Origin of the sequence: Agrobacterium larrymoorei (genome assembly GCF_013322225.1) — a bacterium.
In the GTDB taxonomy this organism is placed as follows: Bacteria; Pseudomonadota; Alphaproteobacteria; order Rhizobiales; family Rhizobiaceae; genus Agrobacterium; species Agrobacterium larrymoorei_A.
The window spans coordinates 1-228,568 of sequence record NZ_JAAMFB010000010.1 but is presented as its reverse complement, the minus strand read 5'-3'; the positions used below and the strand labels follow the sequence as shown (position 1 = coordinate 228,568).

The 228,568-nt window shown below is 56.5% G+C and carries 221 protein-coding genes, 5 tRNA genes and 2 pseudogenes (1 of these 228 cut by a window edge); 102 read left to right on the top strand and 126 right to left on the bottom strand.

What is annotated here, in order from left to right:
- Positions 1-39: the 3' end of an acetyl-CoA carboxylase biotin carboxylase subunit gene (gene accC / locus G6L28_RS05955; RefSeq protein ID WP_174062859.1), read on the top strand. It extends 1,305 nt beyond the left edge of the window; only the last 39 of its 1,344 coding nucleotides appear in the window; the start codon falls outside the window, past its left edge; it ends in the stop codon at positions 37-39.
- A gap of 3 nt (positions 40-42) precedes the next feature.
- Positions 43-660: a leucyl/phenylalanyl-tRNA--protein transferase gene (gene aat, locus G6L28_RS05950; protein ID WP_174062858.1), complete on the top strand. Its 618-nt coding sequence runs from the start codon at positions 43-45 to the stop codon at positions 658-660.
- Positions 661-669: 9 nt separating this feature from the next.
- Here aat and G6L28_RS05945 read toward each other — a convergent pair whose 3' ends face one another.
- The 5 genes from G6L28_RS05945 to gatB form a co-directional block, all read right to left on the bottom strand.
- Positions 670-1,107 carry a DUF2155 domain-containing protein gene (locus G6L28_RS05945; protein ID WP_174062857.1) on the bottom strand — a complete coding sequence of 146 codons (438 nt, stop codon included), beginning with the start codon at positions 1,105-1,107 and terminating at the stop codon, positions 670-672.
- Between the two features lie 143 nt (positions 1,108-1,250).
- The gene (locus G6L28_RS05940; RefSeq protein ID WP_174062856.1) at positions 1,251-1,649 is read right to left on the bottom strand and encodes an NADH:ubiquinone oxidoreductase subunit NDUFA12; all 399 of its coding nucleotides are present in this window, start codon (positions 1,647-1,649) and stop codon (positions 1,251-1,253) included.
- A 106-nt stretch (positions 1,650-1,755) separates the two neighbouring features.
- On the bottom strand, positions 1,756-2,229 hold the full coding sequence (locus tag G6L28_RS05935) for a GNAT family N-acetyltransferase (RefSeq protein ID WP_174062855.1): 474 nt from the start codon (positions 2,227-2,229) through the stop codon (positions 1,756-1,758).
- Positions 2,226-2,723, bottom strand: a complete 498-nt coding sequence (locus G6L28_RS05930; RefSeq protein WP_174062911.1) for a GNAT family N-acetyltransferase — start codon at positions 2,721-2,723, stop codon at positions 2,226-2,228. Before G6L28_RS05930 ends, G6L28_RS05935 begins: the two co-directional genes overlap by 4 nt.
- Before the next feature lie 220 nt (positions 2,724-2,943).
- A complete protein-coding gene (gene gatB / locus G6L28_RS05925; RefSeq protein WP_174062854.1) occupies positions 2,944-4,446 on the bottom strand; it encodes an Asp-tRNA(Asn)/Glu-tRNA(Gln) amidotransferase subunit GatB in 1,503 nt (500 codons plus the stop codon).
- Between the two features lie 124 nt (positions 4,447-4,570).
- Between gatB and G6L28_RS05920 the strand changes: the two genes are divergently transcribed.
- Positions 4,571-4,912: a DUF1294 domain-containing protein gene (locus G6L28_RS05920; protein ID WP_337795752.1), complete on the top strand. Its 342-nt coding sequence runs from the start codon at positions 4,571-4,573 to the stop codon at positions 4,910-4,912.
- On the opposite strand, the gene G6L28_RS05915 is transcribed toward G6L28_RS05920, so the two are convergent.
- The 4 genes from G6L28_RS05915 to gatC are packed head-to-tail and all read right to left on the bottom strand — an operon-like array spanning position 4,894 to position 7,735.
- Positions 4,894-5,400: a GNAT family N-acetyltransferase gene (locus G6L28_RS05915; protein ID WP_174062852.1), complete on the bottom strand. Its 507-nt coding sequence runs from the start codon at positions 5,398-5,400 to the stop codon at positions 4,894-4,896. The genes G6L28_RS05920 and G6L28_RS05915 overlap by 19 nt on opposite strands.
- Positions 5,397-5,888 (bottom strand): GNAT family N-acetyltransferase, encoded by a 492-nt coding sequence (locus G6L28_RS05910; RefSeq protein ID WP_174062851.1) that lies wholly within the window; start codon positions 5,886-5,888, stop codon positions 5,397-5,399. Before G6L28_RS05910 ends, G6L28_RS05915 begins: the two co-directional genes overlap by 4 nt.
- A 20-nt stretch (positions 5,889-5,908) precedes the next feature.
- Positions 5,909-7,390: an Asp-tRNA(Asn)/Glu-tRNA(Gln) amidotransferase subunit GatA gene (gene gatA, locus G6L28_RS05905; RefSeq protein WP_174062850.1), complete on the bottom strand. Its 1,482-nt coding sequence runs from the start codon at positions 7,388-7,390 to the stop codon at positions 5,909-5,911.
- 57 nt (positions 7,391-7,447) lie between these two features.
- Positions 7,448-7,735, bottom strand: a complete 288-nt coding sequence (gatC, locus tag G6L28_RS05900; RefSeq protein WP_137394544.1) for an Asp-tRNA(Asn)/Glu-tRNA(Gln) amidotransferase subunit GatC — start codon at positions 7,733-7,735, stop codon at positions 7,448-7,450.
- A 251-nt stretch (positions 7,736-7,986) separates the two neighbouring features.
- Between gatC and G6L28_RS05895 the strand changes: the two genes are divergently transcribed.
- Positions 7,987-8,844, top strand: coding sequence for a M48 family metallopeptidase (locus G6L28_RS05895; RefSeq protein WP_174062849.1), 858 nt, complete (start codon positions 7,987-7,989; stop codon positions 8,842-8,844).
- A 54-nt stretch (positions 8,845-8,898) separates the two neighbouring features.
- Here the strand turns inward: G6L28_RS05895 and G6L28_RS05890 are convergent, their stop codons facing one another.
- Entirely contained in the window at positions 8,899-9,603 is a 705-nt protein-coding gene (locus tag G6L28_RS05890; RefSeq protein ID WP_174062848.1) for a metal-dependent hydrolase, read from the bottom strand.
- Positions 9,604-9,686: 83 nt separating this feature from the next.
- On the opposite strand from G6L28_RS05890, the gene G6L28_RS05885 reads away from it, so the two are divergent.
- Positions 9,687-9,989, top strand: coding sequence for an alkylphosphonate utilization protein (locus G6L28_RS05885; RefSeq protein ID WP_174062847.1), 303 nt, complete (start codon positions 9,687-9,689; stop codon positions 9,987-9,989).
- Positions 9,990-9,996: 7 nt separating this feature from the next.
- Positions 9,997-10,485 (top strand): Holliday junction resolvase RuvX, encoded by a 489-nt coding sequence (gene ruvX / locus G6L28_RS05880; RefSeq protein ID WP_174062846.1) that lies wholly within the window; start codon positions 9,997-9,999, stop codon positions 10,483-10,485.
- On the opposite strand, the gene G6L28_RS05875 is transcribed toward ruvX, so the two are convergent.
- The 3 genes from G6L28_RS05875 to G6L28_RS05865 form a co-directional block, all read right to left on the bottom strand.
- The gene (locus G6L28_RS05875) at positions 10,428-10,754 is read right to left on the bottom strand and encodes a DUF6105 family protein (RefSeq protein ID WP_174062845.1); all 327 of its coding nucleotides are present in this window, start codon (positions 10,752-10,754) and stop codon (positions 10,428-10,430) included. The two genes, ruvX and G6L28_RS05875, sit on opposite strands and share 58 nt — an antisense overlap.
- The gene (locus G6L28_RS05870) at positions 10,751-10,912 is read right to left on the bottom strand and encodes a hypothetical protein (RefSeq protein ID WP_174062667.1); all 162 of its coding nucleotides are present in this window, start codon (positions 10,910-10,912) and stop codon (positions 10,751-10,753) included. The genes G6L28_RS05875 and G6L28_RS05870 overlap by 4 nt, the downstream gene beginning before the upstream one ends.
- A 201-nt stretch (positions 10,913-11,113) precedes the next feature.
- Positions 11,114-11,764 (bottom strand): TetR/AcrR family transcriptional regulator, encoded by a 651-nt coding sequence (locus G6L28_RS05865; protein WP_174062844.1) that lies wholly within the window; start codon positions 11,762-11,764, stop codon positions 11,114-11,116.
- 395 nt (positions 11,765-12,159) lie between these two features.
- Between G6L28_RS05865 and G6L28_RS23040 the strand changes: the two genes are divergently transcribed.
- Positions 12,160-12,285, top strand: coding sequence for a hypothetical protein (locus G6L28_RS23040; protein WP_272955836.1), 126 nt, complete (start codon positions 12,160-12,162; stop codon positions 12,283-12,285).
- A gap of 46 nt (positions 12,286-12,331) precedes the next feature.
- Here G6L28_RS23040 and G6L28_RS05860 read toward each other — a convergent pair whose 3' ends face one another.
- Positions 12,332-12,574, bottom strand: a complete 243-nt coding sequence (locus G6L28_RS05860; protein ID WP_174062843.1) for a DUF1902 domain-containing protein — start codon at positions 12,572-12,574, stop codon at positions 12,332-12,334.
- Positions 12,575-12,666: 92 nt separating this feature from the next.
- Positions 12,667-14,319: an acyl-CoA dehydrogenase family protein gene (locus G6L28_RS05855; protein ID WP_174062842.1), complete on the bottom strand. Its 1,653-nt coding sequence runs from the start codon at positions 14,317-14,319 to the stop codon at positions 12,667-12,669.
- 129 nt (positions 14,320-14,448) lie between these two features.
- Between G6L28_RS05855 and G6L28_RS05850 the strand changes: the two genes are divergently transcribed.
- From G6L28_RS05850 to dprA, 4 genes are read left to right on the top strand one after another with little or no spacing between them, the layout of a single operon-like run.
- Complete coding sequence (locus tag G6L28_RS05850; protein ID WP_174062841.1) at positions 14,449-15,390, top strand: aspartate carbamoyltransferase catalytic subunit; 942 nt, start codon at positions 14,449-14,451, stop codon at positions 15,388-15,390.
- Positions 15,387-16,679: a dihydroorotase gene (locus tag G6L28_RS05845; protein ID WP_174062840.1), complete on the top strand. Its 1,293-nt coding sequence runs from the start codon at positions 15,387-15,389 to the stop codon at positions 16,677-16,679. The genes G6L28_RS05850 and G6L28_RS05845 overlap by 4 nt, the downstream gene beginning before the upstream one ends.
- Before the next feature lie 43 nt (positions 16,680-16,722).
- On the top strand, positions 16,723-17,340 hold the full coding sequence (plsY, locus tag G6L28_RS05840) for a glycerol-3-phosphate 1-O-acyltransferase PlsY (protein ID WP_174062839.1): 618 nt from the start codon (positions 16,723-16,725) through the stop codon (positions 17,338-17,340).
- A gap of 34 nt (positions 17,341-17,374) precedes the next feature.
- Positions 17,375-18,517: a DNA-processing protein DprA gene (gene dprA / locus G6L28_RS05835; protein WP_174062838.1), complete on the top strand. Its 1,143-nt coding sequence runs from the start codon at positions 17,375-17,377 to the stop codon at positions 18,515-18,517.
- Here dprA and G6L28_RS05830 read toward each other — a convergent pair.
- Complete coding sequence (locus G6L28_RS05830; protein ID WP_425292654.1) at positions 18,470-18,712, bottom strand: hypothetical protein; 243 nt, start codon at positions 18,710-18,712, stop codon at positions 18,470-18,472. The genes dprA and G6L28_RS05830 overlap by 48 nt on opposite strands.
- A 254-nt stretch (positions 18,713-18,966) precedes the next feature.
- Here G6L28_RS05830 and topA point away from each other — a divergent pair, with 254 nt between their 5' ends.
- The 6 genes from topA (at position 18,967) to rpmG (ending at position 26,707) form a co-directional block, all read left to right on the top strand.
- Complete coding sequence (topA, locus tag G6L28_RS05825) at positions 18,967-21,681, top strand: type I DNA topoisomerase (RefSeq protein ID WP_174062837.1); 2,715 nt, start codon at positions 18,967-18,969, stop codon at positions 21,679-21,681.
- The gene (rnr, locus tag G6L28_RS05820) at positions 21,678-24,035 is read left to right on the top strand and encodes a ribonuclease R (RefSeq protein WP_174062836.1); all 2,358 of its coding nucleotides are present in this window, start codon (positions 21,678-21,680) and stop codon (positions 24,033-24,035) included. Before topA ends, rnr begins: the two co-directional genes overlap by 4 nt.
- 111 nt (positions 24,036-24,146) lie before the next feature.
- Complete coding sequence (locus G6L28_RS05815) at positions 24,147-24,581, top strand: DUF983 domain-containing protein (protein ID WP_174062835.1); 435 nt, start codon at positions 24,147-24,149, stop codon at positions 24,579-24,581.
- Positions 24,582-25,268, top strand: coding sequence for an NUDIX hydrolase (locus G6L28_RS05810; RefSeq protein ID WP_425292655.1), 687 nt, complete (start codon positions 24,582-24,584; stop codon positions 25,266-25,268).
- Positions 25,269-25,277: 9 nt separating this feature from the next.
- Positions 25,278-26,450, top strand: coding sequence for an MFS transporter (locus G6L28_RS05805; RefSeq protein WP_174062834.1), 1,173 nt, complete (start codon positions 25,278-25,280; stop codon positions 26,448-26,450).
- Between the two features lie 89 nt (positions 26,451-26,539).
- On the top strand, positions 26,540-26,707 hold the full coding sequence (gene rpmG / locus G6L28_RS05800; protein WP_003496403.1) for a 50S ribosomal protein L33: 168 nt from the start codon (positions 26,540-26,542) through the stop codon (positions 26,705-26,707).
- 1,070 nt (positions 26,708-27,777) lie between these two features.
- Here rpmG and G6L28_RS05795 read toward each other — a convergent pair.
- Together G6L28_RS05795 and G6L28_RS05790 are read right to left on the bottom strand one after the other, a co-directional pair.
- A complete protein-coding gene (locus G6L28_RS05795) occupies positions 27,778-29,145 on the bottom strand; it encodes a PleD family two-component system response regulator (protein ID WP_174062833.1) in 1,368 nt (455 codons plus the stop codon).
- An 18-nt stretch (positions 29,146-29,163) separates the two neighbouring features.
- On the bottom strand, positions 29,164-29,535 hold the full coding sequence (locus tag G6L28_RS05790; RefSeq protein ID WP_003547430.1) for a response regulator: 372 nt from the start codon (positions 29,533-29,535) through the stop codon (positions 29,164-29,166).
- A 128-nt stretch (positions 29,536-29,663) separates the two neighbouring features.
- Here G6L28_RS05790 and G6L28_RS05785 point away from each other — a divergent pair, with 128 nt between their 5' ends.
- From G6L28_RS05785 to G6L28_RS05770, 4 genes are all read left to right on the top strand, one after another.
- Positions 29,664-29,972: a DUF3572 domain-containing protein gene (locus G6L28_RS05785; protein ID WP_174062832.1), complete on the top strand. Its 309-nt coding sequence runs from the start codon at positions 29,664-29,666 to the stop codon at positions 29,970-29,972.
- 83 nt (positions 29,973-30,055) lie between these two features.
- Positions 30,056-31,339: a DNA polymerase IV gene (locus G6L28_RS05780; protein ID WP_174062831.1), complete on the top strand. Its 1,284-nt coding sequence runs from the start codon at positions 30,056-30,058 to the stop codon at positions 31,337-31,339.
- Between the two features lie 151 nt (positions 31,340-31,490).
- Entirely contained in the window at positions 31,491-32,714 is a 1,224-nt protein-coding gene (locus G6L28_RS05775) for a L,D-transpeptidase family protein (protein WP_234902478.1), read from the top strand.
- Positions 32,715-32,787: 73 nt separating this feature from the next.
- Complete coding sequence (locus tag G6L28_RS05770; protein WP_174062830.1) at positions 32,788-33,078, top strand: hypothetical protein; 291 nt, start codon at positions 32,788-32,790, stop codon at positions 33,076-33,078.
- A gap of 37 nt (positions 33,079-33,115) precedes the next feature.
- Here G6L28_RS05770 and dnaE read toward each other — a convergent pair whose 3' ends face one another.
- The 26 genes and pseudogenes from dnaE to G6L28_RS05640 all read right to left on the bottom strand — a co-directional run bounded on the left by dnaE (position 33,116) and on the right by G6L28_RS05640 (position 60,536).
- A complete protein-coding gene (dnaE, locus tag G6L28_RS05765; protein ID WP_174062829.1) occupies positions 33,116-36,610 on the bottom strand; it encodes a DNA polymerase III subunit alpha in 3,495 nt (1,164 codons plus the stop codon).
- A gap of 426 nt (positions 36,611-37,036) precedes the next feature.
- A complete protein-coding gene (locus tag G6L28_RS05760) occupies positions 37,037-37,720 on the bottom strand; it encodes an ABC transporter ATP-binding protein (protein ID WP_174062828.1) in 684 nt (227 codons plus the stop codon).
- Between the two features lie 15 nt (positions 37,721-37,735).
- Positions 37,736-39,043 (bottom strand): lipoprotein-releasing ABC transporter permease subunit, encoded by a 1,308-nt coding sequence (locus G6L28_RS05755; RefSeq protein WP_174062827.1) that lies wholly within the window; start codon positions 39,041-39,043, stop codon positions 37,736-37,738.
- Positions 39,044-39,063: 20 nt separating this feature from the next.
- Positions 39,064-40,386, bottom strand: a complete 1,323-nt coding sequence (gene proS / locus G6L28_RS05750) for a proline--tRNA ligase (protein WP_174062826.1) — start codon at positions 40,384-40,386, stop codon at positions 39,064-39,066.
- Between the two features lie 543 nt (positions 40,387-40,929).
- Positions 40,930-41,199 carry a DUF1467 family protein gene (locus G6L28_RS05745; RefSeq protein WP_174062825.1) on the bottom strand — a complete coding sequence of 90 codons (270 nt, stop codon included), beginning with the start codon at positions 41,197-41,199 and terminating at the stop codon, positions 40,930-40,932.
- 177 nt (positions 41,200-41,376) lie between these two features.
- Complete coding sequence (gene mce / locus G6L28_RS05740) at positions 41,377-41,781, bottom strand: methylmalonyl-CoA epimerase (RefSeq protein ID WP_174062824.1); 405 nt, start codon at positions 41,779-41,781, stop codon at positions 41,377-41,379.
- A 22-nt stretch (positions 41,782-41,803) separates the two neighbouring features.
- Entirely contained in the window at positions 41,804-43,471 is a 1,668-nt protein-coding gene (locus G6L28_RS05735) for a ribonuclease J (protein WP_174062823.1), read from the bottom strand.
- A 199-nt stretch (positions 43,472-43,670) separates the two neighbouring features.
- On the bottom strand, positions 43,671-44,426 hold the full coding sequence (locus G6L28_RS05730) for a biotin--[acetyl-CoA-carboxylase] ligase (protein WP_174062907.1): 756 nt from the start codon (positions 44,424-44,426) through the stop codon (positions 43,671-43,673).
- 11 nt (positions 44,427-44,437) lie between these two features.
- Complete coding sequence (gene nuoN, locus G6L28_RS05725) at positions 44,438-45,880, bottom strand: NADH-quinone oxidoreductase subunit NuoN (protein ID WP_174062822.1); 1,443 nt, start codon at positions 45,878-45,880, stop codon at positions 44,438-44,440.
- Positions 45,881-45,898: 18 nt separating this feature from the next.
- Positions 45,899-47,410 carry an NADH-quinone oxidoreductase subunit M gene (locus G6L28_RS05720; protein ID WP_027672985.1) on the bottom strand — a complete coding sequence of 504 codons (1,512 nt, stop codon included), beginning with the start codon at positions 47,408-47,410 and terminating at the stop codon, positions 45,899-45,901.
- The gene (gene nuoL, locus G6L28_RS05715; RefSeq protein WP_174062821.1) at positions 47,410-49,407 is read right to left on the bottom strand and encodes an NADH-quinone oxidoreductase subunit L; all 1,998 of its coding nucleotides are present in this window, start codon (positions 49,405-49,407) and stop codon (positions 47,410-47,412) included. Before nuoL ends, G6L28_RS05720 begins: the two co-directional genes overlap by 1 nt.
- A 7-nt stretch (positions 49,408-49,414) precedes the next feature.
- Complete coding sequence (gene nuoK, locus G6L28_RS05710) at positions 49,415-49,723, bottom strand: NADH-quinone oxidoreductase subunit NuoK (protein WP_174062820.1); 309 nt, start codon at positions 49,721-49,723, stop codon at positions 49,415-49,417.
- Between the two features lie 29 nt (positions 49,724-49,752).
- A complete protein-coding gene (locus G6L28_RS05705; RefSeq protein WP_027672982.1) occupies positions 49,753-50,367 on the bottom strand; it encodes an NADH-quinone oxidoreductase subunit J in 615 nt (204 codons plus the stop codon).
- A gap of 137 nt (positions 50,368-50,504) precedes the next feature.
- The gene (gene nuoI / locus G6L28_RS05700; RefSeq protein ID WP_003502385.1) at positions 50,505-50,996 is read right to left on the bottom strand and encodes an NADH-quinone oxidoreductase subunit NuoI; all 492 of its coding nucleotides are present in this window, start codon (positions 50,994-50,996) and stop codon (positions 50,505-50,507) included.
- A 36-nt stretch (positions 50,997-51,032) separates the two neighbouring features.
- The gene (nuoH, locus tag G6L28_RS05695; protein ID WP_174062819.1) at positions 51,033-52,076 is read right to left on the bottom strand and encodes an NADH-quinone oxidoreductase subunit NuoH; all 1,044 of its coding nucleotides are present in this window, start codon (positions 52,074-52,076) and stop codon (positions 51,033-51,035) included.
- A gap of 12 nt (positions 52,077-52,088) precedes the next feature.
- Positions 52,089-54,170, bottom strand: coding sequence for an NADH-quinone oxidoreductase subunit NuoG (gene nuoG / locus G6L28_RS05690; protein WP_174062818.1), 2,082 nt, complete (start codon positions 54,168-54,170; stop codon positions 52,089-52,091).
- A gap of 158 nt (positions 54,171-54,328) precedes the next feature.
- Complete coding sequence (gene nuoF / locus G6L28_RS05685; RefSeq protein WP_174062817.1) at positions 54,329-55,633, bottom strand: NADH-quinone oxidoreductase subunit NuoF; 1,305 nt, start codon at positions 55,631-55,633, stop codon at positions 54,329-54,331.
- A 26-nt stretch (positions 55,634-55,659) separates the two neighbouring features.
- Positions 55,660-56,457, bottom strand: a pseudogene (gene nuoE / locus G6L28_RS05680) (NADH-quinone oxidoreductase subunit NuoE); the annotation flags it as partial.
- A gap of 16 nt (positions 56,458-56,473) precedes the next feature.
- Complete coding sequence (locus G6L28_RS05675) at positions 56,474-56,728, bottom strand: hypothetical protein (protein WP_174062816.1); 255 nt, start codon at positions 56,726-56,728, stop codon at positions 56,474-56,476.
- Positions 56,728-57,918, bottom strand: coding sequence for an NADH-quinone oxidoreductase subunit D (locus tag G6L28_RS05670; protein ID WP_174062815.1), 1,191 nt, complete (start codon positions 57,916-57,918; stop codon positions 56,728-56,730). The genes G6L28_RS05675 and G6L28_RS05670 overlap by 1 nt, the downstream gene beginning before the upstream one ends.
- Positions 57,915-58,364 carry a GFA family protein gene (locus G6L28_RS05665; protein WP_174062814.1) on the bottom strand — a complete coding sequence of 150 codons (450 nt, stop codon included), beginning with the start codon at positions 58,362-58,364 and terminating at the stop codon, positions 57,915-57,917. The genes G6L28_RS05670 and G6L28_RS05665 overlap by 4 nt, the downstream gene beginning before the upstream one ends.
- Positions 58,361-58,963: an NADH-quinone oxidoreductase subunit C gene (locus G6L28_RS05660; protein WP_174062813.1), complete on the bottom strand. Its 603-nt coding sequence runs from the start codon at positions 58,961-58,963 to the stop codon at positions 58,361-58,363. The genes G6L28_RS05665 and G6L28_RS05660 overlap by 4 nt, the downstream gene beginning before the upstream one ends.
- Before the next feature lie 18 nt (positions 58,964-58,981).
- Complete coding sequence (locus G6L28_RS05655) at positions 58,982-59,566, bottom strand: NuoB/complex I 20 kDa subunit family protein (RefSeq protein ID WP_174062812.1); 585 nt, start codon at positions 59,564-59,566, stop codon at positions 58,982-58,984.
- Positions 59,557-59,922 (bottom strand): NADH-quinone oxidoreductase subunit A, encoded by a 366-nt coding sequence (locus G6L28_RS05650; RefSeq protein WP_027672972.1) that lies wholly within the window; start codon positions 59,920-59,922, stop codon positions 59,557-59,559. Before G6L28_RS05650 ends, G6L28_RS05655 begins: the two co-directional genes overlap by 10 nt.
- A gap of 417 nt (positions 59,923-60,339) precedes the next feature.
- Positions 60,340-60,416, bottom strand: a tRNA-Asp gene (locus G6L28_RS05645).
- Positions 60,417-60,459: 43 nt separating this feature from the next.
- Positions 60,460-60,536: transfer RNA gene (locus G6L28_RS05640), tRNA-Asp, on the bottom strand.
- 640 nt (positions 60,537-61,176) lie between these two features.
- Between G6L28_RS05640 and G6L28_RS05635 the strand changes: the two genes are divergently transcribed.
- Positions 61,177-61,252: transfer RNA gene (locus tag G6L28_RS05635), tRNA-Val, on the top strand.
- A gap of 435 nt (positions 61,253-61,687) precedes the next feature.
- Here the strand turns inward: G6L28_RS05635 and G6L28_RS05630 are convergent.
- Positions 61,688-62,488: an NAD-dependent epimerase/dehydratase family protein gene (locus G6L28_RS05630; RefSeq protein WP_174062811.1), complete on the bottom strand. Its 801-nt coding sequence runs from the start codon at positions 62,486-62,488 to the stop codon at positions 61,688-61,690.
- A gap of 292 nt (positions 62,489-62,780) precedes the next feature.
- On the opposite strand from G6L28_RS05630, the gene kdgD reads away from it, so the two are divergent.
- A complete protein-coding gene (kdgD, locus tag G6L28_RS05625; protein ID WP_174062906.1) occupies positions 62,781-63,686 on the top strand; it encodes a 5-dehydro-4-deoxyglucarate dehydratase in 906 nt (301 codons plus the stop codon).
- A complete protein-coding gene (locus G6L28_RS05620; protein WP_174062810.1) occupies positions 63,683-64,819 on the top strand; it encodes a mandelate racemase/muconate lactonizing enzyme family protein in 1,137 nt (378 codons plus the stop codon). The genes kdgD and G6L28_RS05620 overlap by 4 nt, the downstream gene beginning before the upstream one ends.
- Before the next feature lie 176 nt (positions 64,820-64,995).
- On the opposite strand, the gene G6L28_RS05615 is transcribed toward G6L28_RS05620, so the two are convergent.
- The 5 genes from G6L28_RS05615 to clpP form a co-directional block, all read right to left on the bottom strand.
- The gene (locus G6L28_RS05615; RefSeq protein ID WP_174062809.1) at positions 64,996-67,197 is read right to left on the bottom strand and encodes an esterase-like activity of phytase family protein; all 2,202 of its coding nucleotides are present in this window, start codon (positions 67,195-67,197) and stop codon (positions 64,996-64,998) included.
- 233 nt (positions 67,198-67,430) lie between these two features.
- The gene (hupB, locus tag G6L28_RS05610) at positions 67,431-67,706 is read right to left on the bottom strand and encodes a DNA-binding protein HupB (RefSeq protein WP_174062808.1); all 276 of its coding nucleotides are present in this window, start codon (positions 67,704-67,706) and stop codon (positions 67,431-67,433) included.
- A gap of 201 nt (positions 67,707-67,907) precedes the next feature.
- Positions 67,908-70,325, bottom strand: coding sequence for an endopeptidase La (gene lon / locus G6L28_RS05605; protein ID WP_174062807.1), 2,418 nt, complete (start codon positions 70,323-70,325; stop codon positions 67,908-67,910).
- A 411-nt stretch (positions 70,326-70,736) separates the two neighbouring features.
- Positions 70,737-72,014: an ATP-dependent Clp protease ATP-binding subunit ClpX gene (gene clpX / locus G6L28_RS05600; protein ID WP_174062806.1), complete on the bottom strand. Its 1,278-nt coding sequence runs from the start codon at positions 72,012-72,014 to the stop codon at positions 70,737-70,739.
- 361 nt (positions 72,015-72,375) lie between these two features.
- Entirely contained in the window at positions 72,376-73,008 is a 633-nt protein-coding gene (clpP, locus tag G6L28_RS05595) for an ATP-dependent Clp endopeptidase proteolytic subunit ClpP (protein WP_174062805.1), read from the bottom strand.
- Positions 73,009-73,448: 440 nt separating this feature from the next.
- Here clpP and G6L28_RS05590 point away from each other — a divergent pair, with 440 nt between their 5' ends.
- From G6L28_RS05590 to G6L28_RS05580, 3 genes are all read left to right on the top strand, one after another.
- Positions 73,449-74,696, top strand: coding sequence for a diguanylate cyclase (locus G6L28_RS05590; protein WP_174062804.1), 1,248 nt, complete (start codon positions 73,449-73,451; stop codon positions 74,694-74,696).
- A 78-nt stretch (positions 74,697-74,774) separates the two neighbouring features.
- The gene (gene ggt / locus G6L28_RS05585) at positions 74,775-76,532 is read left to right on the top strand and encodes a gamma-glutamyltransferase (RefSeq protein WP_174062803.1); all 1,758 of its coding nucleotides are present in this window, start codon (positions 74,775-74,777) and stop codon (positions 76,530-76,532) included.
- A 202-nt stretch (positions 76,533-76,734) separates the two neighbouring features.
- On the top strand, positions 76,735-77,982 hold the full coding sequence (locus G6L28_RS05580) for a cytochrome P450 (RefSeq protein WP_174062802.1): 1,248 nt from the start codon (positions 76,735-76,737) through the stop codon (positions 77,980-77,982).
- A 421-nt stretch (positions 77,983-78,403) separates the two neighbouring features.
- Here the strand turns inward: G6L28_RS05580 and G6L28_RS05575 are convergent, their stop codons facing one another.
- The 3 genes from G6L28_RS05575 to G6L28_RS05565 all read right to left on the bottom strand — a co-directional run bounded on the left by G6L28_RS05575 (position 78,404) and on the right by G6L28_RS05565 (position 80,580).
- The gene (locus tag G6L28_RS05575; RefSeq protein WP_174062801.1) at positions 78,404-78,760 is read right to left on the bottom strand and encodes a cupin domain-containing protein; all 357 of its coding nucleotides are present in this window, start codon (positions 78,758-78,760) and stop codon (positions 78,404-78,406) included.
- Positions 78,761-78,776: 16 nt separating this feature from the next.
- The gene (locus G6L28_RS05570) at positions 78,777-80,060 is read right to left on the bottom strand and encodes an O-acetylhomoserine aminocarboxypropyltransferase (RefSeq protein ID WP_174062800.1); all 1,284 of its coding nucleotides are present in this window, start codon (positions 80,058-80,060) and stop codon (positions 78,777-78,779) included.
- Between the two features lie 85 nt (positions 80,061-80,145).
- A complete protein-coding gene (locus tag G6L28_RS05565) occupies positions 80,146-80,580 on the bottom strand; it encodes a CoA-binding protein (RefSeq protein ID WP_174062799.1) in 435 nt (144 codons plus the stop codon).
- A gap of 426 nt (positions 80,581-81,006) precedes the next feature.
- Here G6L28_RS05565 and G6L28_RS05560 point away from each other — a divergent pair, with 426 nt between their 5' ends.
- From G6L28_RS05560 to rpsI, 3 genes are all read left to right on the top strand, one after another.
- Entirely contained in the window at positions 81,007-81,843 is an 837-nt protein-coding gene (locus tag G6L28_RS05560; protein ID WP_174062798.1) for an EamA family transporter, read from the top strand.
- Between the two features lie 250 nt (positions 81,844-82,093).
- On the top strand, positions 82,094-82,558 hold the full coding sequence (gene rplM / locus G6L28_RS05555) for a 50S ribosomal protein L13 (RefSeq protein ID WP_174062797.1): 465 nt from the start codon (positions 82,094-82,096) through the stop codon (positions 82,556-82,558).
- A gap of 2 nt (positions 82,559-82,560) precedes the next feature.
- Entirely contained in the window at positions 82,561-83,031 is a 471-nt protein-coding gene (rpsI, locus tag G6L28_RS05550) for a 30S ribosomal protein S9 (RefSeq protein ID WP_174062796.1), read from the top strand.
- 87 nt (positions 83,032-83,118) lie between these two features.
- On the opposite strand, the gene G6L28_RS05545 is transcribed toward rpsI, so the two are convergent.
- The gene (locus G6L28_RS05545; RefSeq protein WP_174062795.1) at positions 83,119-85,074 is read right to left on the bottom strand and encodes an acyltransferase family protein; all 1,956 of its coding nucleotides are present in this window, start codon (positions 85,072-85,074) and stop codon (positions 83,119-83,121) included.
- A gap of 140 nt (positions 85,075-85,214) precedes the next feature.
- Between G6L28_RS05545 and speB the strand changes: the two genes are divergently transcribed.
- The 3 genes from speB (at position 85,215) to G6L28_RS05530 (ending at position 87,817) form a co-directional block, all read left to right on the top strand.
- Entirely contained in the window at positions 85,215-86,168 is a 954-nt protein-coding gene (speB, locus tag G6L28_RS05540) for an agmatinase (protein WP_174062794.1), read from the top strand.
- Positions 86,169-86,240: 72 nt separating this feature from the next.
- The gene (gene argC, locus G6L28_RS05535) at positions 86,241-87,167 is read left to right on the top strand and encodes an N-acetyl-gamma-glutamyl-phosphate reductase (protein ID WP_174062793.1); all 927 of its coding nucleotides are present in this window, start codon (positions 86,241-86,243) and stop codon (positions 87,165-87,167) included.
- Positions 87,168-87,346: 179 nt separating this feature from the next.
- Positions 87,347-87,817 (top strand): PRC-barrel domain-containing protein, encoded by a 471-nt coding sequence (locus tag G6L28_RS05530; protein WP_174062792.1) that lies wholly within the window; start codon positions 87,347-87,349, stop codon positions 87,815-87,817.
- Positions 87,818-87,976: 159 nt separating this feature from the next.
- On the opposite strand, the gene G6L28_RS05525 is transcribed toward G6L28_RS05530, so the two are convergent.
- Complete coding sequence (locus tag G6L28_RS05525) at positions 87,977-88,933, bottom strand: LysR family transcriptional regulator (protein ID WP_174062791.1); 957 nt, start codon at positions 88,931-88,933, stop codon at positions 87,977-87,979.
- Positions 88,934-89,071: 138 nt separating this feature from the next.
- Between G6L28_RS05525 and G6L28_RS05520 the strand changes: the two genes are divergently transcribed.
- Positions 89,072-89,683, top strand: coding sequence for an FMN-dependent NADH-azoreductase (locus G6L28_RS05520; protein WP_174062790.1), 612 nt, complete (start codon positions 89,072-89,074; stop codon positions 89,681-89,683).
- Positions 89,684-89,757: 74 nt separating this feature from the next.
- Here the strand turns inward: G6L28_RS05520 and G6L28_RS05515 are convergent, their stop codons facing one another.
- Together G6L28_RS05515 and ilvA are read right to left on the bottom strand one after the other, a co-directional pair.
- Positions 89,758-90,069 carry an HlyU family transcriptional regulator gene (locus tag G6L28_RS05515; protein WP_174062789.1) on the bottom strand — a complete coding sequence of 104 codons (312 nt, stop codon included), beginning with the start codon at positions 90,067-90,069 and terminating at the stop codon, positions 89,758-89,760.
- A 64-nt stretch (positions 90,070-90,133) separates the two neighbouring features.
- The gene (ilvA, locus tag G6L28_RS05510; protein ID WP_174062905.1) at positions 90,134-91,384 is read right to left on the bottom strand and encodes a threonine ammonia-lyase; all 1,251 of its coding nucleotides are present in this window, start codon (positions 91,382-91,384) and stop codon (positions 90,134-90,136) included.
- A gap of 113 nt (positions 91,385-91,497) precedes the next feature.
- Between ilvA and G6L28_RS05505 the strand changes: the two genes are divergently transcribed.
- Both G6L28_RS05505 and G6L28_RS05500 read left to right on the top strand, forming a co-directional pair.
- Positions 91,498-92,958, top strand: a complete 1,461-nt coding sequence (locus G6L28_RS05505) for a TrkH family potassium uptake protein (RefSeq protein ID WP_174062788.1) — start codon at positions 91,498-91,500, stop codon at positions 92,956-92,958.
- 75 nt (positions 92,959-93,033) lie between these two features.
- Positions 93,034-93,119: transfer RNA gene (locus G6L28_RS05500), tRNA-Leu, on the top strand.
- Positions 93,120-93,172: 53 nt separating this feature from the next.
- Here G6L28_RS05500 and G6L28_RS05495 read toward each other — a convergent pair.
- The 7 genes from G6L28_RS05495 to G6L28_RS05465 all read right to left on the bottom strand — a co-directional run bounded on the left by G6L28_RS05495 (position 93,173) and on the right by G6L28_RS05465 (position 98,569).
- A complete protein-coding gene (locus G6L28_RS05495) occupies positions 93,173-93,886 on the bottom strand; it encodes a nuclease (RefSeq protein ID WP_174062787.1) in 714 nt (237 codons plus the stop codon).
- Positions 93,887-94,131: 245 nt separating this feature from the next.
- Complete coding sequence (locus tag G6L28_RS05490; protein WP_174062786.1) at positions 94,132-94,671, bottom strand: MerR family transcriptional regulator; 540 nt, start codon at positions 94,669-94,671, stop codon at positions 94,132-94,134.
- 169 nt (positions 94,672-94,840) lie between these two features.
- A complete protein-coding gene (locus G6L28_RS05485; protein WP_174062785.1) occupies positions 94,841-95,176 on the bottom strand; it encodes an integration host factor subunit alpha in 336 nt (111 codons plus the stop codon).
- Positions 95,177-95,320: 144 nt separating this feature from the next.
- A complete protein-coding gene (locus G6L28_RS05480; protein WP_174062784.1) occupies positions 95,321-96,292 on the bottom strand; it encodes a beta-ketoacyl-ACP synthase III in 972 nt (323 codons plus the stop codon).
- A 3-nt stretch (positions 96,293-96,295) separates the two neighbouring features.
- Positions 96,296-97,357 carry a phosphate acyltransferase PlsX gene (plsX, locus tag G6L28_RS05475; protein WP_174062783.1) on the bottom strand — a complete coding sequence of 354 codons (1,062 nt, stop codon included), beginning with the start codon at positions 97,355-97,357 and terminating at the stop codon, positions 96,296-96,298.
- 100 nt (positions 97,358-97,457) lie between these two features.
- The gene (locus G6L28_RS05470) at positions 97,458-98,021 is read right to left on the bottom strand and encodes a YceD family protein (protein ID WP_174062782.1); all 564 of its coding nucleotides are present in this window, start codon (positions 98,019-98,021) and stop codon (positions 97,458-97,460) included.
- Between the two features lie 8 nt (positions 98,022-98,029).
- Positions 98,030-98,569, bottom strand: a complete 540-nt coding sequence (locus tag G6L28_RS05465) for a ubiquinol-cytochrome C chaperone family protein (RefSeq protein WP_234902477.1) — start codon at positions 98,567-98,569, stop codon at positions 98,030-98,032.
- A gap of 275 nt (positions 98,570-98,844) precedes the next feature.
- On the opposite strand from G6L28_RS05465, the gene G6L28_RS05460 reads away from it, so the two are divergent.
- Positions 98,845-99,381, top strand: coding sequence for an outer membrane protein assembly factor BamE (locus G6L28_RS05460; RefSeq protein WP_174062780.1), 537 nt, complete (start codon positions 98,845-98,847; stop codon positions 99,379-99,381).
- Between the two features lie 56 nt (positions 99,382-99,437).
- Here the strand turns inward: G6L28_RS05460 and G6L28_RS05455 are convergent, their stop codons facing one another.
- A complete protein-coding gene (locus tag G6L28_RS05455) occupies positions 99,438-100,334 on the bottom strand; it encodes a branched-chain amino acid ABC transporter permease (RefSeq protein WP_174062779.1) in 897 nt (298 codons plus the stop codon).
- Positions 100,335-100,393: 59 nt separating this feature from the next.
- On the opposite strand from G6L28_RS05455, the gene G6L28_RS05450 reads away from it, so the two are divergent.
- Together G6L28_RS05450 and G6L28_RS05445 are read left to right on the top strand one after the other, a co-directional pair.
- The gene (locus G6L28_RS05450) at positions 100,394-100,945 is read left to right on the top strand and encodes a CGNR zinc finger domain-containing protein (protein WP_174062778.1); all 552 of its coding nucleotides are present in this window, start codon (positions 100,394-100,396) and stop codon (positions 100,943-100,945) included.
- On the top strand, positions 100,942-101,439 hold the full coding sequence (locus G6L28_RS05445) for a hypothetical protein (RefSeq protein WP_174062777.1): 498 nt from the start codon (positions 100,942-100,944) through the stop codon (positions 101,437-101,439). Before G6L28_RS05450 ends, G6L28_RS05445 begins: the two co-directional genes overlap by 4 nt.
- A 124-nt stretch (positions 101,440-101,563) precedes the next feature.
- Here G6L28_RS05445 and ndk read toward each other — a convergent pair whose 3' ends face one another.
- Both ndk and G6L28_RS05435 read right to left on the bottom strand, forming a co-directional pair.
- Positions 101,564-101,986: a nucleoside-diphosphate kinase gene (gene ndk / locus G6L28_RS05440; RefSeq protein ID WP_018898730.1), complete on the bottom strand. Its 423-nt coding sequence runs from the start codon at positions 101,984-101,986 to the stop codon at positions 101,564-101,566.
- A 102-nt stretch (positions 101,987-102,088) separates the two neighbouring features.
- Positions 102,089-102,781: a glutathione S-transferase family protein gene (locus G6L28_RS05435; protein WP_174062776.1), complete on the bottom strand. Its 693-nt coding sequence runs from the start codon at positions 102,779-102,781 to the stop codon at positions 102,089-102,091.
- Positions 102,782-103,011: 230 nt separating this feature from the next.
- On the opposite strand from G6L28_RS05435, the gene G6L28_RS05430 reads away from it, so the two are divergent.
- Positions 103,012-104,049, top strand: coding sequence for a GGDEF domain-containing protein (locus G6L28_RS05430; RefSeq protein WP_234902476.1), 1,038 nt, complete (start codon positions 103,012-103,014; stop codon positions 104,047-104,049).
- 62 nt (positions 104,050-104,111) lie between these two features.
- A complete protein-coding gene (locus G6L28_RS05425) occupies positions 104,112-105,995 on the top strand; it encodes an ABC-F family ATP-binding cassette domain-containing protein (protein WP_174062775.1) in 1,884 nt (627 codons plus the stop codon).
- Between the two features lie 59 nt (positions 105,996-106,054).
- On the opposite strand, the gene G6L28_RS05420 is transcribed toward G6L28_RS05425, so the two are convergent.
- On the bottom strand, positions 106,055-106,360 hold the full coding sequence (locus G6L28_RS05420) for a hypothetical protein (RefSeq protein ID WP_174062774.1): 306 nt from the start codon (positions 106,358-106,360) through the stop codon (positions 106,055-106,057).
- A gap of 213 nt (positions 106,361-106,573) precedes the next feature.
- On the opposite strand from G6L28_RS05420, the gene G6L28_RS05415 reads away from it, so the two are divergent.
- Entirely contained in the window at positions 106,574-107,419 is an 846-nt protein-coding gene (locus tag G6L28_RS05415; RefSeq protein ID WP_174062773.1) for a polysaccharide deacetylase family protein, read from the top strand.
- A gap of 100 nt (positions 107,420-107,519) precedes the next feature.
- Positions 107,520-108,446 (top strand): Gfo/Idh/MocA family protein, encoded by a 927-nt coding sequence (locus G6L28_RS05410; protein ID WP_174062772.1) that lies wholly within the window; start codon positions 107,520-107,522, stop codon positions 108,444-108,446.
- 8 nt (positions 108,447-108,454) lie between these two features.
- On the opposite strand, the gene G6L28_RS05405 is transcribed toward G6L28_RS05410, so the two are convergent.
- Positions 108,455-109,483: a sensor domain-containing diguanylate cyclase gene (locus tag G6L28_RS05405; protein WP_174062771.1), complete on the bottom strand. Its 1,029-nt coding sequence runs from the start codon at positions 109,481-109,483 to the stop codon at positions 108,455-108,457.
- Between the two features lie 507 nt (positions 109,484-109,990).
- Between G6L28_RS05405 and G6L28_RS05400 the strand changes: the two genes are divergently transcribed.
- The 3 genes from G6L28_RS05400 to G6L28_RS05390 all read left to right on the top strand — a co-directional run bounded on the left by G6L28_RS05400 (position 109,991) and on the right by G6L28_RS05390 (position 113,217).
- Positions 109,991-112,435 (top strand): membrane-bound PQQ-dependent dehydrogenase, glucose/quinate/shikimate family, encoded by a 2,445-nt coding sequence (locus tag G6L28_RS05400; protein WP_174062770.1) that lies wholly within the window; start codon positions 109,991-109,993, stop codon positions 112,433-112,435.
- Positions 112,436-112,567: 132 nt separating this feature from the next.
- On the top strand, positions 112,568-112,864 hold the full coding sequence (locus tag G6L28_RS05395) for a nucleotidyltransferase family protein (protein WP_174062769.1): 297 nt from the start codon (positions 112,568-112,570) through the stop codon (positions 112,862-112,864).
- Positions 112,864-113,217 (top strand): HepT-like ribonuclease domain-containing protein, encoded by a 354-nt coding sequence (locus G6L28_RS05390; protein WP_174062768.1) that lies wholly within the window; start codon positions 112,864-112,866, stop codon positions 113,215-113,217. The genes G6L28_RS05395 and G6L28_RS05390 overlap by 1 nt, the downstream gene beginning before the upstream one ends.
- Positions 113,218-113,250: 33 nt before the next feature.
- Here G6L28_RS05390 and G6L28_RS05385 read toward each other — a convergent pair whose 3' ends face one another.
- Entirely contained in the window at positions 113,251-113,700 is a 450-nt protein-coding gene (locus G6L28_RS05385) for a DNA polymerase III subunit chi (protein WP_174062767.1), read from the bottom strand.
- Between the two features lie 28 nt (positions 113,701-113,728).
- A complete protein-coding gene (locus tag G6L28_RS05380; RefSeq protein WP_174062766.1) occupies positions 113,729-115,219 on the bottom strand; it encodes a leucyl aminopeptidase in 1,491 nt (496 codons plus the stop codon).
- Positions 115,220-115,514: 295 nt separating this feature from the next.
- Between G6L28_RS05380 and lptF the strand changes: the two genes are divergently transcribed.
- The 6 genes from lptF (at position 115,515) to rsmA (ending at position 123,348) form a co-directional block, all read left to right on the top strand.
- Entirely contained in the window at positions 115,515-116,684 is a 1,170-nt protein-coding gene (lptF, locus tag G6L28_RS05375; protein WP_174062765.1) for an LPS export ABC transporter permease LptF, read from the top strand.
- The gene (lptG, locus tag G6L28_RS05370) at positions 116,681-117,769 is read left to right on the top strand and encodes an LPS export ABC transporter permease LptG (RefSeq protein WP_174062764.1); all 1,089 of its coding nucleotides are present in this window, start codon (positions 116,681-116,683) and stop codon (positions 117,767-117,769) included. The genes lptF and lptG overlap by 4 nt, the downstream gene beginning before the upstream one ends.
- A complete protein-coding gene (locus G6L28_RS05365; protein WP_174062763.1) occupies positions 117,769-120,138 on the top strand; it encodes an LPS assembly protein LptD in 2,370 nt (789 codons plus the stop codon). The genes lptG and G6L28_RS05365 overlap by 1 nt, the downstream gene beginning before the upstream one ends.
- A 296-nt stretch (positions 120,139-120,434) precedes the next feature.
- Positions 120,435-121,376, top strand: a complete 942-nt coding sequence (locus tag G6L28_RS05360; protein ID WP_174062762.1) for a peptidylprolyl isomerase — start codon at positions 120,435-120,437, stop codon at positions 121,374-121,376.
- Between the two features lie 122 nt (positions 121,377-121,498).
- Positions 121,499-122,518, top strand: coding sequence for a 4-hydroxythreonine-4-phosphate dehydrogenase PdxA (gene pdxA, locus G6L28_RS05355; RefSeq protein WP_174062761.1), 1,020 nt, complete (start codon positions 121,499-121,501; stop codon positions 122,516-122,518).
- On the top strand, positions 122,518-123,348 hold the full coding sequence (rsmA, locus tag G6L28_RS05350) for a 16S rRNA (adenine(1518)-N(6)/adenine(1519)-N(6))-dimethyltransferase RsmA (RefSeq protein ID WP_174062760.1): 831 nt from the start codon (positions 122,518-122,520) through the stop codon (positions 123,346-123,348). The genes pdxA and rsmA overlap by 1 nt, the downstream gene beginning before the upstream one ends.
- Before the next feature lie 26 nt (positions 123,349-123,374).
- On the opposite strand, the gene G6L28_RS05345 is transcribed toward rsmA, so the two are convergent.
- The 8 genes from G6L28_RS05345 to fabD form a co-directional block, all read right to left on the bottom strand.
- Positions 123,375-123,545, bottom strand: coding sequence for a hypothetical protein (locus G6L28_RS05345; protein ID WP_174062759.1), 171 nt, complete (start codon positions 123,543-123,545; stop codon positions 123,375-123,377).
- A 306-nt stretch (positions 123,546-123,851) separates the two neighbouring features.
- A complete protein-coding gene (gene gmk, locus G6L28_RS05340) occupies positions 123,852-124,535 on the bottom strand; it encodes a guanylate kinase (RefSeq protein WP_174062758.1) in 684 nt (227 codons plus the stop codon).
- 4 nt (positions 124,536-124,539) lie between these two features.
- A complete protein-coding gene (locus G6L28_RS05335) occupies positions 124,540-125,427 on the bottom strand; it encodes a YicC/YloC family endoribonuclease (protein WP_174062757.1) in 888 nt (295 codons plus the stop codon).
- 60 nt (positions 125,428-125,487) lie between these two features.
- Positions 125,488-126,705, bottom strand: a complete 1,218-nt coding sequence (gene mltG / locus G6L28_RS05330) for an endolytic transglycosylase MltG (protein WP_174062756.1) — start codon at positions 126,703-126,705, stop codon at positions 125,488-125,490.
- Between the two features lie 268 nt (positions 126,706-126,973).
- A complete protein-coding gene (gene fabF / locus G6L28_RS05325; RefSeq protein ID WP_174062903.1) occupies positions 126,974-128,236 on the bottom strand; it encodes a beta-ketoacyl-ACP synthase II in 1,263 nt (420 codons plus the stop codon).
- Between the two features lie 152 nt (positions 128,237-128,388).
- The gene (locus G6L28_RS05320) at positions 128,389-128,625 is read right to left on the bottom strand and encodes an acyl carrier protein (RefSeq protein ID WP_027675866.1); all 237 of its coding nucleotides are present in this window, start codon (positions 128,623-128,625) and stop codon (positions 128,389-128,391) included.
- Positions 128,626-128,912: 287 nt separating this feature from the next.
- Positions 128,913-129,650 (bottom strand): 3-oxoacyl-[acyl-carrier-protein] reductase, encoded by a 738-nt coding sequence (gene fabG / locus G6L28_RS05315; RefSeq protein ID WP_174062755.1) that lies wholly within the window; start codon positions 129,648-129,650, stop codon positions 128,913-128,915.
- Positions 129,651-129,677: 27 nt separating this feature from the next.
- Positions 129,678-130,622 carry an ACP S-malonyltransferase gene (fabD, locus tag G6L28_RS05310; protein WP_174062754.1) on the bottom strand — a complete coding sequence of 315 codons (945 nt, stop codon included), beginning with the start codon at positions 130,620-130,622 and terminating at the stop codon, positions 129,678-129,680.
- A 224-nt stretch (positions 130,623-130,846) separates the two neighbouring features.
- On the opposite strand from fabD, the gene G6L28_RS05305 reads away from it, so the two are divergent.
- The 5 genes from G6L28_RS05305 (at position 130,847) to rplI (ending at position 134,595) form a co-directional block, all read left to right on the top strand.
- Positions 130,847-131,890, top strand: a complete 1,044-nt coding sequence (locus G6L28_RS05305; protein WP_174062753.1) for an aldo/keto reductase — start codon at positions 130,847-130,849, stop codon at positions 131,888-131,890.
- 278 nt (positions 131,891-132,168) lie between these two features.
- Entirely contained in the window at positions 132,169-132,621 is a 453-nt protein-coding gene (gene rpsF / locus G6L28_RS05300; RefSeq protein WP_174062752.1) for a 30S ribosomal protein S6, read from the top strand.
- A 12-nt stretch (positions 132,622-132,633) separates the two neighbouring features.
- Entirely contained in the window at positions 132,634-132,882 is a 249-nt protein-coding gene (gene rpsR, locus G6L28_RS05295; RefSeq protein WP_003502063.1) for a 30S ribosomal protein S18, read from the top strand.
- A gap of 147 nt (positions 132,883-133,029) precedes the next feature.
- On the top strand, positions 133,030-134,004 hold the full coding sequence (locus G6L28_RS05290) for a DUF2232 domain-containing protein (RefSeq protein ID WP_174062751.1): 975 nt from the start codon (positions 133,030-133,032) through the stop codon (positions 134,002-134,004).
- Between the two features lie 15 nt (positions 134,005-134,019).
- Positions 134,020-134,595 (top strand): 50S ribosomal protein L9, encoded by a 576-nt coding sequence (gene rplI / locus G6L28_RS05285; protein WP_174062750.1) that lies wholly within the window; start codon positions 134,020-134,022, stop codon positions 134,593-134,595.
- 258 nt (positions 134,596-134,853) lie between these two features.
- Here the strand turns inward: rplI and cysS are convergent, their stop codons facing one another.
- From cysS to G6L28_RS05250, 7 genes are all read right to left on the bottom strand, one after another.
- A complete protein-coding gene (cysS, locus tag G6L28_RS05280; protein WP_174062749.1) occupies positions 134,854-136,308 on the bottom strand; it encodes a cysteine--tRNA ligase in 1,455 nt (484 codons plus the stop codon).
- Positions 136,309-136,516: 208 nt separating this feature from the next.
- Positions 136,517-137,257: an SDR family NAD(P)-dependent oxidoreductase gene (locus G6L28_RS05275; RefSeq protein ID WP_174062748.1), complete on the bottom strand. Its 741-nt coding sequence runs from the start codon at positions 137,255-137,257 to the stop codon at positions 136,517-136,519.
- Positions 137,258-137,396: 139 nt separating this feature from the next.
- The gene (gene purF / locus G6L28_RS05270) at positions 137,397-138,890 is read right to left on the bottom strand and encodes an amidophosphoribosyltransferase (protein WP_174062747.1); all 1,494 of its coding nucleotides are present in this window, start codon (positions 138,888-138,890) and stop codon (positions 137,397-137,399) included.
- A gap of 137 nt (positions 138,891-139,027) precedes the next feature.
- Positions 139,028-139,615, bottom strand: coding sequence for a CvpA family protein (locus G6L28_RS05265; RefSeq protein WP_174062746.1), 588 nt, complete (start codon positions 139,613-139,615; stop codon positions 139,028-139,030).
- A gap of 92 nt (positions 139,616-139,707) precedes the next feature.
- Entirely contained in the window at positions 139,708-141,111 is a 1,404-nt protein-coding gene (gene radA, locus G6L28_RS05260) for a DNA repair protein RadA (protein WP_174062745.1), read from the bottom strand.
- 159 nt (positions 141,112-141,270) lie between these two features.
- Positions 141,271-142,446 carry an alanine racemase gene (alr, locus tag G6L28_RS05255; RefSeq protein ID WP_174062744.1) on the bottom strand — a complete coding sequence of 392 codons (1,176 nt, stop codon included), beginning with the start codon at positions 142,444-142,446 and terminating at the stop codon, positions 141,271-141,273.
- 210 nt (positions 142,447-142,656) lie between these two features.
- Entirely contained in the window at positions 142,657-144,153 is a 1,497-nt protein-coding gene (locus G6L28_RS05250) for a replicative DNA helicase (protein WP_174062743.1), read from the bottom strand.
- A 322-nt stretch (positions 144,154-144,475) separates the two neighbouring features.
- Here G6L28_RS05250 and G6L28_RS05245 point away from each other — a divergent pair, with 322 nt between their 5' ends.
- The 8 genes from G6L28_RS05245 (at position 144,476) to rarD (ending at position 151,313) form a co-directional block, all read left to right on the top strand.
- Complete coding sequence (locus G6L28_RS05245; protein ID WP_174062742.1) at positions 144,476-144,931, top strand: MarR family winged helix-turn-helix transcriptional regulator; 456 nt, start codon at positions 144,476-144,478, stop codon at positions 144,929-144,931.
- A 134-nt stretch (positions 144,932-145,065) separates the two neighbouring features.
- On the top strand, positions 145,066-146,622 hold the full coding sequence (locus G6L28_RS05240; RefSeq protein WP_174062902.1) for an MFS transporter: 1,557 nt from the start codon (positions 145,066-145,068) through the stop codon (positions 146,620-146,622).
- A gap of 18 nt (positions 146,623-146,640) precedes the next feature.
- Positions 146,641-147,708, top strand: a complete 1,068-nt coding sequence (locus G6L28_RS05235; protein ID WP_174062741.1) for an HlyD family secretion protein — start codon at positions 146,641-146,643, stop codon at positions 147,706-147,708.
- A gap of 37 nt (positions 147,709-147,745) precedes the next feature.
- A complete protein-coding gene (locus G6L28_RS05230) occupies positions 147,746-148,219 on the top strand; it encodes a GFA family protein (protein ID WP_174062740.1) in 474 nt (157 codons plus the stop codon).
- Positions 148,219-148,683, top strand: coding sequence for a GFA family protein (locus G6L28_RS05225; protein ID WP_174062739.1), 465 nt, complete (start codon positions 148,219-148,221; stop codon positions 148,681-148,683). Before G6L28_RS05230 ends, G6L28_RS05225 begins: the two co-directional genes overlap by 1 nt.
- The gene (locus G6L28_RS05220) at positions 148,683-149,168 is read left to right on the top strand and encodes a GFA family protein (RefSeq protein WP_174062738.1); all 486 of its coding nucleotides are present in this window, start codon (positions 148,683-148,685) and stop codon (positions 149,166-149,168) included. Before G6L28_RS05225 ends, G6L28_RS05220 begins: the two co-directional genes overlap by 1 nt.
- On the top strand, positions 149,158-150,114 hold the full coding sequence (gene pip / locus G6L28_RS05215; RefSeq protein ID WP_174062737.1) for a prolyl aminopeptidase: 957 nt from the start codon (positions 149,158-149,160) through the stop codon (positions 150,112-150,114). The genes G6L28_RS05220 and pip overlap by 11 nt, the downstream gene beginning before the upstream one ends.
- 284 nt (positions 150,115-150,398) lie before the next feature.
- Complete coding sequence (gene rarD, locus G6L28_RS05210; protein WP_174062736.1) at positions 150,399-151,313, top strand: EamA family transporter RarD; 915 nt, start codon at positions 150,399-150,401, stop codon at positions 151,311-151,313.
- Positions 151,314-151,355: 42 nt separating this feature from the next.
- Here the strand turns inward: rarD and G6L28_RS05205 are convergent, their stop codons facing one another.
- Positions 151,356-151,976 carry a TIGR00730 family Rossman fold protein gene (locus G6L28_RS05205; RefSeq protein ID WP_174062735.1) on the bottom strand — a complete coding sequence of 207 codons (621 nt, stop codon included), beginning with the start codon at positions 151,974-151,976 and terminating at the stop codon, positions 151,356-151,358.
- Between the two features lie 156 nt (positions 151,977-152,132).
- Between G6L28_RS05205 and G6L28_RS05200 the strand changes: the two genes are divergently transcribed.
- The 5 genes and pseudogenes from G6L28_RS05200 (at position 152,133) to G6L28_RS23035 (ending at position 158,286) form a co-directional block, all read left to right on the top strand.
- Entirely contained in the window at positions 152,133-154,145 is a 2,013-nt protein-coding gene (locus tag G6L28_RS05200; RefSeq protein ID WP_174062734.1) for a LysM peptidoglycan-binding domain-containing protein, read from the top strand.
- 113 nt (positions 154,146-154,258) lie between these two features.
- Positions 154,259-156,145, top strand: coding sequence for an ABCB family ABC transporter ATP-binding protein/permease (locus G6L28_RS05195; RefSeq protein ID WP_174062733.1), 1,887 nt, complete (start codon positions 154,259-154,261; stop codon positions 156,143-156,145).
- A gap of 239 nt (positions 156,146-156,384) precedes the next feature.
- Positions 156,385-157,086: pseudogene (locus G6L28_RS05190) on the top strand (phosphatidylserine decarboxylase); the annotation flags it as partial.
- A 23-nt stretch (positions 157,087-157,109) separates the two neighbouring features.
- Positions 157,110-157,970, top strand: coding sequence for a CDP-diacylglycerol--serine O-phosphatidyltransferase (pssA, locus tag G6L28_RS05185; protein WP_174062731.1), 861 nt, complete (start codon positions 157,110-157,112; stop codon positions 157,968-157,970).
- A gap of 187 nt (positions 157,971-158,157) precedes the next feature.
- Positions 158,158-158,286: a hypothetical protein gene (locus G6L28_RS23035; protein WP_272955835.1), complete on the top strand. Its 129-nt coding sequence runs from the start codon at positions 158,158-158,160 to the stop codon at positions 158,284-158,286.
- A gap of 199 nt (positions 158,287-158,485) precedes the next feature.
- Here the strand turns inward: G6L28_RS23035 and G6L28_RS05180 are convergent, their stop codons facing one another.
- Together G6L28_RS05180 and G6L28_RS05175 are read right to left on the bottom strand one after the other, a co-directional pair.
- Positions 158,486-159,253 (bottom strand): SOS response-associated peptidase, encoded by a 768-nt coding sequence (locus G6L28_RS05180; protein WP_174062730.1) that lies wholly within the window; start codon positions 159,251-159,253, stop codon positions 158,486-158,488.
- A 4-nt stretch (positions 159,254-159,257) separates the two neighbouring features.
- Entirely contained in the window at positions 159,258-159,581 is a 324-nt protein-coding gene (locus G6L28_RS05175) for a YnfA family protein (RefSeq protein ID WP_174062729.1), read from the bottom strand.
- Between the two features lie 202 nt (positions 159,582-159,783).
- Between G6L28_RS05175 and G6L28_RS05170 the strand changes: the two genes are divergently transcribed.
- The 8 genes from G6L28_RS05170 (at position 159,784) to G6L28_RS05135 (ending at position 164,799) form a co-directional block, all read left to right on the top strand.
- Complete coding sequence (locus G6L28_RS05170; protein WP_174062728.1) at positions 159,784-160,206, top strand: NUDIX hydrolase; 423 nt, start codon at positions 159,784-159,786, stop codon at positions 160,204-160,206.
- A gap of 58 nt (positions 160,207-160,264) precedes the next feature.
- Positions 160,265-160,696 carry a TIGR02301 family protein gene (locus tag G6L28_RS05165; protein ID WP_174062727.1) on the top strand — a complete coding sequence of 144 codons (432 nt, stop codon included), beginning with the start codon at positions 160,265-160,267 and terminating at the stop codon, positions 160,694-160,696.
- 105 nt (positions 160,697-160,801) lie between these two features.
- Positions 160,802-161,059: a hypothetical protein gene (locus G6L28_RS05160; RefSeq protein ID WP_174062726.1), complete on the top strand. Its 258-nt coding sequence runs from the start codon at positions 160,802-160,804 to the stop codon at positions 161,057-161,059.
- Between the two features lie 14 nt (positions 161,060-161,073).
- Positions 161,074-161,823: a hypothetical protein gene (locus G6L28_RS05155; RefSeq protein ID WP_174062725.1), complete on the top strand. Its 750-nt coding sequence runs from the start codon at positions 161,074-161,076 to the stop codon at positions 161,821-161,823.
- Between the two features lie 79 nt (positions 161,824-161,902).
- Positions 161,903-162,751 carry a YgfZ/GcvT domain-containing protein gene (locus G6L28_RS05150; RefSeq protein ID WP_174062724.1) on the top strand — a complete coding sequence of 283 codons (849 nt, stop codon included), beginning with the start codon at positions 161,903-161,905 and terminating at the stop codon, positions 162,749-162,751.
- A 39-nt stretch (positions 162,752-162,790) separates the two neighbouring features.
- Positions 162,791-163,375, top strand: coding sequence for a YfbR-like 5'-deoxynucleotidase (locus tag G6L28_RS05145; protein WP_174062901.1), 585 nt, complete (start codon positions 162,791-162,793; stop codon positions 163,373-163,375).
- Entirely contained in the window at positions 163,372-163,890 is a 519-nt protein-coding gene (locus G6L28_RS05140; RefSeq protein ID WP_174062723.1) for a tyrosine phosphatase family protein, read from the top strand. The genes G6L28_RS05145 and G6L28_RS05140 overlap by 4 nt, the downstream gene beginning before the upstream one ends.
- 84 nt (positions 163,891-163,974) lie before the next feature.
- A complete protein-coding gene (locus tag G6L28_RS05135; RefSeq protein WP_174062722.1) occupies positions 163,975-164,799 on the top strand; it encodes a mechanosensitive ion channel family protein in 825 nt (274 codons plus the stop codon).
- A gap of 30 nt (positions 164,800-164,829) precedes the next feature.
- On the opposite strand, the gene G6L28_RS05130 is transcribed toward G6L28_RS05135, so the two are convergent.
- The 3 genes from G6L28_RS05130 to G6L28_RS05120 all read right to left on the bottom strand — a co-directional run bounded on the left by G6L28_RS05130 (position 164,830) and on the right by G6L28_RS05120 (position 167,656).
- Complete coding sequence (locus G6L28_RS05130; protein ID WP_174062721.1) at positions 164,830-165,648, bottom strand: ABC transporter permease; 819 nt, start codon at positions 165,646-165,648, stop codon at positions 164,830-164,832.
- Complete coding sequence (locus G6L28_RS05125; RefSeq protein WP_174062720.1) at positions 165,645-166,433, bottom strand: ABC transporter ATP-binding protein; 789 nt, start codon at positions 166,431-166,433, stop codon at positions 165,645-165,647. The genes G6L28_RS05130 and G6L28_RS05125 overlap by 4 nt, the downstream gene beginning before the upstream one ends.
- A 182-nt stretch (positions 166,434-166,615) precedes the next feature.
- On the bottom strand, positions 166,616-167,656 hold the full coding sequence (locus G6L28_RS05120; RefSeq protein WP_174062719.1) for an ABC transporter substrate-binding protein: 1,041 nt from the start codon (positions 167,654-167,656) through the stop codon (positions 166,616-166,618).
- Positions 167,657-167,943: 287 nt separating this feature from the next.
- Here G6L28_RS05120 and G6L28_RS05115 point away from each other — a divergent pair, with 287 nt between their 5' ends.
- The 5 genes from G6L28_RS05115 to G6L28_RS05095 all read left to right on the top strand — a co-directional run bounded on the left by G6L28_RS05115 (position 167,944) and on the right by G6L28_RS05095 (position 175,499).
- On the top strand, positions 167,944-169,503 hold the full coding sequence (locus G6L28_RS05115) for a VOC family protein (RefSeq protein ID WP_174062718.1): 1,560 nt from the start codon (positions 167,944-167,946) through the stop codon (positions 169,501-169,503).
- A gap of 282 nt (positions 169,504-169,785) precedes the next feature.
- On the top strand, positions 169,786-172,593 hold the full coding sequence (locus G6L28_RS05110; RefSeq protein WP_174062717.1) for a DUF2339 domain-containing protein: 2,808 nt from the start codon (positions 169,786-169,788) through the stop codon (positions 172,591-172,593).
- 57 nt (positions 172,594-172,650) lie between these two features.
- Complete coding sequence (locus G6L28_RS05105) at positions 172,651-173,292, top strand: HD domain-containing protein (RefSeq protein ID WP_174062716.1); 642 nt, start codon at positions 172,651-172,653, stop codon at positions 173,290-173,292.
- Positions 173,293-173,303: 11 nt separating this feature from the next.
- A complete protein-coding gene (locus tag G6L28_RS05100) occupies positions 173,304-174,149 on the top strand; it encodes an MOSC domain-containing protein (protein ID WP_174062715.1) in 846 nt (281 codons plus the stop codon).
- 123 nt (positions 174,150-174,272) lie between these two features.
- Entirely contained in the window at positions 174,273-175,499 is a 1,227-nt protein-coding gene (locus G6L28_RS05095) for an MFS transporter (protein ID WP_174062714.1), read from the top strand.
- A 6-nt stretch (positions 175,500-175,505) separates the two neighbouring features.
- On the opposite strand, the gene recO is transcribed toward G6L28_RS05095, so the two are convergent.
- From recO to rpoZ, 11 genes are all read right to left on the bottom strand, one after another.
- A complete protein-coding gene (gene recO, locus G6L28_RS05090) occupies positions 175,506-176,270 on the bottom strand; it encodes a DNA repair protein RecO (RefSeq protein WP_174062713.1) in 765 nt (254 codons plus the stop codon).
- Positions 176,271-176,363: 93 nt separating this feature from the next.
- Positions 176,364-176,717: a response regulator gene (locus G6L28_RS05085; protein ID WP_174062712.1), complete on the bottom strand. Its 354-nt coding sequence runs from the start codon at positions 176,715-176,717 to the stop codon at positions 176,364-176,366.
- A gap of 202 nt (positions 176,718-176,919) precedes the next feature.
- Entirely contained in the window at positions 176,920-177,672 is a 753-nt protein-coding gene (locus G6L28_RS05080; RefSeq protein WP_174062711.1) for a Crp/Fnr family transcriptional regulator, read from the bottom strand.
- Between the two features lie 118 nt (positions 177,673-177,790).
- The gene (gene era / locus G6L28_RS05075) at positions 177,791-178,750 is read right to left on the bottom strand and encodes a GTPase Era (RefSeq protein WP_174062710.1); all 960 of its coding nucleotides are present in this window, start codon (positions 178,748-178,750) and stop codon (positions 177,791-177,793) included.
- Positions 178,751-178,760: 10 nt separating this feature from the next.
- A complete protein-coding gene (gene rnc / locus G6L28_RS05070) occupies positions 178,761-179,477 on the bottom strand; it encodes a ribonuclease III (protein WP_174062709.1) in 717 nt (238 codons plus the stop codon).
- Positions 179,474-180,220 (bottom strand): signal peptidase I, encoded by a 747-nt coding sequence (gene lepB, locus G6L28_RS05065; RefSeq protein WP_174062708.1) that lies wholly within the window; start codon positions 180,218-180,220, stop codon positions 179,474-179,476. The genes rnc and lepB overlap by 4 nt, the downstream gene beginning before the upstream one ends.
- A gap of 133 nt (positions 180,221-180,353) precedes the next feature.
- Positions 180,354-180,758 (bottom strand): holo-ACP synthase, encoded by a 405-nt coding sequence (gene acpS, locus G6L28_RS05060; protein WP_174062707.1) that lies wholly within the window; start codon positions 180,756-180,758, stop codon positions 180,354-180,356.
- Positions 180,755-181,333, bottom strand: coding sequence for a DUF2062 domain-containing protein (locus G6L28_RS05055; RefSeq protein ID WP_174062706.1), 579 nt, complete (start codon positions 181,331-181,333; stop codon positions 180,755-180,757). The genes acpS and G6L28_RS05055 overlap by 4 nt, the downstream gene beginning before the upstream one ends.
- A gap of 123 nt (positions 181,334-181,456) precedes the next feature.
- Entirely contained in the window at positions 181,457-181,603 is a 147-nt protein-coding gene (locus tag G6L28_RS05050; RefSeq protein ID WP_174062705.1) for a DUF3563 domain-containing protein, read from the bottom strand.
- A gap of 191 nt (positions 181,604-181,794) precedes the next feature.
- Positions 181,795-184,029 carry a RelA/SpoT family protein gene (locus tag G6L28_RS05045; RefSeq protein WP_174062704.1) on the bottom strand — a complete coding sequence of 745 codons (2,235 nt, stop codon included), beginning with the start codon at positions 184,027-184,029 and terminating at the stop codon, positions 181,795-181,797.
- Between the two features lie 152 nt (positions 184,030-184,181).
- Complete coding sequence (gene rpoZ, locus G6L28_RS05040) at positions 184,182-184,571, bottom strand: DNA-directed RNA polymerase subunit omega (RefSeq protein WP_174062703.1); 390 nt, start codon at positions 184,569-184,571, stop codon at positions 184,182-184,184.
- A 286-nt stretch (positions 184,572-184,857) separates the two neighbouring features.
- Here rpoZ and G6L28_RS05035 point away from each other — a divergent pair, with 286 nt between their 5' ends.
- Together G6L28_RS05035 and G6L28_RS05030 are read left to right on the top strand one after the other, a co-directional pair.
- Positions 184,858-185,430, top strand: a complete 573-nt coding sequence (locus G6L28_RS05035; RefSeq protein ID WP_174062702.1) for an NYN domain-containing protein — start codon at positions 184,858-184,860, stop codon at positions 185,428-185,430.
- A 182-nt stretch (positions 185,431-185,612) separates the two neighbouring features.
- Positions 185,613-187,109, top strand: a complete 1,497-nt coding sequence (locus tag G6L28_RS05030; protein ID WP_174062701.1) for a globin-coupled sensor protein — start codon at positions 185,613-185,615, stop codon at positions 187,107-187,109.
- Between the two features lie 113 nt (positions 187,110-187,222).
- Here G6L28_RS05030 and G6L28_RS05025 read toward each other — a convergent pair whose 3' ends face one another.
- The 5 genes from G6L28_RS05025 to dapA form a co-directional block, all read right to left on the bottom strand.
- On the bottom strand, positions 187,223-187,918 hold the full coding sequence (locus tag G6L28_RS05025) for an FkbM family methyltransferase (RefSeq protein WP_174062700.1): 696 nt from the start codon (positions 187,916-187,918) through the stop codon (positions 187,223-187,225).
- Between the two features lie 162 nt (positions 187,919-188,080).
- Positions 188,081-190,057: a putative bifunctional diguanylate cyclase/phosphodiesterase gene (locus G6L28_RS05020; RefSeq protein WP_174062699.1), complete on the bottom strand. Its 1,977-nt coding sequence runs from the start codon at positions 190,055-190,057 to the stop codon at positions 188,081-188,083.
- Between the two features lie 9 nt (positions 190,058-190,066).
- The gene (locus tag G6L28_RS05015; protein ID WP_174062698.1) at positions 190,067-190,573 is read right to left on the bottom strand and encodes a molybdopterin-dependent oxidoreductase; all 507 of its coding nucleotides are present in this window, start codon (positions 190,571-190,573) and stop codon (positions 190,067-190,069) included.
- Positions 190,574-190,896: 323 nt separating this feature from the next.
- On the bottom strand, positions 190,897-191,376 hold the full coding sequence (smpB, locus tag G6L28_RS05010) for an SsrA-binding protein SmpB (RefSeq protein ID WP_174062697.1): 480 nt from the start codon (positions 191,374-191,376) through the stop codon (positions 190,897-190,899).
- 117 nt (positions 191,377-191,493) lie between these two features.
- The gene (dapA, locus tag G6L28_RS05005; RefSeq protein WP_174062696.1) at positions 191,494-192,378 is read right to left on the bottom strand and encodes a 4-hydroxy-tetrahydrodipicolinate synthase; all 885 of its coding nucleotides are present in this window, start codon (positions 192,376-192,378) and stop codon (positions 191,494-191,496) included.
- Between the two features lie 292 nt (positions 192,379-192,670).
- Here dapA and G6L28_RS05000 point away from each other — a divergent pair, with 292 nt between their 5' ends.
- Complete coding sequence (locus G6L28_RS05000; RefSeq protein ID WP_174062695.1) at positions 192,671-194,743, top strand: lytic transglycosylase domain-containing protein; 2,073 nt, start codon at positions 192,671-192,673, stop codon at positions 194,741-194,743.
- Positions 194,744-194,901: 158 nt separating this feature from the next.
- Here the strand turns inward: G6L28_RS05000 and G6L28_RS04995 are convergent, their stop codons facing one another.
- Positions 194,902-195,948: a porin gene (locus G6L28_RS04995; RefSeq protein WP_174062694.1), complete on the bottom strand. Its 1,047-nt coding sequence runs from the start codon at positions 195,946-195,948 to the stop codon at positions 194,902-194,904.
- Between the two features lie 282 nt (positions 195,949-196,230).
- Entirely contained in the window at positions 196,231-197,385 is a 1,155-nt protein-coding gene (locus G6L28_RS04990; RefSeq protein ID WP_174062693.1) for a porin, read from the bottom strand.
- A 588-nt stretch (positions 197,386-197,973) separates the two neighbouring features.
- Here G6L28_RS04990 and G6L28_RS04985 point away from each other — a divergent pair.
- The 3 genes from G6L28_RS04985 to G6L28_RS04975 all read left to right on the top strand — a co-directional run bounded on the left by G6L28_RS04985 (position 197,974) and on the right by G6L28_RS04975 (position 198,771).
- A tRNA-Ser gene (locus G6L28_RS04985) sits at positions 197,974-198,064 on the top strand.
- Between the two features lie 102 nt (positions 198,065-198,166).
- Entirely contained in the window at positions 198,167-198,520 is a 354-nt protein-coding gene (locus G6L28_RS04980; RefSeq protein ID WP_174062692.1) for a hypothetical protein, read from the top strand.
- A gap of 74 nt (positions 198,521-198,594) precedes the next feature.
- Positions 198,595-198,771 (top strand): hypothetical protein, encoded by a 177-nt coding sequence (locus tag G6L28_RS04975; protein WP_174062691.1) that lies wholly within the window; start codon positions 198,595-198,597, stop codon positions 198,769-198,771.
- A 4-nt stretch (positions 198,772-198,775) separates the two neighbouring features.
- Here the strand turns inward: G6L28_RS04975 and G6L28_RS04970 are convergent, their stop codons facing one another.
- Positions 198,776-199,573 carry an aldolase/citrate lyase family protein gene (locus G6L28_RS04970; RefSeq protein WP_174062690.1) on the bottom strand — a complete coding sequence of 266 codons (798 nt, stop codon included), beginning with the start codon at positions 199,571-199,573 and terminating at the stop codon, positions 198,776-198,778.
- A gap of 10 nt (positions 199,574-199,583) precedes the next feature.
- Positions 199,584-200,801 carry an NAD(P)/FAD-dependent oxidoreductase gene (locus G6L28_RS04965; protein WP_174062689.1) on the bottom strand — a complete coding sequence of 406 codons (1,218 nt, stop codon included), beginning with the start codon at positions 200,799-200,801 and terminating at the stop codon, positions 199,584-199,586.
- A gap of 284 nt (positions 200,802-201,085) precedes the next feature.
- Here G6L28_RS04965 and G6L28_RS04960 point away from each other — a divergent pair, with 284 nt between their 5' ends.
- Positions 201,086-201,439 carry a hypothetical protein gene (locus G6L28_RS04960; RefSeq protein WP_174062688.1) on the top strand — a complete coding sequence of 118 codons (354 nt, stop codon included), beginning with the start codon at positions 201,086-201,088 and terminating at the stop codon, positions 201,437-201,439.
- A gap of 130 nt (positions 201,440-201,569) precedes the next feature.
- Complete coding sequence (locus tag G6L28_RS04955) at positions 201,570-202,682, top strand: pyridoxal phosphate-dependent aminotransferase (protein ID WP_174062687.1); 1,113 nt, start codon at positions 201,570-201,572, stop codon at positions 202,680-202,682.
- Positions 202,683-202,890: 208 nt separating this feature from the next.
- Here G6L28_RS04955 and G6L28_RS04950 read toward each other — a convergent pair whose 3' ends face one another.
- Positions 202,891-203,157, bottom strand: a complete 267-nt coding sequence (locus G6L28_RS04950; RefSeq protein WP_174062686.1) for an SEL1-like repeat protein — start codon at positions 203,155-203,157, stop codon at positions 202,891-202,893.
- 496 nt (positions 203,158-203,653) lie between these two features.
- Between G6L28_RS04950 and G6L28_RS04945 the strand changes: the two genes are divergently transcribed.
- Positions 203,654-203,989, top strand: coding sequence for a DUF2147 domain-containing protein (locus G6L28_RS04945; RefSeq protein WP_174062685.1), 336 nt, complete (start codon positions 203,654-203,656; stop codon positions 203,987-203,989).
- Positions 203,990-204,095: 106 nt separating this feature from the next.
- Entirely contained in the window at positions 204,096-204,365 is a 270-nt protein-coding gene (locus tag G6L28_RS04940; protein ID WP_234902475.1) for a hypothetical protein, read from the top strand.
- Between the two features lie 65 nt (positions 204,366-204,430).
- Here G6L28_RS04940 and G6L28_RS04935 read toward each other — a convergent pair whose 3' ends face one another.
- Positions 204,431-205,156 (bottom strand): SDR family oxidoreductase, encoded by a 726-nt coding sequence (locus G6L28_RS04935; protein WP_174062684.1) that lies wholly within the window; start codon positions 205,154-205,156, stop codon positions 204,431-204,433.
- Between the two features lie 111 nt (positions 205,157-205,267).
- Here G6L28_RS04935 and G6L28_RS04930 point away from each other — a divergent pair, with 111 nt between their 5' ends.
- Both G6L28_RS04930 and G6L28_RS04925 read left to right on the top strand, forming a co-directional pair.
- Positions 205,268-206,170: a LysR family transcriptional regulator gene (locus tag G6L28_RS04930; RefSeq protein ID WP_234902474.1), complete on the top strand. Its 903-nt coding sequence runs from the start codon at positions 205,268-205,270 to the stop codon at positions 206,168-206,170.
- Between the two features lie 86 nt (positions 206,171-206,256).
- The gene (locus G6L28_RS04925; protein WP_174062682.1) at positions 206,257-208,179 is read left to right on the top strand and encodes a PhoX family protein; all 1,923 of its coding nucleotides are present in this window, start codon (positions 206,257-206,259) and stop codon (positions 208,177-208,179) included.
- A gap of 60 nt (positions 208,180-208,239) precedes the next feature.
- Here G6L28_RS04925 and G6L28_RS04920 read toward each other — a convergent pair whose 3' ends face one another.
- Positions 208,240-209,970 carry an AIPR family protein gene (locus tag G6L28_RS04920; RefSeq protein ID WP_202033533.1) on the bottom strand — a complete coding sequence of 577 codons (1,731 nt, stop codon included), beginning with the start codon at positions 209,968-209,970 and terminating at the stop codon, positions 208,240-208,242.
- A gap of 171 nt (positions 209,971-210,141) precedes the next feature.
- Here G6L28_RS04920 and G6L28_RS04915 point away from each other — a divergent pair, with 171 nt between their 5' ends.
- Positions 210,142-210,312, top strand: coding sequence for a hypothetical protein (locus G6L28_RS04915; RefSeq protein ID WP_174062666.1), 171 nt, complete (start codon positions 210,142-210,144; stop codon positions 210,310-210,312).
- A gap of 95 nt (positions 210,313-210,407) precedes the next feature.
- Complete coding sequence (amn, locus tag G6L28_RS04910; protein ID WP_174062681.1) at positions 210,408-211,913, top strand: AMP nucleosidase; 1,506 nt, start codon at positions 210,408-210,410, stop codon at positions 211,911-211,913.
- A gap of 16 nt (positions 211,914-211,929) precedes the next feature.
- On the opposite strand, the gene G6L28_RS04905 is transcribed toward amn, so the two are convergent.
- A complete protein-coding gene (locus tag G6L28_RS04905) occupies positions 211,930-212,865 on the bottom strand; it encodes a lysylphosphatidylglycerol synthase transmembrane domain-containing protein (RefSeq protein ID WP_234902473.1) in 936 nt (311 codons plus the stop codon).
- A gap of 134 nt (positions 212,866-212,999) precedes the next feature.
- Between G6L28_RS04905 and G6L28_RS04900 the strand changes: the two genes are divergently transcribed.
- Both G6L28_RS04900 and G6L28_RS04895 read left to right on the top strand, forming a co-directional pair.
- Positions 213,000-214,010: a glycosyltransferase gene (locus G6L28_RS04900; RefSeq protein ID WP_174062680.1), complete on the top strand. Its 1,011-nt coding sequence runs from the start codon at positions 213,000-213,002 to the stop codon at positions 214,008-214,010.
- Positions 214,011-214,015: 5 nt separating this feature from the next.
- Complete coding sequence (locus tag G6L28_RS04895) at positions 214,016-215,515, top strand: glycosyltransferase family 39 protein (protein ID WP_174062679.1); 1,500 nt, start codon at positions 214,016-214,018, stop codon at positions 215,513-215,515.
- Between the two features lie 2 nt (positions 215,516-215,517).
- Here G6L28_RS04895 and G6L28_RS04890 read toward each other — a convergent pair whose 3' ends face one another.
- The 3 genes from G6L28_RS04890 to G6L28_RS04880 form a co-directional block, all read right to left on the bottom strand.
- Positions 215,518-215,988, bottom strand: a complete 471-nt coding sequence (locus G6L28_RS04890; protein WP_174062678.1) for an OsmC family protein — start codon at positions 215,986-215,988, stop codon at positions 215,518-215,520.
- A 3-nt stretch (positions 215,989-215,991) separates the two neighbouring features.
- A complete protein-coding gene (locus G6L28_RS04885; RefSeq protein WP_174062677.1) occupies positions 215,992-217,362 on the bottom strand; it encodes an aspartate aminotransferase family protein in 1,371 nt (456 codons plus the stop codon).
- 82 nt (positions 217,363-217,444) lie between these two features.
- Entirely contained in the window at positions 217,445-218,356 is a 912-nt protein-coding gene (locus tag G6L28_RS04880; protein WP_174062676.1) for a diacylglycerol/lipid kinase family protein, read from the bottom strand.
- Positions 218,357-218,591: 235 nt separating this feature from the next.
- Between G6L28_RS04880 and G6L28_RS04875 the strand changes: the two genes are divergently transcribed.
- Together G6L28_RS04875 and mgtE are read left to right on the top strand one after the other, a co-directional pair.
- Positions 218,592-219,839, top strand: coding sequence for an MFS transporter (locus G6L28_RS04875; protein ID WP_174062897.1), 1,248 nt, complete (start codon positions 218,592-218,594; stop codon positions 219,837-219,839).
- 395 nt (positions 219,840-220,234) lie between these two features.
- Positions 220,235-221,608 carry a magnesium transporter gene (gene mgtE, locus G6L28_RS04870; protein ID WP_174062675.1) on the top strand — a complete coding sequence of 458 codons (1,374 nt, stop codon included), beginning with the start codon at positions 220,235-220,237 and terminating at the stop codon, positions 221,606-221,608.
- A 96-nt stretch (positions 221,609-221,704) separates the two neighbouring features.
- Here the strand turns inward: mgtE and G6L28_RS04865 are convergent, their stop codons facing one another.
- The 7 genes from G6L28_RS04865 to G6L28_RS04835 form a co-directional block, all read right to left on the bottom strand.
- A complete protein-coding gene (locus tag G6L28_RS04865) occupies positions 221,705-222,613 on the bottom strand; it encodes a homocysteine S-methyltransferase family protein (protein ID WP_174062674.1) in 909 nt (302 codons plus the stop codon).
- A gap of 19 nt (positions 222,614-222,632) precedes the next feature.
- Positions 222,633-223,322: an ABC transporter permease gene (locus G6L28_RS04860; protein ID WP_174062673.1), complete on the bottom strand. Its 690-nt coding sequence runs from the start codon at positions 223,320-223,322 to the stop codon at positions 222,633-222,635.
- 10 nt (positions 223,323-223,332) lie between these two features.
- A complete protein-coding gene (locus G6L28_RS04855; protein WP_174062672.1) occupies positions 223,333-224,055 on the bottom strand; it encodes an ABC transporter permease in 723 nt (240 codons plus the stop codon).
- Between the two features lie 18 nt (positions 224,056-224,073).
- Complete coding sequence (locus G6L28_RS04850) at positions 224,074-224,847, bottom strand: transporter substrate-binding domain-containing protein (RefSeq protein ID WP_174062671.1); 774 nt, start codon at positions 224,845-224,847, stop codon at positions 224,074-224,076.
- 22 nt (positions 224,848-224,869) lie between these two features.
- Positions 224,870-225,649, bottom strand: coding sequence for an ABC transporter ATP-binding protein (locus G6L28_RS04845; protein ID WP_174062670.1), 780 nt, complete (start codon positions 225,647-225,649; stop codon positions 224,870-224,872).
- Between the two features lie 185 nt (positions 225,650-225,834).
- Entirely contained in the window at positions 225,835-226,671 is an 837-nt protein-coding gene (locus G6L28_RS04840) for an undecaprenyl-diphosphate phosphatase (protein ID WP_174062669.1), read from the bottom strand.
- A 126-nt stretch (positions 226,672-226,797) separates the two neighbouring features.
- On the bottom strand, positions 226,798-228,198 hold the full coding sequence (locus G6L28_RS04835; RefSeq protein ID WP_174062668.1) for a coniferyl aldehyde dehydrogenase: 1,401 nt from the start codon (positions 228,196-228,198) through the stop codon (positions 226,798-226,800).
- A gap of 77 nt (positions 228,199-228,275) precedes the next feature.
- Between G6L28_RS04835 and G6L28_RS04830 the strand changes: the two genes are divergently transcribed.
- A complete protein-coding gene (locus G6L28_RS04830; protein ID WP_234902472.1) occupies positions 228,276-228,491 on the top strand; it encodes a hypothetical protein in 216 nt (71 codons plus the stop codon).
- Positions 228,492-228,568 lie beyond the last annotated feature (77 nt).

The following is a 228,568-nucleotide window of genomic DNA, read 5'->3' as shown; positions in this document are numbered from 1 at the left end:
CACTGGCTGGAAAAATATCTGGCCGGTGACGCACACTAGGGTATGGGTCGGCGCAGCAGAGATAGCGATATTACTGTCGATATGCTGCTGCGCGCCTACTCCATCGGTCTCTTCCCGATGGCAGAGTCGGCTGACGATCCCGAACTTTTCTGGGTCGAACCGGAATTACGCGGCGTCATACCGCTCGATGATTTCCACGTTTCCAAAAGTCTCAGCAAAGCGATCCGCAAAAAGCCGTTCGATATTCGTTTCGATACGGATTTCGAAGGCGTAATGTCGGGCTGTGCCGAAGAAGCAACCGATCGCCCCAGCACTTGGATCAACGACACGATCCGTAAGCTTTACAGCGAGCTGCACCACATCGGCCACGCGCATAGTGTTGAAGCATGGGAAGGCGACCAACTCGTCGGCGGTCTATACGGCGTTTCACTGGGTGCCGCCTTCTTCGGAGAAAGCATGTTCTCCCGTCGCACCAATGCCTCTAAAATTTGCCTTGTGCATTTGGTAGAAAGATTGCGCGAAAAGGGTTTTACCCTGCTCGATACGCAATTCACGACAGAGCATTTGAAAACGTTCGGGGCTATCGATATTCCGAAGGTGGAATATGCGAAGATGCTGGAAGCGGCTGTTGAGCAAGCCGATGCGCTATTCAACGACTAAATCAGCGGCTCAATTACTCGCAGTCGAAGGTGCCGGAACGTCCGATTCCTGCTTGCAGCCGGTCAGCCACACGTCGTAGATCGGATGCTCAACAGCGTTGAGACCCGGACTGGAAGCGAACATCCAGCCGGTGAAGATGCGCCGGATCTTTCGGTCCAATGTGATTTCATCGACTTCCACAAAAGAATCGATCTTCTGCGCTTCGGTGTCGTCACGCGAGTAGCAGACCTTCGGCGTCACCTGTAATGCGCCGAACTGCACCGTTTCATCGATATAAACATCGAAGGAGGTGATACGCCCGGTGATCTTATCGATGCCGGAGAAAACCGCGACCTTGTTCTCAAGACGAGCGGCGGAGACAGGAGATACAAGACCGACAACTGGCAACAGTGCCACGAGCGACACTGCCAGCGCACGCAAAGAAATATCCCGCGTGAATGTTCTCATATCAAATCGTCTCCAGAAAACTGCCCCGCCCATCCAAGAGCCAGATCACGCCTAAAGGCCGAATGTGGCAAAAGCGGGTGGCGGCCATCATCAAATGTCCGCCAGTTTCACCCCGTTAGAAACGGAATGTCGGTCAAGCAATATCAGCCGCCAGGTGTCCAGGCGTCGTAGTCGCCGGTCACACGCGGGCGCTCGCCGGAGACTGCCAGAGAACCCTTCGGGCGATAGGCTTTCGAAGAGCCGGTCAGATTCGGCTGATGTGCCTTCTGCCACTCACGCGCGGTATAGCTTTCCTGGCTTGGGGGCGTATCGGTACGGTAATGCATCCAGCCGTGCCAGCCCGGAGGGATAGCGGATGCTTCGGCGTAACCATTGTAAATCACCCAACGGCGCGGCATGCCCCAGGAGGTGGTGCCACCTTCGTAGTAGGTATTGCCCAACTCATCCGTGCCAACCTTCTTGCCGAATCGCCATGTGTGAAAGCGCGTTCCGATCGTCTGGCCGTTCCACCAGGTGAAGATTTGCGTCAGAAGAGTCTTCATTAATCCGTTCCTCGGGCTTTTCAGATGCGGCGCTTTCGCACCCGCACAGTCACAAGCTTATGCCGTTCCCGACACTGATTGTCCAGCATTTCCCGCAACGCGAAAGCTATTTAAGCTTCATCCTGAAACCGAGATGCCGCTTCTCGAAACCCAGCCTCTCGTAGAAACGATGCGCGTCGAGCCGCGCTATGTTGGAAGTTAGCTGGATGGCGTCAAATCCCTTGCTTTTCGCCTGTTCGATGCAGTGGCGGATCATCATAGCGCCGATGCCACGACCGCGCATGTCTTCGCGGGTCTGCACCGCCTCGATCACCATTGACACCGCGCCACGGCCCACAAGTTTTGTGAGGACTGCGGTCTGAAAGGTGCCGACAACCTCGCCATCAAGTTCTGCGACATAGAGCGTTTCGTTCGGTGACATGCCCATGGCACGGAACGCGGCCAGATAATCCGGCAAAGCTTCGTCGCTCGTCGTATCGCCATGCCCGCCCACGTCATCAGCGGCAAACATTGCAATGAGTGCAGGCAAATCGAGCTCCCGCGCTTCACGGATGGCAAGCTCTTCCTCCGCTTTTTTCATCTTTTCAAGCTCTTCTCCATTACGATCCCGGGCATCCCCTCAACACCAGCCAGACTCGCGATCCGGTCGACCTCGGCGAAACCCACACCTTCATAGAAGGATATTGCGACAGCATTTTTAGGCTCGACCTCCAGCCGCATAATTTCCGCATCTGGAAAACAGGTCTCCAGTTCAGAGAACAGATCACGGCCCACGCCCTGTCGCTGAAAGGCCGGATCGACGTAGAGTTGATAGAGCAGAGCCGTTTTCGCCATTTTGGTGGACATGACCGCGTAAGCCATCCCGCCGATGCGTTTGCCGTCGTCCGCAACAAGGAATTCGCCGCCTTTTTTCTGCACACGCTCTTTCATCGCTGCTTGCGAATGCCACTCCGCAATCATTCCGCTGACCTTATCGGCGCCGTAGATCGAATCGTAAGTGGCATGCCATGTTCGCGCCAGAAGCGTTCGGACTGGTTCGATATCGCGCTCGCTGGCAGTGCGGATGAAAAACACCATTGTTTCTCCGTTCAAATGGAAACGCCGGGAGATGTCCCGGCGTAAGAATGCGTTCCTTCAAGTTCTCCGTCATCCGCGGGCTTGACCCGAGGATCTGACTAACCCCAACGCCAACCGTGGTAGATCCTCGGGTCAAGCTCGAGGATGACGGAGAGTAGGTATTCTAACTATCTTCAGCCTCCCAATTAAGGAGAGCAAAAGATGGGTCAGAGGCCGTTTACTCTTCGATTCCCAACTTAGCCTTCACCAACTCCTGCACCGCCTGCGGGTTGGCCTTGCCGCCGGTTGCCTTCATGACCTGGCCGACGAACCAGCCAGCGAGCGTCGGCTTGGCCTTCACCTTCTCGACCTGATCCGGGTTGGCGGCGATGATCTCGTCCACGGCCTTTTCAATCGCGCCAGTGTCCGTAACCTGCTTCATGCCACGGCTCTCAACGATCTCGGCAGGGTTGCCGCCTTCGTTCCAGACGATTTCGAACAGGTCCTTGGCGATCTTGCCGGAAATGGTGTTTGCCTTGATCAGATCGATGATGCCACCGAGTTGCGCGGCAGAAACCGGCGTATCCTCGATGCCCTTGCTCGACTTGTTCAAGGCACCAAGCAGATCGTTGATCACCCAGTTGGCGGCAATCTTGCCATCGCGACCTTCAGCAACATGCTCGTAGTAATCGGCAATCGCCTTTTCCGAGACGAGGATCGAGGCGTCGTAGACGGACAGTCCGAGTTCACTGACGAAGCGGGCTTTCTTGTCATCTGGCAGCTCCGGCAAATCCTTGCTCAGCGCCTCGACATAGGCATCGTCGAATTCCAGCGGCAGCAGGTCGGGGTCCGGGAAATAGCGGTAATCGTGCGCATCTTCCTTGGAGCGCATGGAGCGTGTTTCACCCTTACCCGGATCGAACAAGCGGGTTTCCTGATCGATGGTGCCACCGTCTTCCAGAATGGCGATCTGGCGACGGGCTTCGTATTCGATGGCCTGACCAATGAAGCGGATGGAGTTGACGTTCTTGATTTCGCAACGCGTGCCGAAGCCTTCGCCCGGCCGCCGTACGGAAACGTTCACGTCGGCGCGCATGGAGCCTTCGTCCATGTTGCCGTCGCAGGTGCCGAGGTAGCGCACGATGGAGCGAAGCTTGGTCATATAGGCCTTGGCTTCATCCGAAGAGCGCATGTCCGGCTTGGACACGATTTCCATCAGCGCCACGCCAGAACGGTTCAGGTCGACATAGGACATAGTTGGATGCTGATCGTGCATCGACTTGCCCGCATCCTGCTCCAGATGCAAACGCTCGATGCCGATTTCGATGTCTTCGAAATTGCCCTGACGATCAGGGCCGAGCGAAATAACGATCTGTCCTTCGCCGACGATGGGGTCCTTGAACTGCGAAATCTGATAACCCTGCGGCAAATCAGGATAGAAATAGTTCTTGCGGTCGAAGATCGAACGATTGTTGATCTTTGCTTTCAGACCAAGCCCCGTACGCACCGCCTGCGCCACGCATTCCTCGTTGATGACTGGCAGCATGCCGGGCATGGCCGCATCCACCAGCGAAACGTTGGAGTTCGGCGCATTGCCGAAGGTGGTGGAGGCGCCGGAGAAAAGCTTTGAATTCGACAGAACCTGTGCGTGGACTTCCATGCCGATGACGATTTCCCAATCGCCTGTCGCGCCGGGAATGAAACGTTTCGGATCGGGTGTGCGCACGTCTACAAGGGTCATATCAAGCTCTTTAGATACGGAATTTCTATCAGTGGTGAGGTAGAACAAATGGCCGGATGGCGCAAGGCTTGTCGTACCGAGGCGCGGTTGGTTGAAAATCCATTGTTTACACTTTTTAATTTAAATGCTTTCCATGATTACGCTTGCTCTTTCGGTTGCTACCTATCTCACCTGCAATCTGCTCGTCTTTCTCATTTATTGGTGGGACAAGGAGGCAGCGAGGAACGGTGAGTGGCGGGTAAGTGAAAGTACCCTGCTGTGGCTGGCGTTTCTCGGCGGCAGCCTCGGCGCGGTACTTGCGCAACAGTTGCTCCGTCATAAAACGCGCAAAGAGCCATTCCGAAGCAATCTGAGGTTCATAATCCTGCTGCAGATAGCACTTATAACCGTCACTTTAATCGTGCCCAATTGGCCCTTACGATTGCTGGCGGTCGTTAACGCACTCTCTCAGAAGACTGGTCCGTAAGTTTCGACTTCTGCTTCCAGGAGCTGCTTGCTAAGACCGATGGACTGGACATCGCGATCCAGCTTCGACGAATATTTCATTGAAAACCAACTGACGCCGTAGCCGTGCTTGCGAAAGAACGAGACCGCCGGTTCGTTCTCGGCATGGCTTTCAAGTTTGGAGGAGATATATCCCCTCTCTAGAATTTGCCGCTCTACATCCTCCAAGAGCGCAGTGCCGATACCTTGCCGCTGATGCGGAGTATCGATCCAGAAATCCGTTATCATATCATCGAAATTTTCCCGCGCCGCCCATCCGGCAACGGTGCCATTCAGCTCGATAACGGTAATCGCAAGCCAGGACGACTGGACGAAATTGCCGAAGGCAGAGTGCGCGTTTTCCCGTAGCTCGTTCGTTATTCCAATGACCGAAGTCGCTCTTTCCCAGGCCCGCAGACCAATCAGCGCGAGACTTGCGGCATCTTCCTTATGGGCCGGGCGAATGATCACAGCACTGCCTCTGAAAGATCTGTTTCAATCAACTTTTTTTCCAGCCGGACCTTTTCCAGATCGACCTGCATAGTTTCAGACCAGCTCGTGCCGTGCCAGACGATTTGAAAGCCACAGCGCTCATAGGCGCGAATGGCGTTGGTGTTTTTAGCGTGCGTGGAGATCCTGGCGGCAGAAATGCTGGAGTTGCTCATCTGATCGAGAAAGTGCTCGACCAAAAGCCGTCCAAGTCCCTTGCCCTGAAAATCGGGATCGATCCAGATATCGGAAATATAGTCGGGCTCACCGGCGCGAGCTCCCCAGCCGACGACTACGCCGTCGATATCGGCAACTGCGACATCGCAGTCTGTTTCTTTCGCGAATTTCGTAAACTCACCGTGCACCCGCTCGATCACGACCGGATCGAGGTAGACATCCTCAAATGCGCTGCTGGATTTCCAGGCGAGAAAACCAATGAGGCCGACCGCTTTGCGATCGGCCTCTGTCATGGCTCGAATTTTAAGACCGTTTACCACCACTTGGCGGGCGTAAACTTGCCCGCAGCCTGCTCGATAGCGTGCGCCGTCTTGAACAGCGTTTCTTCTTCGAATGGCTTGCCTATAAGCTGGAGGCCGAGCGGCAGGCCTTTTCCGTCCAGACCGGCAGGAACGGACAGACCGGGTAGACCGGCCATGTTGACGGTAATCGTAAAGACGTCCTGAAGGTACATTTTCACCGGATCGGCTGCCAGTTCCTTGTCGCCGATTTCGAAGGCCGACGATGGCGTGATCGGCGCAAGAACGGCGTCCACGCCCTCATGGAAGACGTTTTCGAAGTCGCGCTTGATCAGCGTGCGAACCTTCTGCGCCTTGAGGTAGTAGGCGTCGTAATAGCCAGCGGAAAGGACGTAGGTGCCAACCATGATGCGGCGCTTCACTTCTGAGCCGAAACCGGCTGCGCGGCTCTTCTCGTACATGTCGGCAATGTCTTTGCCATCGACGCGCAGGCCGTAGCGAACTCCGTCATAACGCGCGAGGTTGGAAGAGGCTTCCGCAGGGGCTACGATGTAATAGGCTGGCAGTGCGTATTTCGTGTGCGGCAGCAAGATATCGACCACTTCAGCGCCAGCATCCTTCAGCCATGCAACGCCCTGCGCCCAAAGCTTTTCGATTTCTTCCGGCATGCCATCGACGCGATACTCCTTCGGAATACCGATCTTCAGGCCTTTTAGCGACTGACCGATGGCCTTTTCATAATCCGGCACCGGCAGATCGACGGAGGTTGTATCCTTCGTGTCTACGCTTGCCATGGACTTCAGCATAATTGCAGCATCGCGCACGTCGCGGGCAATCGGGCCGGCCTGATCGAGCGAAGACGCATAAGCGGCAATACCCCAGCGGGAGACACGGCCATAGGTCGGCTTGATGCCGACCGTGCCGGTAAAGGCCGCAGGCTGGCGAATGGAGCCGCCGGTATCGGTGGCCGTAGCACCAGCGCACAGATGCGCCGCAACGGCTGCGGCAGAACCACCAGAAGAGCCGCCGGGAACGAGGTTCTTGTCGGAGCCGTTGGCGCGCCAAGGGTTGATGGCCGGGCCGTAATAGGAGCTTTCGTTGGAAGAGCCCATGGCGAATTCGTCCATGTTGAGCTTTCCGAGAAGAACCGCGCCCTCGTCCCACAGGTTCTGCGTGACGGTCGATTCGTATTTCGGCTTGAACCCATCAAGAACATGCGAGCAGGCCTGGGTGTGGATATCGCGGGTGGCGAAGAGATCCTTCACGCCGAGAGGAATACCTTCCAGCGCGCCGCCCTTGCCTGCTGCCAGTCGTTCGTCCGAAGCCTTGGCCATTTCGCGCGCCTTTTCCGGCGTCGTCACGACATAGGCGTTCAGCGTCTCGTTGGCGGCATCGATGGTCTTCAGATAGGCGTCCGTCAGTTCAACGGCGGTGAATTCCTTGGCCTTCAGCTTGTCACGTGCTTCGGCAATGGTGAGGCTGGTCAGTTCGGTCATATCGGCAACGGCTTTCGAAAACTTTGAGACTTGTCGAATGGGAGCAGGCGAAACCGCTTACTCGACCACCTTCGGAACCATGAAGAAATTACGGTCTGTGGCAGGCGCATTGGCAACGATGTCATCAGCCTTGTTGCCGTCATTCACGTCATCGACCCGCTTTTTCATGGCCACCGGCGTAACGGAGGTCATCGGCTCGACGCCATCCACATTCACTTCCGACAACTGCTCCACGAAACCGAGAATGCCATTCAGCTGGCCAAGCATGATGTTGGCCTCTTCTTCGCTGACGGCAATACGGGAAAGACGCGCGACGCGCTTCACGGTGGCAAGATCGACGGACATGGTGTGACTCCGGTAGAATTTTCCTACCCGCTATAATGACCGCGCTCGCAGTTCGCAACCTTCATCGCATCCATAAACAGCCGCGGAAATAATATTCCCCCTATGCGGGAACTTTTAATTATTGCGCGAGTTTTCGCGCGGGCGTCATCGCTCAATTTCTAGATGCAATGCCTTTTTGAAACCGTTGCAGGTGTGCGGAATCGTGTTTTTCAAGTTTCGCATACTTGCAGCCATTTAACCGGGGGATTTCCATGAATTTCCAAATGTCGAAAGTGCGTCATTCCAAAGAGAAGCTATATGGCTCTCTTAGCCTGATCATCGGCACGCTCGTCTGGCTCGGCCTCGCCGGGTTCATCGTCTACGCAGCCCTGACAGAGAGCATAGCTCTGCTCTTTGTCGCCCTGTTCTACATCCTCTTCATATGGTTCTTCTCTTATGTCGCCCGGGCTTTGGTCCGCGCGTACATGATGGGCCATTACGTTATGGTCAGCGACACGCAATTTCCTCATCTCCATAAAATGGTCGTGGATGGGGCTCGAGCGCTCGGCCTGAAAGAAGCGCCGACGGCCTTCGTCTACAATTCCAACGGCGTAATGAACGCCATGGCGCTGACGCTCGTCGGACGCACCCGTTACATCTGGCTGACATCGACCCTGATCGATGCGGACGATGAGGAGCAGGTCAAGTTCGTAATCGGCCACGAACTCGGCCACCACGTTGCAGGTCATCTGGATGAGCCTTGGAGCTTCTTGCGCCTTCCAGGCCTGATCGTTCCGTTTCTTGGTCAGGCTTACTCGCGCGCTCGCGAACTTACATGCGACCGCGTCGGGCTCGTCGTATCGGGGAATTTGAAGGCATCGCATACGGCGCTTCAAATGCTGGCATGCGGCAGCGCAAAATTGAATGCCCAGATGAACCCTGCCGCTTTCGAAGCGCAAGATAAGTTGGTGCCTTCAATTGCAGGTTTCTTCCTAAATATCGTTTCGCTCTACCCGCGACACACCCGGCGCGTTGCCGCATTGAGCGAGTGGCGAAATGCCTTTGGCGGCGCTTCCCAGGCTCCGGCAAGACAGCCGCAGACTGGTCGCGTCGAGCCGCAATTGGCCTAAACTGCCTCCCAAGGCATGGACCCGGAGCGAATATCGCTCCGGGTCTATTTGTTGTCAAAACGTCAGCGTCTGCCCAACCTTCGGCACATCAACGCGGGTTTGCGAGCCGTCCATGCCGGTCACGAATTTTTCCGGGGTCTGGTCGATGATCGGGAATGAGCCGTAGTGGCAAGGAATGGCGTGGCGGAATTTGAAGAAACGCTGGCAGGCAAGGGCCGCAACCGCGCCGCCCATTGTGAAGCGGTCGCCTACCGGGACGAGGCCGACTTCCGGTTCATGCAACTCGTTGATCAAAGCCATGTCGGAAAAGATGTCGGTATCACCCATGTGATAAACGGTCGGGCCATCTTCGAAATGCAGCATCAGGCCGTTGGCGCTACCGAGCGAGTGCGAAACACCATCTTCTGTGAGTTGCGCCGAAGAGTGCAAGGCATTCGTGAAGGTCGCAGAAAAGCCGTTAAATGAGACCGTGCCGCCGGTATTGCCCATCTCCAGTTTTGAAACGCCCTTGGAACCGAGCCATGCAGCGAGATCTGCATTGGCGAGCACGGTTGCGCCGGTTTGCTGCGCTAGCTGAATCGTGTCGCCAACATGGTCGCCGTGACCGTGGGTCAGCAAAATATGGGTGATGTCGCTCGCGGCATCCTTGGCGTCCTGCCCTGCGAAGCCCGGATTTCCGGTAAAGAACGGGTCGATGAGGATTTTCGCATGCCCCGTTTCAATGCGGAATGCGGAGTGGCCAAGCCAGGTAAGTTTCATGGAAGTTCTCCTTTGTATTGCAGGTATATTATGACATAGGACGGGCCAGACAACGGGACGCCGATAATTTCAGGACTTTGACCATGGCCGCAGATGATGACGAATATGTGTATGACGAAGCGAGCGGTGAATGGCGCCCGGCCTCAGAAGTCGCGGCCGCCGCAACAACGGCCAACGAAGTTCGCGATGCGGCTGGCAACGTACTCACAGACGGCGATTCCGTCACCCTTATCAAGGATTTGAAGGTAAAGGGCACGAGCACGACGCTGAAGCAGGGCACGGTTATCCGCTCCATTCGCCTGACTGGAAATCCTGAAGAAATCGATTGCAAGCATGATACCGTGAAGGGTCTGGTCCTGCGCACGGAATTTGTCCGTAAACGGTGAGAGACACATGGCGACGCTGACCATCGAGGAGCTTCCGGGCTTTCTTCAAACCGGACAGGCCATTGCAGGGCTGGACCTTGGCACCAAGACGATCGGCCTTGCCATGTCCGATCTTTCGCGTCGTTTCGCGACCCCTCGCCCGGTCTTAAAGCGCATCAAGTTCACGCAGGATGCACAAGTTCTGCTGGATTTTGCCGCAAAGGAAAAAGTCGCCGCCTTCGTCATCGGTCTGCCTATGAACATGGATGGCTCCGCAGGGCCACGCGTTCAGGCCACCCGCGCCTTCGTTCGCGCCATGAGCGAGAAGACGGAAATCCCCTTTGTCTTCTGGGATGAGCGGCTTTCAACAGTTGCCGCAGAGCGTGCTTTGTTGGAAATGGATGTTTCCCGCGCAAAGCGTGCCGAGCGGATCGATTCGGCAGCGGCCAGCTTTATCCTTCAGGGCGCCTTGGACAGGCTCTCAGCACTTGCCAGAGACGCAGCCTCGGAAGACTGACGTCGCCGCCACCAAGCTGTAATGGCTGCACGCTTGCGAAACACAATGATGGTAAAAACGATGAGGCTATCGAAAGCGATAGCTCTTGCGACCAGGGGCGGTAACGTCTCAGGCGGAATGCCGAGAAGGTTTCCGTAAATCTGGAAGACCAGATCATGCGCCTGCCGGGTCAGCATGAAAACCCCGAAGCTCATGTCGTAATAGGAAAGGCTGTACCAGCTCCCAAGCAGCGCCACCGGCCCGGCCCACAGAATCAGAATCCACTTCATGCCATCTGCTCCCGCGCGAAAAACGTATCGGGGATTGCGGCTAGAACACCCCAACGGAACACTGCCATGATGCAGAGATTGAGCGTTGGAGCATCAAGATCCAACGGCAACATAGCGAAAAACGTCATCATGACGCTCAAGGATACCCAGCGGCTCACAACGCTTCCTTTCATGCGCCCACAGACGCATGGTTAATATATCATTAACATAATGATCTCAGCAGAAACCTGGGGCAAACAAAACTTGTAAATATGGTTAACACGAGCTTTCGCTTGTGGATAAGTGTCTGCTCTGATGGCAGCAACGGGCGACGGGACGCAAAGCTCCGCACTACATTAGGTAATTATAATATTGATGAATTAGCCGTAAACGCCGCGAACGAGACGCTTTACGGCAGAACCGATTTTGTCCCAATCCTTGACGGTTTTCAGCGACACACCGGCAAACTGCCCATTTGTGGCACCGGCAATGACAAGATGCTGAATCGCAGCGAAAAGCACGGCGTTCAGTGCCGCTGGGTCTACACCCTTCGGCGGCTCGAGTGAACCGCGCATCCGCTCTACCCATTTCGACAAGGCCTTGGCACGCGCTTCCGCAAGCTGCTTCACCTGCGGCGTGTTCTCGGAAACTTCCCAGGCAACTATTTTGCAAACCAGCGGGTCGGAACGAAGCGCATCGAGGTAATAGAGGGCCAGCCTTTCCATGAGATCGCCGTAGGTCAGCAGAAACATACCGCCCGTATCTTCCGGAATACGATCCTGCACCCAGGAGCCGAGGTCCTGCCCGATCGCATCGACCAGCCCTTCGAGCCCGCCGAAATAGCGGTAGATCAACTGCTTGTCGCACCCCGCACGCCGCGCCACGGCATTGATACCGAAACCCTGAAACCCCTCCTCCGCCAATAAAGATTTGGCGGCAACAAAGATCGCCGTCTCCGTCGCAGCGCGATCCTTGATACGCTTTTCAGGCGCAGACGAATTAAGGGCGGCAGTGCCATCGATTGCCAGCATGGCTCCACGAATCTCCGTATGGTGACTTCGATTATGGAGTTAGCAAAGGGTTAATGACGGAGCAATGTAGGGAGAATTGATATAAGAAGGTTTCTGTGGATGGCCATGACTAAGCCTCCAATAAACGTTTTTAGCGATATACCATTTCAACCATTAGGAGAGACGACTGGCCTACAAATGACATTGATACACAACGAACGCACGAAGCTGCTTGCAAACTCTCTCGACCGCGCGTCGACGGCTTGCATTGTTGCGGGCCTCATCGCCCCTGCGGCCAGTATAGCAAATAACCCTTCCGGTGGCCTGTCGATTGGTACTGCTGTCGGAACATTGATTTGGCTTTCAGCCGCAATTGCACTACATTTGCTCGCAAGACGAACCCTTGGAGGGCTAAAATGATGACTGCTATGGAAATCTTTTTCTATATTGCCTTGCCAGCGAGCATCGTAACCGCCGCATGGATCGCCGTTCGCGTAAATGAACGCAACGATAAAAACCACCGCATTCATCCCGGTGAGTAATTCATTTAAGTAGGAAAATTTTCTTCAGAGAGAAATTGGACCCTTATCAAGGGGTAAAATGATGCTCTTTTACAGTATTATCTTCCCTGAAATGCACGGGCAGTCCTCGTGAAGCGCACTCAACGCCGTTTAAATCGTGCAGATCGGAAATGGCCGCTAAAACTCTGCTTTCCAGCAATTCGACCGTCTCTGCTTCGACAGCCATTCCATCGATGTCGTGACTAGAAGCAACCCAAACAGCAGCGTGCTCATCCCATAAAACTCGAACTAGGATGCAAGCTGTTTTCATTCAACGTCACCGCCAGAGTAAATAAGCTTTTGCTTCTAATTCCGCAAAAACGAGTGAAATCTCAGCACTAATCGTAGAAATTGGATCGCATCTCATGACACCGGTGGATACAGCAGATCGATAATATAAGTCGGGTCGAACCTGCTATCCAGCATGCCGTATGTATGGCGCCAGCCGCCTGCGAGGCGGGTTTCGAGGAAGGCATCAGCTATGCGGCCCGCGCCGATGCGGCAGAGTTCGGCGGCGGCGGCGGCGAGGGCGAATTGTTCCACCAGTAGGCGGGCTGCACCCTCATCGCGTTCGCACAGCGCGATTGCTGCGCGCAGAACATCGGTCGTCTTTTTGCCGGATGGGCCGAGATCGCGTTCGAGGGTTTCGAAGACGAGATCGAACAGGTCCTTGCCGCGCTGAAGCACGCGCAGCACGTCCAGCGCCATAACGTTGCCGGAGCCTTCCCAGATGGCGTTGACGGGTGCTTCCCGGTAGTGGCGGGCAATCGGGCGATCTTCGACATAGCCGTTGCCGCCGAGGCTTTCCATTGCCTCGTAGATCAGCGCGGGCGCAATCTTGCAGCACCAATATTTCACGATTGGCGTCATGACGCGGGCATAGGCCGCTTCTGCGGGGTTGTTGCGTGCGCTATCGAAGGCAGTGGCGAGGCGGAAGGAAAGAGCCGTCGATGCCGCGACGTCCAGAGCCATATCAGCAAGCACGCGCGTCATGATCGGCTGACTGACCAAAGGCTTGCCGAAAACAGAACGACCACGGGCAAAATGAACTGCCTCTGCCAACGAAGCCCGCATCATGCCGGAAGATGCCAGCGCGCAATCCAGCCGGGTCAATGTCACCATGTCGAGAATTGTGCGGATTCCGCCACCGGGTTCGCCCAGCAGATATCCGAACGCATCGGAAAACTCCACTTCGGCGGATGCATTGGAGCGATTTCCGAGTTTGTCCTTAAGCCGCTGGAAATGCAGGCCGTTGGCGGAGCCGTCTTCCAGGAAGCGCGGCACGAGAAAGCAGCCCATACCATCGCCCATCTGCGCCAGCATCACGAAGCCATCGCTCATAGGCGCGGAGAGAAACCACTTGTGTCCGGAGAGCCGGTAGATGCCCTCGCCCACCCGCTCCGCCGTCGTGCGGTTGGCCCGAACATCCGTGCCGCCCTGTTTTTCCGTCATGCCCATGCCGATGGTCACTGCGGTTTTCTGAAGCGCTGGTTTCTGAGCGGAATCATATTTGCGCGACAGGATTTTTGGTGTCCATTCCTTCTGCACGCGCGGCGAAGCCATAAGCGCGGCCACGGAAGCATGTGTCATGGTCAGCGGGCAAAGATGGCCGGCCTCAAGCTGCGCCGTCAGATAGAATTTCGTGGCACGGGCTTTATGTTCGTTTCCGCGCGTGTCAGCCGAGTTTTCCCATGCAGCGCTGTGGAGACCGGACGACATCGAGCGACGCATCAGAGCGTGCCAGGCCGGGTGAAACTCAACCTGATCCAAGCGTTCTCCGCGCGGACCGTGCGTGTGCAGCTGCGGCGTGCTGCGGTTGGCCATGCGGGCCAGCTCCTGCGCCTCGGCAGAAGTGACATAGCGGCCGATCTGATCCATCTCGTCACGCAACGGGCGTGACAAGTTGGACGTCAGATCCACGATGAGCGGGTCGGATCGATAGGCGTTGATTCCGGACCAGAGGCTGGGCTGGTTCAGTTCGGCGAGCTGTTCTTCGGTCCGGTTCATCTCTGTCATCGTGTGCTTTTATGGGGATTCGCAATTAATTGCCTATATAGGCTCATTCCCGGCTTATCCCATGCTTGCCGACAAAGCCACCTGTCTTTATAGACCGCGATTGACTATTCCGGCCCGGAGGACAGTTCCATGGTCTATTTTCCCCACCGCCATCTTCTAGGCATAAAGGGGCTTTCCCATCAGGATATAACCACCCTTCTCGACAAGGCCGACGAGGCCGTGAAGATCAGCCGCCAGCGAGAGAAGAAGACATCGACTCTGCGTGGCCTGACGCAGATAAACCTGTTCTTCGAAGCCTCCACCCGCACGCAGTCATCCTTCGAGCTTGCCGGAAAACGCCTCGGCGCGGACGTGATGAATATGTCCGTCGGCAACTCCTCGGTCAAAAAGGGTGAGACGCTGATCGATACGGCCATGACGCTGAACGCCATGCGGCCGGACGTGCTTGTGGTACGTCACTCTTCCGCGGGTGCAGCAGCGCTTTTGGCACAGAAGGTCGCCTGCTCCGTGGTCAATGCCGGTGATGGACAGCATGAACATCCGACGCAGGCGCTGCTCGATGCGCTGACGATCCGCCGCGCCAAGGGCAGACTTTCTGGCATCACCGTGGCCATTTGTGGTGATGTGCTGCATTCACGCGTGGCACGTTCCAACATCATTCTTCTGAACCAGATGGGCGCGCGCGTTCGTGTGGTATCTCCGCCAACGCTTCTGCCATCCGGCATTGCCGACATGAGCGTGGAAGTGTTCCACGACATGACGGAAGGCCTGAAGGGCGCGGACGTGGTGATGATGCTTCGCCTCCAGCGTGAGCGCATGGCGGGCTCCTTCGTGCCTTCGGTACGCGAGTATTTCCATTATTACGGTCTCGACGCCGAAAAGCTAAAGGCGGCAAAAGAAGATGCGCTCGTCATGCATCCCGGCCCGATGAATCGGGGCGTGGAAATCGCCTCCGAAGTGGCCGACGGCCCGCAGAGCGTCATCGAAAGTCAGGTGGAAATGGGTGTCGCCGTTCGCATGGCGGTTATGGAAACTCTTCTTCTCTCGCAAAACAACGGAGAGCGCGCATGAACACTGCCACCGTTCTCAAGAATGTCCGCACCATCGATCCATCCCGCAATCTGGATGAGACCGGGACAATCATCATCGGCGCAGATGGCAACATCATTGCAGCTGGCAAGGATGCACAAAACCAGGGCGCACCGGACGGTGCGACGGTTCGCGATTGCAAGGGCTTGATCGCCGCGCCCGGCCTCGTGGATGCCCGCGTTTTCGTCGGCGAACCCGGCGCCGAACACCGTGAAACCATCGAATCTGCCTCCCGCGCAGCCGCCGCCGGTGGCGTCACCAGCATCATCGTCATGCCGGATACCGATCCTGTCATAGATGACATTGCGCTGGTGGAATATGTAAAGAAGACTGCTCGCGACAAGGCCATCGTCAACGTTCACCCGGCAGCGGCCCTCACAAAGGGGCTGCTGGGTGAGGAAATGACCGAATTCGGCATGTTGAAGGAAGCCGGTGCGGTAGCCTTCACCAATGGCCGCAAGGCACTCTCCGACACGCTCGTCCTGCGCCGCGCCATGACCTATGCCCGTGAACTGGGCGCGGTCATCTCGCTCGAAACGCGCGACAAATATATCGGCAATGGCGATATGAACGAGGGGCTGCTGGCAAGCTGGCTCGGTTTGTCGGGCATTCCAAAAGAAGCAGAAATCATCCCGCTGGAGCGTGATCTGCGCATCGCGGCATTGACGCGGGCGAACTACCACGCCGCCAAGATTTCCGTGCCGGAATCGGCAGAGGCCATCAAGCTTGCCAAATCACGCGGCGCAAAAGTCACATGCGGCATCTCGATCAACCATCTGACGCTGAACGAGAACGATATCGGTGAATATCGTACTTTCTTCAAGCTCTCTCCGCCACTGCGCTCGGAGGACGACCGCGTCGCCATGGTCGAGGCGCTGAAAAACGGCACGATCGACATCATCGTCTCATCGCACGACCCGCAGGATGTCGATACCAAGCGCCTGCCCTTCTCGGATGCAGCCAGCGGTGCAATCGGCCTCGAAACCATGCTGGCGGCGGCACTTCGGCTGCACCACAGCGAACAGGTTCCGCTGATGCGCCTCATCGACGCGCTCTCGTCCCGCCCCGCGCAAATCTTCGGACTTGATGCCGGAACCCTGAGGCCCGGCGCGAAAGCGGATATCACCCTGATCGATCTTGATGAGCCATGGATGGTTTCGGAGAAGAATCTGGTATCGAAATCCAAGAATACGCCGTTCGAAGACGCTCGTTTCAGTGGCCGCGCAGTCGCGACATATGTTGCGGGCAAGCTGGTTCATTCATTGCAGTAATTGATGTTCGCGGCTGAGGAAGCGCGAAAAGAGGGGACACTAAATGACTGCTTTGACCGTCTGGCAAACCGCGCCAGCACTACTCTTAGGCGCCGCCATCGTTGGTTATCTGCTCGGTTCCATCCCGTTCGGACTGCTGCTGACGCGCGCAGCAGGGCTTGGAGATGTTCGCAAGATCGGCTCGGGCAACATTGGCGCGACCAATGTTCTACGCACCGGAAACAAGAAGTTGGCTGCGGCAACACTCCTCTGCGATGCGTTGAAGGGGACGGCGGCGGTGCTGATTGCCAACGCATTGTGGGGTTATGAAGCCTCGCTGGTTGCGGGCTTCTTTGCGTTTCTCGGACACCTGTTTCCCGTATGGCTCGGTTTCAAGGGTGGCAAAGGCGTGGCCGTTTATATCGGTGTGCTTTTGGGTGCCGCACCGCTGATGATGCTGGCATTTGCGGCAATCTGGCTGATCACGGCTTTCGTCACGAAATATTCTTCTCTATCCGCACTGGTTGCAATGCTTGTCATTCCGGTTGCATTGTGGATATTAGGCCCGGAGAAGACGGCGCTTCTGGTTACGCTGCTGAGCGTGATTTCCTGGTACATGCACCGGGAAAACATCAAGCGGCTGCTGGCGGGCACGGAGAGCAAGATCGGTAAGAAGGGTTGAGGCAATATCGTCTCGCCCGATTTGGGGGCGAGACATGCCGCATGACGGCGAAACAAGGCGCGGCATAGCGCTTACCGAGCGGCAGAAATTTGCCTGGCTGCGGCTGATCCGCAGCGATAATATTGGGCCGGTTACTTTCCGGGAACTCATCAATCATTTCGGTAGCGCGGAAAAAGCGCTTGAGGCCTTGCCAGACCTCGCCAAACGTGGCGGCGGATCACGAGCGCCACGCATTGCCGTTGCTTCCGATGTCGAGCGGGAGCTTGAAACGGCCGAACGTTTCGGCGCTCGCTTCGTGGGCATCGGAGAGCCTGACTACCCTCCTGCCCTGCGCGAAATAGACGGAGCGCCGCCGCTCATCGCTATGAAGGGCTCGGGACAAACGGCAATGCGCCCGTCTCTGGGCATCGTCGGCTCTCGCAACGCCTCCATCAACGGCGCGAAGTTTGCCGCGATGTTGGCGCGGCAATGCGGACAGGTTGGTTACACCATTGCCTCCGGCCTTGCCCGGGGCATCGACGCCGCCGCTCACGCCGCCAGTCTTTCGACCGGTACCGTCGCCATGCTGGCCGGGGGGCTAAACAAGCCTTATCCGCCGGAAAACTTCCGGCTTCTGGATGATATCTATGAGAATGGCGGCACCACCATCAGCGAAATGCCATTCGGCTGGGAGCCTCGTGCAAGAGACTTTCCGAGGCGTAATCGTCTGATCGCAGGTGTTTCCATGGGCGTACTGATCGTTGAGGCTGCTGAACGATCCGGCTCGCTCATCACCGCAAGGCTGGCGGGCGAATTCGGCCGTCTGGTTTTTGCCGTTCCCGGCTCTCCGCTCGACTCTCGCTGTCATGGCACCAACCGGCTGATCAAGGATGGTGCAATGCTGGTGACGGAAGCAGCCGATATACTGGATGCCATGAAGCCTCTTATCGAACCCGGCCTGCCGATGCACCATGTGGCAAAGGAAAGAGCGGAGGATAACGACATGTCACCACCGGGAGACGATGACCGCAGCATTGTTGCCAATGCGCTTGGACCTTCGCCGGTCGAAACCGACGATATCATCCGTCATACCGGCTTGCCCGCATCGACCGTTTATCTCGTACTGCTCGAACTCGATATAGCAGGAAGGCTAAATAGACATTCTGGTGGACGGGTCTCGCTTATTATGGCCGACTGACAGACTGCGGCGTCCGGCCTGAATATCTCCGGCCTCGATGTAGGCCATCTCGATCAGATAACACAGCATGTCGGCACCCTCGCGGTGCGCCGACGATCTCAGCTCGGCCAGCATTTGCCTGATATAAGCAATGGTTTCCGCCGTTCGTGCGGTTTCGCTTGCGCTCTTGTTCTCCACGTCGAGGGGCATGTCCATCCTTCATCTTCCGAAGCACCTGTACGCAGCCCTTCGGCACCTGCATTCACCTGTGAGCAACCATAGCTTTATTATTATAGATTGCAACACAAAATCAAATCCCCAAATGGTTGCATATCGTTGCAAAGTTAGAAAAACTGCCTCTCCCTCTTGACCGGAAGGCATTACCTGTCCATGTCGAAATAAAAGGTAGCGTTGTTGCGAGTTGAAATGCAGCAGGGCATGTTAGTGGACACGTTTCCAGAGAAAAAATCATGAATGTCGTCGTCGTAGAATCTCCGGCAAAAGCCAAGACGATCAACAAGTACCTAGGCTCCGGCTATAAGGTGCTTGCATCGTTCGGCCATGTTCGGGATCTTCCCGCGAAGGACGGTTCCGTGCTTCCCGATCAGGATTTCGAAATGTCCTGGGAAGTCGATCCCGCTTCGCAGAAGCGCATGAAGGACATTGCCGATGCCGTAAAGGCGTCCGATGGACTGTTCCTCGCAACCGACCCGGATCGCGAAGGTGAAGCCATTTCTTGGCACGTGCTGGACCTTCTCAAAAAAAAGAAGGTTCTTGGCGACAAGCCGGTGAAGCGCGTTGTGTTCAACGCCATCACCAAAAAGGCCGTGCTGGACGCGATGGCCGATCCGCGCGATATCGACGTGCCGCTGGTGGACGCATATCTTGCCCGCCGCGCGCTGGATTATCTCGTCGGTTTCAATCTCTCGCCAGTGCTGTGGCGCAAGCTTCCGGGCGCGCGCTCCGCTGGCCGCGTGCAGTCCGTGGCGCTTCGCCTCGTCTGCGATCGCGAAGCCGAGATCGAGCGTTTCGTTTCTGAAGAATACTGGAACATTGCAGCGCTTCTGAAGACACCGCGCGGTGACGAGTTCGAAGCCAAGCTGGTGTCTGCCGATGGCAAGCGACTACAGGGCAAGTCCATCAAGACCGGCGACGACGCGACCCGCCTAAAGACATTGCTTGAAGGCGCAAACTATGTGGTCGATACCGTCGAGGCAAAGCCCGTCAAGCGCAACCCGGGCCCTCCCTTCACCACATCGACGCTTCAGCAGGCTGCCTCCTCGCGCCTCGGCTTTGGCGCATCGCGCACCATGCAGGTTGCGCAGAAGCTTTATGAAGGTATCGACATCGGCGGCGAAACCGCTGGTTTGATCACCTACATGCGTACTGATGGTGTGCAGATTGCGCCGGAAGCAATCGACGCTGCCCGTCGTGCAATCGGCGAACAATTCGGCGGCCGCTATGTGCCGGAGAAGGCACGCTTCTACTCGACCAAGGCGAAAAACGCCCAGGAAGCCCACGAAGCAATCCGCCCGACAGATTTCAGCCGCACGCCGGACAGTGTGAAGCGGTTCCTCGATGCCGACCAGTTCCGTCTTTACGACCTCATCTGGAAACGCGGCATCGCGAGCCAGATGGCCTCTGCCGAGATCGAGCGCACGACGGTTGAAATTCTTGCAGAGAACAATGGCGAGAAGGCTGGCCTTCGCGCTGTTGGCTCCGTCATCCGTTTCGACGGTTTCATTGCCGCCTATACCGATCAGAAGGAAGACGGCGAGCAGAGCGACGATAGTGAAGATGGTGGCCGTCTACCGCAGATCAATGCCAGCGAGAACCTCGCCAAGCAGAAGATCAATGCCAGTCAGCATTTCACCGAGCCGCCACCACGCTATTCGGAAGCATCGCTCATCAAGAAGATGGAAGAACTCGGCATCGGTCGTCCTTCCACCTATGCGGCGACGCTGAAGACGCTGAGCGACCGCGAATACATCATCATCGACAAGCGCAAGCTCGTTCCCCATTCCAAGGGGCGGCTGGTGACGGCGTTCCTCGAAAGCTTCTTCACCAAATATGTGGAGTATGACTTCACCGCCGATCTGGAAGAAAAGCTGGACCGGATCTCGGCCGGTGAGTTGGACTGGAAGCAGGTTCTTCGCGATTTCTGGAAGGACTTCTTTGCCCAGATCGAAGACACCAAGGAACTTCGCGTCACCAACGTTCTGGATGCGCTGAACGAGGTTCTGGCACCGCTGGTCTTCCCCAAACGAGAAGACGGCTCCGATCCGCGTATCTGTCAGGTCTGCGGCACCGGTAATCTTTCGCTGAAACTCGGTAAATACGGCGCTTTTGTCGGCTGCTCCAACTATCCGGAGTGCAACTTTACGCGCCAGCTGAATTCGGATGGTGCGGAGGCCGATGCGGCAGCGCTGAACGAGCCGAAGGCATTGGGCGCGGACCCGATGACTGGCGAAGAGTTGACGCTGCGCTCCGGTCGTTTCGGGCCGTACATCCAGCGCGGCGAAGGCAAGGATGCCAAGCGTTCGTCGTTGCCGAAGGGCTGGAAGCCGGAAGAGATCGATCACGAAAAGGCGCTGGCGCTCATCAATCTGCCGCGAGATATCGGTAAGCACCCTGAAAGCGGCAAGATGATTTCCGCAGGGCTCGGTCGCTATGGGCCGTTCCTGATGCATGATGGCGGGTATGCTAATCTGGAAAGCGTGGAAGACGTGTTCTCCATCGGCCTCAACCGCGCCGTCACTGTCATTGCGGAAAAGAAGGCATCGCCGGGTCGCGGTCGTGCATCCACGCCAGCAGCACTCAAGACGCTTGGCGATCATCCTGATGGTGGCGCAATTACCGTTCGCGATGGCCGTTTCGGGCCCTATGTGAACTGGGGCAAAGTCAACGCCACGATTCCGAAGGCTCAAGCCCCGGATACCGTGACACTGGATGAGGCGCTTGTGCTTATTGCAGAGCGCATCGCCAAGACCGGCACTGGCGGCAATGGCAAGCCTGTGAAGGCCAAGAAGGCGGCTGCGCCCAAGAAGGCATCCACCAAGGCTGCGAGTGCCGACGGCGAGACCAAGGCCAAGCCGAAGACGGCTGCAAAAAGCAAGGCTGCAGCCAAGCCAAAAACAGCGGCCAAAGCAAAGGCAGCCCCTAAAACCAAGAAGGCAGAATCGTGAGCAAAGCTCCGCGTAAATCATCGGGTTCAGCGGGCGATGGCTTCGGCCGCACCGGACGCGGGAAAAAAGTTCTTCAATCTGAAGGCATCATCCACGGTGAGGTCCCTCCCCGCGAGGTGCTGCTGAAATTCATTGCCGAGCATCCCGACCAAGCATCGAAGCGCGAAATCGCCAAGGCTTTCGGCCTCAAGGGCGAAACCCGCGTCGTGCTGAAGGCGCTTCTGAAAGAGCTTGAAACGGATGGCATGCTGCACAAGAGCCGCAAGTCTCTGATGCGCCCCGGCGCATTGCCGCCCGTCACCGTTCTCGACATCACGACGCGCGACAAGGATGGCGGCCTGATCGGCAGACCTGCCGAATGGCCCGAAGATCAGGGGGCTGCCCCTGCCGTCTCTATCCGCCAATCCTCGGCAGACCGCCACAAGGGTAAGGCGCCGGTAGGTGGACTGGGTGACCGGGTTCTGGCGAAGATTTTTCCGTCCAAGGACGTGGGTGGCCCGGCCTACACGGCGCGCATCATCAAGCTCATCGACCGGCGGCAAAATGCGCTTCTGGGCGTCTTCAGGGAAACGCCGGGCGGTGGCGGACGACTGATGCCGATAGACCGTCGCGGTGACGAAATGGTCATCGATCCCGATGGCGTGAATGACGCGAAAGACGGCGACCTGATCGAGGTGGAAACCTCCCGCAATAGCGGGCGCTATGGCCTGCCCCGCGCCAAGGTTCTCTCAGTCGTCGGCTCGGTTGCGTCGGAAAAAGCGATCTCGATGATCGCCATTCATGCCCACGGCATCCCGCATATATTCCCGCCCGACGTGATGGCGGCGGCGGAAGCGGCCAAGCCTGCGACGATGGCGCACCGTGAAGACTGGCGAAAACTGCCGCTCATCACAATCGACCCCGCGGACGCAAAGGACCACGACGACGCGGTTTACGCGGAGCTCGACCCGTCGCCCGACAATCCGGATGGTGTCATCGTTACCGTCGCGATTGCCGATGTCTCCTATTACATTCGTTCCGGCTCGCCGCTGGACCGTGAAGCGTTGAAGCGCGGCAACTCCGTCTATTTCCCGGACCGCGTCGTGCCGATGCTGCCGGAGCGCATTTCCAACGACCTCTGCTCGTTGAAGGAAGGCGTGGACCGTCCGGCTCTAGCCGTACGCATGGTGTTTTCCAAGGAAGGCCGCAAGGCCAGCCACACCTTCCACCGCATCATGATGAAGAGCGCGGCCAAGCTCTCCTACCAACAGGCGCAGGCCGCCATCGACGGCAACCCGGATGACAAGACCGGCCCGATGCTGGAGCCTATCCTGCTGCCACTGTGGCATGCCTATAAGGTGATGACGATTGGGCGTGACCGTCGCCAACCGCTTGAGCTGGACATGCCGGAACGCAAGATCGTTCTGAAGGCCGACGGCACTGTCGACCGCGTCCATATTCCCGAACGTCTCGACGCGCACAAGCTGATCGAAGAAATGATGATCCAGGCGAATGTGGCCGCTGCCGAAACGCTGGAAGTCAAGAAACAGCCACTGGTCTACCGCGTTCACGACGCGCCGACGATTGCCAAGCAGGAAGTGCTGCGCGAATTCCTCAACACCATCGGTTATTCGATGGCCAAGGGTGGGCAGGTTCGCGCCAACTCCTTCAATGGTATTCTGGCGCGCGCCCTGGATACACCGCACCAAATAATCGTCAATGAAATGGTGCTACGGTCACAGAGCCAGGCGATCTACAGCCCCGACAACATCGGCCATTTCGGCCTCAACCTGATGAAATACGCGCATTTCACCTCACCGATCCGCCGTTATGCCGACCTTATCGTGCACCGTGCGCTGGTGGGTTCGCTGGGCTTGGGCGAAGGCGGCATCACACGCGAGGAAGAAGCGTCCCTGGCAGACGTCGCGGCGGAAATCTCCACCTTCGAGCGCCGCGCCATGGCGGCTGAGCGCGATACCATTAACCGCCTCATCGCTCACCATCTCTCCGAGCGCGTGGGTCAGGAATTCGAAGGCCGGATCGGTGGCGTCACCAAGGCGGGACTATTTGTCGCGCTTCCACAGTTTGGCGCAGACGGATTTGTTCCTATATCTACCATCGGGACCGATTATTACATCTATGATGAAGCGCATCAGGCGCTGACGGGTGAAAAGACCGGCCTCGGCTACCAGCTTGGCGATGCCGTTCAGGTCAAACTGGCCGAAGCGGTGCCGCTGGCCGGTGCGCTACGGTTCGAGATATTGAGCGAAGGCAAGAAAATGCCAACGGCAACCCGTTCCTTCCACAAGGCGACACGTCGCGGTGGCGGGAATGCGACAAAGCCGGGCACGAGGCCGCCGCGCAAGAGACGTTAGAGCATACCGCGCAGATGTGTTGAGCGGTTTCGGTAATACCACGCGGCAACAGGACTGAAGATGTGTCACCGCCAGGAGACGTTCTTCAGCCACATTCGCTGAGGGACGAGAATGAGCGATACACAGACTGCACAATATGGCGGCGCGAAAGAAGAACGACCACTCGGACGTTCCATTATGCGCGGAATTTTGAGCAGATGCCCTGCCTGCGGCAGCGGTAGACTGTTTCGGGCATGGCTGACGCCCGTGGATCAATGTTCGGCGTGCGGTGAGGATTTGCACCATCAGCGATCCGACGACCTTCCACCCTACATCTCCATCATGATCCTCGGCCACGTGGCTGTCGGCGGCTTCATGATGACCGACACGGTGTTGCTAGTGCCGATGTGGGTGCATTTCGCTATCTGGGTTCCAATCACTATTCTCGTGGCACTTTTGACGATCCAGCCGATCAAGGGCGGCGTCATTGGTCTCCAATGGGCGCTGAAAATGCACGGCTTCTCTAGTGAGCCGGAGAAGAAGCAGATAGACGGCTCTTCTCACTGACTGAGGCCGACACCGTTGCCTCCAGAACTCAAGGCTGAAAACGCCCCTTATCTGCGGCCCAAAGATGCCGCGTCCCTCATCCTTGTCGATCGTTCGACCGGAAATCCGCGCATTCTTGTCGGTAAACGTAGCAGCGCGCATGTCTTCATGCCTGACGTCTACGTTTTTCCCGGCGGTCGACGTGACCCACGCGATCATGCCCTGCCCTTCGACGGCGATCTGCATCCCGTAATCGTCCAGAAATTGCTGCAATCTGCCTCACGTCCCATGACGATTTCTAGTGCACGCGCGCTGGCGCTAGCGGCCCATAGGGAACTGGGTGAGGAAACCGGACTGCGCTTCGGCCGTACGCCTGAGCAGCAACAGAAGCCTGACCTTTCGAAGCTGCGTTATGTCGCTCGCGCGATCACGCCGCCGGGAAGAGTGAGGCGTTTCGATACGCGATTCTTCTGCTGTTATACCGATGAAGTGGGCATCGACCCGGCGACAATTCAGGATTCGCATGAGCTGGAAAGCCTTCATTGGCTTGACATTCGAGACAATTCCAGTCTGAACATGGCGCCGATAACACGCATTGTTCTCGAAGATGTCACAAAGTTCATGATAGGTGATCCGTCATTGCCATTCGAAAGCCCGGTGCGACAATATTTCGAGCGTCGCGGCAAATTCATTCGTGGTTTTCTATAAAAGGTTTCCATGTCACATCCGAACAGCGACGCCGATAATATCCACTGGCCATCGCTCATCGCCGCCATATCCGCCATCAGCGCCGTTGGTATCGCCATCGGTCTCGGGCTCCCGCTTTTAAGCCTCATACTCGAACGGCGCGGCATTTCCTCATCCATGATAGGCTTCAACTCAGCCATGGCGGGTGTTGCGGCGATGATCGCAGCCCCTCTAACCAGCAGGCTTGCACATGATTTCGGTGTGGCGCGCACCATGATGACGGCAGTCGTCATCTCCGCGGTGAGCGCGCTCGGCTTCTATTTCGCGCGGGATTTCTGGATGTGGTTTCCGTTGCGCATTGTCTTCCATGGCGCCACTGCCACGCTTTTTATTCTCTCGGAATTCTGGATCAATGCCGCAGCGCCGCCCCGCAAGCGCGGCCTGGTGCTGGGCATGTATGCGACAGGTCTCGCCGTTGGCTTTGCCGTGGGGCCGCTGCTGTTCTCCACGGTAGGTAGCGAGGGAATAACGCCTTTCCTTGTCGGCTGTGGGATTATCCTTCTCGCCGCTATTCCCATCTTTCTAGCACGAGGCGAAAGCCCGGCACTGGACGAAAAGCCCGCCCACCATTTTCTGCGCTACATTTGGCTTGTTCCCATGGCCTCAGCTGCGGCGTTCGTCTTCGGCTCCGTTCAGGCGGGTGGGCTTTCGCTCTTTCCAATTTACGCGACCCGAGAAGGCTTCAACGAATCGCAAGCCGCGCTTTTGCTCACCGTCATGGCCATCGGCAACATGGCGTTCCAGATTCCCATCGGCATTCTCTCCGACCGGATGAAAAATCGCCGGGCGTTGCTGGGTATCATGGCATTTGCAGGCCTCTGCGGCACCCTTGCGCTGCCTTTGCTGGTCGGCAACTGGATTTTGATAGCAACGATGCTGCTGATCTGGGGCGGTTGCGTTTCTGGCATGTATACGGTCGGCCTCACCCATCTCGGTTCGAGACTCACCGGCTCAGACCTCGTCGCTGCCAACGCTGCGTTCATTTTCTGCTATGCTACAGGCACCATCGCTGGTCCGCAAACGGTCGGAATAGCAATGGATATTTCGGGAACTCACGGTTTTGCATGGGCCCTGGCGCTGTTTTTCGGCCTCTATGTCATTCTTTCCATTGGGCGTTCGGTTTTCGGATCAAAACATACTTGACTTTTCGGGCACGATCCGTAGTTTCGCGCCAGATTTAGCCGGGGCCGAACAGGTCCGCGGCTCACTTACTTGTTAAAGGCAGGACGACCATGGCGAAAGCTACAACAATCAAAATCAAGCTGCTGTCGACAGCCGACACCGGTACTTTCTACGTCACAACAAAGAACAGCCGTACGTTCACGGATAAGATGACGAAGACAAAGTACGACCCGGTCGTTCGCAAGCATGTTGAATTCAAGGAAACAAAGATCAAGTAATTTACTTGATACCGTTCCTAAAGAACGCGCCCTTGAGGCGCGTTTTTTGTGCCTGTTTGTCTCTATGCCGGAAGTCAAAAGCGGTGCGAATACGCAGCGCAGAATGCGTGAACCGGATCGGTGATATCATTTTGCGGTGGATGGCCTGCAAGCGCCCTTAAGGGGCATAAGTGGGTCGACCGGGACAGCAATAACAGCACGAGGAACCGTTTAAATGCGTCGCCGGTCGACCGACCCCAAGACCCAGGAGATGCGGCGGACCTGAGCATCATGGGGTATCTGAAAGCGCCGCACCAAAAATCATACGACGCGAAATTCGTTTTTACCCTCTCTTGCTTAAGGGCTATCTATTTAGCCCCTGCAAAAGTTATGTCGTTGAATAAATAGTCGCGTAAGACCTCAAGAAAATCAACAGATTATTAATTCGTCACTAGAGCCATCGCTTGATATGGTTAAATTATCCCGGTTTGAGACAGCGAAATGTCATAGTGGCGCAGGAATAGTTATATGCGATGGTCGAGGAACTGCAATATCTACAAATATAGGTCACCACACGCATGAGCACGGGCATCATTTTTGCCCTGATGTTCAAGTAGAGCCAAGAACGGCTGCAAGCCTCATCGACCCAATGCTCGCATCGTCACTATAAAATGACTGCCAGTCATGCTGATCTTTTTATTTTCGATACGCATAGGCCTGCAAGCATACTACTATTAAGGCTGCTTCAAAAAATTGAGAGTATCGGCGTTATCCGTGATTCATTCGCAAAAGACGAAGTCTGGCCTTCGCCTTAGAGAGCTTTGTTGTCAAAGGGGAGCGTTCTGCCGGAGCAGGTTTTCGACAGGGCAAAGGCGATTGGCGAAGGGCATACCTCAAGGTACGGTCGAGCCAATCGCCTTTGATCCTGGTGGAACGATGCCCGGCCCTTCGGGTTGGTTGAAACGGAACCCTCCGATTGCTCGGACGGTTTGGCCGTATGCTATGGCTAAGGCACGCGCCGTCCGAACAACCAGATGATCCCGTCTGAACCAACAGAACTGCTTCCATTTAACAATGAAGCGCTCTAAGCGTTATGCAGCTGCTGAAACAACTCTGTTACGTCCAGCGTTTTTCGCCTCATAAAGCGCGCGATCCGCCTGTCTCAGCAACTGGTCCGGCGTTTCTATCGAACCTGCATTCGTTGCAATACCCAGAGACGCGGTGATGTTCAGCTCGCGTCCGGAGCGAAGTACGAAAGCCTTACTCTCGATAATCGAGCGAAGGCGCTCCGCTACAAGTGCAGCCATTTCCGCCGTCGTATCCGGCATGACGACGACGAACTCCTCGCCGCCGTAACGGCATGCCAGATCCGCACCGCGCACTGTGGAGCGAAGACGTGCAGCAAACTCCCTGATGACCTCATCACCCGCGTCATGACCGTACGTGTCGTTGACTTGCTTGAAGCGATCTATATCCGTTATGCAGACCGACAATGACCGCCCACGTGAGGCGGCGCGGTTGAATAATATCTTCAGGTGGTTATCGAGATAACGACGATTGTTTAATCCAGTCAGCCCATCGATGACCGCCAGCTCCATCGTGTGGTTGAGGTTCTCGCGCAGACGATCATTGCAGCGCTTGCGTTTGATCTGGGTCAGCGTGCGTGCGACCAGCTCGTTCGGATCGATGGGGCGGACGATGTAGTCATTCACGCCGAGGTCCAGCGCACGAACGACCATCGCGTCATCACCCTGCTCCGTTACCAGAAGCAGAGGGAGAAACCGCGTGCGGTCCAGCGAACGGAGTTGCGAGCATAGTCTCAGCGGATCGAAATTGTCGAAATTGGCGTTGATGATGACAAGTTCGTAGGGGTTTTCAGCAGCTTCGAACAAAGCGTTTCCGGGCTCGGCCAAAGCCACCACTTCGGCAGCAGGTTTCAAGGCCTTGATGATACGCTCCTGCGAGCTTGCACGGCCGTCCACCAGCAGGACCCTGCCTGGCTTTTCGATCTGCCCACTCTCGCCGATACCGTCATCGATCCCGATGGTTTTCGCCGTTTCCGAACGAATGCGAAGCTCGTCGCTCATGGTTTTCAGCCGCACGAGGCTCTTCACACGGGAGATCAACTGGAGGTCGTTGACCGGCTTGGTCAGAAAATCGTCAGCACCGGCTTTGAGGCCCCGCACACGGTCGGAAGGCTGGTCCAGCGCCGTCACCATTACGATTGGAATATGTGCGGTCTTGGGGTCTGCCTTCAGGCGCTCACAGACCTCAAAACCATCCATGTCCGGCATCATGATGTCGAGAAGAACGATATCGACTTGCTCGCGCGCGCAAATCTCGAGCGCCTTGCGCCCGTTTTCTGCAGAGACGACATCGAAATATTCCGCCAGCAGGCGCGCTTCCAGAAACTTCACATTGGCCGGAATATCATCAACGACCAGAATTCTAGCAGTCATCGGCTCGCCCCTGTGGCCTCATGCATCGCCAAGATAGGTTTTGATCGTCTCTATGAATTTCGGCACGGATATCGGCTTGGAAACATAGGCTTCACAACCACCCTGACGAATACGCTCCTCATCGCCCTTCATGGCAAAAGCCGTGACGGCAATGACGGGTATGACATGCAGCTCATCGTCTTCCTTCAGCCATTTGGTGACTTCCAGACCGGAAACCTCCGGCAGCTGAATATCCATGAGAATGAGGTCCGGGCGATGTTTACGGGCAAGGTCCAGCGCTTCCATACCATTGCGCGTCTGGATCGTGGTGTAGCCGGATGCCTCGATCAGATCGCGAAAGAGCTTCATGTTCAGCTCGTTGTCTTCAACTATCATGACCTGCTTGGGCATGGTGGCAGTCCTTGTTCCGCTTTGAAACCTCGCCCCAGACATATAAGTTGTCACAGAACCGATTCCATTATCCCCCATGCGGGATGCTAGGGCGATTTGGTTGAGAAATAGGTAACTTGGGTAAAGAAATGTTGCGCGATACGAAAAACGGCAAGTCGACCGTGAAAGATCCCGAGGAAACTATCGCTGCCATACTTGGCTGGCTTGCCAACGAACCGGATATGCTTGGCCGGTTTCTGGCATTGAGCGGATTGCAACCCAACATGCTGCGGCAGGCCATCACAGATCCCGGCTTCCTTGCCGGCCTGACAGACTTTTTGATGAGCCACGAACCTGATCTTATGGCCTTCTGCGAGGCAACCGACGTGCAGCCGGAAGATGTGCAGGCGGCGTGGCACAAATATTCAGGCCCGGGGCTGGATTCCGGGGTCTACTGAACTGTGGGCTCGCCTCAACCAACTGTTGAGCCGCGAGCGAATCAAGCTTATGGTCGAGAACGTTCTCTTTTTGTTTCTCGGCCATGTCAGCGATTTCGAACTACGATCCCGGTTTCTGCCGCGACTGTCTGGTTGGTCAACCGGAAGGGTTGAGGCGTTGCCGGAAATGCGGGAGCCCTCGCCTTCTCTATCATAGAGAGCTTTACGACCTCACCATCGCTCACATTGATTGTGATGCATTTTATGCCTCAGTGGAGAAACGAGACAATCCGGAACTGGCCGACAAGCCGCTCATCATAGGGGGCGGCAAGCGTGGTGTCGTTTCGACCGCCTGTTACATTGCCCGCATTCACGGTGTGCGCTCCGCCATGCCGATGTTCAAGGCTCTCGAGGCGTGTCCGAATGCCGTCGTCATCAAGCCCAATATGGAAAAATATGTCGATGTCGGACGACAGGTGCGGGCCATGATGCAGGATTTGACACCGCTTGTGCAACCGATCTCCATCGATGAAGCTTTTCTCGATCTTTCCGGAACACAACGCCTGCACCACGATCCGCCTGCCCGCGTTCTGGCGAACTTTGCGCGCCGCGTGGAAAAGGAAATTGGCATCACCGTTTCAGTGGGTTTGTCGTACTGCAAGTTTCTGGCGAAAGTCGCTTCCGACCTGCAAAAGCCACGTGGCTTTTCGGTGATCGGTGAAAAAGAAGCCATGGCTTTCCTTGCAACCCGCCCTGTCACCACGATCTGGGGCGTGGGAAAGGCCTTTGCAGCAACGCTGGAAGCCGATGGCATCCGCATGATTTCGCAATTGCAGGACATGGAAGAAACCGACCTGATGCGGAAGTACGGCTCCATGGGCCAGCGGCTTTTCCGTCTCGCACGCGGTATCGATGACCGGGAGGTACACACCAACGACCCGGCGAAAAGCGTGTCATCCGAAACGACTTTCTTCAACGACATATCGCGCTACGATGATCTGGTGCCGATCCTGCGTTCGCTCTCTGAAAAGGTAGCGTGGAGACTAAAGAAGAACGTTGTCGCCGGGCATACGGTGGTCCTGAAAATGAAGACCGCCGATTTCAAATCCCGCACTCGCAACAAAAGACTTGAAGACCCGACGCAGCTTGCAGACAGGATTTTCCGCACCGGCCTTACTCTTCTGGAAAAAGAAACGGACGGAACGAAATTTCGCCTGATCGGAATTGGCGTTACCGATCTTTGCGATCCGACGCTGGCTGATCCACCTGATCTGGTGGACAAATCCGCAGGACGACGTGCAGCAGCGGAGGCTGCGATGGACAAGCTGCGCGAAAAGTTCGGCAAAGGCACGGTCGAGACAGGTTATACCTTCGGCTCTAAAAAATGATGCGCAACACGAGGTCGTGAACGCATTTAAAACCTTCCTTAAATCCCGGCCTCTATACTGCCCAACCGAAGCCGCGTCCATTTATCGACGCTGTGGAGCCTCCCTTGCTGCGTAGCTTCGCGGCTTGTTTTGTATCGCGTTTGGAGCAGACATGATGTTGCGTGCCTTTGTAGGAGCCTGCCTCCTCTCGACCTCTGTTTTTGTGCAGGCGGCTTTTGCCAGCGACGCGCGTAGTATGCAGGTCGTCGTTTCCAAGAGCGAGCAGTCCTTATCGCTGTATGAGGGAGGCGAGTTGGTGGCAACGTCCAAAGTCTCCACGGGCAAACCCGGACACGACACTCCAAGCGGCATCTTCTCCATATTGGACAAGCGCAAGTACCACGAATCCAACATCTATTCGGCAGCGCCAATGCCCTTCATGCAGCGGCTAACATGGTCGGGCATCGCATTGCACGAGGGCCATGTCCCGAACTACCCTGCCTCACACGGCTGCATTCGCCTGCCATCGAAGTTTGCGAAGTCGCTCTACGGCACGACCTCTCGCGGCGTACATGTGATCGTTTCCGACGCAGACGTGGCGCTGCGGCGGATCGACCATCCCGCCCTTCTACAGCCGAATAACGGCGGTGGGCAGTTCCTGTCCGACATAGAATTGCGACCAGCCAATTTCGATGCCTCGCTGAAGCTCGTTGAAGTGGCAGTCAACGAAACGACGAATTCCGTGCCGACAGCTACACCGAAGAAGGACAATGCGCCCCAGCGTATCCTGATTACCCGACGCGGTGAGCGTGAGAAGATCATGGACGTCCAGCGATTACTGACACGTCTCGGCTTCGACGCTGGCGTACCGGATGGCCATGTTGGCCAGATGACGATTGGTGCCGTCAATAGCTACAAGCGCTGGAAAGACATGAAGACCACCGGCCCGCTTGTGACCGATGCTTTCCTCGACGCGCTTTACATTTCGGCGGGCGAAGATGCGCCCCCGAACGGACAGTTGATGGTGCGGCAGAATTTTAAACCGCTGTTTGAAGCTCCAATCCATTTCAAGGATCCGCATATCGCGCTCGGCACGCACTTCTTCGAAGTTATCGACATAAAAGGCGGTCGAGCGGAATGGAATGGTCTGACGCTGGAAAACCATCTCCCGGCGGCAGCCCGCAGACGGCTTGGCATAGGGGTTGCCGATGCGCCCCTTGGCGGCGACCAGTTGAGCGCCGTTCTGGACCGGATCGACATTCCGAAAGATGTGCGCGAGCGGCTGGAGGACGAGCTTTCGGTCGGAAGTTCGATCACCGTCTCCGACCTTAGCCACGGGCTTGAGACCGGTCAGGGCACGGATTTCATCACCATTACCCGTGACACGGCGCTTTGAACAAAGCGCTTGCGGAACCAGTCTGCACCCATGGCGTTTAAAGGCTCAGATTTACGCGTTGGGGAGCCTGCACATGAACATCAAGTATCTGGCAGCAGCGGTATTGGGTATGGCCTGTATTTCCGCTGCGGAAGCACCTGAAAATTACAGCCTTTACGCGGGGCCGCGTGTTACTGCCGACCCCATCATCCTTGATATTTACGACCGTGCATTGGTCAAGTGTACCGCAGAAGCCAGCACTCCGCTTCGCGGCACGACATTCACGTCATCGCTCTATTACAATGCCGCGCTTCGCTCATGCCTTTCGCGCCACGGTTTTATAGACAACGGTGCCTATGCCTATCCAACCAACCGCCTGTTCTGAAAAAGATTCAGGCTTTGTCAGCAAGCGACTGTTTTAATTAGATCAGCTCGACGTCTATGACCCCCGACGCCGAGCGGAAAGCCGCGCCAATCTCAGGCGAAATCCGATATTTGCCTGGCAGCTCCACCTCGATCTCACGCTGGCCATCGTCCTTGATCAGAACGAAATAGACCGAGCCATCGCCCTTATTGAGATGATGCGCCAGCGCTTTCATCGGACCGGAATCGCGGAGATAGACGCGCAACGCCTTCTGCATCTGAACGGACCGCTGCTCCAGCGATTCCGCTGTCTGGATGCGCAAGCCAATACCTTCCGGGCGCTCCTCCGCCTGCACGGTGATGACCAGTGATTTGCCGACCTCTAGCAGATCGCGGTACTGCCCCAACCCTTCCGAAAACAGCACGGCTTCATATTGGCCGGAAGCATCCGAAAATGTCACGATACCCATTTTGTTGCCCGTGCGGGTCTTGCGCTCCTGCTTGCCGGTGACCGTGCCAGCCAGCCGACCGTTGGTGGCTCCCTGCTTCACCGCCGCCGTAAAATCAGAAATATTCTGTACCCGAAGCTTATCGAGAACGGTGCGATAGGTATCGAGTGGATGGGCCGTGAGATAAAAACCCAACACCTGATATTCACGCAGCAGTTTTTCAGAGGCAAGCCACGGCTGGTAGGCGGGCAGCACCAGCTTTTCAGGGCCGTTTGCTCCGCCAGAACCGAACATATCGTGCTGACCACTTACGCGACGACTTTGAGCGAGCTGCGCGTAACCAATAATTCGATCAAGTCCGCCGATCAATTCGGCGCGATCCTTACCGAAACAATCAAACCCACCGGCATTGATGAGGCTTTCCAGAACGCGGCGGTTAATCTGCTTGGGGTCGATCCGCAGGCAGAAATCCTCAAGGCTGGTGAACGGCTTGTCGCCACGCACCTCGACGATATGATCCACCGCGCCTTCACCCACGCCCTTCAATGCGGCAAGGGAATAATAGATGCGGTTCTCACCTGTTTCGAAACGGCGGAATGAGGTCTGGACCGAAGGCGCCACGACTTCAATGCCGAGGCGCGCTGCATCCTGCCGGAAGTCATTGACCTTTTCCGTGTTCGCCATATCGAGCGTCATAGAGGCGGCGAGGAACTCGACCGGGTAATGCGCCTTCATATAGGCGGTCTGGTAGGAAACGATCGCGTAGGCGGCAGCGTGGGATTTGTTGAAGCCGTAATTTGCAAACTTGGCCAACAAATCGAAAATCATGTCCGATTGCGCCTTGGACACGCCGTTTTTCATTGCGCCATCCACGAAGCGCTCGCGCTGCTTGTCCATCTCCTCCTTGATCTTCTTGCCCATGGCGCGGCGCAGGAGATCGGCTTCGCCGAGCGAATAGCCCGACAAGACCTGGGCGATCTGCATCACCTGTTCCTGATAGACGATAACGCCCTGCGTTTCCTTCAGAAGATAGTCGATGGTCGGATGAATGGATTCGATCTCTTCGTCGCCATGCTTGCGGGCGTTATAGACCGGAATGTTTTCCATCGGGCCAGGACGATAAAGCGCAACAAGCGCAATAATATCCTCGATACAGTCAGGTCGCATGCCGATCAGCGCCTTGCGCATACCCGCACTTTCCACCTGAAACACGCCGATCGTTTCGCCGCGCGACAGCATCTCGTAGGTCTTCGGATCATCAAGCGGAATCGCTGCCAGATCGACATGAATGTTTCGCTTGCCGACGAAATCCACCGCGACCTTTAGGACCGTCAGTGTTTTCAGCCCAAGGAAGTCGAACTTTACGAGACCAGCGCTTTCCACCCATTTCATATTGAACTGGGTGACGGGCATATCCGAGCGGGGATCGCGGTACATCGGGACCAGCTTGGACAGCGGTCGGTCACCGATGACGATACCGGCGGCGTGCGTGGAAGCGTGACGGTAAAGACCTTCGATCTTCTGCGCGATATCAAGCAGTCGGGCGACGACCGGCTCCTTGTCTGCCTCCTCCTGCAAGCGTGGCTCTTCCTCGATGGCCTTGGAAAGGGGCGTCGGATTGGCCGGGTTGTTCGGCACCAGCTTACAGATCTTGTCGACCTGCCCGTAGGGCATTTCCAGCACGCGTCCAACGTCACGCAATGCAGCGCGCGCCTGTAGCGAACCGAAGGTGATGATCTGCGCAACCTGCTCACGCCCGTATTTGCGCTGGACGTAACGGATCACCTCTTCGCGGCGGTCCTGGCAGAAGTCGATATCGAAGTCGGGCATCGAAACGCGTTCCGGGTTGAGGAAGCGTTCGAACAGAAGCGAAAACCTAAGCGGGTCGACGTCGGTGATCGTCAGCGCATAGGCAACCAGTGAGCCAGCGCCCGATCCGCGGCCCGGCCCAACGGGAATATCCTGGTTTTTGGCCCATTTGATGAAGTCGGCAACGATCAGGAAGTAGCCCGGAAACCTCATGCGTTCGATGACGCTGAGCTCGAAATCCAGTCGCTCGCGATATTCCTGTTCGGTATAGCCTGCCGCCATGCCGAGTGCTGCAAGACGCTGATCGAGACCTTCCACCGCCTGACGGCGAAGCTCCAGCGACTCGGCACGCTCCGCCTCCTCCGGATCATCACTCGCGCCGGTAAAGCGTGGCAGGATGGGTCCGCGCTTTTTCAACACATATGAGCATCGCTGGGCAATCTCGACGGTATTCTCGATGGCTTCGGGAATATCCTTGAAGAGTTCAGTCATTTCCTCCCGGCTCTTCAGATAATGGTCCGGTGTCAGGCGGAAACGGCTGTCGTCGGAAACGATGGCGTTGTGCGCAACCGCCATCAGCGCGTCATGCGCTTCGTAATCCGACTTGGAAGGGAAGAAAGCCTCATTGGTGGCGACGAGTGGAACGTCGTGTTCATAGGCAAGACCGATCATGCGGCGCTCATGGCCGCGATCATAATTACCCTGTCGTTGAAGTTCGATATAAAGCCGGTCGCCAAACAGCTCCTTGAGTGTCAGAAGGCGGCTTGTCGCAAGCGCCAAATGTCCTTCCTTCAGAGCCATATCAACAGGCCCGCCGGAAGCACCTGTCAGCGCGATGAGACCCGCATTGCTGCCCTCTTCCAGCCATTCCTTGGGAAGATTGACAGCGTGACCGCTTCCCTCGCCATCCAGATAGGCACGACTGATGAGGTCCACGAGACGCTCATACCCCCTGGCATCCGCCGCCAGCAAAACGATGGCCGGCAACTTGGCAAGACTATTGTTCCCGCGCTTATCGTCGGCGGCGTCCTGCATATCGATGGACACCTGGCAGCCGATGATCGGCTGCAGCCCCTCATCTCGCGCCTTTTCGGAAAACTCCAGCGCGACGAACAGATTGTTGGTATCGGTGATAGCAATGGCAGGCTGCTGATCGCTGACAGCCTTCGCCATGATCTTTTTCAGGGGCAGAGCGCCCTCGAGCAGTGAATAAGCAGAATGGACTCGAAGGTGAACAAAACCGGGCGTCTTCAGGATCATACCCGTTGCTTCATCACCCAGCGCATTATCGCTCATTTCACCGCAATCCCGTCATTCTGAATCGGGCTGATTTTGAGGCTTCCTGAGGCTAAAGTCTACCGGCAATGGCGCAGTTTGCACCGGTATCGCCATATGTGACGATAGGAAACAATTACATGGAAGTTAGAATTACCGAGAAGCTGGCAACGAAGACTGCGATGGAAGCGAAGGCGGCAACGTCACGGATAATGTCGGTCATTTGTCTCTCCTTACTCGTTATGTTCTAATTTTGTTCTCATTTTGTTTTGGTGTCAATAGGTTTTTTTAGATGCTGCTATTGCAACGCGAGGAGAATCGGGAAGGTTCCGTGAGCTGGCATAGGTCAAACCATTGAGTCCAAAGAAAAACCCCGCACGGTTGTTACCGTACGGGGTCTCGCATGATAGATGCCTAGGGTCTTGCAGCCAGACCTAAGCGCAGTTTTTAGAACTCTACGATCCTGCCTTCGTTCAGCGTTACGCGGCGATCCATTCGCGCTGCCAGTTCGTGGTTATGTGTAGCGATCAGCGCCGCCAGCCCGGATTGGCGCACAAGGGCCTCCAACGCATCAAAAACGTAAGATGCGGTTTCCGGGTCAAGGTTGCCCGTCGGCTCGTCTGCCAGAAGCAATAGGGGCGCGTTTGCAACGGCTCTTGCGATTGCAACACGCTGCTGCTCTCCACCGGAAAGCTCAGCCGGACGGTGGTCGCCGCGATGGCCTATCCGCATGTAATCCAGCAACGCCTTGGCGCGCTCCCGCGCTTCTTTCTGGGATAAGCCGGAAATCAGCTGCGGCATCATAATGTTCTCGAGTGCGGTGAATTCCGGCAGGAGATGGTGGAACTGGTAGACGAAGCCGATATCGCTACCCCGGATGGCCGTGCGCTCCTCATCAGACAGCGTGCCGCAAGCCTTGCCGTTGATGAAGACCTCGCCCGCATCGGGATGTTCAAGCAGACCGGCAAGATGCAACAACGTAGACTTACCGGTGCCGGAAGGCGCCACAAGCGCGACGATTTCGCCGCTCTTCAGTTCAAATTCAGCATTTTTGAGAATGGACAGACTTGTTTCGCCCTGCCCGTAGGTTCGTTCCACGCCGGAAATCTTGAGCGCTGTTTTCTTTGCCATGGTGTGAAGCGATCCTTATTCGTAACGCAGGGCTTGGACAGGATCGAGCTTGGAAGCCCGCCACGCCGGAAAGATCGTTGCCAGGAAAGACAAGGTCAGCGCCATGATGATAACGGTGATCGTCTCGCTCAGAGACATTTCCGCCGGAAGCTGGCTGAGGAAATAGAGCTGCGGATCAAACAGAACCGTGCCGGAAACCCAGGAGAAGAACTGCCGGATGGACTCGACATTGAGACAGACGATGACCCCAAGCGCGACGCCCGCAAAGGTGCCGACGATGCCGATGGCGGCCCCCGTCATGAAGAAGATACGCATGATCGAACCGGAGCTTGCGCCCATGGTACGCAGAATAGCGATGTCGCTGCCCTTGTCCTTCACCAGCATGATGAGGCCGGAAATGATGTTGAGAGCGGCCACAAGCACGATCAGCGTCAGGATCATGAACATGACGTTGCGCTCCACCTGAAGCGCGGAAAAGAACGTCTGGTTCCTCTGTCGCCAGTCGGTGATATAAACCTGCCGTCCGGCAGCCGATTCCACCAACGGCCTGATGCCGTCCACATTATCGGGGTGACTGACGAAGAGCTCGATGGACTGGACGATGCCTTCAGAATTGAAATAGAGCTGCGCTTCGGAAAGCGGCATGTAGATCATCGATGCGTCATATTCCGACATACCGATCTCAAAGAGGCCGGAAATTGTGTAGGATTTGACGCGAGGATTGACGCCCATCGGCGTCACGTCACCCTCCGGCGAGATCAGGGTAATCTGGTCACCCGCACTCAGGCCCATCGAAGCGGCAAGGCGCGTACCGACCAGAACGCCCTGCCCCGACATGAAGCCAACGAGATCGCCGGACTTGATATTGCCTGAAATTTCCTTGATCTTCTCAACATCTTCGGGACGAACGCCACGCACCAAAGCACCGCTGCCAGCACCGGCGCGGCCTGAAGCGAGCGTCTGCCCTTCGACCAGCGGCAATGCCATGGTGACGCCGGGAACGCCTGCGAACTTCTTGGCAAGATCGTCGTAATTGTTGAAGGGCTGATCAATGGGCTGAACGATCATATGACCGTTGATGCCGAGGATGCGGGAAATCAGCTCCGTCCGAAAACCGTTCATAACAGCCATGACGATGATAAGCGTCGCAACGCCCAGCATGATGCCGACGAACGAGAATCCTGCGATAACGGAAATGAACGCTTCCTTGCGGCGCGAGCGCAGGTAGCGCCAGGCTACCATGCGCTCGAAAGCCGAAAACGGCCGTGCCGCCCCATCCTTTCCGGATGCAACCGCACCGCTATCAGCTTCGGCTTTTGCCATATCTACTCCTTGTCGGCCTTTCAGCCGAGAACCCTGTTCATTGCAGCCTCGACCGTCACGCTCTCGCGAGCGCCGGTCTTACGATCCTTGATCTCGACTTCGCCGCTTGCAATACCGCGCGGACCAACGATGATCTGCAACGGAACACCGATCAGATCAGCGGTCGCAAACTTCTGGCCAGCACGGTCATCCGTGTCGTCGTAAAGAACATCCTTGCCCGCGTTGGAGAGCGAGTAATACAGCTTTTCACAAGCCGCGTCGCAGGCAGCATCGCCAGCCTTCATGTTGATGATGACGACGTCGAATGGAGCAACCGACGCGGGCCAGATGATTCCGTTTTCATCATGCGATGCTTCAATGATGGCGGGAACAAGGCGGGTCGGCCCGATACCATAGGATCCCATGTGGACAAGATGTTCCTTGCCGTCCGGTCCCTGGACCTTAGCACCCATCGGCTCGGAATACTTCGTGCCGAAATAGAAAATGTGACCGACCTCGATGCCGCGTGCGGACAGGCGCTCACCTTCCGGTATGGCATCGAAAGCAGCTTCATCATGCATTTCCGAGGTCGCCGCGTAATCGGAGGTCCAATCGTTGAAGATGTTCTGCAGGCCGTCGACGTCATCGAAGTTCGTGTCGTCGCCGGGAATGCCGCGATCGAGAAAGCTCTTGTGGCAGAAAACTTCAGATTCACCGGTATCGGCCAGAATAATGAATTCGTGGCTGTGATTGCCGCCGATCGGGCCAGTGTCGGCGCGCATCGGAATGGCGCGCAGGCCCAGGCGCGAGAAAGTACGCAGATATGCTGCAAACATCTTGTTGTAGGAATGGATCGCGGCTTCCTTCGTCAGGTCGAAAGAATAAGCGTCCTTCATCAGGAATTCTCGCGAACGCATCGTGCCGAAACGCGGACGCACCTCGTCGCGGAACTTCAGCTGAATGTGGTAGAGGTTCAGCGGCAGGTTCTTGTAAGACTTCACATAGGAACGGAAGATATCGGTGATCATTTCTTCGTTCGTAGGACCATACAGCATCTGGCGGTCCTGCCGGTCCTTGATGCGTAGCATTTCCTTGCCGTAGTCGTCATAACGACCGCTTTCCTGCCACAGCTCTGCCGATTGAAGTGTCGGCATCAGAAGCTCGATTGCGCCGGAGCGATCCTGTTCCTCCCGGATGATCCTGTTCACCTTGTCCATAACGCGCTTGCCCAGCGGCAGCCAGGAATAGATGCCCTGGCTTTGCTGGCGAACCATGCCGGCGCGAAGCATCAGACGGTGAGAAACGATTTCCGCTTCCTTGGGATTTTCCTTGAGGATGGGCAGGAAGTAACGGCTAAGACGCATGAGTTTTTCCATGACTAAGGCGACACTCCATAACCTCGTGGGAATCGCCAGAACTAAGGGACATTTGCGCCGTACATAGCGGTTTCCGCAGGAGAAAGAAACCCGCCCCTAAACCCTACCAAACTGTCGATTCACGGCTATTTGAAAACAGGAGTTTCACTGCTGAACGGTTTCAGGAGGAATAATTTTGCCTATTGGGTGCGACATAATGCTTCATGGGAAATTTTTTCCCGACTGTAACAAAAATGCAAAAAACCGGATGACAAGGTTGAATCTTTGGTCTAGCTTTAGCTTACAAAAGAGGCAGGAAGTTTAAATTCTTGTCGTTTTCGCGGTCAGTCTTGGGAGGATTAGATCTTAGGCGCGCTCGTTCGCTGCCCCGGCAACGGAAACAGATCACGCGAAACTAAAAAACAAGGCTGAAATGCCTTGTTTTTTTTTGCTTTTCAGCAGGCAGTCATAAAATCAAAGCGAAATTGGCCAAAACCGTGTCTGTCAACACGCAGCTATCTGGACACGTTCGATGACACGCGTATGACAGGCTCAATCGTAGACGGGGATGATACGGGGCAAATCGTCCATGCTGACGCCGAAATACCATGTTGTAGCGTACCATGTTCCGCAGATCAGAAGTGAAATCGCCGTCGTCATCATGACGACTTTCGCGCCCCTGAAGCGAACGGGAGCGCTGGCTTCGGTCCCCAGCTCCACCTCTCCTGCCTCGAGCTGCGTGCGCATGCCAATTGGCAACACCACAAAGAGGACCGTCCACCAAACGATGAAAAAAATGGCAAATATCGAAAGCCACTGCATTTCGTAATCTCTCCCCTTCGCACCATTTTCGCATTTCCTTGAAACGGAAAAACGCTCCACTTTTCGAAACTGCCCATCGAGCTTTACAAAAATCGATTTTGATTTTCGCGCCGATGCGGTGACTTTCCTGCTCTCTCTTCTACGGTATGCAGCATAACGCCGGAAGTCACCCAGTGATCAAATCTGTTCCAGTTCGATCAGCACTCCATGAAAATCCTTGGGGTGCAGAAATAGAACGGGCTTTCCGTGGGCCCCGATCATGGGTTTGCCACTGCCAAGAACACGTGCGCCCGTGGCTAACAGGCGAGCGGCCGCGGCCTCGATATCGTCGACCTCATAACAGATGTGGTGCATGCCGCCGGAAGGATTCTTTTCCAGAAAAGCGGCAATAGGCGAGCCTTCGCCCAGCGGCTCCAGCAGTTCAACCTTGCTGTTTGGCAACTCCACGAACACCACCGTTACCCCATGCTCTGGTAGTGCCCGAGGCTGAGAAACGACTGCGCCCAATGTATCTTGGTAGGTGGCCGTTGCCGAGACCAGATTGGGCACGGCAATGGCTATGTGATTTACGCGTCCGAGCATGATCTCCTCCCAGAGATGATAATCAAACCTTGGTCACGAACACCGTCACGATAGGCTTTTTGCCCCATGCCTGATTTGCCGCGGCGCGAACAGCGCGGCGGATGGACTCCTTGACCACACCCAAATCCTTGCGGCGCGCGCGCGGAATGCTTTCGACCGCGCCGAGAACGGCGTCGTAAAGCGTGTCTTCCATGTCCTCGCCTTCATCATCGAACTCTGGCAGACCGAAAGGCACGACATCGGGATCGCCGACGAAATCATAGCGGCTGTCCAGAACGACGTTGACTGAGACGTGACCGGCGAAGGACAGCTTGCGGCGGTCGCCAATGCCCATTTCTTCGAAATCGCCGACCAGACGGCCGTCCTTGAACACGCGGCCATGCGGTGCATCATCGATGACTTCTGCAGGACCGGGCGCGAGGCGCAGGATGTTGCCGTTGCGAACCTTCGGCACCTGTTTGATGCCAGCCTGTTCCGCAAGCTCCTTCTGCGCCACCAGATGCGCCGCTTCGCCATGAACCGGAACAACGATCTGCGGCTTGGTCCACTCATACATTCTGAGCAGCTCGTTGCGGCGCGGATGGCCGGAAACGTGAACGAGAGCCTCATTATCCGTGATGATGTGGATACCCTGCTCGATCAGGCCGTTCTTGATATCGAGAATGGCCTTTTCGTTGCCGGGAATGGCGCGCGAGGAGAAGACGACCGTATCACCCTTCGCCAGCGCGACATTGCGCATTTCATCCCGCGAGAGCTTCGCTAGCGCCGCACGCGGCTCCCCTTGCGAGCCGGTGAGGATGACCACGACCTTGTCGCGCGGAATATAGCCGTATTCATCTTCGGCCAGAAACGGCTTGATGCCTTCCATGATGCCGAGATCATGCGACACGTTGACGACGCGTTTGAGCGAAGAGCCGAGCAGCAGGACTTCACGACCGGCACGATCCGCCGCCTGCGCGATGGAGCGAATACGGCCCACATTGGAGGAGAAGGTGGTGATCGCCACGCGTCCCTCTGCATTTTCGATGATCTGGCGAAGGCCTTCGGACACCTGTTCTTCCGAAGGCGAAACGCCATCGCGCAAGGCATTGGTGCTGTCGCAAAGCAGCGCCAGAACGCCCTCTTCGCCAATGGCGCGGAAGCGTGCCTCATCGGTAATGGGACCGAGCGATGGCGCATCATCGATCTTCCAGTCGCCGGTATGAACGACGTTGCCGAGCGGCGTGCGGATGACCAGCGACATGGGCTCCGGAATGGAGTGGTTGACGCCGACGGCCTCGATTTCGAACGGGCCGACATTGATACGGTCGCCCGCCTTGAACGGCGTGATCGGGATTTCGGCGCGCGTGCCTTCATAATCGCGCTTGGCTTCCAGCATGCCTGCAGTGAAACCGGAGGCATAGACCGGCACGTTAAGGCCCGGCCACAGATCGTTTAGTGCACCGTAATGGTCCTCATGGGCGTGGGTGATGATGATTCCCTTGAGGTTCTGCCGCTGCTCTTCGATGAAGCGGATATCGGGCAGCACGAGATCGACGCCCGGCAGATCGAGCCCGGCGAAGGTGACGCCGCAATCCACCATGATCCACTGGCGATTGGCCTTGGGGCCATAACCGTAAAGCGCCAAATTCATACCGATTTCGCCAACGCCGCCAAGCGGCAGGAAAACCAGTTCGTCTTGTTGAGACATGTCATAATCCAATCTGCGGAAGCCCGATGGCTCAAGCCCTTTCGGCCAGCCATCGCTTTTCACCTAAACACGTCGGACTTATCGAAACATCGCGATGCCGGGCCGACGCGGACCGCATTGACGCCCTGCTTTTACGAGCAGCAGGGATGCTCCAAACTCACAGGCGAAAGGCCGCGCAACCCCGTTGCGCGAAGACCCTTCAGCCGAAGAAAACGTCGCCAGCGGCGATGGCACGTCTTGGGCCATCATCCTCATCCAGCAACAGGAAACCATGATCATCGATCCCCGCAAAGCGTCCGCCGATTGAGCGATCAGGGAAATTGACGGTGATATGTTCGCCGATCCCGCAGGCCGCCGCGCGCCAGTCGCGCATGACCTCCGCCACGCCCCTGCCTTCGTTCCAGACGGAGAGAACCTCCGCCGTTTCGCGATAGAGATGGGCGAACAGCTCATCCGGCGAGCAAGACGCGCCATGCTCGGACAGCATGGTGACGGGATAGAGCGGGTTTTCAGGTTTGTGCGCGATATTGATGCCGATGCCGATGACGATGGCGCGGCGACCATCGCCAAGCATCTCCGCTTCCATCAGAATACCGCAGGTCTTCATCCGGCCAATCAGAATATCGTTGGGCCACTTGATCTCGAGCGATGCACCGCCGAATGGCAGCACCGCACCGACAGCCCGGTAAACCGCCAGAGCAAACGCAAGCGGCAGGGAGCCGATGCGCTCCACCGGGGCCGGGTCGATCAAAAGCAGGGATGCGTAAAGATTGCCGGGTTCTGAAACCCATGACCTGCCGCGGCGGCCCTTGCCGCCGGTCTGGCGGGTTGCGGTAACCCAGAGATTGCCGCCATCACCCGCGCGTGCACGGGCAAAACATTCCAGATTGGTGGAGGCTGTCTCCCCCAGAGCTTCGTGCCGGAAGTCGTCAAGCGACACCCGGCCCGTTTTCATAACGCTATCGATCAAAAGAAGGTCTTCGCAGCGGCAGTCACCGCGTTGCCCAGCATGCCGCCGAAGAAGATGAAGGCAATGACGAAGAGACCGGACAGAGCGTAGACGATACGCAGTTCGCCCGCCGCCTTTTCAAAGCCGCCCTTGGCTTCATCGAACCACATGACCTTGACGATGCGCAGGTAGTAGTAGGCACCGATAACGGATGCGATTACACCGATAACGGCCAACGCATAAATCTTCGCTTCGATGGCTGCGAGGAAGACATAGTACTTGCCGAAGAAGCCTGCGAGTGGCGGAATGCCTGCCAGCGAGAACATCAGCGCCGTCAGAACGAGCGCCATGAACGGATTGCTGGAAGCGATGCCGGAGAGATCATCGACATTTTCGACATTGCCGACATCCTTGCGGCGCATTGCGAGAATGCAGGCGAAGGTGCCGAGCGTCATGCCCATGTAGACTGCCATGTAGATCAGAACGCCAGCGACTCCAGCTTCCGAACCGGCGGCAAGACCGACCAGCGCGTAACCCATGTGACCGATGGAGGAATAAGCCATCAGGCGCTTGATGTTCTTCTGGCCAATGGCAGCAAAGGAGCCAAGCAGCATGGAGGCGATCGATACGAAGACGACGATCTGCTGCCAGTCGGTGAAGACAGGCTGGAAGGCATCGACCACGATGCGAACGAAGATGGCCATGGCGCCGATCTTCGGAGCCGCTGCGAGGAAGGCCGTAACCGGGGTCGGTGCGCCTTCGTACACATCCGGCGTCCACATGTGGAACGGAACGGCGGAAATCTTAAATGCCAGACCAGCCAGCACGAAGACCAGACCGAAGACCAGACCGAGCGAGCGGGTTTCAGCCGAAAGCACGGCTGCGATTTCCTGAAAACCCGTATTGCCGGTGAAGCCATAAACCAGCGACATACCGTAGAGCAGCATACCGGAGGAGAGCGCACCGAGAACGAAGTACTTCAGACCGGCTTCGGTCGAACGCAGGCTTTCGCGGTTGATGGCGCAGATGACGTAGAGCGCCAGCGACTGGAGTTCCAGCGCCATATAGAGCGAGATCAGGTTGTTGGCGGAGATCATCAGCAGGATGCCGAGGGTCGCCAGAACCAGAAGCACCGGATATTCGAAACGGCCAATCGGCTCGACGCGGCTGTGGCCGACCGACAGGATCATGGCGACGATGGAGCCGATCAGCGCCAGTATCTTCATGAAGTTACCGAAGGCATCGGCGACGTAAACGCCGCCGAAGGCTAGTCCGCTTGCAGGAGCGAAGATGATCCACAGGCCGACGACGACCAGAAGAGCGACGGAAAGGCCCGTCACCGTGTTGGTCGACTTGTCGCCGGAGAAGACGCCAATCATGAGCAGTGCCAGCGCACCGACCGCAAGGATCAGTTCGGGCGTCGCGATGCGCAGACTGGCAAGAAGAATTTCAGCGGTCATGTCCAACGGGTCCTGTCGTCAGTTCAGAGTAAGCGCAACATTCTGCGCTGCCTGCAATGCGGCGGTATAATTATTGATCAGAAGGTCGACAGATGCGGCCGTCGCATCGAAGACCGGTGCCGGGTAGACGCCGAAGAAGATCGTCAGCACCACCAGCGGATAAAGGATGACCTTTTCGCGGGTGTTGAGGTCCAGCAGGCCTTTCAGGCTTTCCTTTTCCAGCGCACCGAAAATAACGCGGCGATAGAGCCACAGCGCGTAGGAAGCAGAGAGGATGACGCCCGTTGCCGCAAACAGCGCAACCCAGGTGTTGGCGCGGAAGACACCGACGATCGTCAGGAATTCACCGACGAAACCGGATGTGCCGGGCAGACCGACATTCGCCATGGTGAAGACCATGAAGGCGACGGCATATTTCGGCATGTTGTTGACGAGACCGCCATAGGCCGAAATCTCGCGGGTATGAAGACGATCATAGATGACGCCGACGCAAAGGAAGAGCGCGCCGGAGACGATGCCGTGCGACAGCATCTGGAAGATCGCACCCTGCACGCCCTGAACGTTGGCGGCGAAGATACCCATAGTAACGTAGCCCATGTGAGCGACGGAGGAATAGGCGATCAGCTTCTTGATGTCGTCCTGCATCATGGCCACCAGCGAGGTGTAGATGATGGCGAGAACCGACAGCGTGAAGACGAAGGGCGCAAAATGCTCCGACGCCAGCGGGAACATGGAGAGCGAAAAACGGATGAAACCGTAACCGCCAAGCTTCAGCATGACGCCAGCCAGAATGACCGAGCCTGCGGTCGGCGCCTGAACGTGGGCATCCGGCAACCATGTGTGAACCGGCCACATCGGCATCTTGACGGCGAAGGCCGCAAAGCAGGCGAGCCAGAGCCATGTCTGCATGCCAGCCGGGAAGCCGTGCTTCAGCAGTTCCGTCATATCCGTCGTGCCAGCCTGCCAGTACATCGCCATGATGGCGAGCATGGTCAGAACCGAACCGAGCAGCGTGTAGAGAAAGAACTTGTAGGATGCATAAACGCGATCCTTGCCGCCCCACACGCCGATGATGATGAACATCGGGATCAGCGTCGCTTCGAAGAAAACGTAGAAGAGAACCGTATCCAGCGCCACAAAGACGCCGATCATGACGACTTCCAAGAGAAGGAAGGCAATCATGTATTCCTTCAGGCGCTTCTCGATGGAATCCCAGCTTGCGAGAACGCAAAACGGCATGAGGAACGTCGTCAGGATGACGAAGAGCATGGAGATGCCATCGACGCCGAGATGGTAGGCAGCAATGTTGCCGAACCAGTTATGCTTCTCGACCATCTGGAAGCCCGGGTTCGAATTATCGAAACCGATCCAGATGAACAGCGAGACGATGAAGGTGAATACCGTCGTCAGCAGCGAGACATTGAGAATGTTGCGGCGTCCATAGGGACCGCTCTCATTCGTCAGAAGCAGGAGCACCACGCCGACGAGCGGCAGGAAGGTGACCGTTGAAAGAATGGGCCAATCGGTCATCAGAGGGCACTCCCGAGCATCATCCAGGTGACAAGTGCTGCGATGCCGATCAGCATCGCGAAAGCATAATGATAAAGGTAACCGGATTGCAGGCGGACCACGCGGTTGGTCACGTCAACCACGCGCGCTGCAATGCCGTTGGGTCCATAGGCGTCGATGACAGCCACGTCGCCCTTCTTCCACAGGAAGCGGCCAAGCGCCTTTGCGGAACGAACGAAGAGGAAGTCGTAGAGTTCGTCGAAGTACCACTTGTTCAACAGGAACTGGTAGAGGCCACGATGGGTCTGCGCCAACCGCTTCGGCGTTTCCGGCGACTTGATGTAGAAGAACCAGGCGGTGACGAAACCGAGAGCCATGGCGACGAACGGGCTCCACTTGACCCACAGGGGCACGTGGTGGAACTCTTCGAGGATTTCGTTGGATGGAAGCGTAAAGAGCGCGCCCTTCCAGAATTCCGCATATTCATGGCCGAAGAAGTAGCCTTCGAAAACGACACCAGCGAAGATCGCACCGACCGTCAGCACGAAAAGCGGGATCAGCATGACCATCGGAGATTCATGGACGTGGTGCATGACATCTGCGGAAGCGCGTGGCTTGCCGAAGAAGGTCATGAAGGCCAGACGCCAGGAATAGAAGCTGGTGAAGAGCGCGGCAACCACGAGAAGGACGAAGGCGAAACCGGCGACTGCATTATGCGAGGCGTAAGCGGATTCGATGATCACGTCCTTGGAGAAGAAGCCGGCAAAGCCGATCATCGTGCCAGGGATACCAACGCCCGTCAGCGCCAGCGTACCAACCGTCATCGTCCAGAAGGTGATGGGGATGTGCTTGCGCAGGCCGCCCATGTAACGCATGTCCTGCTCACCATCCACGGCGTGGATGACCGAACCGGCGCACAAGAACAGCAGAGCCTTGAAGAAGGCGTGCGTGAAGAGGTGGAATACCGCAGCACCGTAAGCGCCTGCACCCAGAGCCACGAACATGTAGCCGAGCTGCGAACAGGTGGAGTAGGCGATAACGCGCTTGATATCGTTCTGCACGAGGCCGACCGTTGCCGCGAAGAAGGCGGTGATCGCGCCGATGAGCATGACGAAGGTCAAGGCATCCTGCGACAGTTCGAAAATCGGCGACATGCGGGCAACGAGGAAGACGCCAGCCGTGACCATGGTTGCTGCGTGAATGAGAGCCGACACGGGTGTCGGGCCTTCCATCGCGTCCGGCAGCCATGTGTGCAGCAGGAACTGCGCCGACTTACCCATGGAGCCCATGAACAGCAGCAGGCAGACGCCGGTGATGGCATGGGCCTTGTCCAGCTGCATGCCGAACAGGTTGATGAAGACATCAGCGGATGCCGAGCCATCGGCAGGCAGGTAGGTGCCAGCGGCTGCGAAGATCGTTTCGAAATTGATCGAACCGAACAGCACGAAGAGGCCGGAAATGCCGAGGATGAAGCCGAAGTCACCGACGCGGTTGACGATGAAGGCCTTCATGGCGGCAGCCGAAGCGGATGGCTTCTTGAACCAGAAGCCGATCAGCAGATAGGAGGCCAGACCAACGCCTTCCCAGCCGAAGAACATCTGCAGCAGGTTGTCGGAGGTGACCAGCATGAGCATGGCGAAGGTGAAGAGCGAGAGATAGGCGAAGAAGCGCGGACGATGTGGATCGTGATGCATGTAGCCGATGGAATACAGGTGTACTAGGCACGACACCGTGTTGACCACGACGAACATGACAGCTGTCAGCGTGTCGATGCGGAATGCCCATTCGACGTCGATGCCGCCGGACTGAATCCAGCGCAGCACGGTCACCTTGATGACTTCGCCCGCTTCATGGGTGAAGAGCGCAACGTCGAAGAAGACGATCCAGGACAGGATCGCGACGACGATCATCAGACCGGTGGTGACATATTCCGAGGCCTTGGCGCCGATCGAGCGGCCGAAAAGGCCAGCGATCAGGAAGCCGATCAGCGGAAGAAAGACGATAGCTTTATAGATCATAGCCTTATCAGCCCTTCATCATATTGACGTCTTCCACGGCGATCGATCCGCGGTTGCGATAGAAGACTACGAGTATTGCAAGACCGATAGCGGCTTCGGCAGCAGCAACAGTCAGAATGAACAGGGCGAAGACCTGGCCCACGATGTCGTTCAGGTAGGACGAGAACGCAACCATGTTGAGGTTGACCGCCAGAAGGATGAGTTCGATCGACATGAGGATGACGATCACGTTCTTCCGGTTGAGGAAGATACCGAAGATGCCGATCGTGAAGAGGATCGCGCTGACCGTCAGGTAATGGGTAAGACCGATTTCCATATTCTAAATTCCTTGGATCCGTTCGCGCCTCAGATGCCCTGACCCGGCTTGACCTTAACCGTCGTAACGGCGGTCTTCGGATCGCGAGCAACCTGCGTTGAAATATCCTGGCGCTTGATGTCCGTGCGGTGACGCAGCGTCAGCACGATGGCGCCGATCATGGCCACCAGCAGCACGAGACCGGCCAGCTGGAAGAAGTAGACGTAATTCGTATAGAGAACGTCACCCAGCGCCGCGGTATTGGTGCGCTCTGCCGGGTTGGGGATCGGCATGGTGATGGACTTTGCCGCTTGCGGGTTCAGCACGCTGCCACCGATGACGACGATCAGTTCCGCGGCCAGGATCACGCCGATCAACGCGCCCATGGGTGCATATTGCAGCACGCCGGAGCGCAACTCGGCGAAATCGACGTCGAGCATCATCACGACGAAGAGGAACAACACCGCCACAGCGCCGACATAAACGACCAGCAGGATCATGCCGAGGAATTCAGCACCCGTCAGGAGGAAGAGTGCCGCCGCGTTGAAGAAGGTCAGGATCAGGAAAAGAACCGAGTGAACCGGGTTCTTCGATGCGATGACCAGAAACGCAGACGCCACGGCGACGAAAGCGAAAATGTAAAAGAATACAGCGTGCAGACCCATGTTGGTGCCTTTTTGTCCTCACCGGACAAAAGCGGCCTTTGGACCGCCCTGCCCGTTTCGTTCCCGCCAGCGAACGCCGACGGGCATTTTACTCAATATCCTCTCCGGAACGATGCTCCGAAGACACCGACGCGGCCTTAGCGGTAAGGCGCATCGAGAGCGAGGTTGCGAGCGATTTCACGCTCCCAGCGGTCGCCATTGTCGAGAAGCTTCTGCTTGTCGAAATAGAGTTCTTCGCGGGTTTCCGTCGCAAACTCGAAATTCGGGCCTTCGACGATCGCATCCACCGGGCAGGCTTCCTGGCAGAAGCCGCAATAGATGCACTTGACCATGTCGATATCGTAACGAACCGTGCGGCGCGTACCATCGTTGCGGCGCGGGCCAGCTTCGATGGTGATGGCCTGAGCAGGACAGATCGCTTCGCACAGCTTGCAGGCAATGCAGCGTTCTTCGCCGTTCGGGTAGCGACGCAGAGCGTGTTCACCACGGAAGCGCGGGGAAACCGGACCCTTTTCGAAGGGGTAGTTCACCGTTGCCTTCTGTTTGAAGAAGTGGCGCATCGTCAAGAAGATGGCGCCAACGAATTCCTTGAGGAACAGCGAATTGACGGCTTGGGAAAGACTGGCCATCTCAACCTCCAAATCTGCAAGCGAGGACTATAGACATTAAGCGCCTGCCGTCAGCTTGAGTACGAATGCAACTATCACGACCATGGCGAGCGACAGCGGAAGGAAGACCTTCCAGCCGAGACGCATCAGCTGGTCATAGCGGTAACGCGGGACGAATGCCTTCACCAGACCGAACATGAAGAACACCATGACGCCCTTCAGTGCGAACCAGACGATGCCTGGAACCCAGTTCAGGAACCACACATCCACGATTGGCAGCCAGCCGCCAAGGAAGAGAATGGTCGTCAGGCAGCACATCAGAACGATGGCGGCATATTCGCCCAGCATGAACATCATGTACGGGGTGGAGCCATACTCCACCATGTGACCGGCCACAAGTTCCGATTCCGCTTCAGGCAGATCGAAGGGTGGGCGGTTGGTTTCGGCAAGTGCCGAAATGAAGAACACGATGAACATCGGGAAGAGCGGCAGCCAATGCCAGTCAAGGAACGACGCAGGCAGACCGAGAGACGTGCCGATGCCGGAATGCTGGGCATTGACGATATCGGTCAGGTTCAGCGAACCGACGCAAAGCAGAACGGTGACAATGACGAGGCCGATGGACACTTCATAGGACACCATCTGCGCAGCAGAACGAAGCGCGCCGAGGAACGGGTACTTCGAGTTGGAAGCCCAGCCGCCCATGATGATGCCGTATACTTCGAGCGACGAAATCGCGAAGATATAGAGAATGCCGACATTGATGTTAGCGACCACCCAGCCATCCGCAAATGGAATAACGGCATAGGTGGCGAGTGCCAGCGTCACGGCAACCAGCGGCGCCAGAAGGAAGACCGCCTTGTTGGCACCCGACGGAATGACGGGTTCCTTGAGGATGAACTTCAGAAGATCGGCGAAGGACTGGAACAGGCCGAAGGGACCGACGACGTTCGGGCCGCGGCGCAGCTGAACGGCAGCCCAGATCTTGCGGTCTGCCAGAAGCAGGAACGCAATCGCGACCAGAAGTATAACGAGAAGCAGCAGAGACTGGCCGACCATAATCAGCGCTGGCCAGACATAGCTCCAGAAAAATGAGTCCATAATCCCCTACCCTTACTCTGCCGCAGCTTTGAAGTTGTTGCGGGCCAATGCGGAGCATTCGGCCATTACGGCGGACGCTCTCGCAATCGGGTTCGTCAAATAGAAATCCTTAACCGGCGAAGCGAAGCCTGCCTTGTTAAGAGTGCCGGTCTTGCCAGCGAGTGTTTCGATATCCTTGGCACTGCCAACGGCAATCTCATCGGCATTCGCGAAATGCGGATGGGCGATGTAGAGCTGTGCACGCAGGCCGGACAGGCTGTCGAATGGCAGCTTCTTGCCGAGAACGTCGGAAAGCGCACGCAGGATTGCCCAGTCTTCGCGCGCTTCGCCCGGAGCAAAGCCCGCGCGGTTGCCGAACTGCACGCGACCTTCCGTGTTGACCCAGATACCGGACTTTTCGGTATAGGCCGCACCCGGCAGGATCACATCGGCATTCATTGCGCCGTTGTCACCATGCGAACCGATATAGACGGTAAGCTTTGCAGCCTTGGCCGATAGATCGATCTCATCCGCACCGAGCAGGAAGAGCACGTCGGAAGAAGCGACGATGGACGCAGCGTTCGCCGACTTGTCCGCAGGGACGAAGCCAAGATCGAGACCGCCGACGCGCGATGCTGCCGTGTGCAGAACGGAGAAGCCGTTCCACTCTTCGGAGGTAGCACCAACAACACCGGCGAGCTTCGCAGCAGCAGCGAGTACGGCTGCGCCGTCTTCGCGGGCCAAAGCCCCCTGCCCTACGATGATCATCGGGTTCTTGGCGGACTTCAGCTTGTCGAGGAAGCTGCCAGAGCCATTGACCAGATCGGTCAGCGTGTCGGTGCCAGCACCGAGATATTCATAATCGTAACGCAGCTCGCCTGCCTCACCGATCACACCGATCGGGAAGCCGCCACGGCGCCAGCGCTTGCGGATGCGGGCGTTGAGAACAGCCGCTTCGAAGCGTGGGTTGGAGCCGATGATTAGCAGTGCGTCGGCATGTTCGATGCCTTCGATGGTGGCATTGAAGATGTAGCTTGCACGACCGAGCGATGGATCGAGCGCTGCACCATCCTGACGGCAATCGACATTGGTCGAGCCGAGCGATGCGAGCAGCGCCTTCAGCGCGAACATTTCTTCAACGGAAGCGAGATCGCCAGCGATTGCGCCGATCTTCTCGCCGGAAGTCGCTGATACTGCAGCCTTGATCGCGCCGAATGCCTCACCCCATGTTGCGGGCTGAAGGCGGCCATCCTTACGGACATAAGGCTTGTCGAGACGCTGGGTCTTGAGGCCATCCCAGATGAAGCGGCTCTTGTCGGAAATCCACTCTTCATTGATGGCTTCGTTGACGCGCGGCATGACGCGCATGACTTCGCGGCCACGCGTATCGACGCGGATTGCCGAGCCGAGAGCGTCCATAACGTCGATGGTTTCGGTCTTGCCGAGTTCCCACGGACGCGCCGTAAAGGCGAAAGGCTTGGAGGTGAGCGCGCCGACCGGGCACAGGTCAACGACGTTGCCCTGAAGCTCGGAGGTCATGGCCTGCTCGAGATATGTGGTGATTTCGGCATCTTCGCCGCGACCGATCAGGCCGAGCTCGGAAATGCCAGCGACTTCCGTCGTGAAGCGAACGCAGCGCGTGCAGTGAATGCAGCGGTTCATCACCGTCTTGACGAGCGGGCCGATATACTTGTCTTCAACCGCACGCTTGTTTTCAGAGTAGCGAGAACCGGCGATACCGAAGGCCATGGCCTGGTCCTGCAGATCGCATTCGCCGCCCTGGTCGCAAATGGGACAATCGAGCGGGTGGTTGATTAGCAGGAATTCCATCACGCCTTCGCGGGCCTTCTTGACCATCGGCGTGTTGGTGAAAACTTCCGGCAGTTCGCCATTCGGGCCGCCGCGAATATCGCGCACACCCATGGCGCAGGAGGCAGCAGGCTTCGGTGGTCCGCCCTTTACCTCGATGAGACACATACGGCAGTTACCTGCGACCGACAAACGCTCATGAAAACAAAAGCGCGGAACTTCGGCACCAGCCTCCTCGCACGCCTGCAACAGCGTGAAATGATCCGGAACTTCGATCTCTTTACCGTCAACCTTGAGCTTTGTCATGGTTCTGCTTACGTCCTGTTGCCTGTCCGACCCGCTCTTATCACGCGGTTCCTGACAAATCCTGATCACATCCGGCAAAGACTCATATGCCAGATGCTTAAATGATTGCGGGGACGGTTACACCCGTTCCCAGCGCCTCGCAACACCTTGTCCAGCGTTTACTCGGCAGCTTCCAACACAGCGCCATCATCCATGGCCCTGTAGGTATATTGATCGATCCGCTTTTCGATTTCCGGACGGAAATTGCGGATCAGCGCCTGAACTGGCCATGCAGCAGCATCGCCAAGAGCGCAGATGGTGTGACCTTCGATCTGCTTCGTCACTTCAAACAGCATATCGATTTCGCGCTTCTGCGCATTGCCCTTGACCATGCGTTCCAGAACGCGCCACATCCAGCCCGTGCCTTCACGGCAAGGCGTGCACTGGCCGCAGCTCTCGTGCTTGAAGAAAGCAGCGATACGGGCAATGGCCTTGATGACGTCGGTGGACTTGTCCATGACGATCATGCCGCCGGTGCCGAAGGAAGACTTCACTTCGCGCATTCCGTCGAAGTCCATGATGGCGTCCTTCATTTCCTCACCGCGAACGATGGGGCAGGATGCGCCGCCGGGAATTACGCCGAGAAGATTGTCCCAGCCGCCACGAATGCCGCCGCAATGACGCTCGATCAGTTCCTTGAAGGACAGGCCGAGTGCGTCTTCGAAGGTGCACGGACGCTCGACATGGCCGGAGACCATGAACAGCTTGGTGCCGACATTGTTCGGACGACCGATGGACGAGAACCAGGAGGCACCGCGACGCAGGATGGTTGGAGCAACGGCGATGGACTCGACGTTGTTGACCGTGGTCGGGCAGCCATAAAGGCCCATGTTTGCCGGGAATGGAGGCTTGAGGCGCGGCTGGCCCTTCTTGCCTTCCAGGCTTTCGAGAAGTGCCGTTTCCTCGCCACAGATGTAAGCACCTGCGCCGTGGTGAACGTAGATATCGAAATCCCAGCCGTTCTTGTTGTTCTTGCCGAGCAGGCCTGCATCGTAGCACTCGTCGATTGCTGCCTGAAGCGCTTCGCGCTCACGCATATATTCGCCGCGGACATAGATGTAAGCCGTGTGCGCACCCATGGCGAAACCGGCAATAACGCAGCCTTCGATCAGCGTGTGCGGATCGTTGCGCAGGATTTCGCGGTCCTTGCAGGTGCCTGGCTCGGATTCGTCGGCATTGACCACGAGGTAATGCGGACGGCCATCGCTTTCCTTCGGCATGAAGGACCACTTGAGACCTGTCGGGAAGCCAGCGCCGCCACGACCGCGAAGGCCGGAAGCCTTCATCTCGTTGATGATCCAGTCACGACCTTTTTCGATGATCTGCTTGGTGCCGTCCCAGTGGCCGCGCGCGAGATTGCCCTTCAGGGACTGATCCTTGAGGCCGTAGAGATTGGTAAAGATGCGATCTTGATCTTTTAACATGGTTCAACCTCTCACTCTGGCTTCTTGCCGGAGTTTTCCTTCTCGGAAACCTTGACGTTTTCAGCGGCAGCCTTCGGCTCCGTTGCAGGCGTCTTCAGCTTCGGATCGGTCTCTGGCGTATCCGTCTTCGGCTTCGCAGCATTGGAAGGCGGCGTCTGCGCAGCATCTGCTGCAGGCTCTTCCTTTTTGTCGAGATTGGAGCGATCCGGCTTGGTTTCTTCCGTCAGCGTGGTCAAGCCGCCAACCGGAACCGACTGATGGCGGTCGATCTGCGGGCCCGTCTTCACGGTGTCGCCCTTACCTGCTTCGAAAGCATCGATGATCTCTTCCAGACGCTCAGGCGTCAGATCCTCATAGGCATCCTTGAAGATGATGACCATCGGCGCGTTCACGCAGGCACCCTGACATTCCACTTCTTCCCAGGAAAGCGTGCCGCTTTCATTGGTGTGCAGCGGGTCATGGTGGATCTTGTGACGGCAGACATCCATCAGCGCTTCGGAGCCGCGCAGCATGCACGGCGTAGTGCCGCACACCTGAATGTGCGCCTTGGTGCCGACAGGCTTGATCTGGAACTGCGTGTAGAAGGTCGCCACTTCAAGAACACGGATGTAAGCCATGTCCAGCATGTTTGCGATTTTCTCGATGGCGGCGCGGGTGACCCAGCCATCCTGCTCCTGAGCACGCATCAGCAGCGGAATGACCGCGGACTGCTGGCGACCTTCGGGATATTTCTTGATCGTTTTTTCCGCCCACGCAGTGTTCTCCGCGTTAAACGCGAAATCCGCAGGCTGAAACTGATCTTCGGCTAGTCGACGAACGGACATACTTCCTCACGCCTCATCAATTTAACGACTCACACCGCGATCTCGCCACCGTGACGAATTCGCAAGCATAAGCCGCTTTGTCTTTTTGCATGAACACAATGAATTTTCTTCCGTTAGGAACAGAGGTTTTGATCTCATATCCCATAGTCAGAAGCTCTCTGACGGTTGAACTGCCGCCGCTCGACTGAGACGAAACGCCATTTTCCGCCGTTTGGGCGAAAACTGGTCCGGTCGCAACGAGAAAAGCCGATATGGCCAGCGGCAAACGCATCAGCGGTCGACCTCCCCGAACACGATGTCGAGAGAGCCGAGAACAGCGGTGACGTCGGCAAGCTGATGGCCTTTGCAGAGAAAGTCCATGGCAGCCAGATGCGCAAAACCCGGAGCGCGGATCTTACAGCGGTAAGGCTTGTTGGAGCCATCCGCCACAACATAGACGCCGAACTCACCCTTGGGCGCTTCGACTGCCGCGTAAACTTCACCGGCAGGCACGTGATAGCCTTCGGTGTAGAGTTTAAAGTGGTGAATCAGCGCTTCCATCGACCGCTTCATCTCGCCACGCTTGGGCGGAACGACCTTGCCGTCCAGCGATGAAACCGGACCGATACGGTGCTTGCCGGAGAGAAGCTCCACGCATTGCTTCATGATCTTTACCGATTCGCGCATTTCCTGCATGCGGATCAGATAACGGTCATAGCAGTCGCCGTTCTTGCCGACAGGAATGTCGAATTCGAGATCGGAATAGCACTCATAAGGCTGCGCACGGCGAAGGTCCCAGGCAGCGCCCGAACCACGAACCATGACACCGGTGAAGCCCCAGGCGAACGCGTCTTCCAGCGAGACCACGCCGATATCGACGTTCCGCTGCTTGTAGATACGGTTGTTGGTCAAAAGGCCTTCGATATTGTCGAGAACGGTGATGAACGGATCGCACCACTTGCCGATATCATCCACCAGTTCCGGCGGAATGTCCTGATGAACGCCGCCCGGACGGAAATAGGCTGCGTGCATGCGCGCGCCGCAGGCACGCTCATAGAACACCATCAGCTTTTCACGCTCTTCGAAGCCCCAGACCGGCGGCGTCATGGCGCCGACGTCCATGGCCTGCGTCGTAACGTTCATGATGTGAGAAAGGATACGGCCGATTTCCGAGTAGAGAACACGGATCAGCTGACCACGCATCGGGATTTCGAGACCGAGCAGCTTTTCAACCGCAAGCGCGAAAGCATGTTCCTGGTTCATCGGTGCCACGTAATCGAGGCGGTCGAAGTAAGGCACTGCCTGAAGATAGGTCTTGGCCTCAATCAGTTTCTCGGTTCCGCGGTGCAGCAGGCCGATATGCGGGTCCACGCGCTCGACGATTTCACCATCGAGTTCCAGAACCAGACGCAACACGCCGTGCGCGGAAGGGTGTTCCGGGCCGAAGTTGATCGTAAAATTGCGAACGTTATGTTCAGTCATTGCTGTTGCTCCGCCGACGTGATCATGGCGATGAATTCGGGGCCGGTCATAGTGTTGGTGACCTCGGCAAACGAGTAGCTGGTCGGCTTTTCGTCAATGAAAATCTGCGATGCCAGCGTGAAGCTGGACGGATCTTTGAAGACCTGAACGGAAACGACATTGTGCGCCCCATCCTTGGACCGCCATATCATCGTGCTGCCGCAAACCTTGCAGAAGCACCGCTCGCCCCATTCGGATGATTCGTACACACCAAGATGTTCCGTGTCTCCAACGCAGACGTCCAGGCATTCTACTGCGAGGAAGACGCCGCCGGACCAGCGACGGCACATGGAGCAGTGACAAACACCCATCTCCCGGGCACCGATCGTCGCTTCCAGACGAACGGCGCCGCAAAGACATTGTCCCTGCTCTTTTGCCCCTGCTTCGTTGGCATGTAGCTGGTTCATTGCTTGGCCTTTTCGTCGCCGGGCAGAACGTAATCCGTTCCTTCCCAGGGCGAGAGGAAGTCAAAGCTACGGAACTCTTGCTTCAACTCTACCGGCTCGTAAAGAACGCGCTTCTGCACGTCATCGTAACGTACTTCCACGAAACCCGTGAGCGGGAAATCCTTGCGAAGCGGATGGCCTTCGAAACCGTAATCCGTCAGGAGGCGGCGAAGATCCGAATGGCCTTCGAATGGAATGCCATACATGTCCCATGCTTCGCGCTCGAACCACTCCGCACCGTAGAAAACCGAAGTTGCCGACGGAACGCCCTCGTCTTCAGCCACCTGAAGCTTTATGCGAACGCGCAGGTTCTGGCGTGGAGACAGGAGGTGATAGACGACATCGAAGCGCTTTTCGCGCTGAGGCCAGTCAACGCCACAAATGTCGATGATGTTGACGAAACCGCACTGCACATCGTCACGCAGGAAGGTGAGAAGCGCGATGACATTTTCAGGTGTCGTATTCAGCGTCAACTCACCAAAGGCAATTGCCTGTGATACCAGCAAGGAGCCGCGCGCTTCCTGCACATAGGCCGCGAGATCGTTAAGAGCTTCGCTCATTTTGTAAGTCCTCTGCCCTTAACGCTCGATCGTACCGGTACGGCGGATTTTCTTCTGCAGCAGAAGCACGCCATAAAGCAGCGCTTCCGCCGTGGGGGGACAGCCCGGCACGTAGATATCGACAGGCACAACCCGGTCACAGCCACGCACGACGGCGTAGGAATAGTGATAGTAGCCACCGCCATTGGCGCAGGAGCCCATGGAAATCACGTAACGCGGCTCCGGCATCTGGTCATAGACCTTGCGAAGCGCTGGTGCCATCTTGTTGGTCAGCGTGCCGGCAACGATCATCACGTCGGACTGGCGCGGCGAGGCGCGCGGAGCAACGCCGAAGCGCTCCATGTCGTAACGCGGACCGGAAGCCTGCATCAGGCCTTCAACGGCGCAGCAGGCCAGACCGAACTGCATCCACATCAGCGAGCCGGTGCGCGCCCAGGTGATCAGCTCGTCGGTAGAGGTAACGAGAAAGCCCTTATCGGCCAGCTCGTCATTGATTTCCGTGAAATACGCATCGTCACTGCCAACGGGCTTGCCGGTCGACGGATCGATAATACCCTTGGGCTTTTGCGCAACAAGCGTAGCGTCGTTTTGAACTATGCCCATTCCAGCGCTCCCTTCTTCCATTCATAGATGAAGCCGATGGTGAGAACAGCGAGAAACACCATCATGGACCAGAAGCCGAACCAGCCGAGCTCACCGAAGGACACAGCCCACGGGAACAGGAAGGCGACTTCAAGATCGAAAATAATGAAGAGAATCGACACGAGATAGAATCGAATGTCGAACTTCATACGAGCGTCATCGAAAGCATTGAATCCGCACTCGAAGGCGGAAAGCTTCTCGGGATCCGGGTTCTTGTAAGCAACAGCGAAAGGCGCGATCAACAGCGCCAGGCCGATGACAAGGGCGATACCGATGAAAATTGCGATCGGAATGTAGGAACTGAGGAGTTCAGTCATTGTCTCTTCCCTGCCCGACCGAGCGTCGGGCACCCTTTGGAACGTTTTTCCGCAGGATCGAATTATGTTGCAACGCCGCAGTGGTTAGCGCAGCCACGCCGTCTCTGCAAGAGTTTAAGCACCATTTCAAGCCGATCCCGCCAAGGATTGACCATTATAATGACACACAGCCTGCAATAGTGCATGGCGAAATCGTGCTAAATGTTTAAAAAATATCGACTATTGGCTGACAAATCGAGCCTTCGAAAAGTCACATAATTTTGTGCGTCGAACGAAGCATTTTCACGACAATCTCGAACCTGAAAACATGATTTTTGAAGACAAGAAACAGAGCAAAATTAAGCGCCCACACGCTTGAGACTGCATGACGATTTTAGGGTTCTAAATGGAGAGATTTCAATTCTTCAAAAGAAGAAATGGCGCGAGTGACGGGGCTCGAACCCGCGACCTCCGGCGTGACAGGCCGGCACTCTAACCGACTGAGCTACACCCGCGCATAACGAACGCTTCGCGTTCGCAGAATTTCCGAGGACAGGATGGCGCGAGTGACGGGGCTCGAACCCGCGACCTCCGGCGTGACAGGCCGGCACTCTAACCAACTGAGCTACACCCGCATCTCCTGACAGTGGAGCGCTGAGCCCCGCTGCACGAACCGCCTCGGCAGTTCGTTGAGCGGCTAACTAAGGCGTTCGCGTTGGGGTGTCAAGCAGCTTTCACGACAAAAGAATAAGCTTGCGCATTTTGCGTTTGCCCGAACGCGCAGAGTGCCGGTTTTCCGGCACTTCTCCTTTTAAAAATTTTTTACGCACGATGAATTCGATTACCAACGGCAGTCGGATCGAACTTTCGAAACGAGGCTCGGATCGTATTTTGTGACTCGCTTCATTGGTCAATTCCACGAATGACGTCATGCCATCATGACACGGTATGCGCCCTTACTCATCCACATCATGAAAACGGATGTATTCGCATAGACTGCGCCTGCACGTGGTCATCCACCACCCCTTTCCGTCCATACTCACGCGCGCCGTGAAGAAGGCCTGTGGAAATCCAAACCGGCAGCGCGAGCATCTCAAAGAACGGAATCACCTTATTTTCCAGAGCTTCCCAGCCACGCGAAACAAAAACCGCGAGCCGGTCTGTGAATGAAAATTCAAAAAAATCAAAAAAACTTCGCAAAGCCTCTTGCGGTTCTGATCCGATCCGAATAGATCACAGCCACCGACGCGGCGGACACGATCCGCAAGACGCGAAGGGCGATTAGCTCAGTTGGTAGAGCGCCTCGTTTACACCGAGGATGTCGGGAGTTCGAGTCTCTCATCGCCCACCATTTCCCCTTGAAAAATTCGCATGACAATTTACTAGGGTGCCGTCCAATGCCACGTCAGCGCGCTTTGCGTTTTGAAGGGCGTCAATTCCCGCCCTCTGCAAAAGAGCTAAAATTCAGCAAAGTAACAAAACGTTAAGGCTGGATGCTGGCTTGGCTCATAAGCTGTGCTTTTTTGGCACGAATACTATCCGTTCGACCTATAATTTATGCCAGGTGAGATTCAATATTTCTAAATAACTTTTAGCGCATAATCACCCCGTCGTCCTCATGATGAGGGCGCGAGTTAATGGGATGATCCATGTCTGTAAATTCTCTTGTCACGCTCGCACTTATTGCGCTGCCAATTTACCTCTTTTTCCGTTGGGTCCAATACGACTCGGAAAAGCAGGACAGGCCGAAATAAATTCAGCCCAATCCGCTATCCATCGCCTCATATCACTGATCCGCTGGATGACCGTAGGTGGTAAAAACACCGCCTTGGTAGATGACCGCCGGATCCTTCGGGTCTTCCCTACCCGCCTGCGCAAGTACCTCGGCGCGCCACTTCGCCGAGTTATCCTTCGGCTTCCAGCCGAGGAACGCAGTATTGCTGTTATCCCACCAGCTTTCGTCATTGTTTGAAGCGCCGTAAACAACGGCGTGACCGAGCCTTGGCGCTTCAAAGCCGCGAGCACAGAGAGATGCGAAATCGTTAACGCTTAGCCACGTCGCCAGCATGCGAGTCGTGCTGGGTTTAGGTGTGCAGGAGCCGATACGCACCGAAAGCGTTTCCTGTCCGAACTTGTCGAAATAGAAGCTCGCCAGATTTTCACCAAAGCATTTCGAGACGCCGTAGAGAGAATCAGGACGGACTTGAGAGTTGCTGTTCAGCTTCTCGTCCCGACGATGATAGCCGATGGCGTGATTTGAACTCGCAAAAACAATGCGTGGCTGACCATTATGCCGTGCGGCTTCATAAAGATTGTAAACGCCTTCGATATTGCCCTTTAAAATTAGTTCGAAGGGCCTTTCGACGGAAATTCCGCCCAGATGGATAATGCCATCCACACCGGACACCGCAGCATCGACTTCAGCACGGTTTGAAAGTTCGCATTTCACAAAGGTTTCATGTGCTGCGAGATCAGTGATTTCCGCGAGATCCGACAGCACGACTCGTTCCGCCATATCCTTCAATAGCGGGCGAATAGCCCTCCCAACACCGCCTGCGGCGCCGGTCAACAATAAGGTTTTGAGCATTTTTCCTCCACGAATATTGGCGGTACGTACGAGCGCATCCAGCTTGTGGTCATACCTAAATGAAAACGTTATCTTATGTGTACTCTTACGAGTCACTGGTTATCAAGGCCTGTCCATGTGATTAAAGGCGTACTTTCAATGGTGCTCGGCGAGCTGCGGTGTCTGTGAGCCGACGTCCCTCGCTAAAAATCTCACACAAACATCACCAACTTGTATTATAAGTTCTTGACGAAGATAATATCTCGCATATTATCCGCCTCAGCTAACAATTGGAGACACGAAATTCATGGCTATGGACCCACAGGAACTCAAGGTCGCACTTGGCGCAGGCCTTCTTTCTTTTCCCGTTACCCCATTCGACAAGAACGGCGAATTCAACGAAAAGCCGTACCACGACCACGTCAGCTGGCTGTCGGGATTTGACGCAACGGTGCTTTTTGCCGCTGGCGGCACGGGTGAATTCTTCTCGCTCGCACCAGAGGAAGTGGGCACGGTCGTCGCAGCAGCAAAGGCATCTGCAGGCTCCACGCCAATCGTTTCCGGTTGCGGCTACGGCACCAAGATAGCCATCCAAATTGCTCAGAGCGCTGAAAAAGCCGGTGCCGATGGCATTCTGCTTTTGCCTCATTATCTGATGGATGCATCGCAGGCCGGTCTTTACGCGCACATCAAGGCGGTTTGTGATTCTGTTTCGATCGGCGTCATGGTCTATAACCGCGACAACTCCATCCTCACAGCTGAAACGCTTCAGAAGCTTTGCGACAGCTGCCCTAACCTCGTCGGTTTCAAGGATGGCTCCGGCGATATCGGCCTTGTTCGCAAGATCACCGCTACCATCGGCGACCGCCTGACTTATCTTGGCGGCATGCCGACGGCAGAACTCTTTGCTGATGCCTATCTCGGCGCTGGCGTTACGACCTATTCCTCGGCAGTCTTCAACTTCGTGCCTGCCCTTGCGCAAAAGTTCTACAAGGCTCTGCGCGCTGGCGACACGGCAACCACGAACCAGATTCTCATCGACTTCTTCTATCCGTTCATGGAAATTCGTAACCGTTCGAAGGGTTATGCGGTTTCGGCGGTTAAGGCAGGCGTTCGCCTCGTCGGGTTTGACGCAGGCCCAGTTCGCGCTCCGCTGACTGACCTGACCGATGAAGAACTCGGCATGATGGAAAAGCTGATTGGACCTTACAAGCCATGAAGATAGAGGCGGTTCGCACGCATCTGCTTGATTACAAGCTGGGCCACGCCTTTGAAAGCGCATCCATGCGTTTCGACCGGCGCATCCATTGCCTGGTCGAAATCATTTGCGACGATGGAACCGTGGGCTGGGGCGAATGCCTCGGCCCGGCAAAACCAAATGCCGCAGTTGTGGCCGCCTACACCCCTCATCTGATCGGTAAAAATCCGCTCGATATCGAAATCATTTGGCACCAGCTCTATAACCTACTGCGTGACCAGGGACAGCGCGGCTTGACCGTGACGGCATTGAGCGGGATCGACATCGCGCTGTGGGATATCAAGGGCAAGCGGTTCGGCACTTCGGTGTCCCGCCTGCTCGGCGGCCGGTTCCGCGAAAGCGTAAAGGCCTATGCCACCGGCTCCTTCCGCAAGGATGGGGTCGATGCGGTTTCCGATGTGGCGGCAGAAGTTGCTGGCTACGCGAAACAGGGTTTTCACGCAGTCAAGATCAAGATCGGCTTTGATGTCGCGGAAGACATCGCCGTCATTCGTGCTGCGCGTGAGACTGTTGGACCGGACGTTCGCATCATGATCGATGCGAATCACGGTTACGACGCTCTCGAAGCCATCGAAGTCGGCAAGGCGCTTGCGCCGCTCGGCATCGACTGGTTTGAAGAGCCAGTGGTGCCGGAACAGCTCGACGCCTATCGCGCAGTTCGCGCTGGTCAGCCCATTCCGGTCGCCGGTGGCGAAACCTGGCATGGTCGCTATGGTATGCGCTCGCCGCTGGAAAGCCGGGCTGTGGATATCCTTCAGCCTGACCTTGCAGGTACCGGCGGCTTCTCTGAGACCAAGCGTATCGCTGACCTTGCCACGCTTTACGGCGTGCGCGTAGTTCCGCATGTCTGGGGCACGGGCGTTGCCATTGCTGCTGCCTTGCAGTTCATGGCTTACCTTCCGCCAGACCCGGCGCGCCGCAATCCGCGCCCGCCGATCCTGGAATTCGACCGGACCGAGAACCCTTATCGGCAGGCTGTACTCACCAGCCCTCTCGATCATGTGGATGGTGTGGTGCAAATACCGGATGGTCCAGGGCTTGGTATCGAAGTCAATCGGGCTGCGCTGGAAAAATATGCCTTGAAAGACGACTGAGTTGATCATCAGGAAGTGAAAAAGCCGGGTGCGATGCGCCCGGCTTTTTTGTTTGTTATTTACGATCTCCCGTCACCCTCGCCCCTGTGGCGAGGATCTACCATCGTTGCAACGGCCGTGCCGTCGCAGATGCTCAGGACACGCACGAGCATAACGAAGGGAGGAGACGTCGAACGTTAGTTCGTTACCTTCAGCTCGACCGGGAAGAACAGCGTTTCGCCAGACGAATCATCCACACCATCATTGTCCGTCACCGCGAAGGCCTTGCCGGACTTGTCGAATGCAAAGCCTTCCAGCTTGTCGACGACGTAGCCTTGGGTCTGGGTCTTCAGGTCCGGAGTGAAGTCGTGAACTTCCTGTTTCGTGACAACCGGCAGGTCGCCGCCGATCTTGGCAGGCTTCAGGTCGGCAATAGCGACTCGGTAAAGCTTCTTGACCTGAGCCTTATCGCCAATCTGGTTATCGCGCTCAACGATATAGACCTGATCGCCAAAGGCAGAGATTTCGGAAAGACCGACCCAGCCACCTTCCGGCGCCTTGTCCAGCAGATAGCGTACTGCGCCCCACTCCTTGGACTTGAGATTATAGGAAACGAGCTTGACGGTGCCTTTCGGATCGTTGCCCCATTCACGCTGAACAGCCATCCAGAGCGTAGCATCGTCGCCCTTTCCGATCATGGTCACACCTTCAAAGCCAAAGCGGGTTTCGCCTTCCAGCAGTTCCTTCGGCAGCGCGATCTCAGATCTGATCTCGCCCTTGGCATTGATGTTGTAGAGCGCATGCGGAACGAGCTTTTCTGTGTTGCCTTCCGAAGCAACCCAGAAGCCACCCTTGCCGTCGAGCGTAATGCCTTCCATGTCCAGCTTCTGCGCAGCCATGCCGTCACGCTTTACGCGCAGAACGCCGGTGATGGCCGCAGGCCTCTTGGTGGCGTCGATGGTGAAGATCGAAGGCTGGTTGCCATAGACCGAGTCGGAAATGGCATAGAGAATGCCTTCCTTTTCAGCATCGCCGACGAGACCGGAAAGTGCACCCCAGCCGATTGGCGCGCCATCCACCGTTGCGGAGACGAGCTGCGGGTAAGCCGCCTGCCCTTCCGAGCGCTCATAGATCATGACGTGTGAACGTGCGCCGCCATCTTCCACCAGGTCGGCTTCATTGGCGGTGACCAGCAGGTTGCGCGATGGAATGGCAACGGCACCTTCTGGCGAAATACCGGAGGGCAACAGCTGTGTCAGCTGTGGCTCGGCGCCGGTATCCTTGTAGACGCCGACGACAGATGCGCGCTCTGCAAGCACGAAGAAGTATTTGTCGTTGCCGAAGGTTGCGGCTTCCAGACCTTCAGGCTCCACACCCTTGGCCTTGGAGCGCTTCTCGGGATAATGACCGATGGCGGCAACAGCGTGTTCGAACGAGGAATTGGCCTCATAAAGCTGCTTGCCGCTTTTGTCGAAAATGGTGAAACCGCGTGCGCCGCCTTCCCAATCGCCTTCATTGGCGATGACGATGCGGTTGTCGTCCAGCCACTTTACGGCGTCGGGCTCGCGCTTGCGGCCTTCCTGCTTGTCGGTGAATTTCAGCTGGCCATCGCTCTTGGTGTCGATGCCTTCGAGATCAACCGTGCCAGCGGAGAAATGGCTCGTCACCTTGCCGCTCTTGCCGTCAACGATGACGATGTGGTTGTTTTCCTGCAGCGTCAGGGCAATTTCGCCCTTGGAATTGATCGAGACGAATTCCGGCTCTGGATCTTCCGGCGCGATTTCGGCAAGGCCCGTCACATCGATCTTCTTCAGCGTCGAGCAGTCAGGCGCGCCGTTCTTAAGGCCGATGGTGACGAGGAAGCCAGCAGGTGCCTGCGGCAGCGCGCCGTCATTGACCTTCTCATCACGCTCGTTCTCGATGGCGATTGCTACGAAGCTCTTGTCCGGCGAAACGGCCACGGAATCAGGCTGGCCGCCGAGATCACAGCTTGCCTCGATCTTTCTGGTGCCGATATCAACCGTGACCAGCTTGCCGGATGGATTGACGTAGCTCTCGGAGGTGTTGACGCCAGCCAGAACCCTGGAACCGGCCACCGCGACGGAGGTGGGTTCGCCATCCATCATCAACGCGCCGAGTGCTTTTGGTGCCTTCGCATCAGTGATGTCGATGAAGCCGATGCCGCCCAGCGGGCTGTCAGAATAGATCAGCGTATTGCCGTCTTCGCTCGCAGTTACGATTTCAGCGGAAGTAACGGTCGTCTGGTCCTTGTCGGACGGCAGGTTCAATGCGACCGGGAAAGAAGAAATGCGGTTGAAAACCTGCTCGGCTGCAGCCGGAAACGCTGCCGATGCCAGCAGCGCCACTGTCAGCGTTGCTTGAGAAAGACGGAATGTCATGGAAAATCCCCTGTAGTCCACAATGGAAAACTAACAGGCGGCTTCTGCGGCACGGACATGACAGGCGCATGACAATTCCGAATATTCGCATAAACAAAAAGCCCGACCAAAAAGGGCCGGGCTTTCTGCATTTCAAAGGCGTCATTTTGCGCTGTCGCGCAAAGCGCCAATCTGTCCTCGTATGCCTTGGAAAACCGTTCGCACGCCGCTGGGGCAAACGGCATCAAGAAAACTTAGGAGTTAACAGCGTCCTTCAGGCCCTTGCCTGCGGAGAACTTTGGAACGTTGCGAGCCGGAATATCGACTTCTGCACCCGTGGATGGGTTACGGCCCTTGGAGGCTTCGCGACGGCTGACAGTGAAGCTGCCGAAGCCAGCAAGACGGATGTCGCCACCAGCCTTCAGTTCGTTCTGTACAGTTTCGAATACAGCGTCAACGGCAGAAGCGGCGTCAGCCTTCGTGAGGCCAGACTTTTCAGCAACTGCAGAAACGAGCTCGTTCTTGTTCATGTTTCCACCCCTTTCAATGGTTTGAAACGACTCAAATTGGGTTCGCGCACAATACTAATCTATTCGCGCACCGCCACCCAAAAGCGACGGAATCGCCTGAAAAACAAGGGGTCTAGAGTTATTTTCACAAAAAAGGCTGGCATTTCTGCCAGCCCTTCAAGGATTTTGTGCTAATTTAGCACCACAGTCTTGAGCATCACCTTAATGAGCGATGGTCTGTCCGCCGTCGTCCACGCCCTCGACCGTTGCGATCACCGGCGTCTCGATGCTTCCATCCCACTCAATCGGCTCGGGCTTGCGGATCAACGCGTGTTCCAGAACCTCGCCCATACGTGAAACAGGGATGATTTCCATCTCGTTTTTCACGTTGTCTGGAATATCCGCCAGATCCTTGGCGTTTTCTTCCGGGATCAGCACCTTCTTGATGCCACCGCGAAGTGCTGCAAGCAGTTTTTCCTTAAGGCCGCCAATCGGCAGAACGCGACCTCGAAGGGTGATCTCACCCGTCATTGCCACATTCTTGTCAACCGGAATGCCGGTCATGATCGAGACGATGGCGGTAGCCATTGCCACACCCGCGGACGGACCATCCTTCGGCGTTGCGCCTTCCGGCACGTGCACGTGGATATCGCTCTTGTCGAAACGCGGTGGCTCGATGCCGAAATCGACCGCACGCGAACGGACATAGGATGCCGCTGCCGAGATGGACTCCTTCATCACTTCCTTCAGGTTGCCGGTCACGGTCATACGACCCTTGCCCGGCATCATCACGCCTTCGATGGTGAGAAGCTCACCGCCGACTTCGGTCCATGCCAGACCAGTAACCACGCCGACCTGATCTTCACGCTCGGCTTCGCCGTGGCGGAAGCGCGGCACACCCAGATAGTCGTGGATGTTTTCTGCCGTGACTTCGACCGACTTTGTCTTACCCTTGATGATCTCGGTGACGGCCTTACGGGCGAGCTTCATCAGCTCACGCTCGAAGTTACGCACACCGGCTTCACGTGTGTACTGCTGGATTACGGCCATCAGGGCGCCATCCGTCACGGAGAACTCTTCCGGACGCAGGGCATGTTCCTTAATTGCCTTCGGCAGCAGGTGACGCTTGGCGATCTCGCGCTTTTCGTCTTCCGTGTAACCGGCGATACGGATGACTTCCATACGGTCCATCAGGGGCCCGGGAATATTCAGCGTATTGGCAGTCGTCACGAACATGACGTCCGAGAGGTCATATTCCACTTCAAGATAGTGATCCATGAAGGTGGAGTTCTGTTCCGGATCAAGCACCTCCAGCAGAGCCGACGACGGATCGCCACGGAAATCCTGTCCCATCTTGTCGATTTCATCGAGCAAGAAGAGCGGGTTGGCCTTCTTCGCCTTCTTCATCGACTGGACGATCTTGCCCGGCATGGAGCCAATGTAAGTACGACGATGGCCGCGGATTTCCGCTTCATCGCGTACGCCACCGAGCGCCATACGAACATATTCGCGGCCGGTTGCCTTGGCGATGGACTTCGCAAGCGAGGTCTTACCAACGCCCGGAGGACCAACGAGGCACAGGATAGGGCCGCGAATTTTCGTCGCGCGGGCCTGCACGGCCAAATATTCAACGATGCGCTCCTTCACCTTATCGAGACCGAAGTGATCGAGCTCGAGAACGGATTCAGCAGCATTTAAGTCCGTCTTTATCTTCGACTTCTTGCCCCATGGCAGACCGAGCAGCCAATCCAGATAGTTGCGCACGACGGTCGCTTCCGCGGACATCGGGCTCATCTGGCGAAGCTTCTTCATTTCAGCTTCGGCCTTCTCCTTGGCTTCTTTGGAGAGCTTGGTCTTGGCGATGCGCTCTTCCAGTTCGGCCATCTCGTCACGGCCATCCTCGCCGTCGCCGAGCTCCTTCTGGATCGCCTTCATCTGCTCGTTCAGGTAATATTCGCGCTGGGTCTTTTCCATCTGGCGCTTGACGCGCGAGCGGATACGCTTCTCGACCTGAAGAACAGAAATCTCGCCCTCCATGAAGCCCAAAGCCTTTTCCAGACGCTGCTTCACGCTCACCGTTTCAAGCATTTCCTGCTTTTCGGTGATCTTGATGGAAAGGTGGGAAGCGACCGTATCGGCGAGCTTGGAATAATCGTCGATCTGGCCAGCGGCACCAACCACTTCCGGCGAAATCTTCTTGTTGAGCTTTACGTAGCTTTCGAACTCGGAGACGACAGAGCGAGACAGAGCCTCGATCTCGACCGGATCTTCGGTCGGCTCGTCCAAAAGAACGGCAGTTGCTTCGTAGAAGTCTTCGCGACCGGTATATTCGTCGATCTTGGCGCGGCCCTTGCCTTCGACGAGAACCTTGACGGTGCCGTCTGGCAGCTTCAGCAGTTGGAGAACATTGGCAACCGTACCAACTTTATGGATCGCCGATGGATCCGGATCGTCATCACTGGCGTTAATCTGCGTCACAAGCATGATCTGCCTGTCAGAGCCCATAACCTCTTCCAGAGCACGAATGGACTTTTCCCGTCCGACGAACAGAGGAACGATCATATGCGGGAAAACGACAATGTCGCGCAGAGGAAGTACGGGATATGTACCACCAGATGCAGCAGACGTAATGTTCGTCATATCATTTCCTTTCCATGGTCCCTAAAGGGACGCTTGCCGGACGTCTTGGGAAGTTTCCGGCTTATTCTTATTCGTGACTGAAAGTGGAGTGCCGCACTGTCATTTTCAAGTCACGAAAACCAACAGCCGTCACTTGCTCATCAGGCCGTAAATTTAAAAACCTCAACAGGTGTAACAGGCTTACATTTCTCGCCTCACGCATACTCTCGCGGAAGCAAAACGGTCGGCAGACATTCACGAAAACGTCACATCTCGAGACAAATCAGTTGTAAGACTTTAACAGCAAAGCGCAATCTGCTCCAAACCCAAAAATGGAGCTGCCGACATTTATGCGCGCATTATGGTGCATAACCAAGAAAAAAGGCCCGCCAATGGCGAGCCTTCGATATCAAGTCACTTCTCGGTGACGGATCAGGCAGATACGTTGGCCTTCTCTTCCTTGCGATCCGCGTAGATGTAGAGGGGACGCGCCGCACCGCTGACGACTTCGTCAGAGATGACCACTTCGCGCACACCTTCCAGCGTCGGCAGCTCGAACATCGTGTCGAGCAGGATTTTTTCCATGATCGAACGCAGGCCACGGGCACCGGTCTTACGGGTAATGGCCTTGCGAGCGATTTCCAGAAGGGCCGTACCCTGGAAGGTCAGTTCCACGTCTTCCATCTCGAACAGCCGCTGATACTGCTTGACCAGAGCGTTCTTCGGCTCCGACAGAATCTGGATCAGCGCATCTTCATCGAGGTCTTCGAGCGTTGCCAGAACCGGCAGACGGCCGATGAATTCCGGGATGAGGCCGAACTTGACCAGATCTTCCGGCTCAAGCTCACGCAGCACTTCGCCAACGCGACGATCGTCTTCCGCCTTCACCGTTGCGCCAAAACCGATAGAGGTTTTTTCGCCACGAGCGGAAATGATCTTGTCGAGACCTGCAAACGCGCCGCCGCAGATGAACAGGATGTTGGTCGTATCCACCTGAAGGAATTCCTGCTGCGGATGCTTGCGGCCACCCTGCGGAGGAACGGAAGCAACCGTGCCTTCCATAATCTTCAGCAGCGCTTGCTGAACGCCTTCGCCAGACACGTCGCGCGTGATGGATGGATTGTCCGACTTGCGGGAAATCTTGTCCACTTCGTCGATATAGACGATGCCGCGCTGGGCGCGTTCAACGTTGTAATCGGCAGCCTGAAGCAGCTTCAGGATGATGTTTTCAACGTCTTCACCGACATAACCGGCTTCGGTCAGCGTCGTCGCGTCGGCCATGGTGAACGGGACGTCGATGATGCGTGCGAGCGTCTGGGCAAGATAGGTCTTGCCGCAACCGGTCGGGCCGACCAGCATGATGTTCGACTTCGCAAGCTCGATGTCACCATTCTTGGTGGAATGTGCGAGACGCTTGTAATGGTTGTGAACAGCCACAGACAGGATTTTTTTCGCCTGCTGCTGGCCGATGACGTATTCGTCGAGGATCTTGATGATGTCCTGCGGGGTGGGAACACCCTCACGCGACTTCACCATCGAACTCTTGTTCTCCTCGCGGATGATGTCCATGCACAATTCGACGCATTCATCGCAGATGAATACCGTCGGCCCGGCAATGAGTTTCCGGACTTCGTGCTGGCTCTTGCCGCAGAATGAACAATAGAGTGTATTTTTCGAGTCGCCGCCGTTGCTGCCGCTGACTTTGCTCATATCTCTTTCCTTCCAGCACGCCGCAGGTCCGCCAAACGGATCGCGGTCAACTTACCGCCCGCAGATACGAGCGCTTCGAAAAGCTTCCGCATCCGCTTCGTTCCCGGGGTACTAACCGTATCAGATACATGACCTGATGGACGGCGGCAACGAATTCCCCTTAAAACTCCGAGACGCATCTTGCCCCGGCATGTCCTTCATTCACCTCCCCTGCAAAGCACTACGCAATTCGGGAGAGGATGGTTCAGGCTACGTCACAAAACTTCAACACAGCCTTAATATGTACTAATAGCGCTTTCTTTTGTCGTTTGAAGCCCCGAATTTAACCGGGGCAGCAAACAGACGTCAAAAAAGCGTCGCCTCAATTCGCAGAGACGCCTTCGATTTCCTGGCGGGACGTGAGGATCTTGTCGATCACGCCCCATTCCTTCGCCTCGTCAGCATCCATAAAGTGGTCACGGTCGAGCGTCTTTTCAACTTCTTCGAGCGTGCGACCGGTATGCTTCACGTAGACTTCATTGAGGCGACGCTTCATCTTGATGATGTCGCGAGCGTGACGTTCGATATCGGACGCCTGCCCCTGGAAGCCACCGGAAGGCTGGTGAACCATGATACGCGCATTCGGCGTCGCGAAACGCATGCCTTTCTCACCGGCGGCGAGAAGCAGAGAGCCCATGGACGCAGCCTGGCCAACGCAGAGCGTGGAAACGGCAGGGCGGATGAACTGCATAGTATCGTAAATCGCCATGCCTGCGGTAACGACGCCACCCGGCGAATTGATGTAGATCGCAATTTCCTTTTTCGGATTTTCCGCTTCAAGGAACAGCAACTGGGCGCAAACGAGCGATGCCATGTGGTCTTCCACCGGGCCGGTCAGGAAGATGATGCGCTCTTTGAGAAGACGGGAGTAGATGTCATAGGACCGTTCGCCGCGGTTGGTCTGCTCCACGACCATCGGCACCAGAGCCATGGCGGTATCAACTGGATTTCTCATGTCCGTCCTTTATCCAAACCTTATCCGGAAGCCTGCGCACCCGGAATCAATTCAATTCCTCAACTCTCTACATAGAGTGTCCTAGCCCGATACTTCAAGACTGCGCTGGTGGATATCCTTAATGACATGCCGGACATTTCTCCCGACGCATAGAGATACCGGTCTGCCCGCACCAGCCTTTCAGAGATTGAGACCTGATTTCATCAACGGCCAAAATATTTGTTGGTCAACAATTTGTTAAAATCGTCGAAATAAATGTGCAAAACCTCACCTTAAGTCAGGTGGAAAGAACTCCTTAGTATTTTCCGTTGAAAGTGGCATGCGACTCGCCCGTACCTATCCTGAAAGTTGCACCTAGCTTTGGTCGATATGCGGCAGCAAGCGTTTCCAGGAACGTGGCGTGTAACCACGCGCCAGTCTTCAGAAAATAGGATTATGCGGTGTTCGACGCAAAAACAGGCATGCTTCTCTGGTCCCTGGAAACATTGACCCTGTCAGCCCTGCTGGCGATGTTGTGGCTTCACCAGCCCGCCAAAAAACATCACCTGTTTTTTGCCAGCGGCTTTCTGTCGGTGGGCGTGGGGGCGGCCATGGTTTCGATGCGTGGGCAAATCCCGGATTTTCTGACAATCAACGTTGGAAATACCTTGGCGCTTTCGGCATTCGGCTTCTGGCTCGCCGGTTTTCTGCGCCTTGAAAGCCGCCGGATAGACGGTTGGATCGCCATTCCGGCATTGATCTGGGTGGCTTTCATGTTCGTGCCGCCGGCACGAGAGAGCATGGTCGCCCGTATCATTCTCTATCATATCTGCGCCGGCATCGGTTACTTCATGCTTGCTGGCGTGATGCTTGTTTCGAACAATCCCATCTCGAAAACACGCAAACTATTCGCCTTTGCGCTTATTGGACATGCGTTTCTTGGCGCAATCTCGGCTGCGCTCGTAATCCCCTATAACCTGCTCACCGGCCAGACTCTGCCGCTGACGGCACCGGTCGCTTACTCAGCCGCCTTCAGTTTCGTCGTGCTGCTGATGATCGCGGTCAGGATGTTCATGGAGGATAATGAGAAGCGCCTTCATCGGCTTGCGATCACTGATCATCTCACCGGTGTCCTCAATCGCCGTGGCCTGATCGAGGAATTCGACGCGATCAAACAAGACGTAGGCCTGAGCGAGCGACAGATCACGCTTGCGCTGTTCGATATCGACCATTTCAAGCACATCAACGACCAACATGGACATCAGTGCGGAGATGACGTTCTCGTGCAGTTCTGTGGCCTCGTTACCCGCATTTTGCACGGCCAAGGTCTTTTCGTTCGCATGGGCGGCGAGGAATTCGCGTTTCTGTTGATAAACGATGATCCTGCAAAAGCGGTGACCGTTGCCGAGGCCGTCCGCATCTATTTCTCCCGCATGACCCTGAGCAACAACGATGTGAGCTTCAACGCGACTGTGAGCGTCGGCATATTCTCAGCCTCCGTCGCCGACGCAGACCTCAACGATATGCTGACAAAATCCGACCGCGCGCTGTATGCCGCCAAGAAGGCGGGACGTAATCGCTCCGTGCTGCGTGACAATGACGCAAATGTCGTCATTCCGGCGGAAGATCGGGGCGAAGACCCGCATGATAACAATGCGGACCGACAGGTGGCAGCACTTACTCGTATAGCAGCGATCGCCAACGGCTGAAGCTCATTTCGCGCAAACGGCTTGACGTGCAACCTTTCCCGAACGCATCATCGCGGCGATGAAAGCGGAGGATTTGCGATGCCTTTCAGGTTTGCCACCAGTCTTTTGTTGTCAGCGGCGCTGACACTGAGTGTCGCACAGGCGCAGCAGGCCTCGGACACGCTGGCGCCCGAACGCTCCACCGGCACCAAAGCGGCAAGCCGGGTAGAAGCATCGAACTTCATGGTTGCGGCCGCGAATCCTCTGGCGGCAGAAGCGGGACGAAAGATAATCGCTGACGGCGGCAACGCCATCGATGCCATGGTCGCGGTGCAGACCGTGCTCGGCCTCGTAGAGCCACAAAGCTCCGGCCTCGGCGGCGGCGCTTTTCTGGTCTATTACGATGCAGCCAACAACAAACTCACGACCTTCGATGGCCGCGAAGCCGCGCCGATGGAGGCAACGCCGAAGCTTTTTCTCGATGAACAAGGCCAGCCGCTGAAATTCATGGATGCCGTGGTCGGCGGACGCTCGGTCGGCACGCCAGGCACCGTGCGGTTGCTGTCCGACGTGCATCAGCGCTACGGCAAGCTCGAATGGAGAAGCCTGTTTACCCCGGCTGAGGTTCTTGCACGGGATGGCTTCAAGGTTTCCCCTCGCCTCGCCTCACTGATCGCCGCCGAAGGCGACAGGCTGAAGAAATATGATGGCCCGCGCGGCTATTTCTACGATGGCTCCGGCGCGCCGTTGCAGGCGGGAGCCTTGCTGAAAAATCCGGCCTATGCGGAAACCCTGAAGGCGATAGCGGACAACGGAGCAGATGCGTTCTACAAGGGGCCGATAGCGGAAGCGATCGTCAAAACGGTGCGGGAAGCAACCGGCAATCCAGGTGTGCTTTCGCTCACGGATCTCGCAAATTATCGCACCAAAGAGCGTGAGCCTGTCTGTGCTCAATACCGTGCGCTCGATATCTGCGGCATGGGACCGCCCTCCTCCTGGGCCGTTGCGGTGGGCCAGATACTTGGCACCCTGGAGAACTTCGACCTGAAAGGCCTTGGCCCTGCCAACGTAGAAAGCTGGCGACTGATCGGAGATGCCCAGCGGCTCGCCTTTGCGGATCGTGAGCGATATCTTGCCGATCCTGACTTTACGCCGTTGCCTATCAAAGGCCTGCTGCGCAAGGATTATCTCGGCTCCCGCTCCATGTTACTGGATGGTGACAGGGCGCTTACTGCCGATGCCGTAAAGGCGGGCACGCCAGAATGGGACCACGCCTTGAACTTTGGCCGCGGGCCTGCCCTCGACCTACCTTCTACCAGTCACTTCGTCATCGTGGACAAGCAGGGCAATGTTCTCTCGATGACCACAACTATCGAAAGCGGCTTCGGCTCACGGCTGATGACCAACGGCTTCCTGCTCAACAACGAACTGACCGACTTCTCCTTCAAGACCCATGACGGCAGCCTGCCCGTTGCCAACCGCGTCGAACCCGGCAAACGCCCCCGCTCTTCCATGGCACCGACCATCGTCATGAAGGACGGCAAGCCACTGCTCGCGATCGGCTCCCCCGGCGGCAGCCAGATCATCGGCTATGTCGCGCAGGCGCTTATAGCCTACATCGATTGGGGTATGCCCGTCGAACAGATCGTTGCCCAACCCCACCTCATCAACCGCTTCGGCACCTATGATATCGAAGCTGGCACGGATGCAGAAAAGTTTGCGGAACCGCTGAAGGCGCTGGGCTATGAGGTGAAGCCCGGCGAGATGAATTCCGGCCTGCACGCCATTGAAGTCACCAGCCAGGGACTGATCGGTAGCGCTGATCCTCGACGCGAAGGTGTGGCTCTCGGGGAGTGAATAAGCCTATGCGTCGAGGCTCAAGATATCCCTCATTCCTGTCCTTGTGACAAAAATCCAGTCAGCCCAAGTCCTTGGGCTGAAAAGAGTCTTTTTGTCGCTTAAGCACGACGACTGGATCCCTTTGAAAAGCACAGGGATGAGGAATTACCGAGGCATCACCACTCTTCCTCCACGTCCAAACTTCCGTTAGACACCAAGCATGAACACCACATCCGACTTCCTCCGCATCGACGCCGATAAACGTTCCGTCTCGCTGGACGCCCGTAACCCGGCCTTCTACAGCAATCCGAATGCCGCCTATGCGCAGCTTCATGCGCATTGCCCGACCTTCTATTGGGAGGAGCAGAAGCAATGGTTCTTTACCGGTTATGATCATGTGAATGCGCTTCTGCGAGACAGGCGTTTCGGGCGGCAGATCCTTCATATTGCCAGCCGAGAAGAGTTAGGGCTGCCTGATCCATTGGGGCGTACGACGCATTTCGATGCTGCCGAGCGTCACTCACTGCTGGAAATAGAGCCGCCGGAACACACGCGCTTGCGCACGCTGGTCAACCGCGCTTTCGTTTCCCGCCATGTGGACAAGATGAAGCCGGAGATCGAGGCGCTGGCCCACGGGCTGATCGACCGCTTCGAGAAGGATGGCCGGACCGAGCTGCTCTCCTCTTTCGCTGATATCATTCCGGTGACCATGATTGCCCGGATGATCGGCATACCGGAGGAGATGGGGCCGCAGCTTTTGAAGTGGTCGCGTGCCTATGTCGGCATGTACATGTTCAAACGCAGTCATGAGGACGAACTCGCCGCCGATTCGGCTGCAAAGGAGTTTGCCGATTACGTGCGTACCGTCATCGCAGAACGACGCCGCGAGCCGAAAGACGATTTGCTGAGCCATATGATCCACACGGAACATAAGGGTCAGTATCTGACGGACGCGGAACTGATCTCCACGACAATCGTGCTGCTAAACGCAGGCCACGAAGCAACCGTCCATCAGATCGGAAATTCGGTTCGCGTCATTCTGGAAAGCGACATCGATCCGGCATCTCTCTTCATCGACGAAAAGACAACGGAGCGGACCGTCGAAGAGACGCTGCGCATTGGTGCGCCCGTTCACATCTTCCAACGCTGGGCGCTGGAGCCGGTTGAGGTCGATGGCGTCAACTTCGAGCGCGGCGATAAGGTCAGCCTCATCCTCGCCGCCGCCAATCTGGACCCTCAGAAATTCACCGATCCACTCGTCTTCAAGCCGGATCGTGCCGAGGCGGCAAATCTTTCTTTCGGCGCGGGAATTCACTTCTGCATCGGCGCTCCTCTTGCGAGGCTCGAACTCAATATCGTATTGCCGCTGCTGTTTGAACGGTTGCCGGGATTGCGCCTAGCGCGCGCGCCACAGGTCAAGGACGTCTACCATTTTCATGGGTTGGAGCGTCTCGATCTCGTGTGGTGATGGAGCAAAAGAAACCCTCCCGCCGGGCGGGAAGGCATTTATCAGCCTTGTGACTCTACCCCGGGATTGGCGTCGACAGCATTGATAATGCTAACCAAGGTCAAACTCGTCCATACAGGAGATCGGCAAACGCGTGCGATCTTGACGAGATTACCGCCACTGAGTTGCATCTGCCACAGACTGGCAGCCGTAGGGCGGGAGCATATTTGCAAAGGTTGTCTTCAACTTATCGCAGCCCCACTTGTTGATAGGCCCCGGCATGCGGCTATTAAGTTCGATACCAACTTCATCATAAGGGCTTTCGGTATTGTTCACATATTTGAACCACTGGAACCCGATGAAACCGGTGGATATAATTGCGATGATCAGAAAAACGCGTATCAGCCTCATTGCATTCCCTTATGCGTGCTTCGCCTCTTGATCAGAGACGAATAACGTAGTCCTTGCGAGTCGTTTCAAGGACTTCCCAACTTCCTTTAAAGCCAGGCCTCAATATCATTCGGTCGCCTGAACGCAAGTCCCAGCGCTCGCCAGCATCACTGGTCAGCACGGAATGACCTTCCAGAATATTGAAATACTCCCACTCGTCATATTCGACACGCCACTTGCCCGGCGTGGATTGCCAGATGCCAGCATAAAGCCCGCCGCTGGCCTCCTCCAAATTCCAAGTCGTGAATTTAGGCTCACCTGAAATCAGCCGGTCGGGTGCGGGTGCGCCCTCTTCGGGCTGAACGGCAGACAGGTCGCCGTCCGACTTGAAACTGAGCGTTAGGGTCATGGGCGATCTTTCCTTTTCAGATTTCTGCCAGCGACTGTTCCAGATCGGCGATAATGTCTTTCACGTCTTCAATGCCGATGGAAAGTCGCACCACATCTGGTCCCGCACCTGCGGCAACCTGCTGCTCCGGCGTAAGCTGCGCGTGCGTCGTTGAGGCGGGGTGAATAACCAGAGACCGAGTATCGCCGATATTGGCGAGATGGGAAAAGAGCTGAAGCCCTTCCACCAAGGATTTGCCCGCCTGATAGCCCCCCTTTATGCCGAAGGTAAATACGGAGCCCGCTCCCTTTGGCGAGTAACGTTGTTGGAGCGCATGATTCTCGCTGTCTTCCAACCCGGCATAATGGACCCACCCGATTTTCGGATGCGCCTTCAGCCATTTCGCGACCGCCAATGCATTATCAGAATGGCGCTGGACGCGCAGAGGCAGCGTCTCGATGCCGGTGAGAATGAGAAAAGCGTTGAACGGCGCAATGGACGGGCCGAGATCTCGCAGACCCAGAACGCGAACGGCAATCGCGAAAGCGAAATTTCCGAAGGTCTGGTGTAGCACAACGCCGGAATATTCCGGCCGCGGCGTGGAAAGCGCCGGGTATCTGTCCGTTGCAGACCAATCAAAGGTGCCGCCGTCCACGATCACACCGCCCATGGAATTGCCGTGGCCGCCGAGAAACTTCGTTAGAGAGTGAACGACGATGTCCGCGCCGTGTTCGATAGGACGGACGAGGTATGGGCTGGCCATGGTGTTATCCACGATCAGAGGTAGACCATGCCTGTGAGCGACTTCCGCAATTGCGGCTATATCGACGAATGTGCCACCTGGATTGGCGAGGCTTTCGATGAAGATGGCCTTCGTCTTTTCATCGATCTGGCTTTCAAAGCTTGCAGGATCGGCGGCATCCGCCCAACGGACCTGCCAGCCGAAATTCTGGAATGAATGACCGAACTGATTGACCGAGCCGCCGTAAAGCTGACGTGCTGCGACGAAGTTATCGCCCGATTGCAGCAACGTGTGGAACACGAGCAACTGCGCTGCGTGGCCAGAGGCAACCGCGACTGCCGCGGTTCCACCTTCCAGCGCCGCCACCCGCTCTTCCAGCACGGCTTGCGTCGGGTTCATGATGCGCGAGTAGATATTGCCGAATTCTTTCAGGCCAAAAAGTGCGGCAGCGTGATCGGAATCACGGAAGGCATAGGCCGCGGTCTGATAAATGGGCGTGGCGCGCGCGCCGGTCGTCGAATCTGGCTGCGCGCCAGCATGAATGGCGAGTGTGGAAAAGCCCGGGCTAAGTTCTGACATCTGTCCCTCCAACTGTTTTCTTTCGCATTACGGCTGAAGGGATCATAAAGGCTTAACAGCGCATGATAAGTCCAACTTGTCCTAACTATCTCGCAATATTGAGACGCGGATACTCAATTGCAGGGCATCGATCCATGATGACCTCCACGCCGTAAGTTTCGGCTTTTGCGGCAGCATCATCATCTCGGACGGCAAGTTGGCCCCAGACCACCTTGGGCCTTGGAGACATAAGTATAACCTCATCCACCACGCTTGAAAGATATTCCGGTGCGCGGAACACGTCCACCATATCGATGGGTTCGGGAATGTCCGCAAGTTTGGCATAGACCTTTTGCCCCAGTATCTCCTTGCCCTCCTGCCCGGGATTGACGGGGATGACCCGATACCCTTTTGAAAGAAGGAATTTCATCACACCAAAACTGGGGCGAGCTAAGTTTGGCGAGGCGCCCACCATAGCAATGCTCTTGGTATCGGTCAAAACGCGGCGGATATCGTCGTCCTCATATGCATCATGGCCCATGACCTGCTCTCCTTCGCTTTCGTCATCTCTCATACAACTCAATCGGAGCCTAATGGATCAAAGAAACTCCACGTCATCTCCTGTAAATCACTGTTTTTCGTTGACCATGTTTTTTAACAGGGTAAATCTTTAATCGTACTTTTTTTGTTCGAATTTCGTTCCCCTGCATTTTAGAAACTACTCATAGTTACATTAGCAAAATACGTTTTCCTTATAACAAATAGCAAACTGAAACGATTCAGGCGTAAAAAAATACGCACTGCTTACCAATTTCAATTCGGGACAAAGTCATCAAGGAGCTCATAGAACCTGCAAAGGTTGTATAATATTACAATCGTATTCGAACCCTAAATAGTTAACAAAAAAGTGGAATCGGGCAGCATAAGGGATAAAACTCAAGGCACGTAATCCACCTGCGAGTCGACCGTGTCATTTGATGTACTTCTTCTTGTCCTCTTCGGCGCGCTGCTACATGCTTCATGGAATGCGCTTGTAAAATCCGGTGCCGATAAGGCGTTGGACGCCTCGCTCGTCGCCGCTGGCGCGGCGATGTGCTGCATTCCGTTTCTCCCATTCCTGCCATTGCCGGGCCTGGTTGCCATACCATTTCTCATTGCATCCGCGCTCCTGCAATTTGCCTATTTTAGGCTGGTTGCGGCTGCGTATAACGTAGGCGATATCGGCCTCGTCTACCCTCTGATGCGCGGGGTCGCACCGCTGATCGTCGTGGCGAGCAGCAGTCTGTTTCTGGACGAAACATTGAGCACTGCGGCTCTGGCAGGGATAGGCGTGATTTCGGTCGGCATCCTCACCCTCGCATTTGAAGCAAGGCGCGGTGGGGCCAAGGCGATAACCCTGGCTCTCATCAACGCGGTCGTCATTGCCGGATACACGTTTGTGGACGGTGTTGGCGCGCGCCAGTCGGGCAACGCCATCTCTTATACACTCTGGATGTCGCTGCTGCCGCCAGTACTTTTGTTCTCCTGGGCGTTCTACCAGCGTGGTTGGCAACCTGTGATCAGCCACGTTAGGCGCTACTGGTGGCGCGGCCTTTTGGGCGGTGGCGGTTCCATCCTTTCCTATGGCTTAGCTCTTTGGGCAATGACGAAAGCACCGGTCGCGGTAGTTGCAGCATTACGTGAAACCTCGATACTTTTTGCCATCCTCATCTCGGTTTTCATTCTGAAGGAAGCCGCCAGCGTCTGGCGTTATGTGGCAGGGGCAGTTATCGCCTCGGGCGTTCTCGTCATGCGACTCGCCTAACTTGCCGGCGTTTTATTGTGGTATTATAAAACCACATGAACAAGCCATTGAATTTACTATCATATTTTTAACGATTGAATTTTCGCTACTGTTGACGCTTTTCCGTCTACCGCTTATAAGCGCGCCAGACTGAGTTCTTCTGGAATACAGGTCTTTCCGGCTCGCGCAAATGCGACCAAATCAAGCAACAAGAAACGCCCGCATGTTCTTTCTATAAAGAAGATGACGGGTCCAACAGAAAGTCAAAACTATGTCTACTTTCGTTCAGAAGCCCGCTGAGGTGGAGAAGAAGTGGATCATCATCGATGCCGAAGGCCTCGTTGTTGGTCGTCTCGCTACCCTCGTTGCTACCCGCCTGCGCGGCAAGCACAAGGCAACCTACACCCCTCACGTTGACGACGGCGACAACGTCATCATCATCAACGCTGAAAAGTGCGTCTTCACCGGCAAGAAGTATTCCGACAAGAAGTACTACTGGCACACCGGTTATCCGGGCGGCATCAAGGAACGTACAGTTCGTCAGATCATCGAAGGCCGCTTTCCTGAGCGCGTTCTCGAAAAGGCTGTTGAGCGTATGATCCCACGTGGTCCGCTTGGCCGTCGCCAGATGAAGAACCTTCGCGTTTACGCTGGTTCGAACCACCCACACGAAGCACAGCAGCCAGTCGCTCTCGACGTAGCATCGCTGAACAGCAAGAACGTAAGGAGCGCCTGATAATGGCCGATCTTTCCTCTCTGAAAGACCTCGCCTCGGCATCGTCGGAAGCTTCGGCTCCCGTACACGTCCGCAAGGTTGACACTCTCGGCCGCTCCTACGCGACCGGCAAGCGCAAGAACGCCGTAGCCCGCGTATGGGTCAAGGCTGGTTCCGGCAAGATCATCATCAACGGCCGCGATTTCTCTGCATATTTCGCACGCCCGGTTCTCCAGATGATCCTTCAGCAGCCTCTCGTTGCTGCTGCTCGCTCTGGCCAGTTCGACATCATCGCAACGGTTGCTGGCGGCGGTCTTTCCGGCCAGGCCGGTGCTGTTCGTCACGGTCTGTCCAAGGCCCTCACCTACTTCGAACCGGGCCTGCGCTCCGTTCTGAAGAAGGGCGGCTTCCTGACCCGCGATAGCCGCGTTGTTGAACGTAAGAAGTACGGTAAGGCCAAGGCTCGCCGTAGCTTCCAGTTCTCCAAGCGCTAATCGCTTCTGTAATATGGAAATCGAAAAGGCGGGGCTTCGGCTCCGCCTTTTTGTTTGGGCTGTGTTTCAATCCGCGTATATGAGCAATCAGTTCAAGCTGAACGTCACGGGTTTGATTTCGCTTTCGGTGCTGAACAGTTCATCCGCTATACGGTCAACCACCATATGCGCGCCGATCCGAGTATAGTGCCCACGGTCAGCGATGTAAGCGACGCCGTCACGCCCGAATAGGCAGCCTGCGGCGGAATCAGGGTCGCAGAATATCTTTTCCGGCAGCACCTTTTTCACATCGTCGGGCAGGCCCATGTTCAGAATATCGTTCGCTCTGGCAGTGTTGGCCTTGAATGCCGCATAAGAATAATCGAAGTCTGGCGAAAGATCGCCCTTGATGATGCGGGCTGCCATGACGTCCATAACCGGCTTATCGAAGCGCGGGGTAGGATAGACGATCACCACCTGCTTGCCGGTTGCCTGCAGGTTCTGGACTGTTTCGCGCAGATTATCGGCCAGAAGCTTTACCGAAATGGAATCGCCGGAAACCTCTTGGTCATCGACGTCCATGTACCGAGAATTGAAGAAATTCACCCAAGAGGCCGCCAGAACCACCGTGTCGATGTTGCTAACGGCCAGATAATCCATCGCACGTCTGTTGAAGGCCTCGCAATTTCCAGCCCCCTCGTCCCGCGCTGTCGAAACATTGACGATCGGAGCGCAGAAACCATGGGTCAGTTGCACCAGGCCTATATCCCGATCTTCTAAATCATCCAGCAGCGATGGGGAAAGCGCGGCAGCGATGGAATCACCCCATATAGCAATTGTCTTTCCGCTACCGATGTTGAACATACAGTCCGTATTGGGCAGGGCGGGAAGTCCATCTTTCACCTGGAACAGACACTTGTCGCTCCATGTGGTTCTGTCGACGAACTCCTTCACCTCCGGCGGCAGGCGAAATGGCAAGCCTTCCTTTAAATCTCCCCATGCGCCGAAACCGACCAGCGCCCCGACACAAGCACCTGCGGCTGGGATCAATCGAGAAAAAGTAATCTTTCGTCCGCGGAACGGTTGTTCCACCAAATACCAGCTAAAAATGGATAGGAGTAAAGTCAGCCCGATCAGAAGCCACATGACCGGCGTCGATGGAGGCTCCGGGCTTCGGATGCGCCAGAAGGCGAACACCGGCTGGTGCCACAGGTAAGCGCTGAAGCTGATCTGGCCTATCCAGACGAGGGGCGAGAGCGTCAGTACTCTCCCGAGGATCGACGTCTGCGAACCATAAAGCAGGAACAGCGCAGTGCCTCCAACGGGCAAGATCGCAAGCAAGGATGGCACGCGCGTTGTGGAGTCGAACAGGAATATCGAGAGGATGACGAGGCTCAGCCCCGCGCCAGCCAACACACCATTCTCCGTCCGCGTCTTTCCATGAACGAGAAAAGCACAGATGAAGCCAGCCAGGATTTCCCATATGCGGGTGGGAAGCAGATAATAATTGGCGGAAGGAAAGTATCTCGCGCCGACCTCACTCGCCACAAGACTGGCAAGGGCAACGGTGAGTATGATGCGGAAAAGCGTGCTGGTCCTGAGACGAAACAGAAAGAGCAGCGGAAAGAGCAGGTAAAACTGCTCCTCCACGCCAAGACTCCAGGTGTGGAGCAAGGGCACTTCGGATGAATCCGGCGCGAAGTAATCCGTCTTTTTCAGAAAATAGATGTTGGAAACGGAAAGCGTCGCCATCATCAGGCTTTTGGAAAACTGCTCATAAGCCGTCGGCAGCAGCCACATCCAGGCGAAGGGAAGCGTGCAGACCAGAACGAAGAAGAGCGCAGGCAGAATACGCCGCGCGCGCCGTTCATAAAACCGGATCAGCGAAAATTCACCCTTGGCATATTCGCTCAGAATGATGGTGGTGATCAGATAGCCGCTGATGACGAAGAACACATCGACGCCGATGAACCCGCCATCGAACATCGTGAATCCGGCATGCGCAAAAATAACAGCGAGCACCGCCAAGGCGCGCAATCCATCTATCTCTGCTCTGTAATTCATGAAATCTGCTTACCGTGCGGGGTGTCATTTATGATTGGCATATGCCCGTCATATCAGCGAAGTAATTCTTACCGACCTTATCCTGAACAGCTTAATGCGGTATTGAGTCTTCGCGCTATTCATCATCGAAGGGGTTCTCAATGCCAGCAAAAACCATCGATCATGCCTTCACATCTTCGTCTCTCACTGCGGCAGCGACAGACCCCACTCATGCGGGCGTCCTGTCCTTCATGCGCCGCCGATATAGCAAGGATTTGGAAGGCGTTTCGACCGTGGTCTGGGGCATTCCATTCGATGCGGCGACCTCCAATCGTCCCGGTGCGCGGTTCGGGCCGCAGGCCATCCGCCGCGCCTCGGCGATTTTCGATAACGATCCGCAATATCCCTTCGCCCGCGATCTCTTCGAACATATGCCGACAATCGATTACGGCGATTGCCTGCTGGATTACGGCAATCACTGGCAGACGCCCGAGACTATCGAGCAGGAAACGCGCAACATCATTGCCAAGGCCGATTATCTACTGACGCTGGGTGGTGATCACTTCATCACCTGGCCATTGCTAAAAGCCCATGTCGCCAAGCACGGACCATTGGCGCTGGTACAGTTCGATGCCCATCAGGACACATGGTTCGACGACGGCAGACGGCTCGATCACGGCTCGTTCGTTGCCCGAGCCGTGCGCGAGGGTCTGATCGATCCGGATCGCTCGATCCAGATCGGCATCCGCACCCATGCGCCGGAGGATTTCGGCATCAATATCCTCTACGGCTATGAGGTGGAAGAGATGCGCGCCAGCGATATCGCTTCGCTCATCATCAAGCAGACGGGCGGGCTGCCCACCTATCTCACCTTCGATATCGATTGCCTCGATCCGGCCTTTGCGCCTGGCACCGGAACACCCGTCGCGGGTGGGCCGACCAGCGCTAAAATCTTGTCCGTCCTGCGCGGTCTCGGTCAGCTCGACATACGCGGCTCGGACGTGGTGGAGGTGGCACCCGCTTACGACCATGCGGACATTACCGCCATTGCCGGGGCAACGGTTGCAATGTATATGCTTGGCCTGCGTGCCGAAAGGCTGGCGAAATCCGCTTGAGATTTTGAGTCAGATCATTGGCAAATAGAATCCGGTAAATCCCGCAACATATTGAAAATGTAAGGTAAGGACATGGCAGCGAAAATCTTCATCGATGGCGAACACGGCACCACGGGCTTGCAGATCCGCACGCGCCTGGCCGACCGCCGCGATATAGAGCTGCTGTCCATCCCCGAGGCGGAACGCCGCAACGCGGCCATGCGTGAGGACATGCTCAACAGCGCGGATATTTCTATCCTCTGCCTGCCGGACGATGCTTCAAAGGAAGCGGTTTCCATGGTGTCCGGCAACAACAAGGTGCGGATCATCGATACGTCCACGGCCTTCCGCGTCCATCAGGATTGGGCCTATGGCTTTGCCGAGATGGACAGGGATCAGGCGGAAAAGGTCCGCTCCGCACGCTTCGTTGCCAACCCCGGTTGCTACCCGACCGGCGCTATCGGCCTCATCCGCCCTCTGCGTGCCGCGGGCATACTCCCGGATGGCTACCCGGTCAGCATCAATGCGGTTTCCGGTTACAGCGGCGGCGGCAAGCAGATGATCGGCCAGATGGAAGACCAGAGCCGCGAAGACGCGATCAGCGCCAACAACTTTGTTTACGGCCTAACGCTTAAGCACAAGCATGTGCCGGAAATGAAGAGCCATGGCCTGCTGGATCGTTCGCCCCTTTTCTCTCCCTCCGTTGGTCGCTTCGCGCAGGGCATGATCGTGCAGGTGCCGCTCTTTGCTGCCGACCTCGAGGAAGGCACGACCGTCGAGACGGTTCATGCGGCGTTAACGGCCCATTACGCTGGCCAGTCGATCGTGCAGGTCGTTCCGCTGGAAACGAGCAAATCGCTGGCGCGCATCGACACGGAAGAACTGGTCGATCAAGACACGATGAAGCTCTACGTCTTCGGCACAGAAGAACACATCAATCTCGTCGCGGTTCTGGACAATCTCGGCAAAGGCGCATCAGGCGCAGCCGTGCAGAATATGGAACTGATGCTTTCGGCTTGAGGCATTTCCAGTAAGAAAGATTTAATGCAGCACCAAGTAGACCGGCGCGTCTGAGGGATCGCAGATAATCACATCCTGGCAGGACGCCGGATTTGTTGGCGTGGGAGCAGGAACCAAATCCAGCCCCACGTGTTCTTCCCCCGAACATCATGTTCAGCATACACAAGGGAAGAAACATCATGAAAAACAAGGTTTTCGCACTGGCTGCCGCCGCAGCCCTCACCTCTTCTGTTGCCTTCGCACAGACGGCCGCTGCCCCGGCTCCTGCCGATGCGCCTGCGGCTGGTGCGGATGCGACGCTCTCGGGCCCGGGCATCACCATGGGCAACAAAGCGAGCGGCCCGCTGAAGTTCGTCAACGTGCAGAAAACCGACCTCACCGCTTCGCAGCTCGATGGCATGGACATTTACAATGCCCAGAACGAAGAGATCGGTGAGATTGAAGATGTGGTGATCGGCGATGGCAAGACAGTGATTGGTCTCGTCGCCAGCGTCGGTGGCTTCCTCGGAATCGATGAGAGCTATGTGGTTCTCGACCCAGCATCCGTTGCCGTCCAGAACGATAACGGCACATGGAAGGCCTACGTCGACACCACCAAGGACGCTCTCCAGAACGCGCCAAAGCTTGACTACGACAAGCTGGACGACTGATCGGTTCAGAATTGGTCTATCGAAGCCCCTGCGCATGGTCGCGGGGGCTTTTTTTGTTAAAGAATGTTCCGCAAAAGAGTGCGGCGGTTTTGCAATAAAGACATTCTCCAGTTGGCCGCGAAGAAAAAAACTGACGCCAGTGAGGCCTCAGCCTGTCCTCTATTCCGCCGCATCTTTCAACCGGACACGAACCCCGCTCGAAACAAGCGTCTTGTTTTCCGGGCATCTTGATAGCCGCTCGTGGAAACTGTTGATCAGCCATTTCGTCGCTGGACCAGCCGGGGTGTCGGTTTTGCGCAGGGAGTAGAGCGGGTATTCTCCGATCTCGTAAGCGTCCAGTTCCAGCACTTTCAGACTGCCATTGATGACATCGTTTCTCACCAGCGATGCCGGAAGGCCGCCCCAGCCAAGGCCGCCTTTGATAAGCTGGTACTTCGTAGCGATATCGCTGACGCGCCATTTCCTGTAAGAAAGCACATTGAAATCTCGCCCTTTTGTCAGCCCGGACATATCCATCACCACAAGCTGCACCTCTTCCCTCACATCTGCGAGCGTCAGCGGGCGATCCAGAAGGGCTAGCGGGTGGTCTGCCGCGGCAACCGGCACCATGAAGGAGTGGCCAATCTTCTCCACGATCAGCCCATCATCCTGATGGAACATGGCTCCGCCAATACCGATGGCCGCCTTGCGGCTCATCACCATCTCCGTCACCATGCCAAGTTCGCCCACATTGAGGTTGAGCGAGACGGTTGGAAAAGCATCGCGGAACTCCCGCAGCACAGCAACGACGACCTCTGCCGGGACAATCGTGCTGAGAACTAGAGACACTTCAGCTTCCAGCCCCTGTTTCAGGCCTTTGGCGCGGGCACGCATTTCCTGCAAACCGGCAACGATGCGGCGGGCATCCTCCACCATGGCGCGGCCTTCATCGGTCAGCTTCGAGTGGCGGCCAGCGCGCTCGAACAGGGTGACTTCCAGCTGCGCCTCAAGATTGGCAATGGTGTAGCTGACCACGGATTGCGCACGGTTGAGCGAGCGCGAGGCAGCGGAAAAGCTGCCGGTTTCGGCAACGGTCAGGAAAACCTGCAACTGGTCCAGTGTGGGGTTGGCGTCCATGGTCCATCCAATTATTCGATAGTTAGCTTCCACATTATCACGGTTTTCTTGATGAGAACATTAGTCGATATATGCGCCAACGATTGGGCCTTCCCTGCCCCGCCCGATCACAAAGTTATTCAAGAAGGACCATATTCAATGTCTAAAATTCTTCTCGTTACCTCCAGCCCGCGCGGCGCTGAATCTCTTTCTAACAAGTTCGCCGTCGATCTGGCGACCAAGCTGGCCAAGCCTGAAGGCTCTGTCACCCACCTCGACCTCGGCGCAAACCCTATTCCCCATCTGGACAGCGTCACGACATCGGCGATCCGTAAGACTGCCGACCAGCGCAATGCGGAGGAAGCCGTTGCTGCCGATTACTCCGACAAACGCGTTGCCGAGCTTATGGAAGCAGACGCTGTGGTTTTGGGTACCGGCCTCATCAACTTCAACATATATTCCGGCCTTAAGTCCTGGATCGATAACGTTGCCCGCGCTGGCCTGACGTTCAAGTACACGGAAAACGGTCCGGTTGGGCTTGTAACGGGCAAAAAGGTGTACGTCGTTTTGTCTTCCGCTGGCGTCTACTCGCAGGGTCCTGCTGCAGCGTTGGAACACGCGGTTCCCTACCTTAAGACCATCCTTGCGTTCCTGGGACTGACGGATGTGGAAGTCATTCGCATTGAAGGCCTGGCATTCGGACCTGAAGCTGCCGAAAAGGCAATCGCCGCTGCCAATGCCAAGGTTGAAGAGCTGGCCAGCGCCGCCTGAGCCAACAAAAAAGCGGCGTCGCGGCGCCGCTTGATCCTACTTACCTCAATGGCTGCGAAAATCTTTCGCGGCCTTTATTTTTGGCTGGTGAACAACGAAGGCCCGTTCTGGTCGATAATGAGCTGCGCCTTACGGACGGTGCACTCCACGGCATCGTCAAGACTGCTGAACATATCGGCACGAACGAATTCATGCACCAACACTTCGTCTCCCGCCTTCTTCTCGATTCGGCCTGCTAGGCGATATTGCCCGCCCTCTTTCATCGGGGTCGGATAGATCAGGCAATCACCATACGGATGCGCCTGCGCGGCTTCGGTTTTCTGCGGCGTCTGCTCGGACTGGCCGGAGCCGAAAGCGGAAAAGAGTTTCGCGAAAAACGAAGCCATTGATTTACCTTCCTGTTGTCTGAGGCAGGGCGGTCATGGCCGCCCCGTTTATCAGCGTTCTCTATCAGATAATGAGGTTGGCGAGGATTTCGTTCTCGGTAATGTCCTCATAACCCAGCCCTGCCGCTTCGAAACGCTCGAACAGGCCGGTAAAGTTCTCGCGCTCCGTGGTTTCTATGCCGATAAGGATAGAACCGAAGTTGCGCGCCGACTTTTTGAGATATTCAAAGCGGGCGACGTCATCGTCCGGTCCCAGCAGGTTCAGGAAGTCGCGCAGCGCGCCCGGGCGCTGTGGCAGACGCAGGATGAAGTATTTCTTCACGCCCGCATAACGCATCGCGCGTTCCTTCACATCCGGCAGACGCTCGAAATCGAAATTACCGCCGGAAACCACGCAGATCACGCGCTTGCCCTCCAGCTTTTCCCTGCCAAGCTTCTCCAGCGCTGCGATGGAAAGCGCACCCGCTGGCTCCAGTACGACGCCCTCAAGGTTCAGCATCTCGATCATCGTTACGCAAATCGCGTTTTCCGGTATGAGCTGAACCTGTTCGGAGGAGAACTGCTTCAGTGCTTCGAAATTGAGATCGCCGATGCGTGCAACGGCTGCGCCATCCACGAAATTATCGACCTTGTTCAGGGTTACAGGCTGTCCTGCTTCAAGGCTCTTTTTCAGGCTCGGCGCTCCCTCCGGTTCGCAGAACACGAAATTTTCTTTCGCCACCGTTCCCGAAAAGAAGCCTGTCAAACCGGCGGACAAGCCACCACCACCAACTGGCATAACGACGATATCGGGCTTTGCTCCATCGGGAAGCTGATCCACGACTTCCGCCGCAACCGTAGCCTGTCCTTCGATGATGTCCATATGGTCGAAGGGCGGCACCATATAGCCGTCATTCTCCTCGACGTACTGGCGTGCGGCCGCGTAGCACTGGTCGAAAATATCGCCGACCAGCCTGATCTTGATGAATTCCCCGCCAAAAATACGGGTCTTTTCAATCTTCTGCTGCGGCGTGGTAACGGGCATGAAGACGACGCCATGGACGCCGAAATGACGGCAGGCAAAAGCGAATCCCTGTGCATGATTACCAGCCGATGCGCAGACAAAAACCTTGTTTTTGCCGGCTTTTGAAACCGCTTTACGGAGAAAATTGAACGCGCCTCTAATCTTGTAGGAACGAACGGGCGTGAGATCTTCACGCTTGAGCCAAATCTCCGCTCCATAGCGGCGGCTCAAGTGTTCATTCAACTGCAACGGCGTTTCGGGAAATATCTCCCTAACTTCCCGCCGTGCGGCTTCTACAAGCAGTTTGTCCACGATTTTCAATCCATTGAAATTCCAGATGGCACCCGCTATGCCATAGGTGACCGCATGACACAAAGACTCTTTGCGCAACTTCGGTACGCCTCACTCGATTAGGGTTTCATTTTTTGAACACCAACCTTCTGCGCGCAGTCATATACATCGCGTCCATCTTCGGGCTTTACATGGCAACGGCGATGTTCGTTCCCGCCATGACGGATCTTTATTACGGCAACAATGACTGGCAGGTGTTTGCGACATCGGGCTTCATGTGCGGCGGCTTCGCGCTTGCCTGCGCCTTTGCAACGCGCGGACCGATGCCGACCTTCAACAAGCGCTTCGGTTTTCTGCTCGTCAACCTTTTGTGGCTAGTGTTCTCGCTGGTCGGAGCCGTGCCGCTCTATCTTTCGGAGCTTGATCTCAGCTTTGCACAGGCATTGTTCGAGTCCATCTCCGCCATAACCACCACAGGCGCTACGGTCGTTTCAGGATTAGACAACGCACCTCAAGGCATTTTGATCTGGCGCTCCCTTCTCTGCTGGCTGGGCGGCATAGGTATCGTGGCGCTCGGCCTCTTCATACTGCCACTTCTGCGCGTCGGCGGCATGACGTTCTTCCGCATGGAATCATCAGATACGGCCAGTGACAGACCATTCGCGCGGCTGGCAAGCTTTACCCGCGCTTTCGTCGGCATCTATATGGTCATGACCATCGCCTGCGCCGTCGCCTTCGATTTTGCCGGGATGACGCATTTCGATGCCTTGAACCATGCAATGTCTGCAGTCGCCACCGGCGGCTTTTCCACCCATGACGCCTCCTTCGCATTCTTTGGCGATAACGTCGCGCTGCTGTGGATTGCGACATTCTTCCTGATTTTGGGAAGCTTGCCTTTTTCTGTGATGATCCTTCTTGCGCTACGAGGACGGCTGGATATTCTCCACGACCCCCAGATCCGCATTTTCATCGGCTATCTTTGCATCATTTCAGCTGCGGTCGGCATTTATCATCATCTTACGAACGCGGTGCCACTCCCCATCGCGCTCAGCCACTCATTCTTCAACATGACCTCGATCCTCTCGACGGGAGGATTTGCGAGCGATGATTATACGTTGTGGGGACCCTTCGTGGTCGTTGTCGCCTTCTTCGCCACTTTCATGGGCGGCTGCTCCGGCTCCACGGCTGGCGGCATCAAGGCCTATCGCTTCGTCATAGTCTATAACGTCGTGAAAACCGGGCTGAAGAAACTGATCTATCCGGACGCGGTGTATTCCGTACGTTATGGCAGCCAAGTCGTTGACGTGGAGATGATCCGCAACGTGTTTCTCTTCCTCGGCTGCTTTATCGCGCTCTGGATTGGCGGTAGTCTGGCAATGAGCGCCATGGGCTATGATTTCCTCACCGCCACTTCTGCAGTCGCAACCTCGCTCGCAAATGTCGGCCCGGGCGTTGGCCCCATCATCGGCCCTGCGGGTAATTTCTCGACGATCAGCGATCCCGCACTCTATCTGCTTTCCATCATGATGTTGCTTGGCCGTCTTGAAATTCTGACGGTTCTGGTCCTGTTGATGCCGTTGTTCTGGAAGAGCTGAATAGTAGCCCAAACGACAACTCCAGCAATCTTCTTGTTGACCGACGCCGCTCGCACTGTGTAGATGAAATTGCAAGCGGACGTGGCGGAATCGGTATACGCAGCAGACTTAAAATCTGCCGACCTTTGGTCTTGCGGGTTCAAGTCCCGCCGTCCGCACCATAAATTCATCGACAGCAAATGAGTAATCTGACCGGTAGGGGTTAGAGAGACTATCAACCACACCAAGACCGGTTCGCGGAGCCAGTGGGGCGAGCGAGACCTTCACGAACGAGCTGGTCTGCGAATGATACGCCGGAGCGGGATAGTGTTTTCTGCTCTCCGGGACCACCGGCTGAGGCGACCTGAAATCCGCCTGAATTCAGCATATCGCGCAGACGCACCTTGGCAGTAAAACCTCTCGCACGCTCTTCCATGCAGCGGGCTTGATCGGTCTGCGGCACGTCGATACCCGCGAGTTTCATTTTCACGCCCTTCATCCAGAAGGTATTTCCGTCCGCCACGCAATTGTTCAGACCGGAGCGTCCGCAGAAGGCGAAGTTACCGGGCTTTGCGGTAAGAGCGACGTTTTCCACCTGTGGGCGTTGCGTCGGCAAGGCTGCGCTTGCTACCTGATTTGTAGCCCCGGCGGCGGCAGGGTTGCCGATGGAGCGTGGCGGCACGGGAACGCCAGACGCAGGCAGGCCCGCCGTCTGCGTGGCGGACTTCGGCCTTTCAGCCGCCGTTTCTCTTGTCACAGGTTTCGACGAAGGTTGGACGGTCTTTGTCGATGATGCGACGAGCCTGTTCACGGTCGGCATCAACGTATCGCGATGCTCGTAAAGCTGAATGCCACCAACAGCCACACCGAAAAGCATCAGCCAGGACCACAGTCCTCCGCCACTGGATTTCGCCGAAGAACGACGGCCTGCCGGTTTTCTTTTGCTCACGGAACGTCTCCTTTTTCACGCGGCATTATCTGCCCAAGGAGTTTCCGAAAGGTTGGCATTTAAGATAAATGCAGATGGAAATTTTGGGGTTATCCCCAATTTGGCCGGATGTGCCCGCGCTCGCCATTTCTGTAATTCTCAACGGAATCTAGTCTAACCGCGTCTCTATGGGAGGAAAACACGCTCATCCCAAGGGACTGGCTGTCCGAATCCATAGGACAAATACAGAAAGGACGAGAGACTGATTAACGAACCTGATCCAACAGGCGCTTGCACTCTAAAAGATCGAACAGCGCCTCCTGCAAGAGGGCGCGATCATCCTTGTTGATGCTGGACTTACCGAGCGATATCTCCGACGCGTCATCCGAAGCGCTGCCCCCGAAACCGAAAAAGCGTCCGCTGGGTTTCGCTTTGGGGCGTCCGACAACCTCGTCTTCCTCTGCATGAGCGACGCGTGGCTCCGGCGTCTGTTTCTCGCCGCTGGAAGCCATGATGGCTTCCATAGTGGCCATGTCGCCAGATGCAATGGCGGTGACGAAACGGTTGCCGTTTGTCTTGAGCAGCTTTTGCACGCCCTTGATGGTATAGCCGTGGTCGTAAAGCAGGTGACGAATGCCCTTCAAAAGATCAACATCGTCAGGACGATAATAGCGCCGCCCGCCGCCGCGCTTCATAGGCTTTATCTGCGGAAACCGGGTTTCCCAGAAACGAAGCACATGTTGCGGCAGATCGAGATCATCTGCGACTTCGCTGATCGTTCGAAAGGCGTCGGGGCTTTTATCCAAGTTCAACTCCCATCCTGCCTGCACGCAAGATTCCAGAACACATGAAGAAGGTACGATGCGAATCGTCTTTATTTCAACGGCTTGCCGGTTGAAATTCAAGTGTGTTCACAGGAACAAAATACGCTCTGCGTGCAGAAAACGCGCAGGGCTGAGGCCCTGACGCCAATTGTCAGCCAGGCTTGGCCGTCTTCTGCTTGGCCTTACGGGAAGAATGCGCTTTCAGAATGCGCTGCTTCAAGACGTTGGAGGCCTTGAAAGTCATGACACGACGTGGAGAAATAGGAACTTCCTCACCCGTCTTTGGATTGCGGCCTATACGCTCGTTCTTTTCGCGAATCTGGAAAGTAGCGAAAGAGGAGAGCTTCACGACCTCGCCACGCGTGATCGCGTTGCAGATTTCGTCGATAACTGTTTCGACCAATTCAGCGGATTCAGTCCGGGATAAACCCACCTTGCGAAACACAGACTCGGCTAGATCCGCACGTGTCACTGTTTTTCCGGCCATTTTTCCCCGCACAGCTCTCTATTGTTATCTTGAAGCTGCTCAAGACTATTGTCCTTGATGCAGCCGGTCAAGCAAAGTTTCTGTAATCGTTTAGGGATTTCCGGCAATGATGGCAAGGGGTTACACCGATGCGTCAGGCATGGCTTACCAACGCAGCAGAACCGCGCCCCATGTAAAGCCGCCACCCATGGCCTCCAGCATGACGAGATCGCCCGGCTTGATGCGTCCGTCCGAAGCGGCAACGGCCAACGCCAGCGGAATGGATGCAGCAGACGTGTTGCCGTGCTGATCGACCGTGATGACGACCTTTTCCGTAGGGATGCCAAGCTTTTTGGCTGAACCATCGATGATACGGCGGTTCGCCTGGTGCGGAACCAGCCAGTCCAGATCGTCCGCCGTGGTGCCGGTTGCTTCGAAGGCTGCTTCGATAACGTCGGTGATCATGCCCACTGCATGCTTGAAGACTTCGCGGCCTTCCATGCGCAGGTGACCGACAGTGCCGGTGGTGGATGGGCCACCATCCACATAGAGCTTGTCCTTGTGGGAACCATCCGAACGCAGATTGGACGTAAGCACACCGCGATCGGACGTCGTGCCTTCGCCCTCGTCCGCTTCCAGCACCAGCGCGCCTGCGCCATCGCCGAAGAGAACGCAGGTGGTGCGGTCGGTCCAGTCGAGAATGCGCGAGAAGGTTTCCGCGCCGATGACGAGAACGCGCTTTGCCATGCCGCCACGAATATAAAGATCAGCGGTTGCCATGGCATAGACGAAGCCGGAACAGACGGCCTGAACGTCAAACGCGAAACCTCCGGTTATGCCGAGACGGTTCTGGATATTGACCGCCGTTGCCGGGAAGGTGTTGTCCGGCGTGGACGTGGCGACGATGATGAGATCGATGTCTTCCGGCTTGATGCCAGCATTTTCCAATGCCGCGCGCGCAGCCGCCTCGCCCAGCGAAGAGGTCGTTTCGCCCTCGCCCGCAATGTAACGCTGCTTGATGCCGGTGCGCTGAACGATCCATTCGTCTGACGTGTCGACAACGCCTTCGATATCCTGGTTCGTCATAACCCGCTTCGGGAGCGCCGCTCCGAAGCCACGTACAATAGAGCGGATCATCCGTTATTCCTCATCGACCACGAGAGCTTCAGGCGCCGGGGGCGGAAGCCGTCTTGCGTGGTAAGCTTTCAAATCATTTTCGATCTTCGCGGTCAGGCCATTATGCACCATGTCATAGCCGACATCGATGGCCGAGGCGAAACCGAGGGCATCCGTGCCGCCATGGCTCTTGATCACGATGCCGTTCAGGCCAAGAAAGACTCCGCCATTGACCTTGCTCGGGTCCATCTTCTCACGCAGCACATCGAATGCGCTCTTGGCCAGAAGATAACCGATCTTGGCCCAGAAGCTGCGGGAAATTGCCTCGCGTAGCAGGGTGGATATTTGTCTTGCGGTGCCCTCAGCGGCTTTCAGCGCGATATTGCCGGTAAAGCCTTCGGTGACGACGACATCGACCGTGCCCTTGCCGATATCGTTGCCTTCCACGAAACCGCGGTAATCGATCGTCGCCAGATCGGCCTCACGGATAAGGCGACCTGCTTCGCGCACCTCTTCCTGGCCTTTGACTTCCTCGACGCCGACATTGAGAAGGCCGACGGTCGGGCGGTCGATATCGAATAGCGCACGCGCCATGGCGCCACCCATCAGGGCGAAATCGAGAAGCTGCTGCGAATCTGCGCCGATGGTCGCGCCGATATCGAGAACGATACTTTCGCCTTTCAGCGTAGGCCAGATGCCAGCAATCGCCGGGCGCTCGATGCGTGCCATCGTGCGCAGGCAAAACTTGGCCATGGCCATCAGCGCACCGGTGTTGCCAGCGGAGACCACGACATCGGCCTCCCCCAGCTTCACCGCTTCGATGGCGCGCCACATGCTGGACGTATAGCGACCACGACGCAGCGCCTGGCTTGGCTTTTCGTCCATGCCGACCGAGACTTCGCAATCGAAAAATTCCGATTTCGCAACAAGCGCGGGATATTGCGCCAGAATAGAATCGCATTTGCTCTTCTGCCCATAGAGCAGGAATGTCACGTCGTTGTTCCGCTCGAGCGCTTTTGCCACGCCGGGGATGACAACGTCAGGACCATGATCTCCGCCCATGACGTCAATTGCTATTCTGATCACTCGTCCCTGATCCTTCTGACCGCTCTGCGGTTATTTTTGGGGCGAAAATACCGTTTCCGCCCACTCTTACAACTGAATTATTCGCCTACTGCGACGGCATTCAGTCTTTTTTCCAGTCTTTCAGTACCGCAAAGGGCGATGGTTTCTTATCTTCGAATGGCGTTTTTTCGCCATATCCTTCAAAATCCACATCCGCCTTACGCGGATAAGGATCGATTGCCATAGCGGCGAATTCCGCCACCACGACGCCGACATCGATCGTATCGCCCACGAACTGGTCCGGAATGTCCGGCCCGTCCGGATCGAGCACGATCTCGCCTTCGTCATTGGTGACCATGCGCGCTAGCTTCGACCCTTCGGGTACGAAAATCTGCTCCACCTTTTCATTGATATCGCTGGAAACGGGCTCCAGCGTCACCACGCATGACTGCGTGAAACGGGCCTCGACCTGTCCCTTGATCCTGATGCCGTCCTTCTTCCAGCGCGTAACCTGCAATTCGCTCTTGAGATACTCGACGGAAACGACATCCCAGAACTTCGCAAGCGCCTGAAGCTCTTCCGTGCTTGCCGTCAGACCAATCCTGACGGGATTGGCAGAAATATGGCCTACCTTGACGGGATAGGAGAATGGCGCGTCATCGTTGGCAGCATGGGGCGATTTCATTGAAAACCTCACAAATCCGGAGAAGGCAGCGTGGCATTTCCCGTCGCAACAGCATCTTCGGGCTGCGCAGACAATGCTTCGGACGCCACCATCATCCATTTCGCGAGAGCGCGCATATCCGGCGCGGTCTCATCTGCCTGCGGATATATATTGCGACGCAGTGCCGCCGCAAGGGCATCCTCGTCTGCACCGTCTATTGCCGTCGCATAAGATTCCAGCCGCCCATAGAACATGCCTGCGAATTTCTTCATGCGCTTGGGCACGCCCTGATCGCCGATGCCGAGTTCACGCATGGAATGATCGAGATCCTGAAAAAAGGCATCCACGATCTCCTGCGCAATCTCCTGCCCGCTGGTGGCGGAGGCTTTCGTGCGGCGAAAGTAGAGAATCATAACAACCGAAAGCATCTCGAAACGGCCCATGACCGTATCGGGCACGTCCATATGGAGATAAAAGCCGGGCTGGCGCGCTGCCGAGGTCAGAGCCGAATATTGTCGGTCTACGATGGCGCGATTATTGTTTTTCTTCCTGAAAAGCCCGAACAGCATCGAAATTTCCGAATATTGACCGACGAAACGACCTCTCGCCCATCGCACTTGTTGCATGAATACAAAAGCTGGTTTACCGAAGCATCCAAGAATTGCAATGCCGTCGAGGTCACGTTCACTGTCGTGCTGAAACAGTCGAGGAGACGCGCCCGCTCAGGCGCGGCTTTTCGATCAAAGTCTTGCAATCAATCGTGAAGCGGGGTTCATTCGTCCCCGGATTGACATAATCGTGTGCGCAGAAGCGGTGCAACACGCAAGGCCGGAAGGTGCTATTCATGATCGCAGTCGGGGAAACGCAGGTGAGCAGACAGAAATCGGCGGGCAAAACCAAATTTCTGAGCAAAACCGCAATTGCCGTCGTGATTGCGTCGAGTCTGTTGACCGCCTGCTCCAGCACCACGGACGTCTTCCACAACGGATATGTGGTCGATGAGCAGTCTCTGCAATTGATCCCTGTCGGCTCCAGCCGTGAGCAGGTTCTGCTGACCATGGGAACGCCTTCGACCACAGCGACTTTCGGCAACGAAGTGTTCTACTACATTTCCCAGAAGCGCGTTCGTAAAGCTGCTTTCATGAAGCCGCAGGTGGTTGAGCAGAACATTTTGGCGATCTATTTCGACAAGAGCGGTGTGGTAACGCAGAAGGCGAACTACACGCTACAGGATGGCAAGGTGTTCGACACCATTTCCCGTACGACACCAACTGGCGGCAAGGACCTCACTTTCCTCCAGCAGCTACTCTCCGGTGGCACGGCGGGCGCTGGCATCGCCAAGAGCATTCTTGGCGGCGGTGGCGACCCCAACGGCTTCTGATAACACCGAAGCAAAACATGAATTTAAAGCCGGGTACATCTGTTTCCCGGCTTTTTCTATGGGCGCTCCCGCGTGCTTCTTGTAACGACGAGCCCCAAGACCAGCAGGAGCAGTACCGCAGCATCTTTCCATGCCACAGGTCCATATGCGGCCCAGAATGTTTCGGCAAAACCCACGGCGGCGGCACCGATCGCGCATTTTAACGGGCTTGTGTAGCCTCCGGCAGCCGAGATCAGCACGACTTTCAGGCCGAACACCAACCCGGCACCGAAATCCATAGTGCCATAATAGAAAGTGGCAAGCACTCCGCAAATGGAAGAATAGAGGGCCGACGTGCAGTAAGCGACGATGAAGATGCGATCGACATTGATGCCCATCAGTCTGGCAGCCTGTGCATCTTCAGAAACCGCGCGCCATTCCCGTCCAAGGGCGGAGCGCCGCAAGAACAGATATCCCAACGCCACGACTGTTAGAAAAACGGCAGTATTGACCATCTGAACGGGAGTGGTGGTGACGACAAAGCCTGCCCGGCGCCAGATATGGATCGGATCGCTGAAGATGGGCGGCAGCCAGAGGGACTGGCTGTTGACCGCAAGCCTCGCGCTTTCCATCAAGGCAATGAGAGCTCCGACCGAGGCCACGCTTACAGCATTCGGTGAGGCGTTCGCCAGGGGTCGCATCACGCATCTGCCAATGACGACGCCTGCCCACAATCCTCCGCAAATTCCGGCGGCAGCGCCGAGTGCCAACGTGGCTGGCAGAATCAGCCACAATTGATTCCAGCCAAAATCAGCAAACAACAGGCAGGTGAGACCGGAAAAAGCGAAAATCGCCCCGTAGGTGACATCGGCTCGCTTGGTGATCGAAAAGGCAATGGCGTAGCCGAAGGCCAATGCGGAGTACAATGCGGCAATAGGAACAGCATTCAAAACCTGCTGTAGAAAATAAGCCATGCTCCACCTCGTTTCGGTATTATAACTGGCAAAACAGATTTTAACAGTTATAATTAGACATGAGCTTTGCATGGACCACGCACCGGTTTGCTGGAGGCGCGTTGGCACTCGATGTCGCCAACAGCGTCATTTTGCGTGGAGATGAGGCGCAGTCTCTGGACAGATTTTCCGTGCCAGAACAGATCGAAAGTTTTTGTGAGGCGGCGATAGAGCTGTCTGCAGAGCGGGAATGTTTCGGTCTACTTCAACCGCCGCCCCCTCAACAGCAAATGACGCTCATCGATCTTCGCGAAGCGACGGATCGTTACTTTCGCAGTACGATCATGAACGGGCGCGAGGATGATCTTTTGCTCGCGAACCTTCTTCAGGCATGTTCGACCGCGTTGCGCAACAATATGCAGGCTGAAAGTCTCGCTGCCGCCACTGCGCATTCTGTCCTGCGGCTCATTCATGGGCCGGATCGCGAGCGCATACGCATCTGCGGTAATTGTGGCTGGCTGTTCATAGACCGCAGCAAGAATCGCAGCCGCATCTGGTGCGACATGACCGTCTGTGGCAACCGGCAAAAAGCCGCGAGACACTATCGGCGTAAAAAGGAAAACGCATCATGAAGCTGCTGATGCTGCTTTTCATCTTGCTTGCTGGCACTGGCTGTCAAAGAGAAGAGCAGCGTGAGATCGCCAAGGTGTCCGGCCGCATGTTCGTCTTCAACTACCGCGTGGCAACGGCGACCTATCTCGTGACGCTCCAGCCGCTTTCTCCCGTCGCCGAAGGAAGCACGATCGATGCAGAGTTTGAAAATCCGCGTGGCGGCAATGCGCTTTCAGTATCGGAACGTCTATATCCGAAGAACCCCAAGATCGTGCTGCAAAGCCCACCCGTCGAATGCGTGAAGCAGGATCGGCCCTACAAGGTGACGATCCGACTGAGAGCGCCGGATGGTCATGTTATGCAGACCATCGAAACGAGTATCAAATCCGACACCGACCAGTCCCTGCTACCCGCCAAACCGCTGGCGGTCGGCCCACTTTACACCCCAAACCCGGATGTTTTCAAAGCTGATGGCAGCGTGGATATGAGGCCGGTTCAGGACTGTCCGGAGTGAACGGGCTCGATGACAAAACAGTTGCGCAACAAAAAACGGGGCCTTTCGACCCCGTTTTCATGATTCCAAACAGCGGCTTAAATCAATCGCCTCACAAGGCGATTCCGCCACTTCACAGACTGAATCAACCGACGATCTCGGTTTCTGCGAACCAGTAGGCGATTTCCTGAACGGCAGTTTCAGGAGCGTCAGAACCGTGAACGGAGTTTTCGCCGATGGACAGCGCGAACTGCTTGCGGATCGTGCCTTCGTCAGCGTTTGCAGGGTTCGTTGCGCCCATGATTTCGCGGTTCTTGAGGATTGCGTTTTCGCCTTCCAGAACCTGAACGATGGTTGGGCCAGAGGTCATGCCTTCAACGAGTTCACCGAAGAAAGGACGCTCTTTGTGAACAGCGTAGAAGCCTTCTGCTTCGCGCTTGCTCATCCAGACGCGCTTGGACGCGATGATGCGCAGACCGTTGTCTTCGAAAACCTTGGTGATGGCGCCAGTGAGGTTACGCTTGGTTGCGTCCGGCTTGATCATCGAGAAAGTGCGTTCAATCGCCATATGTCCGTTTCCTTGTTCTTGGAAGAAAGTGGGCGGTGTTTACCCGCCCACAAGCCTTAAAACAAGGGGGATAGGCCGATTTGCCCAATAGAGCGCTTCATTTCACGCCGCTGTCACACTGCGCCCCTTTGCACCATACAGATCGAGGCAGCGTTCGAACCAGTCGCGCACCGGATCCTCGGACCTCAACAAATCCACCTTGGACGTAACGCGCGCCCACTGAAGTGCGCCAAAGACGATGTAATCCGCAAAGAGCGGACCATCACCGCCGATGAATGGCTGGTAGCCAAGCATTCGTCGGATCGGCTCAAGCCTGGAAGGGAAAGCCGCGATCTCTTCGTCTCGGCTGGCCGCAATCTCTTCGATGGATTTACCAAAAAACGCCTGCCTGCTTTCGCGGAAATAGCTTTTGTCCGTCTCGTCCAACATATCGTGAATGTCGAGTACGGCGACCTTGACGATGGAAGGGTGAAGCTGGGTCTGCGACCAGCTTTCCACGAAGCGCGCCAGAGCCTTTCCGCCCTCACCTTCAAAAAGCGAGGGCCGGTCGGGGTATGCCTCATCAAGATAAAGAGCGATTTCGAAGCTGTCTTTCACCAGCTCATCGCCATCACGCAGGATCGGGACGGTTTTCGAGAAACCATTCTCGACGCCGGGAATTGCCGTAAACGCCAGCGGGCGCTCTTCAAAATCCAGCCCCTTATGTGCCAGTGCGAGCACCGACTTCCAGCAATGGGGTGAAAACGGGCGTTTTTCATCGCTGCCGCAGAGGGAGTAGAGGGTGCGTGATGTCATGGCGTTGCCTTTCGCATTCCAGATACATCTCCATAAGATCAGCACAACCGATCCTATTCAAATGACGATTATTGATACCGCCCATAACATCAGCTGCTCTGTTCCGATCCAGATAAAAACCTAAGGCTGTTGTTTATGCTATTTTAAAACCGTGCGGCGATAACAGGGATACCTAATTCACGTTGCTTGGGCAGTGTGGCAATTGTGCGTGAGAAAGACGCGGGGGACGAATGGTAGCGCCGACAAACCGGACAGGCCGCGACGTGGGTAATAACAGCCTCGTCATCGCCAGGGTCACGCAGTTCATCACCAAGATGAACCTTGCGCCGTTGCCGCGCAATTACGAGCTTTTCTACGAAGTTCTGTCTGGACACCATCCTGAGATCGGTCGCGATATTCTGGCGCTCGGAAATGCGCCGCAACAGCATGATATCGACATGGTCGGCCAAAGGCACAATCTGCCTAGCTTTTCACACATGGCTGCAAGTCAGGCTGCCTCGGAGGTGTTGGGCACAATCGAACAGGTTTCCGCTCGTCTTGCCGTTGCGCTGGAGCGCACCGAAACTCTTCTGGAATCAGTGGAGAACGAAACTGCACTGACGCAGGATGCGCTTGTCCACCTGCTCAACGATGTCCAGAACGAGCAGGCAAGCCTGCATAACTTCGTGCGGCGCGGATTGGAGAAAATCCGAGAGCATGAAGACAACAGCAAGCGGCTCAATGCCGCATCCGTGAAAGATGCGCTCACCAGCCTGCCGAACCGACCGGCTTTTCTCCAGAAGCTGGCAGAAGTTTTTGCAGATGAGAACCGCTTGAATCCCGCATGCTTGGTGCTTGTCAACATTGATCGCTTCCGTGAGATAAACGAAAAGTATGGCACGGTCGCTGGCAACAAAGCCCTGCGGCGGCTGTCGGCTCTGTTTCGCAAGACGATTAAGAAGGATGACTTCGTCGCCCGCATAGGCGGAAACGAATTCGGCTTCATCTTTGCCAACATTTCTCAAAGCACGGCGCAAGTGATAGCGGAGCGGCTTCGCCATAGCGTCGAAGAGTTGCGCTTTGCGACGAAAGAAGGGGCTGGCGAGCATCTAACCCTTTCCATGGGCGTCGCCACCTCGGAAAACAGCACAACGCCCGCAGAATTTTACGGCCATGCCGAACTGGCACTGCTTGCAGCCCGCAGCGGCGCGCGCAACTGCGTCATTCCCTATTGCAGGGAAGTGGCACAACGTTCCCGTAACAGCTACCTCATGCACATCGGCGCGTAACGACTGAAAACTGTGACTTTCCGGCTCTTGCGCTGAACCCTGAGTTCAGCCAAAACGGCGCCATGATTACGATTACCGACCTCTCCGCCCGCATCGCAGGCCGCCTGCTTCTCGACAACGCCAGCGTAACGCTGCCTGCCGGCGTAAAGGCGGGGCTCGTTGGGCGCAACGGGGCCGGCAAGTCCACCCTCTTCCGGGTCATAACCGGCGATCTGGCTTCCGAGGGTGGATCGGTGACGATTCCAAAACAGGCCCGCATTGGACAGGTCGCGCAGGAAGCGCCGGGGACAGAAGATTCCCTGATTTCTATCGTGCTTGCCGCTGACAAGGAACGCGCTGCGTTGCTGAAAGAGGCGGAAACTGCAAGCGATCCGCATCGCATCGCCGAAATCCAGATGCGTCTCGTCGATATCGATGCGCATTCTGCGGAGGCGCGCGCGTCCAGCATCCTCGCAGGTCTCGGCTTCAATCAGGAAGCGCAGTTGCGTCCCGCCTCGTCTTTTTCCGGTGGCTGGCGCATGCGCGTGGCGCTGGCCTCTGTGCTGTTTGCAGAGCCGGACCTGCTGCTGCTGGACGAACCGACCAACTATCTCGACCTCGAAGGCACACTCTGGCTGGAAGAATATGTGCGGCGTTATCCGCATACCGTCATCATCATCAGCCACGACCGCGATCTCTTGAACAACGCCGTCAACTCCATCATTCATCTGGACCAGAAAAAGCTTACCTTCTACCGAGGCGGATATGACCAGTTCGAGCGGCAGAAGGCAGAGGCCGACGAACTGCAAATGAAGGCGAAGGCCAAGAACGATGCGGCGCGCAAGCATCTGCAAAGCTTCATCGATCGCTTTCGCGCCAAGGCGACCAAGGCCAGGCAAGCGCAGAGCCGCGTTAAAGCCCTGGAACGCATGGGGACGGTAGCGGCCGTCATCGAAGATCACGTTCAGCCGATCACCTTCCCCGAACCGGAAAAGCAGCCCGCCTCACCCATCGTCGCCATCAACGGCGGCGTGGTGGGTTATGAACCCGGAAAGCCGATCCTCAAGGGATTGAACCTGCGTATCGACAACGACGACCGCATCGCGCTGCTCGGCTCGAACGGCAACGGCAAGTCGACTTTCGCCAAGTTCATCTCCGGTCGCCTGCCCGCGCAGGGCGGCGACCTGCGCATCGCATCGGGCTTGAAAATCGGCTTCTTTGCCCAGCATCAGTTGGACGATCTGGTGCCGAACGAAACGCCGGTCGAGCATGTGCGCAAGCTGATGCCGCTTGCAGCCGAAGCGCAGGTCCGCGCCCGCGTTGCGCAGATGGGCCTTGCGACGGAGAAGATGGCCACCGCCGCCAAGGACTTGTCGGGTGGCGAAAAGGCACGCCTGCTGATGGGGCTTGCCGCCTTCCATGCACCCAATTTGCTGATCCTCGACGAACCGACCAACCATCTCGACATCGACAGCCGCCGCGCACTGATCGAGGCGCTAAATGATTATAACGGCGCCGTCATCCTCATCTCGCACGATCGCCACCTGATCGAAGCCACGGTCGACCGCCTCTGGCTGGTCAACAATGGCACTGTCACGAGCTTCGAAGGCGATATGGAAGAGTACCGCGATATCGTTATCGCGTCTGGCAAGAAGAAGGACGACAGGACCGAAGTCGGCAATGATCAAGCTTCCAAGGCCGACCAGCGCAAGGCAAATGCCGAGAAGCGCGCGCAACTTGCCCCGCTGAAGAAAAAGATCAATGAAATCGAATCCATGACGGCAAAACTTGAGAAACTGATTCAGTCTCTTGATGCGGAACTTGCCGATCCCGCGCTTTACGAAAAGGCACCAGCCAAGGCAGCGGGAAAGGTGAAACAACGCGGCGAGGCCGCGTCAAAGCTTTCGGACGCAGAGGAACAATGGCTGCTGCTTTCCAGCGAATACGAAGAGGCTATGGCAAGTTAATCCATAGCCTCCATTTCTGAGCCAGCCCGGTCTAACGTCTGTGCCGGCACCGGTCGCTATTAGCGACCCGTTTTCTTGCCGTTACCGGCAGCAACGAATGTAAAATCACGATTTTTGGCATTGCCATCGCCGTCGCCGGTCTTCAGGAAAAGCTCGCTTTCGCTCAACCTGATGATGACGACGTTGTCGCGTGTATTGCCGTCGTTCGGGAATACCTGCGTGGCGGAGACGCCATGTAGCTGATCGAATGCGGGCCTGAACGAAACAACATAGTGCCCTTCGCTTGTCCGGCTTACTGAAAACTCGTCGCCTGCGCGTATGGTGCCATCGGCGTTTACAATACCAGCGATCGTTCTATCGGTCATAATATTTCCCTTTGGTTGAATAAATTACAAATAACAACCTAAACGAGATTTAGTAAAATACAATCTTAGGATGAATTTATAGTTTATGCTCTTTAAAGTTATAACGGCCAGAAAGCTGAACTCCAATTTTCGCAGGGCGATTGCTAACTTTTAATTAACCATGGCAAGCGAAAACTCGATGCAATTTCAAAGTGATTTGCCCAGAGCTTTCCGATGCGATTTCGTCACCTCTTTCTCATGGCAGCCGCTGCCTTTTGCGTTACCGGCTGTGCGGGGAAACCGCAGCCGGATGGCTCACTGAAAACGGCATTTGCCGCTACGATGCCCACGCCACCGGCGGTCAAGGCAAATGATCCGATAGCCCTTTCCCCGACTGCGTGGATGCGCCCGCGCAATCCATTGGGCCTAGCGGGGCGCGACATCGAGGTTTCCTCGCTGAACGACATCGCGCTCGCCAACAAGGAGGTCGTGCTCAGCTTCGATGACGGCCCCGTTCCGGGCAAAACCGAACGGATTCTGGCAACGCTAGACGAATTTGGCGTGAAGGCCACCTTCCTGATGGTAGGCGAAATGGCTCAGGCCCACCCTGACATCGCAAAGAAGGTGCTTGCGCAGGGACACAGCATCGGCAGCCACACATTCAGCCACCCGAACCTGCGCAACCTGTCGTTCGACCGCGCGCTCGCCGAAATTTCAAAGGGCGAGAAAGCCGTTGCGAAAGCAACGGAGACAGATGCGATGTTCTTCCGCTTCCCATACCTCGCCGACACGGGCAGCCTTCGACATCTCGTATCGCAGCGCGGCATGGTCATCATGGACGTGCAGATCGATTCGAAGGACTATTTCACGGATGCGCCTGCAGTCGTTGCATCTCGCACCATTGCCGCCCTTCGCCATCGCGGCAGCGGCATCATTCTCATGCATGACATCCACAAGCGCACGGCGTCCATGCTGCCCGCACTGCTGACGCAGTTGAAGGCCGAAGGCTACAAGGTGGTTCATCTCGTCTATAAGAAGCCGTCGCATAGCAAGCCTCTGCTCGTTGCGTCCGCCAATTGATGGCGGCGCGAAAGCGCTGCCTCCATCTTGCCCGCCTGCCCGTTTCTGCTACAAGGCATAAAGTATTATTTTTGCAGCATCACACGGGTCTCTACCAATCATGTCAGCCACAAAGCTTGCCATCGTCGGCGTCGGCAAAATCGTTCGCGATCAGCACCTTCCAGCCATTGCCGCCAACCCGGATTTCGATCTGATCGCAACCGCAAGCCGCCACGGCACCGTCGAAGGCGTTCCGTCCTATGGAACCATCGAAGCACTGATCGAGGCCGTGCCGGACGTGCAGGCAGTCTCCCTCTGCATGCCGCCGCAGTACCGCTATGAGGCGGCCTATACCGCGCTCAATGCTGGCAAGCATGTGTTTCTGGAGAAGCCACCGGGCGCAACGCTTTCAGAGGTACAGGATCTCGTTCGGCTGGCTGATTCCAAGGGTCTTTCGCTGTTTGCCAGCTGGCATTCGCGCTATGCCCCTGCGGTCGAAGCCGCGAAAAGCTTTCTTGCCTCCACCAGGATCAACGGCGTCCATGTCATCTGGAAAGAAGACGTGCGTCATTGGCATCCGAACCAAGCATGGATCTGGCAGGCAGGCGGCCTTGGTGTGTTCGATCCCGGCATCAACGCACTGTCGATCATCACGCACATTCTGCCTCGTGCATTGTTCGTCACCAAAGCGACGCTCGAGTTTCCGGAAAACCGCGATGCACCGATTGCAGCCGACATTCACTTCTCTGACGTTGCGAAGACGCCCGTCCATGCCGAGTTCGACTGGCGGCAGACCGGCAAGCAGAGCTGGGATATCGTGGCCGAAACCGAAGCCGGGCAGATGGTGCTTTCCGAAGGCGGCGCAAAACTGTCCATAAATGGCGAACTGAAGTTTTCGGAGCCGGAGCGCGAATACCCCGCGCTTTACGAGCGCTTTGCCGAAATCATCAAGGTAGGCACATCGGATGTGGATCTGGCTCCGCTGACCCATGTGGCCGACGCTTTCCTGCTGGGCCGTCACAAGTTCGTGGATTCGTTCTACGACTAAGGTGTTTTTTAGAGGGCGCGACTGATGAAGCGGTTGCGCCCTGCTTTCTTGGCCTGATACAAAGCCTCATCCACGTTGCGCAACAAAGTCACGCGGTCGCAGCCTGATTGTGGTGCCATGGCTCCACCGATACTCAGGTTGGCGACAACCTCGGTGCCGTGAACCTCAAACGGCTGGCGGAATGCATCAAGCAGCCTTTCTGCAATACGCTCAAGGGTTTCGGGCGCACGCGGACGCGGCACGAACACCACGAACTCATCTCCGCCCATTCGCACGACGGTATCCTGAGATCGGATGCACGACCTGATACGCACAGCAGAATCCTGGAGTATCTGATCTCCCGCCGCATGCCCCAGCGTATCGTTGATGGTCTTGAAGCCATCCATATCGAGATAGAGCGCACCGAAGCTGTCATTATCGCGCAGTGCATCCCGCAACTGTTCATCGACAAGCAGATCGAGTGCCTTGCGATTGTAGAAGCCAGTCAGGGGGTCGGTCATGGCAGCGCTTCTCAGCTCGATCTCGGCCAGGCTCATGGTGAAGTTTGCTTTTTGTAGCCTGAACAGCGCGGCGGCCAGCTTTGCAAAACGCTTGAGGTTCTCCTTCTCCTGCTCGGAAAAGTTCTTCGGCTCTGAATCCGTCAGGCAAAACGCCCCGATGACAATACCGGTGTCGAGTTCAATTGGTGCACCGGCATAAAACCGTATCTTCGGCCCACCAGATACATAAGGCATGGATTCCCAGTCAGGATCCTGCGTCATGTCGGGGATGACGAATACATCGTTGTTAAGCACTACACTGTTGCAGACCGAGATTTCCCGTGCGCAACTGTTTAACTGCTGCCCGGACTGGTAGGCGATATGCATCCAGTCCTCATCCAGAATATGGATACCTGCACGCGCGGTAGCGAACATGTCTTTCGCCAGATGCGAAAGCGCGGAGAGTTCCTCATTCGGTGCGTCATGCAGCGGATATATGGAGCGAACGCCAACCAGACGCTCTATCTCGTTTGTTGGCCAAGGCGCTGACTGCCCCATATCTCCTCCTAGCTCTCATGGATGGGCGATAGCCCGTCGAACAAGTTACAGCTATCTTCCCGACACTGTATCAATACTTGCAGACTTACTAAAATTCACGACGACGCGAGCGACTTATCTCGGTTAAGTTTACACTCAGAAAAATAGTCTATTTTTGCCGATTTAGAAGGCATCATCTTCTCTTTTTGCCTTGTATTTACGCTATCTGCGGCGTATCAACGCACTCATTGGCAATTGCCAAATCCGCGCCATCCTTCTGGAGGAGTGAGGCAGCGAGGAAGAACCACGGATCTTGACTGGGAGTTTTGTTGATGCGCGCTTCGTATGCGGGCAAGAACGATAACTCGGCTCTGCAAGAGATTTGGATGATGTTTTGTACTCCTTCCTTTTTAAATGCTCAGCGACTGCTTCCGATAATGCCAAGTTTCCGCACTGTCTGTCGGGTGAAATCGTGATGGCTTAGCCGTCTTCGCTTGACTGAAACACTATAACAGTCAGGATTTCTTGATGTCTGATAATCTCAAACCCCTGTCCATCTTGTCGAAGATGTGGCTGGTTTTGCTCGGTGCAGTCGTCGTGCTGGCCGGAGCGTTTTTCGCCTATTTCGGCGGCAAGCTCGCCATGCTTGGTGGCAGCCCCTATTTCGTTATTTCCGGGATCGCACTTATTCTTTCCGGCCTTCTCATCATCATCCGCAAACCCCTTGGCGGCATTCTCTTTGCGCTGGTATTCCTTGGTACGGTTGGATGGTCGCTCTGGGAAGTCGGCGTCGATTTCTGGCCGCTGATTTCGCGCCTGCTGGCGATAACGGTCGGCGCGGTCTTCGTCGCGCTGGCATATCCGCTTCTGCGTCGTAATAGCGGAAAAAGCCCGGCACGCGCAGCGTCCTTCGGTGCAGCCTTCGTTCTAGCCTTGGCTGCCGGTGCAGGCTTCGTCGGCATGTTCATGCCGCATCAGCCTGTTTCCACAACGTCCATCGCCGCTGCCGTTCCGGTAACGCCGGAAACCGAACAGAAGAACTGGCAGCATTACGGCAACACAGCAGGCGGAAGCCGCTTTGCCGCGTTGGACCAGATCACCAAAGATAACGTCAAGAACCTGGAAGTCGCATGGACCTTCCGCACAGGCGATGTTCCGCAAAGCGATGGCGGTGGTGCCGAAGACCAGCAGACACCTATCCAAGTGGGCGACAAGGTTTTCCTGTGCACACCACATAACAATGTCATCGCCGTAAACGCAGACACCGGCAAGGAACTGTGGCGCAACGAGTTCAATGCCAAGCAGAAGAAGTGGATGCGTTGCCGCGGCCTCGCTTACTTCGATGCCAGCCAGTCCGTTGAGCAGCCATCGATACCGGTTTCTACGCCCCCTGCACCGGCAGCCGTGGCTGCAGGGGCCGCTTGCGAACGCCGCATCATCATGAACAGCGTCAAGGCTGAACTCTATGCTCTCGACGCCGACACCGGCGCGCTTTGCGCGGACTTCGGCGTCAATGGCGTTGTCGACCTGAAGGCAGGTCTCGGCAAAGGCGCGGATGCCGGTCAGTATTACCCGACCGCGGCACCAACACTTGCCGGAACGACCATCGTCGTTGGCGGTCGTATTGCCGATAACGTCAGCGCGGACATGCCTGGCGGCGTTCTGCGTGGCTTCGATGTCATCACCGGCCAGATGCGCTGGGCGTTCGATCCGGGCTCTGCCGATCCGAACCTCATCCCGGCTGGCGACGGCCAGTTCACCCGCTCGACGCCGAATTCATGGACATCCATGTCTTATGATGCGGCTTCGAACACCGTGTTCATTCCCATGGGTTCGGCAGCGATCGACCTTTATGGCGTGAAGCATACGCCGCTGGACCGTAAGTATGGCGCGACCATGCTGGCACTGGACGCGACGACGGGCAAGGAAAAGTGGCACTACCAGACCGTTCATGACGATCTGTGGGACTACGATATTCCCATGCAGCCGACGCTGATCGACTTCCCGAACAAGGATGGCTCGACCACGCCTGCAATGGTGTTCGGCACCAAGGCCGGCCAGATCTTCGTTCTGGATCGTCAGACCGGCAAGCCGCTGACGAAAGTTGAAGAGCGTGCAGTCAAGGCGGGGACTATTCCGGGCGAAACCTATTCTCCGACCCAGCCGTTCTCGGTTGGCATGCCATCCATCGGCGCAGAAACGCTGACGGAAGCGGACATGTGGGGCGCAACGCCGTTCGATCAGTTGATGTGCCGCATCAGCTTCAAGTCGAAGCGCTATGATGGCCTCTTCACACCTCCCGGCACGGATTCCTCGCTCAACCTTCCGGGTTCGCTCGGCGGCATGAACTGGGGTGGCCTATCGTCCGACCCAACGCGCCAGCTCGTCTTCGCAAACGACATGCGTCTTGGCCTCGAAGTGCAGTTGATCGATCAGTCGCCGAATGCGGCAGGTGGCAACAACGGTGACGAGTCAGCCAAGATCAAGGCTGGCAGCGGCGGTGTGCCGATGGAAGGTACGCCTTACGCCATCAATGCCAAGGAGCGCTTCATGTCTCCGCTCGGCATTCCTTGCCAGAAGCCGCCTTTCGGCACGCTGACGGCCATCGACCTCAAAACGCAGCAGGTTGCCTGGCAGATCCCTGTCGGTACCGTTGAGGACACCGGCCCGCTCGGCTTTACGATGGGCCTTCCGATCCCAATCGGCATGCCGACAATCGGCGGTTCCATGGCAACCCAGAGCGGTCTCGTCTTCTTCGCAGGCACCCAGGACTATTATCTGCGCGCCTTCGACAGCGACACCGGCAAGGAACTTTGGAAAGCCCGCATGCCAGTTGGCAGCCAGGGCGGCCCGATGACCTACAAGTCGCCCAAAACCGGCAAGCAGTACATCCTCATCTCCGCCGGCGGAGCCCGCCAGTCCCCGGACCGCGGCGATTACGTCATCGCCTACGCGCTACCGGAACAGAAGTAACAAATGAGAATGAAATGGCCGGGGATGACCCGGCCATTTTTGTGTAAGTTGACGGTTTTCGCTTCTGGACGACGAAAAGATAGCCTGTTCATGAAACTGGATGATTGCCGGACATTGATGTAGGGTGCCCGCATGGAAAAAGCGCTGGCCATTCGAAACCTTGAGAAACATGCCGATGCCGTCAGAAGCATGGGTGCAACAGCTCTTTATCTGTTCGGATCGACCGCTCGGAACGAGGCTCAAGCTTCGAGTGATATCGACGTTTTCATTGACTATGATCCGGCGCAGAAATTTTCACTTTTAGAACTGGTTGGTATCAAGCAGTTTCTGGAGGAAGAACTTTCCGTCGAAGTGGACATCACCACCCGCAACAGTCTTCACCCTATGCTCCGCCATGATATCGAACAGTCAGCGGTGCGGGTTTTCTGATGGCGAAACGCAACGTCAGGCCTGTACTGGCCGAAATGCTGGACGCCATTGAAGGCATTGAAATTCATACTGCGGGCAAATCGCTGGCGGATTTCGAAAGCAACTGGCTTTTGAAGTTTGCCGTGCAGCGGGCTTTGGAAATCGCGTCAGAAGCCGCGCGACATATCCCCGATGAGCTTCTTAGCGTTGCTCCCGACATTCCGTGGAGACAGATCAGGGGCATCGGCAATATTCTGCGTCATGAATATCATAAGATCGCCGACGAGGTGATTTGGGCGGTCGTCACGGATCATATCGCACCATTGAAGACAGCGGTGCTTGCAATTCAACAATCCATCGCGATCAGCGAGTAAGTCTGTCTCGGCCAGGTCAGGTTGAGCTTAGTCTCAAGCCTTCTTCTGCCAACGCCCTTCCGGCGATTGTTGCCAGTATGTCAGCGTGTGCCCCTCGCCTTTCAGCTTTTTCCACTGGCTGCGTGCGCCCTCCAACTGTGCGGCGTCATATCCATCGAACATGAAGACAATTCGTTCATAGGCATCGAGTGGAGGAGGCTCGCCGCCGTCCACGATGAAGCGGACGGTTGCGGCATTGGCGTTTTCGTCCGTTGCCGTCAAAAGCACAGGCTGGTCGGCGGGTGCGGCAGAGGCATCCGTGCCATGCGGCAGAAAGCTGTCGTCGCGAAATGTCCATAGGCGGGTGTCGAGAGCATCACGCCTCTCCTCGCCCGCCGTCTGGACCGCGACCTTCCAGCCGCGTTCCAGCGATTTTTCCAGAAGTGGCGGCAGCGCATCTTCCAGCTTGGATTCTGTCAGATGATAAAAAAGAACTTCCGTCATCGAAGCGATGCCACCTTTCGTTTGGAGTTCAACCTTCGTAGTGGGCGCGCACCAGTTCGTCCAGCAGACGCACGCCGTAACCGGAGCCCCAGGATTGGTTGATTTCGTTGAGCGGCGAACCCATCGCGGTTCCGGCGATATCCAGATGCGCCCAAGGCGTATCGCCAACGAACCGCTTGAGGAACTGCGCGGCGGTAATGGAGCCTGCAAGGCGGCCGGAACTGTTTTTCATATCAGCAAATTTCGAATCGATGATCTTGTCGAATTCCTTGCCGAGTGGCATGCGCCACAGTTTCTCCTGCGTCGTTTCGCCGACCTTGCTCAAACGTTCCGCCAGTTCATCATCATTAGAGAACAGACCTGCCTGAAGATTACCGAGCGCGACCGTGATCGCACCAGTCAACGTGGCAAGATTGATCATGAATTTCGGTTTGAACCGGTCATTCGTGTACCAGAGCGCATCGGCCAGAACGAGGCGGCCTTCAGCATCGGTGTTGATGATCTCGATGGTCTGGCCTGACATGGACGTGACGATATCGCCGGGGCGCTGGGCGTTTCCGTCCGGCATGTTTTCGACCAGACCGATGACGCCGACGACATTGGCCTTTGCTTTGCGAGAAGCCAACGCGTGCATAAGACCGGTAACGGCAGCGGCGCCGCCCATATCGCCCTTCATGTCTTCCATACCCGCGCCCGGCTTCAATGAGATACCGCCGGTATCGAACACGACGCCTTTGCCGACGAAGGCAATCGGCTCATCCTTCTTCGACCCGCCCTTCCACTGCATGATGGCGAGTCGCGGCGGGCGAACAGAACCTTGGGCGACGCCCAAAAGCGCGCCCATGCCGAGCTTCTTCATTTCTTTCTCGCCGAGGATCTCCACCTCGACGCCAAGCTTCTTCAGCTCTTCCGCCTTTTCGGCAAACTCGACCGGGCCAAGCACGTTCGGCGGAAGGTTGACGAGATCGCGCGCTAGAGTAACGCCGCCTGCGATTGCTTGCGCCGTCTCGAAAGCCTCCTTCGCCTGATCGGATGCTGCCGTGACGATGGTGACTTCGACGCTCTTCGGTACCTTGTCTTCATCCGACTTCTTCTTCGTCTTATAGGTATCGAAGCTATAGGCACGGAGCAGCAGGCCCAGCGCAAAATCGGCAGCGGCCTTTCCATCGACCTCTATGCCCAGCGCATCCAGATAGACGACGACCTTTTCAGCCTTCTTGAAATTCGCAGCTGCCGTTCCGCCTGCTCGCAGCCAGTCATGTGCCGTCAGTTTCGCTGCTTTACCAAGGCCGATCACGACGATTCGATCCGCTTGCGAGCCCTGGGGGGCCAACACGTCCAGTACACTCATCGACTTCGCGGAGAAGCCCGAAATCTTTGCAGCCTTCTCCAGCACGCCTGCAGGATCGACCTGCGCCTGACCGGCGGCGGCGTTCTCCCCCTGAACCTGCACCAGAAGGGCGGTCGCGTTATTAAAAGAGGCGGAATTTGTGAAGGATATATCGAATTTGGCGGACATGTGGATGCTCATCTCTTCTTGATCTGGGGTCGCGGAGGATCATGGCGTTTTAAACTCTGCGCGCAACCCCGCAATGGAACTTACCCGTGGCTAATTTGTGGATCACCGTCCGCAGAAGCTCATTCGACGGGAAATCGATTTTCCGCAAACTTCCACAAAAAGACACAGCCGTGAGAAAAATAACTGCGCAAAACAGATTTGTGAGCAATGCGGAATAGCCATCCGGGATCGTTGCGATTACATAGGGCCGGTTCCCGAAAGGGGAAAAGAATGAAAAAACGTCACCAGGGACCAAATGGCGCTTCTTGAAAGATACATATTGCGACGTACGACGCAGATGTTTCTCGTCGCGCTCTTGCCCGTGCTTGCCATCATCTGGACCATTCAGGTGCTCCAGAGAATCAATCTGGTAACGGATAGCGGCCAGTCGATGGGTTCGTTCATGACGCTGGCGACGATGCTGCTGCCAACGCTTATTCCCGTCGTTTTGCCGTTCGCGCTTGTCATCGGCATCACGCAGACGCTTACGGCGATGAATACCGATTCGGAACTAGCCATCATCGATGCTTCCGGTGCGCGCCGAACGCTCATCTACAAGCCGATCCTCATTCTCGGCGCAGTTCTCAGCGTCGTTTCTTTCGGCATAACCAATTTCGCCGAGCCCCCTGCGCGCACCGCCGCGCGCCAAATGGTGGCCGCGGCATACGCCGATCTTTTGTCCTCGGTCATTGAGGAAAAGACCTTCCGCACCATTCAGGATGGGCTTTACGTACAGATTGCCGAGCGTCAGGGCCGTATATTGCGGGGCCTGTTCGTCGCGGATCGTCGCGATCCGAATTACGATCTCATCTATTACGCCAAGGAAGGCATGATCGATGAGGGCGGCACGTCGCTCACCATGAGAGATGGTGAAGTGCAGCAGAAGACGCCTGACGGCAAGGTTTCCGTCGTCAAGTTCCTGTCCTACGCCTTCGACCTTTCCACCATGTCGGAAAAGGCTGACAGTCAACCATCGCTTTCATCCAGCGATGCCAGTCTCGCCTTTCTGCTGTCTCCCGACGAGACTGTGGATAGCTACAAGAAGTCGCCCGGCGGCTTTCGCTCCGAATTGCATCGCCGTCTGGTGGACTGGATGTTCCCGTTCGTCTTCGCGCTGATTTCGCTGGTCGTCGCCGCGGATGCCCGTTCTCACCGTGAGGCCCGGCTGCACCCGATGGTAGCCGCATTGGTGGCCGCGTTCACGCTTCGCTGGCTTGGTTTCTACTTCACCAATCAGGTCAAGCAGAATGCCGCCTTCATCCCCTTTGTTTATGCCGTTCCCGTCATAAGCGGTATCATTTGCGCCTATCTGCTTGCGACGGGCAAGAGGTTGAGGCTTCCCGCGTTCCTGCATAACGCGATACAGGCTATGCAAAAACGCGTGTCGCCGCCCAAGCCTTCCAGCACCGGAGGGCAAGGCTCATGATGTTCGGCACCCTCGCCCGTTACTTCCTCAAGCGCTACGCCATCACGACCTTCTGGTTTCTTCTTGGCGTATCCTCGATCATCTTTCTCGCGGACTTCAGCGAAACGGCAAGACGCATGTCTGGTCTGCCCGGTTACTCCGTACCGGCGGCACTTGGCCTCACCGCGCTTCGCCTCCCGCTTATCCTTCAACAGACGATACCCTTCGTAGCGCTGTTCGTCGGCATGACGACGCTGATCTCGCTCAACCGCCGCTACGAGCTGGTCGTTACGCGTGCGGCAGGCATTTCTGTCTGGCAATTCATACTTCCCTTCATCGGCGGCGCGATCCTCCTTGGCATTCTGGCAATTACCGTTATCAATCCGATAGCGGCATGGGGGGAAAGCAAATCGCTGGCGGTCGAGGCTGGGTGGCGAAACGAAGGCGGCACCTCGCGCCAGCAGCAAGTCTTACCCTGGTTGCGCCAGAGCAGCGGCGGGCAGGATACGATCATCGGAGCCAAGAGCTTCGAGGACAACGGCACGCTGCTTCAGGATGTGGTGCTGATACACCTCGACAAGGATGGCAATATCCTCTCCAGACAGGACGCCAGGTCGGCCAAATTGGAAGATGGTTACTGGCTTCTTAACGATGTTTCGACGATCACGCCCGGGCATGTACCAACGCGGGAATCGACGGCGCGCATCAGTACCAATCTGAGACGGGAATTCGTTCAGGAAAGGCTTACCCAGCCGGAAACCGTTGCTTTCTTTGATCTTTCTCGCAAAATCGAAGTTGCTCAGTCCTTCGGCCTGTCTTCGAAGGCGCTCGAGACGCAGTATCACTTCCTGCTCTCCATGCCCTTTCTTCTCGTGGCGATGACCTTGATTGCCGCGACTGTTTCATTAAAGTTCAGCCGTTTTGCACAGTCTCGTTCAGTGATTCTGGGTGGAATCGTTTCCGGCTTCGTGCTTTATGTAGTAACCGTGCTCGTAAGGGCATTCGGGAGTAGCGGCGTTGTTCCGCCCTTCACTGCGGTCTGGGTTCCAGTCGTCGTAGCGTTGGCGTTAGGTGCAACCATTCTGCTTCATCAGGAGGACGGCTAGTGGCGGTATTTGACCGCGGGAATATCAGACGGCTTGCGACGGCCCTTCTGACAGGGGCTGCTGTGTGCGCATATGTAGCGACGGCTTCCAGCGTTTTTGCGGAAGACGGCGTTATTGTTGGCGACGCGCAAGACCAATCAAAACTCCTGCTTACAGCAAACGAACTGACATATAATCGTGACTCACAACGCGTCGTTGCGACGGGTGGTGTTCGCATGAACTATTCGGGCTACCGCATGGTGGCCCAGCGCGTTGAATATAACCAATCGACTGGTCGTGTGCTTGCCCGCGGCAACATCGAGTTGATCGAGCCGACTGGCAACCGCATCTATGCCGACGATCTGGATGTAACGGACAATTTCAGCCAGGGCTTCGTCAACGCACTGCGCGTCGAAACGACTGACAACACCCGCATTATCGGTGAAAGCGCGGAACGCGTTAATGAGGATGTCATGATCCTCAACAACGGCATCTATACCGCCTGTCTTCCCTGCGCGGAACGTCCTGACAAACCACCGCTCTGGCAGGTGAAGGCTGAGCGCGTCATTCAGGATGGCAAGAGCCAAACCGTGCGTCTTGAGAAGGCACGCTTCGAGCTTTTCGGTAAGTCGATAGCTTATCTCCCCTTCATCACGGTCCCGGACAACCGGGTAAAGCGCAAATCGGGCTTTTTGTTCCCGAAATTCAGCGTGACAGACAATCTCGGTTTTGGCGTCGGCGTGCCTTATTATCAGGTACTGGGCGACAGCGCAGACGCCACGATCACGCCGACCTATTACACATCGCAGGGACTTCTGCTTGAGGCAGAAGTGCGCCAACGTTTCGAGATGGGCACGCACACGGTGCGTCTGGCAGGCATAAGCCAACAGAACCAGGAGGATTTCGACCCCAACACCAGCGATGCGCTGAACAAGACGCGTGGCATGGCGGCATCAAAGGGCGAATTCGACATCAATCCCCGCTGGGCCTTTGGCTGGGATGCGATGATCCAGAGCGACAACAACTTCGCCCGCACCTACGGACTGAAGGACTACAAAGACGAAGTTCAGACCAACAAGCTGTACCTGAACGGCCTTGGTGAGCGTAATTCCTTCGAGGCAAACGCGTATTATTTCAACGTTCAGGATAAGGACGACTCGGAGGCAGACGAGCGCCGTCAGGCAATCGTTCATCCCGCCCTCGACTATCGTTACTTCGTGCCAGACCCTGTTTACGGCGGTGAGCTGTCGCTGACCGCCAACCTGACGAGCCTTTCGCGTCGTGCCGAGGATGCTTACGCGTTGGGTCCTTCTGTCCGATACAACGGTATGGAAGGCAGCTATACGCGTTTTTCAACGGAAGCCGAATGGAAGCGCACGTTGACATTCGACAGCGGCTTGCAATTGACACCGCTTTTAGCAGCCCGTGGCGACGCGCTTTGGACGGATATGTCGGCCAACAGCTTCGGCCCTACTCCGTATGATGGCACGATCAATGACGGCGCTGCGATGCGCGGCATGGCGACGTTTGGACTTGAAGCACGTTATCCAATTCTGTTCACAGCGCTCAACAGCAACCATGTGATCGAGCCGATTGCGCAAATTTTCGTTCGCCCGAACGAGCAATATGCTGGAGAGTTGCCGAACGAAGATTCGCAGGCTTTCGTCTTCGATGCGACGAACCTCTTCGAGCGGGACAAATTCACCGGCTTTGACCGTATCGAAGGCGGCACGCGCGCCAATATCGGCTTCCGCTATAATGGCACCTTCGATAATGGCTATGGCATTCGAGCCATTGCCGGCCAGTCCTTCCATCTTGCGGGCGATAATTCGTTTGCTTCGAACGATCTGGTCAATGTCGGCGCGAATTCCGGTCTGGAAACCGATCGCTCGGATTATGTTGCGATGGCTGCGGTCGATGCGCCGATTGGTCTGTCGTTCTCGAGCAGCTTCCGCTTCGACAAGGACAATTTCGACGTCAATCGCATGGAAAATGCTGTCAGCTACACAGACAACCGTGTGACGGCGAAGGTCAGCTACACGCAGGTGAAGGCACAGCCGGATTACGGCTATGATCGCGACCGCGACATCATCCAGACATCTGGAAAGCTGCGCCTGGACGATAATTGGGCACTGTTTGGTTCGATCAATTACGATCTTAACAACAAGTTCTCCAGCGAGCGCCGTATCGGCGTCCTCTATCAGGACGAATGCACGATCTTCACGGTCAGTTACTCCGACGAGGGTAACATCGACTCCAACCGTGAAGCTGCCAATGACTGGTCGATCAATGCGCGGCTGGCTTTCAGAACGCTTGGCGACATCAGCGTGGGCTCCGCAGGCGAGGATTGGGAAGAGGCCGATATCGGCTGGCGGCCTAACAACTACTGATCAAGGCGGCGGGATTTTTCCCGCCGTTTTCTTTTGTCCGTTCTTAAGTGAATTTGACTGTTATTTGATAACGCACTGAGCAGCAACGTCACGTTTTTGCCGTACATATCTACGATCTGCTTGTCTCGGGTGATTGCCGTTCTATTCGTTCCGATGATATACACGGTCACGTTCACGGTAAAACTGTAATCAAAAGCACCATGACTGGCGCAATTCATTCCATGCGAGTTGTGGTGATCGTTTAAAAGCAACGCCGCGCCTTCGAGGCAGCGGCTCGCTGACAGGGAGAGAACACGATGAATTTCGGAAAGAAGGCAATGCGTAGCGTTGCATTCGCCTTTGCGATCTTCGCAGTTCCCATGGTGATTGCGCCGCAGGCTAACCAGGCTTTTGCAGCGAGCGCGGTCAAGGTGGTGGTCAACAAGACGCCGATCACTTCCGACGATATCGGCAAGCGTGTCGCCTTCCTCAAGCTGCAGCGTCAGTCCGGCAATCTCAACGAGAAGGCACGTGAACAGCTTATAGACGAAGCGTTGAAGCGCGAGGAAATCGCCCGCGTAAAGATGTCCGTCAGCACTTCCGACGTCGATGCATCCTTCGCGCGCTTTGCCGCGACCAATAAAATGACGACGGATCAGCTAACAAAGGTTCTGGCACAGGCTGGCGTCGGTGCCGAGCATTTCAAGGCCTTCATCGCTGTGCAGATGAGCTGGCCACGTCTCGTCAACGCGCGCTACGGCGGGCGCAATCGCATGTCGACGCAGGATTTCGTTACGCGCCTGAAGGAAACTGGCAGCAAGCCTACGACGAACGAGTATTTCCTCCAGCAGGTCATTTTCGTCGTTCCAGAATCCAAGAAGTCGATCGTCGGCAAACGCAAGTCCGAGGCTGAAGCGTCTCGCAAGCGCTATCCCGGCTGCGAGCAGGCAAAAACCTTTGCGGCGACCATGCTCGATGTCTCGATCAAGGATCTTGGCCGTATGCTCGAGCCAGAATTGCCGGCAGACTGGAAACCTCTGGTCGAAAAGACGCCAGAAGGTGGCACCACTGGTACGCGCGTCACTGAAAAGGGGGTCGAGTACCTTGCGGTCTGTAAAAAGCAGCAGGTTTCCGATGACTACGCTGCGGAAGTCGTCTTCCGCGCAGAAGATTTGACGAAGGCGGAAAAGGGTGAAAACCCGAATGAGAAGAAGTATCTGGACGAGCTGCGCAAGAAGGCGCAAATCACCAGCACCTGATTGATCGCGGCTGGGTCTCGATTGATCGATGCCCAGCCATTACTTCTGAAGTTCTTTTTTGGGTCACTTGCATTTCATTCGAAGTCTACGGCCCGCCGCTCTCACATGAAAGCTCGACTGCCGTGACATCGCTTCAACTGCCTTTAGCGCTAACTCAAGGCGATCCCGCGGGCATCGGACCGGACATTGCCATCGCCGCTTGGGCAAAGCGCGCAGAACTTGACCTGCCACCATTCATTTTTATCGGCGATCCTGACGTTCTGATCAGCCGTGCGCACATTCTGGGTGTGTCGCTCGAATTAAAGACATGCGAACCTGAAGAGGCCACCGCCGCTTTCGGCTCAGCACTTCCCGTTTTACCCGTTGCCGTTGGTTTCGAGGTTCAGGCCGGTCAACCCCATACGGGTGCGGCACACGCGACAATCAAGGCCATTGAGACAGCGGTTGAACTGACCGTGCAGAAAAGAACGACGGCAGTCGTAACCAACCCGATTGCGAAATCTGTGCTGTACGAAGCAGGCTTCGGTTTTCCAGGTCACACGGAGTTTCTGGCAGACCTCGCCCTAAAACACTCCGGGCTGGTAGCAAGACCGGTGATGATGATTGCAGGACCGAAACTGCGTGTCGTTCCCGTCACCATCCATATTCCGGTCAAGGATATTCCCGGTGCATTGACCGAGGAACTTATACTGGACACTTGCCGGATCGTGGCGCGCGATCTGCGTGAGAAGTTCGGCATCGAGGCACCACGTTTGGCGGTTGCGGGACTGAACCCCCATGCGGGCGAGGACGGTGCAATCGGCTCAGAAGACCGCGACATCATCCATCCGGCGACTATCCAACTTCGGAAAGACGGAATCGACGCTTTTGGTCCGTTGCCGGCCGATACGATGTTTCACGATGCCGCGCGCAAGCGATACGACGTGGCAATCTGCATGTATCATGATCAGGGCTTGATCCCGGCCAAGGCGCTCGGCTTCGATGATTCAGTCAACGTCACCCTCGGTCTGCCTTTCATCCGCACTTCGCCAGACCACGGCACTGCCTTCGGCATTGCGGGTCAGGGCATCGCCAACGAATCAAGCCTCGTCGCAGCCCTCAAAATGGCTGCGGAAATAGCAGCGAGACAGGCAACAGCATAATGGCAGCAATCGACGGTCTTCCGCCTCTTCGGGACGTTATCCAACGCCACGGGCTGGATGCAAAGAAATCGCTTGGACAGAACTTCCTGTTCGACCTCAATCTCACCCAAAAGATCGCCCGCACCGCAGGTCCACTCGACGGTGTTACCGTCTTCGAGGTCGGTCCCGGTCCCGGCGGTCTGACGCGTGCCATTCTTTCGCTCGGCGCGAAGAAGGTTATTGCGGTGGAGCGCGACAGCCGTTGCCTGCCCGCTCTGGCGGAAATAGCCGATCATTATCCAGGACGCCTCGAGGTGATCGAGGGCGATGCGTTGAAAACCGATTTCGAGGCACTGGTGCCGAAGGGTGAGCCCGTCCGCATCATTGCCAACCTGCCTTATAATGTCGGCACGCAGTTGCTGGTCAACTGGCTGCTGCCAAAGCATTGGCCGCCGTTCTGGCTATCGATGACGCTGATGTTCCAGAGGGAGGTCGGTCAGCGGATCGTGGCTGAAGAAGGCGACAATCATTACGGTCGTCTTGGCGTGCTGACTGGATGGCGCACGGTGCCGGAAATGGCATTTGATGTGCCCCCGCAAGCCTTCAGCCCGCCGCCGAAAGTGACGTCCACGGTTGTGCATCTTCTACCGAAGGACAAGCCGCTGCCCTGCAATGTGGCCAATCTCGAAAAAGTCACAGAAGCCGCCTTCGGCCAACGACGCAAGATGCTGCGCCAAAGCGTGAAAAGCATTGGCGGCGAGGCGTTGCTTGAAAAAGCAGGTATCGATCCTACACGGCGTGCCGAAACGCTTTCAGTTGAAGAGTTCGTACGACTGGCGAATAGCCTGTAGACTATCTTTGTGCCTGATCCGAAGCGTCAAGGGTGCGTGGGAAGGCTCTCTGCGGCCTTCCGGTTTCGCTGCTCTTCTTCTTCCCGCTTCTTCTTGTCCTGGTCGTGATGCCACTTGATGGAGTAGTACATGCCGACACCGACAACGATGATCTTGAACGGCAGCATGACGATTGGGAACCACTCTACCCATTCCATCACAAATACTCCTCGGTGAAGTCATAGGCATCTAGAAAAGCGGCAACGACCGCCGCGCGATTCATCTCACGACTGCGCGCGCGGAAATGCTGATGGTATTTCATGGTTATTCACCCGAATTGTCTGACGAATGGTTCATCGCCACATGCATACTCTTCGTTCGAACGAAGCTGATGATACATAGGCGCAAACCTGACGTCTTTGAATTCGACATTTTGTCGCGTCGCTGAGGCAGCCACTGATCTTCAGAGCAGTATCGCATCCGATACTGCTTGATATCCCGACAATTGAGAGCAGCAGAATGCTTTAGGTTTTGGCGGGAGCGGAATGGAGATTAGGCACTTCTTCCAACAGACCACGCACGAAATCGAACATACCGTGGCGGCGGTCACGACGAACACGCTCGGATTTGACGATGGCCTCCACGGCTTCAAAGGCGGCCTGAAGGTCGTCGTTCAGGATAACGTAGTCGTAGTCGTGCCAATGCTCGATTTCGGCGCGGGAGTTGGCGAGGCGGGTCTGGATGACCTCCTCCGTATCTTCGGCGCGGCGGTGAAGGCGAGATTGCAGTTCCGTCATGGTCGGCGGCAAAATGAAGATGGAGACGACATCTGCGCTCATCTTGTCTTGAAGCTGCTCTGCACCCTGCCAATCGATATCGAACAGCATGTCCTTACCTTCAGACATGGCTGCTTCGACCGGCTGACGCGGTGTGCCGTAGAAATTTCCGTGAACCTCTGCCCACTCAAGAAGGGAGTCGCTGTCGCGCATCACTTCGAAGTCACGCTTGGAAATGAAGTGATAGTGGATGCCCTCGATCTCACTCTGTCGGCGTGGACGCGTCGTCACGCTTACGGACAGGCTGATGTTCTTGTCCTTTTCGAGCAGATTACGCGCAATCGTCGATTTACCTGCCCCTGAGGGAGAGGAAATCACCAGCATCAGCCCTCTGCGGGCGATCTGAACGGGAGAGCTATTCGCTGGCGCCATGGACCTACTCCAGATTTTGGACCTGTTCGCGGAATTGATCGATAACCACTTTCAATTCTATCCCTGCAGCGGTTACAGCACTGGCATTGGATTTGGAACAGATTGTATTCGACTCGCGGTTAAATTCCTGTGCAAGAAAGTCGAGCTTGCGGCCAACCGGCCCGCCGTTTTGCAATAGCTCACGAGAAGCCGCGACATGAGCATTCAGCCGGTCTATCTCTTCGCGCAAATCCGCTTTCGTTGCTAAGAGCGCCGCTTCGGCATGAAGCCGGTCGCGGTCCAGAGTGGCATTCCCGTCACCAATCAGGGCGATCTGCGCGGCCAGACGTTCGCGGATGTTTTCCGGCTGGCGGGATGGATCGTCTTCGATTGTTCGCGTTAACTGCTCGATCAGGTCGATATGGGCGGAAAGGATGGCAAAGAGTGATTGGCCCTCGCGCTCGCGCATGGCTTTGAGGTCTGCAATAGCTGCTGCGAAGCCGGCAGCGATATCGCGGTGGCGCGCCTCCCGGGCGTCTGCGCTTTCCTCCGGCTCGCGAAACTCGACGAGGCCGCGCACGGATAGAAGCGTATCGAAGCTGAGCGGCCCATCGCTGACGACGCTGCCAAGCTCCTGTTTCAACGCAAGCACCGCGTCCAGGGCATCACGGTTGACCACCGCTTCAAGTTTGGTTTCGGACGCGGAAAGACTGAGACCGGCCTGAATATTGCCTCGAGAAAGGCTCTTGGCGGCGATGTCTCGCAGTTGCGCTTCCAAAGCCTCCATGCCCGAAGGCAGGCGTAAGCGCAAATCGAGCCCTTTGCCGTTTACCGAGCGTAGTTCCCACGCCCAACGGCCGTTGCCGGAAAAGCCTTCGCTGCGCGCAAAGCCCGTCATGGATTGCAATGTCATTGTGACCCCTACCCGGAAGATACGAACGCGGCACCTTGTGGGTGCCGCGAAAAATACTGTTTAATTGGCTGGTCTTTCTGCCTGAGATCCGTCCGGCTGCCCATCCACGACCGTTTCCGGGGTTCCGCCAGCCGCTGCCTTTTCGGCTTCGACCTTGCGCCATCGGCGGACATTCGCATTGTGCTCGTCCAGAGTTTTGGCGAACGCGTGACCGCCTGTGCCATCGGCGACAAAGTAAAGATCGTCCGTGCGCCATGGATTGGCTGTCGCTTCGAGCGCGGCGCGCCCCGGGTTGGCGATCGGGTGCGGCGGCAGGCCACGGATGATGTAGGTATTGAACGGCGTCTCTTTCTGCAAATCGGACTGATAGATTGGGCGATCCGCGGGCTTTCCTTCGCCGCCGAACAAACCGTAAATGATGGTCGGATCCGATTGCAGGCGCATCTTCTTGTTGATGCGGTTGTAGAAGACCGATGCTACATGTCCACGTTCGTCGTCCTTGCCGGTTTCCTTCTCGACGATGGAAGCGAGCGTCACAAACTCTTCGACCGTTTTAATCGGCAGGTTCGGATCGCGGCGTTCCCACAAAAGTTCGACAAGCCTTGTCTGGGCGGCGCGCATCTGATGCACGATCTCCTCGCGCTTTGTGCCGCGCGTGAAGGGATAGGTATCGGGGCGTAGACTGCCTTCCGGCGGCAGGTCCGCAGGCAGATCGCCTTCCAAAGTCTGTTCAGCCGCCAACCTTGCAAATATCTGCTTTACCGTAAGCCCCTCGGGAACGGACACCGTGTAAAGAATGGACTTGCCGGATTCCAGCAGTGCCAGAATGTCCTTCATCGAGGTCCGGGCTTTGATCTCGTATTCACCAGGCTTCGGCGTCTGGCCCTGCTGGAGATAACGATCCGCCATCAGCCGGAAGATTCGGGCGTTTGAAATGGCACCGTCGCGCTCAAGGTTGCCGGCGATTTCCGCCAGACCTGCGCCATTGCGAACGGTAAAGGTAGCGTTCGTCTGCAGCGGACCCGCCTCATGAAACGAGCTGATCATGTAGTAGAAGCCGGCAATTCCGATCACCGCCACGGCAACCAACAGCGTCATGACGAAATTCAGAAAGATCACGAGCTGACTGTGCGCCTTCTTCGAGCGCTTTGGCGGCTCTGGGACCTTTTCCGGTCTTAGTGCCTCGGTAGGCGACTTTGGAATGATCGGGCCGCCCTTGCTCTCGGTCGAGCTTTCGCGTCCGTAGGGGGCCTGATTGTCATCTCTCGTATCGCTCACCGGCGGTCCTTTTCAGTTCGGCATTACAGCGGCTTGTTTGAGCAGGCAATGCGGCAAAAAACAGGTTCGGCAGGCTATTCTGCACTCACGACTGACGGAAACAGCCAACACATATTCGTTTGTGAAGACAAGCATTTTCCGTCTTGCCAACTCCGTTTAGGGCAACGCCCCTCGAGTATTGGCAGATAAAGTTATCCCGGCTGTTACACCGGGATAGCTGAAGCGTTTTTGGGTGATTCCCGACGAAACGGCAAGTGCCGCTGTCCGGTCAGGCTTCGTAACGGCGAAGAACCAGCGAGGCATTGGTGCCGCCGAAGCCAAAGGAGTTCGAAAGCGCCACGTTAACGTCGCGCTTGCGTGCCGTATGCGGGACGAGATCAATGGCCGTTTCGACGTCTGGATTATCGAGATTGAGCGTCGGCGGAACGATATTGTCGCGGATCGCGAGCGTTGCAAAAATTGCCTCGATTGCGCCTGCGGCCCCCAGAAGATGGCCAGTCGCAGACTTGGTAGAGGACATGGAAATATTCGATGCAGCATCGCCGACGAGGCGTTCGACCGCGCCAAGCTCGATGGTATCGGCCATGGTCGAGGTGCCGTGTGCATTGATGTAGTCGATATCGGCAGCCGTCAGACCGGCGCGCTTCAGCGCCATGGACATGCAGCGATAGGCACCTTCGCCATCTTCCGATGGGGCAGTGATATGGAAGGCATCGCCAGACAGACCGTAGCCGACGACTTCCGCGTAAATCTTGGCACCGCGCGCCTTGGCGTGTTCCAACTCTTCCAGAACGACGATACCGGCACCCTCGCCCATGACGAAGCCGTCACGGTCACGATCATAGGGACGCGAAGCCTTTTGCGGATCGTCATTGTGCTGCGTGGAGAGCGCCTTGCAGGCGGCAAAGCCAGCGAGCGAAATGCGGCAGACAGGCGACTCGGCACCGCCAGCGACCATGACATCCGCATCGCCAAGCGCGATCAAACGGCTTGCATCGCCGATCGCGTGCGCGCCGGTGGAGCAGGCTGTGACGACGGAGTGGTTCGGGCCGCGCAGCTTATGCCTTATTGAGACCTGACCGGAGATGAGGTTGATCAAACGGCCCGGGATAAAGAAAGGGGATATGCGGCGCGGACCCTTGTCGCGAAGTGTGTAGCCAGCCTCGACGATGCCTTCGAGGCCACCAATGCCGGAGCCGATCAGGACGCCGGTCATGATCTGGTCTTCGTCGGTTTCCGGATGCCAATTGGCGTCGTTCAGCGCCATCTCGGCAGCGGCCATGCCGTAAACGATGAAAGGGTCGACCTTGCGCTGCTCCTTCGGCTCCATCCAGTCATCTGGATTGAAGGTGCCGTCGGTGCCATCGCCAACAGGGATACGGCAGGCTATTTTGGCGGGAAGATCGTCAACCTCGAATTCAGTGACGAGACGGGCACCGTTCTGTCCGGCGAGAAGCCGCTCCCAGCTGATTTCCGTTCCGCAGCCAAGAGGAGATACCATGCCGGTACCGGTGATAACGACACGTCTCAAAGTCAATGCTCTGCCCTCATCATCCCATCGTCGGTAATTGCAGCGTACGGAAAGCGCCGATCAGGTGCTAAAGGACCGCACGATAAAATATTGGCCCGGACGGGCCGGGCCATATCGGGAAGGCACGAAAACGCCTTCCCTCCGTTCAATGATTAGGCCTGAGCCTTTTCGATGAACTTTACAGCGTCGCCAACAGTCAGGATCGAGTCAGCTGCGTCGTCTGGAATTTCAACGCCGAATTCTTCTTCGAACGCCATGACCAGTTCAACGGTGTCGAGCGAGTCAGCGCCCAGATCATCGATGAAGCTTGCGCCTTCAACGACTTTGTCGGCGTCAACGCCAAGATGATCAACTACAATTTTCTTTACGCGTTCTGCGATATCGCTCATGTCGGTTTCCTCGACCTTTACTTTGAAAGGAATGCCCTTTTTAGGCACCCTGCCCTGTTAAAACCCCCAAGCGTCTTTCAAGAAAAACGCCGTGGGCAAACCCGTTCAACCCGGTTCAAGCTAAACATCGTCGCATAAAATCGCAACGGTCGCTATTCGTTCCGGGACGACTGTTCACAGTCTTCGCCCGCTTAACACGGTTTGTTGCGGGAAAAAAGCCTTAAAATAACGCTAACACACGCACTCTACAGGCAATTTTATTTGCAGCCACCGTTCAGGCGACGTTGTTAAATCATCGCCATGCCGCCGTTGACGTGCAGCGTCTGGCCCGTCATGTAGCCCGCTTCGTTCGAAGCCAGGTACAGCACGGCGGACGCGACTTCTGCGCCGGTGCCCATGCGCTTCATGGGAATTGCGCCCATGATGGCGTCTTTCTGCTTGTCGTTGAGCTTGTCCGTCATCGCGCTTTCGATGAAGCCTGGAGCCACGCAGTTGACGGTGACATTGCGCGTTGCGATTTCCTGCGCCAGCGACTTGGAAAAGCCGATCATACCGGCCTTGGAGGCGCAGTAGTTCGCCTGACCCGGATTGCCGGTGACGCCAACAATCGACGTAATGTTGATGATACGGCCGAAACGGCGGCGCATCATCGGGTGCGTCAGTTCCCGTGTCAGGCGGAACATGGCGGTCAGGTTCACTTCCAGAACGTTGTCCCAGTCTTCGTCGCTCATGCGAACGAACAGGCCGTCCTTGGTAATACCGGCATTGTTGACGAGGATATCCACGCCTTCCAGTTCAGCCTCGGCTTTTTCGCCGAGTGCTTTCACTTCGGCGCGATCGGAAAGGTTCGCCGGAAAAATCTTGACGCGTTCGCCAAGCTCGGAAGCCAGAGCCTCCAGCTTTTCGACGCGGGTGCCGTGAAGACCGACAGTTGCGCCCTGCGCGTGCAGCATACGGGCGATTTCCTCGCCGATGCCGCCGGTTGCGCCGGTGATGAGAGCCTTGCGGCCAGTCAGATCAAACATCGTGTTCGTCCTTTTCTATAAAGAAGATCAGCCGAGAAGGGTCTGAAGTGCGGTATCGATATCGGCAGGCGTATTGACGGCAATACCGTTGATGGTCTTGTCGATACGGCGAGCGAGACCCGTCAGCACCTTGCCGGAGCCGATTTCATAAAGCGTCGTAACATCATTGGCGGCGAACCACTCTACAGTTTCACGCCAGCGAACCTGACCCGTCACCTGCTCCACCAGCAGCGCGGCAATTTCACCGGCATCCGAAACCGGGGCAGCACGCACATTGGCGACGACCGGAACGACAGGGCTCTTCTTTTCCACGGTTGCCAGTGCTTCACGCATGGCCTCTGCGGCAGACGCCATCAATGCAGAATGGAAAGGTGCGGAAACGGGTAGCATCAAAGCGCGCTTTGCGCCCTTGTCGGTCGCAAATCGGGCGGCCTTTTCAACGGTGGGCTTCGCACCGGAAATCACCAGCTGGCCACCGCCATTGTCGTTGGCGATCTGGCAGACGCTGCCTTCAGAGGCTTCCACGCAAATCGCGGCGACATCGCCATGTTCGAGGCCGATGATAGCCGCCATCGCGCCCTCACCCACCGGCACGGCAGCCTGCATGGCATTGCCACGGATGCGAAGAAGGCGGGCGGTATCGGAAAGCGAAAACGTTCCGGCAGCACAGAGCGCCGAATATTCGCCCAGCGAATGACCAGCGACATAGGAAACTTTGTCGGCAAGCTTGAGGCCACGGGCTTCCAGCACGCGAATGACGGCCATGGAAACGGCCATCAGAGCTGGCTGGGCGTTTGCCGTCAGCGTCAGCGTTTCTTCCGGCCCGTTCCACATGATGTCGGAAAGCTTCTGGCCTAGCGCTTCATCGACTTCTTCAAAAACGGCGCGAGCTTCAGCAAATTCCTCGGCCAGATCCTTGCCCATGCCGACAGCCTGGCTGCCCTGACCGGGAAATGTGAATGCAATAGCCATGGATGCGTCCTTCCTTTTTCGCCGTCTTTTGCGGCCTTGCCTACGCTTGTTAGGTTTTCCATTCACATTCCCGCCCGCAAAGTCAAGGCTTTGCGGGCTTTCGAGACAGGTTACGCCTTGATTGAACTACCTCTTCCACAAGGTTTGAAGAGAATGTTTTTCCTTGCGCAATGGGAAATCCGCTTTAGTCTTCCCTCACCTTCCAAGCTTAGTGAGACATTTCCATGAAAAAGAAGACGTTGGGCCGCACGGATATCTCCGTGTCTGAAATCTGCCTCGGCACCATGACATGGGGCACGCAGAACACGGAAGCGCAAGCCCACGAACAGATGGATTACGCATTCGAGCAAGGCGTGAACTTCTTCGACACTGCCGAGCTTTATCCAACCACGCCAGTTTCAGCCGAAACGCAAGGTCGTACCGAAGAATACATCGGCACATGGTTCAAGAAGAGCGCCAAGCGCAAGGATGTGGTGCTTGCCACCAAGGTTGCCGGTTCGGGACGCGATTATATTCGCGGCGGGCGGGACATCGATGCCGCGTCCATCCGTGAGGCGGTCGATACCAGCCTCCAGCGCCTGCAAACGGATTATATCGATCTTTATCAGGTTCATTGGCCAAACCGGGGCACATACCATTTCCGTGGCGCATGGGGCTTTGATTCGTCCGGGCAGGATACGCAGCGCACGCTGGCCGAGATTACCGAGAAGTTGGAAACACTCGGCGAACTGGTGAAAGCCGGGAAAATCCGCGCCATCGGCCTTTCCAACGAGAGCGCATGGGGTACGCAGAAGTACATAGACATAGCCGAAGCCAAGGGTCTGCCGCGTGTCGCCTCCATTCAGAATGAATATAACCTCCTCTATCGCAATTTCGATCTCGATCTCTCGGAAGTCGCGCATCACGAAAAAGTCGGTCTGCTCGCCTATTCACCGCTGGCTGGTGGTATTCTGACTGGTAAGTACCAGAATGGCGGACGCCCCGAAGGCTCGCGCGGCAGCATCAACAAGGACATCGGCGGGCGCTTGCAACCTTTGCAGGAAGCCCCGGTAAAGGCCTATCTGGAACTCGCCTACGAGCAAGGTCTCGATCCCGCTCAGCTGGCAATCGCTTTCACGCTGACGCGCCCTTTTCTCGCCTCATCGATCATCGGCGCCACGACGATGGAGCAGCTGAAGACGGCTATTGCTGCGGCGGATATCACGCTGTCCGAGGAGGTGCTGAAAGGCATCGCGGACATTCATCGTCAGTATCCAATGCCGATCTGATAACGGCTTTTTAACGCGGCGCGCTTGCATTCCGAGCAAAAATCCGTATAAGCGCGCTGTTCACAACACCCGGTCTTATGGCTGGTGGCTGAACGGAGGGCTGGTTTCGGTCTCGAAACAGCAGGAACCATAAGGTTTTTCCGGCCTCCCGTGTCTCCGCTCTCGACCGTCTCGAACAACGCTTTTCTTGCTTCTGGCCTTCGCCAGCCAAGAGCAGTCGTTGAGGCTTAGCGCCGTTGCCGGGTGATGAATGAAACGCAAGAAAGGCAAAAGCTACAATGGCTCTTTACGAACACATCTTCCTTGCCCGGCAGGATATCACTGCCCAGCAGGTCGACGCACTTGTCGAGCAGTACAAGGGCGTTATCGAATCGTTCGGCGGTAAAGTCGGACGCGTCGAAAACTGGGGTCTGAAGTCCCTTACATACCGCATCAAGAAGAACCGCAAGGCTCACTACGCTCTGATGGACATCGACGCTCCGGCGGCTGCCATCCATGAAGTAGAGCGCCAGATGCGCATCAACGAAGACGTTCTTCGTTACATGACCATCGCTGTTGAAGCCCACGAAGAAGGCCCGTCTGCAATGTTGCAGAAGCGCGACCGCGACGACCGTCCACGCCGTGACGGCGACCGTCCGGACCGTGGCGATCGTGGTCCACGCGCACCGCGTGAAGGTGGCTTCGGCGACCGTGAAGACCGTCCGCGCCGTCCGCGCGAAGACCGTGCATAAGGAGAATTGATTATGGCTGACGCATCCTCTTCCCAGGCACGCCGTCCTTTCCATCGCCGTCGCAAGACGTGCCCTTTCTCCGGCGCTAACGCTCCGAAGATCGACTACAAGGACGTTCGTCTTCTGCAGCGCTACATTTCTGAGCGTGGCAAGATCGTTCCTTCGCGTATCACTGCAGTTTCCCAGAAGAAGCAGCGCGAACTCGCTCAGGCGATCAAGCGTGCACGCTTCCTCGGCCTGCTGCCTTACGTAGTAGCGTAATTTGCTATTTTGACCCTCTGGTCCCAAACCAGAGGGTCAAAATTTCCTTTCGCGTTGGGCGCGGATCGAAAAAAACAAACCCCATGTTGGGGACGACGTTCATAAGAACGGTCCTCTAACTGCTAAAAATCAAAGCAGGACAGCGAAGTGCAGAAGTTGAACCAGACAGTGCTGATCTCCGGCATTCTTGCCGGCATATGCGCCGCGTTTTTGACGCTGGGCGCAACGGCACAGTCGTCGATGTCCTTCCTGCTTTATGCTGCATCTGCCATGCCGGTTCTCGTTGCCGGTCTCGGCTGGGGCAATGCTGCCGCCATCGTCGCCGTTCTTTCCGCTGGCTTCCTTGGCGCAATTGCTGTTTCGCCGCTCTTTGCCGTGACGATCGCGATCTTTACGCTGGTCCCGGCTGGCTGGCTCTCCCACCTTGCCAATCTCGCACGGCCTGCTTCCGAACTCGGCGGTCCCGACGATCTTCTGGCATGGTATCCGCTGTCCGGCATCGTGCTGCATCTGTGCGCACTCATTACCATTTCTGTTATCATTCTCGGCACGATGATCGGCTACGGCCCTGATCTCGTTTCGCAGATGGTCGACCTGATGATGTCGTCGGTCCAGACGCGCGAGCCTTCCTTTACGCCGGATGCGACAGCGCTTGCGCAGACGAAGTCGCTGCTGGTGCTGATGCTGCCGATGATTCAGGGTGGCCTGTGGGTTATCCTGCTGTTCTCCGCTTATTATTTCGCAAGCCGCATGGTGCGCTCCTTCGGCAAGGGTCTTCGCCCCCGCGAGGACATTTCCGCTGCCCTGCGCATGCATCGCAATGCGATCTTCATTTTTCTCGCAGGCATCCTCATGATGTTTTTCGGCGGCACGGTCGCGATGATCGGTGCTGTCGTCTGCGGAACATTCGGAGCGGGATTCCTGATGGCGGGCTATGCCTCGCTGCATCATCGCTCCAAGGGCAAGGACTGGCGTCTGCCGGTTCTCGTCCTCGCCTACCTGTCAGCGATCTTTATGTTTCCGCTGCTCATCATTCTCGTCTTGGGCCTGAGCGACGTGCGCAGCACGATCTCCCTCACGCCCACGCGGAACACTGAAAAAACGAACGAAACCAAACCATAAGAAAGGATCAAGAAGATGGACGTCATTCTTCTCGAACGCATCGCAAAGCTTGGCCAGATGGGCGAAACCGTAAAGGTTCGCGACGGCTACGCACGTAACTTCCTGCTGCCACAGGGCAAGGCGCTGCGCGCCAACGCCACCAACAAGGCACGCTTCGAAAACGAGCGCGCAACGCTCGAAGCTCGTAACCTTGAGCGCAAGTCCGAAGCACAGACCGTTGCTGACGCTCTCGCAGGCAAGAGCTTCATCGTCGTTCGCTCCGCTGGCGAAACCGGCCAGCTGTACGGCTCTGTTGCCGCTCGTGACGTTGTTGAAATCCTCGGCGCAGAAGGCTTCAACATCGGCCGTAACCAGGTCGAACTCAACACGCCGATCAAGACCATCGGTCTGCACAACGTTACGCTTCACCTGCACTCTGAAGTCGAGCTTCAGGTTGAACTGAACGTTGCCCGTTCCGCTGAAGAAGCCGAGCGTCAGGCAAAGGGCGAAAGCCTCACCTCCGCTGACGCCATCTACGGCGTTGATGAAGACGCTCTTCGTCCAGAAGACTTCTTCGATCCAGACGCTGACTTCGACGGCGACGACGAGTAATATTTGCGGGCTTCAACGGCTCACAAAAAGAACCCCGGATGGCGACATCCGGGGTTTCTTGTTTTTGCAATAGATTATGCGTTTAGCAAGAAAGCCGGTTTACGATAGCGCTTGCATAAATGAGGCCTTCAAGCAGAGCCCTCAAATCTCTATCCGACAAATGCTGGGACGGTCAGAACCGCTCTGCGACCTCGACGTAAATCGGTTTGCTCATGACAACAGCTGTTGCTGCCCGTCCTCGATCGAGATCCGTTGTCGTTACCGCTTCAGCTCCCACATCGTCGTGCGTTCGCCAGTTTCCTTATCCTTGCCGTCCTTGAGCTGAATGCCCTTTGCTGAAAGCTCTTCGCGGATGCGGTCCGCTTCCACGAAGTTCTTTGCCTTCAGCATTTCCAGACGCATATCGATCAAAGACTGCATTGCAGCTGCGAATGCCTCATCAGCGGTTGATACCGATGCATCGGACATGGGCGCCATTGCAAATTGTGATAAATCTGGCTTTGGCCATTTGTTACTAGGCCAATATAAATTCAGCATTATGAGCGTGTTTGCGAGAGTTTCGGGAAAGTCTTCTGACAACTTTGCTAGAGCGTGCAACCGCGTAATCGCGGCTGGCGTGTCCAAGTCGTTAGAGAGTGCTTCCAGAACGTCGGTATCAAGTTCTCGAGGCAGCGTTGGATCGTAGCCTTCAGCAATTAGGTTCCAACGCTTAAGAACGCGCTCGGCCTCCTCCAGCCGCTTGACTGAGAAATCGATAGGCTCACGATAATGGGTCATCAGCATCGCAAGCCGCAGGACCTCGCCCGGCCATTTGCGGCCACCGAAAGTTTCAGTGTGCAGCAGATCGTAGATCGTCACGAAGTTGCCGTCCGACTTTGACATCTTGCGACCTTCGACCTGTACGAAGCCATTATGCATCCAGACATTGGCCATGACCTGAGTGCCGTGGGCGCAACGGGATTGGGCAATCTCGTTTTCATGGTGAGGAAAAATGAGGTCAAGACCGCCGCCATGAATATCGAAGACCTCTCCGAGATAACGGCCTGACATGGCCGAGCACTCGATATGCCAGCCCGGACGACCGCGCCCCCACGGGCTTTCCCAGCCCGGTTCGTTGTGGCTCGAAAGCTTCCACAGCACGAAGTCGCCGGGGCTTTTCTTGTGCTGATCGACAGCAATACGAGCACCCGCCTGCTGCTCATCCAGCGGGCGCTTGGAAAGCTGGCCGTAATCGCTCATCGATTTCGTGTCGAACAACACTTCGCCGCTTGCCACGTAAGCATGACCACGCGCGATGAGACGCTCGATAATCTCGACCATCTGCGGAATATTGTCGGTGGCACGGGGCTCTATCGTCGGCCCAAGGCAGCCAAGTTCCGCCACGTCCGCGTGAAACTGCTGCGCCGTCTTTTCCGTCACGGCATGGATGGCATCGTTCAATGGCAGGTTCGGGTAATCACGCAACGCGCGCGCATTGATCTTGTCATCGACATCCGTGATGTTGCGGGCATAGGTAACACCGTCTTCGCCGTAAACATGTCTCAGCATCCGGTAAAGCACATCGAACACGATGACCGGGCGAGCATTACCGATATGGGCGAAGTCATAAACCGTGGGGCCGCAGACATACATGCGGACATTGTTCGGATCGATGGGATTAAATTCGGATTTTTCGCGGGTCAGCGTGTTGTAAAGCTTCAAACGCACAGACATTGATGTTCCCTCGGGTATCCAGATTGGCCCAACCGGAGCGTTTGTCTGCTTTTGACCTTGCGGGAGACGAGAACGATCTGGCCGGACGTAAAGACCAGCAAAAATTGTTTCAGCAGCAGAGACAGATCGTTAGTTTCATACCTTGCGTTATGAAGCGGCGCGCCGTTTTGGTCAAGGGCGTCGCGACACAAACGAAAATGCGCGGAGCTTACTCCGGTGCGCGATAACTCACGAATTTCCGGTCGCGCACGACATAAATCTTGCCAGTCTCGGTAAGGTCGGGCGAAGCGAGCTGGAGCATGACCTCTGCCACTTCGGACGGGTGCGGAACGGTGGCAGGGTCTTCCCCTGGCATGGCCTGCGCGCGCATGGCCGTGCGCGTGGCACCCGGATTAATGCTGTTGACGCGAAGCGACGTCGTCTCTGTTTCGGCAGCCCACGTCCGGGCCAAGGCTTCGACCGCAGCCTTGGAGGTGGAATAAACACCCCAGAACGGGCGACAGGAATGGGCAGCACCGGAGGAAAGGATAAGCGCACGACCGGCATCGGACTTCAACAACAGCGGCTCGACCGAGCGAATCAAACGCCATGTAGAGGTGACGTTGATATTCATTACCTTTTCGAAGACCTTCGCTTCGATATGTCCAACAGGGGAAATGACCCCGAGCATTCCCGCATTGGCAACGAGGATATCGAGTTTTCCCCAGCGCTCATGAATGGAAGCGCCGAGCGCATCGATGGCGTTCATATCTGCGAGATCGAAGGGAACGAGAGTTGCCGTACCGCCCACGGCCTTGATCGCATCATCCAGTTCTTCAAGCCCGCCGACGGTACGTGCGCAGGCGATGACATGGGCTCCGGCTTTGGCCAGTTCGACTGCCGTAAAATAACCGATACCGCGCGACGCGCCGGTAACGAGTGCGATCCGGCCTTTAAGGTCGATGGTCATAATCCCCCCTGAAGATGATGTGGTGTCGAGCGACCTTTACTGGCATGGCCAGCATGCGGCAAGACGCCCGATAGTCGCATTCCTCGAACGACAAATAAAACCCGCCTCGGCGCTTTGCACAGGCGGGTTAACAGTCATCTTAGCCGTTGCTGGCCAGCATGGAAATCTTGCTGCCCATGGACTCGCCATTCTTGTCCAAGAGGCGGGTTGGATATTCACCGGTGAAGTAGTGATCGGTGAATTGTGGGCGGGCATTGTTGCGATCTTCACCACCAACGGCGCGGTAGAGCCCGTTGATGGAAAGGAAGGCGAGAGAGTCCGCGCCAATATATTTAGCCATGGCGTCCACGTCGGCGTACTGGTTGGCCAGCAGCTTGTCGGCATCCGGCGTGTCGATGCCATAGAAATCCGGGTGGAAGATCATCGGGCTCGCAACGCGGATGTGCACTTCCTTGGCACCCGCTTCACGGATCATCTGCACGATCTTGACCGACGTCGTACCGCGAACGATGGAATCATCCACCAGAACCACGCGCTTGCCTTCGATCATCGCGCGGTTGGCAGAATGCTTCAGCTTCACGCCGAAAGCGCGGATTTGCTGCGTCGGCTCGATGAAGGTACGACCGACATAGTGGTTGCGGATAATGCCGTACTCAAACGGAATACCGCTTTCCTGCGCAAAGCCGAGAGCAGCTGGGGTTCCACCATCCGGCACAGGCACCACGACATCGGCGTCGAGCGGGGTTTCCCTGGCAAGGTTCGCACCCATGTTCTTGCGCGTCGTATAGACGTTGCGGCCACCCACGACGGAATCCGGGCGAGCGAAGTAAACATATTCGAACAGGCACAGGCGCTCTGGCTGAGGCTTCGATGGTTTGCGGGCATCGATGCTGATCGAGCCATCCGGCTGGATTTCGCAGATGATGACTTCGCCATTTTCCACGTCGCGCACGAACTTCGCGCCGATAATGTCGAGGGCACAGGTTTCCGAGCAGAAAATCGGCTTGCCATCCAGTTCGCCCATGACAAGCGGACGGATGCCCGTGGGGTCGCGTGCAGCGATCAGCTTCGTGCGCGTCATGGCCAGCATGGAGTAACCACCCTCCATCTGGCGGATTGCGTCGATGAAACGGTCGGCAGTGGATGAATGGCGCGAGCGGGCGATGAGATGCAGCACGACTTCCGTGTCGGAGGTGGACTGACAGATTGCGCCGGTGGCGATGATCTGGCGGCGCAGCGTCAGGCCGTTGGTGAAGTTGCCATTATGGGCAATGGCGATGCCGCCTTCTTCCAGTTCCGCGAACAGCGGCTGCACGTTGCGCATCGCCACTTCGCCGGTGGTCGAATAGCGCGTATGGCCGATGGATATCGTACCGGGAAGCCGGGCCAGCGTGGTTGGGTTAGTGTAGTGGTCCCCAACCAGCCCCATATGGCGTTCCTGATGGAAACGCTTGCCATCGAAGGAGACGATACCGGCTGCTTCCTGTCCGCGATGCTGAAGAGCATGCAGGCCGAGAGCCGTCAGGGCAGCCGCGTCGGCATGTCCGAGAATGCCGAAAACGCCGCATTCTTCATGCAGGGTATCGCCATCTATGATGTCGTTGAACGTGGAATGCGAAAGCGGCTCATTCATCCGGCTTGCCTTTGCTTAGTGCCAAAAACAAAAACCGCCCTGGAGATTTTCTCTGCCAGTTTGGTCTGTCTGCTGCCTATGTTGAATATCTAGCACAAATAGCGCGCCTTGCATGTATTGCAAGGCGCGACACAGCGTCAATTATTTGTGGCCGGCGGATTTGTTGCCGGAGCTTCTTCCGCAGGTGCGGCCTCGGTGGTTGCTTCCGTGGGCTTGCCGAGGATGCGGGCGCGAATTTGCGGCTCGATATCGTCAGGCAGAACCGCTTCAAGCCGTCCCACCATGCCATCAAGGAACGGCTTCGACTTGGCTTGCGTGATCCATTCCGGTTGCGTTCTGACGTCCACCAGCCAGTTCCAGAAGGCGACCGCAACGACGAGAAGCAGAAGGCCACGCGCGGCGCCGAACAGGAAGCCGAGTGTGCGATCCAGAGCGCCGATGCGGCTATCGATGATGAAATCCGCAATGCGCGATGTGATGAACGAGATGATGATCAGCGCGACGAGGAAAACGAGACCGGCAGAGCCCGCGATCGCGATTTTGTCGTCATCGGTGTAGTTGCGTGCATAGGGCAGCAGCAGTGGATAGAGGTAGTACGCCGCAGCGACGGAACCGACCCAGCTCGCGATCGACAGGATTTCACGCGAGAACCCCCGCACCATGGCGAGAAGGGCGGAGAAAAGTACAACGGCAAGAACAATACCGTCGAAAATCGTAATGGGCATTTACCAACTCCGGAGGTCGCGGCACTCAGAGGAGAGCCACTGTGCCAATTTGCGATCCTCATACACTAGCCGGGTAAGCAGTGAAAGGATCATTATTCGTCTTCCTCAACCTGCCTGAAACGGTTGCCGGAACCTGCGATGCGCGCCACCAGATCTGGCAGGCTTTCAATTTCCGTCCAGCGACTTTTTGCGGCCTTCGGCAGTTCCGCAGAAGCAGAGGGCAGAAATGCGGCAGAAAAACCCAATTTTTCAGCCTCTTTCAACCGCTGTCCCGTTTGTGAAACCGGCCTTACCGCGCCCGACAGGCTGACTTCGCCGAAATAGACGCAATCGGCAGGCAGGGCAATACCGGCAAGCGACGAAACCAGTGCAGAGGCTATAGCCATATCCGCTGCGGGTTCAGAAATGCGATATCCGCCAGCGATATTCAAATAAACGTCATGCTGGCCGAGTTTCACGCCGCAATGCGCTTCCAGCACGGCGAGAATCATCGCGAGACGCGAGGAGTCCCAGCCGACGACTGCGCGACGTGGCGTTCCAAGAGACGTTGGCGCCACCAACGCCTGTACTTCAACCAGCACAGGGCGCGTTCCTTCAATGCCCGCAAAGACCGCAGCGCCAGGCGACTTCTCATTGCGCTCGCCGAGGAACAGTTCGGAAGGATTGGAGACCTCTCGAAGACCCTTGTCCGACATTTCGAATACACCGATTTCATCGGTCGGGCCGAAGCGGTTCTTGACGGTACGCAGTATCCGGTAGTGGTGACCCCGATCCCCTTCGAAATAAAGCACCGCATCGACCATATGCTCCACGACGCGCGGACCTGCGATCTGGCCTTCCTTGGTAACGTGACCAACCAGCACCATGGTCGCGCCAGTCTGTTTGGCAAAGCGGATCATGGCCTGAACGCCGGTACGAACCTGCGTCACCGTTCCTGGCGCAGAATCAGCGGTGTCGCTCCACAACGTCTGGATGGAATCGATGATGACGAGATCGGGCCGCTTACCTTCGGAAATCGTTGCCAGAATATCTTCGACATTGGTTTCTGCCGCAAGCAGCACGTCGGTTTCCGCCGCTCCAAGGCGCTGGGCGCGAAGCCGCACCTGCGCGACAGCTTCTTCACCGGAAACATAGATGACCCGATGACCACGCCGAGATAGCGCAGCCGCTGCCTGCATCAGCAGCGTGGACTTCCCGATACCCGGATCGCCGCCGATCAAGACCGCAGAACCCCGTACGAAGCCGCCACCGGTCGCCCGGTCGAGTTCGCTCATACCCGTTGGAATGCGCGGTGCTTCCTCGATTTCACCCGATAATGAGGTGAGCGTAACCGGCCTCCCCTTCTTCGGCGTCTTGCCGGGACCGGAGCCGATACCTCCCATCGGGTCTTCTTCGACTATGGTATTCCACTCACCGCAGCCTTCGCATTTTCCTGCCCAGCGGTTGTGGACTGTGCCGCAGTTCTGGCACACGAATTGAGTCTTGGCTTTGGCCATGAATTGTCAGTCTTCTTCTCTAATCCCTTGGAAAGAAGGCGTTAAGGCCGCGCCCCGTAGCGCGCAGGCTATCGTCCATCCACCTCCAAAAAGGCAAGTCGATCTCGTTTTGTTCTCGTATAGCATAATGGCGTCTTGCTTTCCAAGAGCCCGAGAAGACTATTCGTCTTCGATCAGATACTGGCGCTCGTAGCGCAAGCCAAGGCCGGTGAACATTTCATAACCAATAGTCCCTGCTGCGCGCGCAACCTCATCGACCAAGACATTCGGTCCAAACAACTCGATATAGTCGCCGGCCCGAACCGCGTTATAAGGCACATCGGTAACATCGAAGATGGTCAGGTCCATCGTCACGCGACCGGCCACCGGCACCCTGTATCCATTGATGAAACCTTCCGCGCCGCCGCGTCCCATGTCGCGGAGCGGAATACCGGAGCCGGAGAGAGAGCGATGATAGCCATCTGCGTAGCCAACGGCAGCGATGGCGAGCCGGCTTTTTCGCTTCAATGTGTAGGTGCCGCCGTAGCTCACGGTCTGGCCCTCACCCGCCTCACGAATCTGAATGATCCGCGCCTCTGCTTTCGCGACAGGACGCATCGGATTTTTCATGTCACTGACAGCCTCACCTCCGTAGAGAGCGATGCCGGGCCGTGTCAGATCAAAATGGTAGTCTGAGCCGAGCCAGATGCCGGCTGACGCAGAGAGGCTTGCTTCCACGCCTTCAAATGCCTTGCTGACGTTTCGGAATGCCTCAAGCTGCACCTTGTTCATGGGTGAAGACGGCGTATCGGCGCTGGCGAGGTGAGACATGACCAGAACGGGATCGAAGCTTGCCGGGCGGGTCGGATCGTCGGCCAGATAAAGCGCATCTTCCAGCGGAAGGCCGAGCCGGTTGAAGCCCGTGTCGACATGCAAAGCGAACGGGTGATCACCCCGGTCGGCCAACGCGCTCATCCAGAAAGACAGTTGCTCTTGAGAAGCAATGACCGGCACGAGATCATTCGCGAAGACATCGCGCTCCTGCCCCGGCCAAATACCGGAGAGAACGAATATGCGCGCTTCCGGCGCATGGGAGCGAAGCGTGACACCTTCCGAAACGGTGGCGACGAAGAAGTCACGCGCGCCCGCGTGATAAAGAGTAGAGCCGCAGTCTTCGATACCCATGCCATAGGCGTCTGCCTTCACAACGGCTGCGGTACGCGCCTTGCCGGAGCGACGCTTCATGTCAAGCCAGTTATTCGTAAGTGCGCCGAGATCGACCGTCAGCCGTAGCGGCGCAGTGTCGAATGCATCTGTATCCATTTCGGAAAAGCCGTCGTCGAACTCGTCTGTCATTGTTTTCAACCCATTATCAACTTGAAGCTTGTCTATCAGCTTTGTGGGAGTGGGTCATGACGGGTCGGGATAAACTTGGTCTTTACACACTGTTTCAGGCGGCCGGGAGAAGGGCGCTTAGAGAGTCCTTGCGAAATTGATTTTTAAACCGCCGCAACTGACCTCTTAAAAAGAAAGTCCCATTCCGACGAGGATTGGGGCTTCGAGAAATCAATGTTCTTCGTATTGCGTAAATGAAGGGTCGGCCAAGTCTGCGAAGCGGGTGAATTCGGACTGGAAGGCGAGTTTCACGGTGCCGGTCGGTCCGTGACGCTGCTTGGCGATGATGACGTCTGCCGTGCCTTTGACCTTGTCGAAATGCTGCTCCCACTCGGCGTATTTCGGGTCTGCCGGGTCGCGTGGCTCCATGTTCTTGACGTAATATTCCTCACGAAACACGAAGAGCACCACGTCGGCGTCCTGCTCGATCGAGCCCGATTCACGAAGGTCGGAGAGCTGGGGACGCTTGTCTTCGCGGCTTTCCACCTGACGGGAAAGCTGTGAGAGCGCGATGATCGGAACGTTGAGTTCCTTGCCTAGCGCTTTCAGGCCGGTGGTGATCTGGGTGATTTCCTGCACGCGGTTTTCGCCGCCCTTGCCGGAACCGGTCATCAGCTGAATATAGTCCACCACTAGACAATCGAGGCCACGCTGGCGCTTGAGGCGGCGTGCGCGGGCGGAAAGCTGGGCGATGGAAATACCACCGGTCTGGTCGATGTAGAGCGGCACTTTCTGCATCATCTGCGAGCAGGCGACGAGCTTTTCGAAATCGGACTCGGTGATTTCACCACGGCGAATCTTCGAGGACGACACTTCCGTCTGTTCGGAAATGATACGGGTTGCCAGCTGTTCGGACGACATTTCGAGTGAGTAGAAGCCGACGACGCCACCGTTCTTCGCCTTGAACGAGCCATCCGGCTGCACTTCCTGCTCGTAGGAAGCGGCAATATTATAGGCGATGTTGGTGGCGAGCGAGGTCTTGCCCATACCCGGACGACCCGCAAGTACGATCAAGTCGGAACGCTGCAAGCCGCCCATGCGGCCATCCAGCGAGTGGATGCCGGTGGAAATGCCCGAAAGGTTTCCGTCACGCTCAAACGCTGCGCCCGCCATGTCGATGGCAAGTGCAACGGCATCGTTGAAAGACTGGAAGCCGCCATCATAACGGCCCGTTTCAGCAAGCTCGAACAGGCGGCGCTCGGTGTCTTCGATCTGCGCCTGCGGCGGCATGTCGAGCGGCGCGTCATAGGCGATGTTGACGACATCCTCACCGATCTGGATCAGCGCGCGGCGCAGGGCCAGATCGTAGATGGCGCGGCCATAATCCTCGGCATTGATGATCGATACGGCTTCGGCGGCCAGGCGCGCGAGATACTGCGCAACGGTCAGATCGCCAACCTTCTCATCCGCCGGAAGGAAGGTCTTGATCGTGACCGGATTGGCAGTTTTGCCCATGCGAATGATATCGCCCGCGACCTCGAAAATCTTGCGATGCAGCGGCTCATAGAGATGAACCGGCTTCAGAAAGTCGGAAACGCGGTAATAGGCGTCATTGTTGACGAGGATGGCACCCAGCAGCGCCTGCTCGGCCTCGATATTGTTCGGTGCCTCGCGGTAGAGCGGCTCTGCAGCCGGGGCGGGGGTGATCTTTCTCACGGCGTCGTTCATGGTTTGCGTGATCTCCCTTCAAGCCTTCTTATGTTTTGCAAGCCTGCCGGTTTGAAGCGTCCGGGCGCTTGCGTCAATGACATTGCGGCAACAGTGGCAAACGGGCTCACCTAAAGAGAGGTGGGCTGCATCACATTCGGGGTTGTCCCCACTAATCCACAGGCGGGCTCGGCGGAGTTTATGACGCGTTTCGCGAATCACTCCGTCGGTGGCATGATTTTACGGCATAGCTGCCAATCAGCGAAACCATCTTGAATTTCATCAAAAATAAAAATAGATAGGCTGAATATAGATAGCACACTAATTATAAGGCGCGATTACATTGTCCAGGGCGACGGAGAAAGAACAGCTCTTCGATGAGATGGCTGCCTTCAATCGCAAGCTCCGCTCGTTTTTCGATGCGCGGGTGGCTGAGAAGGGGCTGACGCTGGCGCGTGCGCGCACATTGTTCGCGCTTTCGCGCCGAGGCTCCCTCACACAAAAAGAGCTTGCCGAAGAGCTGGAAATAGAAACGCCGACGCTGGTGCGTTTGCTGGATGCCATGGAGAAACAAAATCTCATCGAACGGCGTTCTGACGAAACGGACCGGAGGGCGAAGCGGATTCATATGACGCCAGTCGGGCTCAATACATTCGAGGACGTGGATGCGCAGGCCAAGGCCATGCGGGCCGAGATCGCGGTGGATATTTCGACGGACGAAATCCGCGCAGCCCTGCAGGTCGTAAGGCGTCTGACGGGCAATCTGCAAAACCTCTCCGGGGAAAAGGTGCAGCCGTGAGTAACGCGATATCAAGCACGCCCGCAGCGCCTTTGGGAAAAGTCCCTCATGACGATGCCGTGGCGAGAAAGCCGGAGCAGGAAGTACCTGCGGCACCCCCTCAGCCTGCGGAAAAGTCGTTCCTTGAGAAGCTGATGTACTGCGGCGCCGGTCTTGCCTTCTTCATTACGCAGGGCCTGGGCATGAATATCGTCATGGCCAATATCTACCAGTTGCAGGGAGAATTTTCCGGCACGGTGGCGGAAATCGCCTGGCTTTCGGCGGCCTATATGGCGCCCTATGCCACCTTCTCCATCGCGCTGTTCAAGGTGCGCCAGCAATATGGCCTGCGGCCCTTTGCGGAAATCAGCATCATCGCTTTCGTGTTTGCATCCTGTCTCAATCTCTTCGTGACGGACCTGCATTCGGCCATCGTCGTGCGCTTCGTCAGCGGCATGGCGGCGGCACCGCTCTCATCGCTCGGCTTTCTCTATATCCTTGAGGCCTTCCCGGTGCAGCGCAAGCTGACGCTGGGGCTAAGCATTGCGCTGACCGGCACGCTGTTGTCATCGCCGCTGGCGCGCATCATCTCGCCAACGCTTTTGCAGATCGATGGCTGGCAGGCGCTTTACAGCATGGAAGTGGGCATGGCGCTTGCCGTGCTACCGATCATCTATTTGCTGCCGCTCACCCCGCCCCCGCGCGTAAAGGTCATCGAGCGTCTCGATATTCTAAGCTATTTGCTTTTCGCCGGTGGTCTGGGCTGCATGGCGGTGTTCCTCACGCTTGGCCGGTTTTACTGGTGGTTCGAAACCTGGTGGCTTGGCGTGCTGCTGGCGACCTCCATAGCGCTGTTGACCATGATGACCTTGATCGAACTGCCGCGAAAGAACCCGATGCTGGATCTGCGCTGGATCTTTTCGCGCACGAACCTGCATCTGATCGCGATCCTGTTGATCTACCGTGCTGTCTCTTCCGAGCAATCCTCGACAGCCGTCAGCCTTTACCAGCAACTCGGCATTCTCAACGACCAGACGATGGGGCTTTACGCGCTGATCATTCTGGCCACCATCCTTGGCGGCGCGGTCTGCGCTATGCTGATGCTGACGAAATATGTCGAGACAGCGCATATCATCGCCTTGTCCACGATTGCGCTCGGTGCTTTCATGGATAGCACTTCGACCAACCTGACGAGGCCGGAGCAGATGTATCTGAGCCAGGCAATGATCGCCTTCGGCGCTGCCATGTTCCTTCCGCCGGTGATGGCAAAAGGCTTCGGTGCGGCTTTGGCAAAAGGCCCGGCCTATCTCGTCAACTTCATTACCATCTTCCTGTTCACGCAGATAACAGGTTCCATGTTGACAACGGGGCTGCTCGGCTCCTTCGTGACGCTGCGGGAAAAATTCCACTCCAATATTCTCGTGGAAAGCATACTTCTGCAAAATCCGCAGGTGGCCCAGCGTGTCAGCCAGCTTTCGGCAGTTTACAGCCACGTCATCAATGACCCGGCACTGCTGAAGGCGGAAGGCTTGAGCCTGCTTGGCCAGCAGGTGACGCGCGAGGCCTATATTCTGGCCTATAACGATACCTTTTTGCTGATTTCAGTTTGCGCTGCTGCGGCACTTGCCATGCTGCTTCTCCATCTTGCGTGGTTGCGCATCAAGCCGCTTTTTGTCAGCGGGCAAGATGCAGCCGCTACCCCACAATCCTGATCGTTTAGAGTCCTAAAAATGCTAAAGAAGATTTTCACGCCTCTCACTCTCATCGTCCTTCTCGGCGGCATCGCCGGTGTTGCGCTGGTGCTTTACGCATGGCGCCTGCCGCCTTTCTCCAGTGCCGTGGAAATGACCGACAACGCCTATGTGCGCGGTTACGTCACGACCATGAGCCCGCAGGTTAGCGGTTACGTGGTGGATGTTCCGGTCAAGGATTATCAGGAGGTCAAGCAAGGCGACCTTCTGGCCAAGATCGATGACCGCATTTTCAAACAAAAGCTCGCGCAGGCCGAAGCGACGCTCGCCAGCCAGACGGCGGCCTTCGATAACTCCCGCCAGCAGGAAATTGCCGCCAACGCCAATATTCGCTCCAGCGAAGCGGCGGTGGATAGCGCAGAAGCCTCCCTGAAACAGGCCCAACTCTCTGCGGACCGTCAGGATAACCTCATCCGCAGCGGTGTCGGCACGTCCAGCCTTCAGGAAGAAGCGCAGGCCAATCTGGACAAGTCCCGCGCTGGCCTCTCACAGGCGAAGGCCGCGCAGGAAGTCGCGCGTCAGGACCTCCAGACGATCATCGTCAATCGCGGTTCGCTTCAGGCCGCGGTTGCCAATGCGCAAGCCTCGGTGGAACTGGCAAAGATCGACCTTCAGAACACGGAAATCCATGCGCCGCGGGATGGCAAGCTCGGTGAGGTCGGCGTTCGTGTCGGCCAATATGTGACGGCGGGCACGCAGCTGATGGCGGTCGTGCCGCATGAAATATGGGTGGTGGCTAATTTCAAGGAAACGCAGCTTGCCGGAATGGAAGTCGGCCAGCCCGTGACCATTTCCGTCGATGCCCTTCACCGCCGCAAGCTCAACGGCACGGTCGAGCGCTTTTCGCCAGCAGCGGGTTCCGAATTTGCCGTTATCAAGCCCGACAATGCCACTGGCAACTTCGTGAAAATTGCCCAGCGTATCGGCGTCCGGGTTTCCATAGATCCCGACCAGCCCATGGCAGCAGAGCTTTCGCCAGGTATGTCCGTTGTCGTCAGGGTCGATAAAAACTCCGCCCCGAAGATCGCGCAAACAGCGGCGAAGTGAGTTAGGATGGACGCAAAACACGGATAGGAGGGGCGTCATGACCATCTACACAGGCGGCTGCCAATGCGGCGCGATGCGGTTTCGTGTGGAAGGGACGCTCAAAGACAGCTCCATATGTCATTGCCGTATGTGCCAGAAGGCGTTCGGTGCATATTACGCGCCTCTGGTTTCCGTGCGTGGACAGATGTTCGAGTGGACGCGCGGTGAGCCGAAGCGCTTCCAGTCCTCCAACCACGTCAAGCGCGGTTTCTGCGCCGAGTGTGGCACCCCGCTGACCTATGAAGCACCGGATGGCATAGCGGTTGCGGCGGGTGCATTCGATGATCCATCCGCAATTCCACCCGTCATTCAATGGGGCGTCGAAAACAAGATCGGCTTCGTTGATAGCCTGCACCGGCTACCAGCGGAAGAAACAGAAGCTGATCTCACCTCGGCAAGTTTCATTTTCGATCTTGTTTCCTACCAGCATCCGGACCACGATACAGCCGAATGGCCAAGGGGAAAGATCTGATGAGCGAAACGGGATATTCAGGCGGCTGCCAATGTGGTGCGGTGCGTTTCCATGCGGGCAAGCTCGGCCGCCCATCCATCTGCCATTGCCGCATGTGCCAGAAACATTTCGGCAATTTCTTCGGCGCGCTCGTCACTGCCGATCAGGCGCACCTGACCTGGACACGCGGCCAGCCTACCCTTTTCCGCTCCTCGGCAAAAATCCATCGCGGTTTCTGCAACAAATGCGGCACACCACTGACCTATCATCACCCGGGCGGCGTCGAGATCGCCATCGGCGCCTTCGATCAACCGGAGCAGATCGAACCGCAGGTGCAGGTCAATGCCCACTTGCAGATGCCCTGGATCAAGGCGCTGTTCGACAAGCCCGAAGTACAGCAGAGCGTGGACGAGGCCAGCATCGTTTCATACCAGCATCCGGACCACGACACGGATGTCTGGCCACCTCAGGACAATGTGAACTGATGGCCGCAGCGGCACCTTCGGGCGGCTGCCAGTGTGGCGCAGTGCGCTACCGGATCGACGGCGACATCAGATATCCGCATGTCTGTCACTGCCGTATGTGTCAGAAAGCGTCCGGCAATTATTTTCTGCCGCTGGGCGCAAGTGGCCGAAACCGCTTCCAGATCACACGTGGCGCACCGGCCTGGTTCCACTCGTCCGATCATGTGCGCAGGGGTTTTTGCAGCGCCTGCGGCACGCCGCTGTTTTACGATATTCCCGGTACCGATTTCATCAACGTCACGCTTGGTTCGCTCGACGAACCGCAGCGGATAAGGCCGGAGGCCCAGTCTAATCTTACCGGCAAAATGAAATGGCTGGCTGAGCTCGACGATCTGCCCGCAGAGATTGAAGCTGAGAAAGATCCGTGCCAGACCATCACGAACAGGCAGCACCCTGACCATGATACGATTGACTGGCCACCACAGGAAAAACAGCATGACCAATGACCTGCGCAGCTTCTATCCCGAAATCGAACCCTTCGAAACAGGGATGCTGGACGTAGGCGACGGCCACACGATCTACTGGGAGCGGGTCGGCACCGAAGGCGCGAAACCTGCGGTATTCCTGCATGGCGGTCCCGGCGGTGGCGTCAATCCCACGCAACGCCGCGTGTTCGACCCCGCCCTTTATGACGTGATCCTTTTCGATCAGCGTGGGTGCGGACGCTCTACGCCACATGCCAGTCTGGAAGCAAACACCACCTGGCATCTTGTCTCCGACATGGAAAAGCTGCGCGAGAAATTCGGCTTTGAGACATGGCAGGTGTTCGGCGGCTCATGGGGCTCGACACTTGCCCTCGCCTATGCCGAAACCCACCCGGAGCGCGTTAGCGAGCTGGTACTGCGCGGCATATACACCCTGACGAAGGCTGAACTTGACTGGTACTACCAGTTCGGTGTTTCGGAAATGTACCCGGATCGCTGGGAAACGTTTATCGCGCCCATTCCCGAAGCCGAACGCGGCGAAATGATGCGCAGCTACAATCGCTACCTCACCGGCCATGACGAAGCCAAGAAACTGGAATGTGCCAAGGCATGGAGCCAATGGGAAGGCGCAACCATTTCGCTGGTGACCGATCCGGACAGGGTGGATGCGTTCGGCGAGGCTGATTACGCCATCGCTTTCGCTCGCATCGAAACCCACTATTTCGTCAATGCAGGCTGGTTCGAAGAAGGCCAGCTCCTGCGCGATGCCCACAAGCTGAAGGACATTCCCGGGGTCATCGTGCATGGTCGCTACGATATGCCCTGCCCGCTCAAGACCGCATGGGATCTAGCCAAGGCCTGGCCGAGAGCGGATTTCCATATCGTCGAGGCGGCGGGCCATGCGCTGAGTGAACCGGGCATTCTCGACCAGTTGATCCGCGCAACGGATAGATTTGCTGGGAAGTAGTCGAAGCCTTCGCCTCTTATGACGTCACCCTCGGGCCTGTCCCAAGCATCTCCGGGGTTGAGACCGGCTTCCGGAAGCCAAGCACCTGGAAGAACCGATACCGCATCAAATCACGAATCTTACCAGCCATTTAAATGATTTGGCTTACAGTTCGATTCACGCACTTCATGCCAGGTTTCAACGATGTGAAGCTTTTCTCATCGGAAGCTTCACGGAAATGAATTGGTATATAACGTCAAACAGGAATACTGCGGTGATATCCCAACCCGTTTGGCAGAAGTCCCATGGCAATGAACCCTACTCTTCAGGCTCCGCAGGCAGGCGATAGCGCGCGTGGCTTCGTTTACGCTCTTACAGCCTATGTATTGTGGGGGTTTCTGCCGTTTTACATGAAGGCCGTGGCGCATATTTCGCCTCTGGAGATCATCGTACACCGCGTGGTCTGGTCAGTGCCGATTGCGGCGATCGTTCTTATCGTTCTGGGCCGCACGGCGGAAATCCGTCAGGCGCTGACGACCCCCAAAATGCTTGCCATGGCCTGCCTCACGGCATCGCTCATAAGTGTGAACTGGGGCATCTATATCTGGGCCATCGGCTCCGGCCACGCGCTCGATGCGGCGCTCGGTTACTTCATCAATCCCTTGTTCAGCATCATGCTGGGCGCAATCCTGCTGAAAGAGAAGCTGAGCCGCGTTCAGATGGCTGCAATCTCTCTCGTCGCGCTGGCCGTCGCCCTGCTCACCTGGAATGCCGGCGGCGTGCCGTGGGTGGCAATCGCTCTCACCGTGTCCTGGGGTTTTTACGCATTTTTCCGAAAGACGCTGCCCATCGGACCAACGCAAGGTTTCCTGCTGGAAGTTCTGCTGCTAACCCCGCCTGCCCTTGCCTTCATCATCTATCTCGCCTTCACCGGCCAAGGCCATTTCGCGGGAGGCTCAAGCAGCGATACATGGCTGCTCGCGGCCAGCGGCCTGATCACGGCAATCCCGTTGATACTCTACGGCAATGGTGCAAAGCTTTTGAAACTTTCGACGATCGGTATCATGCAATATATCGCGCCATCGATGATCTTCGTGATCGCCATCTTCGTGTTCCGCGAACCCTTCGACACAGTGCGGCTGATCGCCTTCGTCATGATATGGTCGGCGTTGATAATCTACACCGTTCCAGGCCTGCTCAAAGGCAGGCACACACGGTAAGCCTTCAGCCTCTGGAGCGCTTCATCGTTAAATAGAAGCGTTCTATAACTGCGAAATTACCGACGGATCGCCCTCGGGATTTTGTTGTGCCTCAGCGCGCTCGATGACTGCCGGAACGATGTCCTTTATATCGCTGATCACCAGCGGATTGAGCAGATGCGCCCGATGGATAAAGCCCTGATCGCGCATATGGCGGATCAGTTCGAGCATCGGGTCCCAGAAACCGTTGATGTTTGCAAAGACCATCGGCTTGGCATGGCGGCCAAGCTGCGCCCAGGTCATGATCTCCACGATCTCTTCCAGAGTGCCGATCCCGCCCGGCAGTGTCACGAAGGCATCCGATCTTTCAAACATCATGTGCTTGCGCTCATGCATGTCCTTGGTGATCACAAGTTCGTTCAATTGGCCAAGGGAATGGCGTGTGGCTTCCATGTCCACGAGAAATTCGGGTATGATGCCCGTAACCTCGCCACCAGCAGCAAGAACGCCGCTCGCAACGGCACCCATAATGCCCTTGGTTCCGCCTCCATAGACGAGGCGAATGCCGTTTTCAGCAATGGTCCTGCCAAGTGCGCGGCCGGATTCCATGTAGGCAGGATCGCGCCCTGGCTGAGAACCGCAATAAACACAGATGGATCGAATCGATTGGTTTTTACTCGTCATGCCCCGCACCGAACTACGGGGGACCAGTTACGTCAAGAAAATTTGGGGAATGAGGTTGCATAACCGGCCCGTTTAACGTGAGAACGCTTGTATGGCAGGCACTAAAACGCTATCGCTCGGCAATAATATTGCGAGAAATATACCCGGAGAGTCATGATGAAAAACAAAAGGGCCGGATTGCTGGCGCTTATCGTTCTTGGCGTCGCAACGCTACTCATGGTCTTCTTCGTTTTGCCGCGCATGTCGGTCGATGACATTCCCGCCGGAAACGCAACCAACGAAGCGGCAAACGGCAATCAGAATGGCGGCCAGACCGAGGGCGAAAAGCCGGGCGAGCTGCTTTCAGATTCGGCGAAGGAAACGGCAACCATTGCCGACAAGGTTGGTCGTCTCGCGGAATCCGCAACCCAGTCCATCAAGGAAATGACGGGGCTCTTTGCTGGCAACACTATTCCATCGAATGAGCAATTCGCCGCAGCTCGCGCAAAGGTCGAAGCTTCGCTTCGGGAATTGAACAATGTCGATATTCCTGAAACGCTCGATGAAACCACATCGCGGTTGATCACGACCGCACGCACTGCTGCCGAACGGGCAATGGCCTTCCTGCGTGGTCTGCCTACGGATCCTAATGCGGCAGCGGCACAGGTGCGCCGTCTGGCTGGCGTGTTCGCCGGAACGGATGATGGTGCGGCGAGACCGGAAGCACCTGCTGAAGCCGCGGCCCAAACACCCGCAACTCCCGCCGCCCCGCAGGGCGATGCGGCGCAGCTTCCAAGCTTCGATGTATTGCGTGTGGAGCCGGATGGCTCCGCCGTCATCGCAGGCAAGGCACAGCCGGGCTCGGAATTGGAAATCATCAATAAAGGTCAGGTCATCGCCAGGGCACCTGTCGAAAGCAGCGGCGATTTCGCAGCCGTCCTCGACAATCCTCTGTCGCCGGGAGATCACGAGCTTGTTTTGCGTTCCACGAACAAGGACGGCAAGGTTTCGGAATCTCGGGACGTAGCCACCGTTTCCGTTCCGAAAGAGAAGAATGGTGAATTGCTGGCCATGGTGACGACACCTGGCAAGGCAAGCCGGGTTCTGGCCATGCCGGATGCCGCTCCCTCCGACCTGCATACACCGGCGGCACCCCAGCCTGATAATGCGGCTGCGACGTCCGCCCCAACGGCTCCCGCCACCGCTGAAACCGCATCGACCCGTGTCACGGCTGTGGAATTCGATGGCTCGAAGATATTCATCGCTGGCTCGGCCCCCGCAGGGACAATGGTTCGCGCTCTCGTGGATGACGCCCGTATCGGGCAGGCACGGGCAGAAGCGTCCGGCAGTTTCGTCATAGAAGGCGATGTCCAGCTTTCCGTCGGCAACCACATCATCACGGCGGAAGCGCTGGATGGCGCAGGCAATGTTTCCGTTCGCGTTCGCGTGCCATTCGCACGACCTGAAACGGATCAGGCGACCGTTGCCATGCAGCAGGAGCCATCGTCCCCTTCGTCTGGCGCGTCCACCGCGCAGACTTCGGCGGCGGTCGTCAGCGATCTGGCAGCATTCGAGGCCCTTCGCACGGAAGTCTCCAAGGCTTTCGGTATTCTTTCCAACCTTTATCAGGATGGAAAGACGCCTGCACTGGATGAAGTTGCTGCGGCCAAATCAGCAACCGTCATCGCGCTTCGTTCGCTTTCGGAATTCCGCACGGCTGCAACTGCCGACGCCGCGTTCACAGCTTTCGTCAACGATATCGCCGCCAAGGCGCGCTCAGTTCTTGATACTGTCGATGGCTTGCCCAATGATGTGGCCGCGGTTGGCAGGGCTATAGGCGATCTGACGGCGCGCATGGCCGAGCTCAATGCGGCGGCACCCGCATCGGTCACCTCCGGTTCCGCCTCTCCTGCGCAGTCTCCTGCCCCAGCCGCCTCTGGCCCAAAGACATTCGAGCAGGCACCGCTGGCGCATAGCGACAGCACCGTCATCATCCGTCGGGGCGATACGTTGTGGCAAATCTCGCGTCGCGTTTACGGCCAGGGTGTTCGCTACACCACCATCTATCTCGCCAACCAGGAGCAGATCAAAAATCCTGACCTGATCGAGCCCGGCCAAATCTTCGGTGTGCCAGAAAAGGCTTTGCCCGATGCAGAGGAAATCCATCGCAAGCGGTTGAAGAGCCAGTAATCCAAGCGTGCTCGGCATTGCAAAGCCAGCCTGCTAATATTATCTAGCGAAGAGCACGGCGGCCTGTGAGCCGCCGTCTTGCTGTCTGCACCCGGCAGACGCCGGAGTGAAGAATGGCCGACCAGAAAAAGACGATTTCAGCGGATTCCAGCAATCCGATGCAGACCCTCATCAACCTGTGGCCTTACATGTGGCCGCAAGGCAGGCCTGACCTGAAGATGCGGGTGGTGTGGGCCACCATCTTCCTCATTGTTGCCAAGCTTGTGCTGATATCCGTTCCCTATTTCTTTAAATGGGCAACGGACGCGCTGAACGGCAAGCTGGACATGGCGGGGCTCGTCCCCGTCTTCCTGCTTGGTGCAGTATCGCTCGTCATCGCCTATAACTTGACGCGGCTCGTCCAGGTCGGGCTCAACCAGCTTCGCGACTCGCTGTTTGCCAGCGTCGGCCAGCATGCGGTACGCCAGCTTGCCTATAAGACTTTCGTTCACATGCACCGGCTTTCGCTACGCTTTCATCTGGAACGCAAGACGGGCGGGCTTTCGCGCATTATCGAACGCGGTACGAAGGGCATCGAAACGATTGTCCGCTTCACCATTCTCAACACCGCGCCAACTTTCATCGAATTCCTGCTGACAGCCGTCATCTTCTGGCTATCCTACGGCTTCTGGTATGTCTTCGTCACCGTGCTGACCGTCTGGGCCTATATCTGGTTCACGGTAAAGGCCAGCAACTGGCGTATTTCCATTCGCCGCACGATGAATGACAGCGACACCGACGCCAATACCAAGGCCATCGACTCGTTGCTGAACTTCGAAACCGTGAAGTATTTCGGCAATGAGGATATGGAAGCCCGCCGCTTCGATGCCTCCATGGCGAAGTATGAGAAGTCCGCAACTGCCATCTGGACCTCGCTTGGCTGGCTGAACTTCGGTCAGGGTGTCATCTTCGGCCTCGGCTCGGCGATCATGATGGTGATGTCCGCGCTTGCCGTGCAGCGCGGCGAACAGACCATCGGCGATTTCGTCTTCATCAATGCGCTGCTGTTGCAGCTTTCCGTACCGCTGAACTTCATCGGCTTCGTGTATCGCGAAATCCGTCAGGGCCTGACCGATATCGAAGAGATGTTCGATCTACTGGAAGTTCAAGCGGAAGTGATAGACGCCCCGGATGCAAAACCCTTGCAAGCTGGCCCCGGCGCGTTGAGCTTCCGAGACGTCCATTTCGCCTATGATCCGGAGCGCCCCATCCTCAAGGGCATCTCCTTCGATGTGCCTGCGGGTAAAACGGTGGCCATCGTTGGCCCGTCCGGCGCGGGAAAATCCACCATCTCCCGGCTACTCTATCGGTTTTACGATATTCAGGATGGCGAGATCACCATCGATGGGCAGGATATTCGCGGCATCACGCAAAAGAGTCTTCGTTCCGTGATAGGCATGGTGCCGCAGGACACGGTCCTGTTCAACGATACGCTGGCCTATAACATCCGATATGGTCGTCCGGATGCCACAGACGCTGAACTGACGGCTGCGGCCAATGCAGCCCAGATCAGTGGTTTCATCGGCAAACTGCCCGGCGGCTATCAAACAATGGTCGGCGAGCGCGGTCTCAAGCTCTCAGGCGGAGAGAAGCAGCGCGTGGCGATTGCCCGCACGATTTTGAAGGCGCCGCCCATCCTCATTCTGGATGAAGCAACCTCTGCACTCGACACGCATACGGAACAGGAAATCCAGAGCGCACTGGACACCGTTTCGCAAAATCGTACCACGCTCGTTATTGCTCACCGGCTGTCGACCGTCATCGGCGCGGATGAGATTATCGTCCTGAAAGACGGCAATATCGCCGAGCGCGGCACGCATTCCTCACTGATGATGGCGGGTGGGCTTTACGCCTCCATGTGGAGCCGTCAGCGCGAGGCCATTCAGGCGGAAGAGCGGCTGCGTGAAGTGCGCGAGAAAGACGATCTCGGCGTCGTGGACCGTGGCGAGCCCGCGCATTGACACATCCATTCCGAAACTGTGCCGCGTTTTGCGAAAACGCCATGTACTGACGCGGGATAAAGCCTGTGGATCATGTGCAACACATTGCTCAGGCGGCTTTTTGCCTGTAGTCACCTTAGCGTGTTTTTGTCGCGCACGGCGTGAATATGGTCGTGAAGCGACTATATGAAGCCTGTTGCGCAACAAGCCGTTTGTTCTGACGCCGCTGACGCGCTCAAGCTAAAACCGGAGAAGAAAGATCAATGAACCTGTTCGATACCATTCGCAACACCATCGTACCGATCCATAAGGAAGGCTACGTTTTTGTTGCGGCGTTCTTCGTGGCATCGCTGGTGCTCGGCTGGATCGCTGAGCCTCTCTTCTGGGTCGGCATGGTTCTGACCGCGTGGTGCGCCTATTTCTTCCGCGACCCGGAGCGCGTTACGCCGCAGGATGACGATCTCATCGTAAGCCCTGCCGATGGCACCGTTTCGGCTATCCAGACCGTTGTTCCGCCGCTGGAACTGGAACTCGGCAAGGAGCCGATGGTCCGCGTTTCCGTGTTCATGAACGTGTTCAACTGCCACGTTAACCGCTCGCCGGTTCGCGGCCGTATCGTGAACGTCTCCTATCGTCCCGGCCTGTTTTTGAATGCCGAAGTGGACAAGGCTTCAGAAGACAATGAGCGCAACGGTCTCGTCATCGAAACCGCGCACGGCAAAGTTGGCGTGGTACAGATCGCAGGCATGGTTGCCCGCCGGATCGTCTGCTGGGTGAAGCCGAATGAGCCCGTCGATGCTGGCGAGCGCTTTGGCCTCATTCGTTTCGGTTCGCGTCTCGACATCTTCCTGCCGGAAGGCTTCCAGCCGCGTGTGTCCGTTGGCCAGACCGCTATTGCGGGTGAAACCGTTCTGGCAGAATTCGGTTCTACCAAGGGCGCGGTCATCAGCCGCCGCGGATAAGACTTGTACGAGGGAGCTGCTCCATGGATACGCCGACACCGCAGCCGGAAACCAATGGCAAGCCGGAATTGACCAATGACAGCGGGCGCGGCCCGCGTCTTCGTGAAATTCCACTGCGGCTCGTCATACCAAATCTCGTTACGGTGCTGGCGATCTGCGCGGGCCTGAGCGGCGTGCGTCTGGCCTTCGAAGGCCGGTTCGAACTTGCCGTCGCCATGGTGCTGCTCGCCGCGTTCCTCGATGGTATCGATGGCCGCCTCGCCCGCATGATGAAGGCGACCTCGAAATTCGGCGCGCAGATGGATTCGCTTGCCGATATCGTCAATTTCGGCGTCGCTCCTGCGCTTGTCCTTTATGCCTATGTCCTCGATCAGGCCCGCTCCTTCGGCTGGATCGCTGCCCTTATTTACGTCATCGCCGCCGGGCTTCGGCTTGCCCGCTTCAATGTGATGATCGAGCGCGAGGTAAAAGCTCCCTGGCAAAACGAGTTCTTCGTCGGCGTTCCCGCGCCTATGGGTGCCATGCTCGTGCTGCTGCCGGTTTATCTGGGCTTCATCGGCGTGGAACCCGGAAAGACATTCGGTTACATCTCGGCCTTCTATACCGTGCTGATCGGCTATTTCCTCATCAGCCGCCTTCCTGTCTGGTCCGGCAAGTCGGAAAGCAGTATTCGCCGCGACCGCGTTCTGCCTGCCATCCTCATCGTCGTGCTTTATGTGGCGCTGCTGATGAGCTTCACCTGGGAAGTGCTGATCGTAACGGTTGCCGCATATCTCATCTTCCTGCCGTTCAGCGCCCGCCTATGGCACAAGCGCTACGGAACGTTGACGATTGAGGAAGATGCGCATGGCGAAGCGGGCAATGGGTTGGATCGGGGTCTCTGACAATCTCCCCGCTCGGCAACGGAAGGTTTAAATTCGGTTAATCTTCGGTATGGCGTGAACACAAAATGTCGCAGGCTGCAATTTTCAATTGATTGAAATCGCCTCGAATTCGTCACGATTTCACACCAGAGAATTCATCACACAAGTCGTAGAATCGATGACTTTAAAAAAATCTCTGGAGAGTGGAATGACTGAAACAAAGAAGATCGAAGCCCCTGCGAAACCGGACCTGAACAGCCATTACCGTCCGCTGGGCCTGAAGGCCGTTGCTGCCGCTGCGATGATGCTGAAGCGTACGCAGGTAAAGCCTGCCTAAAGGTTGGTGCCTTGTCCGTCATGCCTCACTTTGTCGGGAATGAAGAGGCACCGCCTTTCCCCCTTCTGAAGCGATTAAAAAAGATGGAAACGGCGCGGTATATTTTCCTCTCCCCTTGGGAGAGGATAGAAAATCTCGACTTTAAGCGGAGCTAAACTCTAGATTCTTGGTGAGGCGTTCGGCTTTTTCAAACCCTCCCTTAAAACAGAGACAACTGCTCATCATCCCTCTTCACCAATTTCGCCACCGGTGGCAGGACCTCCGCGGCCGACGCTGGCTCGATCAAATCCGGTCCGGTATTGGCAACCTTGTTCACCCGATCGGACACCGGGATCATCTCGAAGAAATCGTCGTCTGCCGCCATCATCAAATCGGCCACCTCGCGCGGTTCCTGCGTCTTGCAGTCGAGCCAACGACTAAAATCCTCCGGCGAAATAACCACCGGCATCCGGTCATGAATTCGTGCGATGGAGTGATTGGCGGCGGTCGTCAGGATTGCGCCCGTATCCACTTCAGAACCATCGGCGGATGACCATGTCTCCATCAGACCCGCAAAAGCGACGATACCACCGCGCTTCGGTTTGATGTAATAAGCTTGCGGCTTGACACCCTCTTCCTTGGGCGGCCTTTTCCACTCGTAGAAACCGGTCGCCGGGATCAAAACGCGACGGTGGCGCATGGCAGCGCGGAAAGAGGCCTTGCCGATGGCCGTCTCGGAGCGGGCATTGATGAGCAGCGGAAACTCTTTCGGGTCTTTCACCCAACCGGGCATGAAACCCCAACGCACCAGGACGGCCTGGCGGTTCGGCAGGTTGCTCCCCGGTTCCGGACGGCTCCCTTCTACAACGACGAGCACGGGCTGCGTCGGCGCGATGTTGAAGCGGGCCGGAAAATCATCAAGACCGATCAGATCGAGATATTCCGCCACCTCTTCCGGCGTCGCGTTGAGCACGAAACGACCGCACATGCGCCTAGCCCCTCGGTCCGAACAGGATCAGCGATGCACCGGCTAGGCAGATCGCACCGCCTGCGAAATCCCACCGATCCGGTACATGTCCCTCGACGCTCCACAGCCAGATGAGCGAAGCGACGATGTAAATGCCGCCATAGGCCGCATAAGCCCTGCCAGCCGCCTCGCTCGGCACCAGCGTGAGCAACCATGCGAATGCCGCAAGCGATACCATGCCGGGCACAAGCCAGACCACGGACGTTCCCATCCGCAGCCAAGCCCAGAAGGCGAAACACCCGGCGATTTCGGTAAGCGCAGCAGCGGCGTAGATGAAGTAAAGCTTCATGGGTGGTCCCGATGCGCGATTGATTCTCTGCCTGTCAGCATAGCGTTTTCAAACAGATGCGCCCACATCTCACGTCATGATCGCTCGCAAATACAGAGAAGCGCGTGCCATGCCCGCCTTGAATTTTCTTTATTAAAAGGCGCTGCCACGTTTCCAGCAAGGTTGCAGTCATAGTCTGGGTCAATTCAGATAGAGAGCCTCAATGCCATTTCCCCACCCAGCATCTTCCGCCATCGTTCGTCGTGGAGACCGCCTGCTCCTCGTGCGCAGAATAAATCCACCATCGCAGGACATGTTTGCTTTTCCGGGTGGTCGGGGTGAGCCGGGAGAGACCTCGGCGGAGACGGCATTGCGCGAACTGTTTGAAGAAACAGGCATCGCCGCGCATCATCCACAGCTTTTCGCGACTTATGATTTGCCCAGTCACGACGCCGACGGGCGGCTGACGAGCCACTTCTTCCTCTGCGTATTCCTGGTGGAAGCAGACGAGAACGCAACCGTTCTGGCGGCGGATGATGCCGCGGATGCGGGATGGTTCACTCTGGAAGAAATATCTTCATTGCCGACACCCGAAAGTGTTCTGGAATGCGCGCAAAGACTGCTGGGCAGTTGCAATGAAAGCTAGAATCGCGGCTATCTGCTTTGAGATCAACAAAAGTAAACATTGGGTAGTGCGTAGGTTTATGGGTCAGCGGGTCGGTCTTCTACCAACTGTTGTCGTGTGTGCGGTTCTGCCGTTCGCCGCGCCTGCCGTCGCACAGCCCAAGGTAATACAGGCTCAACCGCCCGCTCAGACACAAGAGAACAAGCCTGCACCCTATGACGACAAGCTGGCGAGACTTTCCGAAATTCTGGGTGCCGTTCAATATCTGCGCACACTGTGCCCGGCGACCGGGACTGAAGAGTGGCGCAAGTCGATGAGCAATCTTCTGGCAGCCGACACCGCTACCGAGCCGCACCGTCGCCAGCGGATGACCGCCGCATTCAACCGTGGATACCGCACCTTTGCCGCAGTGCACACCAGTTGCACGCCCGCTGCGATATCGGCCGAAGAGAAATACCGTAACGAAGGCGCAACACTGGCGCAGGAAATCGCGTCGAGGTTCGGAAATTAGGGGTTTATTAACCTGTTTTCGCCGCAGGGCGTGCCGTTTTGATAAAAGACTGTTAGAGTTGTTAACAGGGTGGTAACGACTTGAACGCCCTGTCGAGGATGTAAGATGCAAACAAGCCGTAACGAAATCCACGATATGATCGCGCATGAAAAGATGCAGGTCGCTCTGGAACATCAAAACGAAGCCTGGGCTGATGGTATGGCCGATGGCATCGAGCCGGAGATCATCGCAGATGCCGCTATCGCTCTGGCCATGCGCGAAACCATCCGCATTCATGGTGAAGCGGGTGCTGAAGCCATGCTCGAATCATTGCGTCAGCGGATGCTCGCTGGTGAATTTTCCCCGCAGCGGATCGTTCAGTAAGCGGGAGTATACCGATGTCTTTTGCTCGTCCTGATTTCACGCGGTCTGCCACCGCGCTTTCCATCGTTTTTGCGCTGACGCTTTCGCTGACCGGCCTTCCGCACGCCGCTTACGCGCTCTCCGAGCTCAAGCCCGGCCCTGGTGTGCCTGCACAGCAGACGGAAACACCGGAAGCAAAGGAAAACGCGGAACCGCTCCAGATCGAGGGCGATGCGCAAGGCATCCCCATGCCGGACCCTCTCGTCAATCGAACGACTGGCGAGCAGGAATCGGCCTCCGAACAGGACAATGCGCCGAAGATCTCTGCGGAGATCCAGCATGATATCAGCAAGGCACCGGAGCCCGTTCGTAGCCTTCGCCAGTTGATTATCGATGCCGCTTCCACCGGCGATATCGAAAAGCTGCGCCCACTCATCAACCCCGGCCCGAACCAGACCCGCATCGAGGGTGAGGGCGACGATCCGGTCGCCATCCTCAAGAGCTTCTCCGGCGACCCGGAAGGACTGGAGGTCTTGGCGATTATCCTCGACCTGCTTTCTACCGGCTATGCCCATGTGGATGCTGGAACACCGGATGAAATGTACATCTTCCCCTATTTCGCGGGCAAAGCGCTGAACACGTTGACACCGCCGGAAAAGGTCGAGCTTCTGCGCATCATCACGGCAGGCGATTTGGCGGATATGCAGGATTACGGAAACTATAGCTTCTACCGAATCGGCATTTCGCCCGATGGTCAGTGGAAGTTTTTCGGTGCGGGCGACTAACCGAGCGCAATTGCCTTACGCTTGCCCTGAGCCGCCAAAAATCCTAACTGTGGGATGAACCAAGCTGAACGGTAGTCCCATGTCATCCGCCTTTTTAACAGATCGCAAATTCATCCGTGTCTCTGGAACCGGCGCTACGGATTTCCTGCAAAACCTCATCTCGGCAGAAATAGAAGCACTACCCAAGGGCGAGGCGCGGATGAGCGCTCTGCTGACGCCGCAGGGTAAAATCCTGTTCGAATTCCTGATCTGGCGCGACGGCGACGGTTATGTGCTGGAAACCGGTTCGGACCAGCAAGATGCGCTTTTGCGCCGTCTGACCATGTACAAGCTGCGTGCTCCTGTCGATCTTGCAGCTCTCGATGTCGAGGGCGTCTGCGTTTTCTGGGATCAGGACGCGCCGGAAGGCAGTGTAAAGGACGGACGTTTCGCCAAGGCTGGTATAGCACTTCATCGCTTGCCCGGTTGCTCGTCCGAAGGCAGCGCTGCAGATTATGACGCGCTGCGTATTGCCAACGGCATTGTCGTTGCCGGCACCGATTACGCCCTTCAGGACGCCTTTCCTCATGATGTGCTGATGGATGTGAATGACGGCGTTTCCTTCCGGAAAGGCTGCTTTGTGGGTCAGGAAGTCGTCTCTCGCATGAAACATCGCGGTACGGCGCGGCGACGTGTCGTGATCGTATCCGCCGAAAACACCTTACCCGCCACCGGCACGGAAATCACAGCAGGCGGCAAACCCATCGGTGTGCTTGGCACGGTCAATGGCACGCAGGGACTGGCGATTGTTCGTACCGACCGCGCCGCCGATGCTATGGCATCCGGCAATGCGATGACGGCGGAAGGCGTTACCCTGTCCGTTGTCCTCCCCGCATGGAGCGGCTTGAGCTTCCCCGCGGTCGATCCTGCGGCCAGCGCAGAGGACTGATCGGTGGTTGCCCCTAAGATACCGCGTGCATGGCAGCGCATGCTTTCGGGCAGGCGGCTTGATTTGCTCGATCCTTCACCGCTTGACGTGGAGATTGCCGATATCGCCCATGGGCTGGCGCGTGTGGCGCGATGGAATGGGCAGACGCGGGGCGATCATGCATTTTCCGTCGCTCAACACAGCCTGATCGTAGAAGGCATCTTCTGCCATATGAACCTCTCCACGACGCCCGACGACATGCTGATGGCATTGCTGCATGATGCGCCGGAATACGTCATCGGAGACATGATTTCACCCTTCAAATCCGTAGTTGGCGGTGGCTACAAGAGCGTGGAAAGACGGCTGGAAGCGGCCGTTCACCTGCGCTTTTCCCTTCCTCCTCACGCCTCCCGGGAGTTGAAGGACCGCATCAAGAAGGCTGATACCATTGCAGCTTTCTTCGAGGCCACCGAACTTGCCGGTTTCTCCATGGTAGAAGCACAAAAGTTCTTCGGCCTGCCACGAGGCATCACCAAGGACATGGTCGAGATCGAGCCGCTTCCGGCGCTTGATGCGCAACAGAGATTCATGGAGCGCTTTCAGGCAATCGAAACACTGCGCGCCGCTGCAAAAGGTGCTGCATGACCGCCATTGTCGTTTCACCTCTTTCTCTTATCGGGGAAATGGCCGTGCGCCATAAATCCCGAGAGATGATAACGCTGATTGCGAAAGAGCAGGCATTTCATCGACCTGCCGTTATTTCCGCAGAGCGCCATCTGACCTTGCAGATGAACGACATCACCTTCAAGGGTAACGACAAGCTGATCGCTCCAGACGATGTTCACGTCGAAAGGCTTATCGAGTTTACAAGACAGTGGGACCAATCCGCCCCGCTTTTGATCCACTGCTGGATGGGCGTTTCCCGCTCCCCCGCAGCTGCCGTTATTGCAGCACTTGCGCTTCATCCAGAGCAGGACGATGCCGAACTTGCTGGCCGGCTGCGTGGTGCTTCCCCTTATGCAACGCCGAACACCCGCATCATCGAAATCGGTGACAGACTGCTTAGTCGTGGCGGAGCACTGGTAGCGGCGATCAAGAAAATCGGTCGCGGTGCGGACGCCGATGGCAGCGCGCCATTCGTGCTTCCGCTTCGTGGCTGAGGGACATTTTGGGCGGAACCGGCAGGAAGGTCGCTCGTTACCAAACCGGATGAGTCTTTAAAAAAGCAAAACAAGGGCGGTTTAATGGAACAGCAGGCATCGGAATTCATCGTCGCGTCACAGGCGGCACTTCGCCAGGCAAGCGCGCTGATGGTGCAATATTCCTTCTCGATCGTCGGCGCGCTGCTTCTTCTGATCGTTGGCTGGATTGCGGCGATGCTTCTGCAGCGCTGGTCATTTGAAGGGCTATCGCGCATTCGCGGTTTTGATGAAACGCTTGCCCGGTTCTTCTCCGGCGCGGTGCGCTATATCGTGCTGATCCTCGTTCTTGTCATGGTACTTGGTCAGTTCGGCGTACAGACGGCTTCTATCCTCGCAGCTCTCGGCGCTGCCGGTTTGGCGGTCGGCCTTGCGCTCCAGGGAACCTTGCAGAATATTGCAGCGGGCATCATGCTGTTGGTGCTGCGGCCGTTCCGCGTCGGTGAATATATCGAAACCTCCGCCGTCACCGGCACTGTGATCGAAATCGGGCTCTTTGCGACAGAACTCAAGACGAGCGACGGTCTCTACAGACTTGCGCCCAACTCCACCCTGTGGAACGTGCCGATTACCAATTACAGCCGTTTTCCATCGCGTCGCCATGAACTGAGCGTAAACGTGCCGAGAGGCGAAAGCCTGAAAGAAGCACAGGACATGTTGATGCAGGTCGCCCGCTCCGACAGCCGCGTCCTGCTGGACCCGGCACCGACGACATTCATCGATTCTGTCAGCGGCGATGGTGCAAGCGTCACTCTGCGTTACTGGGCGCGCAGCGAAAACTGGTTCGCGACTACCCGTGATGTGACCAAGGCAATGAAGCTGGCATTCGATGAGCGGGATGCACAGGTGAGCGCCCAGCCTGCGGAGTAAGAAAAGACCGGATTATTCCCGACCTGTCATCTATTGCCCCATCGTCGAGCGATGCGCCCAACCTGTCATGCGCTTTTCTACCCAGGCCATGACGGCATACATGGCTATGCCTTCCACCGCGAGCATCAGCAGGCCTGCGAAAACGAGAGGCACATTGAACTGGCTCTGAGCCGAGCTCATCATATTGCCAAGGCCGTAATTGGATGCCACCGTTTCAGAAACAACGGAGCCGACGAATGCAAGCGTAATGGCGATTTTCAGTGAGCCGAAGAAATATGGCATCGAGCGGGGGATGCCGACCTTCAGCATGATGTCCATTTTCTTTGCGCCCAGCGCGCGCAGCACGTCTTCCGTTTCAGGCTCTATGGTCGCGAGGCCCGTGGCGACGTTCACCACGATCGGGAAGAAGGAAATGAGGAAGGCTGTCAGCACGGCAGGTACGGTGCCGATGCCGAACCAGATGACCAGAATGGGCACCAGAGCAACCTTGGGGATCGCGTTGAAGCCGATCATCAGCGGGTAAAGTCCTGCATAGATCGTCTTCGACCAGCCGATGAAGAGGCCGATACCAAGGCCCGCAACCACCGCAATCGCGAAGCCAAGTGTGGTGGTATAGAGCGTTTGCAGCGAGTTTTTCCAGATCGGCGACCAGTATTGCACCACCGCCTGCCCGACCCGAACTGGAGATGGCAGAATGGTTTGCGGCATTTTCAGCGCATAGACCAGCAGTTCCCAGGCGGCGAAAAGAGCCAGCGTATAGAGCCACGGCGCGGCCTTGACCCAGTTTACCCTTGCAATCAGCGGCTTTGGCGGTTCGGCTGCAACCTGGCTTTCGACAATCGCACTCATGCCGCCACCCGCGCCTGCGCGATTTCGCCATGCAGTTCCTGAACCATGTCATTGAAGCCTTTTTCATACATCAGAGGAAGCTGGCGCGGACGCTCGAAGGGTACGCGATGTTCAGCCAGCACCCTGCCCGGCCGCGCGCTCATCACGAAAATCTTGTCGGCAAGAAATGTCGCTTCGCGCAGATCATGCGTTACCAGAATGATCGTGACGCGCTGTGCTGCATGGAGATCGCGGATGACGCACCACAGTTCCTCACGGGTGAAGGCATCCAGCGCGCCGAAAGGCTCATCCAGCATCAGCAATTCCGGTTCGTGGATCAAAGCGCGGCAAAGGTTTGCGCGCTGCTGCATGCCACCGGAAAGCTGCCATGGATATTTGGAGCCGAAGCCCTTCAGCCCGACGATTTCGAGCAGACGTTCCGCCTTGGCAACATATTCTGCCTTGTTTGCCCGCAGCCGGTGACGGTGCTTCTCCACGATTTCCAGTGGCAGCAGAATATTTTCCAAGGTCGTGCGCCATGGCAGCATGGTGGGGTTCTGGAACGCCATGCCGACAATGGAAACCGGCTCCGTGACCTGCTTTCCAGCCACGATGACATTGCCACGCTGGGGAATATGGAGGCCAGTGACGAGCTTCATCAAGGTCGATTTTCCGCAGCCGGACGGACCGACCACGGCTGCAAACTCGCCCTTGCCCACCGTGAGGTTCAGACCTGAAACAGCAAGCGTTCCCGAAGCCCCGCCATAGCGCATGTCGACGCCGTCGATTTCTACCAGATGAGGCATGACTCTGATTCCTATGTGTTTTCCATGCACCGTTGCAGAGGTGCAGGAGGCCAACCACCCTCTCGACGTCATCCTCGGGCTTGACCCGAGGATCCACTCACGTCGCAAGAGCGGAGGCGTCTATGGATGCTCGGGTCAAGCCCGAGCATGACGGTGGGGAGATAGGCTCGACGCTACCAGCCTCAAGGCAGCATTCGCTCTTCCTTCGCGGGCAGATAGCTGGCATCGAACACCTGCTCGGCCTTCACATTGCCCTTCAGCCCAATCGAAACCTTCAGTGTTTCCATAGAAGCCGCAAGACGCGTCGGGTCGATGCCGCCCATGCCGTTTTCGACCACATAGGGCGTCTTGATGTTCATCGCGTTCGCCATGGTCAGGCGCTGCAATTCGATGTCGCTGTTCAGCGTTTCGTTACGCTTGAGTACGGCTGCGACGCCCTCTTCAGGGCTTTTCACGGCATCAGCGAAACCCTTGGCCAGCGCCTTGAGGAAACCCTTAACAGCTTCAGGATTTTCCTTAGCAAAATCAGTGTTTACCAGCACGGCGTTGCCATAAAGATTCAGGCCATGTTCAGCCATCAGAATGGTGGAGATGTCATCATCCGAAATGCCCTGCGCCTTGAGGTTCAGTATCACCGAGAAGGCGAATCCGAAGACGGCATCGACATCGCCCTTGGCAAGCATGGGCTCACGCACGGGAAAGCCGATCGATTCTATCTTGATGTTGCTGTCATCGATCTTGGCGACCTGCTTGAATGCCTTCCACTGCGCAAACGCGCCATCCGGCGGCGGCGCGCCGAGCTTCTTGCCTTCGAGCGATTTCGGATCGTCCGTCACGCCCAGCGACTTACGCCCCACGACTGCGAAGGTCGGGCGCTCATAGACCATGTAGATGGCCTTCACCTTCTGAGACGGGTCTTCGTCCAGAAACTTCATGACGGAGTTGATGTCGCCAAAGCCCATCTGGTAGGCGCCAGTGGCGACGCGCGGAATGGCTTCCACCGAGCCATTGCCGCTATCGATGGTGACGTCGAGACCTTCGGCCTTGAAGTAACCCTTGTCGAGCGCGAGCAGAAATCCGGCGGCGGGGCCTTCGAATTTCCAGTCGAGCGTAAATTTTATCGGCGTTTCGGCGAAGGCTGGCAGGGGAGCGGTGGAAATACCTGCAAGCAAACCAATGGCGGCCAAAGCCGCTGTTCTAGAAAACAGCCTTCGCGTCAACATTCTGAAATTTCCCTCTGGAGGTTTTTTTATTTCGTTTGCGTCATACAAGCCAATTTCCGCCATAATGGCAAGAACTAATCGCTCATTATTTGTTCAAAAATTTTACCGATTAAATTTTTATCATTTACAACATTACGGGTGTGCAGCCGCGTTATTTTCTGGGCAGAATGAAATCGCTGTCACATGATTGTTCACAAAATGAACACATCGTTCGCAACCGCCGGGATTGCGAAAAGCTTAATCTCGAAGAACATAGCGTTCTGAATAAAGACTTGGAGAAACCCCAGATGACATCCGCACTCGGCATCCACCACATAACCATGATCACAAGAAAGGTGCAGGCCAATGTGGATTTCTATGCGGGCTTCCTGGGCCTACGGCTGGTCAAGCGGACTGCGGGTTTCGAAGATGCCATGCAGCTTCATCTCCTTTATGGGGACTACGCTGCCGCGCCCGGCTCGCTGATGACCTTCCTTGTGTGGGAAGACGGTGCTCAGGGTCGTGTCGGTTATGGGCAGACGCTGGAAGTCTCACTTGCCATCGATCCCGCCAGCATCGGCTTCTGGCTAACCCGTGCCTTGCAGGCAGGTGTCCGCACCGAAGGTCCGATGGACGAGTTCGGAGAACCCGTGATTCGCCTCAAGGACCCGGATGGTATCATCATCAAGCTTGTGGGCACCGATGCCTTTCCAGAAGCCGAGCCGCACGAAGCGCCGGGTATTCCGCTCGAACACGCTATCCGTCGCATTCGTGGCGCAACAATGCTGAGCGAAGTACCGGAAGAAACGGAAAGCTTTCTGGAAAAGCATTTCGGCTATGTGAAGCAGGACAGGCAGGGCTCCATCCGCCGCATGTCTTCCACCTCTGGCGACATTATTGATGTGCGGGACGCCACCGGCTTCTGGTCCAGCGCGCCCGGCACAGGCACGGTAGATCACATCGCCTTCCGCGCCCGCGATATGGACGACCTGACCGAGACATTAAGCTCTCTGAAATCGCTGAACTCCTCCACGACGAATGCGCATGATCGCAAATATTTCTATTCGCTCTATGTGCGCGAACCGGGCGGCGTGTTGATCGAGATGGCGACGGATGCGCCGGGCATGACCGTGGATGAGCCATTGGAAAGGCTTGGCGAAGAACTGTTCATCCCGCCACTTTTCATGCGGGACGAGGAGGATGTGCGCGTGGCGCTACCGCAGTTTTCCATGCCGGGAGAAGAGCGCGTCATCTACCGCGATCTTCCTTTCGTGCATCGTTTCCACACACCTGCCGAACCGGATGGCAGCGTCGTGGTTCTGCTACACGGCTCCGGCGGCAGCGAAACAAGCCTCATGGCGCTGGCTCACAGGGCAAACCCCAATGCCACGCTGCTCGGCGTGCGCGGGCGCAGCACCGAGGAAGATGTGGCGCGCTGGTTCCGACGCTTTGCCGATTCGACCTTTGATCAGAAAGATATTGCCGCGGAAGCGGAAGCCTTCGCAGCCTTTCTGGAAAGTGCGGGGCAAGCCTACGGCATCGACCGCTCCAAGCTGAGCTTCATCGGCCATTCAAACGGTGCAAACTTTCTTGCGGCCTTCTTTGCGCTCCACCCGCAATGCGCAGCGCCAGCCCTGCTACTGCGCCCTATTCCCGTGTTGGACCACTGGCCACCAGCCGATCTCACCGGCACCAGTTTCCTTCTGGCAGCGGGTGAAACGGACCGATACCACGACAAGGCGCATGAGCTTGCGACGCTTTTGAACGATAGCGGCGCAAAGGCTGAAGTCAGGACGTTGCCTGCCAGTCACGACCTCGGTCTGGATGATGTGGAGTTGGCGAAAGAGTGGGTTTCTTTGGGTGCATAAAGATAGGCCTGAACCCCTCACTTGCAATTTCTAACACTTAGCTTTCAGCTAAGATGTTGAAATTGCTTTCTCTCCCACAAGGGGAGAGATAGGGGTGGGCGCCTCGCCGCTTGCACCGCTACCTCTACCCTTGTGGGAGAGGAAGAAAAATCATGATCTTAGCGAAAGCTAAGTCATAGATTTTTCAGGTGAGGGGTCATGCTTACTTCCCCAAATCCACAACCGAGCTTGCACACACAGCAATAAAAGGCTTTAAAAAACAGGACTGTACGCGGAGTGCTCATGACGTCCTTCCTGCTTCTTCTTATTGTCGGCTATGTGGTTGCGTTTTTCTACACGCTGAATGCCAGCATCAAGAATTCCAGACGCCTTGTGGAACTGGAAAAGGAAGTCTCGGCGCTGAAGGCGCAGGTTACGGCGGGCGTCGTGCTTGTAGCACCAGAAGCGACGGCGCGGGATGCTGTAGCAAGTCAGGACGAGAACGCGGAAGCAGCAGCCTTCCAAGCTGAAGACGAACCGGAAGAAGACATGCCGACGCCAGCAGTCGCAGCACAGGTCGCTGCAGAAGATGTAACGCAGGAAGACGCCGCTTCGGCACAGTCGATGCAACCGGCTACGCCTTCACCAACAGCAGCACCCATTGCGCCTCCGGCGAAAGAAAGCTTCGAAAGCAGGCTCGGCGCTCGCTGGACGGTGTGGGCAGGTGGTCTGGCGCTCGCGCTGGGCGGTATATTCCTCGTCAAATATTCTATTGAAAGCGGGCTGCTTAGCCCCGCCGTACGGCTGGTCATGGCAGCCGCCTTTGGGCTTCTGCTTGGCAGTGTGGGCGAAGCGGTGCGTCGTAAGGCCGTGCCTGGTATCGCCGCCGCTTACACAAACGCCATGATCCCGGGCGTGCTGACGGCTGCCGGTGCGCTGACGATGTTCGGCGTTGTCTACGCCGCTTATGGAATTTACGATTATATCGGCCCGACGACAGCCTTCATCGCATTGGCGCTCGTCGCCTTCGCAACGCTTGGCTTATCGCTTTTGCATGGACAGGCCTTGGCCGGGCTCGGCCTGTTCGGCTCCATGGTCACACCTGCACTGGTTTCTACCGAGACACCCAATATATGGGCGCTGTTCGTTTTCCTTTCCGTTTCATGGGTGGCAACTGCGCTTGCGGCGCGCAGCCAGCGCTGGCACGTCGTCCCTGCCCTTGCCAATATCGGCATGGGGTTGTGGGCGCTGGGTTACATAACTTTCTCGGACATTGTGGAGGTGGAGCCGGTTCTTGCGGGCCTTCTTGCCATGATAGCGGGTGCGATATGGATCTGGCCCGGCAAGGCTTATGAGCATCCACCAGAAACCGATATCATTAACGCAGAGGCCACTGGCTCGCTCCCACTCATCAAGAATTTGCTGGGAAGGCCACCGCTTGCATTAGGCCTTACGCTTTCGATGGCCGTCGTTCTGCCAGCTATTGCGCTTTCCAGCATCACGACTGCCATCACCATGCATCCTGCTTTTGCGGTTGCCGTGCTGGTCATAGGACTTGCAGCGCTCGGCGCCGGTCGCCACCATGCGGTATGGCCCGCCATTTTCGCTGCCCTCACCGCCTTGGGCTGCGCCAACCTGCTGGCTCAGTTGGGTTTCGATTTTCTTCCAGCGCTCAACGGCAATGGTGGCGTAATCACCCCTTCCAGCGTTCCTGTCGACAACAGCATTCAGGCATCCGTCATCCGCATCATGGGCGTCCTATTTCTGCTGTTCAGCATCGTTGCAATGCGGCGCAAGACCGTGAAGGATCCGCGCTTCGGTGCGCTTTGGGCCGTCATCGGCGCGACCGTGCCGCTTGGCCTCGGCATCATAAGCTTTGTTGAATATGGCAATCTGACGCGCGACTGGCTCCACGCCGCCTATGGGTTGGCCGTTGGCTGCACTTTGTTAGGCTTTGCCTACCGCTTCGACAGGAAAGCCGAATCCGCCTTTCAAGGGCCTGTCAATATCATGACGCTCGGCTCATTCGTCGCGTTCGTCTTCACCGTTCATACCCTGACTTCTGGCCTTGCCACCACCATTCTCATCCCAATAATCGGCTTTGCTTACATCCTTGCCACCAGATACAGAAATTGGTCTGTCCTCCCGTGGGTTATGGCACTGGCCTGCGTTTTCGTGCTTGGTCGCATCGCATGGGAACCGACGATTGTTGGGCCACAGAACCTGGGCACTACGCCCGTTTTCAATGCCCTGCTGCCCGGTTACGGCATTCCCGCACTGCTCGCCATTGCCTCGGCATGGTTGCTGCGAAATTGGCCATGGACGAGGGCGAGAAACTTTCTGCAGGCGATTGCAAGCCTTATGGGGCTGCTGGCCATCGCCATCCTCGTGCGCCACGCCATGAATGGAGCCGTGTTGAACGACGCGGCGCCGACGCTTGGCGAGCAATCCATTTACACACTGCTGACCATTGTCATGTCAGGCATTCTGATGACGCTGGACTTGAAGAGCCCGAGCCCGATTTTCCGCTATGGTTCGATGGTGGCTGGCGTCATTGCAATGGCAAACGTGCTGATCGCCCATTTCTTCGCTCTCAACCCTTATTTTACCGGAGAAAGCACCGGGCCATGGCCGATCATCAACCTGCTGCTGATCGGCTATCTTCTCCCCGGCGTCGCTTATGCGGGCCTCGCCTATTACGCGCGCGGCAAGCGCCCGAAGCTCTACGTCACGCTCCTTGCGCTCTCCGGCGCGGCGCTTGGCTTCGCTTGGGCAACGCTATCGGTGCGTCGCTTTTGGCAGGGTGAAAATATTGCTGACTGGAAGGGCTTTCTTCAAGGCGAGACCTATAGCTATTCGGTTGTCTGGCTCGCCATCGGCGTGCTTCTGCTCGTCCTCGGCTCGCGCTTCGATGCCAAGAGCCTGCGCCTCGCCTCGGCAGCACTGGTACTGCTGGCGGTTGCCAAGGCCTTCCTCATCGATATGAGCAACCTCGAAGGCGTGCTGCGCGCACTTTCCTTCATCGGGCTCGGCGTCGTATTGATCGGCATCGGCCTTTTCTACCAGAAGATACTGACTGCAAGACCACTGCAAACGGCGGCGCAGGAATGATTGCGCCTGCTGATGCCGACATCTAAAACGCGACTCCGAAAACATAAGGAATCGCACATGCTTGCCCAATCCTTTGCCCCTCACGAGGCGCTGGCCGAAACGCTGATACCGCATGCGGCGGAAGGCGACGATGGCTCGCATGATCTTGCGCACATCCACCGCGTTTTTCGTAATGCCATGCGCATTCACGCGGTGGAAGGTGGCAATAGTGATGTTCTGGCAGCAAGCGTATTGCTGCATGATTGTGTTGTGGTGGAAAAGAATTCACCCCTGCGGTCTCAGGCATCACGCTTGGCCGCTGAGAAGGCCTCCGGCATTCTTGACGATATCGGCTGGTCAGCCGCAGATGTGAAAGCCGTCGCCCATGCCATTCTCACCCACAGTTTTTCCGCCAACATTGCGCCGGAAACGCTGGAGGCGAAAATTTTGCAGGATGCGGATCGGCTGGATGCCATCGGCATGATTGGTGCCGCCCGCTGTTTCTATATTGCAGGTCGCCTCGGTTCTGCGCTCTACGATCCGGAAGATCCGCTGGCGAAGAACCGCCCGCTTGACGACCGGCGCTTTGCGATTGACCATTTCGAGAACAAATTGTTCAAACTGGCTGACGGTTTCCACACCGAAACCGGACGGCAGATCGCCAGGCAGCGACACGAGCGCTTGCAACAGGTGCTCGACCTGTTTCTGGATGAAATTTGAGGACCACGACGATGCGTATCAGCGAACTGAATATCTACCCGGTCAAGAGCGCGCGCGGCATCTCGCTTTCCCGCAGCGCCATTTCCTTGGAAGGCCTGCCGGGAGATCGCCGTGCGATGATCGTTGATCCGTCCGGCAACTTCGTTACGCAACGCGAATTAACCTCGCTCGCCACTATTGACGTGGTGCCTGAAGAAGGTGGCTATCGCCTGTCCGTCGAGGGCAAGGGAGAGGTTTTCGCCCAACCCTCCGCCTCAAGGCTGGATGTCACCGTATGGGGTTCCAAGGTCAATGCAGCCATCGCTCAGGATGACGCCAACCAGGCGATTTCCCTTTGGCTTGGGCAGGAACTGAAGCTTGCCTTCTTCGACGACCGGTCCACCCGTCTTGCCAGTGTGGAATGGACCGGCAGCGAAACGCCCGTCACCTTCACCGATGGCTATCAGATTCTCGTCACCACCACCGCCTCGCTAGCGGCGCTGAATGAGGATATGCTGGCAAAGGGCGAGGATAGCGTCGGCATGGAGCGGTTTCGTCCAAATATCGTACTGGATACCGACGAGCCGTGGGCCGAAGACCAATGGGCTGCAATCGAAATCAACGGTATCCGCTTCGATCTCGTAAAGCCCTGCACCCGCTGCATCATGACGACGCAGGACCAGAAGACCGGCTCGCGCGACGTGCCCTCGCCCATGAAAGCCATGGGCCGCCTGCGCATGTCCGCCGACGCTCGTGTTAAAGGCGTGTTGTTCGGCTGGAACCTGACGCCAAGGGGTACGGGTGAGATTGCGGTGTGCGATATTGCGCATGTGGTGGAGCTAAGGGGCGAGGCTTGGCCGTTAAAAAGGAGGGGTTGAAAGAACATCCCCCTCTAGAAGTGACGCCTCCCGCATCAATCCCCTTGATGTACCCGTCAAGAAAAGTCGCTGGCGTCGTATATCGCGGATGAATAATATCCTTCTCCTATTCGGAGGAAAATCATGTCCGCTGTGCCAAGCCAAACAACCAGCCGTCCGATGCCGTGGCTGATCATCATTGCCGGGTCGCTGATTGCAGTTCTGACCTTCGGGCCACGTTCAGCGATGGGTTTCTTCCAACTGCCGATGCTGGCCGATACGGGGTGGGATAGGTCTACCTTCGGTCTGGCAATGGCGTTGCAGAACCTTTTCTGGGGCTTGGGACAGCCGTTCTTCGGCGCTATGGCGGATAAGTTCGGTACAGGGCGCGTACTCATCCTTTCCGGTATTATCTATGCTCTCGGCCTGCTTTGCATGTCCGTCGGAACCTCGCCTGTCTGGCTGCATTTCGGTGGCGGTGTTCTTGTCGGGCTTGGCGTGGCTGCAGGATCGTTCAGCGTCATTCTTTCTGCCTTTGCGCGGCATGTCACGCCCGAGCAACGCTCTATGGCGTTCGGTATCGGCACGGCTGCCGGGTCTGCCGGCATGTTCATCTTTGCGCCCATTAGCCAAGGCCTGATCTCCACCTATGGCTGGTCGGACAGTCTCGTCTGGCTAAGCGTCATGATGCTGCTGGTGCCGCTCCTGGCTTGGCCGCTTCGAGGTAATTCATCGTCAGGCTCGCAGTCCCAAGCGCAGTTTAAGCAGACGGCTGGCGAAGCGCTGCGCGAAGCTCTGGGCCATAAGAGCTATCTGCTGCTGACGACCGGTTTCTTCGTCTGCGGCTTTCAGGTGGCTTTCATCACCGCGCATTTCCCGGCTTATCTTGGGGATATCGGCATCGAGCCGCGCTATGCCGTAATTGCCATGGCGTTGATCGGTTTCTTCAACATCTTTGGGTCGCTGACAGCTGGCTTCATCGGGCAACGATATTCGAAGCCCTATTTCCTCGCCTATATCTATATCGGGCGCTCGATTGCCGTTACGGCATTCCTGCTGCTGCCGCAGACACCACTTTCGGTCATCATATTCGCAGCCGTCATGGGCGTGCTATGGCTATCCACCGTGCCGCCGACAAACGGCCTCGTTGCCATCATGTTCGGTACACGCCACCTCGGGATGCTGGGCGGCGTTGTGTTTCTCTCGCACCAGATGGGATCGTTCCTCGGCGTATGGCTTGGCGGCTTCCTCTATGACAAGCTCGGCTCTTACGATCTCGTATGGTGGCTGGGTGTTGCGATGGGCCTGTTTGCCGCCGTGGTACATTGGCCGATACAGGAACGACCAGTCGTGCGTCCTGCCATGGCTTGAGCTGATTTAACCCGCTTTATCCAGCGAAGCCGCATCCAGCTTCTTTTCAAGAGCCTTTAATGCCGCCTGCACGAAACCGTCGCGAGCGGCATTTTCCTCAATCCCTCTGGGCTCATAGACGTGTCTGTTGAGAAAATGATTCGTCAGCCGGAAGGCGGCGGATAGGCTCTGACAATCGGCGGCTGGTGGGCGTTCTTCGCTCAAAAACCGTGGTAACGCCAGCATCCGGTTTGCATAGGGAGCGCCCGCTGCGCGGCACACTGCCCTCCCCGTTTTCGGCGATACATAAATCAAATCGCTACGGATACCGGTCGCCGCGCATTCCGTGAGGTCGAGGCCGAAGCCGAGATCGTTCAGCACGGCGAGTTCGAAGCGCACGAACAGTTCGCCCGCATCTGCCGGATCGGAAAGATTATCGAGAATGACATCCAGCGCCTGAAAAAGATGCGGGTGGGGATCACGCTCCGGCAGAAGGCGCAGCAAAGCGCCCATGGCCTGTACGCCGTAGACCGCAGTGGCGGTTTCCATCAGTTGAGCGGCGCGCAGTTGCAGCGGCTCGATCCGGTATTCACCAAGATGGTCGTCAAGGCGTGCGCGCCAGACGACATCGACCTTGTTTCCAGCCTGAAGCACCGGCTGCATCGTACGAGAGCGTCCACCGCGCACCATACCCAAATGGCGGCCACGCACGCGCGTCATCACCTCGACGATCACACTCGTCTCACCGTGGCGCTTCACGCCAAGAACAATTGCTTCATCCTGCCATTGCATGAATGTCTTCGCCAAAGGTTACGCGCGGCGTCAAAAATCACCGCGCATCGCTTAAAACGAATATATCCGAAACGGACGCCCGGCGTCCAATGCTTACGCCATCAGACCCGTGACGAAAGCCTTTAGCTCCGGCTCGCCAAAAGGCTTGTCGAGCAGTGGCGCATCGGCAAAGTCAGCGGGAAAACCGCTGGTATCCCCGTAACCGCTGACAAAGCCGAACGGAATAGAGTAGTCCTTGAGATGGCGTGCAAGCTCATAGCTCGTTCCGTCGGACAAACTTACATCAAGAAGGACGCAATCCGGGCGCGCACGTAGAAGCGCTTCCTTGGCCTGAGACAGCGTTGTTGCAATATCTATAGTATGAACGCCCATCGACTGAAGGGACGTTTCTACATCCATCGCAACCAGATATTCGTCCTCCACGATGAGAACCCGTTGAGGCATCATGTCTTTTTCTTCTCCGGATGCAGCGTGCGCCATAAGGCACCGCTTACCATGGAAATACATGGTTCGAATTCCTGACATCGCAGATTGATTTAGCAATGTCATTTAAAAAAGACATAGGAACATTTGTGTACGAAATCGAACAGTGCGGAATTTTGTCCACCGCAGGGCGACGGCGGAGCCTAAGATCCGAACTGGCCAATCATCAGATAAACGGCCGACCTTTGCGTGGTTCCCGATCCCAGCCTGCCACGTCGGCAAGTCCATCCTCATCCAAAACCATGCAACCCTTATCGATCCAGCGGATGAAGTTTCGCTCCGCCAGTTTCCGCAGCGTTTTGTTGGTGTGAACGATGGATAAACCAAGCGTATCGGCCACATGTTGCTGCGTAACGGGGATGACCGCATTGCCGTCCAGAAGGCCCACCCTGCTTGCCTTGTCGTGGAGAAAGGCCAGCAGATAGGCGGCGCGCTCCAGCGCGGTTCTTCTCCCTACGCTGAGGAGGTGGCTGTCCAGCATACGCTCTTCGCTGGCAGCGATCCAGGTGAGATCATAGGCAAGTGACGGGTGATCGATGAACAGCGTGTTAAGCCGACCCCGCTCGAAAACACAGAGCGTTACGGGCGACAGCGCTTCCACCGAATGCTGCATCTCACCCATTATCGTGCCCTGCAATCCGATCAGGTCTCCTGGCATTATATAGTTGAGGATTTGCCGACGCCCGTCTTCAAGCGTCTTGTAGCGAAACCCCCAGCCCTCAAGAACCGTGTAAAGATGCGCGCTGTGGGAACCCTCCATCAAGACGATCGCGCCGCTTTCTACGGAGAGTTCTCCGGTTTTGAAGTGCGAGACGAAATTGAGTTCAGGTGGAGAGAAATCCCGAAAATGAGGAAGGCCCCGCAACGGACACTGCTCGCACGGGGTTGTGGAAATACCGCTTGGCCTTTTTGGAGACATGAAAATCCATATATACGTGCAATAGTAATATTGCCCGTAACAACTGGATCACGAGGCTTTCAGTTCCCTGTAAAGCGGCACGAAAATCGAAATCGATTTTCGCAAAGCTCAAATTTTATCAGGACCTTGGGAATTCGAGGCCCATCTCGCGGAATCGCTCGGGGTCATTGCCCCAGTTTTCCCTAACCTTGACGAAAAGGAAAAGATGCACGGGCTGTTCCAGAATTTCGGAAAGCTCTTTGCGGGAGGCCGATGAGATGGCCTTTATGGCTTCGCCGCCCTTGCCGAGCGCGATCTTCTTTTGGCTGTCACGCTCCACGTAGATCACCTGCTCGATGCGAACAGAGCCATCCTTGCGCTCTTCCCACTTCTCGGTCTCGACGTGCGAGGCGTAGGGGAGTTCCTGGTGTAGACGCAGAAAAAGCTTTTCGCGGGTGATTTCTGCGGCGAGCTGGCGCATCGGCAGATCGGAAATCTGGTCTTCCGGATAATACCAAGGCCCCTCTTGAAGCTCGGCTGCCAGAAAATCCATCAGGTCGTCGCAACCGGAACCATTGGTCGCGGAGATCATGAACGTGCGGTCGAAGGGCACGATTTCGTTCGCTGCGGCAGCAAGCTTCAAAAGGTCTTCGCGCTTTACCTGATCGATCTTGTTGAGGCAGAGGATTTTCTTCTGACGAACGTCTTTCAGTCCTTCCAGAATTGTTTGCGCATCGCCCTTCAGACCGCGTTCGCTATCGATGAGAAGCAGGATGACGTCCGCATCCTTGGCACCACCCCAGGCAGACGTCACCATGGCACGATCCAGCTTCCGACGCGGCTTGAAGATGCCGGGTGTGTCCATGAACACGATCTGCGCGTTGTTATGGATAGCGATACCGCGCATAACGGCGCGCGTCGTCTGCACCTTGTGGCTGACGATGGAAACCTTCGCGCCCACCAACCGGTTGACCAGCGTGGACTTGCCGGCATTGGTCGGGCCGATCAGGGCCACGAAACCGGAACGGGTCGGACCGGTTGCGACAGCCTCATTATCGGTGCCTTCGCCCTGCTCGGCGTTAAATTCATTCTCGGTCATGAGTATCCAATCAGTTTGCGGCAGGTTTCTGCCAGACGCCTTCGCGTTCCAATAGTTTTGTCGCCGCGACCTGCTCGGCGGCGCGCTTCGAGCGATCCACGCCCGTTTCCGGCGCTACGCCGGGTATTTCGACAGTCACAGTAAAGCGGGGATCGTGATCCGGTCCAGAGCGGTCGTCAACCCGGTAATTGGGGGTGGCGGCGAACTTCGCATGCGCCCACTCCTGCAATTCCGTTTTGGCATCGCGTCTGCCTGCATCCTCGCTGACCGCACGCTTCTGCCAGAACTTGAGGATAAAGCCGCGCGCTGCCTCCAGCCCGCCGTCGAGGTAAATGGTCGCAATCAGGCTTTCAACCACATCGGCGCGCACGTTCAGCATCGCCTTGCCGGTCAGCTTCTTCACATCGGCACCAGTGCGGATGAAGAGATGCAGGCCCATCTCGTCGGCAATCGCCGCGCAGGAATCGGCGCTGACGAGCTGGTTCAGACGAACGGAAAGCTCGCCTTCGGTCGCGGTGCGGAAGGTGGAAAACAAGAGTTCCGCGACGCAGAGGCCGAGCACGCGGTCGCCCAGAAACTCCAGGCGTTCGTAGTTTCCTGCTTTTGCGGAGCGCGCACTTGCATGTGTCAAGGCCCGGTCAAGCCGGGCCTTTTCCTTGAATTCATATCCGATCAACGCTTCCAGACGGGAGATTTCCTCCGTCGAGAGCGGCTTGGTCTTGGTCATTCGACTACCTTGAACAGACGGTCCCAACGCATGTTGGCGGGCCACTCCCAGACACGGCTGAATGGCGTGTCGTTGCCGAGCGAGAAGAAGATGACGCTTGCGCGGCCGATCAGGTTCTCAGCCGGAACGAAGCCGACGTCGAAACGGCTGTCCAGAGAGTTGTCGCGGTTATCGCCCATCATGAAGTAATGGCCTTCGGGAACGATGAATTCGCGTGTGTTGTCGCCACGGCTATCCGGAGACTGGTCGAGCGTATCGTAGGAGACGCCGTTATCCAGGGTTTCACGGAATACCGGGACATTGGCACCGGGATCAGCGCGGTAATCGGACGTAAAGACGCCATCGGGCTGCTTCGGCACGGGCTGACCGTTGATGAACAGAACGCCGTTCATCACCTGAATACGGTCGCCGGGTAAGCCGACGAGGCGCTTGATGTAATCAACATCGGGATTAGGCGGCAGGCGGAAGACCACGACGTCGCCACGCTTCGGCTCGCTGAACTGCAGGATGCGACCAGAGAACAGGTCCGGGGAGAACGGCAGCGAATACTTTGAATAGCCGTAGGAAAACTTGTTCACGAACAGATAATCGCCAACCAGCAGCGTCGGCATCATCGAGCCGGAGGGGATGGTGAAGGGCTGGAAAAGAACGGTGCGGATGACCATCGCCAGCAGCAGTGCCTGAACGATGACCTTGATGTTTTCCCAAAGGGCGCTCTGTTTCTTTTCAGCTTTTTCGGACACTTGACCTGCCTGCTCGTTCTTTATCGTTTTTAAAACCGCTGCACAGTTTTTCGCGTCATGCTTTAGAGCGTTTCCGGTCCAAAGGAAAGCGTTTCCATTGCCTTGACCCGCGCTAAACCGTAGCAATTCCGCGTTATTTGCTTATGGGCAGCGCTTCGATGATCACAAAAGCCTGCGCGTAGGGAAACTCGTCGGTAATCGTCAGATGGATGACGGCGCGGTGATCCGCAGGCAGAAGCTCCGCCAAGCGTTCGGCGGCGCCATTGGTCAGCTCCATGGTCGGCTTGCCGCTCGGCAGGTTGACGACACCCATGTCTTTCCAGAAAACGCCCTGCGCCAGACCCGTTCCCAGCGCCTTTGAACAAGCCTCTTTCGCAGCAAAACGTTTGGCATAGGAGGCCGCACGATTTTTGCGTCGGTCTGACTTCGCTCTCTCTATATCGGTAAAGCAGCGATTTGTGAAACGCTCTCCGAAACGGGAAATGGAGGTCTCGATACGACGGATATCGATCAGATCGCTCCCCATGCCTATGATCATTCAACAGTACCCATGAGAGAATTGCGGTGGGCCGTTCGCGCGGCCAGTTGCTCGTGTTTGCGCAGGTTGAAGCCGCGAATGACGGTGTAGACCACGGCATAGGTCACGACAGCAGACACAGCCGCCGGAATGATCGAGCCGATCGTCATGGGCTCCAGAACAGGCTGCCAAAGCTGCAGAAAGTTCATGTGGGAGAAAATGGCAACGAAATCGACGTGCTGGGAGACGCCCGCGCTGCTACGCCCCATTATGAGGTGACCAAGCTCCCAGGTGGAGGCCCAAATGAGAGGAAATGTCAGAGGATTGGCAAATGTGGTTCCGAGCGCGGCAGCCACGAGATTGGCACGCAGCAGGAAACCGATAATCATGGCGATGATGATGTGGATGCCTAGAAAGGGCGTCCATGCGACTGCCACGCCAATCGCCACTCCCGCCGCCACGGAATAAGGCGAGGCAGACAGCCGCACGAGCTTCAGCTTCATATAACGAAGCGAACGGCGTAACCCCATGCGCGGCCAGAGAGCGGCGCGCAATCTTTCGGAAAAAGTAGCAGGTGTACGACGACGAAACGGCATCTTGAGACCTTATTTCATCGCCCGCATTCCGCCAAGAGGCGAAAGCGCCAACCTGCACACCGGGATGCAATGATTGCGAACCGCCTCATCTGCATAGCAACATGGCCGCTATGCATTTATGCATTACTTGCGGAACATGCCACGGTCGATTTCGCGCTGACGGAATTCCAGGTCAACACGCGAAACGGAGTCGCTGAGGTAATCGAATTCACGTTCCTGAACCGACTTGCCACGAACAGCGCGGGCGATCTTACGAAGCGGTGCAAACATCTTCATTTCCTTTCCAGATGAGAGGCCAGATCTTCAACGGCTTCGTTGCCGGAGAGCCTCTGTGTTGCTCTTGATTTCTGGAGTGAAGATAGTCGTGATCCCGATGGATGACTACGGACAAGACAAGGCCGCTGCCATGCAATCAGCGCATAACAGCGGCCTCAAAGGTCACTCTTTAGCCATGAATTGCCTTAATCGAAGGCACGTTTGACAGTCGAAACGCAATCCAGCTCCTTGAGCTGCGACAGCAACTGGTTCAACTGCCGCAAATCCCAAACCTCGACATCCAGAGACAGCTCAGAGAAATCCGTTCCGATGCGCACCATGTTCAGGCCGCGGATGTTGACGTCCAGCGTTGCAATCGACTGGGCCACCGAGGCGAGCGTTCCCGGCTCGTTTAAGGCGTTGATCATCAGCCGCGCCATAAAGCGGGACTTGTTGGCCTCATCCAGATCCCAGCGCACGTCGATCCAGCGTTCGGGCTCGTCATCGAAGCGTTGCAGCGCCGGAGACTGGATCGGGTAGATGGTGATGCCCTTACCCTTTTCCATGATGCCGACAATGCGATCTCCCGGCACAGCGCCGGTCATGCCGAAATGAACTTCGACGTTATCTGACAGGCCACGTATGGGCATGGGGTCAGGACCATCGATGATTTCCGCTGCACCATCGTCTTCCATAACGGAGCGGGATTTTCCGGGAATCTTGAAGATCATGCCCGACGCGCTGCGCATGTTGAACCAGCCATCATCGCCGGTCATTTTTACCGTGACGCGCTCATCCTGATAATCCGGGAACACGGCGCGCAGCACATCAAGCGAGGAAACCTCGCCACGGCCCACGGCGGCAATTGCATCCTCCACGTCCTTTTGAGCCAGACGATGCAGAACCGGCTTCAAAGCTTCTCGCGAAAAGGTCTTGCCTGCCCGCTCGAAGGTGCGCTCCAGGATACGGTAACCAAGGCCCGCATATTGCTTGCGGATGGCCATGCGCGTCGCGCGGCGGATAGCGGAGCGTGCCTTGCCCGTGACGACGACCTCTTCCCAGGCAGCAGGCGGAACCTGCACGCCGGAACGGATGATTTCCACTTCGTCGCCGTTATTCAGGCGGGTCACGAGCGGCATGATCCGACCGTTGATCTTTGCACCTACAGTCGTATCGCCAATATTGGTGTGAACCGCATAGGCGAAATCGATGGGCGTCGCGCCACGCGGCAGCGCGATAAGCTTGCCCTTCGGCGTGAAGCAGAAGACCTGATCCTGAAACAGTTCGAGCTTGGTGTGCTCCAGAAACTCTTCCGGGTTATCACCTTCTGCCAGCGCCTCGATGGTGTGGCGCAGCCAGGAATAGGCGTTGGATTCGGGCGAAAGCAGATCGCCCTCCCCGTTCTCCCCATCCTTGTAGAGTGAATGCGCGGCGATGCCGAATTCCGCGATCTCGTGCATGCGACGGGTGCGAATTTGCAGTTCGATACGCTGGCGCGACGGGCCGACGATGGTGGTGTGGATCGAGCGGTAGTCGTTCTGCTTCGGCGTCGAGATATAATCCTTGAAACGACCCGGCACCACGCGCCAACGCGTATGCACGATGCCGAGCGCACCGTAACAGGACGGAATATCCTGAACCAGAATTCGAAACGCATAGACGTCCGAAAGCTGCTCGAAAGATAGTGACTTCGACTGCATCTTGCGAAATACGGAATAGGGCTTTTTCTGCCGCCCTTTGACAATGGCACCTTCGATGCCGCTCGCCAGCAGCAGTTCGCGCAACTCGTCCTCGATCTTCTTGACGAGGCCCTGGTTGCGCTCATCGAGTTCCGCAAGCCGCTTCGTCACGGTCTCGTAGGCTTCAGGATTGAGGTAACGGAACGAGAGGTCTTCCAGCTCGTCGCGCATATCCTGCATACCCATGCGACCAGCCAGCGGCGCATAGATTTCCATGGTTTCTTCGGAGATGCGGCTGCGCTTGTCGGCAGGCATATGCTCCATGGTCCGCATGTTGTGAAGGCGGTCTGCGAGCTTCACCAGCAGAACGCGAACGTCATCCGAGATAGCAAGCAACAGCTTGCGCAGGTTCTCGGCCTGCTTTGCCTTCTTGGTGACGAGATCAAGCTTCTTGAGCTTGGTGAGACCTTCCACCAGACGTCCGATATCTTCGCCGAACATCTCATCGATCTCGGCGCGCGTTGCGCTCGTATCTTCGATTGTATCGTGAAGAAGCGCCACCGCGATGGTCGATTCATCGAGGTGCATTTCGGTGAGAATGGCGGCCACTTCCAGCGGATGGGAAATGTAGGGGTCGCCGTTGGCCCGTTTCTGCTGGCCATGTTTTTGCATGGCATAAACATAGGCCTTGTTCAGCAAGGCCTCATTGGCTTCCGGCTTGTATTTCTGAACCCGCTCCACGAGTTCGTATTGTCGCATCATGTATGGGATGCCCCGAAAAAGAAAGAGCGCCAACTGGCGAGGAAAAACCCCGCCGGACTGGCGCACAATGCTGCATAATCCAGGATCAGATTATGACGACAAAGATTTAAAGAGCGTAACCGGCGATGAAACCGGCATAACGCGCCGTAAAATCAATAATCGTCGTTCTTTTCCGGCGGCACAAGGCCTTCGATGCCAGCAAGAAGCTCTTCTTCCGACATCTGGTCGAAAGTAACGGTTTCAGGCGCATCGTCATCTTCACCGTCGCCTGCCGTGGCCGCGAGTGTGACCGGATCGGGCTCGGGCTCGTCCACCTCGACATGCTTCTGCAGCGAGTGGATCAGATCTTCCTTCAGGTCGTCGGGCGAAAGCGTCTCGTCGGCGATTTCGCGCAGGGCGACAACCGGGTTCTTGTCGTTATCGCGATCGATCGTGATCTGAGAACCTTGTGAAATCTGACGCGCGCGGTGGCTCGCGAGAAGCACCAGCTCGAAGCGGTTGTCTACTTTATCAATGCAATCTTCTACGGTGACACGGGCCATTGCCTGTCCTTTACGGGTCTTTATGTCGCTGATTAACCGTCCCGATACAGGGAATGGCTGTGGATTTCAAGTTTTTCCTCATCGGAACTTCTCGTAGCCTGAGCAGTTTGTGCGAATGAGGACAAACGTTAAACTTTAGACATAATTCGTCAAAAGGGGTGGACTGACGAATGATGAAGCTTATATGAAGGCTTAATAATGTAACATATCGACAAGGTATGTTCCCGAACTCGTTACTGATTTTTAGTTATTGGCGGCCCGTTCGCCCAGGAAGGATACGGTCTTAATGTTCGACCCACGCGAGAAAATTGCACTCTTTATCGACGGGGCAAATCTCTACGCTGCATCCAAAAGCCTTGGCTTCGATATTGACTATCGTAAACTGCTCAAAGCATTTCAAAAAAGAGGTTATCTGCTTCGCGCCTATTATTATACGGCATTGATCGAAGATCAGGAATATTCTTCCATCCGCCCGCTGATCGACTGGCTGGACTATAACGGCTACAAGGTCGTGACGAAGCCCGCGAAGGAGTTTACCGACGCGATGGGCCGCCGCAAGATCAAAGGCAACATGGATATCGAGCTTGCAGTCGATGCCATGGAGCAATCCGAAACGGTCGATCACCTCGTTCTGTTTTCCGGCGACGGCGACTTTACGACGCTTGTCGAGGCCTTGCAGCGCAAGGGCCGCAAGGTCTCCGTTATTTCCACCATGGCAACCCAGCCGCCAATGATCGCAGACGATTTGCGCCGTCAAGCCGACCACTTCATCGATCTTATTTCGCTAAAGGCTGAAATCGGTCGCGACCCGAGTGAGCGGGCACCTCGCCACACGGAACATGCAGACGCCGTAGAATAACCTTTTTGAATTTTGCAAACGTTCACAGCGCGCCTTTATCACTGGCGCGCTTTTTACTTTAATAAGCCAAATTTAGATTTCGCTCATTTGAAGTTTAGCAAATAATTAAGCCTGATCGTGCTTATTCTCCCCTCATACTAGATCGTAAGTGAATCACAAATTTTCGACCCGGGGGTGGGTAAATGAGCGCATCGCATGAAGGCCATCAGTTGAAGGAAAGGCTTGAATTCCTTGGCCTCGGCCATGAGCAGAGGCAGGAACTGGCTGCACTGAAGCCGACCATCACAGCCTCACTCGATTTGTCGCTTGATGCCTTTTACAAAAAAGCGCGCGCCGTGCCGGATACGGCCAAATTCTTCTCTAACGAAGCTCATCTCGAGCACGCCAAGAGCATGCAGATCAAGCATTGGACGCTGATCTCCTCTGCCGCTTTCGATAGCAATTACACGTCTGCCGTTACAGCCATCGGTCGTACCCATGCACGTCTCGGGCTGGAGCCCCGCTGGTACATTGGCGGCTATGCGCTCATTCTCGAAGGCATCATCAAAGCTGTCGTTGAAACGCAACTGAAGGGCTTCCTCGTTGAGAAGAAGGGCAAGAAGGTCGCGTCCGACATCACTGTTGCCGTGAAAGCCGCGCTTCTCGACATGGACTACTCGATCTCGGTCTATCTTGAAGCGCTTGCCGAGGAGCGCACGAAGGTGGAACAGGAACAGCAGCGCATGAAGCAGGAGCAGGAACAGGTTCTGTCCGTGCTCAACACAGCCCTGAACCAGATGGCGAAGGGTGATTTGACCTCGCGCATCGATGGTCCGCTTGCTGCCGAGTTCGAGACGCTGAAGAACAACTTCAACACGGCGCTCAGCAAGCTTTCCGGCGCATTTGCAGAAATTACCGAAGAATCCTACAAGATTTCCAGCAACACCCGCGAACTGACCTCTTCTACCGATGATATGGCCCGCCGCACCGAGCAGCAGGCTGCGTCGCTGGAACAGACGGCAGCCGCCATCGAAGAAATTACCACGATTTCCAAGCAGTCCGCTCAGCGCACGGAGCAGGCAAAGAACATCGTCAAGAGCTCTGCGGAAGAAGCCGAGCGTTCACGCCATATCGTGACCGAAGCAGTAGAAGCGATGAGCGCGATCGAGGAATCGTCGCAAAAGATCACTCAGATCATCAGCGTCATCGACGAGATTTCCTTCCAGACGAACCTTCTGGCACTCAATGCCGGCGTCGAGGCCGCTCGTGCGGGTGAAGCGGGCAAGGGTTTTGCCGTCGTTGCGCAGGAAGTGCGCGAACTGGCGCAGCGCTCAGCATCGGCAGCCAAGGAAATCCGTACGCTCATCGACAAGTCTTCCCAGGATGTTGCCCATGGGGTGTCGCTGGTCAGCCGCACAGGCGAAGCGCTGAACTCCATCGGCAGCAAGGTCGATAACATCCACGAGCATATCGGGGCTATAACCCAGGCCGTTCACGAACAGGCCATGGGCATTCAGGAGATCAACTCCGCCATCAACAGTATGGACCAGTTGACGCAGCAGAACGCCGCCATGGTGGAAGAAACCAACGCCGCCACCCACGGTCTAAGCGACGTCAGCGCAAACCTTGCAGCCCTGATTGGCCGGTTCAACGTTCAGAAACAGATGAGCTATCAGCAGCCGACATATCGCGCTGCCTAAATCTGAAGGCTTTATTTCCAGAAGCGAGGACGGACCCCTCAACGGCAATTTCTAACACTTAGCTAAAGCCAAGTTACAGATTTTCCAGTGCCGAGGGCTTCGTCTCTTATTCTTCAGTCCACTTCGGGCTCATACTCACGCGGGCCATCGTCCTTCGCAAACAAGACGCAGGGACCGCGTGAGCCTCTCGGATCATAGGCATAACCCTTGTCCGCCAAGGCTTTTGTCAGCGTCCGCACACCCTCGAGACCGTAGAGATGGTCGTGCAATTCAACGAAAATCCGCTCGACACCTTCCATCCGCGCATGTTGCAACAGATCGCATTCCGCGCCTTCGATATCCATCACCAGAGCATTGATCCTGTGCCGGAAAATGAAGTCATCAATGTTTTCCGAACTGATCTCGATGCGGCTTTCATACGGCCCCTGTTTCTCGTCCATGGACGACATCCACAAGTCGCGTCTCACGTAGAAAGGATAGGTTCGCGGCTCGGACGCGGTGAGCAGACCCTGAGAGAAGGAAACGTTGCTGCGGCCATTGGCTGCAATCACCCGTTCGGCCAGTGATGCCGTGGACGGATTGGCTTCGAAGGCCCAAACGGACACATCTTCGATACCCGCGATGATCGACGTAATGATGCCAATACCGGAACCCAGCTCCAGCACGCGGTCGCCGGGCTTTATCGCCTTAAGGACACTGCGGGCTTCCTTGGCTTCGTAGCTGCCGTCCTTCAAGGCCGCCCAGATGACGGGTGATACCTCGTCCGGTGCGATCGGCAGAACGATGCCATGTACTTCAAACGCTTCCATTACCGATTCCCTCTCAAGCACCACAGCGCTTCGTGAGCGTTTTCTAGCGCATGGGCGGCAAAATCGAAATCGAATTTCGTGAAGAAAAAGATGCTGTCTTGCTGATGCGGATTGTTAGGTCTTGGACGGCACGATCTTGCGGCAAAACATTGACGCTGAAGCTCAGGTCCTGAGCGGCAAGATCGCGGCGCGGCGATCATCGGTCTGCGAGAAAGCGCCAAGCATATGCAGCCTGTCTGCTGGCACCGGTTCGCTTATGAGATATCCCTGGATCTGATCGCAGCCGAGCTTGCGCATGTAATTGAACTGCTCTTCGGTCTCGATCCCCTCTGCAATCGTCGTCATCCGCAATCGACGGCCAAGGCCGATTACGAACTCCACGATTGCCAGCGCATCCGGGTCGGTGGTGACATCCCTGAGGAACGACTGGTCGATTTTGAGCTTGTCGAACGGCACACCCCGAAGATTGCCCAAGGACGAGTAGCCCGTCCCGAAATCATCCATGGCGATCTTGATGCCGACGGCTTTCAGTTTTTCGAGGATATCGACCGTCTGCTCGTTATTGCTGAGCAACACCGATTCCGTAATTTCAAGCTCAAGCCTGCTCGGGTCCAGCCCACTCTTGTCCAACGCACCCACGACGTTGTGAATGAGGTTTGCACTGTGAAACTGGATCGGCGAGAGGTTGACGGCAATCTTCAGGCCGCCATCCCATTTCGCGGCCTCCTTGCACGCCGTTTCCATGACCCACTTTCCAAGTGGATGAATGAAGCCTGTTCTTTCAGCAACCGCGATGAAATCATTCGGAGGCACCTTGCCTCTGACCGGATGTGTCCACCGCAAAAGTGCTTCGAAGCCGCAGACCTGCCGGTTGGCGGTAGCGATTTGCGGCTGGTAATAAACTTCCATCTCGTCGTTCTGAAGCGACGCGAGCAAGTCGGCTTCAAAAGACTTTTTCTCCGCGAGCTGGCTTTGCATATAGGGCTTGAAGACGCTGACCTTCCCCGCTCCGGAGCGCTTTGCTTCATAAAGCGCAAGATCGGCGTGTTTGAGCAACTCGTCGGCAAGGGTCACACCGTTGGAAACCGCGATACCGACGCATGTTCCGATTCGTATTTCCAATTCCCCGAGAAAATAGGTCTGCCCTACCCGCTCGACCAGCTTTTGGGCAAGCTCAACCGCCAGTTCCTCGGTCAATGTTTGGGAAATGATGGCGAACTCATCTCCACCGAGGCGACAAATCAGATCATCCTGCGAACGCAGGGGCAAGAGCCGTGTCGCCACCGCTTGCAACAGCGAGTCGCCGACATCATGCCCAAGCGTATCGTTGATGTCCTTGAACCCATCGAGGTCCAGCAGCAAAAGAGTTGCCTTGCCCACGCCGTTCGCCGGATCGAGTTTCAGGGTCAATTCCTTGCGAAACAGCGCCCGGTTCGGCAAATCAGTCAATGCATCGTGATAGGCATCATACTCGAGACGAACATTGTTGGCCTGCAATTCCAGAGTAGCAATGCGCAGCTTGTCCGCCAGTCCCCGCAAGTCTTTGTGCGCACGATCCAGCAGGCTATTGTGCCGAAGCAGCAGAACGAACAGCGCCACGCCGCAGAGAATCAAACCGGCAGCGAGCGCGGTATATATGATGTGAAGTGTGCGTACTTCCGAATGGGCGGCATCGATGAGGGTGACGTCATTCGCCACCGAAGATGCAGCCAGCGCCATCAGTGGACCGTCCAGCGCACTCATGCTCGGAAGCAGGGCTTTCACATCATCGGCAGTCAGCTGATCGAGCCTCTGGTCGAGATCGAGCAGGATGTGCGCCAGCGATTCCGCCAGATTTCGGGACTGCGGCGTACTGTTGACGAAGTTGCCGAGATTGCCCTGCTGGAGCAGTTCAGCGCGGCCCAGCATAATTTCGAGCCGCAGCCTGAGTTCATCCCTGCCAACGTCATTCACGCCAAGGGCAAATTCCGCCAAAAGGTTCTGGAAGCGCATATATTCCGCAACCGTTTGGCTGACGGCCCAGGAATCATTATAACGCGCGAACTTCTGCAGTGCGTTCTGGCGCTCTGCGATCACATAAGCAATGTAGCCCGTTGCGAGGACGAAGCAGCATATGATGACCGCGAGGGCTTTTCGCAAAATACACCTTTATTCGACTATCAGCTTGGCGACCTGCCATGCTGAACGTGTGTAATAGGTCTGTGTTTGAAGTTCGGGAAGAGTGTCGTAGGGGTAGATAATGAAGAGAGGGCCTTTATCGCGTACCGGCATATAATTGCCATCACGTTTCATGGCAAGAATGACGTCGAATTTGGTAAAATCCTCCATCGGAATGGTGCTGACATAGTCATTGAGAGCGACGGCGGTGACAGTTACCCCGGTTGCCCCGACAAAATTCATCAACTTGGAAAGCTCAACGCCTTCGAAGCGACTCTTTCCATCATACCACGGGTTTTTCGTTTCGATTGTCGCAATCCCCAGTCCCTCAAGCATCTTGAGGTCGAACTGCGCCGTCCCGTCAACATTGGTGTTGGCTATATGACCGGAAATAACCAGTATCGGCTTGCCTTCGGGCTTCGCGAAATTACCGGCATAGGCGGCTGCGGAGCACATGATGCTGAGAAAACTGACAAGTAGCAATCGAAACAAACTCATGGGAGCGTGTCCTTGAACAGGTGTGAAACGGAGAGCGCGGTCATTCCAAAATGCCTAACACCTAGGTATTAGCTTATATCAGAAATCACGAGAATACGCGCGCTATAGTTTTTTCCCTCCCTTCCGATAAGGACAAAGCATCTCTAAAGGAAAAATTAAAAATTTTATTAATGCATCAAGTAGAAATTATCAGCTTATCCGATTAACCGAGCAATCATTCGCCCATATTTCTCGAAATAATAGAAATTAACCGCTCTTGATACAGTAGTTGTCAGCGTCAGGTTGTCCGATAGCGATATATCTTACACCCCAACTTTCTACGCTCAATCCCCACCTTTTAGCAGGCGAGATTTTTGCCGATTCCAGTCGCGCTCCTTCTCGGTTTCGCGCTTGTCGTGCAACTTCTTACCCTTTGCCAGCGCAAGTTCCATTTTCGCACGGCCCTTGTCGTTGAAATAGATCTTCAGCGGCACGAGCGTCATGCCTTCGCGATTGATTCCCACTCTTAAACGGTTGATCTCACGCTTGTTCAAAAGCAGTTTGCGGCGGCGGCGCGGCTCATGATTGAAGCGGTTCGCCTGCAGATATTCCGGCAGGTGGGAGTTGATGAGCCAGATCTCATCCCCCTCGTCCGAGGCATAGGATTCAGCGATGTTGGCCTTGCCCTCACGTAGCGATTTGACCTCCGTACCGGTCAATACGAGGCCAACTTCATAGGTGTCCATGATTTCGTAATTGAAGCGGGCCTTACGGTTTTCCGCAACAACCTTGTTGACGACACGCTGACTGCCTTTAGGGGCCATATTCTTTTCCGTTTCATTCATCCGCGACCCGATGGAAGCGGCTTTCGGCGCATATGTAGTCAAACCTGCGCCGAATGTGAAGGCGGGCAGCAATAATGCCGCCCGTCGTCAGCGCTATCAGTTCAAAAGGCCCGCGTGCTTGAGAGCCGCATCGATTGCCGCTTCTGTCGCAGGCTCGAGCGTACTCATCAGCGGAGAGCGCACAGTGCGGCTCACCGAGCGTATCCGTGAAAGCGCATATTTTGCACCGCATACACCGGGCTCGATAAAGATTGCCTTATGCAGAGGCATCAGGCGATCCTGATACTCCAGCGCAAGGGCATAATCACCATCGCGCGTCGCGGCCTGAAACTCCGCGCACAGGCGCGGCGCGACGTTGGCCGTCACGGAAATGCAGCCGACGCCGCCATGAGCATTGAAGCCGAGCGCGGTGCCATCCTCGCCTGAAAGCTGAACGAAGTCCTTGCCGCAGGAAATCCGCTGCTCGGACACCCGGTCCAGTTTACCGGTCGCGTCCTTCACACCAACGATATTCTTATGCGCCTTGGCAAGCGCACCCATGGTTTCCGGCGTCATATCGATGACGGAACGCGGCGGAATGTTGTAGATGACGATGGGCAGATCGACCGCTTCGGCAATCGCCGAAAAATGCGCGAACAATCCCTTTTGCGTGGGCTTATTATAATATGGTGTGACGACGAGCAGCGCATCGGCACCCACTTCCTGGGCATGCTGCGCAAGCTCGATTGCCTCGCGGGTGTTGTTGGAGCCCGCACCCGCAATTACCGGAACCCGTTTAGCCGCGACCTCGACGCAAAGCTCGACCACACGTTTGTGCTCGTCGTGAGAGAGGGTCGGAGACTCCCCCGTCGTTCCCACTGGCACAAGGCCGCTGCTGCCTTCGGCAATCTGCCACTCCACATGGGTAGCGAATGCCGTTTCGTCCACCGCGCCTTCGGCGGTGAACGGCGTAATGAGGGCGGGAATGGATCCCTTGAACATGCAAAACTCCTTGCGGTGAGCCAGTTCATGCTTCAGCCGCATTCCATCGTTAAAACGAACTCACCTTAGTGGGAGGCTTCGCAGCCTACAAGCTGTTGAACGCGGGTTTTTGGCCGGGAAATACCAGATATTTCAGCGGATACGGCTCTTACTGGATTCCACCGCGAAAAGTGGCAGAGCTCGAAAAGCCGTGACCGAAATTTGATCGAATGCGAGTGTAAAAGGTAAGATATCATTAACCGTAGAAGTTCCTAATGTATCGCATGTTATCCGCTGATTGGTGAGTACGGGCATGAAGAAAACAGCTTTGGGCTTGATGGCAGCAGGCCTTGCGGCGACCGTATGGGGCGCTTGGGCAGGCCCTGCCCCCGAAGGCGCAGTACCGCTTCCCTTCGTCAAACCCGATGCGCCTGTCGTCCCTGCATTCCTGCCAGCCTCCCCGGAAGTTACGGGCTCCATCATTCGCCCTGACAATCCGCTTGATGTTTCCGACCTGAAAGCTGGGCTCGATGCGCTGTCCAGCCGCGATGCGGCCCGCGCACTTTCCATTCGTAACCGTCTCGCTGAAGGCAGTCTGGACCGGCACATCCTGACATGGGCCATCGGCATTTCCGGCCAGCGGGATGTTTCCGTCAGTGAAATCCTGGCGGCTCAGGCCGAGTTGAAGGGATGGCCGGGCGTTTCAACCCTGCAAGCGAATGCCGAGCGCGCCATGCTGAGGGAGAATTTCGCGCCTCAGCAAGTCATCGCAATATTGGAAGCCTCGCCACCACAAACGGCTGAAGGCAAGCTGGCGCTCGCGGGTGCGCTGAATGCAGAGGGAAAAAGGGACGAAGCGGAAAAACTGGTTCGCCGCATATGGACCGAGGAAGGCATGGATACGGCTCTTGAGGACCGGATCATGCGAGACTTCGGAAGCGCTCTTTCCTCTGCCGATCACAAGGGGCGTATGGACTATCTGATGTATAGAAGCCGCGTCAGTCAGGCGAAACGCTTCGGGGATCTGGGCAAGGCGCAGTCACTCTACAAGGCTTGGGCAGCGGTGCTCCAGCGAGCCAGCAACGCGTCCGCTCTTTTGAACGGCGTCGATGCAGGCTGGCGTAAAGACCCGACCTATCTGTTTGCCCGTCTCGAAAACCTTCGCCACCAGCAAAAATACCAGGAAGCCGCGCAGTTGCTTCAACAGGCGCCCAAAGAGACCGGCAGGCTGATCAACCCCGGCGAATGGTGGAATGAAAGACGTATCGTCGCGCGCGGCCTTGCCGATCTTGGCGATTTCAGAACAGCCTACCGGATTGTTGCCGATCATTCAGCGACATCGCCGGTCGATGTCGCGGATGCGGAGTTCCATGCGGGCTGGTACGCACTTCGCGCCCTGATCGACCCGAAAGTCGCATCAGAGCACTTCAACAAGTTGCTTGAAGTATCCAATCGCCCGCTAACGGCTTCGCGCGCTTACTACTGGTTGGGCCGCGCTGCAGAAGCTGGTGGCCCTGGTGATGCCCGCGAATATTTTCAGCAAGCCGCAGCCAATCCCGGTACATTTTACGGCCAGCTCTCCGCAGCGCGTATCGGCATCACGACACTGAACGTCACCTACCCTTCACCGACAGCCCCGGATCGAGATCGCTTTGCCGCACGCGAAGCGGTTCGCGCCATTGAACGATTGGAGGCAGCGGGTTACGGCTGGCGCGCCGACGGTATCTATCGGGCCCTTGCAGACCAGATCGACAGTCCAGGCGAGTTGGCGATACTGGCCGCCCGCGCCGAAGGCAACGGCAATCACCAGGTATCACTGCAAATCGGCAAGACGGCCTTCAGCCGCGGTATCGACGCGGCGGCACTCGCCTACCCGCTCGGCGTGATTCCCGGTAGCGCCAATATCTCCGGCTCCGGCAAGGCCCTCGCCTATGCTATCGCCCGGCAGGAAAGCGCCTTCAACCCGGCGGCGGTCTCACCCGCCAACGCACAAGGCCTGCTGCAACTTCTGCCCGGCACCGCCAAGGGCGTTGCCGGTCGCCATGGTATGACCTTCACCCCTGCGAAACTCACCAGCGATGCCGGGTATAACGCGACGCTTGGCGCGCATTATCTCGGCGAGCAAATCGAAAGCTTTGGCGGTTCCTACATCCTCACCTTCATAGCCTACAACGCCGGACCCAAACGGGTTCCCGAATGGATCGCCCGTTACGGCGACCCTCGCGGCAAATCCATCGACGACATCGTGGACTGGATCGAACGTATCCCCTTCCCCGAAACCCGCAACTATGTGCAGCGGGTGATGGAGAACTATCAGGTCTACAAAACCCGCCTTGGGCAAAAGGCAGATATCGTCGAAGACCTCAGGAATGGTCGATCGGGTTGAGAAAACCTGCGTAAAGCGTTTCCTTGTTAATGGAAACGCTCTGAAGGCAGGAAACCCCACGGGTATCGATTGGCGCTCTCTTCTTGACGGTCACTGACAGCAACAAAAAACCCGGCTCGAAAGCCGGGTTTTCATCTGTGGCTTTATGCCAGAGCAGATTAGAAGTCGCGCTGCAGGCGAACGAGACCGGTGACTTCGTCGTCAGAACCGTCTTCGTCGTAGTAGTTCGCAGCAACCTTTGCCTTCAGACCGTCTGTGATCTGGTAGTCAACGGTCAGACCAGCGGTCCATGCGTCGTTGTTCGACCAATCGGAGTTGAGCGAAACACCGGCATCACCGAAGCCAGGATCAACGTTGCCGAGGTACTGTGCAGCAGGCGTAATCGTCAGCTTGTCAGTTGCCTTGAGTGCGTATTCAGCAGCAACTGCCCACTCGGATTCTGCGTAGTAAGCGTTTGCGCCAGATGCCCATACGCCGGAAACGCCGAGCGTGCCCGGACCGATTTCAGCGTAAATGATGCCGCGAACAGCGCCTTCTTCAAGATCGGTGTCATAGCTGCCGACAACCGTTGCTGTAACAGCGCCAAACTTTGCGCCGACAACACCTGTGATACCGACGTTGTTATCGCTTGAGGAAAGCGTGCCTTCCAGTTCGTCAACAGACAGAGTGCCGTAGAAGGAGCCTGCGTCGTAGGTGTAAGCGATGGAGTTGAACAGTGAGTTGGTGGACAGGATGTCCGTTTCGCCGCTCAGGTCGTTATCCCATTCGCTGTAGAACTTACCGACCTTGAGGCCACCGAGTTCGATGAACGCCTGATTGACGTGGAAGCCCGAACCCTCGTCGTCACCGCCGTTGCCGAAAGCCGAACCGGAGTCGGCATTGCCGCGGAAGCCGATGAAGCCGCGCAGAGCACCAAGCTCGGTGTCGGTGCGGGTGTCAACTTCGAACTGGGCGCGCGTGAAGGAATCCCAGTCAGAAGAACCGGATTCGTCACGACCGAAGTCTGTCTGGAAACGAATGTAACCGCCGAACTTCAGGCAGGTTTCGGTGCCAGGGATGTAGAAGAAGCCGGTGCCGAAAGCGTCGCAAACGCGAACGTATTCAAGTGGCTCAGGCTCAGCAGCGACGATAGCGTCAGCGGCCTGTGCGCCAGATACTGCGGCAAGCGCTGCTGCGGAACCGATCAAAAGGCTCTTAATGTTCATTTATCTCTCCAGTCAAATTCACTTAGCAGCGAGTGGGAGTGCTGCGGTGACTGAGATTAGAGCGAAAGACGAAGAGTCGCGCAATTGACGAAGTGGAAATTTCGTCACATTCGCGCCCTCTTCCCGCCCTGCTGTTGCCAATTCGCTACAAAATGCGTGCGAAGATGATCGAGTGTTAAAACTTGTTTAACGGGGCATGCAGAGGAGACGCTGCGACAACATTTTATTAAAAAAAACCCGGCTCGAAAGCCGGGTTTCCAAATCTAACCAAGGTTAGAAATATTAGAACGAGCGCTGCAGGCGAACGAAGCCGTTGACTTCTTCGTCATCAGCATCGTCTTCGTCGTAGTAGTTAACAGCAATCTTAGTTGTGAGACCTTCGGTGATCTTGTAATCAACGGTCAGGCCAGCCTGCCAAGCATCACGATCAGAGAATTCGTCACCACGAATTACCGTACCGGTCTGCGTAAATACCGGAGGAGTGCCAGCTACAGTGCCGAGTGCAATCGTGTCAGACACGCTACCGAAGTACTGAGCACCAGGAGTGATGGTCAGCTTGTCGGTTGCCTTGATTGCGTATTCAGCAGCAACGGCCCATTCGGATTCTGCGTAGTAAGCGTTACCGCCGGAAGCCCATACACCAGCGAGACCAAGCGTGCCAGGACCGATGTCAGCAGTTGCGATCAGGCGAACAGCACCCTCTTCCTGGTCGATGTCGTAAGAACCGATCAGCTGCAGCGAAGCGCCACCGAGATTGCCGCCGACACCGGCCGTTACGCCAACGTTGTTGTCACTTTCCTGCGACACGGCGAAAAGCGTCGTGCCAGGAATTGTTACTGTATCAACACCAACTACGCGACCGAAGTCACCGTTGATGCCTTCAAGTTCGTCAACCGAAACACCTGCCCAGAAAGAGCCAGCGTCGTAGGTGTAACGAATGGAGTTGAAGAGCGCGTTCGTAGAGAGAACGTCGGCCTCACCAGAGAGACCATCGTCCCACCAGCTGTAGAACTTACCGACCTTCAGGCCGCCGAGTTCGATGAAGGCCTGGTTGACGTGGAAGCCGGAACCATCGTCCTCGCCGCTGCCGAAAGCAGAGCCGCCGTCAGCATTGCCACGGAAACCGATGAAGCCGCGCAGTGCGCCGAGCTCGGTGTCTGTGCGTGTGTCAACTTCGAACTGAGCGCGCGTGAAAGAGTCCCAGTCAGAAGAACCGGATTCGTCACGACCGAAGTCGGTCTGGAAACGAACGTAACCGCCGAACTTCAGGCAGGTTTCGGTGCCAGGGATATAGAAGAAGCCGGTGCCGAAAGCGTCGCAAACGCGAACGTACTCGAGGGGCTCAGGCTCAGCAGCGACGATAGCGTCAGCGGCCTGTGCGCCGGATACTGCTGCGAGAGCCGCAGCGGAGCCGATCAAAAGGCTCTTGATGTTCATGTTGACCTCCAGTCAAGTTTCAAAAGGGTCTGGGTACTTAGCTGAAGGACAGCATTCCCTGCCCCATTCCCGTGTTCTTCGAAAACGGACGATCCACCGCCTCGCTTCCGTTGCTGAAAATACGGAAGCCAGCGCCGCTTGCAATCGACAATCACCAAGAAGCCCGTTTTATCCTGTCGCTTCATTTTGCGATGTTGCTAAAAAAACACATTTACTGATCCAGCACCGTCCAAACGTTGATAAGATGTTAACAAAAATCAACGTTCTCAAGAGTTTAACACTTAGTTAGCAGGCGTCGGAAACTCAATTGGATGACGGGAACTCCCTCAAACAAGGTATATCCATTATGTAATGCACGTTTGTATAGCGGCGCAGACTGTTTGTACGGGACGATTAATCCACATCGCCTCACAATCTCTGCAGCATCTTCGGCACAGATTGATTCTACTGTCCTTATTGCGATTCGCCTCGATCACCTCTCACGGCGCGCTTAGATTGGTTGAAAGATCGAAACCCAACCGACTTTTTTGCCTATCCTCGCAAAAGGGCCTTGCATTCATTTTTCTTACGCAATAATCAGGCGGCACCGGAGAGGTGGCCGAGTGGTCGAAGGCGCTCCCCTGCTAAGGGAGTATACGTCAAAAGCGTATCGAGGGTTCGAATCCCTTCCTCTCCGCCATTTTAATTCCCAACACTGTTCAGGTTTTTCTGGTTCGTTCGCTTTGGAACGTTCTTTGGCTTATCGCGTTACCACCTCGGAACCAACAAGAGGTGATTTCAGATGGCTCAAACCAAGTTGAACGTTGTTGAAGATTCGATCGAGAATCAGATTGCAGAGCTGCGTACGCAGATCGCGTCGCTCTCCAAGTCCGTTTCTGCCCGCGCAGGCGTGATTTCTGAAGACGCATCCGATTACATCGATGACGCCAAGGGCCGCGTGCAGCGCCCCGCTCAGACTGCCGCCCAGACAGTCAAGTCCCAGGGTCACAATGTCGTCGAGGCTGTGAAGGAAAATCCAGGTACGGCAACCTCCCTGTTGACTGTGGTTGGCGCTCTTGGTTTTGCACTTGGTTATTGCGTTGCCAATGCGGCCAGCCAGCAGAGCAACAGCAGCAGCCTGTATCGCTGGCGCTAAACGCGTTATCGCTTAAAGCTGACGGGCAAGGAGAGCGATCTCCTTGCCTTTTTTGTTCAAAAATGGAGGAAAAAATGAATTTTACGCCAGAACTCGAAACTGCGCTCCTGAGTTTTGCGCAGGAGAACAATATCGAGCGAGAGGAAGCGGTTGGCCGTATATTGCGCGATTGGCTGGTTCAGGAAGGCTATATGTTTTCGGGCGAGGAAGGCATTCCGCCGGAAAAGCTGAACGCAAGCAATGATGGCTGACGAATCAATAGCTTGAAACTTTCGCTGCCTCCGCACCGGCTTTGTAACGTGCCGAAAGCGAACGGAGAGCATTAGAAAACTCGGTAACATCCGCGCCGACCGCAACGAAGGATGCGCCGAGTTCCAGATAGTGTTTGTTATAGGCTTCATTGAAGGTAAGGATGCCAGCCGCCTTTCCTGATGCAACGATCTTTCGGATCGATGCCTCGATCACATCCTGCACTTCTTGCTCGTCAATCCTTCCGAGATAGCCCATATCGGCGGCGAGATCCGCAGGGCCGATGAAAACACCATCCACGCCCTCGACGCCTAGGATATTATCGAGATCTGCGATGGCTGCGCGTGTTTCCGCTTGCACAAGCAGGCACACATTGTCCGAAGCTGTTTCGGAGTAATTCGAAACACTGCCATATCCTGAGGCACGCGCAACCACTGCACCCATGCCGCGAATGCCGCGCGGTGGATAGTGCATCGCCGAGACCAGGGCCCTCGCCTGCTCCGCCGAATCAACCATCGGTACCAGTAGCGTACGCGCACCGGCATCCAGCATCTGCTTGATGATCCAGCTTTCGCCGGTTGGCACGCGCACCACAGGTTCGGCGGGGGATGTAGCGAGAGCGCGCAGTTGGTCGATGATGCTACGAAGATCATTGGGGCCATGCTCGCCGTCTATCACGAGCCAGTCGAAACCGGCCTTTCCAGCGATTTCTGCCGTTATCGCCTCTCCCATATCCAGCCAGAGGCCGATTTGCGGCGTGCGCTGCTGAATGGCGGCTTTGAAACGGTTTTCGGTGGCGGGCATTTTTAGTCCTTCAGATGAGCAGTGATTTCAAGTCGGCGGAAAGATCGGCCAGAATGGCGCGACTCGGCTCGATACCTGTTTCAAGCAGTTTCTTGCCGGTGACATAGGCCTTTGCGTCGTTGATGGCGTCGACGGCGATGAAATGACCCTGTCGGAAATACCAGATCGAGTAGCTGCCTTCGCGTTGGCCGGGACGCAGCAGGGTCTCGTCATACCCCAGATTGAAACCGGCGATTTGCAGCTTCACATCGTATTGATCCGACCAGAACCATGGCTTCGGCTGGTACGCCTTCTCTTCGCCCGCCAGAACATGCGCGGCGGCCTCGGCCTGATCGACGGCATTCTGCACCGATTCGAGACGGACGGATTGTCCGTTCATGGGCAAAAGCGCGCAGTCGCCAATTGCATGAATATCCGGATCTGAGGTTCGGGTGAAGGCATCCACAATGATGCCGTTGCCAATATCCAGCCCCGATTCACGTGCCAGCCGGTCATTCGGCGTTACGCCGATACCGACGATGACGAAGCCTACATCGATGACCGAACCATCGGAAAGCTCCGCAGCGCTGACGCGGCCATCCGTGCCGATCAGACGCACAAGGCCGGTTTTCTCACGGATGGAAACGCCGTGGGAGGTGTGGATATCGCGCATGATTCGCGCCGTGTCTTCCGCTGCCACGCGCTGAAGAATACGGTCCGTCATTTCGATAAGGGTGACACCTAGCCCAAGCTTGCGGGCAACGGCTGCCGCTTCCAGCCCGATATAGCCACCACCAACGACGAGCAGTTTGCGCCCCGGCTGCATTTCGTCCATCAGCCGGTCGGCATCGCGTTTATCCCGAACCGTCAGCACCCCATCCAGATCGCCCCCCACACCTGCCGGAAGTGCGCGAGGCGTAGCGCCGGTGGCCAGTGCAAGCTTGTCATAGGCAAGCGTGCTGCCATCCTGCATCCGCACCGTTTTCGCGGAACGGTCGATCTCCTCGACCCAGGTCGAAAGACGAATCTCGACATTGTTTTCGGCAAACCATTCCAAAGCGCGAAACTCCAGACGGTCGAAGCTCATTTCGCCCATCAGATATTTCTTGGAAAGCGGCGGGCGCTGGTAAGGCAGCACGTCCTCAAGCCCGATTATGGTGATCGGCCGGTCATCTTTGAGCGCACGCAGCTTCGCGGCGAGCGCAAAGGCCGCTTGGCCCCCACCGACGATGATCAGTCTGCCTGCCATTTTTACTGCTCCACCGCTTTCCAGAAAACCAAGCTGTAAGGCAGGCGTAACGCCAAGTACGCCATGCGTCAACCGTCTTGGGACCGGTCCTTTCGCAAGGCGCCGACAGTCTCGCGCAACCTTATAGGACGTAAAAGAGTTTCGCCCCGGCAATGTCTGCCTGTTACTCCGTTTGCTGTGGCAAAACAGGGCAGATGAAACGGCATTCTATCGATTGCGTTCAGTTTCTGGCAATGAAGCGAGCGTAGGATTGTATCAAGAGAAAAGGCAATCGGGAGGTTGTCATGACGCTCAACGTAGACGTTACCGCAAAGGATGCCATTCCGCAGGACGAGATGTATGAGAAATACACCATCGACCGCCCGGGCAAGATCACATTCATTGGGCATCATCTCAGCACCAGTGAGACGGTACGCTGCCTCATCCGGCAGATTTCACTCTATGGAGCGGAACTGGACGTAAGCCCACATCTGGAACTCCCCACGAATTTCTATCTGGAAATTCTGGGTATCCGCGATGAGATAGGCTGCACACTGATCCGCCGTGAGGCTGAGAAATCCAGCGTCGGTTTCAACATGCTGATTGATCCGGAATTCCTGCACCACATTCGCCGCCTGAGTTTTGAAACCGCCGTTTGATCGACCGTCAGGCACCGCTGCGATTTTAAAAACAGCCGAAAAGCGGCATTTTTTGTTGGCCTGCCTTGCGTGGGCCAATTTTGTTTCTATTCTTGGGCAACTGCTTCAAAAGATAACGGAACTGTCTGAAATGTCCGCATTTTCCCGCTTTACCTCGCTCTCTGCCTCGCTACCGGCCACCGTGCCATTCGTCGGGCCGGAGGCCATAGAGCGCAATCGGGCAACGGCGGTAAAGGCACGGATCGGCGCGAATGAAAGCGGGTTCGGTCCCGCCCCATCCGTACTCGAGGCCATGAAACAGGCCGCCTCCGAAACATGGATGTATGCAGATCCGGAAAACTACGAATTGCGTGAAGCGCTCGCTATTCACCACGGCATTGCTCGCGGCAACATCGCGGTCGGCAACGGTGTGGATGGCCTTCTTGGCGAAATAGTTCGGCTGATAGTGGAGCCCGGCACACCCGTCGTCACGTCGTTCGGGGGCTACCCGACCTTCAACTACCACGTGACCGGTTTCGGTGGCCGCCTCGTTACCACGCCTTACCTAGACGATCATGAGAACTTGGATGCTCTCCTAGATTTGGTAATCAAGGAAAACGCGCCGCTCGTCTATTTCGCCAACCCCGACAACCCCATGGGAAGCTGGTGGGATGCGAATGAGGTTCTGACCTTCGCCAAGGCGTTGCCGGATACCTGCCTGCTGGTCCTGGATGAAGCCTATTGCGAAACTGCGCCGGAAAGCGCGGTCCCTAGCGTGCGCGCCATGATCGGAATGCCGAATGTGCTGCGCATGCGCACTTTTTCCAAGGCTTATGGTCTTGCAGGCGCGCGCGTCGGTTACGCCATCGGCACAATCGGTAATGCTCAGGCCTTCGACAAGATTCGCAACCACTTCGGCATGTCGCGCGTCTCGGTGGCAGCAGCACTGGCCGCGCTGAAAGATCAGGCCTATCTGCGCGATGTGGTAAAAAGGATCGCCAGTGCGCGCGAACGCATCGCCACCATTGCGCGCCAAAACGGCTTGTCACCCCTGCCCTCCGCAACCAATTTCGTGACCATCGATTGCCATAAGGACGATGCCTACGCCAAATCCATCGTGGATGGCCTGATGCAACACGGTATCTTCATTCGCATGCCGGGCGTCGAACCGCTCAACCGCTGCATCCGGGTCAGTGCTGCGCCGAAAGACAAGCTTGATTTGTTTGCGGAAGCCTTGCCGAAGGTATTGAAGGCGCTTGGCTAAACCTCAACACCACACAACAAAAAACCGTGCCGGCCTTGTTTCTGCCGGTCACGGTTTTGATGTTCGTTCGGCGATGGTGGCGTCGCCAATTTCCCTTTTCGGGTTATTGTTACTGTCCCGCCGGGACTGGAGGAAACCAGCAGGAGATAATCGGCAGCCTTCAGGGCCGCTCCGTCTTTTTGGCGCCTCTTGACGCAACTCTTGAAATTCAGTGCGAGGTCATCCAGTCGCGAGCGGCGCGCAGTGCCGTTGCGAGGTCTGCCTTGTTCATGTTGCGGGCAAGGTCGGCACGCAGTGATGCGGCGCGTTCCGAACCCTTGATTGCGGCGATGTTCAGCCATTTATGGGCGGCCACGAGGTCCACCGGGCAGCCTCGGCCTGTCGCATAGATCAGGCCGAGATTGCAGAAGACATCCGCGCGGCTTTGCCCACCGGCAACGGCCATTTCGATATCGCGCATTTCAAATCGTGCCATTTTCTTAAGTCCCTGTTTGCCCGTGGTCTTCCTGTTTTATTTCGCTTCTCTGCGGAAGCTTTCGGTCTTAAGGCCTGCCGTCTTCTGCGGCTTGTCGGCCCTCGCCGTGGTCAGGTTTTCCCTGCTCTTTCGATGTCCCCACTATGCCAAACGGGCTTCAACGCCCGCTTAAAATCCATGATTAACGGGGGCCAAACAAAGTCCAAACGATTGGTAAAATTGGGTTTTTGTTAAATATGGGAAGCCCCGGAAATTAAGGACTTTCCAGACAATTTTACGAAAAGTTTACGGATGGATTTCAACGCTTCGTTCACCACGACGGAAACAACGATTTCATTGCTGTTTCTTTTCACCTCTCAGCGCTGCGAAAAATCCCGTGATTCACCCTCGTCGATATTTCCTTTTACGTGAACGTAAAGTATGAATCGGCCATTCGCATGAGGAGTTGCGAGTCCGGGGCGCAGGCCCGCGACATAAGGATTGGGAGGTCCATTCGATGAAAATGACGATTATTGCCGCCGCCGCATTCTTGATGGGAACTTCAGCCTTTGCGGCGGAAGCCATAGAAGGTAGCTGGAAGACCGCCAGCGGCGAAACGGCGACGATTGCCAAATGCGGCGCAGCCTTCTGCGTAACATTGAAAACCGGAAAACACGCTGGCAAGCAGATCGGCAAAATGAGTGGCACCGGCAACAGCTACGCTGGCGAAATCACCGATCCTGCCAACGATAAGACCTATAGCGGCTCTGGCACGGTTTCTGGCAATTCGCTGAGCATGAAGGGTTGCGTGCTGAAGGTGCTGTGCAAGTCACAGACCTGGACGCGTCTGTAAATTATAACGAGCAATTCCAACTGACATGCCGGTGAACTGTAACCCGGCATGTCTAAGTTAATCGTGCCAAAAACATGTGATGGATTAGGAGCGGTGAAAATCTCATATGATGGCTGTTGTTGAAGTTCTCCTTGCACTCGTCACCACGGCTGCGATGTCGTTGCTGATCGCCCACCTTTTGGCAACGCAGGTTAGGGAGTACTATTTTTATAAGGCCAATAATTGGGACTTTCGTATCGACAGTCATTTGGACAGGCTACAAATAGACAGACGAATGTTCATGAGCGATCCTAATCTGACCAACTGGCAACGCTTCTACCTCTTCCGTCCTATCTGCATCATAAATTTTTCGGCGTTCCTCGGCTTGATGATCTGAAGTTTATTCTAGACAGCCCACAAACCATGCTTGTGGGCTGCAGCACTCAGCTGGCCCGCTCGCGGTCACCATGGAATAAGGGCCTCATCGTAGTAATATCCGCAGGTGGGGCCGGATTTATCCTGCGTCGCCAACCATACGATACCCTTAGCGGCCTGCTCGACGGTGCGATAACCCGAATGCCCGTTGAAATCGGTAGAGGTGTAACCCGGATCGACTGAGTTTACCTTGATACCGAAGGGTGAAAATTCCTTGGCGAACGACACGGTCACTGCGTTGAGCGCTGTTTTCGAGCTGTTATAGGCAAGGTTGTTGACGCGGTAGAACTCGTTTTCGGGATCGGACAGCCAACCGAGTGAGCCAAGCCCGCTGCTCACCATCACGACATTTGCACCATTTGCGGCCTTGAGGAGTGGCAGGAACGCTTGCGTTACGCGGATGGGGCCGAGAACGTTCGTTTCATGGACCTGTCTCACGGCATCTGCGGACTGCTCGCTCGGTTTGGGGTCCATGCCGCCCAAAATGCCCGCATTGTTGATGAGGACATTGAGCTTGCCATCTTCGCCCTGCACTCTTCTCGCTGCGGCCTGCACACTATCGTCATCGGTCACGTCGATAGCCAAGGCACGGACATCATATCCTTCAGCCACCAGCGTTTCCGCCGCTGCCTTGCCGCGGCCGCTATCTCTGGCACCCAGCCAAATACGGTAGCCGCGCTTTCCCAATTGTCGCGCGGTTTCGAAGCCAATGCTTTTATTGGCGCCTGTGATCAGAACTGTCTTGCCGGTCATATTCACTCTCCCTTGAGATACTGAAATTCAGGCAATTGTTACGGCCTATGTCATCGTTTGATAATCTGTCGCAAACCGTATAGTCTGATCGCTATGGCGAACAATGATGATATGCCCAGTTACGATGATCTTTCGGTTTTTCTGGATATATGCGAGACGGAAGGCTTTCGCTCCACGGCGAAGCGGTTGGGCATATCGCCCGCTTCGGTGAGTGAACGCATATCGAGGCTGGAAGCGCGGCTCGGCGTGCCGCTGCTTACGCGCACGACCCGTAGTGTCCGACCGACTCAGGCGGGAATTGCCCTTGCGGAACGTCTCAATCCGCTGTTCAGCGAAGCAAGAGCCGCGCTTCAGGATGCGGCAAGTTCTCAGGAGGACGTGCGCGGTCTGTTACGGCTTAATGTGCCCGGCGCAGTCATGGTGGATATCCTGCCGCCGCTGATCGAAATTTTTCTCAAAAAACATCCGCAGGTGCGCGTCGAGTTCGTTGTTGAAGACAGGCTGGTGGACGCGACTGCGGCAGGTTGTGATGCGGGCATTCGCTATGGCGAACATCTGGCGCAGGATATGATCGCGGTCCCCATCGGGCCATCCCATCAACGCTCGGCTCTTGCCGCATCTCCCGCCTATCTGGAAGCAAAAGGCATCCCCGCCCATCCTCTTGAACTTCTCAAGCACGATTGCATTCGCCTGCGCTTTTCCAGCGGCGCAATCATCAAATGGGAGTTCGAAAAGGGCGATGAGGCACTGACGGTCGATCCGCAAGGACGCCTGATTGTCGGCGTCGACGCTGTTGCCACCGCAATCGATTTCGCCCGCTCCGGCCACGGCCTGATCTACACCTTTGAAAACTGGCTGACGCCCCATTTTGAAAGCGGTGCGCTTTGCCCCGTTCTGCCGGATTGGTGGACGCAGTTTGATGGCCCGCAGCTCTATTTTTCAAACAGGTTCGTTCCGGCACCCTTGCGCGCCTTCATAGACCTGCTTGCAGCGGAGCGGGCGAAGACACGTTGAAACTGCATTTCGTCATCCCCCTGTAATAAACCGCCGCTAGTGCGCTCCCTGGAATTGTTCCAAACTACGAACGAATGGAGAGCGCCATGACGAAGATCGATACGAGCAAGCTGAGCTGGGACGAGTGGGATGAACTGCAAAACCCGCCGCCAGCCGTGACCGATTTCGACCGCGTTGTCGAACGGGCTGTCTCTCGCCGTGGCTTCCTCGGCGGCGTTCTCGCCTTCGGTTCTGCTGCCGCCGCCCTTGGCACACTGGGCACGCTCGGCAACCTTGCCAGCTCCACCTCTGCACAGGCGCAGGAAGCTGCCGCATCGCGCTTTCCGTTCAAGCCGGTCGGCATCGCTACCGACAACACCATCCACGTTCCTGAAGACTACAGCTGGAAGCCGGTTGCCAAGTGGGGCCAGCCGCTGTTTTCCACCGCGTCGGATATCGATCCAGTGAAGGGCGTCAGCCTTGAAAACTCCGACAAGGTTTTCGGTGAAAACACCGATGGCATGGAGCTTTTCGTCGTTGGCAGCCATCAGCTGATTGCCGTCAACCATGAATATGTGAACAACGAAACCAACCTGCCCCACCGCGAAAAAGGCATGCCTGCCAATCTGGACGAAGTGAAAATCCTCCAGCACATGCAGGGCGTCACCGTCATGGAAGTGGCCGAAGGAAACGATGGCTGGGAGATCGTCGTCGACAGCCCGTTTAACCGCCGCATTCACCACAACACGCCAATGAAGCTTTCCGGCCCAGCCGCCGGTTCCGATCTGGTGAAGACCGCAGCCGATGCGAACGGTATCGACTGTCTCGGCACCTTCAACAATTGCGGCGCGGGCCGCACGCCGTGGGGCACCTACCTCACCTGCGAAGAAAACTTCAACGGTTACTTCGGCTCCACCGTTGCCGATTTCAAAATGCCTGACGATTACAAGCGCTACGGCATCACGGCGGAAACCCGCTATGGCTATGAGAAGTTCGATGAGCGTTTCGACGTTTCGAAGCACCCGAACGAGCCGCGCCGCGCAGGTTACGTCGTGGAGATCGATCCGTCCAACGCATCCTCCACACCGATGAAGCGCACCGCCCTTGGCCGCATCAAGCACGAAAACGCTGCCGTCGTCGTGGCGCGTGACGGTCGCGTCGTCGTTTACATGGGCGATGACGAGCGCGGCGAATTCCTCTACAAGTACATCTCCAACGGCATCTACGTGCCTGGCGGCGATACCTCCAAGCTTCTGGACGAAGGCACGCTCTACGTTGCCAAGTTCACCGATGACGGCAATGGCGAGTGGGTTGCGTTGACGGAAGCATCGACCGGCATGAAGATGGACGAAATCTGCGTCTTCACCCGTCAGGCCGCTTCCAAGGTCGGTGCCACCACCATGGACCGCCCGGAATGGGTCGCCATCAACCCCATCGCCATCGAAGCCTATTGCGCGCTGACCAACAACAGCCGCCGCGGCGAAGTGAAGGACGGCAAGATGCGCACTAACGCCGGTGGCGATGTCATGGAAATCAACGCCGCCAACCCGCGCGAGAAGAACGAATACGGCCAGATCGTTCGCTGGTATCCAGAAAACGACGACCACGCGGACGGAAAATTCAAGTGGGACCTGTTCTGCATGGCCGGCAACCCGGACGTACACAAGGATGCCTATGCAGGCTCCTCCAACATCAACTCCGGCAACATGTTCAACTCACCGGATGGCATGATGTTCGACAGTACCGGCCTGCTCTGGATCCAGACGGACGGCGAAGACAGCAACGAAGGCGCATTCGCCGGTCAGGGCAACAACCAGATGCTCGCAGGCGACCCCGTCACCGGCCGCATCGAACGCTTCCTCACCTCGCCAAAGGGTTCCGAAGTCACCGGCCAAACCTGGTCCGCCGACAAACGCACCCACTTCGTCGGCATCCAACACCCCGACGCCCCCTTCCCGGACGGCGAAGGCAAGCTGCCACGCTCCGTGATCGTTGCGATCAAGCGCGATGATGGTGCGATGATTGGGTGATGGGTTTGCGTTGTTAGGGATGAAGGGAGGCGCCGTGTGATGCGGCGCCTCTAGGATGTTTTATTGAGCAATCATCTGCGAGACAGGCTTGATTTTTCCTTTCGCAATTTCTTTCTCGTAGCTCTTCAATAGCTCCTCTCGGAGTTCTCTGATCTTAGCGGGACTCTTCAAATCGCCTTTGTAATCGAATGCGTCGCCCCTTTGCTTAACTTCGTAATTTAGATCGATAATCATTGAGCGTAAGGCATCACTAACCGCGCTTCCGAAATTTTCGAATTTCTCTCCTAGTAGTTTCTGAGGGTTCCTGATGTAGCTATTTATATCGGCGTCTTTTTTGAACATCTCCGACAAAACGGACAAAAGGAAGAAGCGAGTAAGACCATATTTAGATAACGGCCTATACTCGATATGAGGCATATTATTAGAGATAATCTTCATCAACTCAGAAAGAAACACAATTCTAGCTGCGGTCACCGCAGGTCTAGCAAATATCTCCGTATATTTGTCGTCAAATAACTTATAAACTTGATGGCACGACTCAGGCTCCAACAGATCGAAAGCCAACAAAAGTCTGCCAGCCTCTTCATTGGTGATTACCTCCACACCTTCAGAGGTGGTCTGACCCCGCTTTATCTCGTATTCAAACCTGTTCAGGAACTGTTCCTCAAACTCGTGCTTTAATCTGATCTGCACTTCATTTGTAGATTTTAGGTCTCTTGGCTTTATCGCATTCTGGTTGTTACTGTTAATTGTGATGGCTTTAGCGAGATTCGAATCATCTAGTTCAATAATCTTGGCGATTACTCTCAAGTCGTCAGAAAGACTGTTCTCGGCTTTCTTAAAGGTCGAAATACTTTGAGCACCATTTACAACAACATATTGAGAAATATTAAGCTTGCTGCCAAATATTTCAGCCCTCTTACAAAGTATCGTTACACCATTGTGATAAAGAGGAAAGAATTGGTGTTGACCTTTATCGGCAACACTTTCCTTCATTGCTTTATTTACTTTCGTATTTCCAAGAGATTGGCGGACATTTTGCGAGAACAATGTTCCATCATCGATCCCTGACATTCTAACTAGCTCTCTCGCTTGTACAGGTAAGACATATGAACTCACGCCGCTTTTTGTTTTAATTTGGAGCGGTTCAACGTACGACAGATCAAAAGAAAATGTATCATCGACTCCTCCATCTGCCTCAATGTCTATATATTCAGACGAGATTCGATTGCGGTCGTACACGCGAATTCGTCCATGCTGGACAGCGAATTCGCGACCGTTCTCATCGAGTGGTTGGTTCGATACAAAAGATCCAATGACCGAATAACCATTCGACACCAAATCTCGAATTTTCAGCCTGAGTAACAGGTTTTTCAAGTCCTCATTGCCTCCCCCGGCAATAAGAGCATCAACGGCTTCGACGGTTTCAATTTGCGTTATCGTACCTGCAAGTTCACGTAGTGGCCCATCTCCGATAGAAGACTCTCTTTGCTTAATCTTGCCTTGAAGAACCAAAATCTCATTCTGGTTATCATCAACATATATCGCATCAATTCCTCGATCGTTGGGCTTGTCGCAAATACAGTCATCGGCCTCGATTGGATCAAGCCTAAATATATTTTCAAGAAACCAGTTAAGGAACGATCTAGCTTCTTCTCGCCCCTTATCTTCAAAGGAATTGATTACTGACTTTAGATTTTCATACTGAAGCTCTTCCGGTTTCAAAGAGACACCCCATTTTCTTAATGCTGCCAGAGATTGAATTGTTCGCTTTATAGCTACATCCTTCATTTACACACCGCAACATGAAAACACCTCTTGGTTGAGCATGGAACGGCAGATTACCCACCCCCATTAACAACCCTGAACCCCAAATGAACCGGCCTCTCAGCGCCGGTTCAGTCCAAACGTGGCAATGTCGTGTTCAACAAAGGGCAAGACGTGACACAAAGGGGAATGGACATGGGAGTTCTGGTTCGGCGTTTCAGCATCATCGTTCTTCTGATGGCGATTTTTGCGATGTCTTTTGCGGCGCTGGTGATCAATCCGGATCGCAGTTTCCAGCGGGTGAATATGGGCGCGTCCTATAGCTGCCAACATTCGTTTACGCCGGGGTGCCGCGTTACGCTTTGAGGCTTGGCACAGGCGGCTAAGACGGCTGCGTATTCTTTTTGAAACGCACATATTTCTGTCGCTTGCCTGTCTGAATTGGCTCTCTATAATAGGCCATGACAATAGCAAAGCACACGATTCCACAGCTCTCCTTCATTACGCCAGAGCCTTTCGCGCCGCAGACTTTTACCGATGCGAAGGAAGCCGTTGAGGCGCTGACGGCGCTTTATGAGCGCAACACCAATTTCCTCATCAATTCCTTTACCGAGCTTGCCAAGGGCGCGCCCATCGAGGGCCGTTACCGGGCCTGCTATCCGCAGGTCAGCATCGAGACCTCGACCTTCGGTCATGTGGATTCGCGCCTGTCCTACGGGCACGTCACTTCGCCCGGTGTTTACACAACGACGGTAACGCGCCCGCAGCTTTTCCGGCACTATCTGAAAGAGCAGCTTGGTCTTCTCATGAAGAACCACAATGTTCACGTCACTATTGCCGAATCCGCCACCCCCATTCCGCTGCATTTTGCTTTTGGAGAGGGCGCTTTCGTGGAGGCATCCGCTGCGTCCTCGCTGGCAGACGTCCCCTTGCGCGATCTGTTCGACACACCGGACCTGAACAACACCGACGATCTGATCGCCAATGGCGAGTACGATCAGGTTCCGGGTGAGCCAGCGCCGCTGGCCCCCTTTACCGCCCAGCGCATCGATTATTCTCTGGCCCGCCTAAGCCACTACACGGCAACGAGCGCGAACCACTTCCAGAACTTCGTGCTGTTTACCAACTACCAGTTCTATATCGATGAATTTGCCGCATGGGCGCGCAAGATGATGGCCGAAGGTGGCGAGGGTTACACAGAATTCGTGGAGCCGGGCAACATCGTCACGAAGGCAGGTTCAGACCGGCCTATAACGGACATGACACTTGGCCGCCTGCCGCAGATGCCCGCCTATCACCTGAAAAAGAAGGGCCATGCGGGCATAACGCTCGTCAATATCGGCGTCGGCCCGTCCAACGCCAAGACGATCACCGACCACATTGCCGTGCTGCGCCCGCACGCTTGGCTGATGGTTGGCCACTGCGCGGGGCTTCGCAACAGCCAGCGACTGGGCGATTATGTTCTGGCGCACGCCTATGTGCGAGAAGACCACGTTCTGGATGACGACCTGCCCGTCTGGGTGCCTATCCCGGCGCTCGCGGAAGTGCAGATGGCGCTGGAGGGTGCGGTAGCGGAAGTGACCGGTTACGAGGGCTTCGAGTTGAAGCGCATCATGCGCACCGGCACCGTCGCCACCATCGATAACCGCAACTGGGAGCTTCGCGATCAAGCCGGGCCGGTGAAGCGCCTGTCGCAATCACGCGCCATCGCGCTCGATATGGAATCGGCAACGATTGCCGCCAACGGTTTCCGCTTCCGCGTGCCATACGGCACCCTGCTCTGCGTTTCCGACAAGCCGCTGCATGGCGAACTGAAACTCCCCGGCATGGCCACGGAGTTCTACCGCACGCAGGTCGCCCAGCATTTGCAGATCGGCATCCGCGCGGTGCAGAAGCTGGCGGCGATGGATACGGAGAAGCTGCATTCGCGCAAGCTCCGAAGCTTCTACGAGACGGCGTTTCAGTAGGAATATCGCGCTGGCGCTATTTGTGTTTCGGCACGAACAGCGCCAGACTGGTCCCGATCAGGGACGAGAGAATGACCAGCAGGTGAACATTGACCGCCGCCTGCGCCAGCGCTGAAAGCGCCGCCTCGCCTGCGGGTGCGCCAAAGCCGATTGCACCGGCGGTTATGCCCGCCGGATACGTACCGACGCCCCCCGGCGCATGAACTGGCAGGACGGAGGAAAGCTCTCCACCTAGCGCACCGCCGAAGCCTGCGGGCAGGCTCAAACCTCCCATCAGCATCAGCACCCATGTCAGCACGGCAATCTTCACGAACCAGTTGATCAGCGTCACGCCCCATGCGCGCAGAAAGGCGCGGTTATCGACGGGCAGGCCCGCATGAACTTCCTCTGCAAGCCTGCCCGTTTTCGAGGAGGCATTTTTGCGAAAAAGCCCGAAGATCAATCGGCGCATCGCAAAGCCGAACACCGGCAGAAGAAGGAATACGGCCCAGCAGAGCCAGACAGCCGCACTTGCCTTTTCCACAGCCAAGCCGATACCCGCAGCCGCCAGCAACGCATGCAGATCGAACAGGCGCATCACCAGCAGCGCGGACGTTCCCCGCACCAGCGTCACGCCGAACTCCTTGCGCATCAGCAGCGGAAAGCTGGTTTCACCGCTTCGGAACGGCAGCATGATGTTGAGCAGATTGTGGATTTGAACGACGCGAAACAGCGGCGCAAACCGGGCTTTCGTTTCGTTTGGAAAATAATCGTAGATGCGCCAGGTTCTTAGCACATAGGTCGAAACCAGCAGAAGCAGCGCCGCAATCATTGCGCTCCACCCCGCCTCGGACCACAGCCGCAGCACCGTTTCCCAGCCCCACATCCATTGGATAAAGGCTGCGTAGGCCAGGATGACCAACCCGGTGAAAAGCGTCATAGCGTTGCGGCTTAGCCACTGTGTCGGTAACATACTATACGTATTCCCATCTGCGCGTGACCTTGACTGGACAAACGCCGCGCCGCGTCTTATCGGCTTTGGCGCATATTACCTATGCGTGAGAGCGTTTCGATTGAACAGGGACGCTCCAACAGGAGAAAGCCTCCGTGCCAGCAACGACCGCCCTACACACCGAAGTTCCGACAAGCACGAAACCGGAACTATCGCTTGTTGTCCCGATTTTCAACGAGCAAGAAAGCGTCGGTCCGCTGATTGAGCGCGTTTTGGAGGCTATGGCGTCCTATGACGCACAGTGGGAGCTGATCCTGATCGATGATGGCAGCACGGATGCGACGATCGCCAATGCCAAGTCCTATCTCTCTAAAGACGGCCTTGATCTCAGGATCGTGGCCTTGCAGCGAAATTTCGGCCAGACCGCCGCCATGCAGGCGGGCATCGATGCGGCGAAGGGAAGGCTGATCGCTACGCTGGATGGCGATCTTCAGAACGACCCGAAAGACATTCCCATGCTGGTGGCGGAGCTGGAGCGCCGCGAACTCGATCTACTGGTCGGCTGGCGCAAGAACCGGCAGGATGGGCTGGTGCTGCGCAAAATTCCGTCCTGGATCGCAAATCGCCTGATCGGCCGCATAACCGGCGTTCGCCTGCATGATTATGGCTGCTCCCTAAAAATCTATCGCTCATCCGTCATCAAGCAGGTGAAGCTGATGGGCGAAATGCACCGCTTCATTCCAGCCTGGGTGGCGGGCGTAGTGCCGAGCACCCGCATCGGTGAAATGCCGGTCACGCACCATGCGCGCCAGTTCGGCGCGTCGAAATACGGTATTTCGCGTACATTCCGTGTCATTCTCGACCTTCTGTCGGTCATGTTCTTCATGCGTTACAAGGCGCGGCCCGGGCACTTCTTCGGCTCGCTCGGCCTCGGGCTTGGCGCGCTTGCCAGCGTCATCATGCTCTACCTGTTCGTGGACAAGTTCATCTTCGGCAATGACATAGGCACGCGACCCATGCTGATGGTCGGCGTCGTGCTGCTGCTCTCGTCCATGCAGTTCATCACCACCGGCATCCTGGCGGAAATGATCGCCCGTCTCTACTACCGGGATGAGCGCACGCCGAATTACATCGTCAGCAAAGTTTTCTCCGACGACAGGTCTTGAGCCCTATGCGCAAAGCACTATCCCGCAATCCAGACGTCGTCATGGTTACGATTGCGGGGTATTTCCTGCTTGCGATCATATTCAGAACTATCCGTTCCCCCGCGCTTGAAGTGGACGAAACGCAGCAGGCACTTTTTGCGCAATATTTGCTGCTCGGCTACGGCTCGCAGCCGCCGCTCTACACATGGCTGCAATATGGCCTGAACGAAATCATCGGCGCATCCATCGCCTCGCTCAGCATTCTCAAAAACGGGCTGCTGTTTCTCTCCTGCCTGTTCTATTGGCTCACTGCACGGCTGCTGATGCCGGAAGACCGCGCTTTGCCGAATATCGCAACTCTCGGCATTCTGACGCTGCCGCCGGTATTCGTCATGTCGCAGCGCGATCTTTCACATACCGTTCTGGCGCTTTTTGCTGTCTCGCTGTTTCTCTACGGTTTCGTTCGAACGCTCAAGCAGCCAAGTCTGGCGGGTTATGTCTTGACCGGCATCGCCATCGGCATCGGCGGACTGGCCAAGTATAATTTCATTCCCATTCCGCTGGCAGCAATTATCGCGATCCTGCCGGAGAAAGATTTGCGGGCACGGCTTTTGGATTGGCGCCTGTTGCTGACGATTGTCATCGCCGGTGTCGTTGTCTCTCCCCATGGCCTCTGGATGTGGGAAAATCTGCACATCGCCACCGCCCAGACGCTGGGCGAGATGAAGGAAGGCAGCGAGCAGATCAAGTTCGACAGGCTGGACGGAAGCAAGGATCTGGTGCTCGCCGCCATCAAGGGAATTGCGCTGACAACCGCTATCTTCGCTGCGATATTCTATAAGAATATCAGGGAGATCATTTCTGCTAGCGATCAGTGGACGAAGGTCTTCGGCCGCATATTGCTGATATCATTCGCCATCGTTCTCCTCGTCGTTGTCCTGGTCGGCGTTACCCATATCCGCCAGAAATGGCTCGCGGTGTATATTGCGCTCCTGCCGCTTTATCTCGCCCTGAAAATCCGGGCATCCGGCATAGATGCCATGCCGAAACTCGGCTCCATGCTTGCCGTCACCGCCGTTCTAGCGGTCGGCTTCATCACTGTCCTGCTTGGACGGGGGCTGATTACACCACATTTCGAGCGGTATTCGCTGGTTCACATTCCTTACGATCGTTTCGGCGAAGCCGTACGGCGCGAAGGTCACACGGAACCGCAATATGTCATTGCGTCAGGTGGGCTTGTTGGCGGAAATCTGAAAATGCAGTTTCCGAAAGCACTGGTGCTCACCGGCAATCGCGATGTGGAAACCTTCCCCGCGCAGCTTCCACAAGGCGCAACGGTGCTCTTTGCGGGTACGAGTAACGAAGGGCAACGGCTGGATGATCCAGGTGCTGCGTTAAACAGTCTGGCTGCACGCGCCTCCCTGCCCGCGCCGACCGAAATCAGGAATATTGAAGTTCCCTACGCAGGTGCGGGAGGCAAGCGCCATTCCTTTTATTACGCCTGGGAAACGATTGGGCTGAAGTAAATTCAGGCCGCTTCGATGGTTGCTTCCACCCGGATCGGGAAGTTTACGGAACTGGCGATGAAGCATTTCTCGTGCGCGTCGTGGTGCAGCCGCTGCGCGGTCTCGATGTCGCCCTGCGTAATTTTTATGGCAGGCTTCAGCACCACCTCGGTAAAGTGCCCGCCACCATCCTTCGTCAGCACCATCACACCCACCGGCTCGTCCACATAGTCGCTCACCACGACGCCGGAAACCGCGCAGAAGTGCAGATACCAAAGCTTATGACAGGCGGAAACGGAAGCGAGCAAAAGTTCTTCCGGGTTCCAGCGCGAGGCATCACCACGGAAAGCCGGATCGGACGACCCTGCTATCTCCGCTTTCCCTTGGGCGGAGATCACATGATCCCGACCATAGTCGCGGTAGCCCGATGTCCCTGTGCCGCGATTACCCGTCCACTGAATATGAACGATGTAGCGATGTTCCTGTTCTGCCATTCTTCAAGCCCTTACCGTTTCACGCAGGTGGTCTAGCCCTTTGCGCAAAGTTTCGATGATCTGATCCAGCTCTGAATGGCTGATGGTGAAGGCCGGGGAAGCCAGCATCCGGTCGCCGGTTGCGCGCATGATCAGTCTGTTCTCGAGGCAATGGTTGCGCACGATCACGCCGATATCGTCCGGCTTTTCGAAGCGCCTGCGTGTCGCCTTGTCGGCGGTCAGTTGCAGGCCACCTATCAGCCCGATACTGGCTACCTCTCCCACCGTATCGTGGTCCAGCAGGCTCTGTAAGCCCTCTGTAAAATAGGGGCCGATATCGTTACGCACCCTGTCGACCAACCCCTCACCCTCGATGATCCGGAGGTTCTCCAGCGCAGCGGCCGCACAAGCGGGGTGGCCGGAATAGGTGAAGCCGTGATTGAAGTCGCCCACTTCCGTCAGCATGACCTCGGCCACGCGGTCTGACACCAGCACACCGCCGATAGGCAGATAACCCGAGGACAGCCCCTTGGCGATCGGCGCCAGATCCGGCTCGAAGCCGAAATGCTGGTAGCCGAACCATGATCCCAGCCGTCCGAAACCGCAGATCACCTCGTCCGAGACAAGCAGAATATTGCGCGCCTTGCAGATGCGCACGATCTCCGGCCAGTAGGTTTCCGGCGGGATAATGACACCCCCTGCCCCCTGTATCGGTTCGGCCACGAAAGCGGCGACATTTTCCTCGCCCAGCTCATCGATTTTCGCATCCAGTTCACGGGCAACCTTCAGACCGAATTCCGCCGGTGAGAGATCGCCGCCTTCCGCGTACCAATAGGGCTGGCCGATATGGGAAATGCCATCGATCGGCAAATTCCCCTGCTCATGCATCCACGTCATGCCGCCAAGCGAGGCTCCAGCCACCGTGGAACCATGATATCCATTACGGCGCGCAATCACCTTGGTCTTTGTGGGATGGCCAAGCGCCTTCCAGTACACCCGAGCCATACGAAACCAGGTATCCGTCGCCTCAGAACCGGAGTTGGTGAAGAATACATGGTTCATATTCGGCCCCGCGTGGGACGCGATCTTTTGCGCAAGCAGCGTGGCAGGCGGTGTCGTGGTGCCGAAAAAGGCATTGTAGTAGGGCAGCTCGTTCATCTGCCGAAACACGGCATCGGCGATTTCGCGTCGGCCATACCCGATGTTGACGCACCAGAGCCCGGCGAAAGCATCCAAATATTTCTTGCCCGTACTGTCATAGACGAACACGCCTTCCGCACGCTCGATGATACGCGTGCCGGAGGCGTTCAGCTTGCCCATGTCGGAAAAAGGGTGGAGATGGTGGGCGGCGTCTATTGCGGCGAGGTTGGATATCGTTTTCGAAACATCGTTCATCGCGCATGAGACTCCCAATCAATGCATGAGAGTGTGGCGACTGTAACGCGATTTGGCAAGGCAGCGTCAGGACGCAGCAATATCAAACGTTTGTGGAATCTTTCGCCACGATGACTTTGAGTTCACCTGCATGAATTTTCAGGTTCACATCGCGGTCCATCGGCAGCAGTTCACCGTCGATCACGCAGCGCACATCGTGGCGGCGCTTCGGGAAATGCAGTTCCGCCTCCGTCACCGCCATGGCCGTTACAGCCGAATTTTCCTTCAGTTTTCCACGCAGGATATCGATGGCGAGGCCCGCAACTCCGGAGGGCGTCAATGCTTCAGCCACGTAAAAGCCGAGCTGGCCGCGCGTAATATCATCGGCCACCAGCAGCGAGTTTTCACCGAACTCGTTGTTGGAGGCTGAAATTGCGCAGACCCGGCGGTGCTGCGTTTCGCCAGCAACCGTAAATTCCACATCGAAGACCGGTGGATCGAGAACGACGCCGATGGCGGCGCGAATATTCGCACGGATTTTACCGAGGCGGGACGCATATTCCATCTTGTCACGAATGCGCACCATGCGCGCATGAAGCCCCGCAGAAAATTGGTGCACGAAAGGGTGCCCGTTGGCGCTGGCGATATCGACGTTCTGCACATGACCCTTGGCCAGCGTGTCGACGGCCTGCCAGATGTCGAGCGGCAATTTCAGTGAGCGCGCAAAGAGGTTCATGGTTCCGGCAGGCACCACGCCAAGCGCAATTCCGTGTTTCCACGCGATACCAGCGGCAGCGGAAATGGTGCCATCGCCGCCACCGGCGATCAGCCCGTCTAGTCCGGTCTCATCCGCCGTGCGCTCCATTTCCTGCACGATATCCTTGCCGGATACCAGGCGGCACTCGATCTCGTGGCCAGCATCGGTGAAGACTTTTGTGGCGTGGTCGCAATAGGCATCCAGATCGGTGGTCCTGAAAGTACCGCCATCGCGGTTGAATATCGCCACCAGCTTCATATTGCCCGTCCAGCCCCTGTTGCGCGTAACGCGCGATTAAAATGCTATGATGTCGTTTCGGTTCCGTACACCATTGCGTGAAATTTCCTTTTTGACGAATCAATGACTACCGCGATGCACAAAACCATGTTATTCGAAAGATAAGGTCATTTTGGTGACCGCAACTTCCAGTCAGGGCAGATCGATGACCTTCGATCTTGCCCTTTTTTTCTTCTTCTGTTTCTTCGTGACCCCCATGACCGATGCGTGCCTTTCCGAAAACCGCCCCGCGGCGGGATCTGAAACCGTTGAGCCGTCGCCCGCTGCCACAAGTCTGACGCCCCTCTCCATCGCGCTGATCGAACTCGCGCTTGCTGCTGGAGGCTTCGGCATCGGCACCGGAGAATTCGCGATCATGGGCCTGTTGCCGGATGTCGCCTCAACTTATGGTGTCAGCGTCCCCGTGGCAGGCTATGTCATCACAGCCTATGCGCTCGGCGTCGTCATCGGCGCGCCGATCATCGCTGTACTTGCTGCGCGCCTCTCGCGCCGCGTGCTGCTTCTGTCGCTGATGGGCGTCTTCGCCGCCGGAAACATCCTCAGCGCCGTCGCCCCGGACTTCTGGACATTCACAGCCCTGCGCTTCATCACCGGTCTGCCGCATGGTGCCTATTTCGGTGTCGCGGCACTGGTCGCCGCCTCCATGGCTCCCATTCACAGGCGCGCCCGCGCGGTTGGGCGCGTCATGCTGGGGCTCACCATCGCCACGCTTCTTGGCACCCCACTTGCCACCTTCTTCGGCCAGATGTTCTCGTGGCGCGCCGCTTTCATGATGGTCGGCGGAATCGCAATTCTCACCGTCGCACTCCTCTGGCTGTTTCAGCCGCGTGACAAGGTGCAGGAAGGTGCCAGCGTCTGGCGGGAACTGGGCGCATTCCGCCGCATTCAGGTGTGGCTGACGCTTGCCGTTGCGGCAATCGGCTTTGGCGGCATGTTCTCCGTGTTCAGCTACATCGCCAAGACCACCACCGATGTCGCCATGATGCCGGTCTCTACCGTCGCCATGGTTCTGGCACTCTTTGGCATCGGCATGAATGTCGGCAATGTCGTGGGATCGCGTCTGGCGGATATTTCGCTAAACGGCACGATTGGCGGCATGTTGGCTTTCAATGTCTTCATCATGGCGCTGTTTGGTTATGCCGCCAGCAACCCGACCGTGATGTGCATCTGCGTGTTCCTCATCGGCTGCGGTTTCGCTGCCTGCCCGGCGGTGCAGACGCGCCTGATGGATGTAGCAGCCGACGCACAGACGCTCGCAGCAGCCTCCAACCATTCCGCCTTCAACATCGCCAACGCACTCGGGGCCTGGCTCGGCGGCATCGTCATCGCCATGGGGTATGGCTACGCGGCAACGGGCTATATCGGTGCCGTACTGTCCTTCGGCGGACTGCTGGTGCTGGCGATAGCCGTTGTGCTGGAGCGGCGGGAAAAAGCGCTGGCCTGACACCTCTCCCCTCATTCCTGTGCTTGTCACAGGAATCCAGCTGACGCGCGTCTGCGCGTCGAAAGAGTCTTTTCTGCCCAAAGACTTGGGCTGACTAGATTCCTGTCACAAGACCAGGAATGACGAAGCCAAGAGGCACCGCTTCCACCAGCAAACCAACCTTGCAAAAATTTCATATTTGCCCCGCTTGACTATTCCCAGATTCAGGCGCACCACAGGCCTTACGTGCGGGTAAAAACCACCTGGCACGGATATCCACGGAGCATCATTAGATGTCTAGCGACAGTAGTAGTCGATTGCCCTTGCCGAGACCGGCGAAGCGTGCCCTGATCTGACAGCTGTCGGCTCACCACGTTCCGCCGAGATCGGCGGATCGACTGGAAGGTGAGCAAATCATGAACTTTCACAACCTCTCCCTGAGAGCCAGCAAGGCCGCACGTCTTTTCCGCGGCGGTGACGCAGGCCCAATGACGATTGCAGAACGCGTCGATCAGCTGAACACTCTCGACGTCACGCAAGCCGTGGACGCATTGCTGAAGATGCCACAGGCAAAAGCCGTCGCCGTTCTGGACCGCCCGGAACTGCACCGTGCCGCAGAAATCATCTCCACCATTGCGATGGATCAGGCCGCCCGTCTCATCAACCTTATGTCGGATGACCGTGTGGCTGACGTCATGGCCGAGATGGACGAGGCCCACCGCACTCGCCTCTTCTCGCGGCTGGACCGCACCACAGCCGCCGCCATCCAGCATTTGATGACCTATCCGCCCCGTACGGCTGGCTCGATCATGACGACGGAGTTCGTCAGCGTGCCGGACGACTGGACGGTGGAAGAGACCCTTTTCCACATCCGCGTCGTCGAGCGTTCGCGGGAAACGGTCTATGCCATCTATGTGCTGGCCGAAGACAAGACGCTGACCAAGATTGTCACACTGCGCCGCCTCGTCACGGCGGAACCCAACGCATCCATCCTTTCCGTTGCATCCAGGGAAGGCGTTGTCTACGCCGATCCCTTGATGTCGCAGGAAGATGTTGCCCGCCTGATCCGCAAGCACGATCTGCTGGCCATTCCGGTCGTGGATGAGCACGCCCACATCCTCGGCATCGTCACCGTGGATGACGTGATCGACACCATGATTGCCGACACAACGGAAGATGCTCACAAGTTCGGTGGTATGGAGGCGCTCGGCAAGCCCTATATGTCCATGGGTTTCCTGGACATGATCCGCAAGCGCGCAGGCTGGCTTTCCGCCCTCTTCCTCGGTGAGATGCTGACGGCAAGTGCGATGCAGCATTTCGAGGGCGAGCTGGAAAAGGCTGTCGTGCTGACGCTCTTCATCCCGCTCATCATGTCGTCCGGCGGCAATTCCGGCTCACAGGCCACCTCACTCATCATCCGCGCTCTTGCGCTGGGCGAGCTGAAGCTTTCCGACTGGTGGCGGGTGCTGGTGCGCGAACTACCAAGCGGCCTGACGCTTGGCGCCATCCTCGGCGCTATCGGCTTCCTGCGCCTCACCATCTGGCAGCAGGCAGGCTTTTATGATTACGGCGAACACTGGCTGCTTGTCGGCTTCACCGTTTTCTGCGCACTGGTCGGCATCGTCACCTTCGGCTCGATCTGCGGTTCCATGCTGCCCTTCCTGCTGCAACGCCTGCGCCTCGACCCCGCCAGCGCCTCGGCGCCGTTCGTCGCAACGCTCGTGGATGTCACCGGTCTGATCATCTACTTCTCGGTCGCACTGGCGATCTTGAGCGGGACGTTGCTGTAAAATAAAAAGGTCCAGCCGCATCACTACGGCTGGATTTTCTTCTTTAATTTTACATTTTCAAATGATTATCGGCTTGTTTTCCGGTTTAGATTCCATTCACCGACTGCGCAAAGCACCTGCCACCGTATGAATATGCGCCGCACCGATGCCGCAGCAGCCGCCGATCATCGTTGCGCCTGCGTCTGCCCAGGAGCAGGCGAAACGGGAGTAGACGTCATCGGTCAGGTCGGCGCGGGTGCCGTGCAGGCCTTCGTTCGCCGCAGAATCGCCCTGTTCGCCTTCGAAGGCATTGGCATAAACGCCGATTTCCAGCGAGACGTCTTTTTCCTTGAAGACTGCAGAGCCGGTTTCGACGGCGGCCTTCATCACTTCCGGCTTAGAGCAATTGAACAGCAATGCGGCAGCGCCTGATCCGGCGGCCCACTCGGCTGCGGCCCGCAGGGTTTCGCCGGATCGCAACTTAGGCTCAGCGCCTTCAACCTGCTTGGCGTCATCATCCAGTGTAAAGGAAATCCAGAACGGCTTGCCGGTTGCGGCCACAGCCTCGCGCACGGCCTGACCCTCGGCGATCAGGCTCAGCGTTTCGCCAAGCCAGACATCGACATGCGGGCCAAGGTTTTCGACTAGCACTTTCAGATAATCCTGCACGCGCGACGGATCGAAATTCTGCGGCTCGTAGGAGCCGAAAATCGGAGGCAGGCCACCGGCCACCGTTACCTTGCGGCCCGAAGCATCCGCCGCCTCACGCGCCAGACGACCAGACAGCGAGATCAACTCTGCTCCCTCCTTCTGAAACCGTTCCTCACCGATGTGAAACGGAACCAGCGCGTAGGAATTGGTGGTGATGACGTCGGCACCGGCTTCGATGAATTCGGCATGGACCTGCCGGACGATATCTGGCGAATCGATGAGAGCTATTGCCGACCATTCCGGTTGCTTCAACTCTGCACCCAGCCGCTGCAACTCGCGGCTCATGCCGCCGTCCAGGATACGAATACCGCTCATGATGAAACTCCTTGCGAGATTACCGCCTTACCGGCACCTGGCGTTCGATGAAGCCGAAGCAGCGGGCGATGATGGCGGTTAAGATGAGATAGAAAATGGTGACGACGAAGAGTGGTTCATAGACCAACAGCGTATCCTGCCGCACCTTGTAGGCCACCGCATAAAGGTCCATCACGGTCACGGTGAAGGCAAGCGGCGTTGCTTTCAGCTGCATCACCACTTCGCCCGCAATGGTCGGCAGTGCGTTGCGGATCGCGCGTGGCAGCCAGATGCGGCGGGCAAGCTTGAACGGGCTCATGCCGAATGCCCTGCCCGCTTCGAGTTCACCTTTCGGCACCCCGAGCAGCGCGCCGCGCAGCACCTCTGCCTCGTAGGCCGCATAATTCAGCGTGAAGCTGACGGCTGCGAAGAAAAAGCCTTCGCGCAATATCGGCCACATGAAGCTCTGACGAAGGCCCGGCACCATGGGCAGCAGCGAACCGACTCCGTAATAGAGCAGCCAGAGCTGAATCAGCAGCGGCGTGCCGCGAAAAAAGGTGCAATAGCCGCGTGCAAGAAGCCTCGTTATTCTGCCGCCACTGACCTGCGCGAAAGCAAGGCCGATGGCGAGGATGAAACCGAGGCTAACGGAGATGACAAGCAGCGCAATCGTCTGCCATGCTCCGGTGAGCAGCAGCGGCCAGTATTTTTCGATCCAGGAAAAATCCATCAGCACGCCCTCAACCTAAAACCGGCTGGCCACGGCGGACATGCCGTTCGATCAGCCTGAAGAGGACGTTGGAAACGAGCGTGATCGCCAGATAAAGAAGGGCAGCAGCCATGAAAAACAGGAAATACTGCTTCGTGCTGGCCCCGGCCAAACGCGTGGCAAGCGCCAGTTCCTGGTAACCGACAACGGCAACAAGCGCACTATCCTTGGTAACGGATAGCCAGAGGTTGGAAAGTCCCGGCAGTGCATTTGGTAGAAGCGCTGGCAGAACCACCCGACGAAACCGAAGGAAAGGTGACATGCCGAAGGCGCGCGCCGCCTCGATCTGTCCACCGGGAATGGCCAGTATCGCTCCGCGCAGAACTTCCGTCATGTAAGCGCCCTGCACGAAGCCCAGCACGGCAACGGCTGCCACGAAACCATTGACCTCAAGCGGCGGCAAGCCCGCCATCTGCAACAGACGGTTAAGCCCATCCGTTCCGGCATAGTAGAGACCGACGATCAGGATCAGTTCGGGCACGGACCGGATCAGCGTCGTATAAAGATTGAGCGCGGCGACAAGTGGTCGGTTGCCGGAAAGCTTGCCCAGCGCGCCACCCATGCCGATGACGATACCAATCAGATAGGCCCCTGCGGAAATGGCAAGCGTTGCAGCGGCACCGGTCAGCAGCGTGCCGCCCCATCCCGGAGGATAGGGTGACAGAAGCTGGGCCATTGTCTCAATGCTTGCCATTAACCGCGCAAACCGTGCTTACTTCGCGCCGTAAATATCGAACGAGAAGTATTTCTTAGTGATCTCGTCATACTTGCCGCTGGCGCGGACGGCGGCGATGGCCGCGTTCAGTTTCTGCTTCAGGTCCTGATCGTCCTTGCGAACGCCACCGGAAACGCCGAGACCGAGAATTTCCGGGTCATCGGCTACGTTGCCCGCATCGGCGCAGCAATCCTTGCCTGCATCGCTTTGCAGGAAAGCGTCGAGAACGAGGCTGTCACCGAAAACATAGTCAATGCGACCGGCGGCCAGATCCTGAAAAGCTTCGTCCAGCGTCTGGTAGGTCTTTTCGTCGGCCACGTCCTTGAAGTATTTCGCGTAATAAGCGGACTGGATCGTGGCAACCTGAATGCCGATCGTCTTGCCCTTGACGTCTTCAGCCGTCGCGCCGGGCTTGCCATCCTTGGCGCCGATCAGCTTGCTTGGCGTGTTGTAATATTTGTCTGTGAAATCGATCACCTTCTGGCGCTCGGCGGTGTTGGACATGGAGGACCAGATCACGTCGAACTTCTTGCTTTCGAGCGCTGGAATAAGGCCATCCCAGGACAATGCGACGATGGAGCATTTCTCCTTCATCTCGGCGCAAACGGCGTCCATCAGGTCGATTTCCCAGCCCTGCCATTTGCCGCTCGCATCCTGCGAGAAGAAAGGCGGGTAGCTTTCATTCATGACGCCGAAGCGCACATCGGCGTGTGCGGAAAAAGCGGACAGTGCGAAGGCCGTACCGGCCATCAGCGAAGCGAGGAATTTCATCTCAATCTCCTGTTTTGAAAAATCAGTTGGCGAAAACGCCGGTAAATTCTCGGGCTCTGGCGCTGACGGGGTTGCCGAAAACCTGCTCCGGCCGCCCCTCCTCCTCGACGCGGCCTTGATGCAAGAACATGACATGGCTCGATACATCGCGGGCAAAGCGCATCTCGTGCGTGACCAGAAGCATGGTGCGGCCTTCATCCGCCAGATCGCGAATAACCTTCAACACCTCACCGACCAGTTCCGGGTCCAGTGCCGAGGTTGGTTCATCGAACAGCATCACAGCGGGTTCGACGCACAGCGCCCGCGCGATGGCCGCGCGCTGCTGCTGGCCACCGGAGAGAAACGCAGGATAAGCGTCCTTCTTTTCGTAAAGACCAACCTTGTGCAGCAGGGCTTCAGCCTTTTCGATGGCTTCCGCGCGCTTTACGCCCAGCACATGCACCGGTGCTTCAATGACGTTTTCCAGCACCGTGCGATGGGCCCAGAGATTGAAGCCCTGAAACACCATGCCGAGGCCAGTGCGAAGACGTTCCACCTGCCGCCAGTTCTGCGGCGCGGACTTGCCATTGCGGCCTTGCTTCACGGCCACTTCCTCGCCATTGACGATCACACGTCCACGGTCTGGAATTTCCAGAAAGTTGATGCAGCGCAGAAAAGTGCTCTTGCCGGAACCGGACGAGCCGATGATGGATATGACATCACCTTTGTTGGCCTTGAGCGAAATGCCTTTCAAAACCTCATGATTGCCGAAGCTTTTGTGGATATCGTCCACAGCAAGGGCGCAATGGTTTTCATCAGTCATCAAGAGGCCCCGACAGTATAAATCAATGCGCCCGTGTAACAAAGCTTACAGCCTGTGGCGCGCAACGAATGGCTCTATTGCACAGCTGGAACGAAAAATCATTGCGTAGTCACCAAAACTACAAAAATTGCATAAAATTTTGAGACGATCCGGAGTTTGACACCGGATCGTCTCTGTGAGCCCGCTTAAATCGGGCTGATCACGCCGCCCAAAAGCAGCCCCAGCAGCGCAATGCCGATGACGACACGGTACCAGACGAATGGCATATAGCTTTTGGTCGAGACCAGTTTGAGGAAGAACACGATCACCGCATAACCGACGAAGAAAGCGATGACAGTGGCAAGCGCCGTCGGGCCCCACCCGACCGGATTGTCTTCGCCTATGCTCTTGAACAGCTGATAGAAACCGGAACCGAAAACGGCAGGAACGGCAAGCAGGAAAGAGTAACGCGCGGCCGCCTCACGGGTATAACCGAGTAGCAATCCAGCCGTGATCGTACCGCCTGAACGAGACACGCCGGGTATCAGCGCCATGGCCTGCGCGAAACCGAAGAGGATTGCGTCGCGCCAGATCAGCTTGTTCAATCCGTATTTCTTCTTGCCGATCCGGTCCGCGTAACCGAGTATCAAACCGAAGACGATCAGCATCACCGCCGTAATATAAAGATTGCGCAGGGAATGCTCGATGGCATCCTTGAACACGAGACCGAGAAGCACGATCGGCACCGAGCCAACGATGATCATCCAGCCCATCCGTGCATCGGCAACATCGTATTGACCCGGCAGCCGCAGGTTTTGGCGCATCCATGCAAGCGCAATGCGAACGATATCCGACCAGAAATAGACAAGAACGGCGAGTTCCGTACCGATTTGCGTGATGGCCGTGAAAGCAGCGCCGGGGTCGGTGCCCGAGGGGAGAAATTCTCCGAGTATGCGCAAATGGGCGCTGGAAGAAATTGGTAAAAATTCGGTAAGCCCTTGAACCAGCCCGAGAATCGCAGCCTCGACCCAACCAATACTCATACTTGAAAATCCCTCGCTGAGAATCACTGCGCGCGAAGCTATGAGGCAATCCGGGCAGTTCCATGTTGCAGTGCGGAAATATTTTGACGGAAAGTGGAGGCCAAATGCGTCACGCCAGCTTTCGCGCTAACGCAGGAGAAAAGCAAGAGTCGCTTTGGCCAGCCGTCCATAGGGCGGGCGCAAAAGCTTGGGCAAGCTGAACCCTCCCTGCGAAAACACGCCTTTGGCGTGGCTCATGCGACGGAATCCTTCGATGCCATGATAGGCGCCCATACCGCTGTGGCCAACACCTCCGAAGTGCAGATCGTCCTGCACCACATGCAGCACGGTGTTGTTGATGCCGACATTACCGGATGTCGTGCGCGAAAGGATTTGTCTGCACACCTCACCCCCGTCTTCCCCGAAGATGTATAGCGCCAGTGGTCTCGGCCCGAGATTGATGTGAGCGATCACTTCGGAGATCTCTCGATAGCTGCGCACCGGCAGTATCGGTCCGAAGATTTCCTCCTGCATCACCGCCATATCATCGGTTGGGTTGAAGACGAGCGTCGGCGTCAGGACGCGGGCTCTCGCTCCGGCCTGCCCATTCCTGCCAACTGCCCGCAGAGTTGCGCCTTTAACGCGCGCATCTTCAAGCAGATCGTTCAGCCGGTGCAAGTGTCTGTCGCTGATGATCGAAGCATAATCCCTGCTCGCAGTCCCATCGGGATAGGATTTCGCCACCGCCTTGTCGAATTCCGCGGCAAAAGCCTCGACGTCCGTTTCGTGTACGAACACATAATCGGGCGCGACGCAGGTCTGCCCGGCATTGGCGAGCTTGCCGAAGACGATTGCTCCCACGTTATCGGTGGTAACATGCCCCTGCTGAATGATTGTCGGGCTCTTGCCACCCAGTTCCAGCGTCACCGGCACGAGATTTTCGCTTGCCGCCTTCATAACCAGACGCCCGACCTGCGTACTGCCGGTGAAGAACAGGTGATCGAAGGGTAAGCCACTAAAGTCAGCACCTACCTTCGCATCGCCAAGAACGACGGAGACCTTCTCCTCCGGAAATACCTTGGCAAGCATGTCCTTCATCAACTGGCTGGTTTTCGGTGTCAGCTCAGACGGCTTCAACATGGCGCGGTTGCCCGCTGCAATTGCCGTTGCCAGCGGCACGATGGCCAGGAAAACCGGATAATTCCAAGGCGACATGATGCCGATGACGCCGAGTGGCTGATATTCCACCCATGCGCGCCCGCGCTGAAATGTTGCCGCTACATGTCGCCGTTCCGGCTTCATGAACCGCTTCAGGTTGCGGCTGAGATAATCGATGGCCTGAACGATGCCGACGATATCCAGAAGTGCGGTTTCATAAGGTGAACGCCCGCCAAAATCCGCATCGACAGCGTCTTCGATCTGGCGGCGATGGGAGGTTACGACGCTACGCAGTGCCTTGAGATCGGCTTTGCGTTGTTCAAGCGACGGCTGCCCATTCCGCAAAAAAGCGTCGCGCTGTTTGGCTAAAATATCAATGGCTTCGCTCATCGGTCCCCCGCTCTGCCCTTGCGGGCTAGGCAAAGACCTATCAGATAAACGAAACGGAAAACAGACGGAGAAGCACCATGCGCGCCATCGGTTACAAGAGCTCTAAGCCCATTACGGAGACGGATGCACTGTTCGATTTCGAACTGCCCATGCCGGAGGCGAAAGGGCATGACCTGCTGGTGGAAGTAAGGGCCGTATCCGTCAACCCTGTCGATACCAAGATCCGCCGCAACCAACCGCCGGAAAACGGTCAGACCCGTGTTCTCGGTTTAGAGGTGGCTCAGTTTGTTTGAACAGTTTCGGGCGTTTCGCTAAGTGGATTTCCGCCTCGATTATGCCGCCACCATCATTGGCGTCAGCGCGTTGAAGT

Coding starts and splice junctions, on each gene's coding strand:
- G6L28_RS05515 (WP_174062789.1), bottom strand. CDS start 90,069: ATGGCTTCGTTTTTCGCGAAACTCTTTTCCGCTTTCGGCTCCGGCCAG.
- G6L28_RS04930 (WP_234902474.1), top strand. CDS start 205,268: ATGCCCAGTTACGATGATCTTTCGGTTTTTCTGGATATATGCGAGACG.
- G6L28_RS05940 (WP_174062856.1), bottom strand. CDS start 1,649: ATGAAGACTCTTCTGACGCAAATCTTCACCTGGTGGAACGGCCAGACG.
- G6L28_RS05830 (WP_425292654.1), bottom strand. CDS start 18,712: ATGGACATGCCCCTCGACGTGGAGAACAAGAGCGCAAGCGAAACCGCA.
- G6L28_RS05720 (WP_027672985.1), bottom strand. CDS start 47,410: ATGACCGATTGGCCCATTCTTTCAACGGTCACCTTCCTGCCGCTCGTC.
- clpX (WP_174062806.1), bottom strand. CDS start 72,014: ATGAGCAAAGTCAGCGGCAGCAACGGCGGCGACTCGAAAAATACACTC.
- kdgD (WP_174062906.1), top strand. CDS start 62,781: ATGGACCCACAGGAACTCAAGGTCGCACTTGGCGCAGGCCTTCTTTCT.
- G6L28_RS05200 (WP_174062734.1), top strand. CDS start 152,133: ATGAAAAACAAAAGGGCCGGATTGCTGGCGCTTATCGTTCTTGGCGTC.
- G6L28_RS04920 (WP_202033533.1), bottom strand. CDS start 209,970: ATGAAGGATGTAGCTATAAAGCGAACAATTCAATCTCTGGCAGCATTA.
- G6L28_RS05670 (WP_174062815.1), bottom strand. CDS start 57,918: ATGACTGAACATAACGTTCGCAATTTTACGATCAACTTCGGCCCGGAA.
- dprA (WP_174062838.1), top strand. CDS start 17,375: ATGCCGCATGACGGCGAAACAAGGCGCGGCATAGCGCTTACCGAGCGG.
- smpB (WP_174062697.1), bottom strand. CDS start 191,376: ATGGCCCCTAAAGGCAGTCAGCGTGTCGTCAACAAGGTTGTTGCGGAA.
- nuoG (WP_174062818.1), bottom strand. CDS start 54,170: ATGACAAAGCTCAAGGTTGACGGTAAAGAGATCGAAGTTCCGGATCAT.
- G6L28_RS05780 (WP_174062831.1), top strand. CDS start 30,056: ATGTCAGCGATTTCGAACTACGATCCCGGTTTCTGCCGCGACTGTCTG.
- G6L28_RS05165 (WP_174062727.1), top strand. CDS start 160,265: ATGGGTCAGCGGGTCGGTCTTCTACCAACTGTTGTCGTGTGTGCGGTT.
- G6L28_RS05760 (WP_174062828.1), bottom strand. CDS start 37,720: ATGGCAAAGAAAACAGCGCTCAAGATTTCCGGCGTGGAACGAACCTAC.
- G6L28_RS05250 (WP_174062743.1), bottom strand. CDS start 144,153: ATGAACGACGCCGTGAGAAAGATCACCCCCGCCCCGGCTGCAGAGCCG.
- G6L28_RS04990 (WP_174062693.1), bottom strand. CDS start 197,385: ATGAACATCAAGAGCCTTTTGATCGGCTCCGCTGCGGCTCTCGCAGCA.
- rplM (WP_174062797.1), top strand. CDS start 82,094: ATGTCTACTTTCGTTCAGAAGCCCGCTGAGGTGGAGAAGAAGTGGATC.
- nuoK (WP_174062820.1), bottom strand. CDS start 49,723: ATGGAAATCGGTCTTACCCATTACCTGACGGTCAGCGCGATCCTCTTC.
- G6L28_RS05545 (WP_174062795.1), bottom strand. CDS start 85,074: ATGAATTACAGAGCAGAGATAGATGGATTGCGCGCCTTGGCGGTGCTC.
- nuoN (WP_174062822.1), bottom strand. CDS start 45,880: ATGACCGCTGAAATTCTTCTTGCCAGTCTGCGCATCGCGACGCCCGAA.
- G6L28_RS05775 (WP_234902478.1), top strand. CDS start 31,491: ATGATGTTGCGTGCCTTTGTAGGAGCCTGCCTCCTCTCGACCTCTGTT.
- G6L28_RS05520 (WP_174062790.1), top strand. CDS start 89,072: ATGTCTAAAATTCTTCTCGTTACCTCCAGCCCGCGCGGCGCTGAATCT.
- G6L28_RS05480 (WP_174062784.1), bottom strand. CDS start 96,292: ATGATCCGCTCTATTGTACGTGGCTTCGGAGCGGCGCTCCCGAAGCGG.
- fabG (WP_174062755.1), bottom strand. CDS start 129,650: ATGTTTGATCTGACTGGCCGCAAGGCTCTCATCACCGGCGCAACCGGC.
- G6L28_RS05895 (WP_174062849.1), top strand. CDS start 7,987: ATGAATTTCCAAATGTCGAAAGTGCGTCATTCCAAAGAGAAGCTATAT.
- rnc (WP_174062709.1), bottom strand. CDS start 179,477: ATGACCAAGACCAAGCCGCTCTCGACGGAGGAAATCTCCCGTCTGGAA.
- G6L28_RS05755 (WP_174062827.1), bottom strand. CDS start 39,043: ATGGCAAAAGCCGAAGCTGATAGCGGTGCGGTTGCATCCGGAAAGGAT.
- G6L28_RS05860 (WP_174062843.1), bottom strand. CDS start 12,574: ATGAAAACAGCTTGCATCCTAGTTCGAGTTTTATGGGATGAGCACGCT.
- G6L28_RS23040 (WP_272955836.1), top strand. CDS start 12,160: ATGATGACTGCTATGGAAATCTTTTTCTATATTGCCTTGCCAGCGAGC.
- G6L28_RS05455 (WP_174062779.1), bottom strand. CDS start 100,334: ATGGCTTATTTTCTACAGCAGGTTTTGAATGCTGTTCCTATTGCCGCA.
- G6L28_RS05150 (WP_174062724.1), top strand. CDS start 161,903: ATGTCATCCGCCTTTTTAACAGATCGCAAATTCATCCGTGTCTCTGGA.
- amn (WP_174062681.1), top strand. CDS start 210,408: ATGACAATAGCAAAGCACACGATTCCACAGCTCTCCTTCATTACGCCA.
- speB (WP_174062794.1), top strand. CDS start 85,215: ATGCCAGCAAAAACCATCGATCATGCCTTCACATCTTCGTCTCTCACT.
- G6L28_RS04875 (WP_174062897.1), top strand. CDS start 218,592: ATGACCGATGCGTGCCTTTCCGAAAACCGCCCCGCGGCGGGATCTGAA.
- G6L28_RS05110 (WP_174062717.1), top strand. CDS start 169,786: ATGACGTCCTTCCTGCTTCTTCTTATTGTCGGCTATGTGGTTGCGTTT.
- ndk (WP_018898730.1), bottom strand. CDS start 101,986: ATGGCGATTGAACGCACTTTCTCGATGATCAAGCCGGACGCAACCAAG.
- G6L28_RS05850 (WP_174062841.1), top strand. CDS start 14,449: ATGGTCTATTTTCCCCACCGCCATCTTCTAGGCATAAAGGGGCTTTCC.
- G6L28_RS04890 (WP_174062678.1), bottom strand. CDS start 215,988: ATGGCAGAACAGGAACATCGCTACATCGTTCATATTCAGTGGACGGGT.
- lptF (WP_174062765.1), top strand. CDS start 115,515: ATGGCGCTTCTTGAAAGATACATATTGCGACGTACGACGCAGATGTTT.
- G6L28_RS05240 (WP_174062902.1), top strand. CDS start 145,066: ATGTACTGCGGCGCCGGTCTTGCCTTCTTCATTACGCAGGGCCTGGGC.
- G6L28_RS04830 (WP_234902472.1), top strand. CDS start 228,276: ATGCGCGCCATCGGTTACAAGAGCTCTAAGCCCATTACGGAGACGGAT.
- G6L28_RS05795 (WP_174062833.1), bottom strand. CDS start 29,145: ATGACTGCTAGAATTCTGGTCGTTGATGATATTCCGGCCAATGTGAAG.
- gatB (WP_174062854.1), bottom strand. CDS start 4,446: ATGACCCTTGTAGACGTGCGCACACCCGATCCGAAACGTTTCATTCCC.
- G6L28_RS05195 (WP_174062733.1), top strand. CDS start 154,259: ATGGCCGACCAGAAAAAGACGATTTCAGCGGATTCCAGCAATCCGATG.
- dapA (WP_174062696.1), bottom strand. CDS start 192,378: ATGTTCAAGGGATCCATTCCCGCCCTCATTACGCCGTTCACCGCCGAA.
- G6L28_RS05085 (WP_174062712.1), bottom strand. CDS start 176,717: ATGATGCCTCAACGGGTTCTCATCGTGGAGGACGAATATCTGGTTGCG.
- G6L28_RS05920 (WP_337795752.1), top strand. CDS start 4,571: ATGCTTTCCATGATTACGCTTGCTCTTTCGGTTGCTACCTATCTCACC.
- G6L28_RS04935 (WP_174062684.1), bottom strand. CDS start 205,156: ATGACCGGCAAGACAGTTCTGATCACAGGCGCCAATAAAAGCATTGGC.
- G6L28_RS05160 (WP_174062726.1), top strand. CDS start 160,802: ATGCAAACAAGCCGTAACGAAATCCACGATATGATCGCGCATGAAAAG.
- G6L28_RS05885 (WP_174062847.1), top strand. CDS start 9,687: ATGGCCGCAGATGATGACGAATATGTGTATGACGAAGCGAGCGGTGAA.
- rsmA (WP_174062760.1), top strand. CDS start 122,518: ATGGCAGCAATCGACGGTCTTCCGCCTCTTCGGGACGTTATCCAACGC.
- G6L28_RS05575 (WP_174062801.1), bottom strand. CDS start 78,760: ATGACCCTAACGCTCAGTTTCAAGTCGGACGGCGACCTGTCTGCCGTT.
- lon (WP_174062807.1), bottom strand. CDS start 70,325: ATGACGAACATTACGTCTGCTGCATCTGGTGGTACATATCCCGTACTT.
- nuoL (WP_174062821.1), bottom strand. CDS start 49,407: ATGATCTATAAAGCTATCGTCTTTCTTCCGCTGATCGGCTTCCTGATC.
- G6L28_RS04975 (WP_174062691.1), top strand. CDS start 198,595: ATGAATTTTACGCCAGAACTCGAAACTGCGCTCCTGAGTTTTGCGCAG.
- G6L28_RS05485 (WP_174062785.1), bottom strand. CDS start 95,176: ATGGCCGGAAAAACAGTGACACGTGCGGATCTAGCCGAGTCTGTGTTT.
- G6L28_RS05345 (WP_174062759.1), bottom strand. CDS start 123,545: ATGGAATGGGTAGAGTGGTTCCCAATCGTCATGCTGCCGTTCAAGATC.
- G6L28_RS23035 (WP_272955835.1), top strand. CDS start 158,158: ATGACTGAAACAAAGAAGATCGAAGCCCCTGCGAAACCGGACCTGAAC.
- G6L28_RS05125 (WP_174062720.1), bottom strand. CDS start 166,433: ATGCCTCATCTGGTAGAAATCGACGGCGTCGACATGCGCTATGGCGGG.
- G6L28_RS04915 (WP_174062666.1), top strand. CDS start 210,142: ATGGGAGTTCTGGTTCGGCGTTTCAGCATCATCGTTCTTCTGATGGCG.
- lptG (WP_174062764.1), top strand. CDS start 116,681: ATGATGTTCGGCACCCTCGCCCGTTACTTCCTCAAGCGCTACGCCATC.
- G6L28_RS05390 (WP_174062768.1), top strand. CDS start 112,864: ATGGCGAAACGCAACGTCAGGCCTGTACTGGCCGAAATGCTGGACGCC.
- G6L28_RS05000 (WP_174062695.1), top strand. CDS start 192,671: ATGAAGAAAACAGCTTTGGGCTTGATGGCAGCAGGCCTTGCGGCGACC.
- G6L28_RS05145 (WP_174062901.1), top strand. CDS start 162,791: ATGCTTTCGGGCAGGCGGCTTGATTTGCTCGATCCTTCACCGCTTGAC.
- G6L28_RS05890 (WP_174062848.1), bottom strand. CDS start 9,603: ATGAAACTTACCTGGCTTGGCCACTCCGCATTCCGCATTGAAACGGGG.
- G6L28_RS05460 (WP_174062780.1), top strand. CDS start 98,845: ATGATCGCAGTCGGGGAAACGCAGGTGAGCAGACAGAAATCGGCGGGC.
- G6L28_RS04940 (WP_234902475.1), top strand. CDS start 204,096: ATGATGGCTGTTGTTGAAGTTCTCCTTGCACTCGTCACCACGGCTGCG.
- rpoZ (WP_174062703.1), bottom strand. CDS start 184,571: ATGGCCCGTGTCACCGTAGAAGATTGCATTGATAAAGTAGACAACCGC.
- pssA (WP_174062731.1), top strand. CDS start 157,110: ATGGATACGCCGACACCGCAGCCGGAAACCAATGGCAAGCCGGAATTG.
- nuoF (WP_174062817.1), bottom strand. CDS start 55,633: ATGTTAAAAGATCAAGATCGCATCTTTACCAATCTCTACGGCCTCAAG.
- G6L28_RS05050 (WP_174062705.1), bottom strand. CDS start 181,603: ATGTTTGCACCGCTTCGTAAGATCGCCCGCGCTGTTCGTGGCAAGTCG.
- purF (WP_174062747.1), bottom strand. CDS start 138,890: ATGAATGAGCCGCTTTCGCATTCCACGTTCAACGACATCATAGATGGC.
- argC (WP_174062793.1), top strand. CDS start 86,241: ATGGCAGCGAAAATCTTCATCGATGGCGAACACGGCACCACGGGCTTG.
- G6L28_RS05095 (WP_174062714.1), top strand. CDS start 174,273: ATGTCCGCTGTGCCAAGCCAAACAACCAGCCGTCCGATGCCGTGGCTG.
- G6L28_RS05935 (WP_174062855.1), bottom strand. CDS start 2,229: ATGAAAAAAGCGGAGGAAGAGCTTGCCATCCGTGAAGCGCGGGAGCTC.
- G6L28_RS05230 (WP_174062740.1), top strand. CDS start 147,746: ATGACCATCTACACAGGCGGCTGCCAATGCGGCGCGATGCGGTTTCGT.
- gatC (WP_137394544.1), bottom strand. CDS start 7,735: ATGTCCGTCGATCTTGCCACCGTGAAGCGCGTCGCGCGTCTTTCCCGT.
- G6L28_RS05400 (WP_174062770.1), top strand. CDS start 109,991: ATGTCTGATAATCTCAAACCCCTGTCCATCTTGTCGAAGATGTGGCTG.
- G6L28_RS04880 (WP_174062676.1), bottom strand. CDS start 218,356: ATGAAGCTGGTGGCGATATTCAACCGCGATGGCGGTACTTTCAGGACC.
- G6L28_RS05335 (WP_174062757.1), bottom strand. CDS start 125,427: ATGACATTGCAATCCATGACGGGCTTTGCGCGCAGCGAAGGCTTTTCC.
- G6L28_RS05435 (WP_174062776.1), bottom strand. CDS start 102,781: ATGACATCACGCACCCTCTACTCCCTCTGCGGCAGCGATGAAAAACGC.
- G6L28_RS05170 (WP_174062728.1), top strand. CDS start 159,784: ATGCCATTTCCCCACCCAGCATCTTCCGCCATCGTTCGTCGTGGAGAC.
- G6L28_RS05630 (WP_174062811.1), bottom strand. CDS start 62,488: ATGCTCAAAACCTTATTGTTGACCGGCGCCGCAGGCGGTGTTGGGAGG.
- gatA (WP_174062850.1), bottom strand. CDS start 7,390: ATGACCGAACTGACCAGCCTCACCATTGCCGAAGCACGTGACAAGCTG.
- G6L28_RS05395 (WP_174062769.1), top strand. CDS start 112,568: ATGGAAAAAGCGCTGGCCATTCGAAACCTTGAGAAACATGCCGATGCC.
- G6L28_RS05175 (WP_174062729.1), bottom strand. CDS start 159,581: ATGAAGCTTTACTTCATCTACGCCGCTGCTGCGCTTACCGAAATCGCC.
- G6L28_RS05845 (WP_174062840.1), top strand. CDS start 15,387: ATGAACACTGCCACCGTTCTCAAGAATGTCCGCACCATCGATCCATCC.
- G6L28_RS05785 (WP_174062832.1), top strand. CDS start 29,664: ATGTTGCGCGATACGAAAAACGGCAAGTCGACCGTGAAAGATCCCGAG.
- G6L28_RS05420 (WP_174062774.1), bottom strand. CDS start 106,360: ATGACCGATAGAACGATCGCTGGTATTGTAAACGCCGATGGCACCATA.
- rarD (WP_174062736.1), top strand. CDS start 150,399: ATGGCAATGAACCCTACTCTTCAGGCTCCGCAGGCAGGCGATAGCGCG.
- G6L28_RS05180 (WP_174062730.1), bottom strand. CDS start 159,253: ATGTGCGGTCGTTTCGTGCTCAACGCGACGCCGGAAGAGGTGGCGGAA.
- G6L28_RS04895 (WP_174062679.1), top strand. CDS start 214,016: ATGCGCAAAGCACTATCCCGCAATCCAGACGTCGTCATGGTTACGATT.
- G6L28_RS04960 (WP_174062688.1), top strand. CDS start 201,086: ATGACGCTCAACGTAGACGTTACCGCAAAGGATGCCATTCCGCAGGAC.
- G6L28_RS04845 (WP_174062670.1), bottom strand. CDS start 225,649: ATGACTGATGAAAACCATTGCGCCCTTGCTGTGGACGATATCCACAAA.
- radA (WP_174062745.1), bottom strand. CDS start 141,111: ATGGCCAAAGCCAAGACTCAATTCGTGTGCCAGAACTGCGGCACAGTC.
- G6L28_RS05620 (WP_174062810.1), top strand. CDS start 63,683: ATGAAGATAGAGGCGGTTCGCACGCATCTGCTTGATTACAAGCTGGGC.
- G6L28_RS05565 (WP_174062799.1), bottom strand. CDS start 80,580: ATGGGCCATGATGCATATGAGGACGACGATATCCGCCGCGTTTTGACC.
- nuoH (WP_174062819.1), bottom strand. CDS start 52,076: ATGGACTCATTTTTCTGGAGCTATGTCTGGCCAGCGCTGATTATGGTC.
- clpP (WP_174062805.1), bottom strand. CDS start 73,008: ATGAGAAATCCAGTTGATACCGCCATGGCTCTGGTGCCGATGGTCGTG.
- G6L28_RS05530 (WP_174062792.1), top strand. CDS start 87,347: ATGAAAAACAAGGTTTTCGCACTGGCTGCCGCCGCAGCCCTCACCTCT.
- G6L28_RS05730 (WP_174062907.1), bottom strand. CDS start 44,426: ATGAAAACGGGCCGGGTGTCGCTTGACGACTTCCGGCACGAAGCTCTG.
- G6L28_RS05410 (WP_174062772.1), top strand. CDS start 107,520: ATGTCAGCCACAAAGCTTGCCATCGTCGGCGTCGGCAAAATCGTTCGC.
- G6L28_RS05055 (WP_174062706.1), bottom strand. CDS start 181,333: ATGCCGTTTCGTCGTCGTACACCTGCTACTTTTTCCGAAAGATTGCGC.
- G6L28_RS05660 (WP_174062813.1), bottom strand. CDS start 58,963: ATGAGCGAAGCTCTTAACGATCTCGCGGCCTATGTGCAGGAAGCGCGC.
- G6L28_RS05155 (WP_174062725.1), top strand. CDS start 161,074: ATGTCTTTTGCTCGTCCTGATTTCACGCGGTCTGCCACCGCGCTTTCC.
- G6L28_RS05580 (WP_174062802.1), top strand. CDS start 76,735: ATGAACACCACATCCGACTTCCTCCGCATCGACGCCGATAAACGTTCC.
- ruvX (WP_174062846.1), top strand. CDS start 9,997: ATGGCGACGCTGACCATCGAGGAGCTTCCGGGCTTTCTTCAAACCGGA.
- fabD (WP_174062754.1), bottom strand. CDS start 130,622: ATGGCTATTGCATTCACATTTCCCGGTCAGGGCAGCCAGGCTGTCGGC.
- hupB (WP_174062808.1), bottom strand. CDS start 67,706: ATGAACAAGAACGAGCTCGTTTCTGCAGTTGCTGAAAAGTCTGGCCTC.
- G6L28_RS04855 (WP_174062672.1), bottom strand. CDS start 224,055: ATGGCAAGCATTGAGACAATGGCCCAGCTTCTGTCACCCTATCCTCCG.
- mgtE (WP_174062675.1), top strand. CDS start 220,235: ATGAACTTTCACAACCTCTCCCTGAGAGCCAGCAAGGCCGCACGTCTT.
- G6L28_RS05665 (WP_174062814.1), bottom strand. CDS start 58,364: ATGAACCAGCTACATGCCAACGAAGCAGGGGCAAAAGAGCAGGGACAA.
- acpS (WP_174062707.1), bottom strand. CDS start 180,758: ATGATCATAGGCATGGGGAGCGATCTGATCGATATCCGTCGTATCGAG.
- G6L28_RS04835 (WP_174062668.1), bottom strand. CDS start 228,198: ATGAGCGAAGCCATTGATATTTTAGCCAAACAGCGCGACGCTTTTTTG.
- G6L28_RS05815 (WP_174062835.1), top strand. CDS start 24,147: ATGAGCGATACACAGACTGCACAATATGGCGGCGCGAAAGAAGAACGA.
- G6L28_RS04995 (WP_174062694.1), bottom strand. CDS start 195,948: ATGAACATTAAGAGCCTTTTGATCGGTTCCGCAGCAGCGCTTGCCGCA.
- G6L28_RS05445 (WP_174062777.1), top strand. CDS start 100,942: ATGAAGCTGCTGATGCTGCTTTTCATCTTGCTTGCTGGCACTGGCTGT.
- recO (WP_174062713.1), bottom strand. CDS start 176,270: ATGCAATGGCAGGATGAAGCAATTGTTCTTGGCGTGAAGCGCCACGGT.
- G6L28_RS05415 (WP_174062773.1), top strand. CDS start 106,574: ATGCGATTTCGTCACCTCTTTCTCATGGCAGCCGCTGCCTTTTGCGTT.
- G6L28_RS05655 (WP_174062812.1), bottom strand. CDS start 59,566: ATGGGCATAGTTCAAAACGACGCTACGCTTGTTGCGCAAAAGCCCAAG.
- ggt (WP_174062803.1), top strand. CDS start 74,775: ATGCCTTTCAGGTTTGCCACCAGTCTTTTGTTGTCAGCGGCGCTGACA.
- G6L28_RS04850 (WP_174062671.1), bottom strand. CDS start 224,847: ATGAAATTCCTCGCTTCGCTGATGGCCGGTACGGCCTTCGCACTGTCC.
- topA (WP_174062837.1), top strand. CDS start 18,967: ATGAATGTCGTCGTCGTAGAATCTCCGGCAAAAGCCAAGACGATCAAC.
- G6L28_RS05025 (WP_174062700.1), bottom strand. CDS start 187,918: ATGGAAGCGTTTGAAGTACATGGCATCGTTCTGCCGATCGCACCGGAC.
- G6L28_RS05225 (WP_174062739.1), top strand. CDS start 148,219: ATGAGCGAAACGGGATATTCAGGCGGCTGCCAATGTGGTGCGGTGCGT.
- G6L28_RS05855 (WP_174062842.1), bottom strand. CDS start 14,319: ATGACAGAGATGAACCGGACCGAAGAACAGCTCGCCGAACTGAACCAG.
- pip (WP_174062737.1), top strand. CDS start 149,158: ATGACCAATGACCTGCGCAGCTTCTATCCCGAAATCGAACCCTTCGAA.
- G6L28_RS05405 (WP_174062771.1), bottom strand. CDS start 109,483: ATGGGGCAGTCAGCGCCTTGGCCAACAAACGAGATAGAGCGTCTGGTT.
- G6L28_RS04865 (WP_174062674.1), bottom strand. CDS start 222,613: ATGAGCGGTATTCGTATCCTGGACGGCGGCATGAGCCGCGAGTTGCAG.
- G6L28_RS05770 (WP_174062830.1), top strand. CDS start 32,788: ATGAACATCAAGTATCTGGCAGCAGCGGTATTGGGTATGGCCTGTATT.
- G6L28_RS05790 (WP_003547430.1), bottom strand. CDS start 29,535: ATGCCCAAGCAGGTCATGATAGTTGAAGACAACGAGCTGAACATGAAG.
- G6L28_RS05235 (WP_174062741.1), top strand. CDS start 146,641: ATGCTAAAGAAGATTTTCACGCCTCTCACTCTCATCGTCCTTCTCGGC.
- G6L28_RS05910 (WP_174062851.1), bottom strand. CDS start 5,888: ATGACAGAGGCCGATCGCAAAGCGGTCGGCCTCATTGGTTTTCTCGCC.
- G6L28_RS05220 (WP_174062738.1), top strand. CDS start 148,683: ATGGCCGCAGCGGCACCTTCGGGCGGCTGCCAGTGTGGCGCAGTGCGC.
- G6L28_RS05015 (WP_174062698.1), bottom strand. CDS start 190,573: ATGAGTTTGTTTCGATTGCTACTTGTCAGTTTTCTCAGCATCATGTGC.
- G6L28_RS04945 (WP_174062685.1), top strand. CDS start 203,654: ATGAAAATGACGATTATTGCCGCCGCCGCATTCTTGATGGGAACTTCA.
- G6L28_RS05305 (WP_174062753.1), top strand. CDS start 130,847: ATGAAAAAGAAGACGTTGGGCCGCACGGATATCTCCGTGTCTGAAATC.
- G6L28_RS05675 (WP_174062816.1), bottom strand. CDS start 56,728: ATGCGTTTGCCGCTGGCCATATCGGCTTTTCTCGTTGCGACCGGACCA.
- dnaE (WP_174062829.1), bottom strand. CDS start 36,610: ATGAGCGATAATGCGCTGGGTGATGAAGCAACGGGTATGATCCTGAAG.
- G6L28_RS04965 (WP_174062689.1), bottom strand. CDS start 200,801: ATGGCAGGCAGACTGATCATCGTCGGTGGGGGCCAAGCGGCCTTTGCG.
- G6L28_RS05465 (WP_234902477.1), bottom strand. CDS start 98,569: ATGCTGTTCGGGCTTTTCAGGAAGAAAAACAATAATCGCGCCATCGTA.
- G6L28_RS05430 (WP_234902476.1), top strand. CDS start 103,012: ATGGTAGCGCCGACAAACCGGACAGGCCGCGACGTGGGTAATAACAGC.
- G6L28_RS05100 (WP_174062715.1), top strand. CDS start 173,304: ATGCGTATCAGCGAACTGAATATCTACCCGGTCAAGAGCGCGCGCGGC.
- G6L28_RS04905 (WP_234902473.1), bottom strand. CDS start 212,865: ATGTTACCGACACAGTGGCTAAGCCGCAACGCTATGACGCTTTTCACC.
- G6L28_RS05120 (WP_174062719.1), bottom strand. CDS start 167,656: ATGTTGACGCGAAGGCTGTTTTCTAGAACAGCGGCTTTGGCCGCCATT.
- G6L28_RS05035 (WP_174062702.1), top strand. CDS start 184,858: ATGTTCGACCCACGCGAGAAAATTGCACTCTTTATCGACGGGGCAAAT.
- G6L28_RS04860 (WP_174062673.1), bottom strand. CDS start 223,322: ATGGATTTTTCCTGGATCGAAAAATACTGGCCGCTGCTGCTCACCGGA.
- G6L28_RS05650 (WP_027672972.1), bottom strand. CDS start 59,922: ATGACTGAACTCCTCAGTTCCTACATTCCGATCGCAATTTTCATCGGT.
- G6L28_RS05805 (WP_174062834.1), top strand. CDS start 25,278: ATGTCACATCCGAACAGCGACGCCGATAATATCCACTGGCCATCGCTC.
- G6L28_RS05615 (WP_174062809.1), bottom strand. CDS start 67,197: ATGACATTCCGTCTTTCTCAAGCAACGCTGACAGTGGCGCTGCTGGCA.
- G6L28_RS05080 (WP_174062711.1), bottom strand. CDS start 177,672: ATGTCTCCAAAAAGGCCAAGCGGTATTTCCACAACCCCGTGCGAGCAG.
- rplI (WP_174062750.1), top strand. CDS start 134,020: ATGGACGTCATTCTTCTCGAACGCATCGCAAAGCTTGGCCAGATGGGC.
- gmk (WP_174062758.1), bottom strand. CDS start 124,535: ATGGCGCCAGCGAATAGCTCTCCCGTTCAGATCGCCCGCAGAGGGCTG.
- proS (WP_174062826.1), bottom strand. CDS start 40,386: ATGCGTCTTAGCCGTTACTTCCTGCCCATCCTCAAGGAAAATCCCAAG.
- G6L28_RS05570 (WP_174062800.1), bottom strand. CDS start 80,060: ATGTCAGAACTTAGCCCGGGCTTTTCCACACTCGCCATTCATGCTGGC.
- plsY (WP_174062839.1), top strand. CDS start 16,723: ATGACTGCTTTGACCGTCTGGCAAACCGCGCCAGCACTACTCTTAGGC.
- G6L28_RS04885 (WP_174062677.1), bottom strand. CDS start 217,362: ATGAACGATGTTTCGAAAACGATATCCAACCTCGCCGCAATAGACGCC.
- G6L28_RS05265 (WP_174062746.1), bottom strand. CDS start 139,615: ATGCCCATTACGATTTTCGACGGTATTGTTCTTGCCGTTGTACTTTTC.
- G6L28_RS04950 (WP_174062686.1), bottom strand. CDS start 203,157: ATGGCACGATTTGAAATGCGCGATATCGAAATGGCCGTTGCCGGTGGG.
- G6L28_RS05275 (WP_174062748.1), bottom strand. CDS start 137,257: ATGACCATCGACCTTAAAGGCCGGATCGCACTCGTTACCGGCGCGTCG.
- nuoI (WP_003502385.1), bottom strand. CDS start 50,996: ATGGCCAGTCTTTCCCAAGCCGTCAATTCGCTGTTCCTCAAGGAATTC.
- G6L28_RS05875 (WP_174062845.1), bottom strand. CDS start 10,754: ATGAAGTGGATTCTGATTCTGTGGGCCGGGCCGGTGGCGCTGCTTGGG.
- G6L28_RS05140 (WP_174062723.1), top strand. CDS start 163,372: ATGACCGCCATTGTCGTTTCACCTCTTTCTCTTATCGGGGAAATGGCC.
- G6L28_RS05115 (WP_174062718.1), top strand. CDS start 167,944: ATGACATCCGCACTCGGCATCCACCACATAACCATGATCACAAGAAAG.
- G6L28_RS05470 (WP_174062782.1), bottom strand. CDS start 98,021: ATGAAATCGCCCCATGCTGCCAACGATGACGCGCCATTCTCCTATCCC.
- aat (WP_174062858.1), top strand. CDS start 43: ATGGGTCGGCGCAGCAGAGATAGCGATATTACTGTCGATATGCTGCTG.
- G6L28_RS04840 (WP_174062669.1), bottom strand. CDS start 226,671: ATGAGTATTGGTTGGGTCGAGGCTGCGATTCTCGGGCTGGTTCAAGGG.
- G6L28_RS05205 (WP_174062735.1), bottom strand. CDS start 151,976: ATGACGAGTAAAAACCAATCGATTCGATCCATCTGTGTTTATTGCGGT.
- G6L28_RS05385 (WP_174062767.1), bottom strand. CDS start 113,700: ATGACGGAAGTTCTTTTTTATCATCTGACAGAATCCAAGCTGGAAGAT.
- G6L28_RS05380 (WP_174062766.1), bottom strand. CDS start 115,219: ATGTCCGCCAAATTCGATATATCCTTCACAAATTCCGCCTCTTTTAAT.
- rpsI (WP_174062796.1), top strand. CDS start 82,561: ATGGCCGATCTTTCCTCTCTGAAAGACCTCGCCTCGGCATCGTCGGAA.
- G6L28_RS05130 (WP_174062721.1), bottom strand. CDS start 165,648: ATGAGTGCGATTGTCGAAAGCCAGGTTGCAGCCGAACCGCCAAAGCCG.
- G6L28_RS05705 (WP_027672982.1), bottom strand. CDS start 50,367: ATGGGTCTGCACGCTGTATTCTTTTACATTTTCGCTTTCGTCGCCGTG.
- G6L28_RS04925 (WP_174062682.1), top strand. CDS start 206,257: ATGACGAAGATCGATACGAGCAAGCTGAGCTGGGACGAGTGGGATGAA.
- G6L28_RS04980 (WP_174062692.1), top strand. CDS start 198,167: ATGGCTCAAACCAAGTTGAACGTTGTTGAAGATTCGATCGAGAATCAG.
- G6L28_RS04970 (WP_174062690.1), bottom strand. CDS start 199,573: ATGCCCGCCACCGAAAACCGTTTCAAAGCCGCCATTCAGCAGCGCACG.
- mce (WP_174062824.1), bottom strand. CDS start 41,781: ATGCTCGGACGCGTAAATCACATAGCCATTGCCGTGCCCAATCTGGTC.
- rpsR (WP_003502063.1), top strand. CDS start 132,634: ATGGCTGACGCATCCTCTTCCCAGGCACGCCGTCCTTTCCATCGCCGT.
- alr (WP_174062744.1), bottom strand. CDS start 142,446: ATGACAGACGAGTTCGACGACGGCTTTTCCGAAATGGATACAGATGCA.
- cysS (WP_174062749.1), bottom strand. CDS start 136,308: ATGTCTGTGCGTTTGAAGCTTTACAACACGCTGACCCGCGAAAAATCC.
- G6L28_RS05945 (WP_174062857.1), bottom strand. CDS start 1,107: ATGAGAACATTCACGCGGGATATTTCTTTGCGTGCGCTGGCAGTGTCG.
- G6L28_RS05450 (WP_174062778.1), top strand. CDS start 100,394: ATGAGCTTTGCATGGACCACGCACCGGTTTGCTGGAGGCGCGTTGGCA.
- G6L28_RS05865 (WP_174062844.1), bottom strand. CDS start 11,764: ATGCTGGCAATCGATGGCACTGCCGCCCTTAATTCGTCTGCGCCTGAA.
- rpmG (WP_003496403.1), top strand. CDS start 26,540: ATGGCGAAAGCTACAACAATCAAAATCAAGCTGCTGTCGACAGCCGAC.
- G6L28_RS05425 (WP_174062775.1), top strand. CDS start 104,112: ATGATTACGATTACCGACCTCTCCGCCCGCATCGCAGGCCGCCTGCTT.
- G6L28_RS05045 (WP_174062704.1), bottom strand. CDS start 184,029: ATGATGCGACAATACGAACTCGTGGAGCGGGTTCAGAAATACAAGCCG.
- G6L28_RS05360 (WP_174062762.1), top strand. CDS start 120,435: ATGAATTTCGGAAAGAAGGCAATGCGTAGCGTTGCATTCGCCTTTGCG.
- G6L28_RS05135 (WP_174062722.1), top strand. CDS start 163,975: ATGGAACAGCAGGCATCGGAATTCATCGTCGCGTCACAGGCGGCACTT.
- G6L28_RS05320 (WP_027675866.1), bottom strand. CDS start 128,625: ATGAGCGATATCGCAGAACGCGTAAAGAAAATTGTAGTTGATCATCTT.
- rpsF (WP_174062752.1), top strand. CDS start 132,169: ATGGCTCTTTACGAACACATCTTCCTTGCCCGGCAGGATATCACTGCC.
- era (WP_174062710.1), bottom strand. CDS start 178,750: ATGACCGAGAATGAATTTAACGCCGAGCAGGGCGAAGGCACCGATAAT.
- G6L28_RS05745 (WP_174062825.1), bottom strand. CDS start 41,199: ATGCAGTGGCTTTCGATATTTGCCATTTTTTTCATCGTTTGGTGGACG.
- G6L28_RS05030 (WP_174062701.1), top strand. CDS start 185,613: ATGAGCGCATCGCATGAAGGCCATCAGTTGAAGGAAAGGCTTGAATTC.
- G6L28_RS05105 (WP_174062716.1), top strand. CDS start 172,651: ATGCTTGCCCAATCCTTTGCCCCTCACGAGGCGCTGGCCGAAACGCTG.
- G6L28_RS05525 (WP_174062791.1), bottom strand. CDS start 88,933: ATGGACGCCAACCCCACACTGGACCAGTTGCAGGTTTTCCTGACCGTT.
- G6L28_RS05735 (WP_174062823.1), bottom strand. CDS start 43,471: ATGTCTCAACAAGACGAACTGGTTTTCCTGCCGCTTGGCGGCGTTGGC.
- G6L28_RS04955 (WP_174062687.1), top strand. CDS start 201,570: ATGTCCGCATTTTCCCGCTTTACCTCGCTCTCTGCCTCGCTACCGGCC.